221 protein-coding genes, 3 tRNA genes, 2 other RNA genes, 3 pseudogenes and 1 riboswitch (1 of these 230 cut by a window edge) are annotated in these 224,070 nt (G+C 66.2%); of the genes and pseudogenes, 117 read left to right on the top strand and 112 right to left on the bottom strand.

Annotation, left to right across the window (positions count from 1 at the left end; translation table 11 throughout):
- The first annotated feature begins 354 nt into the window (after positions 1 to 354).
- Positions 355 to 813: a hotdog family protein gene (locus tag SH591_RS00605; protein ID WP_324750081.1), complete on the top strand. Its 459-nt coding sequence runs from the start codon at positions 355 to 357 to the stop codon at positions 811 to 813.
- Between the two features lie 1,106 nt (positions 814 to 1,919).
- Here SH591_RS00605 and SH591_RS00610 read toward each other — a convergent pair.
- Complete coding sequence (locus SH591_RS00610; RefSeq protein WP_324750082.1) at positions 1,920 to 2,381, bottom strand: MarR family winged helix-turn-helix transcriptional regulator; 462 nt, start codon at positions 2,379 to 2,381, stop codon at positions 1,920 to 1,922.
- 54 nt (positions 2,382 to 2,435) lie between these two features.
- On the opposite strand from SH591_RS00610, the gene SH591_RS00615 reads away from it, so the two are divergent.
- From SH591_RS00615 to SH591_RS16320, 7 genes are all read left to right on the top strand, one after another.
- On the top strand, positions 2,436 to 2,657 hold the full coding sequence (locus SH591_RS00615; RefSeq protein ID WP_324750083.1) for a hypothetical protein: 222 nt from the start codon (positions 2,436 to 2,438) through the stop codon (positions 2,655 to 2,657).
- The gene (locus SH591_RS00620) at positions 2,654 to 4,336 is read left to right on the top strand and encodes an FAD-dependent oxidoreductase (RefSeq protein ID WP_324750084.1); all 1,683 of its coding nucleotides are present in this window, start codon (positions 2,654 to 2,656) and stop codon (positions 4,334 to 4,336) included. Before SH591_RS00615 ends, SH591_RS00620 begins: the two co-directional genes overlap by 4 nt.
- A 225-nt stretch (positions 4,337 to 4,561) precedes the next feature.
- On the top strand, positions 4,562 to 5,134 hold the full coding sequence (locus SH591_RS00625) for a DUF1993 domain-containing protein (RefSeq protein ID WP_324750085.1): 573 nt from the start codon (positions 4,562 to 4,564) through the stop codon (positions 5,132 to 5,134).
- Positions 5,135 to 5,748: 614 nt separating this feature from the next.
- On the top strand, positions 5,749 to 5,892 hold the full coding sequence (locus SH591_RS00630) for a hypothetical protein (RefSeq protein WP_324750086.1): 144 nt from the start codon (positions 5,749 to 5,751) through the stop codon (positions 5,890 to 5,892).
- A 6-nt stretch (positions 5,893 to 5,898) separates the two neighbouring features.
- The gene (locus SH591_RS00635) at positions 5,899 to 6,462 is read left to right on the top strand and encodes an SOS response-associated peptidase (protein WP_324750087.1); all 564 of its coding nucleotides are present in this window, start codon (positions 5,899 to 5,901) and stop codon (positions 6,460 to 6,462) included.
- Between the two features lie 645 nt (positions 6,463 to 7,107).
- On the top strand, positions 7,108 to 7,674 hold the full coding sequence (locus SH591_RS00640) for an antitoxin Xre/MbcA/ParS toxin-binding domain-containing protein (protein WP_416385197.1): 567 nt from the start codon (positions 7,108 to 7,110) through the stop codon (positions 7,672 to 7,674).
- A gap of 187 nt (positions 7,675 to 7,861) precedes the next feature.
- Positions 7,862 to 8,122, top strand: a complete 261-nt coding sequence (locus SH591_RS16320; RefSeq protein ID WP_473964747.1) for a DUF7673 family protein — start codon at positions 7,862 to 7,864, stop codon at positions 8,120 to 8,122.
- A 250-nt stretch (positions 8,123 to 8,372) separates the two neighbouring features.
- On the opposite strand, the gene SH591_RS00645 is transcribed toward SH591_RS16320, so the two are convergent.
- Entirely contained in the window at positions 8,373 to 9,254 is an 882-nt protein-coding gene (locus SH591_RS00645) for an ImmA/IrrE family metallo-endopeptidase (RefSeq protein WP_324750088.1), read from the bottom strand.
- A complete protein-coding gene (locus SH591_RS00650; RefSeq protein ID WP_324750089.1) occupies positions 9,251 to 9,586 on the bottom strand; it encodes a helix-turn-helix domain-containing protein in 336 nt (111 codons plus the stop codon). The genes SH591_RS00645 and SH591_RS00650 overlap by 4 nt, the downstream gene beginning before the upstream one ends.
- Positions 9,587 to 9,738: 152 nt before the next feature.
- Between SH591_RS00650 and SH591_RS00655 the strand changes: the two genes are divergently transcribed.
- The 6 genes from SH591_RS00655 to SH591_RS00675 all read left to right on the top strand — a co-directional run bounded on the left by SH591_RS00655 (position 9,739) and on the right by SH591_RS00675 (position 12,993).
- Positions 9,739 to 9,876: a hypothetical protein gene (locus SH591_RS00655; RefSeq protein WP_324750090.1), complete on the top strand. Its 138-nt coding sequence runs from the start codon at positions 9,739 to 9,741 to the stop codon at positions 9,874 to 9,876.
- A 9-nt stretch (positions 9,877 to 9,885) separates the two neighbouring features.
- Positions 9,886 to 10,143, top strand: coding sequence for a multiubiquitin domain-containing protein (locus SH591_RS00660; RefSeq protein WP_324750091.1), 258 nt, complete (start codon positions 9,886 to 9,888; stop codon positions 10,141 to 10,143).
- Complete coding sequence (locus tag SH591_RS00665; RefSeq protein WP_324750092.1) at positions 10,118 to 11,311, top strand: ThiF family adenylyltransferase; 1,194 nt, start codon at positions 10,118 to 10,120, stop codon at positions 11,309 to 11,311. The genes SH591_RS00660 and SH591_RS00665 overlap by 26 nt, the downstream gene beginning before the upstream one ends.
- A 19-nt stretch (positions 11,312 to 11,330) precedes the next feature.
- Positions 11,331 to 11,705 (top strand): ubiquitination-like system serine protease family protein, encoded by a 375-nt coding sequence (locus SH591_RS16255; RefSeq protein WP_416385198.1) that lies wholly within the window; start codon positions 11,331 to 11,333, stop codon positions 11,703 to 11,705.
- Positions 11,706 to 11,751: 46 nt separating this feature from the next.
- Positions 11,752 to 12,117, top strand: coding sequence for a hypothetical protein (locus SH591_RS00670; RefSeq protein WP_324750093.1), 366 nt, complete (start codon positions 11,752 to 11,754; stop codon positions 12,115 to 12,117).
- A 231-nt stretch (positions 12,118 to 12,348) separates the two neighbouring features.
- Complete coding sequence (locus SH591_RS00675; RefSeq protein WP_324750094.1) at positions 12,349 to 12,993, top strand: hypothetical protein; 645 nt, start codon at positions 12,349 to 12,351, stop codon at positions 12,991 to 12,993.
- A 270-nt stretch (positions 12,994 to 13,263) separates the two neighbouring features.
- Here the strand turns inward: SH591_RS00675 and SH591_RS00680 are convergent, their stop codons facing one another.
- Entirely contained in the window at positions 13,264 to 16,737 is a 3,474-nt protein-coding gene (locus SH591_RS00680) for a class I SAM-dependent DNA methyltransferase (RefSeq protein WP_324750095.1), read from the bottom strand.
- Positions 16,738 to 17,347: 610 nt separating this feature from the next.
- Here SH591_RS00680 and SH591_RS00685 point away from each other — a divergent pair.
- Positions 17,348 to 17,605 carry a helix-turn-helix domain-containing protein gene (locus tag SH591_RS00685; protein WP_324750096.1) on the top strand — a complete coding sequence of 86 codons (258 nt, stop codon included), beginning with the start codon at positions 17,348 to 17,350 and terminating at the stop codon, positions 17,603 to 17,605.
- Positions 17,606 to 17,774: 169 nt separating this feature from the next.
- Positions 17,775 to 18,842: a PA0069 family radical SAM protein gene (locus SH591_RS00690; protein WP_324750097.1), complete on the top strand. Its 1,068-nt coding sequence runs from the start codon at positions 17,775 to 17,777 to the stop codon at positions 18,840 to 18,842.
- 41 nt (positions 18,843 to 18,883) lie between these two features.
- On the opposite strand, the gene SH591_RS00695 is transcribed toward SH591_RS00690, so the two are convergent.
- From SH591_RS00695 to SH591_RS00725, 7 genes and pseudogenes are all read right to left on the bottom strand, one after another.
- The gene (locus tag SH591_RS00695) at positions 18,884 to 19,360 is read right to left on the bottom strand and encodes a hypothetical protein (protein WP_324750098.1); all 477 of its coding nucleotides are present in this window, start codon (positions 19,358 to 19,360) and stop codon (positions 18,884 to 18,886) included.
- Positions 19,357 to 21,165, bottom strand: coding sequence for a hypothetical protein (locus SH591_RS00700; RefSeq protein ID WP_324750099.1), 1,809 nt, complete (start codon positions 21,163 to 21,165; stop codon positions 19,357 to 19,359). The genes SH591_RS00695 and SH591_RS00700 overlap by 4 nt, the downstream gene beginning before the upstream one ends.
- A gap of 382 nt (positions 21,166 to 21,547) precedes the next feature.
- Complete coding sequence (locus SH591_RS00705; protein WP_324750100.1) at positions 21,548 to 23,386, bottom strand: phage integrase SAM-like domain-containing protein; 1,839 nt, start codon at positions 23,384 to 23,386, stop codon at positions 21,548 to 21,550.
- A 25-nt stretch (positions 23,387 to 23,411) separates the two neighbouring features.
- Positions 23,412 to 24,689, bottom strand: a complete 1,278-nt coding sequence (locus tag SH591_RS00710; protein ID WP_324750101.1) for a tyrosine-type recombinase/integrase — start codon at positions 24,687 to 24,689, stop codon at positions 23,412 to 23,414.
- Between the two features lie 378 nt (positions 24,690 to 25,067).
- Positions 25,068 to 25,310, bottom strand: a pseudogene (locus SH591_RS00715) (PA0069 family radical SAM protein); the annotation flags it as partial.
- 40 nt (positions 25,311 to 25,350) lie between these two features.
- A complete protein-coding gene (locus tag SH591_RS00720; RefSeq protein ID WP_324750102.1) occupies positions 25,351 to 27,123 on the bottom strand; it encodes a lytic transglycosylase domain-containing protein in 1,773 nt (590 codons plus the stop codon).
- On the bottom strand, positions 27,120 to 27,827 hold the full coding sequence (locus tag SH591_RS00725; protein ID WP_324750103.1) for a uracil-DNA glycosylase: 708 nt from the start codon (positions 27,825 to 27,827) through the stop codon (positions 27,120 to 27,122). The genes SH591_RS00720 and SH591_RS00725 overlap by 4 nt, the downstream gene beginning before the upstream one ends.
- 163 nt (positions 27,828 to 27,990) lie before the next feature.
- Here SH591_RS00725 and SH591_RS00730 point away from each other — a divergent pair, with 163 nt between their 5' ends.
- The 8 genes from SH591_RS00730 to SH591_RS00765 all read left to right on the top strand — a co-directional run bounded on the left by SH591_RS00730 (position 27,991) and on the right by SH591_RS00765 (position 36,785).
- Positions 27,991 to 29,637: an electron transfer flavoprotein-ubiquinone oxidoreductase gene (locus SH591_RS00730; RefSeq protein WP_324750104.1), complete on the top strand. Its 1,647-nt coding sequence runs from the start codon at positions 27,991 to 27,993 to the stop codon at positions 29,635 to 29,637.
- A gap of 31 nt (positions 29,638 to 29,668) precedes the next feature.
- Complete coding sequence (locus tag SH591_RS00735) at positions 29,669 to 31,294, top strand: tetratricopeptide repeat protein (protein ID WP_324750105.1); 1,626 nt, start codon at positions 29,669 to 29,671, stop codon at positions 31,292 to 31,294.
- Positions 31,294 to 32,109, top strand: coding sequence for a 4-(cytidine 5'-diphospho)-2-C-methyl-D-erythritol kinase (locus SH591_RS00740; protein ID WP_324750106.1), 816 nt, complete (start codon positions 31,294 to 31,296; stop codon positions 32,107 to 32,109). Before SH591_RS00735 ends, SH591_RS00740 begins: the two co-directional genes overlap by 1 nt.
- A gap of 254 nt (positions 32,110 to 32,363) precedes the next feature.
- Positions 32,364 to 33,101: an enoyl-CoA hydratase/isomerase family protein gene (locus SH591_RS00745; RefSeq protein WP_324750107.1), complete on the top strand. Its 738-nt coding sequence runs from the start codon at positions 32,364 to 32,366 to the stop codon at positions 33,099 to 33,101.
- Positions 33,098 to 33,826, top strand: coding sequence for an N-formylglutamate amidohydrolase (locus SH591_RS00750; protein WP_324750108.1), 729 nt, complete (start codon positions 33,098 to 33,100; stop codon positions 33,824 to 33,826). Before SH591_RS00745 ends, SH591_RS00750 begins: the two co-directional genes overlap by 4 nt.
- A gap of 30 nt (positions 33,827 to 33,856) precedes the next feature.
- Positions 33,857 to 34,225, top strand: a complete 369-nt coding sequence (locus tag SH591_RS00755; protein WP_324750109.1) for a hypothetical protein — start codon at positions 33,857 to 33,859, stop codon at positions 34,223 to 34,225.
- Positions 34,222 to 35,592 carry an NAD(P)H-hydrate dehydratase gene (locus SH591_RS00760; RefSeq protein WP_324750110.1) on the top strand — a complete coding sequence of 457 codons (1,371 nt, stop codon included), beginning with the start codon at positions 34,222 to 34,224 and terminating at the stop codon, positions 35,590 to 35,592. Before SH591_RS00755 ends, SH591_RS00760 begins: the two co-directional genes overlap by 4 nt.
- A complete protein-coding gene (locus SH591_RS00765; RefSeq protein ID WP_324750111.1) occupies positions 35,589 to 36,785 on the top strand; it encodes a class I SAM-dependent RNA methyltransferase in 1,197 nt (398 codons plus the stop codon). The genes SH591_RS00760 and SH591_RS00765 overlap by 4 nt, the downstream gene beginning before the upstream one ends.
- On the opposite strand, the pseudogene SH591_RS16260 reads toward SH591_RS00765, so the two are convergent.
- From SH591_RS16260 to SH591_RS00785, 3 genes and pseudogenes are all read right to left on the bottom strand, one after another.
- Positions 36,766 to 37,207, bottom strand: a pseudogene (locus SH591_RS16260) (MAPEG family protein). The gene SH591_RS00765 and the pseudogene SH591_RS16260 overlap by 20 nt on opposite strands.
- Positions 37,208 to 37,312: 105 nt before the next feature.
- The gene (locus SH591_RS00780; RefSeq protein ID WP_322830344.1) at positions 37,313 to 38,368 is read right to left on the bottom strand and encodes a 1,9-bis(guanidino)-5-aza-nonane synthase; all 1,056 of its coding nucleotides are present in this window, start codon (positions 38,366 to 38,368) and stop codon (positions 37,313 to 37,315) included.
- Between the two features lie 117 nt (positions 38,369 to 38,485).
- Positions 38,486 to 39,688 carry a type III PLP-dependent enzyme gene (locus SH591_RS00785; RefSeq protein WP_324751414.1) on the bottom strand — a complete coding sequence of 401 codons (1,203 nt, stop codon included), beginning with the start codon at positions 39,686 to 39,688 and terminating at the stop codon, positions 38,486 to 38,488.
- A 210-nt stretch (positions 39,689 to 39,898) separates the two neighbouring features.
- Between SH591_RS00785 and SH591_RS00790 the strand changes: the two genes are divergently transcribed.
- Complete coding sequence (locus SH591_RS00790) at positions 39,899 to 40,882, top strand: threonine ammonia-lyase (protein WP_324750112.1); 984 nt, start codon at positions 39,899 to 39,901, stop codon at positions 40,880 to 40,882.
- Here the strand turns inward: SH591_RS00790 and SH591_RS00795 are convergent.
- Positions 40,858 to 41,112, bottom strand: coding sequence for a hypothetical protein (locus SH591_RS00795; RefSeq protein ID WP_324750113.1), 255 nt, complete (start codon positions 41,110 to 41,112; stop codon positions 40,858 to 40,860). The genes SH591_RS00790 and SH591_RS00795 overlap by 25 nt on opposite strands.
- A gap of 85 nt (positions 41,113 to 41,197) precedes the next feature.
- Between SH591_RS00795 and SH591_RS00800 the strand changes: the two genes are divergently transcribed.
- Positions 41,198 to 41,371, top strand: coding sequence for a hypothetical protein (locus SH591_RS00800; protein WP_322830347.1), 174 nt, complete (start codon positions 41,198 to 41,200; stop codon positions 41,369 to 41,371).
- A 43-nt stretch (positions 41,372 to 41,414) separates the two neighbouring features.
- On the opposite strand, the gene SH591_RS00805 is transcribed toward SH591_RS00800, so the two are convergent.
- A complete protein-coding gene (locus SH591_RS00805; protein WP_322830348.1) occupies positions 41,415 to 42,071 on the bottom strand; it encodes an alpha/beta hydrolase in 657 nt (218 codons plus the stop codon).
- Positions 42,072 to 42,176: 105 nt separating this feature from the next.
- Between SH591_RS00805 and SH591_RS00810 the strand changes: the two genes are divergently transcribed.
- From SH591_RS00810 to SH591_RS00840, 7 genes are all read left to right on the top strand, one after another.
- Positions 42,177 to 43,229 carry a cysteine desulfurase family protein gene (locus tag SH591_RS00810; RefSeq protein ID WP_324750114.1) on the top strand — a complete coding sequence of 351 codons (1,053 nt, stop codon included), beginning with the start codon at positions 42,177 to 42,179 and terminating at the stop codon, positions 43,227 to 43,229.
- Complete coding sequence (locus SH591_RS00815) at positions 43,226 to 44,347, top strand: cysteine desulfurase family protein (protein WP_324750115.1); 1,122 nt, start codon at positions 43,226 to 43,228, stop codon at positions 44,345 to 44,347. The genes SH591_RS00810 and SH591_RS00815 overlap by 4 nt, the downstream gene beginning before the upstream one ends.
- Positions 44,344 to 44,679: a 2Fe-2S iron-sulfur cluster-binding protein gene (locus SH591_RS00820; RefSeq protein ID WP_324750116.1), complete on the top strand. Its 336-nt coding sequence runs from the start codon at positions 44,344 to 44,346 to the stop codon at positions 44,677 to 44,679. Before SH591_RS00815 ends, SH591_RS00820 begins: the two co-directional genes overlap by 4 nt.
- A gap of 314 nt (positions 44,680 to 44,993) precedes the next feature.
- An RNA gene (gene ffs, locus SH591_RS00825) (signal recognition particle sRNA small type) lies at positions 44,994 to 45,091 on the top strand.
- Between the two features lie 72 nt (positions 45,092 to 45,163).
- Entirely contained in the window at positions 45,164 to 46,195 is a 1,032-nt protein-coding gene (locus SH591_RS00830) for a hypothetical protein (protein WP_324750117.1), read from the top strand.
- A 72-nt stretch (positions 46,196 to 46,267) separates the two neighbouring features.
- The gene (locus SH591_RS00835) at positions 46,268 to 47,983 is read left to right on the top strand and encodes a DNA polymerase III subunit gamma/tau (RefSeq protein ID WP_324750118.1); all 1,716 of its coding nucleotides are present in this window, start codon (positions 46,268 to 46,270) and stop codon (positions 47,981 to 47,983) included.
- On the top strand, positions 47,983 to 48,306 hold the full coding sequence (locus SH591_RS00840; RefSeq protein WP_324750119.1) for a YbaB/EbfC family nucleoid-associated protein: 324 nt from the start codon (positions 47,983 to 47,985) through the stop codon (positions 48,304 to 48,306). The genes SH591_RS00835 and SH591_RS00840 overlap by 1 nt, the downstream gene beginning before the upstream one ends.
- Positions 48,307 to 48,528: 222 nt before the next feature.
- Here SH591_RS00840 and mtgA read toward each other — a convergent pair.
- The 3 genes and pseudogenes from mtgA to SH591_RS00855 all read right to left on the bottom strand — a co-directional run.
- A pseudogene (mtgA, locus tag SH591_RS00845) lies at positions 48,529 to 49,248 on the bottom strand (monofunctional biosynthetic peptidoglycan transglycosylase); the annotation flags it as partial.
- Positions 49,249 to 49,275: 27 nt separating this feature from the next.
- A complete protein-coding gene (rpoH, locus tag SH591_RS00850; RefSeq protein WP_322830355.1) occupies positions 49,276 to 50,181 on the bottom strand; it encodes an RNA polymerase sigma factor RpoH in 906 nt (301 codons plus the stop codon).
- Between the two features lie 59 nt (positions 50,182 to 50,240).
- Positions 50,241 to 51,194 carry an RluA family pseudouridine synthase gene (locus SH591_RS00855; RefSeq protein ID WP_322830356.1) on the bottom strand — a complete coding sequence of 318 codons (954 nt, stop codon included), beginning with the start codon at positions 51,192 to 51,194 and terminating at the stop codon, positions 50,241 to 50,243.
- A gap of 132 nt (positions 51,195 to 51,326) precedes the next feature.
- On the opposite strand from SH591_RS00855, the gene SH591_RS00860 reads away from it, so the two are divergent.
- From SH591_RS00860 to SH591_RS00900, 9 genes are all read left to right on the top strand, one after another.
- Positions 51,327 to 51,962: a histidine phosphotransferase family protein gene (locus tag SH591_RS00860; RefSeq protein WP_324750120.1), complete on the top strand. Its 636-nt coding sequence runs from the start codon at positions 51,327 to 51,329 to the stop codon at positions 51,960 to 51,962.
- 102 nt (positions 51,963 to 52,064) lie between these two features.
- The gene (locus SH591_RS00865) at positions 52,065 to 54,407 is read left to right on the top strand and encodes a chemotaxis protein CheA (RefSeq protein WP_324750121.1); all 2,343 of its coding nucleotides are present in this window, start codon (positions 52,065 to 52,067) and stop codon (positions 54,405 to 54,407) included.
- A gap of 2 nt (positions 54,408 to 54,409) precedes the next feature.
- Positions 54,410 to 54,844 carry a chemotaxis protein CheW gene (locus tag SH591_RS00870; protein ID WP_324750122.1) on the top strand — a complete coding sequence of 145 codons (435 nt, stop codon included), beginning with the start codon at positions 54,410 to 54,412 and terminating at the stop codon, positions 54,842 to 54,844.
- 66 nt (positions 54,845 to 54,910) lie between these two features.
- Positions 54,911 to 55,276: a response regulator gene (locus SH591_RS00875; RefSeq protein ID WP_322830360.1), complete on the top strand. Its 366-nt coding sequence runs from the start codon at positions 54,911 to 54,913 to the stop codon at positions 55,274 to 55,276.
- Positions 55,273 to 56,376 carry a chemotaxis-specific protein-glutamate methyltransferase CheB gene (cheB, locus tag SH591_RS00880; protein ID WP_324750123.1) on the top strand — a complete coding sequence of 368 codons (1,104 nt, stop codon included), beginning with the start codon at positions 55,273 to 55,275 and terminating at the stop codon, positions 56,374 to 56,376. The genes SH591_RS00875 and cheB overlap by 4 nt, the downstream gene beginning before the upstream one ends.
- Positions 56,367 to 57,230, top strand: a complete 864-nt coding sequence (locus SH591_RS00885) for a CheR family methyltransferase (RefSeq protein WP_324750124.1) — start codon at positions 56,367 to 56,369, stop codon at positions 57,228 to 57,230. The genes cheB and SH591_RS00885 overlap by 10 nt, the downstream gene beginning before the upstream one ends.
- A gap of 47 nt (positions 57,231 to 57,277) precedes the next feature.
- The gene (locus SH591_RS00890; RefSeq protein ID WP_324750125.1) at positions 57,278 to 57,973 is read left to right on the top strand and encodes an N-acetylmuramoyl-L-alanine amidase; all 696 of its coding nucleotides are present in this window, start codon (positions 57,278 to 57,280) and stop codon (positions 57,971 to 57,973) included.
- A 6-nt stretch (positions 57,974 to 57,979) separates the two neighbouring features.
- Positions 57,980 to 58,345: RNase P RNA component class A (rnpB, locus tag SH591_RS00895), an RNA gene on the top strand.
- A 52-nt stretch (positions 58,346 to 58,397) separates the two neighbouring features.
- Positions 58,398 to 58,931, top strand: a complete 534-nt coding sequence (locus SH591_RS00900) for a J domain-containing protein (RefSeq protein ID WP_322830364.1) — start codon at positions 58,398 to 58,400, stop codon at positions 58,929 to 58,931.
- Positions 58,932 to 58,952: 21 nt separating this feature from the next.
- Here the strand turns inward: SH591_RS00900 and SH591_RS00905 are convergent, their stop codons facing one another.
- From SH591_RS00905 to SH591_RS00955, 11 genes are all read right to left on the bottom strand, one after another.
- Positions 58,953 to 59,393, bottom strand: a complete 441-nt coding sequence (locus SH591_RS00905; RefSeq protein ID WP_322830365.1) for a PaaI family thioesterase — start codon at positions 59,391 to 59,393, stop codon at positions 58,953 to 58,955.
- Positions 59,390 to 59,803 (bottom strand): SufE family protein, encoded by a 414-nt coding sequence (locus SH591_RS00910; protein WP_324750126.1) that lies wholly within the window; start codon positions 59,801 to 59,803, stop codon positions 59,390 to 59,392. Before SH591_RS00910 ends, SH591_RS00905 begins: the two co-directional genes overlap by 4 nt.
- Before the next feature lie 47 nt (positions 59,804 to 59,850).
- Positions 59,851 to 60,087 carry a hypothetical protein gene (locus SH591_RS00915; RefSeq protein ID WP_324750127.1) on the bottom strand — a complete coding sequence of 79 codons (237 nt, stop codon included), beginning with the start codon at positions 60,085 to 60,087 and terminating at the stop codon, positions 59,851 to 59,853.
- Between the two features lie 11 nt (positions 60,088 to 60,098).
- Positions 60,099 to 60,356: a hypothetical protein gene (locus tag SH591_RS00920; protein ID WP_324750128.1), complete on the bottom strand. Its 258-nt coding sequence runs from the start codon at positions 60,354 to 60,356 to the stop codon at positions 60,099 to 60,101.
- A gap of 46 nt (positions 60,357 to 60,402) precedes the next feature.
- Positions 60,403 to 60,678 (bottom strand): hypothetical protein, encoded by a 276-nt coding sequence (locus SH591_RS00925; protein WP_324750129.1) that lies wholly within the window; start codon positions 60,676 to 60,678, stop codon positions 60,403 to 60,405.
- Between the two features lie 10 nt (positions 60,679 to 60,688).
- Positions 60,689 to 60,961: a hypothetical protein gene (locus SH591_RS00930; RefSeq protein ID WP_322830880.1), complete on the bottom strand. Its 273-nt coding sequence runs from the start codon at positions 60,959 to 60,961 to the stop codon at positions 60,689 to 60,691.
- Between the two features lie 78 nt (positions 60,962 to 61,039).
- Positions 61,040 to 61,291 carry a hypothetical protein gene (locus SH591_RS00935; RefSeq protein WP_324750130.1) on the bottom strand — a complete coding sequence of 84 codons (252 nt, stop codon included), beginning with the start codon at positions 61,289 to 61,291 and terminating at the stop codon, positions 61,040 to 61,042.
- 14 nt (positions 61,292 to 61,305) lie between these two features.
- Positions 61,306 to 61,689 carry an envelope stress response membrane protein PspC gene (pspC, locus tag SH591_RS00940; protein ID WP_324750131.1) on the bottom strand — a complete coding sequence of 128 codons (384 nt, stop codon included), beginning with the start codon at positions 61,687 to 61,689 and terminating at the stop codon, positions 61,306 to 61,308.
- The gene (pspB, locus tag SH591_RS00945; RefSeq protein ID WP_324750132.1) at positions 61,686 to 61,970 is read right to left on the bottom strand and encodes an envelope stress response membrane protein PspB; all 285 of its coding nucleotides are present in this window, start codon (positions 61,968 to 61,970) and stop codon (positions 61,686 to 61,688) included. Before pspB ends, pspC begins: the two co-directional genes overlap by 4 nt.
- 3 nt (positions 61,971 to 61,973) lie before the next feature.
- Positions 61,974 to 62,654, bottom strand: coding sequence for a phage shock protein PspA (pspA, locus tag SH591_RS00950; protein ID WP_324750133.1), 681 nt, complete (start codon positions 62,652 to 62,654; stop codon positions 61,974 to 61,976).
- Between the two features lie 56 nt (positions 62,655 to 62,710).
- Complete coding sequence (locus tag SH591_RS00955; RefSeq protein ID WP_324750134.1) at positions 62,711 to 62,863, bottom strand: hypothetical protein; 153 nt, start codon at positions 62,861 to 62,863, stop codon at positions 62,711 to 62,713.
- A 181-nt stretch (positions 62,864 to 63,044) separates the two neighbouring features.
- Here SH591_RS00955 and pspF point away from each other — a divergent pair, with 181 nt between their 5' ends.
- The 3 genes from pspF (at position 63,045) to SH591_RS00970 (ending at position 65,446) form a co-directional block, all read left to right on the top strand.
- Positions 63,045 to 64,085 carry a phage shock protein operon transcriptional activator gene (pspF, locus tag SH591_RS00960; RefSeq protein WP_324750135.1) on the top strand — a complete coding sequence of 347 codons (1,041 nt, stop codon included), beginning with the start codon at positions 63,045 to 63,047 and terminating at the stop codon, positions 64,083 to 64,085.
- A 43-nt stretch (positions 64,086 to 64,128) separates the two neighbouring features.
- On the top strand, positions 64,129 to 64,683 hold the full coding sequence (locus SH591_RS00965; protein WP_324750136.1) for a tetratricopeptide repeat protein: 555 nt from the start codon (positions 64,129 to 64,131) through the stop codon (positions 64,681 to 64,683).
- Between the two features lie 151 nt (positions 64,684 to 64,834).
- On the top strand, positions 64,835 to 65,446 hold the full coding sequence (locus SH591_RS00970) for a superoxide dismutase (RefSeq protein ID WP_324750137.1): 612 nt from the start codon (positions 64,835 to 64,837) through the stop codon (positions 65,444 to 65,446).
- A 22-nt stretch (positions 65,447 to 65,468) separates the two neighbouring features.
- On the opposite strand, the gene SH591_RS00975 is transcribed toward SH591_RS00970, so the two are convergent.
- From SH591_RS00975 to dapF, 6 genes are read right to left on the bottom strand one after another with little or no spacing between them, the layout of a single operon-like run.
- Positions 65,469 to 66,245 (bottom strand): ABC transporter permease, encoded by a 777-nt coding sequence (locus SH591_RS00975; protein ID WP_322830378.1) that lies wholly within the window; start codon positions 66,243 to 66,245, stop codon positions 65,469 to 65,471.
- The gene (locus SH591_RS00980; RefSeq protein WP_324750138.1) at positions 66,242 to 67,174 is read right to left on the bottom strand and encodes an ABC transporter ATP-binding protein; all 933 of its coding nucleotides are present in this window, start codon (positions 67,172 to 67,174) and stop codon (positions 66,242 to 66,244) included. The genes SH591_RS00975 and SH591_RS00980 overlap by 4 nt, the downstream gene beginning before the upstream one ends.
- 17 nt (positions 67,175 to 67,191) lie before the next feature.
- Positions 67,192 to 67,764 (bottom strand): septation protein A, encoded by a 573-nt coding sequence (locus SH591_RS00985; protein WP_324750139.1) that lies wholly within the window; start codon positions 67,762 to 67,764, stop codon positions 67,192 to 67,194.
- A gap of 29 nt (positions 67,765 to 67,793) precedes the next feature.
- A complete protein-coding gene (ftsY, locus tag SH591_RS00990; protein WP_324750140.1) occupies positions 67,794 to 68,732 on the bottom strand; it encodes a signal recognition particle-docking protein FtsY in 939 nt (312 codons plus the stop codon).
- Positions 68,729 to 69,967: a tRNA (N(6)-L-threonylcarbamoyladenosine(37)-C(2))-methylthiotransferase MtaB gene (mtaB, locus tag SH591_RS00995; RefSeq protein WP_324750141.1), complete on the bottom strand. Its 1,239-nt coding sequence runs from the start codon at positions 69,965 to 69,967 to the stop codon at positions 68,729 to 68,731. The genes ftsY and mtaB overlap by 4 nt, the downstream gene beginning before the upstream one ends.
- Positions 69,964 to 70,764 (bottom strand): diaminopimelate epimerase, encoded by an 801-nt coding sequence (gene dapF, locus SH591_RS01000; protein WP_324750142.1) that lies wholly within the window; start codon positions 70,762 to 70,764, stop codon positions 69,964 to 69,966. The genes mtaB and dapF overlap by 4 nt, the downstream gene beginning before the upstream one ends.
- A gap of 240 nt (positions 70,765 to 71,004) precedes the next feature.
- Here dapF and ffh point away from each other — a divergent pair, with 240 nt between their 5' ends.
- The 3 genes from ffh to rimM are packed head-to-tail and all read left to right on the top strand — an operon-like array spanning position 71,005 to position 73,632.
- Positions 71,005 to 72,483, top strand: a complete 1,479-nt coding sequence (gene ffh, locus SH591_RS01005; RefSeq protein ID WP_324750143.1) for a signal recognition particle protein — start codon at positions 71,005 to 71,007, stop codon at positions 72,481 to 72,483.
- Between the two features lie 27 nt (positions 72,484 to 72,510).
- Positions 72,511 to 73,143, top strand: coding sequence for a 30S ribosomal protein S16 (gene rpsP / locus SH591_RS01010; protein WP_324750144.1), 633 nt, complete (start codon positions 72,511 to 72,513; stop codon positions 73,141 to 73,143).
- Between the two features lie 3 nt (positions 73,144 to 73,146).
- The gene (rimM, locus tag SH591_RS01015) at positions 73,147 to 73,632 is read left to right on the top strand and encodes a ribosome maturation factor RimM (protein ID WP_324750145.1); all 486 of its coding nucleotides are present in this window, start codon (positions 73,147 to 73,149) and stop codon (positions 73,630 to 73,632) included.
- Here rimM and SH591_RS01020 read toward each other — a convergent pair.
- Positions 73,629 to 74,543 carry an NAD(P)/FAD-dependent oxidoreductase gene (locus SH591_RS01020; protein WP_324750147.1) on the bottom strand — a complete coding sequence of 305 codons (915 nt, stop codon included), beginning with the start codon at positions 74,541 to 74,543 and terminating at the stop codon, positions 73,629 to 73,631. The two genes, rimM and SH591_RS01020, sit on opposite strands and share 4 nt — an antisense overlap.
- Before the next feature lie 197 nt (positions 74,544 to 74,740).
- On the opposite strand from SH591_RS01020, the gene SH591_RS01025 reads away from it, so the two are divergent.
- Genes SH591_RS01025 through rplS form a run of 3 tightly spaced genes read left to right on the top strand, consistent with a single transcriptional unit; the run spans position 74,741 to position 77,381 of the window.
- Positions 74,741 to 76,231 (top strand): serine hydrolase domain-containing protein, encoded by a 1,491-nt coding sequence (locus SH591_RS01025; protein ID WP_324750148.1) that lies wholly within the window; start codon positions 74,741 to 74,743, stop codon positions 76,229 to 76,231.
- Between the two features lie 15 nt (positions 76,232 to 76,246).
- Positions 76,247 to 76,984, top strand: coding sequence for a tRNA (guanosine(37)-N1)-methyltransferase TrmD (gene trmD, locus SH591_RS01030; protein WP_324750149.1), 738 nt, complete (start codon positions 76,247 to 76,249; stop codon positions 76,982 to 76,984).
- Positions 76,985 to 76,988: 4 nt separating this feature from the next.
- Entirely contained in the window at positions 76,989 to 77,381 is a 393-nt protein-coding gene (gene rplS, locus SH591_RS01035) for a 50S ribosomal protein L19 (protein ID WP_322830390.1), read from the top strand.
- A 71-nt stretch (positions 77,382 to 77,452) separates the two neighbouring features.
- Here the strand turns inward: rplS and SH591_RS01040 are convergent, their stop codons facing one another.
- Entirely contained in the window at positions 77,453 to 78,277 is an 825-nt protein-coding gene (locus SH591_RS01040) for a DUF2189 domain-containing protein (protein ID WP_324750150.1), read from the bottom strand.
- A 125-nt stretch (positions 78,278 to 78,402) separates the two neighbouring features.
- Positions 78,403 to 80,622, bottom strand: coding sequence for a M28 family peptidase (locus SH591_RS01045; protein ID WP_324750151.1), 2,220 nt, complete (start codon positions 80,620 to 80,622; stop codon positions 78,403 to 78,405).
- 86 nt (positions 80,623 to 80,708) lie between these two features.
- On the opposite strand from SH591_RS01045, the gene SH591_RS01050 reads away from it, so the two are divergent.
- The 7 genes from SH591_RS01050 to SH591_RS01075 all read left to right on the top strand — a co-directional run bounded on the left by SH591_RS01050 (position 80,709) and on the right by SH591_RS01075 (position 86,210).
- Complete coding sequence (locus tag SH591_RS01050) at positions 80,709 to 81,737, top strand: aspartate-semialdehyde dehydrogenase (protein ID WP_322830393.1); 1,029 nt, start codon at positions 80,709 to 80,711, stop codon at positions 81,735 to 81,737.
- Positions 81,738 to 81,768: 31 nt separating this feature from the next.
- Positions 81,769 to 82,050 carry a FitA-like ribbon-helix-helix domain-containing protein gene (locus SH591_RS16265; protein ID WP_416385199.1) on the top strand — a complete coding sequence of 94 codons (282 nt, stop codon included), beginning with the start codon at positions 81,769 to 81,771 and terminating at the stop codon, positions 82,048 to 82,050.
- On the top strand, positions 82,034 to 82,342 hold the full coding sequence (locus SH591_RS01055; RefSeq protein ID WP_324750152.1) for a type II toxin-antitoxin system VapC family toxin: 309 nt from the start codon (positions 82,034 to 82,036) through the stop codon (positions 82,340 to 82,342). Before SH591_RS16265 ends, SH591_RS01055 begins: the two co-directional genes overlap by 17 nt.
- Before the next feature lie 97 nt (positions 82,343 to 82,439).
- Complete coding sequence (locus SH591_RS01060) at positions 82,440 to 82,886, top strand: GFA family protein (RefSeq protein ID WP_324750153.1); 447 nt, start codon at positions 82,440 to 82,442, stop codon at positions 82,884 to 82,886.
- Positions 82,867 to 83,634 (top strand): alpha/beta fold hydrolase, encoded by a 768-nt coding sequence (locus SH591_RS01065; RefSeq protein WP_416385200.1) that lies wholly within the window; start codon positions 82,867 to 82,869, stop codon positions 83,632 to 83,634. The genes SH591_RS01060 and SH591_RS01065 overlap by 20 nt, the downstream gene beginning before the upstream one ends.
- Before the next feature lie 137 nt (positions 83,635 to 83,771).
- Positions 83,772 to 85,616, top strand: a complete 1,845-nt coding sequence (locus SH591_RS01070) for a M2 family metallopeptidase (protein WP_324751307.1) — start codon at positions 83,772 to 83,774, stop codon at positions 85,614 to 85,616.
- 60 nt (positions 85,617 to 85,676) lie between these two features.
- Complete coding sequence (locus SH591_RS01075; RefSeq protein ID WP_324750155.1) at positions 85,677 to 86,210, top strand: YbjN domain-containing protein; 534 nt, start codon at positions 85,677 to 85,679, stop codon at positions 86,208 to 86,210.
- Between the two features lie 2 nt (positions 86,211 to 86,212).
- Here SH591_RS01075 and SH591_RS01080 read toward each other — a convergent pair whose 3' ends face one another.
- Together SH591_RS01080 and SH591_RS01085 are read right to left on the bottom strand one after the other, a co-directional pair.
- Positions 86,213 to 86,560 (bottom strand): hypothetical protein, encoded by a 348-nt coding sequence (locus tag SH591_RS01080; protein WP_322830399.1) that lies wholly within the window; start codon positions 86,558 to 86,560, stop codon positions 86,213 to 86,215.
- Between the two features lie 127 nt (positions 86,561 to 86,687).
- Positions 86,688 to 87,164: a peroxiredoxin gene (locus SH591_RS01085; RefSeq protein ID WP_322830400.1), complete on the bottom strand. Its 477-nt coding sequence runs from the start codon at positions 87,162 to 87,164 to the stop codon at positions 86,688 to 86,690.
- A gap of 110 nt (positions 87,165 to 87,274) precedes the next feature.
- On the opposite strand from SH591_RS01085, the gene SH591_RS01090 reads away from it, so the two are divergent.
- The 12 genes from SH591_RS01090 to SH591_RS01145 all read left to right on the top strand — a co-directional run bounded on the left by SH591_RS01090 (position 87,275) and on the right by SH591_RS01145 (position 103,517).
- Positions 87,275 to 87,835 carry a YqgE/AlgH family protein gene (locus SH591_RS01090; protein WP_324750156.1) on the top strand — a complete coding sequence of 187 codons (561 nt, stop codon included), beginning with the start codon at positions 87,275 to 87,277 and terminating at the stop codon, positions 87,833 to 87,835.
- Positions 87,836 to 87,973: 138 nt separating this feature from the next.
- The gene (gene ahcY / locus SH591_RS01095) at positions 87,974 to 89,386 is read left to right on the top strand and encodes an adenosylhomocysteinase (protein WP_324750157.1); all 1,413 of its coding nucleotides are present in this window, start codon (positions 87,974 to 87,976) and stop codon (positions 89,384 to 89,386) included.
- A gap of 467 nt (positions 89,387 to 89,853) precedes the next feature.
- Positions 89,854 to 92,979 (top strand): TonB-dependent receptor domain-containing protein, encoded by a 3,126-nt coding sequence (locus SH591_RS01100; RefSeq protein ID WP_324750159.1) that lies wholly within the window; start codon positions 89,854 to 89,856, stop codon positions 92,977 to 92,979.
- Between the two features lie 157 nt (positions 92,980 to 93,136).
- Entirely contained in the window at positions 93,137 to 94,138 is a 1,002-nt protein-coding gene (locus SH591_RS01105; protein ID WP_324750160.1) for a TIGR03032 family protein, read from the top strand.
- 91 nt (positions 94,139 to 94,229) lie between these two features.
- Positions 94,230 to 96,587, top strand: a complete 2,358-nt coding sequence (locus SH591_RS01110) for a sensor histidine kinase (RefSeq protein WP_324750161.1) — start codon at positions 94,230 to 94,232, stop codon at positions 96,585 to 96,587.
- On the top strand, positions 96,587 to 97,030 hold the full coding sequence (gene tsaE / locus SH591_RS01115) for a tRNA (adenosine(37)-N6)-threonylcarbamoyltransferase complex ATPase subunit type 1 TsaE (protein WP_324750162.1): 444 nt from the start codon (positions 96,587 to 96,589) through the stop codon (positions 97,028 to 97,030). The genes SH591_RS01110 and tsaE overlap by 1 nt, the downstream gene beginning before the upstream one ends.
- Positions 97,015 to 98,019 (top strand): aminoglycoside phosphotransferase family protein, encoded by a 1,005-nt coding sequence (locus SH591_RS01120; protein WP_324750163.1) that lies wholly within the window; start codon positions 97,015 to 97,017, stop codon positions 98,017 to 98,019. The genes tsaE and SH591_RS01120 overlap by 16 nt, the downstream gene beginning before the upstream one ends.
- A gap of 62 nt (positions 98,020 to 98,081) precedes the next feature.
- A complete protein-coding gene (locus SH591_RS01125) occupies positions 98,082 to 98,780 on the top strand; it encodes a nucleotidyltransferase family protein (RefSeq protein WP_416385219.1) in 699 nt (232 codons plus the stop codon).
- Positions 98,781 to 98,832: 52 nt separating this feature from the next.
- Positions 98,833 to 100,275, top strand: a complete 1,443-nt coding sequence (locus tag SH591_RS01130) for a M20/M25/M40 family metallo-hydrolase (RefSeq protein ID WP_324750165.1) — start codon at positions 98,833 to 98,835, stop codon at positions 100,273 to 100,275.
- A 60-nt stretch (positions 100,276 to 100,335) separates the two neighbouring features.
- Positions 100,336 to 101,796 carry an IMP dehydrogenase gene (guaB, locus tag SH591_RS01135; protein ID WP_322830408.1) on the top strand — a complete coding sequence of 487 codons (1,461 nt, stop codon included), beginning with the start codon at positions 100,336 to 100,338 and terminating at the stop codon, positions 101,794 to 101,796.
- Positions 101,793 to 102,977, top strand: coding sequence for an RsmB/NOP family class I SAM-dependent RNA methyltransferase (locus tag SH591_RS01140; RefSeq protein WP_324750166.1), 1,185 nt, complete (start codon positions 101,793 to 101,795; stop codon positions 102,975 to 102,977). Before guaB ends, SH591_RS01140 begins: the two co-directional genes overlap by 4 nt.
- 30 nt (positions 102,978 to 103,007) lie before the next feature.
- Positions 103,008 to 103,517 (top strand): tetratricopeptide repeat protein, encoded by a 510-nt coding sequence (locus tag SH591_RS01145; protein WP_324750167.1) that lies wholly within the window; start codon positions 103,008 to 103,010, stop codon positions 103,515 to 103,517.
- On the opposite strand, the gene rsmA is transcribed toward SH591_RS01145, so the two are convergent.
- The 4 genes from rsmA to SH591_RS01165 are packed head-to-tail and all read right to left on the bottom strand — an operon-like array spanning position 103,514 to position 108,886.
- Positions 103,514 to 104,335, bottom strand: coding sequence for a 16S rRNA (adenine(1518)-N(6)/adenine(1519)-N(6))-dimethyltransferase RsmA (gene rsmA, locus SH591_RS01150; RefSeq protein WP_324750168.1), 822 nt, complete (start codon positions 104,333 to 104,335; stop codon positions 103,514 to 103,516). The two genes, SH591_RS01145 and rsmA, sit on opposite strands and share 4 nt — an antisense overlap.
- On the bottom strand, positions 104,332 to 105,318 hold the full coding sequence (gene pdxA, locus SH591_RS01155; protein ID WP_324750169.1) for a 4-hydroxythreonine-4-phosphate dehydrogenase PdxA: 987 nt from the start codon (positions 105,316 to 105,318) through the stop codon (positions 104,332 to 104,334). Before pdxA ends, rsmA begins: the two co-directional genes overlap by 4 nt.
- 18 nt (positions 105,319 to 105,336) lie before the next feature.
- Positions 105,337 to 106,686, bottom strand: coding sequence for a peptidylprolyl isomerase (locus SH591_RS01160; RefSeq protein ID WP_324750170.1), 1,350 nt, complete (start codon positions 106,684 to 106,686; stop codon positions 105,337 to 105,339).
- 52 nt (positions 106,687 to 106,738) lie between these two features.
- The gene (locus SH591_RS01165; RefSeq protein WP_324750171.1) at positions 106,739 to 108,886 is read right to left on the bottom strand and encodes an LPS-assembly protein LptD; all 2,148 of its coding nucleotides are present in this window, start codon (positions 108,884 to 108,886) and stop codon (positions 106,739 to 106,741) included.
- Positions 108,887 to 109,127: 241 nt separating this feature from the next.
- Here SH591_RS01165 and SH591_RS01170 point away from each other — a divergent pair, with 241 nt between their 5' ends.
- The 3 genes from SH591_RS01170 to ndk all read left to right on the top strand — a co-directional run bounded on the left by SH591_RS01170 (position 109,128) and on the right by ndk (position 111,568).
- Positions 109,128 to 110,609: a leucyl aminopeptidase gene (locus tag SH591_RS01170; protein ID WP_324750172.1), complete on the top strand. Its 1,482-nt coding sequence runs from the start codon at positions 109,128 to 109,130 to the stop codon at positions 110,607 to 110,609.
- A 12-nt stretch (positions 110,610 to 110,621) separates the two neighbouring features.
- The gene (locus SH591_RS01175) at positions 110,622 to 111,059 is read left to right on the top strand and encodes a DNA polymerase III subunit chi (protein WP_324750173.1); all 438 of its coding nucleotides are present in this window, start codon (positions 110,622 to 110,624) and stop codon (positions 111,057 to 111,059) included.
- 86 nt (positions 111,060 to 111,145) lie between these two features.
- The gene (ndk, locus tag SH591_RS01180) at positions 111,146 to 111,568 is read left to right on the top strand and encodes a nucleoside-diphosphate kinase (protein ID WP_324750174.1); all 423 of its coding nucleotides are present in this window, start codon (positions 111,146 to 111,148) and stop codon (positions 111,566 to 111,568) included.
- On the opposite strand, the gene SH591_RS01185 is transcribed toward ndk, so the two are convergent.
- Genes SH591_RS01185 through purM form a run of 3 tightly spaced genes read right to left on the bottom strand, consistent with a single transcriptional unit; the run spans position 111,569 to position 114,274 of the window.
- Entirely contained in the window at positions 111,569 to 112,210 is a 642-nt protein-coding gene (locus tag SH591_RS01185) for a hypothetical protein (RefSeq protein ID WP_324750175.1), read from the bottom strand.
- 29 nt (positions 112,211 to 112,239) lie between these two features.
- Positions 112,240 to 113,178, bottom strand: coding sequence for a phosphoribosylglycinamide formyltransferase (purN, locus tag SH591_RS01190; protein WP_322830419.1), 939 nt, complete (start codon positions 113,176 to 113,178; stop codon positions 112,240 to 112,242).
- Positions 113,171 to 114,274, bottom strand: coding sequence for a phosphoribosylformylglycinamidine cyclo-ligase (purM, locus tag SH591_RS01195; protein ID WP_324750176.1), 1,104 nt, complete (start codon positions 114,272 to 114,274; stop codon positions 113,171 to 113,173). The genes purN and purM overlap by 8 nt, the downstream gene beginning before the upstream one ends.
- 93 nt (positions 114,275 to 114,367) lie before the next feature.
- Here purM and SH591_RS01200 point away from each other — a divergent pair, with 93 nt between their 5' ends.
- From SH591_RS01200 to SH591_RS01215, 4 genes are read left to right on the top strand one after another with little or no spacing between them, the layout of a single operon-like run.
- The gene (locus SH591_RS01200; RefSeq protein ID WP_324750177.1) at positions 114,368 to 115,588 is read left to right on the top strand and encodes a heavy-metal-associated domain-containing protein; all 1,221 of its coding nucleotides are present in this window, start codon (positions 114,368 to 114,370) and stop codon (positions 115,586 to 115,588) included.
- 7 nt (positions 115,589 to 115,595) lie between these two features.
- A complete protein-coding gene (locus SH591_RS01205; RefSeq protein WP_324750178.1) occupies positions 115,596 to 116,216 on the top strand; it encodes an HdaA/DnaA family protein in 621 nt (206 codons plus the stop codon).
- Positions 116,217 to 116,218: 2 nt separating this feature from the next.
- The gene (locus SH591_RS01210; RefSeq protein ID WP_324750179.1) at positions 116,219 to 118,387 is read left to right on the top strand and encodes an RNA degradosome polyphosphate kinase; all 2,169 of its coding nucleotides are present in this window, start codon (positions 116,219 to 116,221) and stop codon (positions 118,385 to 118,387) included.
- Between the two features lie 6 nt (positions 118,388 to 118,393).
- On the top strand, positions 118,394 to 119,866 hold the full coding sequence (locus tag SH591_RS01215) for a Ppx/GppA family phosphatase (protein ID WP_324750180.1): 1,473 nt from the start codon (positions 118,394 to 118,396) through the stop codon (positions 119,864 to 119,866).
- Here the strand turns inward: SH591_RS01215 and SH591_RS01220 are convergent.
- Both SH591_RS01220 and rnd read right to left on the bottom strand, forming a co-directional pair.
- Positions 119,863 to 120,162, bottom strand: a complete 300-nt coding sequence (locus tag SH591_RS01220; RefSeq protein ID WP_324750181.1) for an I78 family peptidase inhibitor — start codon at positions 120,160 to 120,162, stop codon at positions 119,863 to 119,865. The genes SH591_RS01215 and SH591_RS01220 overlap by 4 nt on opposite strands.
- Positions 120,159 to 121,331, bottom strand: coding sequence for a ribonuclease D (gene rnd, locus SH591_RS01225; protein WP_322830426.1), 1,173 nt, complete (start codon positions 121,329 to 121,331; stop codon positions 120,159 to 120,161). Before rnd ends, SH591_RS01220 begins: the two co-directional genes overlap by 4 nt.
- 107 nt (positions 121,332 to 121,438) lie before the next feature.
- Here rnd and aspS point away from each other — a divergent pair, with 107 nt between their 5' ends.
- The 3 genes from aspS to SH591_RS01240 all read left to right on the top strand — a co-directional run bounded on the left by aspS (position 121,439) and on the right by SH591_RS01240 (position 124,730).
- Entirely contained in the window at positions 121,439 to 123,253 is a 1,815-nt protein-coding gene (gene aspS, locus SH591_RS01230) for an aspartate--tRNA ligase (protein WP_324750182.1), read from the top strand.
- Positions 123,254 to 123,377: 124 nt separating this feature from the next.
- Positions 123,378 to 124,154 (top strand): polyphosphate kinase 2 family protein, encoded by a 777-nt coding sequence (locus tag SH591_RS01235; protein WP_324750183.1) that lies wholly within the window; start codon positions 123,378 to 123,380, stop codon positions 124,152 to 124,154.
- 72 nt (positions 124,155 to 124,226) lie between these two features.
- Complete coding sequence (locus tag SH591_RS01240; RefSeq protein ID WP_324750184.1) at positions 124,227 to 124,730, top strand: hypothetical protein; 504 nt, start codon at positions 124,227 to 124,229, stop codon at positions 124,728 to 124,730.
- Here SH591_RS01240 and greB read toward each other — a convergent pair whose 3' ends face one another.
- On the bottom strand, positions 124,731 to 125,228 hold the full coding sequence (gene greB / locus SH591_RS01245) for a transcription elongation factor GreB (RefSeq protein ID WP_322830430.1): 498 nt from the start codon (positions 125,226 to 125,228) through the stop codon (positions 124,731 to 124,733).
- 13 nt (positions 125,229 to 125,241) lie between these two features.
- A complete protein-coding gene (locus SH591_RS01250) occupies positions 125,242 to 126,630 on the bottom strand; it encodes a M20/M25/M40 family metallo-hydrolase (protein WP_324750185.1) in 1,389 nt (462 codons plus the stop codon).
- 110 nt (positions 126,631 to 126,740) lie between these two features.
- Between SH591_RS01250 and ettA the strand changes: the two genes are divergently transcribed.
- Both ettA and SH591_RS01260 read left to right on the top strand, forming a co-directional pair.
- Entirely contained in the window at positions 126,741 to 128,420 is a 1,680-nt protein-coding gene (ettA, locus tag SH591_RS01255) for an energy-dependent translational throttle protein EttA (protein ID WP_322830432.1), read from the top strand.
- 62 nt (positions 128,421 to 128,482) lie between these two features.
- On the top strand, positions 128,483 to 129,004 hold the full coding sequence (locus SH591_RS01260) for a ferritin-like domain-containing protein (protein WP_324750186.1): 522 nt from the start codon (positions 128,483 to 128,485) through the stop codon (positions 129,002 to 129,004).
- Positions 129,005 to 129,105: 101 nt separating this feature from the next.
- Here the strand turns inward: SH591_RS01260 and SH591_RS01265 are convergent, their stop codons facing one another.
- Both SH591_RS01265 and SH591_RS01270 read right to left on the bottom strand, forming a co-directional pair.
- Positions 129,106 to 129,819, bottom strand: coding sequence for an NYN domain-containing protein (locus SH591_RS01265; protein WP_324750187.1), 714 nt, complete (start codon positions 129,817 to 129,819; stop codon positions 129,106 to 129,108).
- Positions 129,820 to 129,837: 18 nt separating this feature from the next.
- Entirely contained in the window at positions 129,838 to 130,470 is a 633-nt protein-coding gene (locus SH591_RS01270; protein ID WP_324750188.1) for a carbonic anhydrase, read from the bottom strand.
- An 89-nt stretch (positions 130,471 to 130,559) separates the two neighbouring features.
- On the opposite strand from SH591_RS01270, the gene lipA reads away from it, so the two are divergent.
- Complete coding sequence (lipA, locus tag SH591_RS01275; protein WP_322830436.1) at positions 130,560 to 131,549, top strand: lipoyl synthase; 990 nt, start codon at positions 130,560 to 130,562, stop codon at positions 131,547 to 131,549.
- A 7-nt stretch (positions 131,550 to 131,556) separates the two neighbouring features.
- Complete coding sequence (locus SH591_RS01280) at positions 131,557 to 132,057, top strand: type II toxin-antitoxin system RatA family toxin (RefSeq protein WP_324750189.1); 501 nt, start codon at positions 131,557 to 131,559, stop codon at positions 132,055 to 132,057.
- On the opposite strand, the gene SH591_RS01285 is transcribed toward SH591_RS01280, so the two are convergent.
- The gene (locus SH591_RS01285) at positions 131,979 to 132,530 is read right to left on the bottom strand and encodes a CinA family protein (protein ID WP_324750190.1); all 552 of its coding nucleotides are present in this window, start codon (positions 132,528 to 132,530) and stop codon (positions 131,979 to 131,981) included. The genes SH591_RS01280 and SH591_RS01285 overlap by 79 nt on opposite strands.
- On the bottom strand, positions 132,527 to 133,690 hold the full coding sequence (locus SH591_RS01290) for a bifunctional 2-C-methyl-D-erythritol 4-phosphate cytidylyltransferase/2-C-methyl-D-erythritol 2,4-cyclodiphosphate synthase (RefSeq protein WP_324750191.1): 1,164 nt from the start codon (positions 133,688 to 133,690) through the stop codon (positions 132,527 to 132,529). Before SH591_RS01290 ends, SH591_RS01285 begins: the two co-directional genes overlap by 4 nt.
- Before the next feature lie 68 nt (positions 133,691 to 133,758).
- On the opposite strand from SH591_RS01290, the gene dusB reads away from it, so the two are divergent.
- From dusB to hflX, 5 genes are all read left to right on the top strand, one after another.
- A complete protein-coding gene (gene dusB / locus SH591_RS01295; RefSeq protein WP_324750192.1) occupies positions 133,759 to 134,757 on the top strand; it encodes a tRNA dihydrouridine synthase DusB in 999 nt (332 codons plus the stop codon).
- 151 nt (positions 134,758 to 134,908) lie between these two features.
- Positions 134,909 to 137,098, top strand: a complete 2,190-nt coding sequence (locus SH591_RS01300; RefSeq protein ID WP_324750193.1) for a sensor histidine kinase — start codon at positions 134,909 to 134,911, stop codon at positions 137,096 to 137,098.
- Between the two features lie 4 nt (positions 137,099 to 137,102).
- Entirely contained in the window at positions 137,103 to 138,491 is a 1,389-nt protein-coding gene (ntrX, locus tag SH591_RS01305; protein WP_324750194.1) for a nitrogen assimilation response regulator NtrX, read from the top strand.
- A 108-nt stretch (positions 138,492 to 138,599) separates the two neighbouring features.
- Positions 138,600 to 139,097: an RNA chaperone Hfq gene (gene hfq / locus SH591_RS01310; protein ID WP_322830443.1), complete on the top strand. Its 498-nt coding sequence runs from the start codon at positions 138,600 to 138,602 to the stop codon at positions 139,095 to 139,097.
- A complete protein-coding gene (gene hflX, locus SH591_RS01315; protein WP_324751308.1) occupies positions 139,094 to 140,404 on the top strand; it encodes a GTPase HflX in 1,311 nt (436 codons plus the stop codon). Before hfq ends, hflX begins: the two co-directional genes overlap by 4 nt.
- A gap of 76 nt (positions 140,405 to 140,480) precedes the next feature.
- On the opposite strand, the gene mazG is transcribed toward hflX, so the two are convergent.
- The 9 genes from mazG to SH591_RS01360 all read right to left on the bottom strand — a co-directional run bounded on the left by mazG (position 140,481) and on the right by SH591_RS01360 (position 148,961).
- Complete coding sequence (gene mazG, locus SH591_RS01320) at positions 140,481 to 141,254, bottom strand: nucleoside triphosphate pyrophosphohydrolase (protein WP_324750195.1); 774 nt, start codon at positions 141,252 to 141,254, stop codon at positions 140,481 to 140,483.
- 52 nt (positions 141,255 to 141,306) lie between these two features.
- Entirely contained in the window at positions 141,307 to 141,906 is a 600-nt protein-coding gene (locus SH591_RS01325; protein ID WP_324750196.1) for a retropepsin-like aspartic protease family protein, read from the bottom strand.
- A complete protein-coding gene (locus tag SH591_RS01330; protein ID WP_324750197.1) occupies positions 141,903 to 142,667 on the bottom strand; it encodes an MBL fold metallo-hydrolase in 765 nt (254 codons plus the stop codon). The genes SH591_RS01325 and SH591_RS01330 overlap by 4 nt, the downstream gene beginning before the upstream one ends.
- Positions 142,668 to 143,441, bottom strand: a complete 774-nt coding sequence (locus SH591_RS01335; RefSeq protein WP_324750198.1) for a TatD family hydrolase — start codon at positions 143,439 to 143,441, stop codon at positions 142,668 to 142,670.
- Positions 143,441 to 144,997 carry a methionine--tRNA ligase gene (metG, locus tag SH591_RS01340; protein ID WP_324750199.1) on the bottom strand — a complete coding sequence of 519 codons (1,557 nt, stop codon included), beginning with the start codon at positions 144,995 to 144,997 and terminating at the stop codon, positions 143,441 to 143,443. Before metG ends, SH591_RS01335 begins: the two co-directional genes overlap by 1 nt.
- 53 nt (positions 144,998 to 145,050) lie before the next feature.
- Entirely contained in the window at positions 145,051 to 146,025 is a 975-nt protein-coding gene (locus SH591_RS01345) for a DNA polymerase III subunit delta' (protein WP_324750200.1), read from the bottom strand.
- Positions 146,022 to 146,639 carry a dTMP kinase gene (gene tmk / locus SH591_RS01350; RefSeq protein ID WP_324750201.1) on the bottom strand — a complete coding sequence of 206 codons (618 nt, stop codon included), beginning with the start codon at positions 146,637 to 146,639 and terminating at the stop codon, positions 146,022 to 146,024. Before tmk ends, SH591_RS01345 begins: the two co-directional genes overlap by 4 nt.
- Positions 146,640 to 146,642: 3 nt before the next feature.
- On the bottom strand, positions 146,643 to 147,815 hold the full coding sequence (locus SH591_RS01355) for a D-alanyl-D-alanine carboxypeptidase family protein (RefSeq protein WP_324750202.1): 1,173 nt from the start codon (positions 147,813 to 147,815) through the stop codon (positions 146,643 to 146,645).
- An 87-nt stretch (positions 147,816 to 147,902) separates the two neighbouring features.
- On the bottom strand, positions 147,903 to 148,961 hold the full coding sequence (locus SH591_RS01360) for a lytic murein transglycosylase (protein ID WP_324750203.1): 1,059 nt from the start codon (positions 148,959 to 148,961) through the stop codon (positions 147,903 to 147,905).
- Positions 148,962 to 149,068: 107 nt separating this feature from the next.
- Between SH591_RS01360 and SH591_RS01365 the strand changes: the two genes are divergently transcribed.
- A tRNA-Ser gene (locus SH591_RS01365) sits at positions 149,069 to 149,158 on the top strand.
- Positions 149,159 to 149,163: 5 nt separating this feature from the next.
- On the opposite strand, the gene SH591_RS01370 is transcribed toward SH591_RS01365, so the two are convergent.
- Positions 149,164 to 149,556 carry a c-type cytochrome gene (locus SH591_RS01370; protein ID WP_324750204.1) on the bottom strand — a complete coding sequence of 131 codons (393 nt, stop codon included), beginning with the start codon at positions 149,554 to 149,556 and terminating at the stop codon, positions 149,164 to 149,166.
- 104 nt (positions 149,557 to 149,660) lie between these two features.
- Between SH591_RS01370 and SH591_RS01375 the strand changes: the two genes are divergently transcribed.
- Positions 149,661 to 150,851, top strand: a complete 1,191-nt coding sequence (locus SH591_RS01375) for an acyl-CoA dehydrogenase (protein WP_324750205.1) — start codon at positions 149,661 to 149,663, stop codon at positions 150,849 to 150,851.
- Positions 150,852 to 150,867: 16 nt separating this feature from the next.
- Positions 150,868 to 151,974: a CaiB/BaiF CoA transferase family protein gene (locus SH591_RS01380; RefSeq protein ID WP_324750206.1), complete on the top strand. Its 1,107-nt coding sequence runs from the start codon at positions 150,868 to 150,870 to the stop codon at positions 151,972 to 151,974.
- Here the strand turns inward: SH591_RS01380 and SH591_RS01385 are convergent.
- On the bottom strand, positions 151,971 to 152,183 hold the full coding sequence (locus SH591_RS01385; RefSeq protein ID WP_322830456.1) for a hypothetical protein: 213 nt from the start codon (positions 152,181 to 152,183) through the stop codon (positions 151,971 to 151,973). The genes SH591_RS01380 and SH591_RS01385 overlap by 4 nt on opposite strands.
- Positions 152,184 to 152,352: 169 nt before the next feature.
- Here SH591_RS01385 and SH591_RS01390 point away from each other — a divergent pair, with 169 nt between their 5' ends.
- On the top strand, positions 152,353 to 153,102 hold the full coding sequence (locus tag SH591_RS01390) for a helix-turn-helix domain-containing protein (protein ID WP_324750207.1): 750 nt from the start codon (positions 152,353 to 152,355) through the stop codon (positions 153,100 to 153,102).
- A 10-nt stretch (positions 153,103 to 153,112) separates the two neighbouring features.
- On the opposite strand, the gene SH591_RS01395 is transcribed toward SH591_RS01390, so the two are convergent.
- Complete coding sequence (locus SH591_RS01395) at positions 153,113 to 153,646, bottom strand: GNAT family N-acetyltransferase (protein WP_324750208.1); 534 nt, start codon at positions 153,644 to 153,646, stop codon at positions 153,113 to 153,115.
- Positions 153,647 to 153,649: 3 nt separating this feature from the next.
- Positions 153,650 to 153,880 carry a 50S ribosomal protein L31 gene (gene rpmE, locus SH591_RS01400; RefSeq protein WP_322830459.1) on the bottom strand — a complete coding sequence of 77 codons (231 nt, stop codon included), beginning with the start codon at positions 153,878 to 153,880 and terminating at the stop codon, positions 153,650 to 153,652.
- Between the two features lie 101 nt (positions 153,881 to 153,981).
- A riboswitch (cobalamin riboswitch) is annotated at positions 153,982 to 154,149 on the top strand.
- Between the two features lie 92 nt (positions 154,150 to 154,241).
- On the opposite strand from rpmE, the gene SH591_RS01405 reads away from it, so the two are divergent.
- From SH591_RS01405 to SH591_RS01420, 4 genes are read left to right on the top strand one after another with little or no spacing between them, the layout of a single operon-like run.
- Positions 154,242 to 156,107, top strand: coding sequence for a TonB-dependent receptor plug domain-containing protein (locus tag SH591_RS01405; RefSeq protein ID WP_324750209.1), 1,866 nt, complete (start codon positions 154,242 to 154,244; stop codon positions 156,105 to 156,107).
- Positions 156,076 to 156,861 (top strand): ABC transporter substrate-binding protein, encoded by a 786-nt coding sequence (locus SH591_RS01410; protein ID WP_324750210.1) that lies wholly within the window; start codon positions 156,076 to 156,078, stop codon positions 156,859 to 156,861. Before SH591_RS01405 ends, SH591_RS01410 begins: the two co-directional genes overlap by 32 nt.
- Positions 156,858 to 157,823, top strand: coding sequence for a FecCD family ABC transporter permease (locus SH591_RS01415; RefSeq protein ID WP_324750211.1), 966 nt, complete (start codon positions 156,858 to 156,860; stop codon positions 157,821 to 157,823). The genes SH591_RS01410 and SH591_RS01415 overlap by 4 nt, the downstream gene beginning before the upstream one ends.
- Positions 157,820 to 158,521: an ABC transporter ATP-binding protein gene (locus tag SH591_RS01420; protein ID WP_324750212.1), complete on the top strand. Its 702-nt coding sequence runs from the start codon at positions 157,820 to 157,822 to the stop codon at positions 158,519 to 158,521. The genes SH591_RS01415 and SH591_RS01420 overlap by 4 nt, the downstream gene beginning before the upstream one ends.
- An 11-nt stretch (positions 158,522 to 158,532) precedes the next feature.
- Here SH591_RS01420 and fabZ read toward each other — a convergent pair whose 3' ends face one another.
- From fabZ to SH591_RS01490, 14 genes are all read right to left on the bottom strand, one after another.
- A complete protein-coding gene (gene fabZ, locus SH591_RS01425) occupies positions 158,533 to 158,955 on the bottom strand; it encodes a 3-hydroxyacyl-ACP dehydratase FabZ (protein WP_324751309.1) in 423 nt (140 codons plus the stop codon).
- 47 nt (positions 158,956 to 159,002) lie between these two features.
- Entirely contained in the window at positions 159,003 to 159,587 is a 585-nt protein-coding gene (locus tag SH591_RS01430; RefSeq protein WP_322830465.1) for an OmpH family outer membrane protein, read from the bottom strand.
- On the bottom strand, positions 159,587 to 162,241 hold the full coding sequence (gene bamA / locus SH591_RS01435; RefSeq protein WP_416385220.1) for an outer membrane protein assembly factor BamA: 2,655 nt from the start codon (positions 162,239 to 162,241) through the stop codon (positions 159,587 to 159,589). The genes SH591_RS01430 and bamA overlap by 1 nt, the downstream gene beginning before the upstream one ends.
- 89 nt (positions 162,242 to 162,330) lie before the next feature.
- Entirely contained in the window at positions 162,331 to 163,443 is a 1,113-nt protein-coding gene (gene rseP, locus SH591_RS01440; protein ID WP_324751311.1) for an RIP metalloprotease RseP, read from the bottom strand.
- Positions 163,444 to 163,466: 23 nt separating this feature from the next.
- Complete coding sequence (locus SH591_RS01445) at positions 163,467 to 164,624, bottom strand: 1-deoxy-D-xylulose-5-phosphate reductoisomerase (RefSeq protein WP_324751312.1); 1,158 nt, start codon at positions 164,622 to 164,624, stop codon at positions 163,467 to 163,469.
- Positions 164,625 to 164,632: 8 nt separating this feature from the next.
- Entirely contained in the window at positions 164,633 to 165,463 is an 831-nt protein-coding gene (locus SH591_RS01450) for a phosphatidate cytidylyltransferase (protein ID WP_324750213.1), read from the bottom strand.
- Entirely contained in the window at positions 165,460 to 166,206 is a 747-nt protein-coding gene (locus tag SH591_RS01455; protein WP_416385201.1) for an isoprenyl transferase, read from the bottom strand. The genes SH591_RS01450 and SH591_RS01455 overlap by 4 nt, the downstream gene beginning before the upstream one ends.
- A complete protein-coding gene (gene frr / locus SH591_RS01460; RefSeq protein ID WP_322830468.1) occupies positions 166,203 to 166,760 on the bottom strand; it encodes a ribosome recycling factor in 558 nt (185 codons plus the stop codon). The genes SH591_RS01455 and frr overlap by 4 nt, the downstream gene beginning before the upstream one ends.
- Positions 166,761 to 166,763: 3 nt before the next feature.
- Positions 166,764 to 167,483 carry a UMP kinase gene (gene pyrH, locus SH591_RS01465; RefSeq protein WP_322830469.1) on the bottom strand — a complete coding sequence of 240 codons (720 nt, stop codon included), beginning with the start codon at positions 167,481 to 167,483 and terminating at the stop codon, positions 166,764 to 166,766.
- Positions 167,484 to 167,679: 196 nt separating this feature from the next.
- A complete protein-coding gene (gene tsf / locus SH591_RS01470) occupies positions 167,680 to 168,615 on the bottom strand; it encodes a translation elongation factor Ts (RefSeq protein WP_324750214.1) in 936 nt (311 codons plus the stop codon).
- A gap of 127 nt (positions 168,616 to 168,742) precedes the next feature.
- Positions 168,743 to 169,501, bottom strand: a complete 759-nt coding sequence (rpsB, locus tag SH591_RS01475; RefSeq protein ID WP_322830471.1) for a 30S ribosomal protein S2 — start codon at positions 169,499 to 169,501, stop codon at positions 168,743 to 168,745.
- A 207-nt stretch (positions 169,502 to 169,708) separates the two neighbouring features.
- Positions 169,709 to 169,876 carry a hypothetical protein gene (locus SH591_RS01480; protein WP_324750215.1) on the bottom strand — a complete coding sequence of 56 codons (168 nt, stop codon included), beginning with the start codon at positions 169,874 to 169,876 and terminating at the stop codon, positions 169,709 to 169,711.
- A gap of 22 nt (positions 169,877 to 169,898) precedes the next feature.
- A complete protein-coding gene (locus tag SH591_RS01485) occupies positions 169,899 to 170,708 on the bottom strand; it encodes a CDP-alcohol phosphatidyltransferase family protein (protein ID WP_324750216.1) in 810 nt (269 codons plus the stop codon).
- Between the two features lie 8 nt (positions 170,709 to 170,716).
- A complete protein-coding gene (locus tag SH591_RS01490; protein ID WP_322830474.1) occupies positions 170,717 to 171,454 on the bottom strand; it encodes a phosphatidylserine decarboxylase in 738 nt (245 codons plus the stop codon).
- Between the two features lie 127 nt (positions 171,455 to 171,581).
- Between SH591_RS01490 and SH591_RS01495 the strand changes: the two genes are divergently transcribed.
- From SH591_RS01495 to SH591_RS01505, 3 genes are all read left to right on the top strand, one after another.
- Positions 171,582 to 172,799, top strand: coding sequence for an NADP-dependent isocitrate dehydrogenase (locus SH591_RS01495; RefSeq protein WP_322830475.1), 1,218 nt, complete (start codon positions 171,582 to 171,584; stop codon positions 172,797 to 172,799).
- A gap of 103 nt (positions 172,800 to 172,902) precedes the next feature.
- Entirely contained in the window at positions 172,903 to 174,687 is a 1,785-nt protein-coding gene (locus tag SH591_RS01500; protein ID WP_416385221.1) for a cation:proton antiporter domain-containing protein, read from the top strand.
- Between the two features lie 70 nt (positions 174,688 to 174,757).
- Positions 174,758 to 176,023, top strand: coding sequence for a DUF763 domain-containing protein (locus SH591_RS01505; protein WP_324750218.1), 1,266 nt, complete (start codon positions 174,758 to 174,760; stop codon positions 176,021 to 176,023).
- Here the strand turns inward: SH591_RS01505 and SH591_RS01510 are convergent.
- The 3 genes from SH591_RS01510 to SH591_RS01520 form a co-directional block, all read right to left on the bottom strand.
- Positions 176,010 to 176,513: a hypothetical protein gene (locus SH591_RS01510; protein ID WP_324750219.1), complete on the bottom strand. Its 504-nt coding sequence runs from the start codon at positions 176,511 to 176,513 to the stop codon at positions 176,010 to 176,012. The genes SH591_RS01505 and SH591_RS01510 overlap by 14 nt on opposite strands.
- Before the next feature lie 65 nt (positions 176,514 to 176,578).
- Positions 176,579 to 179,242, bottom strand: coding sequence for an alanine--tRNA ligase (gene alaS / locus SH591_RS01515; protein ID WP_324750220.1), 2,664 nt, complete (start codon positions 179,240 to 179,242; stop codon positions 176,579 to 176,581).
- Positions 179,243 to 179,288: 46 nt separating this feature from the next.
- Positions 179,289 to 179,777, bottom strand: coding sequence for a hypothetical protein (locus tag SH591_RS01520; protein WP_324750221.1), 489 nt, complete (start codon positions 179,775 to 179,777; stop codon positions 179,289 to 179,291).
- 211 nt (positions 179,778 to 179,988) lie between these two features.
- Between SH591_RS01520 and SH591_RS01525 the strand changes: the two genes are divergently transcribed.
- Complete coding sequence (locus SH591_RS01525) at positions 179,989 to 182,007, top strand: elongation factor G (protein WP_324750222.1); 2,019 nt, start codon at positions 179,989 to 179,991, stop codon at positions 182,005 to 182,007.
- An 11-nt stretch (positions 182,008 to 182,018) separates the two neighbouring features.
- On the opposite strand, the gene SH591_RS01530 is transcribed toward SH591_RS01525, so the two are convergent.
- Positions 182,019 to 183,347: a dicarboxylate/amino acid:cation symporter gene (locus tag SH591_RS01530; RefSeq protein WP_324750223.1), complete on the bottom strand. Its 1,329-nt coding sequence runs from the start codon at positions 183,345 to 183,347 to the stop codon at positions 182,019 to 182,021.
- Between the two features lie 181 nt (positions 183,348 to 183,528).
- Here SH591_RS01530 and SH591_RS01535 point away from each other — a divergent pair, with 181 nt between their 5' ends.
- Positions 183,529 to 184,845, top strand: a complete 1,317-nt coding sequence (locus SH591_RS01535; RefSeq protein ID WP_324750224.1) for a dicarboxylate/amino acid:cation symporter — start codon at positions 183,529 to 183,531, stop codon at positions 184,843 to 184,845.
- A gap of 18 nt (positions 184,846 to 184,863) precedes the next feature.
- Here the strand turns inward: SH591_RS01535 and SH591_RS01540 are convergent, their stop codons facing one another.
- On the bottom strand, positions 184,864 to 185,487 hold the full coding sequence (locus SH591_RS01540) for a glutathione S-transferase family protein (protein ID WP_324750225.1): 624 nt from the start codon (positions 185,485 to 185,487) through the stop codon (positions 184,864 to 184,866).
- Entirely contained in the window at positions 185,484 to 186,308 is an 825-nt protein-coding gene (locus SH591_RS01545) for an agmatinase family protein (RefSeq protein ID WP_324750226.1), read from the bottom strand. The genes SH591_RS01540 and SH591_RS01545 overlap by 4 nt, the downstream gene beginning before the upstream one ends.
- Before the next feature lie 76 nt (positions 186,309 to 186,384).
- Between SH591_RS01545 and SH591_RS01550 the strand changes: the two genes are divergently transcribed.
- On the top strand, positions 186,385 to 187,605 hold the full coding sequence (locus SH591_RS01550) for a multidrug effflux MFS transporter (RefSeq protein WP_324750227.1): 1,221 nt from the start codon (positions 186,385 to 186,387) through the stop codon (positions 187,603 to 187,605).
- Positions 187,606 to 187,660: 55 nt separating this feature from the next.
- On the opposite strand, the gene recA is transcribed toward SH591_RS01550, so the two are convergent.
- The 6 genes from recA to dapA form a co-directional block, all read right to left on the bottom strand.
- On the bottom strand, positions 187,661 to 188,734 hold the full coding sequence (recA, locus tag SH591_RS01555) for a recombinase RecA (RefSeq protein ID WP_322830487.1): 1,074 nt from the start codon (positions 188,732 to 188,734) through the stop codon (positions 187,661 to 187,663).
- Positions 188,735 to 188,857: 123 nt separating this feature from the next.
- Positions 188,858 to 189,223, bottom strand: a complete 366-nt coding sequence (locus tag SH591_RS01560) for a response regulator (RefSeq protein WP_322830488.1) — start codon at positions 189,221 to 189,223, stop codon at positions 188,858 to 188,860.
- 40 nt (positions 189,224 to 189,263) lie between these two features.
- Entirely contained in the window at positions 189,264 to 191,636 is a 2,373-nt protein-coding gene (locus SH591_RS01565; protein ID WP_324750228.1) for a hybrid sensor histidine kinase/response regulator, read from the bottom strand.
- Between the two features lie 54 nt (positions 191,637 to 191,690).
- Positions 191,691 to 192,242, bottom strand: coding sequence for a DUF2062 domain-containing protein (locus tag SH591_RS01570; RefSeq protein WP_322830887.1), 552 nt, complete (start codon positions 192,240 to 192,242; stop codon positions 191,691 to 191,693).
- A gap of 10 nt (positions 192,243 to 192,252) precedes the next feature.
- A complete protein-coding gene (gene smpB, locus SH591_RS01575; protein ID WP_324750229.1) occupies positions 192,253 to 192,735 on the bottom strand; it encodes an SsrA-binding protein SmpB in 483 nt (160 codons plus the stop codon).
- Positions 192,736 to 193,617: a 4-hydroxy-tetrahydrodipicolinate synthase gene (gene dapA / locus SH591_RS01580; protein ID WP_324750230.1), complete on the bottom strand. Its 882-nt coding sequence runs from the start codon at positions 193,615 to 193,617 to the stop codon at positions 192,736 to 192,738.
- An 85-nt stretch (positions 193,618 to 193,702) separates the two neighbouring features.
- Here dapA and SH591_RS01585 point away from each other — a divergent pair, with 85 nt between their 5' ends.
- Complete coding sequence (locus SH591_RS01585) at positions 193,703 to 195,757, top strand: lytic transglycosylase domain-containing protein (RefSeq protein WP_324750231.1); 2,055 nt, start codon at positions 193,703 to 193,705, stop codon at positions 195,755 to 195,757.
- 53 nt (positions 195,758 to 195,810) lie between these two features.
- Positions 195,811 to 196,236, top strand: a complete 426-nt coding sequence (locus SH591_RS01590; RefSeq protein ID WP_324750232.1) for a hypothetical protein — start codon at positions 195,811 to 195,813, stop codon at positions 196,234 to 196,236.
- Between the two features lie 77 nt (positions 196,237 to 196,313).
- Here the strand turns inward: SH591_RS01590 and SH591_RS01595 are convergent, their stop codons facing one another.
- The 6 genes from SH591_RS01595 to SH591_RS01620 all read right to left on the bottom strand — a co-directional run bounded on the left by SH591_RS01595 (position 196,314) and on the right by SH591_RS01620 (position 201,216).
- Positions 196,314 to 196,637, bottom strand: coding sequence for a hypothetical protein (locus tag SH591_RS01595; protein WP_324750233.1), 324 nt, complete (start codon positions 196,635 to 196,637; stop codon positions 196,314 to 196,316).
- A gap of 177 nt (positions 196,638 to 196,814) precedes the next feature.
- Positions 196,815 to 196,891 (bottom strand) — tRNA-Pro (locus tag SH591_RS01600).
- A gap of 95 nt (positions 196,892 to 196,986) precedes the next feature.
- A tRNA-Ile gene (locus SH591_RS01605) sits at positions 196,987 to 197,061 on the bottom strand.
- A complete protein-coding gene (locus SH591_RS01610; protein ID WP_324750234.1) occupies positions 197,041 to 198,063 on the bottom strand; it encodes a polysaccharide deacetylase family protein in 1,023 nt (340 codons plus the stop codon). The genes SH591_RS01605 and SH591_RS01610 overlap by 21 nt, the downstream gene beginning before the upstream one ends.
- Before the next feature lie 65 nt (positions 198,064 to 198,128).
- Positions 198,129 to 199,790, bottom strand: a complete 1,662-nt coding sequence (locus SH591_RS01615; RefSeq protein WP_324750235.1) for a sensor histidine kinase — start codon at positions 199,788 to 199,790, stop codon at positions 198,129 to 198,131.
- Positions 199,791 to 199,974: 184 nt separating this feature from the next.
- Positions 199,975 to 201,216: a hypothetical protein gene (locus SH591_RS01620; RefSeq protein ID WP_324750236.1), complete on the bottom strand. Its 1,242-nt coding sequence runs from the start codon at positions 201,214 to 201,216 to the stop codon at positions 199,975 to 199,977.
- 200 nt (positions 201,217 to 201,416) lie between these two features.
- Between SH591_RS01620 and yaaA the strand changes: the two genes are divergently transcribed.
- From yaaA to trmFO, 3 genes are all read left to right on the top strand, one after another.
- Positions 201,417 to 202,172 carry a peroxide stress protein YaaA gene (yaaA, locus tag SH591_RS01625; protein WP_324750237.1) on the top strand — a complete coding sequence of 252 codons (756 nt, stop codon included), beginning with the start codon at positions 201,417 to 201,419 and terminating at the stop codon, positions 202,170 to 202,172.
- A gap of 152 nt (positions 202,173 to 202,324) precedes the next feature.
- On the top strand, positions 202,325 to 205,048 hold the full coding sequence (gene gyrA / locus SH591_RS01630) for a DNA gyrase subunit A (RefSeq protein WP_324750238.1): 2,724 nt from the start codon (positions 202,325 to 202,327) through the stop codon (positions 205,046 to 205,048).
- A 172-nt stretch (positions 205,049 to 205,220) separates the two neighbouring features.
- Positions 205,221 to 206,564: a methylenetetrahydrofolate--tRNA-(uracil(54)-C(5))-methyltransferase (FADH(2)-oxidizing) TrmFO gene (trmFO, locus tag SH591_RS01635; protein WP_324750239.1), complete on the top strand. Its 1,344-nt coding sequence runs from the start codon at positions 205,221 to 205,223 to the stop codon at positions 206,562 to 206,564.
- A gap of 16 nt (positions 206,565 to 206,580) precedes the next feature.
- Here trmFO and SH591_RS01640 read toward each other — a convergent pair whose 3' ends face one another.
- The 7 genes from SH591_RS01640 to eno all read right to left on the bottom strand — a co-directional run bounded on the left by SH591_RS01640 (position 206,581) and on the right by eno (position 213,044).
- Positions 206,581 to 207,588, bottom strand: coding sequence for a proline iminopeptidase-family hydrolase (locus SH591_RS01640; protein WP_324750240.1), 1,008 nt, complete (start codon positions 207,586 to 207,588; stop codon positions 206,581 to 206,583).
- Between the two features lie 58 nt (positions 207,589 to 207,646).
- Positions 207,647 to 208,084, bottom strand: coding sequence for an EF-hand domain-containing protein (locus SH591_RS01645; protein ID WP_324750241.1), 438 nt, complete (start codon positions 208,082 to 208,084; stop codon positions 207,647 to 207,649).
- Positions 208,085 to 208,158: 74 nt separating this feature from the next.
- Positions 208,159 to 208,812: a squalene/phytoene synthase family protein gene (locus tag SH591_RS01650; protein ID WP_324750242.1), complete on the bottom strand. Its 654-nt coding sequence runs from the start codon at positions 208,810 to 208,812 to the stop codon at positions 208,159 to 208,161.
- 19 nt (positions 208,813 to 208,831) lie between these two features.
- A complete protein-coding gene (locus SH591_RS01655; protein ID WP_324750243.1) occupies positions 208,832 to 210,223 on the bottom strand; it encodes a pyruvate dehydrogenase complex E1 component subunit beta in 1,392 nt (463 codons plus the stop codon).
- Positions 210,223 to 211,284: a pyruvate dehydrogenase (acetyl-transferring) E1 component subunit alpha gene (gene pdhA, locus SH591_RS01660; protein WP_322830505.1), complete on the bottom strand. Its 1,062-nt coding sequence runs from the start codon at positions 211,282 to 211,284 to the stop codon at positions 210,223 to 210,225. The genes SH591_RS01655 and pdhA overlap by 1 nt, the downstream gene beginning before the upstream one ends.
- A gap of 123 nt (positions 211,285 to 211,407) precedes the next feature.
- Entirely contained in the window at positions 211,408 to 211,695 is a 288-nt protein-coding gene (locus tag SH591_RS01665; RefSeq protein WP_324750244.1) for an FtsB family cell division protein, read from the bottom strand.
- Between the two features lie 62 nt (positions 211,696 to 211,757).
- Complete coding sequence (gene eno / locus SH591_RS01670) at positions 211,758 to 213,044, bottom strand: phosphopyruvate hydratase (RefSeq protein ID WP_324750245.1); 1,287 nt, start codon at positions 213,042 to 213,044, stop codon at positions 211,758 to 211,760.
- 160 nt (positions 213,045 to 213,204) lie between these two features.
- Here eno and SH591_RS01675 point away from each other — a divergent pair, with 160 nt between their 5' ends.
- From SH591_RS01675 to SH591_RS01700, 6 genes are all read left to right on the top strand, one after another.
- A complete protein-coding gene (locus SH591_RS01675; protein WP_324750246.1) occupies positions 213,205 to 213,837 on the top strand; it encodes a hypothetical protein in 633 nt (210 codons plus the stop codon).
- A gap of 2 nt (positions 213,838 to 213,839) precedes the next feature.
- The gene (locus SH591_RS01680) at positions 213,840 to 214,226 is read left to right on the top strand and encodes a phage holin family protein (protein WP_322830509.1); all 387 of its coding nucleotides are present in this window, start codon (positions 213,840 to 213,842) and stop codon (positions 214,224 to 214,226) included.
- Positions 214,223 to 214,615 (top strand): DUF3618 domain-containing protein, encoded by a 393-nt coding sequence (locus SH591_RS01685; RefSeq protein ID WP_322830510.1) that lies wholly within the window; start codon positions 214,223 to 214,225, stop codon positions 214,613 to 214,615. The genes SH591_RS01680 and SH591_RS01685 overlap by 4 nt, the downstream gene beginning before the upstream one ends.
- Entirely contained in the window at positions 214,612 to 215,133 is a 522-nt protein-coding gene (locus SH591_RS01690; protein ID WP_324750247.1) for a hypothetical protein, read from the top strand. The genes SH591_RS01685 and SH591_RS01690 overlap by 4 nt, the downstream gene beginning before the upstream one ends.
- Before the next feature lie 98 nt (positions 215,134 to 215,231).
- Positions 215,232 to 215,813, top strand: a complete 582-nt coding sequence (locus tag SH591_RS01695; protein ID WP_322830512.1) for an MlaC/ttg2D family ABC transporter substrate-binding protein — start codon at positions 215,232 to 215,234, stop codon at positions 215,811 to 215,813.
- 71 nt (positions 215,814 to 215,884) lie between these two features.
- The gene (locus SH591_RS01700; RefSeq protein WP_322830513.1) at positions 215,885 to 216,115 is read left to right on the top strand and encodes a DUF4170 domain-containing protein; all 231 of its coding nucleotides are present in this window, start codon (positions 215,885 to 215,887) and stop codon (positions 216,113 to 216,115) included.
- A 6-nt stretch (positions 216,116 to 216,121) separates the two neighbouring features.
- On the opposite strand, the gene SH591_RS01705 is transcribed toward SH591_RS01700, so the two are convergent.
- The 4 genes from SH591_RS01705 to carA form a co-directional block, all read right to left on the bottom strand.
- Complete coding sequence (locus SH591_RS01705) at positions 216,122 to 216,763, bottom strand: rhomboid family intramembrane serine protease (RefSeq protein WP_324750248.1); 642 nt, start codon at positions 216,761 to 216,763, stop codon at positions 216,122 to 216,124.
- Position 216,764: 1 nt separating this feature from the next.
- The gene (gene greA / locus SH591_RS01710) at positions 216,765 to 217,244 is read right to left on the bottom strand and encodes a transcription elongation factor GreA (protein ID WP_324750249.1); all 480 of its coding nucleotides are present in this window, start codon (positions 217,242 to 217,244) and stop codon (positions 216,765 to 216,767) included.
- A 74-nt stretch (positions 217,245 to 217,318) separates the two neighbouring features.
- Positions 217,319 to 220,648, bottom strand: coding sequence for a carbamoyl-phosphate synthase large subunit (gene carB / locus SH591_RS01715; protein ID WP_324750250.1), 3,330 nt, complete (start codon positions 220,646 to 220,648; stop codon positions 217,319 to 217,321).
- Positions 220,648 to 221,814, bottom strand: a complete 1,167-nt coding sequence (gene carA, locus SH591_RS01720) for a glutamine-hydrolyzing carbamoyl-phosphate synthase small subunit (protein ID WP_324750251.1) — start codon at positions 221,812 to 221,814, stop codon at positions 220,648 to 220,650. Before carA ends, carB begins: the two co-directional genes overlap by 1 nt.
- Positions 221,815 to 221,942: 128 nt before the next feature.
- Here carA and SH591_RS01725 point away from each other — a divergent pair, with 128 nt between their 5' ends.
- The 3 genes in view from SH591_RS01725 to dnaG are tightly spaced (at most 48 nt apart) and all read left to right on the top strand, a layout consistent with a single transcriptional unit that may run on beyond the window.
- Positions 221,943 to 222,395 carry a GatB/YqeY domain-containing protein gene (locus SH591_RS01725; protein ID WP_324750252.1) on the top strand — a complete coding sequence of 151 codons (453 nt, stop codon included), beginning with the start codon at positions 221,943 to 221,945 and terminating at the stop codon, positions 222,393 to 222,395.
- Between the two features lie 48 nt (positions 222,396 to 222,443).
- On the top strand, positions 222,444 to 222,830 hold the full coding sequence (locus SH591_RS01730; protein ID WP_324750253.1) for an endonuclease domain-containing protein: 387 nt from the start codon (positions 222,444 to 222,446) through the stop codon (positions 222,828 to 222,830).
- Positions 222,830 to 224,070, top strand: the 5' portion of a protein-coding gene (gene dnaG, locus SH591_RS01735) for a DNA primase (protein ID WP_324750254.1). The gene runs 598 nt beyond the window's last position; 1,241 of the gene's 1,839 nt are visible here — the first part of the coding sequence; its start codon is at positions 222,830 to 222,832; its stop codon lies beyond the right edge, outside the window. The genes SH591_RS01730 and dnaG overlap by 1 nt, the downstream gene beginning before the upstream one ends.

A 224,070-nucleotide genomic window follows, 5' to 3' on the forward strand; every position in this document is an offset into this window, starting at 1 on the left:
CCCGCCTCCGCTGTGGGTCGATAGCGGACTTAGAGCACGCGGAAGCCACAAAGGTCCGCTTTTCCGCCGTCGCACCCAGAAGCGGACAGTCCGCTAACGGCCAGATGCGGACGTTCCGAGCGGGTTGCAGCCTATCCTCCGGCATCTGGCGCTTCGCCGTACGAATATGCGATGCTGTACCTGAGCCAGGAACTCGACGCCCAACCGGCGAGCGGCTTCATTATCTATTACGCTCGAAGCGTCTGCAGCATAATAGGATCTGATATGCTAACTGGTTCCAAGCGGCCGCGAAGTCGGCTTCTACCTCGGCTAGCCACTCTTGGAATCCTGCTTGCTACGGCCGGGTGTTATGACATGACCGACAAAGGCAAAAGCTTTGTCATCAATGGCGTCAAATACGATATTCCTGGGGACCATATTGAAATAGCCTCAGGACCTGCCAGCGGAGAGGTGTACGCGCGATTAAGACCGCCAAGTGCCGACTTTGAGATCGTTCTTGCCGATAGCATTAGCTATAGAAGAAATTGGCAGGGGGGCGGAGCTCCGCTCATTCGGCACATCAATGACACGCCGACGCATACGTTTCAGAAGTTTAGCTTCCCGTCGGGAGTCACTGCTTGTCATAAAGATACGCCGCACGCGAACTGCGGTTTGAGTATCAAAGACAACGCTATTGTGTGGTCTATCATATTCGATCGCAAGCACGTTCCAAACAGCGAAAAGATAAGAGAACAAGCGTCCAGCATTATTCGAAGCTACAGGAGGGCGGATCCCGACAGCAACGAGAAGCTGAGCACATCTGATTTTTCTTAGCGCTAACAGGTATGCGTAGGCGTATCGTCCGCGATGGGTCGCTGGCGAGCGTTGAGCACGTCTGTCGCGCAGAGCTCTAATGATTTCGCGCGAAGCCCATCCGATTCTTCCGACGAGGTAGCCGATACCAACGATGATCCACGACGCATGAGGCGGTTAGAGGGTGTTGAATGGTGTCACCATGCAACGATCATACATGGCTGTTCGCGAAGCAGGTATCCGTGATTTGCCCGGTGTATGGATAAACATTGTGGATTTTGGGATAACCGTAGGGAATGCCGGTATCGCTCTACCGTTCTTGTCGTGATCGAACGGGGCGGTCATGGACGTTGCGGGTCGTCGGGTTCTGGTCCTATTTCTCGGCGGCCCATCAATTCTTCGAGTGCCTGCGGTCAAAGCCAGATCGTACCGGGCAAGGGGCCACATTCGTTCCGATCCTGCGCGCTTTACTTCAGATTTCGGTAACCAAAACGACTTAGGTGTTTCCTATGAGGCTGCACCTACCGGCTCTGATCATTGCCCTCCTGCTAGCTGGGTGTGTCGAGCAGGGTGACCCTCACGTTCACCACTCCGGGAGAGACCGCCTTCTGCTCGTGTGGTTGGCGTTCATAAGTGGAGCCTTTGGCACCCTGTTCCCAGACACCGCCACAAACCTGAGCGGCGTCGGGGACCGAGCCGTTACCAGAACCGTCTCCGTCGCATTCCTCTTGATCGCATCGGTTTTCCTAACAGGACACTATTTGGATCTGCGCTTCATCGGCTACTCCGTCTAATCGAGGGTTTCTTGTTCCCAATGGAATTGCCGTATCTCGGGCGCAGCACAGGGGCGGAACTGGGCACAATCCCAGTCTGGGTCGCGGAAAGCATGCTCATCTGTTGAGTCCTGGAAAGTAGCACGTTGGACGGCGCGTCAATCGCAGAAGTCGCAAACGTCCGCTTTCCCGCCGTCCCACCCAGAAGCGGACAGTCCGCTAACGGCCAAAGCCGGCGTAGGGGCAGGGAGTTCCGCTAAGCGCCATTAGCAGACACTCAGGGCAGCGCCAGCGGCACTGAAGACCGGACCGTCGATCGTGGCTCGGTCACCAATCGCGGCATTTTGCCGGCGACTACTCAGAGCTTTCGCTTTGCAGCATCTGTTCGGCGGCACGTTCCAGATGTTGCAAGACACGCACTGCCGCCGAACCATCTTCGGCCGTGACCGAAGCGAGCGCATGCTTGCGAATATTGCTGGCCACCACATCGAGTTTTCTTGCCAGCGAGCGCCCTTGTTCGGTGAGGTGAAGCTTGCGTCCGCGCCGGTCGTCGGGGTCCATGCGGCGCTGCACCAATCCCATGGCCTCGAGTTGATCGACCGACCGAGCCATGGCTGCCCTGTCGACCCCTATCGCTTCAGCTATGACGTTCTGGCGCGACCCGTCGCCGAGCTCCACGATGGCGAGGATCGGCGCGGCGGTGGAGAAGGACATCCCGAAATCCTCGAACGCCTTGCTCACCGCGCGATACCAGGTCCGTCCCACCGGGAGGATCATCCAGGTGAGGGCCAATCCCCAATCCTTTTCGTCGCGCATCGGCGGATCCACCCTTGAAGATTGGTTGACGCGTCAACATCTAAATAATGACTTTTGATCGTCAATCAATCCGGAGGGAACATGCCACGCACTGACAAGCCGATCCGGGTCGGATTCATTGGCCTTAACCCCGGCATTCACTGGGCCGCCACGGCGCACATTCGAGCGCTGCAGGCTTTGCCGGACCAATACGAGGTGGTCGGCGTCGCGAATCCCGCGTTTGCCTCCGCCGACAGCGTCGAGGCATCAGGCCATCGCAGAGGAGAGCCGTCGTGACCGAAGCAAGAGCTGAACCAAAGAGCTTCGACGTCGTCGTGGTGGGCACCGGCGTCGCCGGCATGACTGCTGCGATCGTCGCCGCCACGAACGGGCTCGAGGTCCTTCTCCTGGAGAGCACTGATCGGGTGGGCGGCACCACGGCGCTGTCAGGAGGCGGGGTCTGGATTCCCAACAACCCTTACATGAACAAGGTCGGCCTTTCCGATTCGATCGAGCAGGCCCGGACCTATTTGGCCGCTGTTCTGGGCAACTATTTCGATACGGCGAAAGTCGATGCGTTTCTAACGGCGGGGCCAGAGATGCTGCGGTTTATGCAGGATCATTCGGAAGTCCGCTTCGATCCTGGCAACACCGTCGACTACGAACCGGATAAGCCAGGAGTGGCCTATGGGCGAACCATCGCCGCGCAGGTCTTTGATGGTCGGCGCCTCGGCGAGGACATCAAGCTGCTTCGCCCGGCGCTGAAGCAACTGGGCGCGTTCGATGGCATGCAGATCGGGGCGGGCGATATCGCTGCCTTTTCATCGGTACTGCGCAAGCCCAAGTCACTCGTGTACAGCGCAGGCAAATTCGCGCGATATCTCTCCGACAGGCTGTTTCATGGAAGGGCGACCCGGCTGGTCAACGGGAACGCCCTGTCCGGCAGCCTCCTCTGCTCCGTGAGGCGGGCCGGTGTGACGCTGTGGACCTCCTCCCCGATGCGGAGCCTGATCCAGGAGGATGGAGCCATTCGCGGCGTCAGGGTGTCGCATCAGGGGCTGATGGTGGAGGTGACGGCCACGCGCGGCGTGATCCTTGCCACCGGAGGCTATGGCGCGAATACGGAAATGCGGCGAACCTACGTCCCGCAGGCGGATGCCGGCTTCTCACTGCAGCCCGAAGGCAGCCAGGGCGACGGCATCAAGGCTGGCGTAGAGGCCGGCGGGACCTTCGTCACGGGCAACGTCGCCAACGCCATCTACGTGCCGATGTCCACGATGGTGGATCGAACGGGCGAACGCTTTTCTTACCCTCATATCATGTGGGACCGCCATATGCCCGGCTTCATCGTCGTGGATAAGACCGGAAAGCGCTTCGTCAACGAGTCGACGTCCTACCAAGCCTTTGGAACGGCGATGATCGAGAAGGGCGTAGAGTCTGCCTGGCTCATCGGAACCCACCATGCGATCCGCCGCTACTCGATGGGATTGGCCAAGGCGGCGCCGCTTCCGATCAAGCCCTATTTGGCCAACGGGTATCTGAAGAAGGGGAAGACCCTGTCCAACCTTGCCGACGTACTGGGTCTGCCCAAGGCGGCATTTCTGGAGACGGTGAGCGAGTTCAACCGCCACGCCAAGGAAGGCAAGGACCCCGAATTCGATCGTGGTGTCGATGCCTATTCGATCGGACAAGGTGACCCCGAGCACAAGATCAACCCGAATTTGGCGCCGCTCGACCGGGGTCCCTTTTATGCCGTTGAGCTCTTTCCGGGGCAGCTGAGCACGATGAACGGCCTCGACACGGATGAGCATGCGCGCGTTCTTGATGGCGATCGCCGGCCGATCCCGGGACTCTATGCCGCCGGCGTCGACGCCAACTCCCTGTTCCGGGGAACCTATCCCGGGGGTGGTGGCAGTCTCGGGCCTGGCATGACCTTCGGATACATCGCGGCGCAGCACCTTAGCGGACGCACATAGCGCTCCTCACGCCACGACTACGATCTTGACCGTGCCTCGCTCGGAACGTCCGGCTTCCTCATCTCCATCTACAAGAGCAGACCGTCCGCTTGCGGCCAATTGCGGACATGCGCCCCATTCATTGCCAGCGTTCGCATGGAGAGCGTACGCATTAGGCGGACGGCACCTGCGATGGATCTCCACGCCAGACTTGATCCTGCATACCTTCCGTCCGAAAGGGATCGCATGCGGCTCACCACTCTCCTTATCCCTACGCTCTCCAACCAGCTTCACGCCCTCTCCGGATGGCTCGATAAGGCGGAGGCGCTCGTCGCGCAGCGCGGGGAAGGTCCGGATGGGCTGCTCGTTTTGCGTCTCGCGCCTGACATGTTTCCGCTGACTACGCAGCTGCGCTTCCTGGCGTTTCAGGCACAGGAGCCTGTCTATCGGCTCCGGGGCGAGACTGTGCCGGAGACGGTGCTTCAGGTTCGCCAGGAGGGCCGCGACGGCGGGGAGCGACCCGGCACCTGGGCTGAAGCGCGCGCACGCGTGGCCGATGCTGCAGGCCTCCTTGCCACGGTCGGCCCGGACGAGCTTGACGCTGCAGCCGACAGGCCGATTGCGCACGAACTGCCCACCGGCATGATCTTCGACATGACCGGTGACCAATATGTGCGTGACTGGGCGCTGCCGCAGGTCGCGTTCCACCAGATGATTGTCTATGCCATTCTGCGCCAGGCTGGCGTGCCGCTCGGCAAGGTGGATTACGTGCCGCAGATGTTCGGCTACCTCAGGCCAGGTACCGCTCCGGGGGCTTAGGCCACGGACGTCTCTGGCCTCTGCGGCCAAGCGTCCTACCTTCGCCATCAAGCATTCGGGGAGGTTGCTGCTCGATTTCTTCGAAAGACTGAGCAGGGCGGCTCCGTGAAAAATCCGGCGCACTATCGGGCGCATCCAAGAAGAACGGACCTTCCCCGCGTCGGCTGACCCAGCGAGCTCGCCCGGCTCGGGATCGGCTCGGTTGCCCTTTATACCCCGCGATACAGCATCTCGGCGCTTGCATGAATGTTCTTGTTTCGTTCACACATGCGCCATGCGATTCCCGGCCCACCAACTTCGCGACAAAGCGCTGCTGGCTCTCGAGGACGCCGTGCAAGAGTGTCGGTATCGCACCCCCCGGCGCAGCCATGCGGTACGGTTCGCATTGGCCTACCTGTGGGCCTATTCCGGCTGCAACGAGCGTCAGCCCTACAACGAATTCTGGAGTGCGCTCTTGGAGCCAAAGTCGCCGTGGAGCTTCAGCGCGGCGGATCACGCTTTGCTCGGCATTTATGTTAGCCTCGGGCTTGAGCGCGACGATAAGGTAGGCTGGGCGATGTGGCGGAGCTGGCAGGAGTCGGAAGGGTCCGGCGGGTCACACTAGGGAGGCACAGATGGATGATGAATATTCATTCCATGTCGATGACAAGGGACGCGTGGTAGCGGCCAACGACCAGGAGCGCATTGTTCTGGGTGACGAGCGCCGAGTGTTCGCCAAGCTTGTCGAGCTGATGGGCGAACGGGATTTCGAAAGCTGAGCGGCCATGTGTAATCGATTTCGCCTGTCCGCCAAGGAAGCCGAGCTCGCCCGCCAGTTCGGAGCGGACATATCACCTGAGCGGGGTCGGCTGCCTCCGCCAGAGCTGTTCCCCAAATACGATGCCTACGTCGTTCGCAAGGAGACTGGCGCGCGGGCGCTCGATGTCATGCGCTGGGGTGTTCCCTTGAATGGCAAGCCGATCACCAATGTCCGCAATCTATCGAGACCCTTCTGGCGGAATATGCTGGCAAGCCCTGACCGACGCTGTCTCGTGCCCGTGTCCGAATTTTGCGAATGGGAAGGCGAGAAGGGCGCAAAGGTGGCTCGCTGGTTCGGCCTGGCCGACAGCTCGGTGTTCGCCTTCGCAGGGATCTGGCGGCCGACGCCGGAGGGTAGGGCGTTTGCATTCCTGACCTGTGAGCCAAACCCCATCGTCGCGCCGATCCATCCTAAAGCGATGCCAGTAGTGCTGCACCCGGAAGATTATGACCGGTGGCTAGACGGCGAGGTCGACGAGGTCTGCTCCCTTGCGACACCATTTCCCTCGCAACTGATGAAGGTGGCCTGAGACACGGCGTTCAGTTGGCGGAGGCCGGAGAGCACGCATGGACGAGCGGGTTGAGTTCACGATGATCCTAGGCCTCATTGTTCTCGCCCTGGTTGGGTATTTGGCGGGCTATCTCACGTGAATTGATGCCGAGATTGCCCGGGCCAGGCCTGCGGTCGCCCGCAAATTACCGAAGCAGCGATTCTGGCTTCGGCAATTTAGTCATGTCAGCAACGCGCCAAAGCTGGACGTTCAACGCCACTGGCGAGATAGCCGTGTGTGGACGGCCAAGCCAAGCGCTTGAACAGGGGACTCCGCTTAGCGCCAAAGCCGGACGGTCCAGAGCATCTCGACTGAGCTAGCAAGCTGACGTCAGTCCAACTTCCCCCAGTATCCGCTGTGCGTGATTGACTGGCTGGCGGCAACGGGTGTCTTCGACACGGCGCCAATGTCCGCGAGGGGCCGAAACCGGATGTGGCTGCGCTGGCTCTGCCAGCATCTCAAAATGAACGTTCCCTTCTTTGACGGCAGACTTAGACCACGGCTGATTTGCTTGTTCAGCACGTAGTTACCGGGCCGCTCTTGCGACGGCTCCTTGCAATCCTCCCGGTCTGCTTCTGGCCATAAGCAGCTTCAAATAATGGCTCTCAGACGGTACTCTGCGGCATGGATCGCTCGCGGAACATTCTACAGGCAATCAGGGATCGCGATGCCTGCCGGTTCCTTGATATCCTCGATGACGGCGTGCGTTCTGCCGTTCGCATGGCGTCCGAAGAGTCTCACGCTTTGGGGCTTGAGGTAGTTGACGGCCGTGCTCGCAGAGAGGGCAGGTTGATGGAGCAGAATGGCTCAAGTAGGGACCTTGACGACAGCCCAGCAGAGCTCGGTGCGCCGGCGCTGCGGGCGTTTTTCCAACTCGCCATCGCTTGGCGCCTGACCGAGAAGGAGCAGATGAATCTGCTCGGACTTACGTCTCAGTCAACGATGCAGAGCTGGAAGGCTGGTTACGTCTCGGAGGTGAGTCACGACACCGTCGAACGCATTTCGTACCTGCTGGGGATCTTCAAAGCCATAAATATCCTGATGCCAGAGCAGAAGCAGGCAGACGCTTGGGTGCGCGCTCCGAACGCGGCACCACTGTTCGGCGGTCGCAGCGCACTGGATCGCATGACATCGGGAGATGTGGGCGACCTCTTCCTCGTTCGACAGTATCTCGATAGCGAGCTCAGCTGAGGCTCAGACAAGGTGCGACTGCCGCTTTCGGCTGCCGGTCCGCGTGACGTCAGATATAAGCCGACAATTTGTTGGACGGGTGGGTGTCTTGGGCTCAGATTGGGCGACGCTGATATCCGTCGTATCGAGATCGGTTGTGATGCTGAAATAGCCAGGAAGCAGAGGCAAGGCTGCAGAGGGATAAATGATGCCACGGAATGAAGCCTACTGTCGTCTCCTCACCGTCGCCAAAGGAGGAACGGGCCAGTCGCGAGACGTCGCTGAATTCCTATTGGCTTGGTACAACGTTAAGGCCTGGGGTGGTTGGGGGCCCCACAGGTTTTCTGGCCTGGACGAAGGCATTCAAGCAGACATTCTCTCCATCCTGAGCGACATATCGCGCAGGATTTGGTATCCCGAGAGCGATGACATGGAGCCGCTGGTCCAGATGTATCGCCCAGCTCCCTGACCGTCGATCATGCAGAGCCTCGCTGAGCGCTACCGATCCCAAGCAGCGGGATGGCGCCCCAGCTATGCTCCTTGACCAGACGGGCAGGGCAGACGCGTTTTGAACGACGCTATGAACAGCGGGCCCTTAGACGCCGGCGCTTCGCGAGCGGCGGCAACGCGCCATCTTCGGCCCTCTCCGGCTCTCTCTTCGATTCCCAACGACGGACGCAGAGTTGCCATCGTGCCGGGCAAGCGTGAATGACGGGAGATTATCTGCCATATGCAAATTTCGGGCGATAGCTTTCGATAAGTTTTTCTTCCTCGTCCTCTTCGTCATCCGGGTCCGGCGGAAGGTCTTCGCCGGTCAGAACCGTCAGGGTGAAGCCATATTCTCTTAGTCCGACCGCCTGTTCGTCGAGCTCGATCTGGGGTGAGCCTCCGAACCAGTCGTTGAGCGTGGCGGACTCACAGGCGCGCCTGCCGCTGGCCACGTTCGCCGGGTTGGCGTTGAACTGCCGCGTCAATGTTGAAGGAAGGGAGGTACCCTTGCGCAGAAAGTTCAGCCGACCGAGCTTCTTGAAGCCGTCCGAAAGGAAAGCGTAGCGCACCTCGTCATCGCGACTGACTATGATGGCCATTGGGTACGGGCTGCATTCTGCCGCGCGGATCGCCGACGCGGTTAGGGAGCATTTCGATACTTCCGCGAGCCTTTCGATACCCTCGAACCCGATCTGCTCGCGATCCAGCTCGTTCTGGACCAGCCGAGTCGGCAATAGGAGGCCAGAGGCGAAGTGATCTGCCTCGAGCTCGATCATGGAATTACCTTCCGTGAATCCGGCCCGCGAGATATGCGCCGGGGCAACTTTGAGGATTTCCTCTGGGTGCCCGTCCAGAAAATAGTGGCCCAGCTCGTGGGCCACGGTGAACCGCTGAAATCCATCGCTCTTAATGTCGGTAGAGTAGAAGATCCCGACGTCATCGCCGAAGATGATCCCACCGCTGACTCCGAACTGATCCGGTCTCTTGGGCACGACCAAAATGCCTTCGGTCGAGGCGATCTCGAAAGGATCAATCGGAAAAGCGTCGAACCCGTGCTCTCTGGCTTTCCGTTCACCGCACTGGCGCGCCCAGGAGAGCCGGGCCTTGCTCATCCCGCGCCGGACTCCCGCTTCTTGGTCATTAGGTCGATCATCATCTGGATGTGTTCGCGGTCATGATGCGAAAGTTGCTCCTCGCCGCGAAACGCGGTGGTCGCGCCTTCCATTGTCGACGACCGGCCGAGCAGAAAATCGGAGGACACGTTCAACGCTTTGGCGAGCGCCCTGACATTCGCAAATGATGGCTTTCGCCGGTCTCGCTCGAAATGACCGATCGCGGCGGCTTGCAACCCCGCCAGCTTGGCGAGTTCGGCTTGACTGAGGCTCCTTTTCTCGCGGGCTTGCACTAGCCGGCTACCAAAATCGTCGTTGCCTTCGGTCGTCATTGACTCTACGTTGTCCATTCCTATATATCTACGACATCGTAGGTAGATCGGCACGCCCTTCTGGGCATTTTTTTAGCCGTATCTATCTACGAAGACGTAGGTTTTTATACGACGACTCGGTGGGGTCGTCAAGCAGAGAGAGGACGATGGAAATGGCGAAGAAGTCGGAAGTGACGAGCAAGCGGGCGGCTACTGCCGCCTCGAAGGTGCTGCGCGACCCTAGGTCGAGCACGGCCGCGAAAACTGCTGCCGCGTCGGCGCTCACGCAGCGCCCCAACCGCAAGAAGTAGGAGGTGGAAATGGCGAACGACAAACCCAAGAAAACGGTGACGATTATCGTCGAGGGCACCGAGCATGAGTGGCCGAAGGGCGAGATCAGCTACGCCGAAGTCGTGACCCTCGAGGTGCCGGATTATGCGCACCATCCCGAGATCACCTATTCGGTCACGTACAAGCGCGGCCACGGCAACAAGCCCGAGGGCACACTAGCGCCCGGTGCCTCGGTGAAGGTCAAGGACGGGATGAAATTCAATGTTTCGGAAACTGGTCAGTCGTAATTCGGACCTCAGGCGCCTGGTCGAGCGTGGCTATGCGGTCGCATTCGACAGCAATTGCCTGATCGTCCGTGACGTCCCGTATCTGGACGGCGAGGGCGAGCTGCAGTGGGGTGCGATCGTCGCCAAACTTGTCTTCGTCAACCAGGAGCAAGTCCAGCAGGACGACCATCAGATCTTTTTTGCTGGCAAGCATCCCCATCAGCTAGATGGCACACCGATCCGTAACCTGGCCGGTGGCCCGACGACGATCCAGTTGACCGAAGCTTGTGCGGACGTGGTTGTGCAGCGGTCTTTCTCGAACAAGCCGAAGTCGGAGGGCAAGTTTAAGGACTTCTTCGAAAAGGTCGACGGCTACGTTTCGATCATCTCCGGCCCGGCGATCGAGAAGTTCGGCGCCACTCCGTATACGTTCAGGAGCAACGAGGAGGTCGCGCTAGACGCAATTTTCAAGTTACAGGACACGCTCACTTCGCGCGCCCAGATCGGTGACCTCAACAACGGCTTCGCCGATGAGGTGGTCGCCGTCATCGGTCTTGGCGGGACCGGAGCCTATCTCCTCGACCTGTTGGTCAAAACGCCAGTGCCCGAGATTCGGGGCTTCGACGGTGACGGGTTTCATGTCCACAACGTATTTCGCTCACCCGGGCGGCTCGACGAAACCGAACTCGGCCTAAAGAAGGCAGACGTCTATCAGGAGCGTTACGAGAATTTCCGGCACGGCCTACGGCTGGAGGCGACCTACATCGACGAAACCTCCGCCGACGCGCTCGCCGGTGTGACGTTCGCGTTCGTGTGCGTCGACAAAGGTTCAGCGCGCGCTGCGATTTTCGAGCTGCTGATCGCAATCGGCATTCCGTTTATCGATGTCGGCATGGGTCTCAAGCGAAAGGACGGGCCACTCAACGGTATGCTGCGGGTGACTCACTACTCGGCGGAGGACGCCCCACAGATGCGCGACCGCCAGCTCGCCGAACTGTCGGATGCCCCCGACAATCTCTATCGCGCCAACATCCAGATCGGCGAGCTCAACGCGCTCAATGCCTGCCTCGCCCTCATCAGGTACAAACAGCTGCGAGGCTTCTATCGCGAGGAAGAGGCGATCAAGCATCTGTTGTTCGATATTGGCGACCTTCGCATCACCGGGGAGGTCAGCTTTGATGACGTATAGGCTCGCGCGCGTTCGCACTATGCCGGCCCAGCTCGAACCGGGCGTCCTCTATGTTTCAGAGGAGTATGAAACTGCCGCGCATCTGTGCGCATGCGGCTGCCGATCGAAGGTGCGAACGCCGTTGGGGCCGACCGAGTGGTCATTTTTCGAGGCAGCCGAAGGTCCGACGCTAAACCCTTCGATCGGCAATTGGCAGCGGCCGTGCAAGTCACATTATTGGATCATAAACGGTCGCGTCGAATGGTCGACGCAGTGGTCTTCTGAGCAGATCGCCGCCGGCAGGGCGTGCGAGCAAAGGCGTCGAGAGAGACACTACGCCAATCTAATTCCGAGCGGACACCTGGCTCGGCTCTGGCGCTGGCTAAAAGGTTTGTGTGGAGACGCGGAAACCTGATCACCTATGCCAGGCGGGTGCGGAGCAAGTGTCAGGAGGGCAGGCGATGGAAACGCACAATTTTGAGCGGTTGAGGGCGCACATCCTGCCGCTGTCCGAATCCACGACATTCGACATCGCCCGCCAGGAGTGGGACCTGATCGGCGTCGAGATCAGCGAGGAATTCGACAACTGCCCGTGCGGCCAGGAGATCGAGGAGCATTGCTACATCCGCAACAGGCTCAACGGCAATGCGACCTTTGTCGGTAGCGCCTGCATCAACCGGTTCATCCAGATCGACACCGGGATTTTATTCGAAGGCCTGAAGCGCATCGCCAAAGACGTTTCGGCGAACGCGAACAACGACCTGATCGAGCATGCTTCTCGAATGGGGTATCTCTTCGGGGAGGAGGAATACCGGTTCCTGAAGTAGACGGCGCTCAAGCGGAACCTCTCGCCCGCCTAGGTGGCTCGGAAGCAGAAGATCAACCGGCGCATCTTGAGCAAGATGATCGTCCAGCGCCGCGCCGCGACGTGATCAATTCTGGACGTCAGCTACCGGAACGGGCGATCCGTATGCTGCCTGTCCGCTTACGGCCAGGAAATAGTCGAGGCAATTGCACCGAGTCTGGCTCTTGGCTTGGTATGCAGTTAGCATTGCAGGATGCTGACAATTGCCGCCATAATTTTTGCCCTATCAAGCACACCACACGTGCTGAACAAAGCCTTTGGCGTATCGCTTGGTGAGCCAGCGGGAAACATGAGCGAACGAGGATTTCGTCGCAATAAATATGGAAACGGCGATAGCTGGGTCAGTACCGACGATTCCTTCTTCGATCGCGTGACGGTGGATGTCTCGAAGTACCAGTCGCTCGTAGAATCGATCGCAGCGTCCAAGGAATACAAAGAGGGGGGCCGTAGCGCTCGACAGCAAGCGTGTGAGGCAGATCTGGCTACACTTGGAGCCACCATTCGCTCCAAGTATCCGTCGTTGCGCAAGCCAGCTTGGCTCAAGAGCGAGGATGGCGTTGGTGGGATGCTCGGTTACTACCGCAAGTGGGTGCTCGAAGAGCCCGTTTCGCTTGAGGCAGATCCATCGCCTGCGCGGATTGTTAGCCTCACATGCTTTGGTCCGAGCGTCTTGGCGAGGGGTGAGGAGCGGGACCGACGCACCTTCTTATTCGTTATATATCGCATCAGCGAGCTTGAGCGCGCGCCTATCGAAGCTGACTTTCGCGCGAGGGAGCGACAGCGTGAGCGCGACCGCGCACGTGCACGTGCACTTGGCGTGGACCCAGAAAAACTCTGACGCGGAATTCCATGACTTAGAAGGCGCAAAACAGCGTCTGGTATGGATGTCTGCAACGCGGCAATGCGTGACGCCCAGCGGCGAACCTGTCCATCCCGGAAGCCGCCGTTTATCATGGCGCCTACCTTATGGGGCGGCGGTTAGCCGCTCTTGCCCTCGAAGGCCCACTCCGGAAGAAAACCTACAGCGGGCGAGAATCTCGCGAGCTCAGCCATTTCCTCCTTGGGTCGTTCGTCACTTGTCACCGCTGGGCCTTCTCATGGAACCTTCTCACGCGGCGTAACGCCCGTCGCTGAGCCGCCGTGCCATTCCTAGGCCGGCGAGCGCGTCAAGCACGGGGCGGACGCTGACGGCCCGCTTGCCTTTGAAGCTGCGGGCGATGTCCTGGACCGCGAGTGGGGCTGGCGCAGCGGCGAGGATAGATTGCACAGCGCCGACCTGCTCCGGCAAATTTTTCGGCCACGGTATAACGTTGCTGACCGGCACGACTGGCCCCTCGCCGAGGTCGAGCGTCGCCGCAACCGGCGCCGTATGACCCGAGACTTGGAATTCGGGACGCAGGTAGCGGATCAGCCCGCGCGCCTCCTCAGCCTCTCTTTCTTTGTTGAGCGCGACCAGACGGGCGAGGATCGTCTCCTCGTCAAGTGTGCCGGCGCGATGCTCCTCGCCCCAGCCGTAGGCTTCGGCGACACCCTCATCGATCGCATTGTGATGCTGGCGTATCAGGGTGACGAGGCCCCGATCGTGGATGTCGCGTTCTATGGGCGAGAGCACCCGGCCCGCACGAAGGGCTTCGAGCACGTTGTAAAGCTTCGTAAGGGTCAGGTCGGGCTGCTTAGAGAGAACGTTCTTCCGCAGATCTTCCAGTGCCTCGGCTGTCGATGCAATCTGATCTCTCCTGCCTTCATCGACGTCGCCTGGAAACGGGAAGGCATCAAAGCATCGCGACTTATTATATCTCGGGTGATTGCCGATGCCTCGCCTCGTGCCTGCGCGGATAGACCATATGGAGTGGTACTTTGAGGACAGTACGCCGAGGATGTAAGGGTCAGATGAGGCGATCATCACGACGCTACTATCGCCACCGGTGCCTGAGGGCAGGAACTTAAATATTCTATGCTTAGATGTGATCGGTGTTGCGATGAGTCGCGGTAGACCCTGCAGGGCGGCCCTGAATGGCCCTAAGGCTTCACCGAAAATCCACCAGTTCCTTCGCCGGATCGGACGAGGATTGACGTCGCGTTCAGGCTTAACGTTTATTAGAAGGTGCTGGTAAGCGGCTTTGAAACGGCTGGCCAGTTCAGTTTCAGTAAGGCCGTAGAAGTCGAGCATCCACAGACGCCTAGGTGCCTGAGTCATGTCGATCCCATTCACGTACGGCCTGACAAAACGGTTGAGCTCAGGATCGGCGGCGATCAGCGCGGCGGCCTCCACGGAAGAGATAGAAAAGCCACGACCATTGAACTGAAAGCCGACCTGCCCGAGCCCTCGATTGGAGCGTAGCAGTGCTGCCCCTCTTACGTTCGGTCCGATAGTAAGACTTGGAAGTATGTATCCCTTCCTTCTGATGAATTCAGCGGAGTCGCTAGCGTGCTGCTCTCCGCGAACGAACGATAAGACGTCAAGCTGCCCGTCGTGAACTCCAGCTCGAGCACACGTCATAGAGATTCGAACAGATGCGCCGTCCATGTTGTCCACCCAAGGATGGTCAGGAACAGCGTATATGACTGAGAGGGCATCGTCGCTGTAAAGATGGTCCGATAAGACAGCCGAATTGAACGGTGAGGTTATCTGCGAAGTCGTGATAAGTCCAAACTGCGTCAGATTACCGGTTGTAAGTAGGTTGGCGCTTACGTGCCACCAGTACATGACGAGATCACAGTTTTCGCTTATTGCGTATGACGCTCTCAAAGCATCTACGTATCGCTCGCCTAAGCGAACGCGCATTTCTCTCTTGCCGATGAAGGGTGGGTTGCCAATAATGAAGTCCGCCTTAGGCCAAGCCGCCGCACGCGGGTTGACGTATCGGTAAACCTCCACCCGCGCCGTCTCATCTGGCACCTGTTTTCCGGTTACGGGGTGTGGCTTCATCGTCTCGCCGTCCCATCGAGTGACCGGCGCACCTTGCTCGTCGCGCTCAAGCACGCGCTCGTCCCATTCGATCAGCGCATCCCGATTTTCGATTGTTCGAATGTCACGCAGGATTGGCTCAGGTGGGGCGCGGCCCTTGCCGTTCACGCGGAAATGCCACTGCAGGTAGCCGATCCACAGCACCAGTTGCGCGATCGCAGCGGCGCGCGGATTGATCTCAATGCCGAGAAAGTTCTCCGGCGTGATCGTGTGACCGGTCAGCTCGGCGAGATACTGGTGGTCGCCGAGGTCGACTAGCAAGTCGAGCACCTCGCCTTCAAGCTCCTTCATCCGCGCCATCGCGACATAGAGGAAGTTCCCGGTGCCGCAGGCGGGATCGAGCACGCGCGTTTGCGCGAGCTTGGTGTGGAATGTCTCCACTGTCCGCCGTGCCTCGTCGACCTTGCCTTGGTCGATCAGTTCGGACGCTGCGACGCGCACGCCGGCCCAATCGGTGCGCAGCGGCTCGAGGATCGTCGGCCCAACCAGGCGCTCGACGTAGGCGCGCGGCGTATAGTGGGCGCCCAGCTTCGCGCGCTCCTTCGGGTTAAGCGCCCGCTCCAGCAACGTGCCGAAGATGGCGGGCTCGACCTCGGTCCATCGATGCTCGGCTGCCTGGACTAGGACATCCAATTCCTCGGCGTGCAGCGGTATGGCGGTACGGTCCTTGAACAGATAGCCGTTGAAGCGCTTGAGCGGCACGCCAAGCGCAGGCGAAAAGTCGCCGGCATCCATCGCCGCCCACAAAGCGCTGAGCTGGTGCTCGAGATGCTCCGGCGCCGCGCATTGTTTCTTGAGCAAGTTGGTGAAGCTCTTCGCCGGTATCAGATTGCTATCCTCGGCGAACATCGTGAACAGCAGGCGCATCAAAAAGTTGCCGGTCCGTTCAGCTGAATGGCCACGCCGCTCCAGCCGCCGAGCGACGGTGGCGAGCAGGTCCGCAATATCGCGCGTCACCCGCGTTGAGCGGACGCTCGGATCGAGGCTCCCCGGCGCCTCCCAGATCGCCGTCAGCCTTTCGCGGACCTCGGGGTCGCGCAAGTCGTCGAGCATGATTCGGTAGCGTGAGCGGTCGGGAAACTGCGCGTAGGCCTTTCCCGTTCCTGAAAAGTCGGCATAGACCTCGATGCAGTAGCCGATGTCCACGACGAGCACGAACGGCGGCCATCCGTGGTCCGCCGGTAGCGCCTTTGCATAACGCTCGGCTTGACCCTTCGCCTGCACCATCGCCTTAGCCCAGGCCGGCGTCCCACGGCGGGCGGTACCGCGCTTCAGGCGCGCCGATGCGGATTGGCCGAATAGGTCGAAGTCGTCCTCGCCCCGCGCAGCGGCCGCGCGGTCGGCTTCGCTTCCCTGCTTCGCCTCGACGATGAAGGCGCCCTTCTTGTAGCAGTCGATCCTGCCGAAGCTGACGGTGCCGTCGCCATTGTCTTGGAATACCCGACGTTCGAACACATAATCGTTCTGCGCATCGTCAGTGCGGCTGCCGTGCGGCGCCTCGACACCGATCAGCCCGCACAGGCCGTTGATGAAGCTCTGCGTATTCGCGAGCTCCGATCCACCCGTATCGCGCCATTGCGCAATGAAGCGTTCCACGTCGGAAGTGTCCCCCATGCTCTTACATTAAGGCGCCGGGAGCGGGTCGCAAGGCCCGTAAATTGGCCTTCGCCGGAGCAGGTCTCCTGCACGATGCCGGGAGGCGCCGGGAGCGGGTCAGCCTGGCTAGTTCGATCGGTCTGGTATCGTGCGGCCCTATTCAGGTCGTAGTGGGTTCCCTTCTCGAACAGATGCGGTGGATATTACTGTCAGTCACGCGGCGCGGCTCGTGCCGCTAATTGTCCATTCGCCTCGCTTGGGTCAGTCGATGAATACTCTCCCTGCTTGCGAAGAAAGGTAACCGATGGTCGTTGAGGATTGACCGATATGATCTCCACGGGTGACCCGTCCGGCGTACAGATCTCGAGTTCACCGGACTTCCCCAGCGGCGTGAAATAAAGGTTTATACCCCGCACCCGCTCCACGCCGCATGTGCTCAGCTGACCGCAGACGTGCCGTAGCTCCGCCTCGAGCTGCTCGAAGGTGACTTCTCCCCGCATGGTTACTCGCATGGCGTCTCGTTCGAAGATGCAGACCCGGTCCGCTCCGGGGCCGTCCCCAAAATGGGGACACTCGTAGGACTCCTATACTGACTTAACCTCGGGATCAATCTGGGGTGGCGTGACGTATGGGACGGGGTTGGATCGATTCCGCCGCTTACCGAGCTGCTGTCGGAGTCATCACAATCGAACGAACATCGCTGGAGGTGTCGCAGCGGGAGCTCGCACGACGCCTCGGCAAACCACCCTCGTTTGTGAACAAGATCGAGCTGCTGGAACGCCGCCTTGATATCGTCGAGCTCATAGCAGTCGCGCGAGCGCTTGGCGTGAAGCCCGAGGCGCTCTTCGGAAAAATTCTCGAGGCTATCCCGAGCGACGATCACTGATCGGGAGCTGCTAGGGAGAACCGGCTGCCAGTGCGGGTACCATGCGCGAGTGCGCCAGCCTTATGAAGTGGGTCTTCATTCTCTTAGGGAGAGGCAATCAAATTCTTCTAAAACCACACCCGTTCTTGCTATGTTCCGCGAATCAAGCTAGTGCGTCCGGATGGCTTGTATGAAGGGAGCACGCGGTCGGGGCGCCACAGAAAATCATCTAAGTTCGCGTTTTGATGATACGATTAGGATATCCGACGGTGATTGGCTTGATGGGCAAGAGGCCGTGGATGGCGCTCAATCACAAACTAGGACCGAAGTCACGCCGGAGGTAGCAAAGTCGGCGATTACCTTCAATCGATCCCCAGACATACCATTTGACCGATCAATAAATGCATTCCGAGGGTGCGAGCACGGGTGTATATACTGCTTTGCGCGTCCAACACATGCCTACCACAACTTGTCGCCCGGGCTAGACTTCGAGACTAAACTCTTCGTGAAGGAAAACGTAGCGGAGGTTCTTCGTGATGAGCTGGCGAGGCCAAGTTATCATGTCTCACCAATCGCGTTGGGCACAAATACTGATCCATACCAACCGATCGAGCGGAGGTACGAGTTAACTCGCCGGATATTAGAGGTTCTTTCTGATCATGATCATCCGGTAACGATCACTACTAAGTCGGCGGCGGTTACGCGAGATCTTGACATATTAGGGCCCATGGCAGCGAAGAATCTCGTGACGGTCGTCCTCTCAATTACAACCTTGGACGCGGCGCTCGCGCGAAAGTTAGAGCCGAGAGCATCTGCACCAGCAAAGCGCATCGAAGCGATCGGCAAGCTGGCCGATAGCGGGGTTCAAACTCATGTCGGGGTCTCCCCGGTGATCCCCGGCATTACCGATCATGAGATTGAGCGGATTATAGAAGCGGCGGCAGCCGCTGGGGCTACTGGAGCGTTCTCTCTGATGGTCCGACTCCCTCATGAGGTCAGCCCTCTGTTCCGAGCCTGGCTTGCAAAGCATTATCCGGAGCGGCTGCAGAAGGTGATGCATCTCATAAATGATAGTCGGGGTGGTCGCGACAACGATCCAAACTTCTTTTCCAGAATGTCGCCAACTGGCCCTTATGCCGAACTCCTTCGGAGCCGCTTTCTGCTGGCTTGTAAGCGATCCGGGCTGGTACACGACCGAATGAGGCTCAGAACAGACCTGTTTCAGAGGCCATCTGCCGCCCAACTTCGGTTGTTGTGAGGTGAGCGAGGCCGAGAGGAATGGTTTTGGTAGTGAACAATCTAGGAGGGATCGCGGAAGGGGACTACGTTCTCGCGCCTCTCCGCCGCCGACTTCGCTAGAAGTCGGTCATGCGCTTTCTTCCACCTCCGAGCCTCCTGCTCGGCACTGCTTCGGTGGTGATAATGCGCAAGTGCTTCCGCTTGGGCATTGTGCTTCAACACCCTCTCGCTTGCCAGGTCGGACCTTAGTTTTTCAATGAGTTCCGAGGAGGTGCGGGGACTGGAAGGACGCTCTTCCATGGCTTGCAGAATGAGCTGGCGCGTAGCCGGGTACCTGCACTCTTTGAGAGCAATCAACGTCCGGGACCTTTTCGCTTCCTGGGCGACCGTTGTGAAGTTGACCTTCAGATTCCCCGTCTTCTGGAGCGCTTTCAATTCTTTATGCGTGGGATCCCCGCTCATGAGCCGCGCAAGGGCTGCTCGGAAGTCTTTTTCGATCGCGTCCAGCGGTGGAGCGTCGGTCTTTTTCCTCCTCATGATGCGCCACCGCCGAGGCGGTCTTCTACTATCTGGTCGAGATGAGCAACATCAACGCCAAGGTGGCTCAGGAGCACCTTCGCCTGATTTGCGCGCCCAAGGATCACCCGGAACCTAGTCTCCTCGCCATCAAGCTGCGCTTGCCGATACGAGAAGAGGTTGCGAATATATCGATCTTCCCAGAAGTGCTGGTGCCGACCATCGAGCAGGAAGCACTTGCAGCCTGCACATACAGAAGGCTCACGCGTCGCGTAATTGGGCTGCTTGTTTAGCCAGGACGTGGTGCCGGCTACGTCATGACAGCGCATCGCCAAAGGATTTAGGGGCAGGCACTTTCCGTGCGGAGCGAACCACAATCGTAAGTCATATTTGGAAACGAACTTTGCGGTCTCGCGCCACGCCCGAGAAGTGCTTTGACCATCGATCCGCTCCCGGAGCTCGAGGATGTGCTTTTCCAGTCGCTCGCCCATCTGCCCGCTGAGAAGCGAGCGACCTGTTGCCAGTTCGAACATTGTGAGCACAGTCTGCTGCGTCCGCACCGCCTGAAGCGGTGCAACCTGATGGCGGTTTTTGCCGATGTACCCGCCAGAGGTGATCTCTTGGCTTAAATGATGGAATTGCATCTGGAGAGCGGGCAAGAGGCGAGGATCCACTCCATAGGCAAAACTAGCCCACATCTTGCGGAACTGATGGGATCGGATCTTGCGGCCAGTCGTTTCGCGCCATTCGACGAGATCGTTGTCCTTGATGCGGTGCGCTGACTCGTCCGGTAACTGGCTAAGATCGACCCAGTTTTCGATAAAATCTCGCATGTCGTTCAATAATCTCGATCCCAGAATCCTTCCCACGCCCTGAGCGGACTTGGGCAGGCCCAACGGGCTTGTGATCGAGACGAAGAGCCGGTCGGACTGCGCGAGCACCCGGTATGGCTCGAGTAGGCGATTCAGTAGCAGAAGAGCGTGGACGGCGGGCGGAAGGTCGTTCGCACCTTTGATCCGCATTCCAATCACCCAATCCTCGTAAATGGGTGTATCCTCCCCCTTCGCAAGGAGGGTACGGCACAGAAATACCTCGTCCAATCCGGAAGACCCCGTCTCGATTCTCACGCACACCGGGAGTCCTGAGATGGGATCCACACCCGCCGGAAGCCCGCAAAGCTCCGACATGCGTAAGCCACCTGCCGCCATAACGGTTATGGAGCACGCTGCTTGGAGCGCCACGACTAAGCGCCTGATAGCTAGGCCCGTGTGCGCTGGATCAACTTCGGTCGGCGCTATTGGTGGGTGCCATGCTGCTTCGTGACCATCCAAAACCGAAAACTGGAAGGCTCGAGCGGCTTTCCGTTGGCGGGTCTCTTGCGACGATTTTGCCATACCTGGACCGGCATGATGACTACCCGGGGGGCGATTGTACAACGCCTCAGCGACATCCCTGAGCCGTAAAATGTCTTCGGCCGGGGTGCCCAGAAACCAGGCCGCCTTGTTTAGGATCGGTATCGCAACCTCATCGGGCAACGGCTGCACCCATCCCTTCGCTTTAGTGGCGATGGTCCTGGCGATGCCGAGGGCTTTTCTGCCGTCCCATGGCTTCTGAGGAAGTGGTAAAATGCCCGAAGCTTGCAGTGCGTGGCGTTGCTGGAAGATGAGAAGCGGTATGCGAACACGGTTCCACGCCATGCTCTCGCCGATTTCATCATCGTCTTCGTCCTCTTGGTCCTCGTCTCCATCATCAGCGGCCTCAGCTAGAAGCCCCGGCAGGTCGTCTAGATACTGCTGTAGAGCCTCTGGCCCGAGATCGGAGGGCATTTCAGCCGCGTTTGCTACCATCCATCGAATGAGCGTCCGCAAACCGACGGATACCGAGCCGATAGTACCGGGAGCTAGCGGCGATGCCTTATCGCCCGGTGCCACCATCAAAGACCATACGAAGCGTTTGGCCCAATCCAAAATTTTGGCGAATGGGGCGCTCGTCAGAAGGGCGAGCGAAACTCCATCGCTGCTCCCAACTTCGAACGCCCAGTTTATGGTGCTTGAACTCGTGCCCGCTCCCGCAGTCGGGTTGTCTAGAACCCAAAAAGAATCCCCCCATTTGCTGACGGATGAGATTCGCTCCTCGCCGAGACCGCGATCGCGGCGGAGGTGTAGCGGACTCGTCGAAGTAGCGCTGAAGATGTGCGACGTCTTCATCTCAGCCGACCGGAGGGAGCACGATTTTGAATGTTACGGCCTGCTCAAGAACCCCTTCCGAAACATTCTTCAAAAGCGACTCCAGATCGTCGGCAATAGGCTTCCATTTGGTCGACCAAGCCTCCGGGGAGACTCTGCCTCTCGATTCAAAGATTGCTGTTCGGAGACCGAGATATTGTGCCACGTTTGAAACTTGGCTCACCTCCGCAGCCGCCAATGGACAGGCTGGGCACTCACCGTAGGCGGTGCAGAGGCGGTCCGCTTTTTGATTTGCGCGGGGACTGTCAAAGGGATCAAGGCACAGAAATCCTGGCGTAGCGGCGCCAACGTCGTAAGTGAGGGGCTTATGCCTCGGGTCGATTACTCCTCGCGTGGTAAGCCACCGGTCCCGGACGAGTAATATAAGCCCAATCCTCTCCCGATAACGTTGCTTCGTTCCGTCGCTGGTATAGTGCCTCCATAGAGTCTCGGGATTTTTTTGTTTCCCGAGTTCTTGAGCTGCCAATAAGTCTCCCGTTTGAACTTGGACCTCGTCCAGCAAAGTAAATCTGATTTGAGAAAGATTGAACTTGTCGATAGCGTGCGTTTTGATGAAGCTTCGCAGAGCGCATTTCCAGACTGCATCGCACGAGGGTCCGCCGCTTTTGTGCTCAAACGTTTTCGCAACCGGCGAGGTTGCTCTGGCCTTCGTGACAAACAGCAACAACTTGTCTTTGCTGGTAATGCGATTTACCGCTGGTCGAATTCTTGCTGTGATAGATCGAAGTTCGTCCAGTAAGATGGCGATGTTGAAAGCAGCTGAAGGACTAGCATCCAGTAGAACGACAGGGTCTTCGGCAGCCCGAGCCTTTGGGCCGGATATCCTGATCGTGGGAAGGCCAAATCGCTCGCCCTCATAGATGTCGCCCCACTCGAGAGACATTGCGGTGTCGGCGTTGAAAGCGGTTGCCGTCGCAATCAACAATACAAACGGAACTAGATCCCTCGATGTTGGGTATAGGAACCCTACGAGATCGCGGACGTCATAGTCAGAGGTGAGAGCTCGGAATAATGGCGGGTCGATGTGCTGCAAGCAGCTTATATCATCAACAAACCTTGGGAAGTGTGTTGCTAGTGCAGCTAAGCACACGGACCGGTCTTGATAATCAGCGCGCCCCTCCTGGATAGCTTTGTTGCCCTTGCGGAGCAGACGGCGGCCTTTTTGCCATCTGTCAATGGTGCCTAAGATTTCCGCCTCTGCAGCAAGTATTATCTTTTGCATATGAGCGCTCGACAACCGAGGCACTGGAGTGCCCGTTTGGCTACGGCCCGGCCATGGATTCAGTGGCAGCGCTTCTTCCGCGCGTCCCGCCGCCGACCCCCACGTGCCATCGCTCTTCAGGTGCTGAAGGACCGCACGGACCACTCCCAGACGGTTAGCTCTCGTATTTTTGCTAAGTGGTTTGCCGGTTTTCCCCGGCCGGTTCAGAAAGGCCACGAAACCGGTAAAAAATGTCTCGTCCAATTCTTCAAGCGAGACGAGCGCGTTCCCCGACTCCATCAGGAATGTGTGCAGTCCGGTGCGCAATTCCATTATGCGCTGGTACCGGCTGAGCGCCGCCACGGTAGCGCAGTATCGAACCAGCCCCTCCGACATCGGCACTGCTAAGTTCGGCAGTGACAGTAGGAATGAAACAACCAGAGTCTGCTCCTCTCTGTCCGGCGTGGGGAACACCAGCTGAAGGAGAGGTCGGCTAGTCTCCGGATCGATCTTACGTTCAAGCCGTGTGAGGCTTGCACCCGCGTCGAGCACCACGACGTTATCGGTGGCGCGAGCGACCTTCTTGGCTTGCGCGATCACGGACTGCGCGACGGAGCTACGCTTGCTACTCACCAAATATCAGCCTGCGGGTATCGACGATTTTCTCCTGGCCGTCGAAAATCTCGACAAAGCTCAAATATGTGTTGATAGTGGTCGACAGCCGTGCGTGGCCGAGCTGTGCTTGGACCTTCTTCCAAGGCTCAGGATTTCCCGCCATTTTTTCTGACCAGTAAGTTAGCACGGCGTAAGTATGTCTTAGGTCGTGGACGCAATGACTCGATTTGAACTCATGGCGAACGTCGCCCGTTTCCGGGTCGACCCTTTCGACGCTTTTCAGCAAACCTGCTTTCCGGCAGATTTCTTCGACAATCTGTTCAACTCGGCGCTCTGAAATTGCGCTTCCCGGTGCATTACTATCCTGGCTGGCAAGAAAGAGCCTCGGGGTGGGGCGTTGTCCTGGGTTTCCGGCAGCTACGCATTCTTTACGTTCGCCTTCGATGTAGGCGGTGGCGTCTTGGATCAGCCAGCTCGGCACTCCAACGACGCGCTCGACGCCGCCTTTGCCAAGGATCGTGAGCGGGTATTCCAGCAAAGGTGCTTGGGGATCCGGGCAGATCGACAAGATTTGAAAGATCGTGAGCCCGAGAGCTTCACTAAGGCGGAGGCCGACGGCCCACATAAAGTCAGCGAGTAGTCTGTTCCTTGAGGGCCGCTCGTCTCCATCTCGATTGGCCGCTTGCGGACCGGCTGCTTTGAGGAACGCTTGGAGTTCTCGGGTGAGAAAAGGTCTGACCCCCCGTCGGTTGAGGCGAACCTTGGGCCCAATGCCCTTGACGGTAGTTCGCACCGAGCCCGTGGTGCTAACGGTAACCGATGATCCGTCTCGGAATTCGTCCAGAGTAATGCTGCCTTCCAGCAAATCTCCAGAGTATTTTTTGGAATTATGCTGATAGAAGTGGAGGATGACCGCCACTCGGTTTCGGATCGTGATCGGTGCGTAGGCTGCCCCGGTTTTTGGAGAAATCGCCACCTGGTAAGCGTCCCGATACTGGATCAAGTCACTGCGCGACGCAGTCGTCCAATCCCGAATTCCGATCTGCGGCAAAAACTCGAACCAGCTCTGCAGAGCGTACGCAGCTGCCTCCCAGGTTTCCGGAGAGGGGCTTTCGCCGTTTTCTACGTACCTTTCGCGAATGAAACTGGTGGGCGCCTGTAGCAGGGTCATCGAGGGAGTGAAGAACAGCCCCGGCTCCAATGCCCTGCAGCCATCCGTGGACAGCTTCGTCTTGAACACCTGTATCCGCTCCGAGGGGCGGTAGAGGTCTATCGGCTGTTCACGCATGCCTCGCATGCGCACCAATCCTATGAACAGAAATGCAGAAATCTATTCGTCATAATGCGTACCGGAGCACTATTTTCGCCTGCGTAACTCCCGGGGCCATAAAGCAGCTAAAGCTAGGGCTTCTCGCGGAGACCCTCCCCCCGGACCCCCCTCCCGAGCGGTTGTCGCCCGTGGGCCCACAGGCACCTCCCACGGCCGTCGCCGCCTGCGCCCTTGAATGCGCGCGTCGCCGGCCGTGGGGCCCTCCTGTGGACTACGGGGACAACCGCTCATTCAGGCGTCGTGAACACTGCAAACGCTACGAAGTGTACGGTGGCTCGAAAAAGGTTACAGCCGGATTTCCGCCAACCTCTTTCCCCCGCCGACGCTACGGAGAACATGCTCGCAGCCGCGATAGGGATTGATCGAGCGGTCGAAGCCGATGTCGGGCGAATGGTTGCGGGTGATGATCGTCTTGGGCTTCTCGACCGTCACGCTCGTCCGCAGCGGCGGCATGACGCCATCGAGCGCCTCGCGCGCATCGAGCCAGTCCCCGTCCGCCTCGCGCACGGCGAGCCCGAAGCGGGTCGGGACCTTGTTCTCGGGCGCGCCACGGCCGGCGCGGACATCGGGACGGGGCATGCCAATGTTCTACGCCCAAGGCGAGAACAAAGCAAGAACGTCAATTGCTGCCGGCGGCTCCGGCGCGCGATCCTTCGTCGAGGCGGACCGCGGTGGCACCGGGCAGGCCGGGGAAGCGCGGCCACAGTCCTTGGGCGAGCGCCTTGCGGCTGATCGATTCGCGGCCGGCCTGCTGCTGGTAGATCCAGTAATTGCGCAGGATGATCGGTACGTAGCCGCGGGTTTCCCAATAAGGCAGCGACTCGATGTAGAGCAGGGGATCGCCGCGGTCGAAGGCGCGGTTGTTCCATTCGGCGATCGGCGCGGGACCGGCATTGTAGGCCGCGATCACCTTGGGCAGCAGGCCGCCGGTGCCGTAATGGCTGCGCAGATATTCGAGATAGGACTGGCCATATTCGAGGTTGGCGCTGGGCTGGTCGAGCTGGGCGCGGTCGAACGCCTCGCCGCGGGCGCGGGCGATGTCGCCGGCCGTGCCGGGCCGCACCTGCATCAGGCCGACCGCGCCGGCCGGGCTCACCACGGCGCTGCGGAAATTCGATTCCTGCAGGGCGTGGGCGTAAGCGAGCGCCGGATCGACCCGCCAGCCGCGCGTCGGCTGCCAGTCCGGCGCGGGATAGCGCGCGGCGAGGTTCATGCGCGTGCCCTTGGGGACATTGTGCGCCAGCCAGAACTGGGCAGAGGCGAGGTCGAGGTCGGCGGCGAGATGGACGAGGGCGGCGTGGTCACCCGGCGCGATCCGCGCCTGGTGCCGGATATGCTCTTCGGCGAGCGCGGTTTCGCCGATCTCGACCAAAGCCATCGCCGCCTTGACGTTGGGCTTGGCCGCGATGCCGCGCCACTCGGCGTCGCCGAAGTCGTGCAGCCCCGCATAATTGCGCGTCTTGATGCCGAGTGCTTCGGCCGCGAGCAGCCCGTAGAAGGTTTCCTTGAGCGCTGCGGCGCTGCGCAGCCGCGCCTGCACCCGCTCGGGCTTGGCGCAGCGCGTGTCGGCCCGGGCCGCCCAATAATGGCCGGCCGCGGTCAGTTCGGGATCGCCCGAACGCGCGCCGACGGTGGCGAAGGCGTCCGCGGCCGCATCGCAATCGTGGAGGCGCCAGGCGGCGAGCCCCGACACCCAAGCCGCCTGCAGCGCCCACTCGCCGCTGCCGCTGCCGCTGCGCGCCGCGTCGGCGAGGCGGCGGGCGTCGCTGTCGGCGCCGATCAGATAATAGGACCAGGCGATGCGCTGCTGGAATTCGGTGAGCGCGACCGGCGACAAAGCATATTGCTGCGGCGTCAGGATCGCCTCGGCCTCGCGCGGCCGGTCGGCGACGATCAGCGGCTGGATCTGCGCCTCGAGCGGCGCCGCCACGGGATCGGACTTAGTGACGCTCCGCGCCCGCGACCGGCGCGGCTGCTCGCCGCCCCAGATCAGGGTCTGCGTCGGCGTGACGACGGGCAGCGCGATCGCGCCGCGGGTCTGGGCGAGCCGGCCAAGCTGCGCCGCCTGCGGCTGGTCCGGGGCGAGGGCGACCAAAGTGGTGAGCTGGTCGAGCGTCGTCACCGGCGAGCCCTTGGCGAGATAGAGCTGGGCGCGGGCAGTCGCGTGAAGCGGGCCGTTGCCCATGCCGTCGAGCCGGGCCGTGGCGCCGGCCCAGTCATTGGCGCGGATCGCGGCGAAGACCTCGCGATAGGAGCTGCGCTCGGCGGCGGTCAGCGCAGTCGGCTTGGCGGCGCGCGCCTTGGCGATGGTCGGCGCGGCATCGGCCAGCGCCGGCGCGGCGGGAAAGGCAAGCGCCACGGCGGCCAGCAGCAGGGTGCGGATCTGGGTCATGGGGTCGGTCCTTCGACGAGCATCTGCAGGTCCGCCCAGGCGAGCCGTTTGGCGCTGGGTTGTTCGAGCAGGTGGGAGGGAGCGAAAGTGACGAGAGCCGGGATGTCGCCGGCATGCGTCGAAATCCGATGCCAGCGGCCGCGCGCCTTGGCGACCGGCAGGCCGAGCAGCGCCTTGGAACAGGCGTCGCCGAACAAGAGTACGCAATCCGGCGACGCGAGCCCTACATGATGGCGTGCGAGATTCGCGCAATGCGTAGAAGCCGCAGTCGTGAGTCTACCGTCCGGGGCGCGCAGACAGGACAAGGAGGCGAGGTAGATCGCATTGCGGTCGCGGCCGATCGCGGCGAGCATCCGGTCGAACAGGCGCCCGGCTTCGCCGGAGAGCAAGGTCCCGGTGCTGCAATCCTCCGCCGCCGGCATGTCGGTCACGATCATCAGGCCCGAGGCGGGATCGCCCGACGGGCAGACGCGCGGCGCCGACGGCGAGGCGTAGGGCAGGCTGTCATTGTCGCGCAGATAAGCGTGGAAAAGCGTAAGCTGGTCGGGGAGCGGCTCGGCGGGCGCAGGCACTGGCGTCGGTTGAGCGCCGGTTCCCGGTACAGGCGGCGCGACGGCTGTCGCGGCCTTGGCTTTCGGGCGCAGCCAGTCGCGCGGCTCCTCGTCGACCATCACATCGACGCCCGCGTCAGCCCACCACTGCAACGCGCTTGCCGCGGCTGCAGGGTCCAGGGGATTGTTGCCCCGCTCCACGCCCTCCTTAGGGGCAGTACTTGACGGGCTGGTCAACCGTAAAATCGCAGCTTATCTGCCAGACGTTGGCCGTTTGCGACGAAGAAGACCGCACGGCGCCGAAACGGAGAGCGGAATGTCTGAGCGCGAGTCCATGGCTTATGATGTGGTGATCGTGGGCGCAGGCCCCGCTGGCCTCGCCGCATCGATCCGCCTGAAGCAGCTCGCCGAGGCGCAAGGCCGCGAGCTCAGCGTCTGCATCCTCGAGAAGGGTTCGGAGGTTGGCGCGCACATATTGTCGGGCGCGGTGATTGATCCCAAGGCGTTGGACGAGCTTCTTCCCAACTGGAAGGAACTGGATAGCCCGCTCACGGTGCCGGTGACCGAGAACCACCATTGGGTGCTCACGGCGAAGAAGAAATACGGCATGCCGCATCTGATGATGCCGCCGTTCATGAACAACAAGGGCACCTACACCGCCTCGCTCGGCAATGTCTGCCGCTGGCTCGCCGGCCAGGCCGAGGCGCTCGGTGTCGAAATCTTCCCCGGCTTCGCCGCCGCCGAAGTGCTGTTCCACGCGGACGGCTCGGTGAAGGGCGTCGCCACCGGCGACATGGGCGTCGCCCGCGACGGCACGCGCAAGCCCGACTACCAGCCCGGCATGGAGCTGCACGGCCGCTACACCTTCTTTGCCGAGGGCGCGCGCGGCCACCTCACCAAGGAGCTGCGGCGTATCTTCAGTCTCGATGAGGAGAATGAGCCGCAAGTCTATGGACTTGGGCTGAAAGAGCTTTGGGATATCGATCCGGACAAGCATGTTCCGGGCCGCGTGATCCATACCCAGGGCTGGCCGCTCGACGACGCCTGGGGCGGCGGTTTCCTCTACCACCAGGAGAATAACCAGGTCGCCTTGGGGTTCGTCGTCGCGCTCAATTACCGCAACCCCTATCTCTCGCCGTTCGAGGAGTTCCAGCGCTGGAAGCAGCATCCGGAGATCCGTGCGATCCTCGAGGGCGGCCGCCGCATCAGCTACGGCGCGCGCGCGATCAACGAGGGCGGCTGGCAGGCGGTGCCCAAGCTCGCTTTCCCGGGCGGCGCGCTGATCGGCTGCTCGGCGGGTTTCGTCAACGTGCCGCGCATCAAGGGCAGCCACACGGCGATGAAGTCGGGCATGCTCGCCGCCGAGGCGGCGTTCGAGGCGATCGCTGCCGATCGCCGATCGGATGAACTTTCCGCTTACGAAAATACGCTTCGGAACAGCTGGATAGCCGATGAGCTTAAGATGGTCCGCAATGTCGAGCCGATGGTCGCGAAGTTCGGCGGCACGCTCGGCACGATGCTCGCCGGCACAGACATGTGGATGCGCTATCTCGGCATCGGCCTGCCGTTTACGATGAAGCACCATCCCGACAATGAGGGCCTGTGGCGCAAGGACGTGGCGCGGCCGATCGCCTATCCCAAGCCCGACGGCGTGATCAGCTTCGATCGCCTCTCCTCGGTGTTCCTGTCGAACACCAATCACGAGGAGGACCAGCCCGTTCACCTCACGCTCAAGGACGCTTCGATACCGGTCGACGTCAATCTCGCGGACTATGCGGGGCCGGAGCAGCGTTATTGTCCCGCGGGCGTTTACGAATTCGTGGAGGAAGGCGGCCAGCCCCGCCTCCAGATCAACGCGCAGAATTGCGTGCACTGCAAGACGTGCGACATCAAGGATCCGACCCAGAACATCAACTGGGTCGTGCCGGAAGGCGGAGGAGGCCCCAATTACCCCAATATGTAAGTCCGGGCTCTACGGTCTCCTCGCCGCGGCCTTGATCGTCCCGGCCGGCGCCGCGCATGCGAGCCGCGAGGATCTGGCGGTGATGAGCGCCTACGCCCAGGCGCGTGCCGCCGACAATGCCGGCGAGGCGGGCCGCGCGGCGCAGGGTTATGCTGCCGCGCTGGCGCTGATGCCCGACAACGACGTGCTCGCCGCACGCGTCCTGACGCAGGCGCTCCAGGCAGGCAACCGCCCGCTCGCGGTCCGCGCCGCCCGCCGGCTCGAGAAGAGCGGAGCCCTCGCGCCCGACGCGAGGCTGCTCCTGTTCGGCGAGGCGCTCGCGGCCCGGAACTGGAAGGCGGCCCGGCTCCAGGCCGACGGGATCGCCGCCGACGAAATCTTTGCCTTCATGACGCCGGTTCTGAACGCCTGGCTCGCGGTCGAATCCCGCAAGGGCGATCCGCTCGCCATTCTCGACGCAGCCAAGGAAAATCCGCTCGCCGCCGCTTATGCCGCCGAGCATCGCCCGTTCATCCTGATCGCCCGGGGCGACGAGCCGCAGGGGGTCGCCGAACTGCTGGCCACCGCGCCGGGCAGCGGCGGGCGCGCCAGCCGTCTGCGCATCGCCGGCGCCGCCGAATTGGCCAGGAAGGGCAAGCGCGACGCGGCCTTGCTGCTGCTGCAGGGCGACGACGAGCCCGTGGTCGCCGCGCGCCGCCTGCTCGACGCGCGCAAGCCGATCCCCGGGGCGATCGGCGGGGCCGAGACCGGCGTCGCCGAATTCCTGGTCCGCATCGCCATCGATCTCAATCGCCAGGACGTCGCTCCGCTGGCGCTGGCCTTCGCGCGGCTCGCCACCTTCCTCGCGCCCGACAATAGCGAAACCTGGATCGTCACCAGTCAGCTGCTCGGCGCCCGGGATCAACAGGCCGAGGGTTTGGCCGTGCTCGCCAATGTCCCGGCGGGCGATCCCTTTGCCGGTTCGGTCGAAGACCATCGCATCGCGCTCCTCGTCGACGCCGGCAACAAGGAACAGGCCTTGGCCGAGGCGCAGCGCGCCGTCGCCGGCCCCAGTCCGACCGCGGCTGACTGGACCCGGCTTGGCGATCTCAACAATCAGCTGAAGCGCCTCGACGAGGCCGCAGCGGCCTATGGCAAGGCGCTGGCGCTGGTCGAGTCCGGTGAGGCGGGGCAGCAGGCCTGGACGCTGCATCTGCTGCGCGGCGGCGCGCTCGAGCAGGCCGGCAAGTGGCCCGAGGCCAAGGCGGCCCTGGAAGCGGCGTACAAACTGGCGCCGCAGCAGCCGATCGTGCTCAACTATCTCGGCTACGCCCAGCTCGAGCGGCGAGAGAATATCGACGAGGCGATGAAGCTGATCGCATTGGCATCACGCATGCAGCCCGACAGCGCCGAGATCACCGACAGCCTCGGCTGGGCGCATTATCTGCGCGGCAATTTGCCCGAAGCGATCACCCTGCTCGAGCGCGCGGTCGAAGGGCAGCCGGCCGATCCGGCGATCAACGAGCATCTCGGCGACGCTTATTACAGCGCCGGCCGCCGCTACGAGGCGCGCTATGCCTGGGAGGCCGCCTTGCTCCATGCCGAGGAAGAGGGTGATGCCGGCCGCCTGCGCGCCAAGATCCAGGCCGGGCTGACGCCGAAGCTCGCTTCGCCCTGATGCGGGAACAGGCCTACGCCAAGGTCAATCTGGCGCTCCACGTCCGCGGCCGCGAGCCAGACGGCTATCATCGCCTCGAAACCCTGTTCGCCTTCTGCGAGGACGGCGACACCCTGTCCGTCGGGCCAGGGGAGGGCCTTTCCCTCGCCGTCGCAGGCCCGTTCGCAGCCGCGCTGGGCGACGATCCCGACAATCTCGTCCTCCGCGCGGCGCGCGCCCTGGCGACGCGCTTCGGCGTGAGCGCCGGCGCGGCGCTCCATCTCGACAAAAGACTGCCGGTCGCGTCCGGGATTGGCGGCGGGTCGGCCGACGCCGCCGCGGCCTTGCGGCTGCTGTCGCGCTGGTGGGGTCTCGACGCGTCCGAAGCGGTCCTGCTCGGGATCGCGGCGGGCCTTGGCGCCGACGTTCCCGCCTGTGTCCGCAGCGAGACGGTGCGCGGCGAGGGCAGGGGCGACCGCCTCGTGCCGCAGCCGGATCCGGCTCTCGCAGGCGCGCCTCTGTTCCTGGTCAATCCGCGCGTGCCCGTGCCGACCGGCCCGGTCTTCGCCGGCTGGGACGGTGTCGACCGCGGCCCGCTGGCCGACATCCACTCCGGCCGCAACGACCTCGAAGCGCCGGCGGTCGCGGTCGCGCCCGTCATTCGCGACGTTCTGTCCGCCTTGCGCGCGCAGGCTGGAACGCGCCTGGTCCGCATGTCCGGCTCCGGCGCGACCTGCTTCGCCTTGTTCGCCGACGAGGCTGCGCGCGACGCCGCGACAGCGGCGCTGGCCGGCGCCCATCCCGATTGGTGGCTGCTGCCGACTCGTCTCAGGTGACCCGCCGCTCCCGTAGCGGGACGCTTTTCGAAGGCCCTTAACCATCGTGTGCGGCTCGCATCCGTTTTGGCACGCCTCTTGCTCCTCGTTTCGCGGACGAGTCGAAGCGCGCTCTGGAGCGTGTGGACATTCGGGGACAGTCCCCGGCCCCCTGCGGCCGGGCGCTGTCGCTCCCTGTAGGGCCGGGCCGCCGTCAGCTGCGGTCCGGCCTTTTTTTTCGGGACAAAATCGCCCCGCGGGGGCATGAACCGGTCATGTTCGACCTTCACATCGCAGGCGGGCTGGCGCGCCTGGTCCTGAACCGGCCGGAGGCGCGCAACGCCATTCCTTTCTCGGGCTGGGCCGAGCTTGCCGCCGCCGTCCTGCAGGCCGAAGCCGCCGGCGCCCATATGCTGGTCGTGTCCGGTAGCCCGGGCGGCAGCTTCTGCGCGGGCGCCGATATGGCGAGCTTTCACGCTTTCGCCAACGATCCCGACGCCCGCACCGCCTTCCGCCTCGCCATCCGCCAGGGCCTGGACGCACTGCGCGATACGCCGCTTCCCACGCTCGCGGTGGTGGAGGGGCATTGCTACGGCGCTGGCGTCGCCCTCGCCATGGCCTGCGACACGCGCTTCGGGGGCTTCGAGGCGGAGTTCGCGATCACCCCGGCCAAGTTCGGCATCTCCTATCCCCAGGAGGACGTGTACCGCCTCGTCGCATTGGTCGGGCCGGGCGAGGCCGCACGGCTCCTGTTCGGCGCGCAGGCGATCGGCAGCCGCGAGGCGGTCCGGATCGGCCTGCTCGACCGGGCCTTCGACGCCAACGTCGCCACCGGTGTCGATGAATTCGTCAAGGCGGTGATGGCCAATGAGCCGGCGAGCCTGCGCACGCTGAAGCGCGGCATCCGCCTCGCCATGGCGGGCGTGGCGAGCGACCCCGAGCAGGATCGCGCGTTCGACGATCTGCTCGGCTCGGAGACGCTGGCCGCGCGCCTCGCTGATCGCCGCAAATGAACGGCGCCGCCGAGTATATTCCGGGCGCGCCCGGCTCCGATCTGCTGCTGATCGCCGACCACGCCTCCAATTTCGTGCCCGAGGACATCGATCTCGGCATTTCCGAGGATCTGCTCGGCCAGCATATGGCGGTCGACATCGGCGTCGATCCGCTCGCCCGGGAGATCGCCGGTCGGCTCGGCTGCCCGGCCATCCTCGGCGGCGTCTCCCGCCTGGTCGTCGACCTCCATCGCGAGCGCGGTGATCCGGCGGCGATCCCGGTCGTCAGCGACGGCCACGCCATAACCGGCAACGAAAGTCTCGGCGCGCAGGCGCAGGAGGATCGCCTCCGCCGCTTCTGGGACCCCTACCATTCGCTGATCGCCTCCAAGGTCGACGCGCTGCAGCCGACCAAGTTGGTCGCGATCCACAGCTTCACGCCGCGCCTTGCCACCCGGCCCGAGGAGGAGCGGCCATGGGAAGTGGGCATCCTCTACGCGCAGGACCGCCGCGCCGCCCATATCGCGATCCGCCTCCTGCGCGAGGCCGGCGTGGTGACCGGCGACAACCAGCCTTATTCGGGGCTCGACCTCAACCTCACCATGGACCTCCATGCGGAGAGCCGGGGCATCCCGTACATCGTCGTCGAGGTGCGCCAGGACCTGATCGGCGACGATGACGGCGTGCAGCGTTGGGCCGACCGTCTCGCGCCCGTGATCCGCGCCACGCGCGCTGCGCTTGCCTGAGCGATGGGAAAGGGGGCAGGGGTCAGAGCCATGAAGTTTGCGCTTCCCGCCTTCCTGCTCCTCGCCGGCTGCGGCGGTCCGGATACGGCGCAGGAAACCCAGGTCGACGGCGCCGCCGTCGCTCCCGGAAATGACCGCATCGCCTGCGCGGTCGGGGGCGCCGAGACGTTCGATCGCGTCTGTACGCTCGACCGCACATCCAGCCCGGACGGTACGACGCTGACGCTCCGTCACCCGGACGGCGGCTTCCGCCGCCTGCTCGTCACGCGCGACGGACGCGGGGTGGTCGCCGCCGACGGCGCCGATCCGGCGCAGGTCACGGTCGTCGGCGCGCAGGAAATCGAGGTGAGCCTCGCCGGGGACCGTTACCGCCTGCCGGCCACGCTCCGCGGCGAATGAGCGCCATCCTGACCGCGGCAGAGACGCGCGCCGCCGAGCAGCGGGCGATCGATGCCGGCATCGCGGTAGAGACTTTGATGGAGCGCGCGGGGCTGGGAGCGACCGAGGCCGTCTGGCGCTACGCGGGGCCGCTCCCGGCGCTCATTCTCTGCGGCCTGGGCAACAATGGCGGCGACGGCTATGTCGTCGCGCATGGCCTGCAGGAGCGCGGCGTGCCGGTGCGCGTGGCGGCGCTCCGCGCGCCAACCAGCCCTGCCGCGCAATGGGCGCGCGGCCTCTGGGATGGCCCGGTCGAGGATCTGGCCGCGGCGAAGCCCGCGCCCTTGCTGATCGACGCCTTGTTCGGCACCGGCCTCACGCGCCCGCTCGCGGCGGATGTGTCGAGGGCTCTGCTCCGGCTTGCAGAGGCAGCGAAGGTGCGCGTGGCGATCGACCTGCCGAGCGGGGTCGCCACCGACGACGGCGCCCTCCTGTCGCGGGTCCCGGACTATGATCTGACGATCAGCTTCGCGACGCTGAAGCCCGCGCACCTGCTCCAGCCTGCTGCCCGTCACATGGGGCGGATCGCCGTCGTCGACATCGGCATCGTAGCCGAATCTGCCTTGTCGGCCATCGAGCGCCCGCGGCTTCCCGCGCCCGGGCCTGACGATCACAAATACAGCCGCGGCTATGTCACGATCCTGGCCGGCGAGATGCCCGGCGCGGCCGCGCTGGCCGCTGCCGCCGCCGCTCGCGCGGGGGCCGGCTATGTCCGCCTCGTCGCGTCGGCCGCCGTGGCCGGCGTGCCGAGCGCCGTCGTCCAGGCGCCAGGCATGGGTTTCGCGCATGACGATGCCCGGCTTGGCGCGATCGTCCTCGGCCCGGGCCTTGGCCGCGGCGGGGAAAGCAAAGCCCTGCTGGAGCAGGCGCTGGGCTGGCAACGCCCGCTCGTCCTCGACGGCGACGCGCTGGGCCTGATCGGCGAGCACGGCCTGCGTCCGCCAGCGGGCACGATCCTCACCCCCCACGGCGGCGAGTTCGCACGCTTGTTCCCGGACGGCCTCGCCGGCAGCAAGGTCGATCAGACCCGAGAGGCGGCGCGGAAACTGGGCTGCGTGATCGTCTATAAGGGCCCGGACACCATCGTCGCCGCGCCGGACGGACATGCGGCCATTGCTCCGCCCGCGCCGCACTGGCTGGCGAGCGCCGGTACCGGCGATGTCCTGGCCGGCATGATCGGCGCGCTGCGGGCCCGCGGCCTCGATCCGTTCGAAGCGGCCTGCGCCGGCACATGGCTGCACGGCCGGGCTGGCGCCGCCGCCGGCCCGGGGCTAATCGCCGACGACCTCATCGCCTTGCTTCCCCTTATTCTTGCCGAGTGCCTGTGACCGAAAAGATTGTCCGCATTTCCGCGCGCGGCGAGGGCGTCACCGAAAGCGGGCGGCATCTGCCCTTCACCGCGCCGGGCGATAAAGTCGCGGCCGATGGCGCCATCACGCCCGGACCGCACCGGATCGTGCCGCCCTGCCGTCATTTTCCTGAATGCGGCGGTTGCCAGCTCCAGCATCTCGACGACGATTCTTTCGGCGGATTTCTGGTCGACCGCGTTGCGTCGGCGCTGGCCGGGCAGGGGATTGCGGCGACAGAGATCCTGGTCCCGCACATTTCGCCGCCGGTCAGCCGCCGCCGCGCCTCGCTGCGCGCCGAGACGCGCGGCCGACAGGTCGTGCTCGGCTTCAACGCCGAGAAAAGCCATCGCGTCGTCGATATGCGCGAATGCTTCATCCTGCGGACCGAATTGTTCGCGCTGGTGGAGCCGCTGCGCCGCTTGATGGGGCAATTGCTCGGTCCGCGCGGCAAGGGCGGAGTCCGCATGACCTGGGCCGATCAGGGCGCAGACATCCTGCTCGAGGGCATCGGCGTCGACACGCTCGAAGCGACCGAGGCGCTCGCGGTCTTTGCAGAAACGCACCGTCTCGCTCGCCTCACCCTCGACGACGGCAGTGGGCCGCAGACCCGCTGGGAGCCGGAACCCGTCAGCGTGACGCTGGGCGGCATCGCCGTGCCGCTTCCGCATGGCGCCTTCCTTCAGGCCACCCTGGAAGGCGAGGAAGCGCTGGTCGCTTCGGTCCGCCAGGCCGTAGGTCCGGCGCGAATCGTCGCCGACCTGTTCGCCGGGCTCGGCACGTTCGCGCTCGCGCTGGAGGGCCGCGTGCTCGCCGCCGAGGCCGATCGCGAGGCGGCCATGATCCTGAAGGGCGTCGCCAACCGCACCCAGCGCCCGATCTTCGTCGATCATCGGGACCTGTTCCGCCGCCCGCTCCAGCTCGCTGAGCTCAACCGCTTCGAGGCGATCGTGCTCGATCCGCCGCGCGCCGGCGCCCGCGAGCAGGTCGAGCATCTCGCCGTCTCCAGCGTGCCGCGGATCGCCTATGTGTCGTGCAACCCGGTCACCTTCGCGCGCGACGCCAAGCTGCTGGTCGACGGCGGCTACCGGCTCGATTGGGTGCGCCCGGTCGGCCAGTTCCGCTGGTCGACCCATGCGGAACTGGCGAGCCAGTTCACCCGCGCAGGTGAATGAGCGCCATTCCGGCGTGGATCGTGAGCATCAGCAAAGTGATTGAGGCTGCCGCGAAAAGCAGGAAACGCCAGCGCACGACGTTGACCGTCGCCTGCACCAGGCTGTGGGCGATGCGCAACCCGACATAGGCCCCAGGCGATAACGAGGTTGAGGCCGTCGCCCTGGCCGATCAGCGCCAGCGTCAGCGCGACCGCATAGAACAACGTCGGCTGCTCCATCAGATGGTTGTAATTGTGCGCCTTCCACTGGACCTGGTCCTCGATGACCCCGTCCAGCTGGGTGCCGCGCCCGCCGACCCGCCCCTTGAGGTCGATGCCCTTTCGCTTCATCGCCGGGAAGCGGGTCGCGTACAGCCACATCATCATCACCAGCGACCAGGCGACCAGAGCGACGACCGGACCCAGAATCGGACTGTAACCCATAAAGAAACACCTCCCCCCGAAAACCGGGGGAAGGTGCGTCAGAAACCGGATATGTTCAACTCCCGTAACGATCGGCCCGGGGCCGCGCTACGGGCGCGAAAGTCCTCAGTCGAACAGCTTGGAAAAAGCGCGCTTGGCGCGGGTTTTCCAATGGCCGCGATGGTAGGCGTCGGAGGCGAGCAGCGGCAACACGGTGGTCGCCTCGGCGAACACCATCTGCTCCATCGCCGTCGAGACCTTACCCCACGAAGCGGCTTCCTGCAGCGTCGAGGAGGAGCAGGCGCCGTCGCGGACGTCGGCGACCGTGATCTGCACCGCATATTTGTGCACTTCGACATCCTCGTGGCCGAGGATTTCGGCGCAGACCACGGTGTCCTGCACGAAATTCTTCGGCACGCCGCCGCCGATCATGAGCAGGCCGGTGGTGCCCGCCTTGATCTTGATGTCGGTCAGCTCGCGGAAGTCGGCGATGCTGTCGATCGTCAGATACTGGCGGCCCGCCTTCATCGCATCGACCTGGTGCTTGACGAGGCCGAAGCCGGCCGAGCTATCGGTGAACGCCGGGCAGAAGATCGGCACGTCATGCTCGTAGGCGAGCTTGACGAGGCTGTTCTCCTTCTTGCCGTTCTCGATCAGCCACTTGCCCATCTCGCGGATGAACGCGCGGGAGGAGTAGGCCTTCGGCTCGAGGCTGTTGGCGATCTCGCCGATCGTGTGATCGGTCTCCTGCAGCTTCTCTTCGTCGATATAGGTATCGTAGATACGGTCGATGTAGAGCGAGCGCAGCGTGTCGTCGTCGGGGATCTCGAGCGCCTGGTAATGCTTGTGGCCGAGCGCCTCGAAGAAATCCATGTCCACGATGGTGGCGCCGGTGGCGACGATCGCGTCGACCATGTTGTTCTTCACGAGGTCCGCATAGAGATCCATGCAGCCGCCGGCCGAGGTCGACCCGGCAACGACCAGGATCACCGAGCAATCGGGATCGGCGAGCATCTGGTTGTAGATGTCGGTGGCGCGGCCGAGGTCGCGGCTGGAGAAGCTCATCTTCCTCATCGCGTCCACGATCGGGCGCGCGTCGAAGCTCTTGATGTCGATATGCTCGACGACGTTCGACAGCAGCTCCGCCTTGCGGGTGTCGTTGATGGGGGTCTGCTCGTTCATCTTACTTCCTCAAAAAGCTCGTGCCGGCCCAACCCGGCATCTCAGGGAAACGGAAAAGCGGGACGGAACCCGGGCTCGCGCCCGGGCCGCGCCATGTCCTCGCTAGCTAGTGCGCTTTTACAGCTTAACCACGTTCGAACGGACGGTCCGTTCCTCGTCCACGCCATACAGCGTCGCCATCGGCTCGTCCGCGGCAATCACCTTCATGTCGGATCCGAAACCATTGAACGCGGTGCGCATGGCGCAGCCATAGGCGCCCAGCATCCCGATCTCGATATAGTCGCCGGCGCCGATGTCGGCCGGTAGGTCGAACGGACCGGCCATGTGGTCGAGATCATCGCAGGTCGGCCCGTAGAAGCTGAAGCCGAAATCCTTCGCGTCGGATTCCTCCTCGCGCAGCAGCTTCACCGGGAAGCGCCATCCGATATGCGCCGCATCGAACAACGCGCCATAGGCGCCATCGTTGATGTAGAGCTCGGACCCGCGGCGCTTCTCGACGCGGACGAGCAGGCTCGCATATTCCGCGCACAAGGCGCGGCCCGGCTCGCACCACAGCTCGGCCGAATAGGAAATCGGCAGGCTCTCGAAGGCATTGTGGATGACTTCGAAATAAGCCTCGAGCGGCGGCGGCTCCATGCCCGGATAGGAGGAGGGAAAGCCGCCCCCGACATCGACGATGTCGACGGTGACCGCGGCCTCGACGATCGCCTGGCGGACGCGCGACATCGCCTCGGCGTAAGCGGCCGGCGACATCGCCTGGCTGCCGACGTGAAAGCAGATACCGAGCGCGTCGGCCGCCTGACGGGTGGCGAACAGCAGCTCCTTGGCTTCCGTCGGATCGACGCCGAACTTGGAGGCCAGGCTCAGCTTCGAATGGTCAGAGGAAACGCGCAGCCGCACGCACAGGTTGAGATCCGTCGCGACGCTGCCGTCGGGGCTCGTCGTGGCGCGCACGATCTTCTCCAGCTCCTCCATCGTGTCGAGGGAGAAGGTGCGGACGCCGTAGGTGAAATAGGCTTCCTCGATCGCTTCCTCGGCCTTCACCGGGTGCATGAAGCACAAGGTAGCCTCGGGCGCGATCTTGGCGACAAGACGCACTTCGGCGATCGACGCCACGTCATAATGGGTGATGCCGCTCTCCCACAGGATCTCGATGAGGTCCGGGGACGGGTTCGCCTTCACCGCATACATCGAGCGGCCCGGAAACTTCTCGGCAAAGAAGCGGGCAGCACGGCTGGCGGCGTGCGGACGAAGGAGCGTGACCGGCTGAACCGGACGAAGGGCGGTCGCTAGCCCCAGCGCGCTATGGTGCTTGTACAATTCAAGGGACCTCCAGGGGTAGTTGACGAAGAAGCTGCCTTGCGGTTTGGAAGTCCCCATGGGGCAGCGGAGGCGCATATATGGGTCGCGGTCCCCCATGTAAAGAGCTGCATTTTCTCGTGGTTTGACAAGATGTTGCGTAGCGGCGCTGAAGCGAATTTTCTGTCGCCCAGGCGTGAGGCTCCGGCGACGGAACGATTGGAGATTCGAATGCTGGAGAGAAGACCCACCCATCAGGGGGTCGAAGCCGCGGCCCGCCGCATCCATGGCGACGTCACTCGGACGCCTTTGCTCCCGGTCGAGATCGGCGGCACCTGGCTGTGGGTCAAGGCCGAATGCCTGCAGCAGGGCGGGGCCTTCAAGCTGCGCGGCGCGACCAACCGCCTGATGCTGCTGAGCCCCGAGGAAAGGCAGCGCGGCGTCGTCGCCTTCTCGTCCGGGAATCACGCCCAGGGCGTCGCTTTGGCGGCTCGCCGCATGGGCATCGCCGCCACCATCGTCATGCCCGCCGACGCTCCGGCCGTGAAGCGCGAGGCGACACTCGCCGCAGGCGCCCGGATCGTCGACTATGACCGCGCCACCGAAAGCCGCGAGGAGATCGGCGCCCGCCTCGCCCGTGAGAGCGGCGCGACCCTCGTCCCCTCGTTCGACGATGTCGACATCATCGAAGGCCAGGGGTCTGCGGGGGTCGAAATCGGCGAGCAGGTGAGAGAAGTTGCCGGCGAAGGGCCCGACAAAGTCATCGTCCCGTGCGGCGGCGGCGGACTTTCCGCCGGCATCGCGCTGGCGCTGCCCGATGCGGCAATCGTCACGGTCGAGCCCGAAGGCTGGGACGACATGGCCCGTTCGATCGTCGCCGGCCATCCGGTCCCCGTCGGCCCGGATGCGCCCCCGACACGCTGCGACGCGCTCCAGACGACCCTGGTCTCGCCGCTGACGCTTGCCGCCTTGCGCCAGGAAGGCGCCCGCGGAATCGCCGTCAGCGAACGGGAGATCGAGGCGGCGATGGCGTTCGCCGCGCGCAGCCTGCGCCTCGTGGTCGAGCCGGGCGGCTCGGTCGCGCTCGCGGCGGCGCTGGCGGGCAAGGCGGGGCCGCTCACGGAGCGCAGCGTGATCGTGCTGTCAGGCGGGAATGTCGATCCGCTGGTCTATGCGGAGATCATTGCCGGTCAGGCGCGGGCGGCGGCCCGGTAGTCGCGGTCCTCGCCGGGGAGGGGCGCCATGCGCTCGACCTCGCGGGTCAGCGTCTCGAGCTGGAGCGCGATCGTGCGCAGCTCGGCGGCATAGACTTCGGCGTCCACGCCGGGTTGGGCCAGCGTGGAGGCTTCGAGCAACGTGTCGAGCATCATCGAGATGCTCGGCAGGATGGTCTCCTCGATCTGCTCGAAGGCCTCGTCCAGGCCGTGCCGGTCTGCATATGCCATGAGGTCATTATAGAGGATCAGGCTTAAGCGCGCGTAAAGATCGTTCGCGTCTTTTCGATTCACCATCGGCGTGGCAGGGAGGCGCATGGCTTCCACCCTGCTCTCCATCGCCACGATCGCCGCCTTCCTGCTGGGCGCTAGCGGCATGTGGCTGATCGTTAAGCGCCGCGACGCGAAGAGGGGCATCCTCATGCTCGTCGCGGCGCTCGTGATCCTCGGCAACGTCCTGATCTGGTCGCTCCCCCCGCCGGCCGGCTGAGCGTCGTCCCGGCGTAGGCCGGGGCTCCAGGACGGGCAGGCGGCTACTTGATCGTGCAGCTCGGATCGAGGCGGAAGTCGAGATAGTCGTCCACCGACTTCATCAGCTGCGGCATCTCGTTGGCGAAGAAGTGGTTCGCGCCCGGGATCGTGTCGTGGTGGATGGTGATGTGGCGCTGGGTGCGCAGCTTGTCGACCAGCTTCTGGACCGCGCCCGGCGTGACGACCTCGTCGGCCTCGCCCTGGATGATGATGCCCGAGGAGGGGCAGGGCGCGAGGAAGGTGAAGTCGTACATATTGGCCGGCGGGGCGATCGAGATGAAGCCACGGACTTCAGGGCGGCGCATCAGCAATTGCATGCCGATCCAGGCGCCGAAGCTGAAGCCGGCGATCCAGGTCTGCTCGGCTTCGGGGTGGATCTGCTGGACCCAGTCTAGCGCCGAGGCAGCGTCGGAAAGCTCGCCGATGCCGTTGTCGAACACGCCCTGACTGCGGCCGACGCCGCGGAAGTTGAAGCGCAGGGTCGCGAAACCGCGCCGCACGAACGTCTTGTAGAGCTGCTGCACGATCGGATTGTTCATCGTGCCGCCGGCATGCGGGTGCGGATGAAGGATCATGGCGACGGGCGCGCGCGGACGCGGACCCGGCTGGAAGCGGCCTTCGAGACGGCCTTCGGGACCGGGGAAAATGACTTCGGGCATTGCACCTGCGCTTGAGCTAAATTGGGAAGATCGCACATGGGCGGTGCCATGTGCCGCGGGCACCTATATAGGGCGAAGCGCCTGCTTAGCAATCAAGAGGAAAAAGTGCCGCAAGGCCGTATCTATCTGGACCATGCTGCGACGACGCGGGTGCTGCCCGTTGCGCAGGCGGCGATGGCGGACGCGCTCGCAGCCTGGGCCAATCCGAGCTCGCCCCACGCCGATGGCCGCGCCGCCAAAGCGAAGCTCGAGGAGGCACGCACGCGGATCGCACGCGCGCTCGGCTGGACTGGAAAGATCCTCTTCACGTCGGGCGCGAGTGAGGCGCTCGCCATCGTCCTGCACCGCGCCATGGCGGGAACACGTTACGTGTCCGCGGTCGAGCACGACGCCGTTGCCCGCGCAGCGCCGAACGCGGTCACGCTCCCGGTGGGTAGCGACGGTATTGTCGACCTGACGCTGCTCAAGGGCGAACGCCCGCTCGTGGCGGTCCAGCATGCCAATAACGAGACCGGCGTGCTCCAGCCGCTCGGTTCGATTGCGGACGAGGTGCACGCCAGAGCCGGCCTGCTGCTCGCCGATTGCGCCCAGACGGCCGGCAAGCTGCCGTTGCCCGACGCCGACTTCATCGCCTTGTCGGCCCACAAGTTCGGCGGCCCGCCGGGCGTCGGCGCGCTGCTGGTGCGTGATTTCGCCGAGCTCGAAGCCGTGGGCGGCCAGGAGCAGGGCTATCGCCCGGGCACCGAGAATCTCCCCGCCATCCTCGCTATGGCCGCCGCGCTCGAAGCGGGCCATGACTGGCTCGACGAGGCGGCTGTTTTGCGCGAGCGGCTGGAAACGGCGCTGGCGGCGGCAGGGGCCGAGATCGTGGGTGGCGAAGGCGAGCGCATCGCCACGATCGGTGCCTACCGCATGGCGGGCGTGCCGGCGAACGCGCAGCTTATCCAGTTCGACATGGCCGGCATCGCGGTTTCGGCCGGAAGCGCCTGCTCGTCGGGCAGCCTCAAGGCCAGCCATGTGCTCGCCGCGATGGGCTGGGACGAGGGACCGGCGCGCGAGGTCGTACGGGTGAGCTTCGGACCGTCCACGACTGCGGCCGAGATCGACCGCTTCGCCGCTCTATGGACCGAGATGAAGGCAAAGCGCCGCGCCGCATGATCTACCTTGATTATCAGGCCACAACCCCGCTCGCGCCCGAAGTGGCAGCCGCCATGCGGCCGTGGCTCGAGACGCGCTTCGGCAATCCGCACAGCCCCCATCGCCTGGGCCGCGAGGCCGCCGCCGCCATCGAGGTCGCGCGCGGCCTGATCGAGGCGGCGCTGGGGGTGGGGGAAGGACGGCTTTATTTTACGTCCGGGGCCACCGAAGCGGCGAACTGGGCACTGAAGGGCGCCGCCGCCCGGCTGCCGGAAGGCCGGCGCCGGATCGTCACCCTCGCGACCGAACATGCCTGCGTGCTCGACACGGTCGAATGGCTGGGGACCCAAGGTTTCGAAGTGGACATTCTCCCGGTCGGCGCCGGCGGGCTCGTCGACCTCGAACTGGCCGCGGAGCGGATCGACGAGAGCACCGGCCTCGTCGCCGCGATGCTGGTCAATAACGAGATCGGCGTCGTCCAGCCGATCGCCGAGCTCGCCGTGCTCGCCCGCGCCAGCGGCGCCGTCCTTTTCTGCGACGCGGTCCAGGGCTTCGGCCGGGTCGACGTGCCGAGCGATGCCTGCGACATGGTCGCGATCTCCGCCCACAAGGTGCACGGCCCCAAGGGTATCGGCGCGCTGTGGATCCGCGGGGGGGTCGCGATCGAGCCCTTGCTGCACGGCGGCGGCCAGGAAGGCGGCATCCGATCCGGGACCCTCTCGCCCGCTTTGTGCGTCGGCTTCGGCGAGGCGGCACGCTTGCTGTCCGCACGCCGCTCGGAGGACCATGCGCATGTTGAGGCGTTGTGGGCGCGGACGCTGGCCGTGCTGGGCGACAGCTGGAGCCTCAACGGTTCGGCCGATCACCGCTACCACGGTAACCTCAATCTTCGTTCCACGGGCATCGACGCAGCCCGCCTGATTTCGGAGTTGCGCGGTATCGCTTTCTCGGCAGGATCGGCCTGCGCCAGCGGCTCGGGTCGGCCCAGCCACGTCCTCTCGGCGCTCGGCCTGAGCGAGCGCGAGGCGCGATCCAGCGTCCGCATCGGTTTCGGGCGCTATACGAGCGAAGACGAACTGGCCGAGGCGCTGACGATGATCGAGGATGCGGCCGCGCGGCAGCGGAGCTTCGTCGCATGACCCGCATCCGCTTCGTCTCGGCCGACGGTTCCGAAATCCGCGAAGTCGTCGCCCCGCCGGGCGAGCGGCTGCTCGATATAGCCCAGGCCGCCGGCCAGCCGCTCGAGGGCACGTGCGAGGGCCAGATGGCCTGCTCGACCTGCCACGTTATCGTCGCGGACGAGGATTTCGCCCGGCTCCCGCCGGCCAGCGAGGAAGAGGAGGACATGCTCGACCTCGCCTCCCACGTCACCCGCCACTCGCGCCTCTCCTGCCAGATCTGGACCGACGAAGCGCTCGACACCCTGACGGTGAAGATGCCGGGCGGCAGCCACAACATGCAGGGCCGGTGATCGGAAGGCGGGATTATGGTGGAGAGCGGCCATGGCTGAGCTCAAGATCGACCTTCCCCACGCGCTGTGGTGTACATAGAGTCGCAGGTCGCGACGGGGTATTTCGCCGATGCCGGCGTCTGGTCTCGCATCTGCTTGAAATCAACCAGCGCGATCATAGCCGGCTTCGCGCATTGATCGCAGCGGGCGAGCGCAGCGGTATGAGCGACCTGTCATTCGATGAGATCGTCGAGCGGACCAGAGAGCGCGCAAAATCGCGCCCCGCCTGAGATTCACGTGATCTTGCCTCGGCGTCCAACTTCCCCCATATGCGCCGCGGGAGTCGGGCGGACGGAGTTGTCGCCAACCCGGTCAGATCCGGAAGGAAGCAGCCGTAACGATTTCGCTCCGGGTCGTTCCGGCTCCCACCACTCCCATTTCGACTAAATTTACGTCAGCACGCTAGGGCTGCCCGATGACTCGGGGGCAGCGATGGGCGGCGCGCATGTGGTGGTTGATCACCATCCTCGCGCTCATCGCTATGGTGATTCCGGGCTTTTTGATCTTCCTCATGTTCGGAATCATCACGATTCCGCTGGCGATCCTGGGCTGGATGGCCCCGACGATATGGCTTTATTCGACGCCGGCCTTGGGCGCGTATGCGCTTTCCAGACGTCGCCTGCGCCGGCGCTTGTATGCGTTGTTGCTCGCACTCGGCACACTCATGATATCCTTAGGCGCCGGCTCTGCCGTTTCGGTCCTGGCCAACCGCGAGATCGCCAGACAGGTTTCGCAGCTGAGGGCGGATGACCTCGCTACGGTGCCGACAATCCGCCCGGTGAAAACGGCTGCGCTTCTGAGCCGAATGGATCGGCAGTCGGACCGGGATCGCAAGTGCGACCAGTTCTGCCAGCGTCTCTTGTTCACCGGTCTGGCGCAACAGGTAATCGTTGGCTCTGTGGGGTTCCGGCGTGGCGAGAGAAATCGCTCGCGCACCCTCCACGAAATCGTTCCGATTGCATCGGGCTGCGACAACAAGCTCCTGGCTGCGGTCAGGGCGGAGCGACGGGATGCGCCCGATCTCGATCCGCGCCAAGGGGTCTATCTATGGGCGAAACTGGACGACCTGTGGGAGAAGGGACGCTGTTTTCGATCGCGCCCCGTTCCGTCGGCCGATGCCGACATATGGTTCATTGAAACCTTCCCTCGCGTCAGCCCCACCAGACCAACTTACGACATGCGGCTCATTCCGGTTGATTTCGTCTGGCGGCGCGAGATTATCGTCCGGCGCGGCGAGGACCGTGTCCGCATCATGCGGGAAAGCCACGTCGCCTATCATCGTCTGGCGGTCCCGCTCCAAATCGCGAGCTGGACCGATTTCACGACGGGGCGGCCGGGACACTGGGGATACGCCGGCACTTCCTTTGACGTCTCTGCAGGCTATCGGCTTGATGAGTGGCTCGGGAACGACCTCGCCGTGAAGGGACTTGAACTCGAAACCATCACTGTGACAGCGGCCAGTACGCTACCACGCTAGCGCCCGTTCCTGTAACGCAACATCCGAGCGTTCAGCTTCGACAGGCCCAGCCCGAACGGCTAGAGTTTCTGCATGCCCTCCGATTCTCCCGACTCCTTCGGCCTCGGCCTCGACGAACCGCCGCAGCCGGCCAAGCCTGTCCTGAGCGCCGCAAGCGGCGCCGAAGGGGCCCAACCCTATCGGGTGCTCGCCCGCAAATATCGGCCGCAAAGCTTCGAGGAGCTGATCGGCCAGGACGCGATGGTGCGCACGCTCGGCAACGCCATCAAGCGCGACCGGCTCGCCCATGCCTTCATCCTCACCGGCGTCCGCGGCGTCGGCAAGACCTCGACCGCCCGCCTGGTCGCCAAGGCGCTCAACTGCATCGGCCCGGACGGGCAGGGGGGACCCACCATCTCGCCCTGCGGCGTCTGCGAGCCCTGCGTCGCGATCGCCGAGGGGCGGCATATCGACGTAGTCGAGATGGACGCCGCGTCCAATACCGGCGTCGACGACGTGCGCGAGATCATCGAGGCCGTCCGTTACGCAGCGGTCTCGGCGCGCTACAAGGTCTACATCATCGACGAAGTCCACATGCTGTCGAAGAACGCGTTCAACGCGCTTCTGAAGACGCTTGAGGAGCCGCCGGCCCACGTCAAATTCCTGTTCGCCACCACCGAGGTGAACAAGGTGCCGGTCACCGTCCTTTCGCGCTGCCAGCGCTTCGACCTGCGCCGCATCTCGGCCGAGCAGCTCGCCGCCCATTTCGCCGACGTCTCGGCGAGGGAGGGCGCAGAGGTCGAGCCCGAGGCGCTGGCGTTGATCGCCCGCGCCGCCGAGGGCTCGGCCCGCGACGGCCTCTCGATCCTCGACCAGGCGATCGCCCATGGCCATGGCGCGGTCACCGCCGACCAGGTCCGCGCCATGCTCGGCCTGTCGGACCGCGGCGCGATCCGCAAATTGCTCGGGCTGCTGCTCGCCGGCGACGCCCGCGCTGCGCTCGCGGCGATCAAGGACCAGCACGATCTCGGCGTCGACCCCGCCGCTCTGCTGCGCGGCCTGCTCGAGAGCGTTCACGGCATCACCCGCGCAAAGGTTGGCGGCGCCACCGATCCGGCGCAGAGCCACGAGGAGCGCGCCGCCTACGAGGAGTGGGCGGGCAAGCTGAGCTACGCCGCAGTCCACCGTCTTTGGCAATTGCTGCTGAAGGGGCTGGGCGAGGTCCAGACCGCGGCGATGCCGCTGGAAGCCGCCGAAATGGCGTTGCTCCGCGTCATCCATGCCAGCGAGATGCCCGATCCCGGCGCGCTGATGGAGCAGCTGGCCAGCGGCGGGGCGGTATCGGTGCCGCAACGCACGGCGCCGGCCGCATCGGCCGCGCAGGCGGAGATGGCTCACCAACCTGCCGTGCCCGAAGCGCCCGCGCCGGCCTTCCAGGCGCCGCCGACCTTCGCCGGGCTTGTCGACTACCTCGCCAATAACGGCAAGCCGCACCTCGCCCAGATGCTGCACGATTTCGTGGGGGTCGTCCGTTACGCGCCGCCTGAACTTGTGATCCGCCCGACCAAGCCGATGGCCGGCGATTTCATGCGCGATCTCGCGGCTTCGCTGAAGGTTCTGAGCGGAACGATCTGGACGGTCGAGGTTTCGGAGGAGGAGGCCGAGCCGAGCCTGCTCGAGCAGGAGAAGAAAGCGGCGGGTGAGGTGCGCCAGGCGGTGCTCGATTCACCGATGGTGAAAGCCGCGTTCGACGCCTTTCCCGACGCCGAGCTCACCCATTTCACGATCAACGAACAACGGAGTGCGTAATGCCCAACCTCGATGACATCATGAAGATGGCCCAGAATGCCCAGGCCGAGCTGCAGAAGGCGCAGGCCAATCTCGACACGATCGAGGTCGAGGGCGTCTCGGGCGGCGGCCTGGTCAAGGTTCGCGCCTCGGCCAAGGGCCGCATCATCGGCGTCGACCTCGACGAGAGCCTGCTCGCGCCCAGCGAGAAGCAGATGACCGAGGATCTGATCGTCGCCGCACTGAACGATGCGCGGAGCAAGGCAGACGTCGCGGCCAATGCCGAGATGCAGAAAATCACGGCCGGCCTGCCGTTGCCGCCGGGCATGAAGATGCCGTTCTAAGCCCTACATACCATTCAGGTCTTGAAGCGCCGTCGGTTCCGGATCCGGAGCCGGCGGCGCTGTCTTTTCGGCAGCCGGCTCGGTCACGACCGGCGCCACATCGGCCGGATCGATATAATCCTCGGCCTTCTCCGGCGCGGGCGCGGCCTTGGGTTCGGCCTTCTTCTTTTTGGCGGGCGCGGCGCGCTCTTCGGGCTCCGCCGCCGGCGTGGCATCCTCGCCCCTCAGGCAGGCGTCGAGGCCGTCGCGCTGGACCACCCGGATCCGCGACGCGATCGAATTGCCGTAGCGCCGCGTGAAGCCGCTCGGCGCGATCGCATCGCGCTCCTTGGGCAGCGGCAGCACGGCCGCGATCCGCGCCGCTTCCTGCCGCGTGAGGTTGGATGCATCCTTGCCGAAATAACGCTGCGCCCCCGCATTGACGCCGTAGGTGCCGATGCCGGTCTCGGCGATGTTGAGATAGACTTCCATGATCCGTTGCTTGGTCCACATCTGCTCGATCAGCAGGGTGAACCAGGCCTCAAGGCCTTTGCGGAAATAGCCGCCGCCCTGCCACAGGAAGGCGTTCTTGGCGGTCTGCTGGCTGATCGTCGATCCGCCGCGCATCCTCTTCTTGCCCTCGGCATTGCTGCGCATCGCGGCGGCGATGGCGTCGGTGTCGAAGCCATTATGGGCGCAGAACTTGCCGTCCTCGGCTGCGATCGCCGCGCGCTCCATGTCGTTGTCGATTTCCGACAGCGGCATCCAGCTCTTTTCGACGCCGCGCCCGCCGAGCAGGTCGCCCATCTGCGTGAAGGTGATCGGCGGCGGCACGAAGCGATAGAGCAGCACCCACAGGACGCTGAAGAGGATGAAGAGGAAAAAGGCGCGGATGATCCAGCCGATGATCCGGCCGCCCAATCCGCGCCTTTTGGTCTTACGCTTCGATACTGCTCGTGCCATGCGGCCCGTTAGCGCGCCGCTTGGCGCTTAGCCAGCGGGAAGCAATCGGCGTTCGCCCGCCAAGTTCATCAGCGCCTTCTGCAGCTTCTCGAACGCCCGCACCTCGATCTGGCGGATGCGCTCGCGGCTGACGTCATAGACCTGGCTCAGTTCCTCTAGCGTCTTCGGATCTTCCGACAGGCGACGCTCGGTGAGGATGTGCTTCTCGCGGTCGTTCAGCGCGTCCATCGCCTGGACGAGCAGATCGTGACGGACCTTGGTCTCCTCGGCCTCGGCGACGCGCTCGTCCTGCAGCGGGTCGGTGTCGACCAGCCAGTCCTGCCACTGGCCTTCGCCTTCCTCGCGCAGCGGCACGTTCAGAGACGTGTCGCCGCCCATCGCCATGCGACGGTTCATCGAGATCACGTCGTCCTCGGAGACGCCGAGATGGGTCGCGATCTTGGTCACGTCCTCAGGCTTCAGATCGCCGTCCTCGAACGCCTCGATCTGGTTCTTCATCCGGCGAAGGTTGAAGAACAGCTTCTTCTGCGCCGCGGTCGTGCCCATTTTCACGAGCGACCACGAGCGCAGGATGAATTCCTGGATCGACGCGCGGATCCACCACATGGCGTAGGTCGCCAGGCGGAAGCCCCTTTCGGGCTCGAACTTCTTCACGCCCTGCATGAGGCCGATATTGCCCTCGGAGATCAGCTCGGACACCGGCAGGCCGTAGCCGCGGTAGCCCATCGCGATCTTGGCGACGAGGCGCAGGTGCGAATTGACCAGCTTGGCCGCCGCATCGGTATCCTGATGCTCGGTCCAGCGCTTGGCCAGCATATATTCCTCCTCGGGGGCGAGGATGGGGAATTTCTTGATTTCGGTCAGATAGCGATTGAGACCCGCTTCGCCGCCGGTCGCGGGGATCGTCGCCAGGCCTTTGTTACCGCTTGCCATAATATAACTAAGCTCCCTTTGGGCGCTGCACGTTTATTCTCCGTGCCTGCACTTGATTGCTATACGGTGAGCGCCCTGAACAGTTCCTGCATATCGGACGGGACGGCGCTTTTGAAGGATAAGTTTTCCTTCGAGACGGGATGAACGAACCCGAGGACTGCAGCATGCAGAGCCTGACGTTTGAAGTCCAATTGATTGAGTACATCACGGTGAACGGTTCTGGTGCGCCCATAAACCGGGTCGCCGAGCAACGGATGCCCAATCGACGTCATGTGGACCCGCACCTGGTGCGTCCGCCCGGTCTCGAGGCGGCATTCGATCAGTGCGGCTTCGCGGAGCGGCGTCACCAGCCGGAAATGGGTCACCGCGCGCTTGCCGCGCCCCTCGGCCACGATTGCCATCTTCTGGCGATTGGCGGACGAGCGGGCGAGCGGGGCGTCGACCGTTCCGCTCGCCGGATTGGGCACGCCCGCGACGATCGCCTGGTAGCGGCGGTCGATGCTGTGCCTGGCGAACTGCGCGGAAAGGCCTTCGTGCGTCACGTCCGTCTTGGCCACGACGAGCAATCCCGACGTGTCCTTGTCGATGCGGTGCACGATGCCCGGCCGCGCCACCCCGCCGATGCTCGAAAGCCGTCCGGCGCAATGGTGGAGCAGGGCGTTGACCAACGTCCCGTCGAAGTTTCCGGCGGCGGGGTGGACCACCATTCCGGCAGGCTTGTCGACGATCACGAGGTGGTCGTCCTCAAACACGATCTCCAGCGCGATATCCTGCGGCTCGTTATGCGCCGGCGCGGGCTCGGGGATGCGGATCTCGTACGCCCCCGGCTTGGCCTTCGCCGCCGGATCCCGAACCTGAACGCCTTCCGGATTGCGGACTTCGCCGGCGCTGATCAGCGCCTTCAGCCGCTCGCGCGAGACGGTCGGCAGCGCCGCGGCGAGCGCGCGGTCAAGCCGCCAGCCCGCGGCATCGGCGGCGATCGTCGCCTGAATAACAGAAACCCCCCGGTTCATTGGACGATCCATGTGGGGTGGAATGCCCGAATTTCAAGGGCCGGAGGCATAACCACCGCCTTGCAACATGCGCCGCCACGCGCCAATAGGGGGCGGGCAGTCGCTTTGGATACGAACAGGGGCATTAAAGGCATGAAATCCTACGAATTTGCGAGCCTGCTCTGCTCGCGCCTCTGCCATGACCTGCTGAGCCCTGTCGGCGCGCTGAACAACGGTATTGAACTGCTGGCCGACGAGCACGACCCCGAAATGCGCGCCCGCTGCCTCGATCTTCTCGGCGAGAGCGCCCGCGCGTCCGCCAACAAGCTGAAATTCTTCCGCCTCGCCTTCGGCGCTGCCGGCGGTTTCGCCGACGAGGTCGATACGCGCGAGGCGCGCGTCGCGATCGAGGGCCTGTTCGGCGGCGACGGCCGTATCCAGCTGGGCTGGATGGTCGACGAGCCGACGATGAGCAAGTCGGCGCTCAAGGTGCTGCTCAATCTCGTCCTGATCGCCGGCGACGCTCTCGTCCGCGGCGGCCGCATGGATGTGGGCGCCGAACGCCACGACGGCGGCATCGACATCGTCATCCGCGCCGAGGGCAGCCGCATCGTCCTCGACCCGGAGCTGAAGAAGGCGCTGCTCGGCGAAAGCCCGGAGGAGCAGATCGCGCCCCGCGCCGCCGCCGCCTGGCTGGTCCACAGCCTCGTCACCGAGGGCCGGGGCGAAGTGCAGGTTATGGACGCCGACGAAGGTATGATCCTGTTCGGAGCCTCGCTTCCAGCCTGAAAGCGGTTTTCGGCGCCTCCGTTGGAAGCGCCCGCCCAGTAAACACCTCCTTTACCACCTCGTCTCCATAAGGCTGTCCGACACCGTTCCGGATGGGGCCTGATGGAAGACCTGATCAACGATTTTATCGCGGAAACCCGCGAGATGCTGGAAGCGCTCGGCGGCGAGATCGTCGCCTGGGAAAGCGCTCCGAACGATCGCGCCCGGCTCGACGAGATTTTCCGCTTCGTCCACACGGTGAAAGGCAATTGCGGCTTCTTCGATCTGCCGCGGCTCGAGGCGCTGAGCCACGCCGCCGAGGACGCCCTGGTCGAGGTTCGCTCGGGCAGGCGTTCGGCCGATCACGGCCTGGTCAGCGCGGTGCTGGCCATCATCGACCGGATCGGCGAATTGGTGCAGGCCCTCGAGACCGGCGAATCCATCGCAAGCGCGGATGACCGCCAGCTGATCGACGCGCTCAGCGACAAGCCGTCGCCCGTCGCCGAGGCAGCCGATGCCGTCGCCGGCCCGGCCGTCGAAGTGCGCAAGTCCTTCCGCAGCATCCGGCTCTCCGTCGACCTGCTCGATCGCATGATGAGCGGCGTCTCGGATATGGTGCTGGCCCGCAACGAACTGGCCCGCCGCCTGCGCGAGGCGCCGACCGATGTGGCGGTCGAGGCCGCGTTCGACCGCGTTTCGGCCTGCATCGCCGAAATGCGCGACGCCATCACCCGCACGCGCATGCAGCGGATCGACAATCTGTTCGTCACCCTGCCGCGCATGGTCCGCGACCTCTCCGCCGAGCTCGGCAAGCAGGTGACGCTGGAAGTCGACGGCGGCGATGTCGAGCTTGATCGCGAGATGATCGAGATGATCCGCGACCCTTTGAGCCACATCGTCCGCAACTCGGTCGACCATGGCATCGAGAGCGCCGAGGAGCGGACCAAGGCCGGCAAGGCCGCGACCGGGACGCTTCGCGTCGCCGCGCGCCAGGCCGGCAACCAGATATTGATCGAGATCGCCGACAATGGCCGCGGCATCGACAGCACCAAGCTGGTGCGCAAGGCCGTCGCCAACGGCGTCATCACGCCGGAACAGGGCGAGCGCCTTTCGCCGGCGCAGCGCAACAGCCTGATCTTCGAGGCCGGGCTCAGCACGGCCCAGCAGGTGACGTCGATCTCCGGCCGCGGCGTCGGCATGGACGTCGTGCGCGCCAATATTGAGCGGATCGGCGGCGTGGTCGATGTCGAGAGCAAGCTGGGGCAGGGCGTGCGCCTCACCCTGCGCGTGCCGCTCACCCTCACCATCATCCCGGCGCTGACGGTCAGCATCGGCGGCCAGAATTACGCCATCCCGCGCTCGGCGATCGAGGAGATCGTCCGCAGCAAGAACAGCAGCGTTCGCATCGAAACCGTGGGCGGGGCCCAGGTCGCGAGCATCCGCGACAAGCGCATTCCCCTGGTTTCGCTCGGCGCCGTGCTCGAGGTCGAGCAGCAGATCGAGGCGGCCGAGCAGACGATGATCGTACTGAAGCCGGCGGGCGGCGACGTCTATGCGCTCGCGGTCGATCATGTGCACGACCATGAAGAACTGGTGGTGAAGCCGGCCGCGCCGGTCGTGATGGCGACCGGCCTCTATGCCGGCACGACGCTCGCCGACGACGGCATTCCCATCCTCCTGCTCGATCCGTCGGGCATCGCCGCTGCGGCGGGGGTCGTCCTCGACCAGACCGAGATCGAGAAGCGCACCGCCGCGCCGGCACCCGAGGAAGAGCAGCGCGTGGAGACGCCGGCCTTGCTGTTCGTCACCTTGGGCGGCGCGCGCCGTGCGATCCACTTGCCGGTGGTTGAACGGATCGAGGACGCGAAGCCGGAGGCGGTCAGCTGCAGCGCGGGCCGCCTGCGGGTCGTGATCGGCGACCGCATCCTGCCGCTCGCCGGCATTTCCGAGGCTCCCGACCAACCATTTCGTATCCTGCGTCTCTCCGACGGCGTCAGCGAGCTGGCTTATGCTTTTGCCGAAGTGGTCGACATCGTCGGCCTCACCGACGCGATGCTGCCGGCCCCGGCCGCGGGCGAAGTCAGCGGTGTTACTTTGATCGACGGCGTCCAGGTAGAGATCGTCGACAGCTATTGGCTGTTCGGCGCGCACGGCCATGACGTCTCGGACGCGAAGGCGCGGCCCGTTTGCGCGCTGCCGACCGGCGATCCGTGGATGGAGAATATCCTCCGCCCGATCATCGAGGGCGCCGGCTACCGGGTCGTCGCAGCCGACGGTGCGGAAGCGCAGGAAGTGGACGTGCTTATTACATCCGCGGAGGCCGAGCCGGTTCCGCTCGTGGCCGGGCAGATCGTCAAGATCCGCGCCCATCCGGAGCCGAATGCGGACCATGACGACAGCATCTATCGCTACGATCGGGCCGGGTTGCTGAGTGCGCTCAGCCGCGTCGCTGGAAGGAAAGGCTGAGCATGCAGGAGCTCCTCCTCATCATCACTCTGGGCGGCCAGCGAATCGCGGTCCCGGCCGCGGACGTCGAATCGGTCGTCGAAATCGAAGGCTTAACGCCAGTGCCGCGTGCGGCGGCCCATGTCGCCGGCCTTTCGGCGCTGCGCAGCCGCGTTCTCACCGTGATCGACGGCCTCGCCTCGCTGGAACTGGGCGCCTCGAATGCCGACGGTCCCCGCGACGCGATCGTCGTCGAGACGGACGGTCATCCCTATGCCTTGCTCGTCGACAGCGTCGAGGACGTGCTGGAATTTTCGGGCGACGTTCGCCCGGTCCGCACGTCGCTCGACAGCGGCTGGCGGCGGGTCGCCAAGGGCATGGTCGAGGCCGGCGACGACCTGCTCCTGCTCGTCGACAGCCAGGCTTTGCTGGCCGGTCCGACGGCGCAGGCCGCGTAGCCGCCTTAAGACTGTCATTACCAATTGCGGCTAGGCTCCGAATGCCGCCAACGAAGCGAGAGTGGAATGAAGAGCTGTCTTGTCGTCGATGATTCCAAGGTGATCCGGAAAGTGGCGCGCCACATCCTGGAAACGCTGAACTTCTCCGTCGACGAGGCCGAGGACGGTCGCGAGGCGCTGTCGCGGATCGAGACCCAGATGCCGGACGTCGTCCTGCTCGACTGGAACATGCCCGTGATGAGCGGCATGGAGTTCCTGCGCACGCTGCGGCAGCTCAATTACGAGACCCAGCCCAAGGTCGTCTTCTGCACGACCGAGAACGACGTCGCCCATATCCGCGCCGCCATCGAGGCCGGCGCAGACGAATATGTGATGAAGCCGTTCGATCGCGAGACCCTGGAAAGCAAGCTGCAGATCGTCGGGGTCGCGTGACCCCCAACGCGTCTGCGCCTGACCGCCGCGGCGGCCCGGCGGGGGCGCGTCCGATCGCATTGATGATCGTCGATGATTCGCCGATCGCCCGCGCCGTGCTGTCGCGGATGCTGTCCGCCTACAAAGAATTCGAGGTCGTAGCGCTCGCCGGCAATGCCGAGGAGGCGCTGGAGACGCTGAAGGCCACACCGGTCGACATCGTTCTGCTCGACGTCGAGATGCCGGGCACCACCGGTCTCCAGGCGCTCCCCGAAATATTGAAGCACGGCAAGGGCGCGCGCGTCATCATCGTCTCTTCGCTCGCCGAGGACGGCGCCGCCTCGACGATCCAGGCGCTCGCGCTCGGCGCCGCCGACACGCTTCCCAAGCCCGGGACGGGGCATTTCGCAGGGCGCTTCGCCGAGGTTCTCGCCGAACGGCTGCGCCGCATCGGGCCGGCCGAGCGCGGCTTCGGGCTGGCCGCGGTCGGCACCGCTCCGGCGCTCGACATCGCGCTGCGCGCAGCTACCCATCACGGCCTCGGCTGCCTCGCGCTCGGCGCGTCGACCGGCGGCCTCCATGCGGTCGGCGAATTCCTGCGCGCTCTACCCAAGAAGATCGGCGCGCCAATCCTCATCACACAGCATCTCCCGCCCGTGTTCATGCCCTTCTTCGCCCGCCAGATCGAAGCCGCTTCGGGGCGCGAGGCGGTGGTCGCCGAAGACGGCATGCCCTTGCGCGCGGAGCGGATCCACATCGCGCCAGGCGACGCCCATCTCGGCCTCGCCCGCCTCGGCAGCGGCGTCGCCGTCAAGCTCAGCCGCACGCCGGCCAGCTCCGGCTGCATGCCCTCGGTCGATCCGATGTTCTGGTCGGTGAGCGAGACCTACGGAAAGACCGGCGTCGGCATCGTGCTGAGCGGCATGGGCCGCGACGGCCTGGTCGGCAGCGCCCGCGTCGTCGATCGCGGCGGCGCCGTCCTGGTCCAGGATCAGGCCACGTCCGCAGTCTGGGGGATGCCCCGCGCCGTCGCCGAGGCCGGTCTCGCCTCCGCCATTTTGTCCCCGGCCGAACTCGCCCAGCGTATCGCCGCCCGTGTCGCGGGGGCCCCGTGGAAGTAAGCGACTCCTCCGGGCGCATCCTCGCCGGCCTGCTCGAAATGCGCACCGGCCAGCAACTGGCGACGAGCCGGCGCTGGCGCCTCGAAACCTCCTTGAAGTCGCTGATGCGCGAGCGCGCCATCGACAGCATCGACCAGCTCATCGCCACGCTCGTCTCGGGCCGGGAGCCGAGCCTTGCCGACCAGGTGGTGGAAGCGCTCTTGAACAACGAGACCTTCTTCTTCCGCGACCGTGCCTCCTTCGACCTGCTGCTGAACGGCGGACTGCGCCGTCTCGAGCGCGCCCGCGCCCGCGAGAAGCGCCTGCGCATCTGGTGCGCCGGCTGCTCGACGGGCCAGGAAATCTATTCGCTCGCCATGCATTTCGCCGACGAGGCGGCGCGCTGGCGCGACTGGCGCATCGAGCTCGTTGGCACCGACATTTCGGGCTCTGCGCTCGATCAGGCGCGCGAGGGCGTCTATTCGCAGTTCGAGGTGCAGCGCGGGCTTCCCGTCCTGCAGATGATTCGCTGGTTCACCGAGCAGCCCGGCCAGCAATGGCGGATTGCGCCCCAGATCCGCGATTCGGTGCGGTTCCAGCAGCACAGCCTGCTCGAGCAGCCGCCCCGTCCAGGCGCGTTCGACATCATCCTCTGCCGCAACGTCCTGCTCTATTTCTCGGCGGAGAAAAGGCGCGAGGTGTTCGACAGGCTCGCTTTGGCGAGCGCGCCCGACGCCTGCCTGATGCTCGGCGCCGGCGAGACGATCATCGGCCAGACCGAGGATTTCATCTCCGATCCGGAACATCGCGGCCTCTATCTGCGCCGCCCGGCCGCGCAGGCCGCCGAGCCGCAGCGCCTGTCCGGCCTCCGCTGATTTCCACACGCTTGACGCGCCGCCCATTTTAGAGCGCAAGTGGCGCCATGATCGACGTCATCGACAGCCCTTCGCCCAATTTCGACGATCGTGAGCTGCCGATCACGATGCTCGTCCTTCATTATACCGGGATGGAGGATGCGGCCTCGGCCATCGCCCGGCTGCGCGATCCGGAGGCCAAGGTCTCCTGCCATTATCTCGTCTCCGAGGACGGTCAGATCCTGCGCATGGTCGATGAGGGCAAGCGCGCCTGGCATGCCGGCCGGTCCTACTGGCGGACGATCACCGACGTGAACTCGGCCAGCGTCGGCATCGAGATCGTCAATCCCGGCCACGAGTTCGGCTATCGCCCTTTTTCCGAGGAGCAGATGGACGCGCTCGTCCCGCTCGTCGCCGACATCGTCAAGCGCCACAATATCCCCCGCGCCAACGTAGTCGGCCATTCCGACATCGCGCCGGCGCGCAAGCAGGATCCGGGCGAATTGTTCGACTGGGCCCGTTTGGCCAAATGCGGACTGGCGCTGCCGCGGCCGACCACCGGCCTCATGGACCCGCACTGGACCGACGGCGGCTTCCTGCTGGCCCTCGAGCGGTTCGGCTATGACGTGCACGACGCCAAAGCGGCGATCACGGCATTCCAGCGCCGTTTCCGCCCCGACAATCTGGACGGGATCATCGATGGCGAGACCCGCGCCATTCTTCTCAGCCTGCTCTTGGATCGCGAGCGCGGGCACGCTAGATAGGCCCCGCCAGAGGGTTGGGCGACCGCGGCTCGCATCATGCGGGGCGAGGAAAGTCCGGGCTCCACGAAACGACGGTGCCGGTTAATTGCCGGCGGGGGTGACCCCAGGGAAAGTGCCACAGAAAGCATACCGCCGGTCTTCGGGCCGGTAAGGTCGAAAGGGTGCGGCAAGAGCGCACCGCGGGCCCGGCAACGGGAACGGCATGGCAAACCCCACCGGGAGCAAGACCGAATAGGGGCGGCACATGGGCCTGTTTCGGCTCGTCGCCCGGGTTGGTTGCTGGAGGGACGGAGCAATCCGTCTCCTAGAGGAATGGTCGCACAGGCGGATTTATCCGCCGGACAAAACCCGGCTTATAGACCCTCTGGCTTATTTTCCCCCGGGGCGGGTGGCGCCGGGGCAGGGGCGACGCTATCTGGGCTCCATGGCCAGGCCGACACGTTCAAACGATTGGGGATTTCCGCGCTGGCGCAGCTATGGCAGCGAGCGCGCCGCGCAACAGGTGCGCCTGTGCGACCGGCACGGCTGCACCGAGCCCGGCGACCGTCCCGCGCCCAAGGCGCCGAACAAGCCCGACCGCTGGTATTTCTGCGAGCGCCACGCCGCCGAATACAACAAGAACTGGAATTATTTCGAAGGCCTGACCGCCGAAGAAGCCGCTGAGCGCGAAGCTGCCGAGCGGCGCGATTCGAAGGGCTTCCAGGAGGCCAAGCATTATGGCTGGGGCGGGCCGGGGGACGGCAGCCGCAGTCGCGACGAGATGCGCGCGATGGAAGTGCTCGAGCTCGAAGGCGACCCCGATTTCGAGGCGATCAAGGCCGCCTATCGCCGGCTCGCCAAGGCCAACCATCCCGATCTCGCCAAGGGCGAGGAAGCCGCGGTCCGCTTCCAGGCCGTGCAGGCCGCCTACGAGGTCCTGCGCCAGGCCGAGGAACGGCGCTCCGCTTTGTCCGACTGACCGCCACAGCAGACGCGGTGGTCAGCCCGGTTTGCTCGTGAACATGAAGGTCGCGGCGACGTGCGCGACGGGATCGGCGGGGTCGCCGTCATGGGCGAGGCCGCGGGTGAAGCCGACCGAGCGCCGCACCGCATAGCATTCGCCGCGGCCGATGATCCTCTTGCCCGGCGTCGCCGGCCGCAGATAGTCGATGCGCAGGTCGAGCGTCGCCTGGTGCTTGAAGCGGTCGAGCTTGACCCAGATCGCCATGCTCGTCGCCATGTCCATCAGGCTGATGATCGGGCCTGAGGCGATGATACCGCTGGCGGGCACCCCGATCAGTTTCTCGTCATAATCGAGCGCGAGCTCGACCCAGTCCGGCCCGTGGTCGTGATAGGCGATGCCGAGCGCGCCGCCATGGCCGACCTGGCTCACATAGGACATGAACAGACGGGGATCGAACCCCTTGTCGGAGAGGCTCATCCGGCGAGGCGATCGGCGGTCTGGCGAATGAGGGCGATCATGTTCGGTATGCCCTGGGTGCGGTTCGAGCTGAGCTGGTTCTTGAGGTCGAACGGCGCCAGTTCGGTCTCGATGTCGGTCCCCAGTATCTCCTGCGGCGTGCGGTCCTGCACCGCCATCAGCACGAGGGCGATGATCCCCTTGGTGATCGCCGCGTTACTGTCGGCAAGGAAATGAAGCCGCCCGTCGTCGCGCGGCATCGGATAGACCCACACCGCCGCGGAGCAGCCGCGCACCAGGGTGGCGTCGGTCTTGAGAGCGTCGGGCATCGGCTCCAGCGCGCGGCCGAGGTCGATCAGCAGGCGGTAGCGGTCATCCGCCTCAAGCAGCTCATAGTCGCCGTAAATGTCGTCGAGATTCTGGTGCGTCATGCCGTTGCAATTAGTCCTGCGGGGGCGGTTCGTCACCCCCGTCGGGACTAGGGATCGATGCCGTTGGCAATGCGCTCCAGCTTGCGCACCCGCTCCCGTAAATCTGCCAGCTCGATCCGTGCTGCCGGGGAGGGGTGGGAGGAGTGTCCTCCCGATCCGGCCTCGATCTCCATGCGCCTCACGTCCAGCCAGCCATGCCAGCCCCTGAGCGCTGCGCCGGCGAAGATGCAGAGGCCGAACAGGGCGGCGGAGGCGAGGGTGGCGAAGAGCGCAAGGTCATTCATCGCCGGCACCCTCAGCTGTCCCGAAGCCGTTCGATCTCGCGTTCGAGCGAATTCTCCTTCTCGATCGTGATCCGCTCGAGCACGGCGAGCCGCTCCTTGAGCTGCCTCACCTCGTCGCGCAGCCGCTGGTTCTCGACCGTGTCGGTCGCGGAGCCAGCCTCGATACCGCCGTGGCGATGCCGGCGCTGGTGCCCGTATTTCGCCTTGATGATGCTGGCGATCATTACCATCGCCACGATCAGCACCACCATCATCTGGCCGCCGCTCATCGTCTCTTCTCCTTTTAAGTCGTTCGTTTCGTAGCGCCGGGCGGCGTTAGTTCAGCGGCTGCTCGCGCAGCGCGTCGATCTCGTCGGCAACGACGATCCCCTTGTCGGTGACGATCCGTTCGAGCACCCGCACCCTTTGCTCCAGCCTCTCATTATGGGCGGCATATTGCGCCGCGCGCTCGGCCGTCTGGCCGGCCTGCAACTCGAGCTGACGTTCCTTGAAACGCATCCAGGTGCGGAAATAGAATCCGCCGAAGATCGTGATGAGCGGCAGTCCGATGACGATGAAGGCGACTGCAATCTTGGCGAAATCACTTTCCATGATCCGTTCCTCAGTTGCGCGGGATGCGCAGCGCGTCGATTTCCTGGGTCAGCCGGTGGCTGTCGTCAGTGACGATCCGCTCGACCGTGGCGAGGCGGTCCTTGATTGAGCCGAGCTCGGCGCGGAGCTGGGCATTCTCGCCGCTCAGCAGCTTGATCCGCTCCATCGCCTCGTCGCTGGTCTTGGGATAGACCGACTGGCCCCAGGCGCCGTCGAGCGGATAGCCGTGGCGGATGCGCAACCAGGTGGTGATCACCCAGCCGCCGATGCCGAGCGAGGCCATGACCGCGATGAACGGGAACAGGTCCCTGATGAATTGTGCCTTTTCCGGATCCACTGATATTCTCCCCTGGTCCTGATGCTACCGCAGATCCTCGATCTCGGCGGCGAGGTGGTTTCCCTTGTCGGTGGCGAGGCGCTCCAGCACCCGCATCCTTTGTTCGAGCCGTTCGATATGGGCGGCCTGCGTGGCGGCCTTGTCCGCCGCCAGCACCGCAGCATGCTCGAGCTGCTTCTCCTTGAGCTTCGTCCAGCGCTTGAACATGTCGCTGGCAATTCCGAGCACCGTCGGAATGCCCACGACGATGATGAAAAACAGTATCCAGTCGGACATCCGGCCCCCCGAATTCAGCGCAGCTTCTCGATTTCCTGCGACAGGCTGTGGTTGGAGCTGGTGACGTAGATCTCCACGTCGGCCAAGCGACGATCGATGTCGCGAAAGCGGGAGCGGACATCGCGGGTGGTGCGCGCCGGGTTGGAGCGCACGCCCTGCCAGAATTTCGCCTGCTCGGGGCTCTGGTTGCTGAACTCGCGGGGCTTGTCGGAGGCGATCCAGCCGGTGGCGAGATAGACCAGGATCAGCGCGCCCGAGCCGAGCACGATGCCCAGGACCATCCCGATCCGGATCAGCGTGACGTCGATCCCGGTATAATCGGCGATCCCCGCGCACACGCCCATGAACTTGCCGTTGCGCTTGTCGAGATAGAATTTGGTTTGGCGCGGTTCGGTCATTGTCCGATCCTCCGGACGGTGTTGCGGTCCTCGATGCCGGTGGCGGCCGGATCGGCGGCAATGCTGCGCCAGCCCGGATTTTCGGCGGTCATGATGCGTTCGATCGTCTGCAGGCGATCGTCGAGGCGGCGCGCCATTTCGTGCATCTCGTCGAGCAGCTTCTCGTCCTCGCCGGTCAGCGTCGCGGCGCTCTTCCACTTGGTCACATAGTGGAAGATCAGCCACGGCAGCCCGAGGAACAGGATCGAGATGGCAAAAAAGGGTACGAGGACTTCTTCCATGGCTTAGCCTTCCTGGCTCTTGTTGCCGCTGCGCGCGGCCTTCATGGCGGCGAGCTCGGCGTCGATCTTTTCCGAGCTGCGCAGTTCGGCAATTTCTTCCTCGAGCGTCTTGGCCGGTGCGCCGAGGCTGAGCGCGTCGGCATGGCCTTCGACCATGTCCACGCGGCGCTCGAGCACGTCGAAGCGCGAGAAGGCTTCGTCGACCTTGGCGCCGGCATACATTTCGCGCATGCGGGCGCGGTTGTGGGCGCTCTCGAGGCGGTTGGTGATTGCGTTCTGCCGGGTGCGGGCCTCGCGCAGCTTGTTCTGCAGCTTGAGGATGTCCTCTTCCGAGGCGCGCAGCGCGTCGTCCAGGACCTGGATCTCGGTGCGGAGCTGGTCGGCCATGTCGCCGGCCTTCTGCTTCTCGACCAGGGCGGCTTTGGCGAGATCCTCGCGGTCCTTGCTCAGCGCCAGTTCGGCTTTCTCGGTCCAGCTCTCCTGGAGCTTGTCGAGCTTGGTGATCTGGCGGCGCATTTCCTTCTGGTCCGCGATCGTCCGCGCTGCCGACGCGCGCACTTCGACGAGCGTCTCCTCCATCTCCATGATGATCATGCGGATCATCTTGGCGGGGTCTTCGGCCTTGTCGAGCAGGTCGGCAAAGTTGGCGGCGACGATATCGCGGGTCCGCGAAAAGATACCCATTTTATGAAAGCTCCTGGTTGTTCCGAGCGGTTTCGCCGATCCCTTTTAGCACCGGATCAGGCGTTCGCCCCACCGATATTCTGCTGGGCGACGACCGGGGTGGCGGCGGCCTGGGCCGGGCCGACGGCGGCGCCGACGCAGACGGTGGTGAGGACGAGCGCGCCGACTGCGGCAGTGGCGATGCGCTGGAATTTGTCGATGTTGAACATGGTGTGGCTCCCTGATCCTTGGCCTGGTCCTGATCCGCCTTTGCGGCGGTATGCCCATTCTTCTTCAAGAGCCGTGCCAACTCGCAAAAGCGGCTGATTTCCGCGGGAAATGACGATTTGCGAGGGAAGGGCGGTCATTCTGTTCTTGCCAAGGGGTGGGAAATAGTCCCAAAACTTGGGAATGGAACGCACGACCCAGATGGTAGGCCAGTCCTCCTCCTTCCTCGACGCGGTCGAGCGCGCGAGCCGCGCGGCGCCGCTCGATCGGCCGGTGCTCGTGATCGGCGAGCGCGGCACTGGCAAGGAGCTGGTCGCCGAGCGCCTTCACCACTTGTCCTCGCGCTGGGACGGCCCGTTGGTGGTCATGAACTGCGCGGCTCTGCCCGAGACCCTGATCGAGGCCGAATTGTTCGGCCACGAGGCCGGCTCCTTCACCGGCGCCAACAAGACCCGCATGGGCCGGTTCGAGGAGGCCGACGGCGGCACCCTGTTCCTCGACGAGCTCGCCACCCTGTCGAGCCCGGCGCAGGACCGGCTGCTGCGCGCGGTGGAATATGGCGAGGTGACCCGCATCGGCGCGTCGAAGCCGATCCGGGTCGACGTGCGCATCGTCGCCGCCACCAACGAGCATCTTCCCAAACTGGTCGACGAGGGCCGTTTCCGCGCCGATTTGCTCGACCGGCTGAGCTTCGAGGTCGTCACGCTGCCGCCTTTGCGCCACCGCGTCAGCGACATTCCCGTGCTCGCCGACCATTTCGCGCGGCGCATGGCGATGGAGCTGGAATGGGAGCGCTGGCCGGGCTTCAGCAACGCCGCGACCAACCGGCTGCTGACCTATGACTGGCCGGGCAATGTCCGCGAGCTGCGCAACGTGGTCGAGCGCGCCGTCTATCGCTGGGAGGATCCGGCCAATCCGGTCGACGTCGTGCAATTCGACCCGTTCGAGTCGCCGTGGCGACCGCTGCCGACGTCCCCCAGGATGGAGGTGCTTCCACCGCTCCCCGACGCCGGCCCCGAAACGATGCCGAGCGTTGCCCACCTCTCGGCATTCGATCCCGGCAATTGCGCGGATTTCCGCCTCGCCATCGCCGAATATGAGAAGGCCATCCTCTCGGCCGCGCTCGAAAAATGCCGCTGGAACCAGCGCGCCGCCGCGTCCGCGCTTCAGCTGAGCTACGACCAGCTCCGCCACGCGCTGAAACGCCACCAGCTGATGGCCTGAATCGCCGAAATATGCTATGGGTTCTCGAGAGGAGGACTCGGCTATGTTCGGCAAATTCCTCATTCCGGCGATTGCGGTTCTGGCCGCCGCGCCGTCCGTCGCAGCGGTCACGGTGCTCGGCGCGAGCTCGGCGCGTCTCTGCTTCGAAGCCGCGGAGTCCGCGGCCCTGCCGTCGAACGACAGTCTCGATCGTTGCGACGCCGCGCTCCGCGAGGAAGCGATCAGCGGCCACGACACCGTCGCGACCTACGTGAATCGCGGCATATTGAAGTTGCGACGGGGCGACGTGGCGGCGGCGGTCGCCGATTTCGACGAGGCGATCGCACGTGATCCCAAGGAGCCCGAAGCCTATCTCAACAAGGGCTCGGCGCTGATGCGCAATCCAGCCACGGTGCGCGCCGCTCTGCCTTTGTTCACGACGGCCCTGGAATATCGCACCAGCCGACCGGCCATCGCTTATTACGGACGCGCCTTGGCGCACGAGGAGCTCGGCAACATCCGCGCCGCTTATTTCGATTTCCAGCGCGCCGCGGCCGCCGACCCGAAATGGCGCGAGCCTAAGGCCGAACTGGCGCGTTTCACGGTGCGGAAGAACTGAACGGGGTGCGCGGCACCTCGCTTTGAGCGCGGCACCCCGCTTTTTCCGCTCCGCTCGGCCTGAAGCGGTTCCTTGTACGCGCCCGCTGCGTTATCGGATCGGCGCACCCGGCCGTTCGGCCGACGACCAAGCCCCTAGCAGGAGGATATCCATGGCTTTCACGCTCCCGCAGCTCCCGTACGCCTATGACGCGCTCGAACCGACGATCGACGCCCAGACGATGCAGCTCCACCACAGCAAGCATCACCAGGCCTATGTCGACAAATTGAACGAAGGCGTCTCCGAGGATTCGAGCCTGGAAGGCAAGTCGCTGGAGGAGATCCTCGCCGTCATCTCGACCCAGCCCAAGAAGGTCCGCAACAATGGCGGCGGCCACTGGAACCACAGCTTCTTCTGGGAAACGATGGTCGGCGGCGGCAGCCAGCCGAGCGGCCGTCTCGCCGAGGCGATCGACGCCAAGTTCGGTTCGCTCGACGCGCTCAAGACCAAGTTCAACGAGGCCGGCGTCGGCCAGTTCGGTTCGGGCTGGGCCTGGCTGATCGTCGGCGAGGACGGCGAGCTCGCCAACGTCTCCACGCCGAACCAGGACAATCCGCTGATGGACGACGCGCCGGTGAAGGGCACGCCGATCCTCGGCAACGACGTCTGGGAACATGCTTATTATCTGAAGTACCAGAACCGCCGCCCGGAATATCTCGCGGCGTGGTGGAACGTCGTGAACTGGGAGAAGGTCGCCGAGCGCTTCGAAGCCGCGACCCGCTGACCCGAGGCCTGCCGGCTGGAGACTAGCTCTTCAGCCGGTAGCCGGTCCGGAAGATCCAGGCGACGACGCCCAGGCACACGAGCAGGAATCCGAAGGTCGCCAGCAGGCTGATCTCCACCCGCACGTCGGCGACGCCGAAGAAGGTCCAGCGAAAGCCGTTGATCAGGTAGACGATCGGATTGAACAGAGTGATCGTGCGCCACGGCTCCGCCAGCATGTCGATCGAGTAGAAGGCGCCGCCGAGGAAGGTGAGCGGGGTCACCACCAGCAGCGGAATGACCTGGAGCTGTTCGAAGCCCTTCGCCCAGATGCCGATGATGAAGCCGAACAGGCAGAAGGTCGCGGCGATCAGCAGCAGGAAGGCCAGCATCGCCAGCGGATGCGCGACGTGGACGTCAACGAACAGGTTGGCGGTGGCGAGGATGACCAAAGCCACCACGACGGACTTAGTCGCCGCTGCGCCGACATAGCCGAGCACCGTCTCGAACGCCGAGAGCGGCGCCGACAGCAATTCGTAGATCGTCCCGGTAAAGCGCGGCATGTGGATGCCGAACGAGGCATTGAAGATGCTCTCGGTGAAGAGCGAGAGCATCATCAGCCCGGGCACGATGAAGCTGCCATAAGGGATGCCGTCGATCTCGGTCATGCGCGATCCGATCGCGGCCCCGAACACGACGAAATAGAGCGAGGTCGTGATGACCGGCACGGCCAGGCCGGTCCACAAGGTCCGCATGAAGCGGTGCATCTCGAACCGGTAGATCGACCAGACGCCGCGGGCGTTGAAGGCGGGGGCGCTCATCCGCGCTTCCTTTCCGTAACCAGGCTCACGAAAATCTCCTCGAGCGAGCTTTCGCTCGTGTGGAGGTCCTTGAAGCCGATGCCGAGGTCGCTCATCCGCCGCAGCAGCGAAGGGATTCCGGTGCGGTCGGCCTGGCCGTCGAAGCTGTAGAGCAATTCGTTGCCGCCGTCCTTCAACTCCAGTTGCCATTCGGCCAGCTCGGGCGGAAGCGCTTCCATCGGATCGGTCAGGTTGAGCGTCAGCGCCTTCTTGCCGAGCTTCTTCATCAGCTCGGACTTCTCCTCGACGAGGATCAGCTCGCCCTTGCTGATCACGCCTACCCGATCGGCCATCTCTTCGGCTTCCTCGATATAATGGGTGGTGAGGATGATCGTAACGCCGCTCTCCCGGAGACCGCGGACCAGCTCCCACATGTCGCGCCGCAGCTCGACGTCGACGCCCGCGGTCGGCTCGTCGAGGAACAGGATGTCGGGCGCGTGGCTCAGCGCCTTGGCGATCATCACGCGACGCTTCATGCCGCCGGACAGCTCCTTGATCCGCGCCTTGCGCTTGTCCCAGAGCGACAGGTCCTTGAGCAGTTTTTCGATATAGGCGGGATCGGGCGCCTTGCCGAACAGGCCCCGGCTGAAATTGACCGTCGCCCAAACCGTCTCGAACGCGTCGGTATGGAGTTCCTGCGGCACCAGGCCGATCCGGCTGCGCGTCTCGCGATAGTCGCGCTGGATGTCGTAGCCGTCGACCGTGACGCTGCCGCCGCTGGGCGTGACGATGCCGCAGACGACGCTGATCAGGGTCGTCTTCCCGGCGCCGTTCGGGCCCAGCAAAGCGAATATCTCGCCGCGGCCGATCTCCAGGCTGACGTCCTTCAGCGCCTCATGCCCGGTCGCGTAGCGCTTGCCGAGATGGGAGATGGCAATGACGGGCTTCATTCTCTCTCCCCCCAGGGTCAGGCCGTCGGCGGCACCGGCGGCTCTTCCTTCGCTTTTTCGAGCTGCATGCCGTGTCGCATGAGCATCGGCACATTGGCCAGCGCGAAGATGAAGGTCGCGGGGAGGAAGCCCCAGAGCTTGAAGCCGATCCAGAATTCGGTGCTGGTCGTCCGCCACACCGCCTCGTTGACGAGCGCCATGACGATGAAGAAGACCGCCCAGTTGCGGGTGAGCAGCTGCCAGCCACGCTCCGACAGGCCGGGATAGGCGGTGCCGAGGACGGCCTTGAGGAGGTTGCGCCCGGTATAGAGCCCGAACAGGAGCAACGCGGCGACCGTCGTGTAGTAAATGGTCGGCTTGATCTTGATGAAGGTCTCGTCGTGCAGCCAGATCGTGATGCCGCCGAGTACGAGCACCATCACGCCCGAGAACCACAGCATCGGCGAAATGTGGCGATATTTGATCTTGGAGACGATCATGGCGACCGCGATCGCGACCATGAAGGCGCCGGTCGCGGCGAAGATGCCGCGCCACGCGTTGACGGCGAAGAAGATGATCAGTGGGCCGAGGTCGATGGCCAGCTTCGCCATGGGCGAAGCCCGTTCCTGTTCGTTCACGGTCACGCTTCGATCACTCCTGTAGCGCCCGCGATCGCGCGGGCGGCTTCCTCCGCGTCGAACGGACGCAGGTCGTTCATGCCCTCGCCGACGCCGATGGCGTGGATCGGAAGGCCATATTGCTCGGCGGCGGCCACCAGCACGCCGCCGCGCGCGGTGCCGTCCAGCTTGGTCATGACCAGGCCGGTGACTCCGGCCACTTCCTTGAACACCTCGATCTGGCTCAATGCATTCTGCCCGGTGGTGGCGTCGAGCACGAGCACCACGTCGTGCGGCGCGGCCGGATTGAGGCGACCGAGCACGCGCCGGATCTTGGCGAGCTCGTCCATCAGCCCGGTCTTGTTCTGGAGGCGCCCGGCGGTGTCGACGATCAGCACGTCGATGCCCTCGGCGGTCGCCTTCTTGACGCCGTCGAACACGATCGCGGACGGGTCGCCGCCCTCCGGCCCGGTGATGATCGGCACGCCGATCCGCTCGGCCCAGACCTTGAGCTGCCCGATCGCCGCGGCGCGGAACGTGTCGCCGGCGGCGAGCAGCACGCTGTAATCCTGCTCGAGGAACAGGTTGGCGAGTTTGGCGATGGTGGTGGTCTTGCCGGAACCGTTCACGCCGACGACCAGGATGACCTGCGGGCGCGGGAAGGCGTCGATCTCAAGCGGGTCGGCGACCGGCGTCAGGATCTTGGCCAGCTCCTCGGCGACGATCTCGCGGACGCCGGCTTCGGTGAGGCCGCGCTCGAAGCGCTCGCCCTCCAGCCGTCCGCGCACCTTGGCGGCGGTGGCGGGGCCGAGATCGGAAGCGATCAGGGCCTCCTCGATATCGTCGAGCGTTTCCTCGTCCAGCGCCGACCGCGAGATGAGGCCGGTAAGGTTGTCGCTCAATTTCTCCGATGTCTTCTTGAACCCGCCGCGTAGCCGCTCGAGCCAGGGAGTATCGCTCAAGCCGCCTCTCCGATCAGTATGTCATTGTTCAACGCAATCATCTTCATCGGCACGATCTGGCCAATGTCCTGGCCGGCGGCAACCCGCACCGGAGCGAAATTTTCGGCGTGGCCGATGCCGTTGCGCTCCACCAGCACCCGCTGCGTCGTTCCGACCAGGCTTTGCAACCATGCCGTCTTGCGCCGTGCCGTCGCCGCGCGGAGCCCGCGCGCGCGTTCCTTGACCGCATCGTGCGGGACCTGCGGCATGCGCGCCGCCGGCGTGCCGGCCTTGGCCGAATAAGGGAAGATATGGCCCATCACGATGTCGCACTCGTCGATCAGCTTGAGGCTGTTCTCGGCCATCGCGTCGGTCTCGGTGGGGAAGCCGGCGATGAGGTCGGCGCCGATCGCGATCTCGGGCCGCTTGGCCTTGAGGCGCGCGACGGTCTCGACCGCCTCGGCGCGGCAGTGGCGCCGCTTCATCCGCTTCAGGATCATGTCGTCGCCGGCCTGAAAGCTCATATGCAGATGCGGCATGAAGCGCGGCTCGTGGCAGATGATGTCCTCCAGCCGCTCGTCGATCTCGACGCTGTCGAGCGAGGAGAGGCGCAGGCGCGGCAAGGCGGGCACGTGGCGCAGGATGCGCTCGACGAGCAAACCGAGGCTCGGGCTCCCGGGTAGGTCGGGACCGTAGCTGGTGACGTCGACGCCGGTCAGCACGACCTCGGCATAGCCCTGTTCGACCACCGCCTTGATCCGGTTGACGACCAGGCCGGCCGGGACCGAGCGGCTGTTACCGCGTCCGAACGGGATGATGCAGAAGGTGCAGCGATGGTCGCAGCCATTCTGCACCTCGATGAAGGCGCGGCTATGCTCGGCGAAGGCGGTGACAAGGTGCGGCGCCGTCTCGCGCACCGCCATGATGTCGGAGACGCGGACGTCGGCTTCCTTCGTCAGCTGGAACGAAGCGGCGTCGAATTTCTCGCGATTGCCGATAACCCCGCTCACTTCCGGCATGCGCGCGAACATCTCCGGATCGACCTGCGCCGCGCAGCCGGTGACGACGACGCGGGCTTGCGGCCGTGCACGCTTGGCCTTGCGGATCGCCTGTCGCGCCTGGCGCACCGCCTCGTTGGTAACGGCGCAGCTGTTAACGACGATGAGGTCGTCCTGGTCACCCGCGAGCACGCGCATCGCCTCGCTCTCCGCGGCGTTGAGGCGGCAGCCCATCGTGATGATCTCGGGCCCGCTCATCCCAACGCCGCCAGGTCGATCTCGCCGGTGAAGACGTGGGTGGCCGGCCCGCTCATCCGGATCTGTTCGCCCGGCGCCCAGGCGATCGTGAGGGTCCCGCCGGGCAACCGTACTTCGACCGGGCTCTCAACGAGGCCGCGCCGGATCGCCGCCACTGCAGTGGCGCAGGCGCCGGTGCCGCAGGCTTGCGTCAGCCCGACCCCGCGCTCCCAGACGCGCAGCCGGACCGCGCCGCCCTCGATCGAGGCGACGTTGACGTTGATCTTTTGCGGAAACAGCGGATCGGTCTCGATCAGCGGACCGAGCCGCTCCAGCTCCACCCCTTGCGCATCGTCGACGAAGAAGATGACGTGCGGATTGCCGACATTGACCGCGGCGGGGCCCTGCAATTCCTCCCACCCGACCGGCATCGCGGCCGTGTCCATCGGATAGGCGAGGGGGATCGCATCCCAGTCGAAGCGCGGCTCGCCCATGTCGACGGTCGCGCCCGCGCCGTCGCTGGAGCCGCTGATGATGCCGCCCGCGGTCTCGATCCGGGCTGCGCCGCCGGCGAGCAAGGCGACGCAACGCGAGGCGTTGCCGCAGGATTCGACCTCGCCGCCGTCGGCGTTGAAGATGCGCATCCGCAGATCGGCCACCTGCGACGGCTCGATCACGATCAACTGGTCGCAGCCGACCCCGGTCTTGCGGTCCGCGATGGCGCGTGCGCGCGCGCTGTCCATCTCGACCGGCTCCTCGCGGGCGTCGAAGATCACGAAGTCGTTGCCGAGCCCGTGCATTTTGTGAAAGCGGCGCATCGAGCGCGATCTAAGGCGCAGGCGGCGTCAAGTCCACATGCGTGCGCGCGAGCGATCGTCCGTCGCGGGCCCGGCCCGTTTCGGCCGCTCCGCGCTTGCGTTCGCCGCCCGGCGCCGCTATGCGCCCCTCCACCCTGTTCAAGGAATAGGTACATATCAGCGTCCCTGGACGCACGCTGGCCGGCGAGATTTCGCCCGCCGGCGCTTTTGCGTTTGGGACCTGTGGGAAGGAATGCAAGGATGTTCGACAGTCTGAGCGATCGCCTGAGCGGGGTGTTCGATCGCCTTCGCGGCCGCGGCGCGCTGACCGAGGCGGACGTCCGCGGCGCGATGCGCGAGGTTCGCATCGCCCTGCTCGAGGCCGACGTCGCGCTCCCGGTCGTGCGCGAGTTCGTCGACAAGGTCACCGAGCAGTCCGTCGGCCAGCAGGTGCTGAAGTCGGTCACGCCGGGCCAGCAGGTCGTCAAGATCGTCAACGACGCGATCGTCGAGATGCTCGGCGCCGACGCGTCCGAGCTCGACATCGAGGTGACGCCGCCCGCGGTCGTGATGATGGTCGGCCTGCAGGGCTCGGGCAAGACGACCACCACGGCGAAGATCGCCAAGCGCCTGACCGAAAAGGGCCGCAAGAAGGTGATGATGGCGTCGCTCGACGTCGCCCGCCCGGCCGCGCAGGAGCAGCTCGCAGTGCTCGGCACGCAGGCGAACGTCGCGACTTTGCCGATCGTGCCCGGCCAGCAGCCGGTCGAGATTGCCCGCCGCGCCCTCCAGGCCGCCAAGCTCCAGGGCTTCGACGTCGTCCTGCTCGACACCGCCGGCCGTCTCCACGTCGATCAGGCGCTGATGGACGAGATGAAGGCCGTCGCCGCCGTGGCGAACCCGCAGGAAGTGCTGCTGGTGGTCGACGCGCTGACCGGCCAGGACGCGGTCAACGTCGCCAAGAACTTCACCGACCAGGTCGAGCTGACCGGCGTCGTCCTCACCCGCATGGACGGCGACGCCCGCGGCGGCGCGGCCCTGTCTATGCGCGCCGTCACCGGCAAGCCGATCAAGTTCGCCGGCGTCGGCGAAGGCCTCGATGCGCTCGAGGGCTTCCACCCGAGCCGCGTCGCCGGCCGCATCCTCGGCATGGGCGACGTCGTCAGCCTGGTCCAGCGCGCTGCCGAGACCATCCAGATGGACGAGGCCGAGGCGCTCGCCCAGAAGATGGCGAAGGGCCAGTTCGACCTTAACGACCTCCGCAACCAGCTCCTCCAGATGCAGCGCATGGGCGGCCTCGGCGCGCTCGCCTCGATGCTTCCGGGCATGAAGAAGATGGCGGGCGCGGCCAAGGCGGCGACCGACGACAAGACCCTGCAGCGCCTCGACGCGATCATCACCTCGATGACGCCCAAGGAGCGCGCGAAGCCCGAGCTGATGAACGCGAAGCGCAAGATCCGCGTTGCCAAGGGATCCGGCACGACGGTGCAGGACGTGAACCGGCTGCTCAAGATGCACCAGGAAATGGCCACGGCCATGAAGAAGATCCGGAAGATGGGCGGCCTCGGCAAGCTGGGCGCCCTGTTCGGCGGCGGGGGCGGCGGCGGCCTGGGCGGAATGCTCGGCGGCCTCGGCGGCGGCGCAGGCGCGCCTCCGGCCGGTCTCCCCGGCCTTCCCGGCGGAGCAGGGGGGCAGCCGTTCAATCTGCCGCCCGGCTTCGACAAGTTTATCAAGAAATAAGTATAAGTATCAGAAAGGACTATCAAAATGGCAGTTGCAATTCGTCTCGCCCGTGGCGGCGCCAAGAAGCGCCCTTATTACAAGATCGTCGTGACCGACTCGCGCAACTCGCGCGACGGCAAGTTCATCGAGCGCATCGGCAGCTACAATCCGCTGCTTCCCAAGGACAGCGAAGAGCGCGTGAAGATCGACGCCGATCGCGCCAAGCATTGGCTGTCGGTCGGCGCCCAGCCGTCTGACCGCGTCCTGCGCTTCCTCGACGCCGCCGGCATCGTCGAGCGCACGGCGCGCAACAACCCGAAGAAGGCCGAGCCGGGCGAGAAGGCCAAGGAGCGCGCCGAGGAGCGTGCCACCAAGGAAGCCGAAGCCGCCGAGGCCGCTGCTGCTGCCGCCGCCGCTCCGGCTGAAGAGCCCGCCGCTGAGGAAGCACCGGCTGCCGAGGCTCCGGCCGCTGAAGAGGCGCCCGCTGCTGAGGCTCCCGCTGCTGAAGAAGCACCCGCCGCTGAGGCTCCGGCCGCTGAAGAGACCCCGGCCGCTGAAGCTCCGGCTGCCGAGGAAGCTCCGGCTGCCGAAGCCACCAACGAAGGCGAGTCCGCCTCCGCTCCGGCCGAAGGCGCTGAAGAAGCCGCTCCGGCCGAAGGCGCCGAAAAGGCCGAATAAGCCTTGGACGACGCTCAGGTCACGCTCGCCGCCATCGCAGGTGCCCACGGCATCGGCGGCGAGGTGCGCCTGAAACTGTTCGCCCAAACTGCCGAAAGCCTGGGCCGTCACAAGACGGTCCAGGTCGGCGGCCGCGCCCTGACGCTGAAATCGGTGAAGGGCGCGGGCGGCATGCCGATCGCCCGCTTTGCCGAGATATCGGACCGCAGCGCCGCCGAGGCGTTGCGCGGCCAGCTCCTGACCGTGCCCCGGTCCGCCCTCCCGCCGCTGGAGGAGGGCGAATATTATCACGCCGACATCATCGGCCTGCCATGCGTCGATTCCGAAGGCGCCCCGCTCGGCACGGTCGCTACGATCGAGAATTTCGGCGCAGGCGACATCATCGAGATCGAGAAGCCCGACGGCAAGCGCACCATGGTGCCCTTCCGCGCTGGCGTCGCCGATCTCGCCGACGGCCGGATCGTCGTCGACCCCGTCTTCCTCGCCTAGCGTACCAGCGGCGCGCCCTGCGCGAGATCGTTGCGGATGGTCGTCGCCGCGACGCCGCCTTCGCCCATCGCATGGCTGATCTGGTCGAGCCCGATCACCACGTCGCCCGCCGCATAGAGGCCGGGGACCGAGCTGCGCTGGTGCGAATCCACCAGGATACAGCCGCTCTCGGCGAGGTCCGCACCCACCATTTTCGCCAGATGGGAATGCACATCCGATCCGAGCGCGGGATAGATGCTGTCGAACGTATAATGGCCCTCGGCCGTGTCGACGGTGATGCACTTCCCCTCCGCCGCCACCGCCTGGCACGGGCCGTTCACAGTCTCGATGCCGTAGCGCTCCAGCTTCTCCCAATCCTGCCGCTTGAGGTCGCGCAGCTCGCTGTCCGGCGCGATCAAGGTGACGTCGCTGGTATAGCCGCGCAGGAACACGGCTTCGGCCACGCCATGGCTGTCGTCGCCGATCACGCCGACCCTCTTGTCGGTTACCTCGAAGCCGTCGCAGATCGGGCAATAGCGGATCAGGCCCTGCGCCAGCGCGGCGTCATGCAAATCCTCGTCCATCGGCGGGCGGCGGTTGGCGACGCCCGTCGCGAGCAGAACCGTCTTCGCCCGCACCCAACCGCTGCCCCATTCGGCCTCGAAGCCGCCCTCGATCCGATCGAGCCGGGTAACCCGTCCGGTTTCGATCGAGGCGCCGTATTTCCGCGCCTGTCCGGTCATCCGCGCGATCAGTTCCTGGCCTGAGATCCCATCGGGGAAGCCGGCATGGTTGTGGGTGCAGGGGATCAGGCTCGCCCGGCTCTTCCCGGCGTCGACCACCTTCAGCGAGAGGTGGAAGCGGGTGAGGTAGATCGCCGCGGTCAGCCCTGCGGGCCCGCCGCCGATGACGAGGCAGTCGAAATCATCCATCGGCGGCATAGCGCAGGCGGACGCTGCCGGTTCCCTCGCGTCTCTCGGATCGGCTTATTGCTGCATAGGCCTTGTCGCTGGGGCGGACCTGGCAACGAACAACGAACGGGATTTTCCGCGACGTGCCGGATCGCAAAGTAGAGAATTGGACACAGGCCTGATCCGGCGTACGCTGTTGCCGAACGGAGGGGGACAAGATGCTGAAACTATTCTGCGCCGCTTTGCTGGCATTGGTGGCGCTTCCGGCCGTGGCGCAACCGGTGCCCGATCGCATTGCGGCCGCCGTTCCCGAGATCGACCGCCTCTTCGCCGACTTCCACCAGACGTCGCATGCGCCGGGCCTGGTCTACGGCATCGTCGCCGACGGTCGACTCGTGCATGTGCGGGCCTTCGGCGTTCAGGACTTGAAGGCGAAGCGTCCGGTGACCCAGGACAGCCTGTTCCGCATCGCCTCCATGTCCAAGGCCTTCACGGCGCTGGCCGTGCTGAAGCTGCGCGACGATGGTAAATTGGCGCTCGACGATCTCGCCGAGAAGCATGTCCCGGAGCTGCGAGCATGGCGATACCCGACGGCGGATTCGCCGCGCATCCGTGTCCGCGACCTGCTCAATCACACCGCCGGCTTCGTCACCGACGATCCGTGGGGCGATCGCCAGCAGGTCATGACCGAGGCCGCGTTCACGGCGATGCTGAAGCAGGGCGTGCCGTTCACCCGCGCGCCCGGCACCGCCTTCGAATATTCGAATTTCGGCTACGCCTTGCTGGGGCGCATCGTCACCAACGTCTCGGGCATGCCTTACGACCGCTATATCGCAACGGCGATCCAGCGGCCGCTCGGCACGGCATCGACCGGCTATGAGGTGCGTGACTGGCCGATCGAACGGCGGTCGATCGGCTATCGCTGGGAGAACGAGGCCTGGTCGGAGGAGCCGACCATGCGCCACGGCGTGTTCGGCGCGATGGGCGGCGTCCAGACCAGCGCGAGCGACTATGCCAAGTGGATGGGCTTCCTGCTGTCGGCTTGGCCGGCGCGCGACGGCGCCGAGACCGGGCCGGTGCGCCGCGCCACCGTGCGCGAGATGGCGCAAGGGTCCAACTTCGCCCGTCTGCGCCAGCGCTTCGGCACCACCCCTGTCACGCAGGCGTCGGCTTACGGCATGGGCCTGATCGCGGCACAGGATCCGGACCTCGGCGCAACCCTCAGCCACGGCGGAGGCTATCCGGGCTACGGCTCGCACATGGTGCTGCTGACCGACCACGGGGTCGGCATCTTCGTCTTTTCCAACCGCACCTATAATGGCGGATCGGGGGCGGCCTGGGATGCGGCGATGGTTCTGCACAAAGCCGGAGCGCTCGTCGCGCGGCCGCAGCCGGTCAGCGCCTCGCTGGCGACCGCTTATCGGGCGGCGGGCAAAGCATTCGCCGCCGGCGACATCGCTCCCGCGCGCAAGCTGCTGGCGATGAATTTCCTGATGGACCGCTCGGCCGACAATTGGCGGCGCGAGCTGGCGCGGCTCAAGAAGGAGGTTGGCGAATGCGACACCGCGGCTCCGATCGTCCCCACCGGCGCCTTGTCCGGCACGTTCCAGTGGCGCTGTGCGACCGGGCGGCTCGATGGGACGCTGCTGCTGGCGCCCACAGATCCGGCGGGAATCCAGGCGCTGAGGCTTTCCATCGCTGCGCCTTAGTGTAGGGGGCGGCGCATGACTTTCGCCGCCACCATTCTCACCCTCTATCCGGAGATGTTCCCGGGACCGCTCGGCCAGAGCCTGGCCGGGCGCGCTCTGGCGGAGGGCACCTGGTCGCTGGACACCGTGCAGATCCGCGACTTCGCGACCGACAAGCATCGCTCGGTCGACGACACGCCCGCCGGGGGCGGAGCGGGCATGGTGATGCGGGCGGATGTTCTGGCGCGGGCGGTAGACGATGTGCTCGAGCGGCAGCCGGCGGCGGCGATGCTGGCGATGACGCCGCGCGGCCGGCCGCTGACGCAGGCTCTGGTGCGGTCGCTCGCGGAGGGCCCGGGCGTCTCGATCCTGTGCGGCCGTTTCGAGGGCATAGACGAGCGCCTGTTCGAGGCGCGGCCGATCGTGCCGGTCTCGATCGGGGACTATATATTGTCGGGCGGGGAGACGGCGGCTATCGTCCTTCTCGATGCTTGCGTTCGCCTGCTCCCCGGGGTAATGGGCGCGCCGACGAGCGGTGAGGAGGAGAGCTTCGAAGGAGGCCTGCTCGAATACCCTCATTATACCCGACCTCCAATGTGGGAAGGGCGTGCGATCCCTGAAGTGCTGCGATCGGGGGATCACGCGAAGATCGCTGCTTGGCGTCATGCCAGGGCAGTCGACGATACACGGTCACGGCGGCCGGACCTGATGGAGCGTCATGGGGACGCACCCAGGCAGTCGCCCTCTGGCGCGCGGCGCGAAGACGAAGGCTAGAAGAATGAACATCATCCAGACCCTCGAGGCCGAGGCCATCGAGCAGTTCAAGTCGACCAAGTCGATCCCCGAATTCCGCCCGGGCGACACGCTCCGCGTCGGCGTCCGCGTCGTCGAAGGCGAGCGCACCCGCGTCCAGAATTACGAAGGCGTCTGCATCGCCCGCGCCAACCGCGGCCTCGGCAGCTCCTTCACCGTCCGCAAGATCTCGTTCGGCGAAGGCGTCGAGCGCGTCTTCCCGCTTTACTCGCCGAACATCGATTCGATCGAGGTCGTGCGCCGCGGCGCCGTTCGTCGCGCCAAGCTCTACTATCTGCGTGGCCGCACCGGTAAGGCCGCTCGCATCGCCGAGCGCCGCGATACCCGTGGCGACGTCAAGGCGACCGCCGAAGGCTAAGGCTTTTCGCGCACGCGCTGAAAAGGAAAGGGCGGTCCCGCGGGGCCGCCCTTTTTCTTAGTGTATGTTTCTTAGCGGGGGCCGCAGGTGGGCAACGCCGACCGATCGACCATCCGCGTGTAGAGGTGCCAGGTGGCATAGCCAAGCCAGGGCAGCACGACGGCAAGGCCGATGAACAAGGGGATTGACCCCAGCACCAGCAGCACCGCAATCGTGAAGCCCCAGCGCATCATCAGGCCCTTGTTGGCCTTGAACGCGCGGACCGAGGTCGCGATCGCGGTGTTCGCTTCGACGCCGTCGCAATCGACCAGCATCGGCAGCGACACGACGCTGGTCGCCAGCACCAGCACTGCGAAGCCGAGGCCCACCAAATTGCCGAGGACGATCAGCGCCCAGCCCTCGGGCGTGGTGAACAGGCGGGTGAGGAAGGCGCCGATCGAGGGCGGGGCGTGCATGCCCCAAAGCGCCACGTAGATCACCGCCGCGCTCGCGACCCAGGCGAGGAAGATCGTGACGAGCAGCGCCGCGACCACGCCGATCCCGTCGGCCGACGGCCGCTTGCGCACGTCGAGGAAGTGGGACCAGTCGGACGCATATCCCGCCTCGCGCCGGCGAGCGAGTTCGTAGAACCCGATCGCCACGATCGGCCCTAGCAGCGAGAGGCCGGCCGCGATCGGGAAGAAGAGCGGCAGCATCGTACCGCCGAGCGTCACCGTCGCCGCGACGATGCCGATCAGCGGATAGAGCAGGCCGATGAAGATGAGGTCGCCGCGCATCGACATGAAATCGGCCCAGCCGTCCCGCAACGCGATCCGGAGATCGTCGCGCGTGATCGTGCGGACCGGGATCTGGTCGGCGGTGGAAGCGCTACCGGTAAAGCTTTGAGACACAGCCATCGACATCGTCCTCTCTGCCTGGAGGGGGCGGCGTCCGGCCTCATGGCGCGCCGGGCGCTGCCAGGGCCCAGCTATAGCATGACAGCGTGGGGAGCGACGAGAGGGCTTTTTTTTCCCGGCCGCGGCTAAAGCCGGACCCGCGCCATGCCGATCGTCGAATCCGGCGCATATTGGGGCGCGGAACGGGCCGGTCGTGCGGCCACCAAAGGCGCCGCGGCGTCGGGAAGCCCGCTGCGCAGGCCGATGACCATGGCCTCGACCGGGCCCGGCTGGCCGAGCAGCAAATCGATCCGCAGGCCGTCGCAGCTTCGTCCGTGGCAGCGGACGAAATAGGGGTCCTTGGCGCGGCCGCGCCCCATGGAGCGCTGCGAAGCGCCGGCCCGCACCGCCCGGACCTGCGCCTCGGGCGGGAGGCGCAGCAGCACGGTGTCGGCGCCCTTGGGCCGCAGCCGCAACGAGACCATTCGCCCGCGCTCCGTCCGCGTCTCAGAGAGGCACTCGACTTGCGGCACGCTCGTCTTGCCCTCTGCCGGGCGCCACCAGCGCTCGCGCGCCGACCAGGGCAGCTTGCCGCGTTGCCATCCACCGATGGCCTGGAAGCGCTCGGGCAGTGCCGCGCCGTCATTGACGACCGCCCAGCGCGCGCCGTTCTTGGCGTCCCAGGCATATTCGAGGCCGAAACGCTGGCGGCGCTCGTCCGAATAAGCCGGCAGCAACGCCGCCAACGCCCAGCAGGCCAGCGCCGCCGCCGCAAGTCCCCCGCCAACGATCCGGCGCGGTGCGGCAGCCAGCAACGGCAGCATCTCGATCAGGAAGGGCAGCAGCAGGAGGGCAGTGAGCGGCGCGAAGATCCAGGCTGCGTGATAATCGAGCAGCACTTCCATCAGCGCGAGCAAGGGCGCCAGCGACACGAACAGGAGGATTGCCGCAACAATGCCGCCGATCCGCTCCGCGCCGGGCCAGCGCCGTTCGCCCGCCATGCCCGCCAGCGCCGCCAGCGGAGGGACGAGGAAGAAGATGACGGCGCCCGAAGCGACGAGGCTGGCGCCCGCGCCGAGCAGAAGGAAGATCAGCCAATAAGCCGCTCGCAACCGGTCTGCCGACAGGGCCCGGGCCGCCCACAGCAGCACGCCGCCGGCAGCGAGCAGAGCCGAGGCGGCGACCGCGCTGCTGATGCCGATCGGATAAGCGCGCCAGAACTCGCCCGGGCGCATCAGGCCGACCAGCCACTGCGCGACGAACGTGACGGCGGCGGCGCCGGCAAGCGCGAGCAGAACGGCCGCGGCCGCCGTGCCGAGACCATTCCGCCGCCGCCACCCGGTCCACAAGGTCGCCCCGAGCAGCGCTGCCAGTCCGGCCAGCGCGGCGGGCAGCGGCAACACCAGCAATTGCCGGCCCAGCAGGTCCGCATAGACCGTCTCGCCCTGCGCGCGCTCGACTGGTCCGGCGGCAAGGCTGGCGATCGCCGCCAGCCCCTGATCACCCATATGCTGGACGCTGCGCCGATCGAGCGCCGCGAGCGTGTCGCCGTCGCTGTGATAGCGGCTCTCATTGCCGATGATCGCGAAGTTGAGGATCGTCCAGTCGCGTTCCTTCAGGACCTCGACGTCGGTGGAATTGGGGATCAGCCGCGCGAAATCGGTGGCGAGCGAATTGGCGAACGGCCGCTCCGAGCTGCGCGCGAAATGCGCGATCGCAGCGCCGTTCGGGTGGCTGGTCTCGAACATCATCGCCGGGCCGCTGACGCCGCGCGCCTCGAAATTGACCAGGGCGGCAACGCGATCGGCGAGCGGATTGCGCTCGAGGAAGGCGCGGGCGCCGAGCAGGCCCGCTTCCTCACCCTCGTCGAACAGAAAGGTGACCGGCCGATCGAGCGTCTTCCCGTGCAGCAGGGCCGCGCTTTCGAGCATCACCGCCATGCCGATGCCGTCGTCGGCGGCGCCCGGTCCGGCGGGGCTGGAATCGTAGTGCGATGCCGCCAGGACATGGTCGCCGCGCGCCGGGCCGATCGTCGCCAGCACATTGCGCACGCGCGCGCAGCCGACCGTGCGACTGCGCCCGGAGCCGTTGCAGACCATGTCGTCGGTGACGACCGGATCGAGGCCGATCGCGCGCAGCTCGGCGATCAGCCGGGCATGGACGGCATCGTTGGCCGCGCTGTCGACCGGGTGCGGCCGCTGGTCGCCGAGGATGCGCTGGAGCCGCCCCATCGCACGGCCGGTGTCGAACTGCCCTGCGGCCGGGGACGGGCGCAGCTCCGGCGGGGCGATCAGCACGGGCTTGGCCGTCAGCGCCGCCAGCAACAGGAGCAAAGCGCCGGTTATGAGACTAACGCTCTTTTTCATCTTTCCCCCCGCCACGCGCATAACCATATCGCTTTCGCAGTGCGGGTGCGATAGCGGGCGCTCGAAGCGGAATTTGGAGAGCGAAGATGGGTTATCGTGTCGTCGTCGTCGGTGCGACGGGCAATGTGGGCCGCGAGATACTGAACATCCTCGCCGAGCGGGAATTCCCGCTGGAGGAACTGGCCGTGGTCGCGTCGGGCCGCTCCACGGGCGACGAGGTCGACTTCGGCGACACCGGCAAGACGCTCAAGGTCCGCAATATCGAGCATTTCGACTTCGCCGGCTGGGACATGGCTTTGTTCGCGGCGGGATCGGAAGTCTCGAAGCTCTACGCGCCCAGGGCGGCCGCGGCGGGCTGCACGGTGATCGACAACAGCTCGCTCTACCGGATGGACCCGGACGTGCCGCTGATCGTGCCCGAGGTGAACGCCCACGCCATCGACGGCTACCGCAAGAAGAACATCATCGCGAACCCGAACTGCTCGACCGCGCAGATGGTGGTGGCGCTGAAGCCGCTCCACGACGCGGCCAAAATCAAGCGCGTCGTCGTCGCGACCTACCAGTCGGTCTCCGGCGCCGGCAAGCAGGGCATGGACGAGCTGTTCGAGCAGAGCCGCAACATCTTTGTCGGCGACAGCGCCGAGCCGCACAAGTTCACCAAGCAGATCGCCTTTAATGTCATCCCGCACATCGATAGCTTCCTCGACGACGGCTCGACCAAGGAGGAGTGGAAGATGGTGGTCGAGACCAAGAAGATCCTCGATCCCAAGATCAGGGTGACCGCGACCTGCGTCCGCGTGCCCGTCTTCGTCGGCCACAGCGAGGCGATCAACATCGAGTTCGAGAACGAGATCAGCGCCAAGGAAGCCCAGCGTATCCTGCGCGAGGCGCCCGGCGTCATGCTCGTCGACAAGCGCGAGGACGGCGGATACGTCACCCCGGTCGAATGCGTCGGCGAATATGCCACTTATATCAGCCGCGTCCGCGAGGATTCGACGGTGGAGAACGGCCTCTCGCTCTGGTGCGTCTCGGACAATCTGCGCAAGGGCGCAGCGCTCAACGCCGTCCAGATCGCCGAGCTTCTCGGCCGGAGGCACCTCCAGAAGGCCGCTTGAGGCAGTGATAGCGGAATGATATCATCGGCTCATGCCTGACGCTCTGGTTCGCAACGTCGACGAAGATCTCCTGGCGGACTACCGCGCCGAGGCGCGCGCCAACGGCCGATCCTTGCAGGCGGAGCTCAACGAGGGGCTGAAGCGAGGCCGGCCGCGGCGCCGGTTGTCTAAAAGCGAACTCCTTGACCTTTCGCGAAGCCTCACTGGGAGGGGCCCCGTCACCAGTGACAGCACGGCCGATATCCGTTGGGCTCGGGACACGGACGGCGGAAGGCATCTTGGTGGCGGGCGACCGGATGCCGATCGTCGTTGACGCCAGCGTTGCGTTGAAGCTTGTGACGCCCGAAGCCGGCACCGCCGAAGAGCAGGCATTGCTCGAACGGAGCGAAGAGCGGATCGCGCCGGACTGGATGCTCGTCGAGGCCGCCGGAGGTCTCGCCAACAAGATGCGCCGCAGGAACTGGATCCGGCCCGTGCGCGGGCGGCGCTTGCGGCCTTGCCCTCATTCATCGATCGGTTCGTGCCCGCGGAGACACTGCTCGGTCGCGCCATGTCGCTCGCGGCCGATCTCGATCACCCTCTATACGATTGCCTGTACCTCCTGATCGCGATGGCGGAAGATGGCGTCGTGATTACGGCCGACGACGGTCTGGCCGCAGCAGCGCGTCGTGGCGGCTTCCAGGAACGCGTGGAGAGACTGACATGGCAGATATGACCGGCGGCTGCGCGTGTGGCCGCGTCCGCTACAGCGCGACGATCGAGAATGACGAGGCCTATCTGTGTCATTGCCGGATGTGCCAGCGCGCCACCGGCGGCGTCTCGGTCGCCTTCAAGAATGCGAAGAAGGCCGGCGTGCGTTGGGAGCGGGAGCCGGACTATTACGACTCCTCGCCGATCGCGCGGCGCGGCTATTGCGCGGCCTGCGGGACTTCGCTGACCTTCGAGTACGCCGACGGCGAGAGCGAAAATCTCGATCTCACCGTCGCTTCGTTCGACGATCCGTCGCCGTTCCGGCCGGTCCACCATTTCGGCGTCGAGAGCATGCACCGCGCCTGGCTCGACACGAGCGGCCTGCCCGAATATCGGACCGACCAGCACAAGCCCCTCGTTGACCGCTGGATGAAAACTCTTGGCAAGCTCCCCGACTGATCTTCCCGTCCATCATTTCACTGCGCGCGACGGCACCCGGCTCGCCTGGAAGGAAATGGGGGAGGGGCGTCCGCTGGTCCTGCTCCACGGATATTTCTCCAACGCCGAGGTGAACTGGATCCGCTATGGCCATGCCGGGCGCATCGCCGAGGAAGGCTTCCGCGTGATCATGCCGGACCTGCGCGCCCATGGCGAAAGCGACAAGCCGCACGATCCGGCGCTCTACAAGCCCGACGTGCTGGCCGACGACGGCTTCGACCTGATCGCGCATCTCGGCCTCGCCGATTACGATCTTGCCGGCTATTCGCTGGGCGGCCGCACGTCCGTCCGCATGCTCGCCCGGGGCGCCAGCCCGCGCCGGGCGGTGCTCTGTGGAATGGGCCTGGACGGAATCCTCGATACGCAGGATCGCGGCGGCTATTTCCGCAACGTGCTGACCAATCTCGGCAGCTTCCCGCGCGGCTCGTCCGAATGGATGACCGAGGCCTTCCTTAAGACCACCGGCGGCGATCCCGAGGCTTTGCTCAACATCCTCGCCACGTTCAAGGATACGACGCGCGAGGAGCTGGCTTCGATCGCGCTGCGGGTGCTGGTCGTGACCGGCGAGGATGACGACGACAACGGCTCGGGCGAGGCGCTGGCCGAGGCAATCCCCGGCGCCCGTTTCCAGTCGGTGCCCGGCAACCACATGAGCGCGGTCGTGAAGCCGGAACTGGGCGAGGCGATCGCGCGCTTCCTCGCGCAATGATGCCCCGCATCATCGGCTTCTGGCCCGGCCTCGATGATGCCCCGCATCATCGGCTTCTGGCCCGGCCTCGCGGCTTGACGGCTGCGGCGGCGGGGGTTCAGAAGACGCGCAATCTCATAAAGATGGGGATGTCCTTGATGAAAGCCACCGTTTCTGCGCTCGCCGTCGCGGCTCTCCTTGCCGCCGGCTCCACTGCCATTGCCCAAAGCCAGGCCAAGCCGGCCGCAGCGCCCGCCCAGAAGCCTGCCACTGCCGCCGAGGCCGATGCCTTCGTCGCCCGGGCTGAAAAGGAACTGGCCGATTTCTCGGTGACCAACGCGCGCGCGCAGTGGGTGAACAGCACCTACATTACCGACGATACCGACGCGCTCGCCGCGCATTTCGGCACGATCGGCACCGAGATGTCCGTGCGCTATGCCAACGAGGCGGCGCGGTTCAACAACGTCAAGGGCTTGAGCTACGACACCAAGCGCAAGCTCGAGATCCTTCGCGGCGGTCTCGTCCTGCCGGCGCCGACCACGCCTGGCGCGGCGGCCGAATTGAACGAGATCGCGACCCGCCTGCAGTCGAGCTACGGCAAGGGCAAGGGCACCCTGAAAGGGCAGCCGATCAGCGGCAGCGACATCGAAGCGGCCATGGGGACCAACCGCAACCCCGAAGAGCTGAAGGAAATGTGGGCGAGCTGGCACAACAATGTCGGCGGCCCGATGCGCAACGACTATCAGCGCCTCGTCACGATCGCGAATGAGGGCGCGCGCGAACTGGGCTACAAGGACGTCGGCGCACTCTGGCGCTCAGGCTACGACATGCCCGCCGACGAATTCGCGGCGCTGACCGACAAGCTGTGGGGGCAGGTGAAGCCGCTCTACGACCAGCTCCATTGCTACACGCGCACCAAGCTCAACGAGAAATATGGCGACGCCGTCCAGCCGGCGAAGGGGCCGATCCGCGCCGACCTGCTCGGCAATATGTGGGCCCAGGAATGGGGCAATATCTACGACGTCGTCGCGCCCAAGGGCGCCGGGGACATCGGCTACGACGTCACCGACCTGCTCGTCGCCAAGCAATATGATCCCGTGAAGATCGTGAAGACCGGCGAGGGCTTCTTCAGCTCGCTGGGCTTCGACCCGCTTCCCGAGACCTTCTGGCAGCGCTCGATGATCACCAAGCCGGCCGACCGCGAAGTCGTCTGTCATGCCTCGGCCTGGAACCTCGACAACAAGGACGACCTGCGCATCAAGATGTGCACCAAGGTCAATTCCGACGACTTCGTGACCGTCCATCACGAGCTCGGGCACAATTATTACCAGCGTGCCTACAACCAGCAGCCGTTCCTCTATTTGAACGGCGCCAACGACGGCTTCCACGAGGCGATCGGCGACACCGTGGCGCTCTCGATCACGCCGGAATATCTGACCCAGATCGGTCTGCTCGACAAAGCCCAGGTGCCGTCGGCCGACAAGGATATCGGGCTGCTCCTCCGCCAGGCGATGGACAAGGTCGCGTTCCTGCCCTTCGGCCTGCTCGTCGACAAGTGGCGCTGGGGCGTGTTCAACGGCTCGATCCCGGCCGGTCAGTATAATAAGGGCTGGGACGACCTGCGCCTGCAATATCAGGGCATCGTGCCGCCGGTGGCGCGGACCGAGGCCAATTTCGATCCGGGCGCGAAATTCCACATCCCGGGCAACACGCCCTACACGCGCTATTTCCTCGCGCGCGTCCTCCAGTTTCAGTTCTACAAAGCCGCCTGCGACCAGGCCGGCTGGAAGGGGCCGCTGCACCGCTGCTCCTTCTACGGCAACAAGGAAGTCGGCGCGAAGCTGAACGCGATGCTCGAAATGGGCGCGTCCAAGCCCTGGCCCGACGCGCTGCAGGCGTTCACCGGCAGCCGCGAAATGTCCGGCGCGGCGATGGTCGAATATTTCCGTCCGCTCTCCGCCTGGCTACAGCAGCAGAACAAGGGCAAGCAGTGCGGCTGGTAAAGCCGTGATTAAGGGGGGATAGGGCAGGTCGCTTTATCCCCCTTTTTTGAGGACGTTTCGATGAAAGCGGCTTTGGTCGCCCTTCTGGCTTTCGGTTCCGCCGCGACGGCGGCCGAGGCCACCCTGCCGCGCTTCAATCCGAAGGCGCCCGAAAACAGCCAGGTCCTGCCCAGCTTCAACTATGCCGCAGTCGAGACGGTGCTCAACGGGATCGGCGCCCGCCATCAGCGCGCCGGAACGCCGGGCAAGCCGGCCTTGCTCGTGAGCTTTCCCAACAACCGCAAGGCCGTGCTGATGTTCGGCTCGTGCAATGCCGGCGGCACCAATTGCAAGGCGCTCAGCATCCAGTCCTTCTGGACCCGGATCGCCAATGCGCCGCCCGAGCGCACGGCAGCGGCGATCGAGGCGTTCAACCAGCGTTACTCGTTCGCCAAGGCCTATGTCGCCGCTGACGGCCGGCCGGCGCTGCAGCGCTACCTGACCGCCGATTACGGCTTCATCCGCGGCAATCTCGCCGTGAACCTGCTGGTTTTCTCCAGCCAGGCCGACCAGTTCGCAAGCGAGGTTCTGCACCCGCTCGAGACGCGCAAATAGAGCTAGGCGCGAACCTTCGGCTCGGGCGGCACCGACGGCTCGGACGGCACGTTCGGCTCCCCGCCTTGCTTGTCGACGATGATCTCGGCTGCCGACGGTTCCGGGATCGTGGGGTGCGAGACGTCGCTGGCGGTCATTGCGGTCGCCAGCACCGAATTGACCGGCTTGCCGCTCTTGGCGGCATTGCGCCGCGCCAGCGCCTTGGTGCCGAGATAGGCGCCCGCGCCGGCGACGAGGGCGCCGCCGATCACGGCCGCCGCGGCGAGCGGATGCCACATCGAGCCGACAGCGACCGCTTCGGGCGGCGTCTCGTCGTCGTCCGGTTCGCTGATGTTGCGGCTGTCGGCCATCCCTGTCTCCTGCACACGCTCGACACCTGCATCAATGCAGGGGGCACCGCTTGGTTGCCTCGTCCCCGGTGCGCCGTGGCGGGCGGAGGACGGGGCGCCGCGGCCCCGCCTCCTCATATCACGCGGGTCAGAGCCGTTCGAGCATGTAATCGGCGCTGCTGACGTTGAATGCGCCGGGCTCCTCGACATGGAGCTGCTCGACCACGCCGTCATTGACGATCATGGCGTAACGCTGGCTGCGCTTGCCCATGCCGAACTTGGAACCGTCCATGGTGAGGCCGATCGCGTCGGCGAATTCGCCGTTGCCGTCGGCGAGCATGACGATGCCTTCCGCTTCGGCCTGCTTGGCCCAGGCGCCCATCACGAACGCGTCGTTGACGGCTGTGCAGGCGATCGCGTCCACGCCCTTGGCCTTCAGCTCGTCGGCCTTGTCGACGAAGCCGGGGAGGTGGCGCGCCGAGCAGGTCGGGGTGAACGCGCCCGGTACCGCGAACAAGGCGACGCGGCGGCCCTTGAAGAAGCTGTCGCTGTCGACCGGCTCGGGCGATTCGCCGGCCTTGACGAAGGTCGTGCTGGGCAGGCGGTCGCCGACTTTGATGGTCATGGTTCGGGTCCTCATTCTCTCTGGTTCCCCGGCGCTCTACCAAGCCGGCTTGACCTGCGATAGTGGCTTGGCGGTTGGCGCGGCGGGGGCTGCGCGCCTATATCAGGCCGATGGAAGAACCCAGGTTTCTCACCGGTCAGCTCCTGCTCGCGATGCCGGGCATCGGCGATCCCCGCTTCGAGAAGGCGGTCATCGCGATGTGCGTCCACGACGAGGACGGCGCGCTCGGCATCGGCCTCGGCCGGATCGTGCCGCGTATCGGCTTCCACGAATTGCTGCGCCAGCTCGATATCGAGCCCGGCGCCGCGCCCGACGCGCCGATCCACGTCGGCGGGCCGGTCGAGCCGCAGCGCGGCTTCATTCTCCATTCGCTCGACTGGGGCGGCGAGGGCAGCGTCCAGGTCGCGGACCGCTGGTCGCTCAGCGCCTCGCTCGATATCCTCCGTGCGATTGCGGAGGGCAGGGGGCCGACGCGCTGGGTCGCCGCTCTGGGCTATGCCGGCTGGGGTCCGGACCAGCTCGAACAGGAGATGCGCGGCAACGGCTGGTTCACGACGGCAGGCAGCGACGCCTTGCTCTACGAGTGCGATGTCGACAGCCGTTGGACCGCCGCTTTCGGCAGCGCCGGCGTCGACGCCCGCCTGCTGATCGCGGATTTCGGCACCGCCTGAACGTCCGGTCGCCGCGACGAAAACGACATATAAAGATATCTTTATATTTGCGTTTGGGGTCGGCCGAGTCTAGGGGCGGTCGACACGACCGCCTCCGCATTTGTCCGGCGGTCCTTTCTTTTTCTACAGGAGACCTTCGTGGCGACCCAGGCCCAGACCAAATTCGACGATTATGTCGTTGCCGACATCAACCTTGCCGCTTTCGGCCGCAAGGAAATCGAAATCGCCGAGACCGAGATGCCCGGCCTGATGGCGCTGCGCGAGGAGTTCGGCGCTTCTAAGCCGCTGAAGGACGCGCGCATCACCGGCTCGCTCCACATGACCATCCAGACCGCCGTGCTGATCGAGACGCTGACCGCTCTCGGCGCCGAGGTCCGCTGGGCGTCGTGCAATATCTTCTCGACCCAGGACCACGCCGCCGCCGCGATCGCCGCGACCGGCGTCCCGGTCTTCGCCATCAAGGGCGAGACGCTCGAGGAATATTGGGACTATGTCGTCCGCATCTTCGATTGGGGCCAGGACCAGACCTGCAACATGATCCTCGACGATGGCGGCGACGCCACGATGTTCGCCCTGTGGGGCGCGCGCGTCGAGGCGGGTGAGGAATTGTTCACCCCGACCAACGAGGAAGAAGAGATCTTCGCGGCGACGCTGAAGCGCTTCCTGGCCGAGCGTCCGGGCTACCTCACCAAGACCGTCCAGACGATCAAGGGCGTTTCGGAAGAGACCACCACCGGCGTCCACCGCCTCTATGAGCTGTCCAAGCAGGGCAAGCTTCCGTTCCCGGCGATCAACGTCAACGACTCGGTCACCAAGTCGAAGTTCGACAATCTCTACGGCTGCAAGGAAAGCCTCGTCGACGCGATCCGCCGCGCCACCGACGTGATGCTCGCCGGCAAGGTCGCCGTGGTCGCCGGCTTCGGCGATGTCGGCAAGGGCTCGGCCGCTTCGCTCCGCAACGGCGGCGCCCGCGTTCTCGTCACCGAAGTCGATCCGATCTGCGCGCTGCAGGCCGCGATGGAGGGCTATGAGGTCGTGACGATGGAAGAGGCGACCCAGCGCGCCGACATCTTCGTCACTGCCACCGGCAATGCCGACGTGATCACCGTCGATCACATGCGCGCGATGAAGAACATGGCGATCGTTTGCAATATCGGCCACTTCGACAGCGAGATTCAGATCAACGCGCTGGCCAGTTACAAGTGGACCGAGATCAAGCCGCAGGTCGACGAGGTCGAGTTCCCGGACGGCAAGAAGATCATCGTCCTCTCCAAGGGCCGCCTGGTGAACCTTGGCAACGCCACCGGCCACCCGAGCTTCGTGATGTCCTCGTCCTTCACCAACCAGGTGCTCGCCCAGATCGAGATCTGGACCGGCGGCGACAAGTATAAGAACGACGTCTACGTCCTGCCCAAGCATCTCGACGAGAAGGTCGCCGCGCTCCACCTCGACAAGCTCGGCGTCAAGCTCACCAAGCTGACCGAGAAGCAGGCCGCCTATATCGGCGTCTCGACCGAAGGCCCGTTCAAGCCGGACCATTACCGCTACTGATCGATCCCGATCGGACGATCGAGGCAGCCGGGGCATCCGCTCCGGCTGCCTTTTTATGTTGTGGTGCCCGTGCAGGGCGCGGCTTTCCTTTGCCGAAGCGGAATCTGTCGGCTTTCGCCAGTCTGGACGGTGAAGCCGCCCCTGAACGAAGGCGCTACGACGGGGCCGGAGTGCTCACTCATTTCTTATCCGTAATAAATCCAAGGATAAAATTGCTAATCTATTTTGTTATCATAGATCAGCGACAGGTTGCGGACTGTATAGATTTACAGGCACGCTGATCGAGCATGGCCCACTCGGTATAACGCGAAGTCGAGGTGGTCTGACCGGGGCGACAATACTGGGCAGGCGCGCTGTGGCGAGAAGGTAACACTCGCGATTATTTCGTAAATGCAGTGGGATACGAGCTTGCGAGTCGTGGTTGACTGGCTGTTGTATGGCGTCCTCCCTCATGCAGGAGGCATTTGATGCGCTCTCGGCTCCTCTGCTCGAAGTTCACTTCCGTTTCCGTTCTTGCCTGTGCCCTTGCAGCTTTTCCTGCTGCGGCCGCCGCCCAGACCGAACAGCAACAAGTCGATGCGGCTCAGCAGGCCGAGGCCTGCACCGATCTCACCGGTTCCGAACGCGACGCGTGCCTTGCGCGCATCGGCCCGCCGCCTCCCGGCGACGCGCAGGAGGAGAGCATCGTGGTCACCGGCTCGCGCATTCCGCGCGCCAATTTCGACACGGCGCAACCCGCGGTCGTCCTCGGTGCCGAGCAGATCGAGCAGCGCGGCTATACCAATCTCGGTGAGGCGCTGGACGAGCTGCCGGCTTTCGGTGTCCCGGGCAACAATGCCGTGGGCGGCCAGGCCGGCGCGTTCGGTGCCGGCCAGACCTTCGTCAACTTCTTCGGCTTGGGCGACCAGCGGACCTTGACCGTCGTCAACGGTCGTCGCTTCGTCAGTTCGAATACGGCCTCGATCTTCGGCCCGACCGGCGCCGGGTCGCAGGTCGATTTCAACGTCATCCCGTCGATCATCGCCGATCGCATCGAAACGATCGCGGTGGGCGGCGCCCCGATCTATGGGTCCGATGCGATCGCAGGAACCGTCAACATCATCACCCGCCGCGAATATGACGGGTTCATGATCGACGGCCAGTACGGCATTTCCGAGCGCGGCGACGCAGCGGACTATCGCATCCGCGGCATCGCCGGCACCAAGTTCGGCGGCGATCGCGGCAGCATCGTGGTGGCCGGCGAGTATAACAAGCGGGACGGACTCGCCTACACCGATCGTCGGAACAACCGGCTCAACAGCTTCTTCGTGACGCCGCTCGATCCCGATGCGCCATTCGACAATGCGTTCATCGAGGATCGCCGGCTTCCGATCCTGGCCGAGACCGGCATCCCGCTGGTCTACGACTTCGTTCCTCTTTCACCGGGACAGGCGGCCGATTTTGGCGGCTTCCAGCCGAGCGTTCTGGACGCAAACGGGAATCCGCTGAGGTTTGACGAATTGGGGAACCTCGTTCCGATCGATTTCGGAACGCCGACCGGCGATCTGATCACCGCCAATGGCGGCAATGGCTTCGTCCTGCCGGCGAACCTGCTCACGCCCACCGAGCGCTATCTCGGTACGGCGCTGCTCCAGTATCAGGTGACTGACAATGTGCGCCTGTTCGGCGAGGCTTGGTACGCCCACAGCAAAGGCACCCAGCTTCGGGACCAGCCAGTCTACAATACCTATCTGTTCGGGGCGGCCGGGAGCAGCGACGGCCAGTTCATCATCGATATCGACAACCCGTTCCTGACCGAGGAATCGCGGGCGATCATCCGCACCAATCTCGAGACGAGCCCCTTCGCCGCGAGCCCTGACAGCTTCTTCCTGACCCGCGCCAACACCGATCTGATCACCGGTGCCGGCGCGACCACCGTCGAATTGTTCCGGTTCGTTGCCGGCTTTGACGGCACTTTCGACATGTTCGGCCGGGAACTGACGTTCGAAGCGGTGGGCAATTACGGAAAGTCGACCACGCAGGGTCGCGAACGCGTCCTCGTGCAGCAGAATTTCGAGAATGCCTTGAATGCCGTTCGCGACGCGAGCGGAAACATCGTCTGCGCGCCCGGCTTCACCAATGCGGCAATCGCGACGATCAGCTCGCAATGCGCGCCGATCAACCCCTTTGGCCAGCAGATCAGTCAGGCCGCCCGCGATTATGTGACCACCGAAGCGGACCCCCGCGCCGTCAACGACCAGTGGGTCGGAACCGTGTCCCTCTCCGGAAGCCTGTTCGATGTGTGGGGCGGTCCGGTCGGCTTCGCGATCGGCTATGAACATCGGGAGGAAAGCGCGGACTTCGATCCGGGCCTGTTCTACTTCGGGCAGGTCGATCCGGCCGATCCGACCGGCGACCGGACGCCGTTCGGCCGCTCCGTTCCGATCGACCCCGTCTCGGGCAAGTTCAATACGGACGAAGTATTTGGCGAGCTCACCATTCCGCTGATCGGGCCGGACAACAATATTCCGCTCATTCACAGGCTCGAGCTGAATGGCGCGATCCGCTACATTGATCACTCGCTGGCCGGCGGGGACCCGACCTGGACGGCAGGCGCGAGCTGGCAACCGATCCGCGATCTGACCTTCAGAGGTAATTACACCCGCTCGGTCCGTGCCCCGGCCATCACCGAACTGTTCAATCCGACGAGCCAGATCTTCACCACGGCCGACGACCCCTGCGACGCGCGCTTCCGGGCTTCCGGTCCGAATCCGACCACGCGCCAGGCGAATTGCTCTGCCGACGGGCTTCCCGCCGATTTCAATTCCAACATCGTTCAGTTTACGGCGCGCGGCACGTTGCAAGGCAACACCAATCTCGAAAACGAGAAGGCGAATGCCTGGACCGTTGGCGCGATCGTCCGCCCCAGCTTCCTGCCCGGCTTCACCCTGGCGGTCGATTGGGTCGACATCGAGCTCAAGGGCGCGATCGAGACCCTTGACGCCGAGCAGACCCTGGAAGCCTGCTACGACGATCCGAGCTTCCCCACGGCCATCTGCGACAATTTCGTGCGCGATGCGAACGGCCAGGTCACCTTCATCCAGACGGGATTCGCCAACGCGGCTTCCCGCAAGTTTGAGGGCCTCGTCGCCGAACTGCAGTGGCGCGTTCCTACGCCCTTCCTGGGCGCCGAGAGCAGCTTCAACCTCGGCGTCAATTATCTCTATAATCATGAGCTGGAGACGCGCGTGGGGCAGGGCGATCTGACCACGCTGCGGAGGAGTATCGGCTATTCGAAGCACCAGGCCACCACGAACCTGACCTACAAGAATAAGGGTTTGGCCTGGCAGTGGCAGTTCCAGTATATCGGCAAGGCCAAAAACGATCCGGACGCGCCCCCCACTGCTTATGAATTCCCGGTGGTGGACGACGTTCTGTTCGTGAACACGTCGGTCAATTACGACGTCAACCAGCGTCTCCGGGTGAGCTTCATCGTCGACAACGTGTTCGATACCAAGAACCCGTTCCCGACGACGGCGAACGGCGGCGTCGTCACTTATTTCGACGGTGTCCGCGGACGCTATTTCAAAGTCGGCGCCGGCGTGAAATTCTAGTGCCGGCCTGGTCAGTGGATGGGCGGGAGCATATTCCCGCCCATTCGCATGATCGAGAGCGCGGAGCCGCGTGGTAGACAAAGAGCAACCTTCGCCGCGGCTCTGGGAGCCCGCGCCTTATGATCCTGACGCCGTTCGGCTGACCCATTCGCCCGGCATGGCCGAATGGATGCTCGATCAGCGTGTGTCGCTGGCCTACACCTCTTACCAGACGGGACGCCTCATCGTGGCGGGGGTGGCCCCCGACGGGCGCCTGTTCTTCAACGAACAGAATTACACGCGCGCCATGGGCCTTCATTATGCCGGCGGGCAATTGCACGTCGCTTCCCTGTTTCAGATCTGGCGACTCGGCAACATGCTGGCTCCGGGCGAGTTCGCGAACCGGGCGTTCGATTGCGTCTTGGTTCCGCGCGCCGCCCACGTGACCGGATATGTCGACGCGCACGAACTCGGCGTCGATCGCTCGGGGCGGGTCATCTTCGCCAACAGCCGATTTTCCTGCCTCGCGGCGACGGACCCCGATTACAGTTTCAGGCCGATCTGGAAGCCGCGCTTCATCTCCGCGCTGGCAGCGGAGGATCGGTGCCACCTCAACGGACTGGCGATGAGCGACGGGGTTCCCGCGTTCGTGACCGCCGTGAGCAGCACCGACACGCCCTCGGGCTGGCGGCAGCGTCCCCAGCAAGGCGGCGTCCTGATCGACGTCGCAAGCGGCGAGATCGTGACCGTCAGCCTCTCGATGCCGCATAGTCCGCGCCTCTATCGCGGCGGCGTTCTCGTGCTCGACTCGGGTCGGGGCATGCTGGTCAGCATCGATCCTGCGAGCGGCGCGCGGACCGAGATCCTGTTCCTGCCCGGCTTTCTGCGCGGCATGGCGCTGCATGGCGATTTCGCCCTGATCGCCGCCTCGAAGCCCCGGGGCAGTTCGGTCGGGCTGCCGTTCGAGGAGCGGCTTGCCCGGGAGCGGCGCGCGCCGTGGTGCGGCATCTTTGTGGTCGATTTGGGCAAGGCGGCCGTAGTCGAATTCATTCGCTACGAAGCGGAATTGGTCGAATTGTTCGATATTGCCGTTTTGCCCCACCGCAACCCCATGACCGTGGGACCGGCCACGGAGGAGCTGCTGACCGCTATCCGTTTCGACCCGACAATCTCCCTATAGGCGAGACTTCCGCTCGCCCGCGGCTGCCGCTAGACACGGCCTATGCACATTGCCCGCCATCCCCGTCTGCGTTCGCGTTGAGCCCGGCGGTATGATCGCGCTTTCCCGCACATCGCTGGCGTTGATCGCCCTGTTCTGCGGGTTGTGGCTGGCCGTGGCGCTCTGGGCGACATTGCGCGGCCTCGTGCGCAGCGGCGCGGCTTCTGCGCGGACCGGCTCGGCCGACCGCGGCGAGGCGCTGCTGGCGGCGAGCCCGGCCGTGCCGCTGATCGTCTTCCCCGACGGCCGCCTCGACGCATCCGCGCGCGTGGCTGGGCTGATCGGCCTGACATCCGTGCCTGGGCGGCTTGGCGACCTCGCCGACACCGACGCAGGCCTGTCGGCCGAAGATGCGGCGGTGCTGGCCGACCGCGTGGAGCAATCGTCGGCCTCGGGCGCGGCCTTCAGCCTGCCGATGCGCCCGCAGGGCTCGTCGCGGGTCCTGCTCGTCCGCGGCGCGCCCGCGCCGGCGCCCTATCCGGTCGGCAGCGTGCTTTTGTGGTTCTTCGACGCCACCGAGAGCGAGGAGCAGATGACCGCGCTGCGCAGCGAAGTGGTGCGCCTCACCACCGCGCTCGACGCCATCTCGGCTCTGCTCGAAGCCGCGCCGTTCCCGATGTGGCACCGCGGCCCGAACCTCCACCTCGCGATGGTCAACCGCGCTTATGTCGAGGCCGTCGAGGCGGACGATTCGATGGCCGTGATCAAGTCGGGCATCGAGCTGGTCGACGAGAGCGATGGCAAGAGCCAGATCGCGCATGCGGCGGCGGTGCGCGAGAGCGGCGAGCCGAGTGCCCGCACCGTGCCGGCCACGATCGCCGGCGAGCGGCGGATGATGCGCGTGGTCGAGGTCCCTCTCGGCGCGACCGGGGTCGCGGGCTATGCGATCGACGTCGAGGATCGCGAGCAGGCGCGCGCTGACCTCGCCCGCTTCGTCCGCGCCCAGCGCGACATGCTCGATCGGCTGTCGGCCGGCGTCGCCCAGTTCGGCCGCGATCGCAGCCTGACCTTCTCCAACCAGCCCTTCTGCCGCTTGTTCTCGCTGGCAGCCGATTTCGTCGCCGATCGCCCCGAATTCGACCGCGTGCTCGATGCGATGCGCGAGAGCGGCAACCTGCCCGAGGTCCGCGATTTTCCCGACTGGAAGGAGACGCATCGCGGCTGGTTCACCGCCGGCCTGGCCGCGGACGAGGAAGATTGGCTGCTGCCGGGCGGCAAGCACCTTCGCGTCGTCGCGCAGCCGCTGCCGGACGGCGGCCTGCTCGTCATCTTCGAGGACCGCACCGAGCAGATCCAGCTCGCCAGCGCGCGCGATACCTTGCTGCGCGTCCGCACCGCCACCTTCGACAATCTGTTCGAGGCGGTCGGCGTCTTCGCCTCGGACGGCCGCCTCCATTTGTGGAACAACCGCTTCCGCGAGATCTGGGAATATGACGAGGAGCAGCTCGCCGCCCATCCGCGCGTCGACGCGATGACGCCCCATCTCGCGCGCAAGCTCAAGAACCCCAACCATGCCGGGCTGGTGCGCGAACTGGTGCGCAGCGCGACCGTCGAGCGCAAGCAGAGGAGCGGCCGCGTGTCGCTGACCGACGGCCGCGATTTCGAGTTCGCCGCGGTGCCGCTGCCCGACGGCAACGCCCTCTTTACCATGCTGGACATCACCGACAGCCGCATGATCGAGGCGGCGCTGCGCGAGCGCAATGAAGCGCTGGAGGAGGCGGATCGGCTGAAGACCGCGTTCGTCTCCAACATGAGCTACGAGCTTAGGACACCGCTCACCTCGATCTCGGGCTTCGCCGAAATGCTCGCCAACGGCTATGCCGGCGATCTCGCGCCGACCGCGACCGAATATGTGTTCGCGATCATCGAGTCGGTCGGGCGCCTCGGCGCGTTGATCGACAATGTCCTCGACCTCACCCAGAGCGACACCGGCAGCCTCCTCCTCGCCGAGGACGAGGTCGATCTCTACGCCTTGTGCGCCGAGGCGGCGGAGCAGGCTCGGGCGGCGGCGGACAAGAAGGGCATCGCCTTCACCGTCGAACTCGAGCCGTCGGTCGGCACCCTGACCGGCGATCCGCGCCGGCTGCGCCAGGCGCTCGACAATATCCTGACCAACGCCGTCGCCTATACCGCGCCGGGCGGGCGCGTCCTGGTCCACGCGGCGGGCGATGCGGTCGAGGCCGAGGTGACCGTGTCCGACAACGGCCGCGGAATCGCCCATGCCGCCCAGGCCCGCGTATTCGATCGCTTCCACCGCACCACCGCGCCCCGCACTGGCGAGGAGGCTGCGCTCGGCCTCGGGCTGCCCCTCACCAAGCAGTTCGTCGAGGCGCATGGCGGAACGGTCAGCCTCCAGTCGGAGGAGGGGAAGGGCACGACCGTTACTTTGCGTCTCCCGCGCGCCGGCTGATGCGGCTCGAAGGCCCCGAGGCGACCGAGGCGTTGGGCGAGCGCCTGGCCGGCGTGATCCGCGTCGGCGACGTCATCGCTCTGTTCGGCGATCTCGGCGCCGGCAAGACCACGCTCAGCCGCGGGGTGCTGCATGGCCTCGGCCTCAAGGGCGACGTCGCAAGCCCGACCTTCCCGATCGTGCAGACCTATGACCCGCCCGATCTGCGAATCCCGCTGTGGCATGTCGATCTCTACCGGATTGAGCATGAAGCGGAATTGGAGGAATTGGCGCTCGACGAGGCGCGTCAATTCGCCGCTTTGCTGGTCGAATGGCCGGAGCGGCTCGGCGCATCGCTGTGGCAGGATAGCCTGCAACTGCATCTTACCTTCGGGGAGAGGGGCGACCGCGCCTTGACAGCCAAGGTCCCTCCCGCTTGGGAGACTCGATGGCCTCCCAGATGATTCCACCCGCCGCTGCGCCCGCTTTCCTTGCCGCCCACGGCTGGGAGGGAGCCGAGATACGTCCGCTGGCCGGCGATGCGAGCTTCCGCCGCTATTTCCGCGTGATCGACGGCGAGCGCCGCGCCGTGCTGATGGACGCGCCGCCGCCGCACGAAGACCCACGGCCGTTCATCGAGGCGGCGGAGTGGCTCGTCCAGGCTGGCCTCTCCGCGCCCCGCGTCCTTGCCCGGGATTTGGAGCAAGGCCTGCTGCTGATCGACGACTTTGGTGACCGGCGACTGCGCGAGACGCTCGACGTCACGCCGGAGCGGGAGACCGAGCTCTACACCCTCGCCGTGGACCTCCTCGTCCATCTCCACCGCCAGCCCTGTATGGCGGGGCTGCGGCCGCACGGCATTGATCGATGGATGGAGGAGCTCCAGCTCTTCCCCGAATGGTATTGCCCTGCGCTGGGCCTCGATGTCGATGTCGCGGGCTATGAGCGCGCCTGGCAGGAGGTGCTCGCGAAAGTGTCCGACGACGGCCTTGGGCCGGTCACGGTGCTCCGGGACTTCCACGCCGAAAACATCATGCTGGTCGACGGTCACCAGGACATCAGGCAGTTCGGGCTGCTCGATTTCCAGGACGCGGTCGCCGGCCACCCCGCCTACGATCTCGCGTCGGTGCTGGAAGACGCCCGCCGCGACGTCACCCCGGCGGTCGAACGGGCGATGCTCGACCGCTATCGGACCGCGACGGACTGCGGCGATGCGTTCGAAGACGCTTATTGGGCGCTCGCTGCACAGCGCAATACCCGGATCCTCGGCGTGTTCACTCGCCTCTGGAAGCGCGACAACAAGCCCCATTACACCAGCTTCCAGCCGCGCATGTGGGGTTTGCTGGAACGCGACCTTGCCCATCCGGCGCTGGCTCCGGTTAAAGACTGGTTCGACCGCAACGTGCCCGAGGCGAAGCGCGCCGCGGCCTGGACGGAAGGCCAGGCGGCGTGACGGCATTCCGGCGCCCGCTCGCGCTTCGTCCCGATCCCGCCACCGAAGTACCGGCCACCGCCATGGTCATGGCCGCGGGCATCGGCAAGCGGATGCGTCCGCTCACCGCGACGCGGCCCAAGCCGCTGGTCGAGGTGGCCGGCAAGACGTTGCTCGACCATACGCTCGACCATCTGCGCGCCGCCGGCGTCAAAAAGGCGGTGGTCAACGTCCACTATCTGCCGGACGCGCTCGAGGCGCATCTGCGCAACCGCGTGACCGGCATCGAGATCGCCATTTCCGACGAGCGCGCCCAGTTGCTCGAAACCGGCGGCGGCCTCGTAAAGGCGCTGCCGCTGATCGACGCCGATCCGTTCCTGGCGGTCAATGCCGACAATTATTGGGTCGACGGCCCGGTCGATTCGCTCCGCCTGCTGGCCTCGGCCTGGGACGACGCGCGGATGGACGCCTTGCTCCTGCTCGTCCCCTTCGCCCGCGCCAATTGCCATCCGGGCCAGGGCGACTTCCACATGAGCGCGACGGGCGAGCTCCGGCGGAAGAAGCGGGGCACAGTCGCTCCGTTCGTGTACACCGGCATCCAGATCGTATCGAAGCGGCTGTTCGCAGGCGAGATGCCGGAAGGCCCTTTCTCGACAAACCTGCTCTGGAACCGGGCGATGGAGACCGGAAGATGCTTCGGCACCGTCCATCAGGGGCTTTGGTTCGACGTCGGTGCTCCGGGCAACATCACCAAGACGGAAGCGGCGCTTGGCTTCGGCTGAGCGCGCGCACCGGGCTCTCGACACACAAAGCGCACCGCGCCTAAGCAGGTATATGCACAGGCTGTTGCTTGCGGCGCTGCCGCTCCTCGTCGCTCTACCTGCGGAAGCCCGCGCCGATCCGGTCACCCCGGACCAGTTGCGCCGCCATATCGAAGTGCTCGCCAGCGATACGTTCGAAGGGCGCCAGCCGGGCACGGCGGGCGAATCCAAGACGCTGGTCTATATCGCGACCCAGTTGCGGGCGCTCGGACTGGAGCCGGCGACCGGCAACGGCGACTGGTACCAGCCGGTGCCTCTGGTCGAGCGGGCGCCCTTCGCCCACCGGGCGCTCTGGAACGCCGCCGGCGTCCCTGTCGCGCTGGACCAGGAGGATCTGGTTCTTGTCGGGAGTGGTCCGCAGGAAGCCTTGCTCGATGCGCCGGTTCATTTCGTCGGGCATGGCCTCGCCAGCCAGACCGCCGGGATCGACCTGCGCGGCGGAATCGCCCTGCTGCTCCAGGCCCAGCCGCTCAGCGCCCAGGCGCCGAACTACGGGGAGCGCGCCAGAGCGCTGGTCGAGGCTGGGGCGGCGGCGGTGATCGCCGTCTATGCGGACGATGTGCCCTGGTCCGCCGTCACCGATCAATTTGCGCACGGCGGCACCAGGCTGCAGAGCGAGACGGTACCGCGCATTGCCGGCGCGATGCCGGCGGCGGCAGCGCAGCGGCTCGTCGAGACCGCGGGGCGCGCGTTCGATCCCGTCCGGGCGGAGCCCGCGGTGGCGCGCGCGTCGATCGAGGTCTCGTCGCGGGTGCGGGCCTATGAGTCCCACAATCTCGTGGCGCGGCTGGCCGGGTCCGGAAAGTCCCGCGAGAGCGTGTTGATCCTCGCCCATTGGGACCATCTCGGCCTCTGCGGCCCCGCGGGCGCGGTCGACCGGATTTGCAATGGGGCGGTCGACAATGCCAGCGGGATCGCGATGCTGATCGAAGCTGCACGCGGCCTTGCGCGTGGCGACCGGCCCAAGCGCGACATTCTGTTCCTGGCGACGACGGCCGAGGAACTGGGTCTGCTCGGCGCTGCCCATTTCGCCGCCGAGCCGACCGTCCCGCTTGGATCGATCGTCGCGGCGATCAACCTCGACACCGTCGCCATCGCCCCCAAGGGCGAGCCGGTGGCGGTCATCGGCCGGGGCAATGCGCCGCTCGACGCCGCGATCGCCAAGAGCGTGGAAAATGCGGGCCGCCGCCACGACACGGACGGTGAGGCCGACATCATGGTTCGGCGCCAGGACGGATGGGCGCTCGCGAAGCAGGGGGTCCCTACGGTGATGGTCGGCGGCTCCTTTTCGGACATGGAGCGGCTTACGGCATTCCTGCGCGGACCCTATCATGCTCCTGACGACGATCTTGCCCGCGAGATTGTGCTGGATGGCGCCGCCGAAGACACCGATCTGTTGATCGGCCTGGCGCGCAGGCTGGCCGATCCCAAACGGTACAAACCCTCACAACGCTAGCGCTTTGGCCGCTCGGCTCTTATGTAGCGGCACCGAATCCCGACCAAAGAGTAGAGAAATATGGAAATCAGCCTGGGGCTCACCTTCGACGACGTGCTCCTTCGGCCTGCCGAGTCGAGCGTGTTGCCGAGCCAGGCCGATACGCGGACGCAGGTCACCAGGGAGATCGGCCTCAACATTCCGATTCTGTCCTCGGCGATGGACACGGTGACCGAGGCCGACATGGCGATCGTCATGGCACAGCTCGGCGGTCTGGGCGTTCTCCACCGCAATCTCGAGATCGACGAACAGGCCGCGGCCGTCCGCGCCGTGAAGCGCTACGAGAGCGGCATGGTCGTCAATCCAATCACCATGGCCCGCAACCAGACGCTCGCCGATGCGCTCCAGCTAATGGCGCGCCACCGCATTTCGGGCATTCCCATCACCGACGAGGGCGGCAAGCTGGTCGGCATCCTCACCAACCGCGACGTCCGCTTCGCCGAGAACCCCAAGCAGCCCGTCTCGGAGCTGATGACCAGCGAGAATCTCGTCACCGTCGGCCCCGGCGTTACCCAGGAGGAGGCGCGCCGCCAGCTCCACCAGCGCCGCATCGAGAAATTGCTCGTCGTCGACGAGGCACAGCGCGTGATTGGCCTGATCACGGTCAAGGACATCGAGAAGGCGGTCAATTATCCCTCGGCCACCAAGGATGGTTCGGGGCGCCTGCGCGTCGCTGCCGCGACCACGGTCGGCGACAAGGGCTTCGACCGCAGCCAGGCGCTGATCGACGCCGAATGCGACCTGATCGTCATCGACACCGCGCACGGCCACAACAAGGACGTCGCGATTGCGGTCGAGCGGATCAAGAAGATCAGCAATTCCGTCCAGGTGGTCGCCGGCAACGTCGCCACCGCCGAGGCCACCAAGGCGCTGATCGGCGCCGGCGCGGACGGCGTGAAGGTCGGCATCGGTCCGGGCTCGATCTGCACGACCCGCGTGGTCGCCGGCGTCGGCGTGCCCCAGCTCACCGCGATCATGGAGGCGGCCAGCGAGGCGGCGAAATCGGGTATCCCAATCATTGCCGACGGCGGCCTGCGCACCAGCGGCGACATGGCCAAGGCGCTTGCCGCCGGCGCCGCGACCGTGATGGTCGGATCGCTGCTAGCCGGCACGGAAGAGGCGCCCGGCGAGACCTTCCTCTACCAGGGCCGTTCCTACAAATCCTATCGGGGCATGGGCTCGGTCGGCGCGATGGCGCGGGGTTCGGCCGACCGCTATTTCCAGCAGGACATCAAGGACCAGATGAAGCTCGTGCCCGAGGGCATCGAGGGCCAGGTCCCCTATAAGGGCCATGCCAAGGACGTGATCCACCAGCTGGTCGGCGGCGTGAAGGCGGCGATGGGCTATACCGGCTCGGCCACCATCCCGGACCTGCAGAAGCGCGCCCACTTCGTCCGCATCACGAACGCGGGCCTGCGCGAAAGCCATGTCCACGACGTGGCGATCACCCGCGAGGCGCCCAATTACCCCTCGCGCGGGTGACCCCCGCCGCACGCGTCCAGGCGGCGATCGAGCTGCTCGACGAGATCGTCGTCGCTGCGCGTGAAGGCGGGGCTGCGGCCGATACGGTCGTCGCCCGCTACTTCAAGACGCGACGCTACGCGGGATCGAAGGACCGGCGGGCGGTGCGCGACCTCGTCTATCGCGCGATCCGGAGGGCAGGGGAGCGCCCCGAGTCCGGGCGCGCGGCCGTGCTCGGCCTCGCTGAAGACGATCCAGATCTGCTCCCTTTGTTCGACGGCTCGGCGCACGGACCCGCCGCAATCCAGGGGGGCGAGCCGATCGCGCCAGCCGGGGCTGCGCCGCTGTGGCTGCGCGACCGCTTCGATCCGCTGATCGACGAACGGGAGCTCGACGCCCTCCTCGAACGCGCGCCGCTGGACGTCCGCGCCAACCGCCTCAAGGGCGGTCTCGAAGAGGCGCGGAGCGCCTTGTCCGACGCGACCCCGACGCCGCTGTCGCCGATCGGCCTGCGTCTTCCCGAGGGGACCGCAGTCGAGGAGACGGCCGCCTGGAAGGCGGGCCTCGTCGAAATACAGGACGAAGGCAGCCAGTTGCTGGCGCTTGCCTGCGCGGCGACGCCCGGCATGACCGTCGTCGACCTGTGCGCCGGCGCAGGCGGCAAGACGCTCGCGCTCGCCGCCGAAATGGCGAATCGGGGCCGGATCGTCGCCGCCGACACCGATCGCACCCGCCTGTCGCGGATGACGCCGCGCCTCGAGCGCGCCGGCGTCTCGATCGTCGAGCCGTTCCTGCTCAACCCGGGTCGCGAATCCGAAGCACTGGCGGCGTTGCGGGGCCAGGCGGAAATCGTCCTCGTCGATGCGCCCTGCTCGGGCACCGGCACGTGGCGGCGCAATCCCGAAACGCGCTGGCGCCTCACCCCGGACCGGCTCGATCGGCTTGTGAAGCTGCAGGCGCATCTGATTGACGTGGCTGCGGAACTGGTGCGGCCGGGCGGGCATTTGGTCTATGCCGTCTGCTCGTTGCTGGCGGAGGAGGGACGCGGCCAGGCGGAAGCCTTCCTGACCCGCCGTTCAGGCTTCGTTTCGCAAGAGATCGGCATCAAGGGCGGTCGCAGCGCGGGCGCAGGCCATCTGCTCACGCCCGCAAGCGACGGTACGGACGGCTTTTTCGTCGCGCGGTGGCAGGCCCCATGCTAGATTGCCGCTCGACAGATCATGGAGACTTTGATGCGCCTCACGCCCATTGCCCTTTCGGTGGCCATCGCGCTGGCGACCATGGCGAGCGCGGGCCACAGCCAGCGCCCTGACGACCAGATCGACGCGCGCTCCGTGGCTTTGCTCCAGCAGGGCCAAGCGCAGACCGCTTCCGGCCAATATGACGCCGCGATCGACTCGCTGGAGAGCTCGCTCGCGGTCGACCCGCGCAACCGCGGCGCTTATGTCGCTCTCGCGCGGGTGGCGCAGGCGCAGAAGCTGCCGGGCAAGGCGATCAAGCTCTACGGCGAAGCGCTCGTGGTCGAGCCCAACGATGTCACCGCTCTCGCCGGTCAGGGCGAGGCCTTGATGCAGCGCGGCGCGGTCGAGCGCGCCAAGCGCAACCTCGAAAAGATAAAGACGGTCTGCAAGAACCCGTGCCCGCAAGCCACCACCCTCGCCGCCGTGATCGCGAAGGGTCCGCCGGCCGAGGCGATTGCCGCGCGCACGCAGGAAACGCCGCCGACGCCTGCGAAGAACTAAGCGTCCATCGTCCGCGCGATCGCGACGAACTCGTCGACGGCGAGGGTCTCGGCGCGGCGCTGCGGATCGATGCCGAGCGCCTCCAGCGCCTCGAGCGCCCCGGGCAACCCCTTGAGGCTCTGGCGCAGCATCTTGCGGCGCTGGCCGAACGCGGCTCCAGTCACCTTCTCGATCGTCGCGGCGCGCACGCCTGCGGGCGCCTCGTGCGGGACGATGTGGACCACGGCCGACATGACCTTGGGCGGCGGCACGAAGGCCGAGCGGTGGACTTTCATCGCCAGCTTGGCCGTGCTGCGCCACTGCGCGAGCACCGCAAGGCGGCCGTAAGCCGATCCGCCGGGCTTCGCCGCGATCCGTTCGGCGACTTCCTGCTGGAACATGAGGGTGAGCGATCGCCAGAAAGGCGGCCATTCCTCGCCGCCGAGCCAGCGCACCAGCAAGGCCGTGCCGACATTGTAGGGGAGATTGGCGACGATATGGGCGCCGACGCCGACCGTGGCGGCTTCGGCGATGGCGAGCGCATCCCCCTCGATCACGTGCAACCGGCCGTCCGACGCCTCGTTCAGTTCCGCCAGGGCAGGCAGGCAGCGGCGGTCGCGCTCGACGGCGGTGACCTCGGCCCCCGCGCCCAGCAGTGCGCGGGTCAGGCCGCCCGGGCCCGGCCCGACCTCGTAAACGCGCTCCCCCGCCAGATCGCCCGGGATGCGGGCAATGCGGTCGAGCAACTGCCCATCGAGCAGGAAATTCTGGCCGAGCGCCTTGGACGCGCTGAGGCCGTGGCGCGCAATTACCTCGCGCAGCGGGGGGAGGGGCTTCACGCCTGGCCGATGCGCTGGGCGGAAACGAAGGCGGTCTTGAGCGCAGCGATCATCGCCCCGGGCCGGGCTTGGTCGCGTCCTGCAATGCCGAAGGCGGTGCCGTGGTCGGGTGACGTCCGCACGATCGGCAGGCCAAGCGTCATGTTGACGCCCTCGTCGAAATGGAGGGTCTTCAAAGGCACCAGGGCCTGATCGTGATACATGCAGAGCGCCACGTCGTAATCGGCGCGAGCCCGGGCGTGAAACATCGTGTCGGCCGCAAGCGGGCCGATGACGTCGAAGCCTTCCTCGCGCAGCCGTTCGATCGCAGGGATGATCACGTCGATCTCCTCGCGGCCGAGCGCGCCGTCCTCGCCGGCATGGGGGTTGAGCCCCGCCACCGCGAGGCGCGGCTGCTCGATCCCGAACTGGCGCTGGAGCCCGCGCACCGTCGCGCGTCCCTTGGCGACGATGCGATCGATCGTGAGCGCCTCGGGCACGTCCCTATAGGGGATGTGCACGGTGACCGGGACGGTCTTGAGCGACGGCCCGACCAGCATCATCGCGACGAGCTCGCTGGAGACGCCGCAGCGCTCGGCGACGAATTCGGTCTGCCCGGCATGGACGAAGCCAACCGCATAGAGCTGGGCTTTCGACACGGGACCCGTCACGAGCCCCGAGGCCGCGCCAGAGCGGGTCAAGCCGACGGCGAGCTCGAGCGCGTCGAGGGCGCTACGCGCACCTTCGAGTTCTGGTGAGCCCGGGCGGATGTCGCCCATGCCACCGCCGACTCGAATGACCGGCAGCGCCTCGCCAAAGCAGGCGTGCGCTTCTTCGGGACTGGCAATGGCTTCGACCCGACCGCTCCAGACGGCGCGGATCGCCTCGCAATCGCCGACCGCAAAGAAGGGCGGCACGCCGGCGGCGTGCCGCTGTTCCCACGACTTGGCGATAATCTCAGGCCCGATCCCGGCCGGATCACCCAGCGCTACGGCGAGGGGCATCGGCAAGGCGCTGTCTCCTCAGCGATAATCGACCACCGCATCGCGGCGCAGGTCGCGGAGATAGCGCTGGGCGCGGCGGTTGACGCGCTGCTCGGAGAGCTGGGCGAAGACCTGATCGCGCGACGGGCCTGAGGACGTGTCGGGATCGTCACGGCCGCACAGGACGAGCACGCGCACGCCGTCTTCGACCGAACCGAACGGCGTGGTCGCCTGGCCGATGCTCAGCGCGAGCAGCATGTCCTGCAAAGGCTTGGGGAGATCGCGGACGCGAACCTGGTCGCTGGACACGACTTCGGCCCCGATCTTGGCGGCCGCTGCGTCGGCGCCGCCGCAACCGCCCATCGTCCGGGCGGTCTGCGCGAGCCGCTCGACGAGCGGCGACGCGCTCTGCTGCGTCGAGCCCGCCGGGAAGCTGATCGACACCTGCTTGAGGCTGAGCGTCGCGTCGCGCGGATCGGCGGTCAGGATCTGGCGCGTATCCTGGACGGCGATGATCGAGAAGCCGCCGGGAACCGCGATCGGATTGCTGACCTGCCCGACCGGAAGCACACGTGCGGCTTCGGCAAGCGATTCGGGCAATTGCTCGGCACGGACCCAGCCGAGGTCGCCGCCGACCGCAGCGGTCGAGGCTTCCGAGAACTGGCGTGCATAAGCGAGGAACGATGCGCCGCCGCGGATCTGCTCGACGATCCGCATGGCGTTGGCCTGCGTCTCGGCCGCCGTTTCCGGGGTAGAGGACAGGAAGATTTCGCCGATGCGGAATTCCTGGGCGCCCTTGGACGCCTGCAGTCGCTCGATGATCTGCGTCACTTCCTCTTCGGCGACGTTGACGAACGGCTCGATCTGGCGGCGCTGGAGGCGCGTCCAGGCGATTTCGCCGTGGATCTGGCGCTTGATCGACCGGTCGGACGATCCATTGGCGCGCAGGAAGGTCTCGAACTCCTTCGGCGAGCGCCGCAAATTCTGGGCATATTGCGTGTAATAAGCCTCGATCTCGCGCGGCTCGACCTTGATGTCGGCAGCCTCGGCGGCCTGGATCTGGAGCGTCTCGTCGACGAGGTTGCGCAGGACCTGCGCGCGCAGGCGCTGCATTTCCTCCGGCGGAATCTTGGTCCCGCCATTGGCGATGATGATCAGCGCGAGGCGGTGGTCGACGTCGGTGCCGGTGATGACCGAGCCGTTGACGATTGCGGTCGCCTTGCGGATCGACGGATCGTCATTGCCGAAGAATTGCGGATTGGTCGGAATATTGAGGGCCGTCGAGGGCGGGGGCGCATCGTCGCCAACCGTCTGCGCCACGGCCGCCGCGGCCGCAACAGACCCGGCAAGCATCAACGCCGCCCTACCGAAAGTGCCGAGCTTCATCATTCCTCCAATAAAAGCAGGCATCTCATATGCCGCAATTTGCATGAACCGCAGCTTAGCGGCCCAAATTCTTGAGCGCCACCCGGAACAGGAAGGTGTTCCCCCTCCGGAAGTCGCCGGTCGTGTCATAGTCGCGGCGCCACGTAACGCCGATCTCGATGCAGTCGTCGTCATAGGCGACGCCGAGCCTGTGGCGCACCGGCTCATAGCCGTCGGCGACCAGGAACGGATCCTCTTCCTTGTCGCTCAAGTCGACCACGGTCGATCCGAACACCGACCAGTAATCGGCGAACTTCACGCGCGCGCCGAACCTCAGTTCCTCGCGGTCGCGCAGATCCTCGATCGTCGGATCGATGTTGCGGTTGAGGCGCAGGTAGCTGATCGTCGCATAGGTCTCGCGGCCGCCGAACACCGTGTCGATCTCGTTGCGGCGGACGGCGAGGCTGTCCTTGTCGAGCCGGAACCGGTGGGTGAGGCTGAGCTTGCGGCCGACCTTGACCGTCGTGCGGCCGACGAAATCGGAGAAGCGGTCGGAGAGGCCGGTGCCGGCCGGGAGGATGATCGGCTTGTGGTCGAGCCGGTAGCTCTGGCCGATCGTGGTGCGCACCGCGATCCCGGGCAGGTCGAACGCCCAGTCGGCGCCGTAGGTGATGCGGGCGCCATCCTCCCACCGGTCGTAACCGGGGAAGCGGTTCAATGCGAAGAGATTGGAATCCTCGAGATCGACCGAGCGCGCATCCTCGTTGGGGATGCTGAGGTTCTTGGTCTCCGGCGAGAGCACCAGCTGGACCCGCGGCGTGAGGCGCTGGGTCCCACCCATGAAGGTGCCGACGAACGGCCAGCGGACGTCCGCCGCCAGCGCCGCAATGCCGCGCGCGTTCCAGCCTTCGTCGCCGCGATACATGATCGTCGAGGTGAGCTCGGTATCGCCGGTATGGTAGACGTCGCCGCGCACATAGGCAGTCAGCGTGAGTTCCTGCCCCATGCCGGTGATGCTGCGGCGGTCCCAGCGCGCGCTGGCGAAGGCGCGTTGCGTGTCCTGTCCCTCGGTGCGGAGGATGGCGAGGCTGTTTGCCTGCAGCTCGATCTTGCCGGCCCAGACCGGATCGTCGAAGCGGAACCGCGCATCGATCGCCGGCAGCGCGATCGGCTGCTGCCCGGCAATGTCGGTGGTGCGCAGGCCCTGGAACCCCCAGCCCGCGATCGAGATGTAGGAATCGTCGCTGATCCGCTCGGCATTGATGAAGCTGCGCAGGCGGTCGTCGCGCGAGATATCGTAGCGGCGCAGGAACGTGCGGTCGGTCACGTAGCGGCCCGACGCGGTGATGCTCCATAAAGGATCGAGCTGGAACTTGCCATTGCCCTCGAGATAGGCGCGGATGCCGCGGCTGCTCTCGTCGCTGATCGAGTTGATGGGCACTCGCCGGCCTTCGGTGATGAAGCCCCCGACCTGGAACGCGCCGAGTTCGGTCAGTTGCCGGTAACGGCCCTCCAGCATCGGCAGCACGTCGGTAAAGACGTGCGGCGTCAGCGTGAGGTCCCTGTTGGGCGCGAGCTTGAAATAATAAGGAAGGCTGAGCTCGAGGCCGTTGCTGCGGCTGATCCGGATATCCGGCACCAACAGGCCGCTGCCGCCGCCCTCGCTGCCGTCGGGATGGGACAGGCCGGGCAAAGCGACGATCGGCACCCCGAACAGGTTGAGGCTCGCGCCTTCGTAGCGGATGCGATTCTTGACCGGGTCGTGCACGACCTTGACCGCATTGATCTGCCAGGTCGGGTTCTTGGGACAGCCGTCCTCGGTGACCACGGCGCAAGGGGAGTAAGCGGCGCGGTAGAGGGTGGTGATGCCCTCGCGGCGCTCGCCGCGGTCAGCAGCGAGGCGCCCGCCATCCTCGAGCACGACCAGCAGATTCGCGACGACGCCGTCGCGCAAAGTATCCGTCAGCATCACGCTGTCGCCATAAGCGGCGTCGCCCTGCGGGTTGACGATGCGGACGTTGCCCTCGGCGCGGACTTCGCCGCTCTGCCGGTTCCAGCTCACCTTGTCGGCGCGAAGCGCATTGCCTTCGGTCGTCATGCGGACGTTGCCCGACGCAGTCACGATATCGCTATTGTTGTCGTAGGTCAGCGTGTCGGAGCTGAATGCGACCTCGCGTTCGTCGGCCGCCGCAGGGGCTGGCTGCGCGTCCTGCGCAAGCGCCACCGTGGGCGCGCACAGCAAAAGAGGGAGAGCCGTACGGCAGAGGAGAGTTAGTTTCTTCACGATTTCCGCAACATTGGCCCCGTACGCGAAGCTGGGAGCCTATCGCACCACAAGTCGTTCCCTGCAATGGCGGAAGCGCGCCGGGGCCATGGCTTCGTGACTGCTACCCCTTTGCCAGCGGCGGTCCGTGCGCCTATCAGGGCGGCCATATGCTCGTTCGAGCCAGGAGGTTTCCAAGTCCATGAAAGTCAGTTTCGCCGCCCAGCGCCCCGCAGGCTCCTTCGCGCTGGCCATTCCCGTCTGGGGCGAGGACATGCTCGCCGGCCGGCTCGGCAGCCTCGATGAGGCCGGACGCCAGCTCGCCGCCCGCGCCGCCGAGGCGCAGCGCTTCGAGCGCGAGGCCGCCAGCATCGCCGAGACCTTCGTCAGCGAAGGCGACGCGGCCCGCCGCCTGCTGCTCATCGGCCTCGGCGGCAAGCGCGACGACGATGCCCTGTACGAGCGCGTCGGCGGCGCCCTGACGGCCAAATTGCTGACATCGGGCGAGACCCGGCTCGTCGTCGATCTCGGCGGGCTGAACCTCGACGCCGACGCCGCCGCCAAGATCGGCTTCGGCGCCGCGGCGCGGGCATGGCGCTACGACAAATATCGTACCAAGCTCAATCACAAGGCCAAGCCGACCCTGACCGAGATCGTCATCGTCGGCGCGGGCGAGGGTGCCGACCAGGCCTGGGCCGACAAGGCGGCGCTGCTCGAAGGCATCGCGCTCACCCGCGAGCTGGTCACCGAGCCCGCCAACATCATCTACCCCGAAAGCTTCGTCGAGCGCGTCCGCGCCGATCTGGAAGGCACCGGCGTGGAAATCGAAGTGCTCGACGAGGCCAAGATGGCCGAGCTCGGCATGGGCTCCTTGCTCGGCGTCTCGCTCGGCTCGGCGCGCCCGCCGCGCTTGCTCGCGATGCGCTGGAACGGCGCCGGGGATGCGTCCAAGAAGCCGGTCGTGTTCATCGGCAAGGGCGTGACGTTCGATACGGGCGGCATCTCGATCAAGCCGGCCGCCGGCATGGAATCGATGAAGTGGGACATGGGCGGCGCTGGCGCCGTCGCGGGCGCGATCAAGGCGATCGCCACGCGCAAGGCCAGGGCGAACGTGGTCGGCATCTGCGGCCTCGTCGAGAATATGCCCGACGGCAAGGCGCAGCGCCCGGGCGACGTCGTCACCTCCATGTCCGGCCAGACGATCGAGGTGATCAACACCGACGCCGAGGGCCGCCTGGTGCTGTGCGATGCGATGACCTGGGCCCAGCGCACCTACAAGCCGGAATATATGGTCGATCTCGCCACGCTCACCGGCGCGATGATCATCTCGCTCGGCTATGAATATGGCGGGATGTTCTCGAACGACGACGGCCTGGCCGGGAAGCTCGCCGATGCCGGCTACAAGACCGGCGACAAATTGTGGCGCTTTCCGCTTGGCGAGGCCTACGACAAGATGATGGACTCGCCGATCGCCGACATGAAGAACAGCGGCGCGCGCGAGGCCGGATCGATCACCGCGGCGACCTTCCTGCAGCGCTTCGTCGAGAACGGCACCAAATGGGCCCATCTCGACATTGCTGGCATGGTCTGGGCCAACAAGCCGGGTCCGCTCTGGGACAAGGGTGCGACCGGCTACGGCGTCGCCTTGCTGGACCGCTTCGTCGCCGACAATTTCGAGGACTGAGCGAACGGGCCCATGCTCGTCGATTTCTATCATTTGGCCGCCTCGCCGCTGGAGAGGGTGCTGCCGCGCATCTGCGAACGGCTCCTCGACGGCGGGGAGCGGCTGCTGATCGTCGCCGACGCGGAGCGGCTCGACGCGCTCGACGCCTTGCTGTGGAGCTACGCCCGCGAATCCTTCCTGCCCCACGGACGCAGCGGCCAGACCGGCGCGGACGAGCAGCCGATTTTGATTTCCGCCACTCCAGGGGCAGCCAACGGCGCCGAGAATATCGCGCTTGCCGACGGGCAATGGCGCGACGAGGCGCTCGCCTTCAAGCGCGCCTTCTACTTTTTCGACCATGGCCATCTGGACGCCGCCCGTGCCAGTTGGCGGGAGCTGAAGGACAGGCCCGAGGTCGAGCGCCGCTACTGGAAGCAGGACGAGGCCGGAAAGTGGGTGCAGGGACCGTAACGCCGCTGCCTGCCGCGCTTGCGGTTTGGCGCAGCCCCGCCTAGAGAGCGCGCCAATTCAACCCCATCATTGGAGCTTTTCCGGCCATGGCGACCGAACGCACTTTCTCGATCATCAAACCCGATGCCACCCGCCGCAACCTCACCGGTGCGGTCACCAAGATGCTCGAGGATGCCGGCCTGCGCGTCGTCGCCTCGAAGCGCATCCACATGACCAAGGAGCAGGCCGAGGGCTTCTACGCGGTTCACAAGGAGCGCCCCTTCTTCAACGATCTCGTCTCGTTCATGATCTCCGGCCCGGTCGTCGTCCAGGTTCTCGAAGGCGAGAACGCCGTCGCCAAGAACCGCGAAGTGATGGGCGCCACCAACCCGGAGAATGCCGACGAGGGCACGATCCGCAAGGTCCACGCCGAGTCGATCGAAGCCAATTCGGTTCACGGTTCGGACAGCGCCGAGAACGCCAAGATCGAGATCGATTACTTCTTCAAGCCGGAAGAGATCGTCGGCTGATCAATCCTTCCCCGGTTTGGCCGGGGGAGACGGATTGCGCGATTTCCAGATCGCGTCGAGACGGGCCTGGGCGCTGGACGCCCGGGCCCGTTCTATTTGGGAAAGTCCGCGCAGAACGACGTCGCTGTCGAGCAGGCCGCGGTCGATCCGGTAGCCGACGTCGTAAAGCGCGACGTCCTCGTAGGTCGTGCCGTCGACCACGAACCGCGTGGCGATCGCGATCGGCAGGCGGAGGTCGCCGGACGTGGATGCGGGCGAACCGACCTTCCTCACCGCATCCTCGATCCATCCGGCCTCGATGCGCGGCTCGATCACGGCGTCGATCGGGCGCGCCTCGATCGCGGTCGGGAAGCGGATTGTCAGGCCCTGGATCACCTGGTCGCCGTCGGCGGGCGCCAATAGCAATTGCTTCCCGTCGCGGCTCGCCGTCGCCTTAAGGAGCACGGTCTGGGCGCGCGCGGCCTTGTCCTGCTTCTCCGCCTGGCGCTCGGCCTCGGCCGCGGTTCGCTCGCGATAGCTGTTCCAGAAGGTAAGGCCGGAAATCACCACCGCCACGACGGCCAGCACTTCGCCCAGGGTGATCCAGCGGCGCCGGATCGCGGCGGCTTCGGCAGCCTGTTGCGGGGTCTCCTTTTCGGACATGCCTTGCTCCGCCTCCTGCGCCGGGTGGTTTAGATCAACTCCGCCAGCTTGCGCGGCGCGGCAAGCCGCCAGCTCTTCAGCAGCCACTGGTCGACATGGTCCCAGTCGGTCTCGCCCGTGTCCAGCCGCAAGCCGATCCAGCCGGAAGGCCCGAGATACGCCGGCCGGTAATAAAGGTCGGGTTCCGCCTCGATCAGCATCGCCTGCTCTTCCTCGCCGCTGGTCTTGACGAGGATCGCGGTGATGCCGTCGCCATGATGGTCGCGGGTGAAATAGCAGAACATCTTGCCGCCCGTGACGGTGAAGCTCGGCATGCCATGCGAGGTCTTTTCCTCGGCCGCGGGCAGAGCGAGGGCGAGGCTGCGCACCTTGTCGAGCAGCCCTTCGGGGCTGGTTTCGCGGGTGACGAGATCGGCGAGAATGCGCGGATACAGCTGGTGCTCGGCGATCAGGACGCGCGCTGCGAGGCTGGCCGGCGTGTCGCCGTCGAGCACGGCCACTTCGGTGCGGCCCAGCACCGGGCCGTCATCCAGTTCGGCGGTGACGAGATGGACCGAGCATCCCGCCACACGGTCTCCGGCGGCAATGGCGCGGGCATGGGTGTCGAGCCCCTTATAAGCGGGCAGGAGAGAAGGGTGGATGTTGATCATCCGGCCTTCCCAGCGCGCAACGAATTCTTCCGACAGGATCCGCATATGCCCGGCGAGCGCGACATAGGTCACGCCCGCCTTGCGTAATTGTTCGTCGAGGATCGTGTCGTAATCGGCGCGCTTCATGCCCTTGTGGCTGAGCCCGAATGTCGCGACCCCTTCCGCCGCCGCGACCTTCAGGCCGGGCGCGTCGGGATCGTTGGCCGCGACCAATACGATCTCGTAAGGGCAGTCGGGCTGGCGGGCGGCGTAGAGAAGGGCGGCCATGTTCGAGCCGCGCCCTGAAATGAGGACCCCGACCCGGGCCTTCTCAGCCATGATGCGTTGCGGTCCAGGGCGCCTTGGCACTCCAGCTCTCGCCCGAACCGACCACGGTGCAGCCCTTCTCGCCCTCGGCGATGCGGCCGATTGTGAACACGGTTTCGCCTACGGCCTCGAGATCGGCGGTGACCGCGTCGGCCTGCGCAGCGGGGACGACCACCGCCATGCCGATACCGCAGTTGAAGGTGCGCGCCATCTCGCCGGGCTCGATATGACCCTGCGCCTGGAGGAAGGCCATCAGTCGCGGCTGCGGCCAGGCGTCGGCATCGACGAAGGCGTGCAGGCCGTCGGGCAGGACGCGCGGGATATTCTCGAGCAGCCCGCCGCCGGTGATGTGGGCGAGGGCGCTGACGCGACCGCTGCGCACGATTGGAAGCAAGGATTTCACGTAGATGCGAGTCGGCTCGAGGAGGGCCTCGATCAGCAGCTTGTCCTGATCGAACAGAGCCGGGCGGTCGAGCTTCCACTCCTTGTCGGCGGCGAGGCGGCGGACCAGCGAGAAACCGTTGGAATGAATGCCCGAGGAGGCCAGGCCGAGGATGACGTCTCCCGCGGCGACCCTGGTGCCAGTCAGCGCGGCGTCGCGCTCGACGGCGCCGACACAGAAGCCCGCGAGGTCGTAATCGCCTTCGGCATACATGCCCGGCATCTCGGCGGTCTCGCCGCCGATCAGCGCGCAGCCTGCAATCTTGCAGCCTTCGGCGATGCCGGCGATGACCCGCTCGGCGACGCCATTCTCGAGCCGGCCGGTCGCGAAATAATCTAGAAAGAAGAGCGGCTCGGCGCCCTGGACGATCAGATCGTTGACGCACATCGCGACGAGATCGATGCCGACGCCGTCGTGACGGCCCGAGTCGATCGCGAGCTTCAATTTGGTGCCGACGCCGTCGTTGGCCGCGACCAGCAGCGGATCCCGATAGCCGGCCGCCTTCAAATCGAAGAATCCGCCGAATCCCCCGAGCGACGCATCGGCGCCGGGGCGGGCCGTGGATTTGGCCAGCGGCCCGATGGCTTTTACCAGCGCATTGCCGGCCGCGATCGACACACCCGCCTTGGCGTAGGTGTAGGATTCTTGCTGTTCGTTCTCGCTCATGCGGGCCGACTACCCACATCGCGCTTGGATTTCCACGTTTCTGTCGCCAAAAGGCGTCTCGTGAAGCTTTTCAGTCGTCCTTTCCCCACCGCATTGCTGGCTGTCGCCCTCGTTTCGGCGGGAGGCGTGCTCTACGCGCAGCTCGAAGGCGCCGATCGCGGCGTCCCGCCGATCGACAGTGCCAGCACTCTCGAAGTGACCGGCGTGCAGGTCGATGTGTCCGCCAAGACCGGCGAGGAAGCGCGCTACGAGGGCTGGCGCCAGGCGCAGGGCCTCGGCTGGAAGGCCTTGTGGGCCAAGACCACGGGCCGTCCGCGCAGCGAGGCGCCGAACCTGCCCGATTCGGTGCTGAACTCGATCGTCTCGGGAATCATCATCGAGGAAGAGCAGATCGGGCCGAAGCGCTACATCGCGCGGCTCGGCCTGCTGTTCGACCGTGCCCGCACCGGCCAGATGCTTGGCGGCGGGCAGGGGATCGCGCGCCGCTCGGCGCCGATGCTGGTCATCCCGGTCCTGCAGAGCGGCTCTAGCCTCTACAGCTTCGAATTCCGCAACGAATGGCAGAAAGCCTGGGCGCGCTTCCGCACCGGGGGCAGCGCCATCGACTATGTCCGCCCGGTCGGGTCGGGGATCGATCCCCTGCTGCTCAACGTCGCGCAGGCCAGGCGGCCCGGCCGCGGCTGGTGGCGGCTGCTGCTCGACCAGTATGGCGCGGCCGACGTGGTCGTTCCCGAGGTCCATCTGAAGCGCCTCTATCCCGGCGGCCCGGTGATCGGCACCTTCTCCGCGCGCTTTGGCCCGGACGACCGCCTGCTCGACCGCTTCACTCTGCGCGTCGAGAATAGCGCCTCGCTGCCGCGCCTGCTCGACGAGGGCGTGCGCCGGCTCGATCTGGCCTATACGGAGGCGCTCAACGCCGGCCTGCTCCGGCCCGATCCCTCGCTCGTGATCGAGGAGCCGGCATTGGTCGAGGAGATCGCCGACCAGATCGAGGCGGCGACCACGGCCACCAACGCACCGGCGCCTTCGGGACCCGTGCCGGTCGGCGCGGCGGCCATGTTCAGCATCCAGGTCGACACGCCGAACGCCGGCGCCGTCAGCCAGGCAGAACTGTCGGTGAGCCGCATTCCGGGCGTCACCTCGGCCCTTACCACCAGCCTCGCGCTCGGCGGGACGTCGGTGATGCGCGTAACCTTCGTCGGCGACAGCGCCGCGCTCGCGACGGCGCTGCAAGGGCAGGGCTGGACGGTCACGGGCTCGGGCAACACGCTGCGCATATCGAGGCCAGGCGCCTCCCCCCCGAGTGGCGAATAGGCAGGCCGTGAACCAGATCGCGCTGCCGCTGGACTGGCCGGTGGCAGACACGGACGACGATTTCCTCGTCTCCGGCGCCAATCAGGCCGCTTTCGAGCATTTCAAGCACTGGTCACTGTGGCCGGTGATGGCGACCATTTTGACCGGGCCGCGCAAGTCGGGCCGCAGCCTGCTCGGCCGGATATTTGTCCGCAAGACCGGTGGCCGCCTGTTCGACAATGCCGAGAGCCATGACGAGGAAGCCCTGTTCCACGCCTGGAACCAGGCCCAGGAGACGCGCAGGCCGTTGCTGATCATCGCCGACGCACCGCCGCCGCAATGGCAGATCGCGCTGCCGGACCTGCGCTCGCGCATGACCGCGACTCCGCATGTGGCGATCGACCAGCCCGACGACGCGCTGCTGGGCGATCTGATCGTGAAGCTGCTCGGCGACCGCGGCGTCGCGGCTCCCCCGGAGCTGGCCGAATATCTGGTCCCCAGGATCGAACGATCTTATCTGACCGTTCAGAGGATCGTCGATATACTGGACCGGGAGATGCTGCTGCAGCATCGCCGGATGACCGTACCCATGGCGCGCCGCGCGCTGACGGAGGCGGGCCTTATCAAGCGAGCGAGGTATCGGGATTGACGATGGATAGTGCCGCGGCCTCCTCTCCGGCCAACGACCAAGGCCCGCAGCGGGGCGCGAAGGAAACGCACGACCGCTATTTCAACCGCGAGCTTTCCTGGCTCGCGTTCAACCGGCGCGTGCTGGAGGAAGCGTGCAATCCGGTCCATCCGCTGATCGAGCGGCTGCGCTTCCTGTCGATCTCGGGCAACAATCTCGACGAATTCTTCATGGTCCGCGTCGCCGGCCTTAAGGGCCAGCAATTGCTCAACGTCGAGGAGCGTTCGGCCGACGGGCTGACGCCGGCCCAGCAGCTCGTCCGGATCGGCGACGAGGCCGACCGGCTGACCTCCTCGCAGCAGCAGGTGTGGCGAGAACTGCGGCTCGCTTTGTACGAGGCCGGTGTCGAGGTGATCAGCAGCCGCGCCGAGCTCGACGACGATGCGGCGGTGTGGCTCGACCGCTATTTCCAGGAGCAGATCTTCCCGGTCCTTACGCCGCAGGCGATCGACCCGGCCCATCCGTTCCCGTTCATCCCGAACAAGGGCTTCTCGCTGATCTTCGACCTGAAGCGCCTTTCGGACGGCGAGCCGATCCGCGAGCTGCTGATGGTCCCGACCACCTTGCCGCGCTTCGTCCGCGTGCCCGGCGAATCGGCGCGCTACATTGCGATCGAGTCGTTGATCCGCCGCCACATCTCGACGCTTTTCCCGGGCTACGAGAAGCTCGGCGGCGGCGCCTTCCGCATCATCCGCGACAGCGACATCGAGGTCGAGGAGGAAGCCGAGGACCTCGTCCACTTCTTCCGCAGCGCGATCAAGCGCCGCCGCCGCGGCCGCGTGATCCGGCTCGAGCTGGAAGAGGGCATTCCGGATCTACTCGAGGCGATGGTGCGCACCGGCCTCAACGCGACCGACGCGCTCGTGTTCGAGTCGACCGGCTTCCTCGGCATCGCCGACTTGGCCGCCATGGTCGAGGAAGACCGGCCAGACCTCAAATTCCCGCCTTTCACGCCGCGCTTCCCAGAGCGGATCCGCGAGCATGGCGGCGATTGCTTCGCGGCGATCCGCGACAAGGACATCGTCGTCCACCATCCTTATGAGAGCTTCGACGTCGTCATCGCCTTCCTGCGCCAGGCGGCCGAGGACCCGGAAGTGGTGGCGATCAAGCAGACGCTCTACCGCGCCGGCAAGCAGTCGGCGATCATCCGCGCCCTGATCGACGCCGCGGAGGCGGGCAAGTCCGTAACCGCTGTCGTCGAGCTCAAGGCGCGGTTCGACGAGGAGCAGAATCTGCTCTGGGCCAATGCGCTCGAGCGGGCCGGCGTCCAGGTCGTCTACGGCTTCATCGACTGGAAGACCCACGCCAAGGTCTCGATGGTCGTCCGCCGCGAGGAAAAGGGCTACCGGACCTACTGCCACTTCGGCACCGGCAACTACCATCCGGTCACGGCGCGCATCTACACCGACGTGAGCTTCTTCACCGCCGACCCGCGGATCGGCCGCGATGCGGCGCAATTGTTCAACTACATCACCGGCTATGTCGAGCCGCGCGAGCTCGAGCTGCTGACCATGTCGCCGCACGGCCTGCGTGACGAACTGGTCGGGCTAATCGAGCAGGAGATCGTCAACGTCCGCGAGGGCCGCCCGGGGGAGGTTTGGGCCAAGATGAACTCGCTGGTCGATCCGGCGATCATCGACAAGCTCTACGAGGCGAGCCAGGCGGGCGTGGAGGTCGACCTGATCGTACGCGGCATCTGCTGCCTGCGGCCTGGCGTGCCGGGACTGTCGGACAATATCCGGGTCAAGTCGATCGTCGGCCGCTTCTTGGAACACAGCCGCATCTGGGCGTTCGGCAACGGCGAGGAGCTGCCCAATCGGGGCGCGCTCGTCTATGTCAGCTCGGCCGACTGGATGCCGCGCAACTTCGATCGCCGCGTCGAATATATGCTGAAGATCGAGAACCCGACCGTCCATGCCCAGATCCTCGACCAGGTGATGGTCGCCAATCTGATCGACAATGAGCAAAGCTGGCGCCTGGGCCCGGATGGAAGCTACGAACGGCTCTCACCGGATGGCGACAAGCCATTCAACCTTCACCGCTATTTCATGACCAATCCATCGCTTTCCGGCCGCGGCGCGGCGTTGCGCAGCAGCGGCGCGGTGCCCAAGCTCCGTCTCCGCCGTCACTGATCCTCGATGTCCCCGACCAACCAGGATAGCGTTGCGATCGTCGACATCGGGTCGAACTCGGTGCGCCTCGTCGTCTATTCGGGGCCGACCCGCATTCCCGCCATCGTCTTCAACGAAAAGGTCATGGCCGGCCTCGGCAAGGGGGTCGGGCCGGGCGAGCCCTTGATAGCCGAGGCGCAGGACCGCGCGCTGGCGGCACTCGAGCGCTTCTACTTGCTGACCCGCCAGATGGGCGTCTCCCGCACCCGCGTCGTCGCGACGGCGGCGGTGCGCGACGCCTCCAATGGCGCCGAGTTCCTGGCCCGCGTCCGCGCCATCGGCTTCAAGCCTGAGCTGCTGACCGGCAAGCAGGAGGGGCTACTGGCCGGGCAGGGCGTGCTGTCCGCCATTCCGGAGGCGGACGGCATCGTCGGCGACCTTGGCGGCGGCAGCCTCGAACTGGTCGACGTCAAGGAGGGCAAGGTGCGGCGTAGCGCGTCGCTGCCTCTCGGGGTCCTGCGCATCGCACCGCTCCTGAAGAAGGGGGACGGCGCGCTTGCCCGCAAGGTCGCGCGGGCGGTCGAAGATGCGGGCTTTGCCGAGCTCGGCCGCAAGCGCCCCTTCTACATGGTCGGCGGCTCGTGGCGCGCGCTCGCCCGCCTCGACATGCTGCTCACCCATTATCCGCTGCCGATCACACATCATTACAGCCTCGCGCCGCGCCGGCTCCCGGAGCTCGAGCGGACGATCGAGGAGGTCGGCAAGGCCGATCTGAAGACTTTGCCCTCGATGTCGGTGTCGCGCGTGCCCGCGCTGCCGGCCGCGACCGCATTGCTGGGCGACCTCTTCGAGACGATCCGGCCGAGCGCCCTGCTCGCGTCGAGCTTCGGCATCCGCGAGGGCCTTCTCTACGATGCGCTGTCGCCGGCGGTGCGGAAGGTTGACCCGCTGATTGCGGCGGCGCGCCAGATCGGTGCCGAACTCGGCCGCTTTCCCGAACATGGCGACGTGCTCGATCGCTGGATCGGTCCCGTCTTTGACGACGATCCGCCGGCGATGGCGCGGTTGCGGCTCGCTGCGTCCTTGCTGTCCGACATCGCCTGGCAGACCAACCCCGATTTCCGCGCCGAGCGCGGCGTCGAGATCGCCCTCCACGGCAATTGGGTGGGGATAGACGGGCCGGGCCGGGTCATCATGGCCCAGGCGCTGTTCTCCAATTTCGGCGGCGGGCGGAGCTTCGGCACGACACCGGTGGCGAAATTGTGCACGCCGGACCAGCTCACCCGTGCCTCGCAATGGGGCCTCGCAATGCGGCTCGCCCAGCGTCTGAGCGGCGGCCTTGTCACCAGCCTCGAGCGCAGCCGCCTCGTCCGCAAGGGCGACATGCTGCGGCTCGAGCTGCGCCGCGAGGACGAAGCGCTTTACGGCGAGACGGTGGAACGACGGCACAAGACGCTTGCGGCCGCCCTCGGCCTGTCGCCGGTCGCCGTGATGGTCTAGCCGCAGCGGATCGCGATGACCCGGTTCCGCTCGTCGAGCTGGATGTTGAGGCGGTCCTCGCGATATTCCATCGTCACCATCTGGCCGGGCCGCAGCCAGCGCACCATTCCCGCACCGGAGAGGCGCTGAGCCTCGGCAGCGAGGGCGGCGGTCGCAGCTTGGCCGACCAGCTTTTGCGCCGCCACCGCATCGCAGCTCCCGGCGCCATGGACCGGCAGCACCGACTCGCTCTCGGCAGGAACCGTCGCACAGCCCGTGGCCGCAAGCGCCACGGCACCCATCAGCATCCGCATCATTCGCTCTCCGTCCGAGTCATCGCCAGCTTGCCGTTCTTGATCGCGAAGGCGAGCCGCCCCTCGACCAGGTCCAAAGCATCGCGCCCGAATTCCTCGAAGCGCCAGCCCTCGAGAATCGACAGGCCTTCGCGGCGCCCGGCCGCCAGCAGCTCCAGTTCCTCCGAACGGGCGACGAGCTTGGCGGCGACGTTGCTCTCGCGTGCCCGGATCTTGAGCAGCAATTTGAGCAAATCGGCGACGAGCGCGCCTTCCTTGCCGAGGCCCGGCTGGCGGTCCTCCCGCACCGGCATTTCCGAGGCGGGGAGGGGGTGGGCGGAGGCGAGCGCGTCCATCATGCGCGCGCCGATATCGTTGTTGCGCCAGCCAGCGGAGAGCCCGCGCACACGCGCCAGCGCTTCCTGGTCGGCCGGCGGATGGGCGGCCACGTCGGCGAGCGTCTCGTCCTTCATGATCCGGCCGCGCGGCAGATTCTTGGAGCGCGCTTCGAGCTCGCGCCAGGCGGCGAGCGCCTTCAGCCGGCCCAGCACTTCGGGCTTGCGGCTCGCAACGCGCACGCGCTTCCAGGCCTGGGCCGGGTCGTTCGCATAATTGGCGGCGTCGCCGAGCCGCTCCATTTCCTGGTCGAGCCAGGCGCCGCGCCCCGTCTTGCGGAGCTTCTGCAGCATCTTCGGGAAAAGCGTGGCGAGATAGGTCACGTCGCCGATCGCATAGTCGATCTGGCGCTTGTCGAGCGGCCGCCGGCCCCAGTCGGTGAAGCGCGCACCCTTGTCGAGGCTTTTGCCGAGCAGGCTTTCGACCAGGTTCGAATAGCCGATCTGCTCGCCGAGCCCGAGCGCCATCGCCGCCACCTGGGTGTCGAACATCGGGTGCGGCGTGCCGCCGGTGAGATTGTAGATGATCTCCAGATCCTGCCCGCCGGCATGGAAGACCTTGAGCACGTCCTCATTGTTGACCAGCAGGTTGAGCAGAGGCGTCAGGTCGATGCCTTCCGCCTTGGGGTCGATGGCGGCCGCTTCCTCCGTATTGCCGATCTGCACGAGGCAGAGATCGGGCCAGAAGGTGTTTTCGCGCATGAACTCGGTGTCGACCGCGACGAAGTCCGATTTGGCGAGGCGCTCGCAGAGCTGGAGCAGCGATTCGCTGTCGGTGATAAGGGGATGTATGTGCATTGCCGGCCCTCATAGCGGCGGGCTCGGCGCTTGACAAAGAGGCGCTCGCCAAGCGAAGCGCTCCCATCCTTTTTTAGCAAATCGCTTAATTCCGAAAGCCAGCCCCCATGCACGCCTATCGCACTCACAATTGCGCCGCGCTCCGCGCTTCTAACGTCGGTGAGCGCGTCAAGCTGTCGGGCTGGATCCACCGCAAGCGCGACCATGGCGGCGTGCTGTTCGTCGATCTGCGCGATCATTTCGGGATCACCCAGATCGTCGGCAAGGCCGGTACCGAGGCGCTGAAGACGCTCGATCACCTCCGCGCCGAATCGGTCGTGACGATCGAGGGCGAAGTCGTCGCTCGCGGCGCCGAGGCGACCAACGCCAACCTTCCCACCGGCGAGATCGAGATCGCCGCCGATATCGTCATCGTCCAGTCGGCGGCCGAGGAACTGCCGCTGCCGGTTGCCGGCGAGGCCGAATATCCCGAGGATATCCGCCTGCGCTACCGCTATCTCGATCTCCGCCGCGAGCGCATCCACAACAATATCGTGCTGCGCAGCCAGGTGATCAGCTCCCTCCGCCGCCGCATGATCGACCAGGGCTTCACCGAGTTCCAGACGCCGATCCTGACCGCGTCGAGCCCCGAGGGTGCGCGCGACTACCTCGTTCCCAGCCGCGTCCACCCGGGCAAATTCTATGCGCTCCCGCAGGCGCCGCAGATGTTCAAGCAATTGATCATGGTCGCCGGCTTCGACCGCTATTTCCAGATCGCGCCCTGCTTCCGCGACGAAGATGCCCGCGCCGACCGGTCCCCGGGCGAATTCTACCAGCTCGACCTCGAGATGAGCTTCGTCACCCAGGACGACGTGTTCAACGCGCTCGAGCCGGTGCTCGGCGGCGTGTTCGAGGAGTTCGCCAACGGCAAGAAGGTGACCCCGGCGCCGTTCCCGCGCATCCCGTTTCGGGAATCGATGCTTAAATACGGCTCGGACAAGCCGGACCTGCGCAACCCGATCGTCATTTCGGACGTGTCCGACCATTTCCGGGGCTCGGGCTTCGGCCTGTTCGCCCGGATCGTCGAGGGCGGCGGCGTGGTCCGGGCGATCCCGGCCCCGAACACCGCCGAGAAGAGCCGCAAATTCTTCGACGAGATGAACGATTGGGCGCGCTCGGAAGGCCATGCGGGCCTCGGCTACATCACCCAGAAGGGCGGCGAGCTCGGTGGACCGATCGCCAAGAACCATGGCGAGGAAGCGACCCGCAAGCTGATCGCCGATCTCGGCCTGGGCCCGGACGACGGCATCTTCTTCGCCGCCGGCAAGGAGAGCCAGGCCGCCAAGCTGGCCGGCGCAGCGCGCACGCGCACCGGCGAGCAGCTCGGCCTGATCGACGACAACGAGTTCAAATTCTGCTGGATCGTCGACTTCCCGATGTTCGAATATGACGAGGACGCCAAGAAGGTCGACTTCAGTCACAACCCGTTCTCGATGCCGCAGGGCGAGCTGGAGGCGCTGGAGACCAAGGATCCGCTCGATATCCTGGCTTACCAGTACGACATCGTCTGCAACGGCGTGGAGCTGTCGTCGGGCGCGATCCGGAACCACAAGCCCGAGATCATGTACAAGGCGTTCGAGATCGCCGGCTATTCCAAGGAAGATGTCGACACCAATTTCTCGGGCATGATCAACGCCTTCAAATTCGGCGCGCCGCCGCACGGCGGCTCGGCCCCGGGCATCGACCGGATGGTCATGCTGCTCGCCGGCGAGCCCAATATTCGCGAGGTCGTGCTCTTCCCGATGAACCAAAAGGCCGAGGATTTGATGATGGGCGCGCCTTCGCAAGTGTCGATGAAGCAGCTGCGCGAGCTCAACATCCGGATCGTCGAGCCGGCCGGTACGGCGAAGAAGGATCCCGCCAAGGTCGTGGCGCCGGAATAAGGCATGTGGAACGGAGGGCGTCGCGCCCTCCGTTCGGGCTGAGCTTGTCGAAGCCCATCCCTTTCCTCTACCGCGGTGACGAGAAGGAACGGCCTTCGACAAGCTCAGGCCGAACGGGGGTGCTGTGATCGATCTCTCCGCTTTCGAAGCCGGCGAAAAATATCCGGGCGATTACGAGCAGGATCTGGCGGAGGTGCAGGAACGCCTGTCGCGCATCCTGGTCGCCCATATCGTCCACAGGAAAGCCGCGATCATCGTCGTCGAGGGCTGGGACGCGGCGGGGAAGGGCGGAGCGATCCAGCGGCTGACCGCGAAATGGGATCCGCGCGCCTTCCAGGTGTGGCCGATCGCGGCGCCTAGCGACGAGGAAAGGGCGCGCCACTTCCTCTGGCGCTTCTGGACCAAGCTCCCGGCCAAGGGTGAGATCGCCGTGTTCGACCGCAGCTGGTACGGCCGCGTGCTGGTCGAGCGCGTCGAGGCCTTCGCCACCGAGCAGGAATGGCGCCGTGGCTTTGACGAGATCAACGAGTTCGAATGCCAGCAGGCGCAGGACGGCGTCACGATCGTCAAGCTCTTCTTCCACGTCACCCAGAAGGTGCAGGACAAGAGGCTGAAGGCGCGCCTCGACCATCCCTGGAAGCGCTGGAAGGTGAGCGCCGAGGATTTCCGCAACCGCGCCCGGCGGTCGGACTATTTCGACGCGGTCAAGGACATGTTCGCCCATACCGACACGCGCTGGGCGCCGTGGCAGGTGATCGACGGCAACAACAAGAAGGCCGCGCGGATCGCCGCCCTGACCAATATCGCCAACATGCTGGAGAAGGGCGTGTCGATGAAGCCGCCGCCGGCCGTGCCCGAAACGAAGGAGCTGGCACGCAAGGCATTCGGAGAAGATGGTTAACGCGCCGTAACGGAGCAACCTTTCCCGCCAATCATGGTTAAACCCGCGTCAACCAAATGCGGGAGATTGGCGATGCGGAGGACCACGCGCGCGCTCACGACCCTGCTGACGGCCGCCGCGGCCCTCGGCCTGTCCGCTTGCACCAGCTACGGCGATTATGGGTACGGGCCGGATTATGGGCCCGGGTCGGGATATGGCGCCGATTATGGTTACGGCCCTGATCAGGGCGACAGTATGGAACGCCGCTACGGCGGCTATGCTTATTATGGCGACGATTATGACCGCGAGGACTGGCGGGACGATTACGGCCGCTGGGACGAGGAGGACCGCGATTATTTCCGCTTCCCCGTCGCCGATCGCCTCGACCCGTGGCTCATCCATACCGAAGAGGGGAGGCGGATCGTCCGGCTTGGCTTCGACAGCGATGACGACGGGCGCCTGCGCGAGGACACGACCTTCCGCGCCAATGCTTGGTTCCGGCGCTATGCCGACACCAATCGGGACATGCGCCTGACCGACGAGGAAATCCGCCTCGGTCTCGTCCAGGCGTCGCGCGACCATGTTCGGCGCGGCTGATCAGCGGTAGTCGCCGGCCTCCGGATAGGCGATGGCGACGATCTCGAGCTCCTTGTCGCCGACGGGAAGCTGGACGCGGCGGAGGTCTCCGATGCGTGCGCCACGGACGGCGCGCGCGATCGGCGAGTTCCAGCTGATCCTGCCCGCGCTTGCATCGGCCTCGTCGTCGCCGACGAGGGTCACGACGCGCTCATTGTCGTCCTCATCGGCGAGGGTGACGGTGGCGCCGAAGAAGACGCGTTCGCGGTCGGGCTGGCTGGCCGGGTTGACCACGGTCGCCTTCGCCATCCGCTTGGAGAGCCAGCCGATGCGGCGATCGATCTCGCGCAATTTCTTGCGGCCGTAAATGTAGTCGCCATTCTCGGAGCGGTCGCCGTTGCCGGCCGCCCAGCTGATCGTCTCGACCAGCTTGGGCCGTTCGACCCCGAACAATTGCTCATATTCCTCGCGCAGCTTCCGGAAGCCGCTCGGCGTGATGTAATTGGGCTTGTCGCTCACGCGCCGTCCGCCCTCATTGCGCCGCGACCGGCGCCTTGCCGATCTCCTCCGGCGCGTTCGCCACGATCGACAGCATCGCCGTCCAAGCCGCGACATTCTGCCGAAGCTGCTCGGGATCGACCTTGTCGAGCGTGTCGTCCGGCGTGTGGTGATAGTCGAAATAGCGGGTGCCGTCCTGGTTGAGGTCGATCACCGCGATCCCGGCCGCCGCGAACTTGCTGACGTCGGCGCCGCCGCTGGCCTTGCCGGTGCCGCGGGCGATGCCGAGCGGGGCGAGCGCCGCCGCGACCCGATCGACCAGCGCGGCGTTGGCCGGAGCGACATTGCTCTGCATCCTCCAGATGCGGTCGGCGCCGAAATCGGATTCGGACACGAAGACGATATTCTCGTCCTTATGCGCGTCGAAATAAGCGGTGCCGCCGAACACGCCGACTTCCTCGGCGCCGGTCCAGATCACGCGGATCGTCCGGCGCGGCTTCCCCGCATCCATGATGCGCTTGGCCGCCGCGGCGGTGATCGCGACGCCCGCGGCATTGTCGATCGCGCCAGTGCCCAGATCCCAGCTGTCGAGGTGGCCGCCGATCACGATCACGCCTGCCTTGGGGTCGCTGCCCGGGACTTCGGCGACGACGTTGCCGGATTGGCGATTGCCGACCCAGCGCGGGGTCAGCACCAGTTTCATCGTCACCTCCTTGCCGCGCTTGAGCACGCGTTCGAGCTGCTCGCCGTCATTGACCGAGAGCGCGCCGGCGGGGATCGCCTGTACGCCCTCGGGCCAGCTCGTCATGCCGGTATGGGGATGCCGGTGATGATCGGTGCCGACCGATTTGATCACGACCGCTGCCGCGCCCTTGCTGGCCGCGATGCCGGGCCCGGAGAAGCGGGCCGGCCCGAAATAGCCATAGCCCGAGCCGTCCTGGGTCGGGCGCATGTCGTGGGTGATGTAGACGATCTTGCCCTTCACCTTGGCCGGGTCGGCGGCGCGGAGGTCGGCGAGGCTGGCGAAGGCGACGATCTCGGCGGTGACGCCGGCGGCCGGCGTCGCGCCGCTGCGGCCGAGCGCTGCGACCTTCAGCGGCTGCGGGAAGGGGGCAAGGATCTCGGCGCTTTCGTCGCCGCGCGTCCAGACTGGCATCTCATAGTGCTCGATGCGGACGTTGCTGAAGCCGAGCGCCTTCAGTCTCGCGACCGCCCATTGCCGCGCCCGAGCCTCGGCTTCGGTGCCGGCGAGGCGCGGGCCGATCTCGGTCGTCAGCCCCTCGACGATGTCCCAGGCGAGGTCGTCCTTAAGCGCGGCGTCGCGCAGGCGCTCGACCGAGGCGGCGCCCTTCTGCGCAGGAGCGGCCGCGGGGACTGCTAGAAGGAGAGGGAGGGCGGCGGCGGCGAGGAGGCGCTTGTTCATGGCGGAGGGCTTAAGGATCGATCCGTCGTTTGCCAATCCCGCCGCCGCACACTAGGTAGGCGCCCAAGCACCCCTTTTCAAAACAGCATTAATCCGGAGACCCGCGCCACATGGCTGCCCAGTACGCCTTTGTCATGAAGGACATGACCAAAACCTTCCCCGGTGCCCCGAAACCGGTGCTGAGCAACATCAACCTGCAATTCTATTTCGGCGCCAAGATCGGCATCGTCGGCCCGAACGGCGCCGGCAAGTCGACCTTGATGAAGATCATGGCTGGCATCGACACGGAGTTCACCGGCGAGGCCTGGCCGGGCGAGAACATCACCGTCGGCTATCTGCCGCAGGAGCCCCAGCTCGATCCCGCCAAGACGGTGCTGGAGAACGTCCGCGAGGGCGCGAAGGAAGTCGCCGACATGGTCGACCGCTTCAACGCCATCTCGGCAGAGATGGGCGAGCCAACGGACGAAACCGATTTCGACGCTTTGATGGAGGAAATGGGCGATCTCCAGGCCAAGATCGACGCGGTCGACGGCTGGTCGCTCGACAGCCAGCTCGAAGTGGCGATGGAGGCTTTGCGCTGCCCCCCGTCCGATGCCTCGGTCGACAACCTCTCGGGCGGTGAAAAGCGCCGCGTCGCGCTCACCCGCCTGCTCATCCAGAAGCCGTCGATCCTGCTGCTCGACGAGCCGACCAACCATCTCGATGCGGAGAGCGTCGAATGGCTGGAGAACCATCTCAAGGAATATGCCGGCGCGGTGCTGATGATCACCCACGATCGCTATTTCCTCGATAACGTGGTCGGCTGGATCCTCGAGCTCGATCGCGGGAAATACTTCCCGTACGAGGGCAATTACTCGACCTACCTGGAGAAGAAGTCCAAGCGCCTCGAGCAGGAGGAGCGCGAGGAATCCGGCCGTCAGAAGGCGATCAAGGACGAGCTCGAGTGGATCCGGCAGGGTGCCAAGGCCCGCCAGACCAAATCGAAGGCGCGCATCGCCAAGTTCGACCAACTCGTCGAGGCGCAGCAGAACCGCACGCCGGGCAAGGCGCAGATCGTCATCCAGGTGCCCGAGCGCCTCGGTGGCAAGGTCATCGAGGTCAACAACGTCTCCAAGGCCTATGGCGACAAATTGCTGTTCGAGGACCTGAGTTTCTCCCTCCCGCCCGGCGGAATCGTCGGCGTGATCGGTCCCAACGGCGCCGGCAAGTCGACGCTGTTCAAGATCATCACCGGAGCCGAGCAGCCGGACAGCGGCAGCATCGACATCGGCCCGACCGTCCACCTCGGCTATGTCGACCAGAGCCGTGACCATCTCGACGGCAAGAACAACGTCTGGCAGGAAATTTCCGACGGGGCCGATTATGTGAAGGTCAACGGCCACGACATGTCGACCCGCGCCTATGTCGGCGCCTTCAACTTCAAGGGCGCGGACCAGCAGAAGAACGTCGGCAAGCTGTCCGGCGGCGAACGCAACCGCGTTCACATGGCCAAGATGCTGAAGCGCGGCGGCAATGTCCTCCTGCTCGACGAGCCGACCAACGATCTCGACGTCGAGACGCTGGGCGCCCTCGAGGAGGCGATCGAGAATTTCGCCGGCTGCGCCGTGGTCATCAGCCACGACCGCTTCTTCCTCGATCGTCTCGCGACCCACATCCTGGCCTTCGAAGGCGACAGCCACGTCGAATGGTTCGAGGGCAATTTCGAGGCCTATGAGGAAGACAAGCGTCGCCGCCTGGGCGATGCCGCCGATCGCCCCCACCGGATGAGCTACAAGAAGCTTACCCGCTAGGGGATCGGGATCGCTCCTGCTTCACGTCGGTTTAACAGCCGAAGTTGGAGCAGGAGCAGCCGATGATCGCCGCCAATTCGCAGATCTTGCGCACTCTCTTCGTCACCGGTCTGCAGAACGCCCACGCCGTCGAGCACCAGGCGCTGGCGCTGATCGACCGTCAGCTCGATCGGCTGGTCCACTATCCCGAGGTGGCCGAGCGGCTGCGGTTGCACCGCGGCGAAACCCAGCACCAGATCGAGCGGCTCGACTCGATCCTCCATTCGCTCGGCGCCGGCCATTCCAGCTTCAAGGACGCTGCCATGAACCTGATCGGGAACATGGCGGCGATGGGCAATGTCTTCGCGGCCGACGAAGTGCTGAAGGACGCCCTTGCCAACTTCGCGTTCGAAAATTTCGAGATCGCCAGCTATCGCGCGCTGATCGCGCTGGCGGAGGCGGGCGCCTTCCCGACGGCGGTCGCAGCGCTCCAGACCAGCCTCGACGAGGAGCGAGCGATGGCCGCTTGGCTCGAGGAGTCGCTGCCCGCTTTGACGCTCAAATATGCCGGGCTGCGCGCCGACGGGAAACCCGCCAGCCACTGACCCGTGGACGGTCACGCCGCGGCGCGCCTCGACGATGCGAGCGCTCCATTGGCGAGCCACCCGGCGCAGGCCTCGCCGAGTTCGCGCGGGCCTTACGGGCCTTATCGGACCCGCTTGACCCAGACCGAGCCGCCTTCGCGCTTCTCGGCCGCGAATTCGGGGAGGGACTGGATGAGATCCGAGAGCCGGTTGAAGCCGTAATTGCGTACGTCGAACGAGGAGCGGTTGCCGGCGAGTTGGCCGACTTCGGCGAGCCGGGCGAAGCCGCGCTCGTCGCGCCGCGCCGCCTTATAGGCCGCGCCGAGCAGCTCGATCAGCTGCGGCTCGACCTCCGGCTTGTCCGCGGCCGGGGCGTCGGCCTCGGTGTCGGCCAGCGCGCCGGTATCGATGAAGCGGGTGCAGGCCTGGCGGAACGATTCGGGAGTCCTGGCAGTGCCGAAGCCGTAGACGGGCAGCCCTTCCTGGCGGATGCGCATCGCCAGCGGCATGAAGTCGCTGTCGCTCGACATGATGCCGAAGCCGCCGACATGGCCGCGATAGAGCAGGTCCATCGCGTCGATCGTCATCTTCATGTCGGTGGCGCTCTTGCCCTTGGTCACGTCGAACTGCTGCTGCGGCCCGATCGCGTGGAGGTGGGTCATCGCCGCCCAGCCTTTGAGTGCGGGCTTCTGCCAATTGCCGTAGGCGCGGCGGATATTCACCGTGCCGAGTTCGGCGAGCACCGTCAGCACCGCGTCGAGCGAAGCGGGCGAGGCGTTGTCCGCGTCGATCAGCAGTGCGATATTGGCGACGGCGGGCGTGTGGCGAACGGCCATCGGGGCTCCTTTTAGGGGTCAGGCTGGGGCGAATTCCCCGGTTTCACTATCGAGCACGTGGAGAATCCCGTCGGCGATCGCGAAATAGGCGCCGTGGATCTTGAGCTTGCCCGCCGCCTCGCGCTCGGGGATGAATGGGAAGGTGCGCAGATTGGCGATGCTGACCTTGACCGTCTCGAGTTCGAGCGCGCGCACCGCCTCCGGGCCCTCGCCGTGGCGGGCGATGATGCGGTCGCGCGCCTCGTTGAGCAGGTCGATCCAGTGGGCGATGAAGCCGCCGGCGCCGGGCTCGGCCTTCTCGAACCGGCGCGACAGAGCGGCATGGACGCCGCCGCACGAACCATGACCCATGACGACGATCTCGGGCACTTCGAGCTGGGTCACCGCGAATTCGAGCGCCGCCGAGACGCCGTGGCGGCCGCCGCCCTGCTCGAAGGGCGGGACGAGGTTGGCGACGTTGCGGACCGTGAAGATCTCGCCGGGCGCGGTGTCGAACACGGTCGCCGGATCGGTACGGCTGTCGGAGCAGGCAATCACCATCACGCGAGGCGACTGTCCCTCGGCGAGCTGGGTCCAGCGCTGGCGTTCCTGGCACCACCCGTTCTCGCGAAAGCGGTGGTAGCCGGTGAGGAGGGCGTTGAAATCGGACAAGGCTTGTCTCCGCGCAGTGCAATCGGCTGCGGCCTAAACGCAAGCGGGCAGGGGTGGCAAGAGCGGCCCGACATCGCTATCTGGCCGACATGACCGACGCACGCCCGATCACCACCTCGCTCGTCCGCGCCCGGGCGGAAGCCGCCGCCGCAGCTACCGCCGGGTCCGCCGCTCCGATCGTCCAGCCCAAACAGCGCAAGCCCGAGTGGATCCGCGTCAAGGCGCCGACCAGCACCGGCTTCGCCGAAACCAGGAAATTGATGCGGCGCCTGAACCTTGCCACCGTGTGCGAGGAAGCGGCCTGCCCGAACATCGGCGAGTGCTGGACCAAGAAGCACGCAACCGTGATGATCCTCGGCGACACGTGCACGCGGGCCTGCGCCTTCTGCAACGTCAAGACCGGCATGCCGCGCGCGGTCGACCCGCTCGAGCCGCAGCACACCGCCGACGCGGCGGCCGAGCTGGGCCTCGAGCATATCGTCATCACATCGGTCGATCGCGACGATCTTCCCGACGGCGGCGCGAGCCAGTTCGTCAAGGTGATCGAGGCCCTGCGCCGCACCACGCCGTCCACCACGATCGAGATCCTGACCCCCGATTTCCGCAACAAGGCGCAGGCCGCGGTCGAGGCGATCATCGAGGCGGGCCCCGATGTCTACAACCACAATCTGGAGACGGTGCCGCGGCTCTATCCGACGATCCGGCCCGGCGCACGTTATTACGCGTCGCTGAGGCTGCTCGAATCGGTGAAGCGCCACGATCCGAAAATCTTCACCAAGTCCGGCGTGATGGTCGGGCTGGGCGAGGAGCGGCTCGAGGTTCACCAAGTCATGGACGATATGCGCTCGGCCGACATCGATTTCCTGACCATGGGCCAGTATCTGCAGCCGACGCCGCGCCACGCCAAGGTGATGGAGTTCGTCACGCCGCAGACGTTCAACGCTTATGCCGCGATCGCCCGCGCCAAGGGCTTCCTGCTGGTCGCGGCCTCGCCGCTCACCCGTTCCAGCTATCATGCCGGCGACGATTTCCTGAAGATGCGCGCCGCGCGCGAAGCCCAATTGGCCGTAACGCGTTAAGCTTACTATGCCGAGACACACCGAACAGCGGAACCTGCCCTACACGCCCGACCAGATGTTCGATCTGGTCGCCGACGTGAAACGCTACCAGGAATTCCTGCCGTGGGTGGCGGCGACGCGGGTCCGGTCCGACAGCGAGACCGAGACGATCGCCGACCTTGTCGTCGGCTTCAAGGCGCTCAAGGAGACCTTCACGTCACGGGTGGTGAAGCACCGGCCGAGCGAGGTGATCGTCGATTATATCGAGGGCCCGCTCAAATATCTCCACAACAGCTGGACGTTCGCGCCCGACGGCAAGGGCGGCACCGACATCGATTTCTGCGTCGATTTCGCGTTCAAGTCGCGCATCTTCGAAGCGCTCGCCGGTCAGATGTTCGATCGTGCCCTACGCCGGATGATCGCCGCGTTCGAGGGGCGTGCGCACGATCTTTACGGCGATTCCTCGACCGGCTCGGCTGCGCCGGCCTCGGCCGGCATCAACAATTCGAGCGCGCAAAGCGCCGCCTGAAGGCGGATCCCGCCACGGCCGAGATTGCCGAACTCCTTCATGTCGGCGACGATTTCGTTGGGATCGGCGCCGCGCCGCGCCCTGGCGAACACCACGGTGCCGACCGGCTTCTTGTCGCTGCCGCCCTCCGGCCCGGCGATGCCGGTGATCGACACCGCCACATCGGCTTCGGACTTGTTGAGCACGCCCTGCGCCATGCCCCAGGCGACGGCGATCGAGACCGCGCCGAACGTCTCCAGCACGTCTAGGCTGACGCCGAGCATGCCGAGCTTCGCTTCGTTCGAATAAGTGACGAAGCCGGAATCGAACACGTCGGAAGAGCCGGGAATCTCGGTCAGCGCCGCCGAAATGAGCCCCCCCGTGCAGCTCTCCGCCACGGCGATCCTCTTCCCCAGAGCGCGATTCGCCTCGATGACCTTTCGGGCCGCCTCGATCAGCTCGGACGGCAACGTATATTCTCTGATGTCGTTCATAAGTCCTCGGGAATCCGGACGGTCGCGATCGCCTGCGCCGCTATGCCTTCGCCGCGGCCGGCAAAGCCCAGCCGCTCGGTCGTGGTCGCCTTGATGCTAACCCTGCCGGGAGGCAGCCGCAACAAGGCCGCGACCTTGGCGCGCATCGCCTCGCGGTGCGGGCCAACCTTGGGCGCTTCGCAAATGATGGTGACATCGACATGATCGATGCGGCCGCCGCGGGCAGCGATCAGCCCCACGGCATGCTCGACGAATCGCGAGGAAGCCGCGCCGCGCCATTGCGGGTCGCTCGGCGGGAAATGCTGGCCGATGTCGCCATCGCCGATCGCGCCCAGGAGGGCGTCGGTGAGAGCGTGGAGGACGACGTCGGCATCGCTATGGCCGGACAGGCCCTTGCTGTGCGGGATGAGTATGCCGCCCATCCACAATTGCTTGCCCTCGGCGAAGGCATGGACATCGAAGCCCAGGCCGGTGCGCGACGTCATCGCGGCGGACAGGCGCTGTTCGGCACGCGCGAGATCCTCGGCGTAGGTTATCTTGTCGAGCATTGCGTCGCCGGGGACGGTCGCGACCGCAAGTCCGGCGGCGCGGGCGACCTGGGCGTCGTCGGTGGCCTCGGCCGCGCCGTCCCATTGCCTGTGCGCCGCCAGGATCGAATCGAAGTGGAAGGCCTGCGGGGTCTGCACCCGCAACAGCCCGTATCGAGAAACGGGAGCGCCGAGCCGGTCGTCGCCGCGCGCGAGGCTGTCGACGATGGGAAGCACCGGCACCGCGCCTTGTGCTGTTTCGAGTGCGCCAACGAGTGCGGACAGGACGTGGTGCGGCAGGAAGGGGCGGGCGGCGTCGTGGATGAGCACCAGGTCGGCGCCCCCGTCTGCGGCGATCGCCTCCAGCCCGTTGCGCACCGATTGCCGGCGCGTCTCGCCGCCGATCACCGCGGCGGGGAGGGGGCGGTCGCCCAGCGCCTCGGCCAGCATGTCCTCCTGGCCGGGGCCGATCACCACGCGCACTTCGTCCACCGGCGCTCGGCCGAGGCGCTCGAGCGCATGCGCGATCAGCGCCTTGCCGCCGACATTCGCATATTGTTTCGGCGCGCCGCCGGCACGGCTGCCGCTGCCCGCGGCCACGATCAAGCTGACGATCTTGCCCTTGTTCCCCATGGCACCGCCCCCTAGCCGAGCCGAGCCTTGCCGGCCAGCGCCTTTAAGTTTAAGGGCTTCAGCCGCTTATGGCCCGCCTTTCCCCCATCTCCGTCGGACCCGTCCGCATCGCCAACCCGGTCATCCTGGCGCCGATGACGGGCGTCACCGATCGTCCGTTCCGCAAGATCGTCAAGCGCTACGGCGCCGGCCTCACCGTGACCGAGATGATCGCCAGCCAGGCGATGATCCGCGAGACCCGCCAGTCGCTGCAGAAAGCGGCGTGGGATCCGATCGAGGATCCTGTGTCGATGCAGCTTGCCGGCTGCGCCCCGACCGAAATGGCCGAGGCCGCCAAATTGAACGAGGACCGCGGCGCCGCGATCATCGACATCAATATGGGCTGCCCGGTGAAGAAGGTCGTCAACGGCGATGCCGGCTCGGCGTTGATGCGCGACCTGCCGCTCGCCGCCGCGATCGTCGAGGCGACCGTCAAGGCGGTGAAAGTCCCGGTGACGCTGAAGATGCGCATGGGCTGGGATCATTCCAGCCTCAACGCGCCTGAGCTCGCCCGCATCGCCGAGGACCTGGGCGTGCAGATGATCACGGTCCACGGCCGCACCCGCAACCAGATGTACAAGGGCGAGGCCGACTGGCGCTTCATCCGCAAGGTCAAGGACGCGGTCTCGCTGCCGGTGATCGCCAATGGCGACATCAACTCGATCGACGACGCCGCCACCGCGCTCGAACATAGCGGCGCCGACGGGCTGATGATCGGCCGCGGCGCCTATGGCAAGCCGTGGCTGCTGGGGCAGGTCATGCATTGGCTCGAGACGGGTGAGCGCCGGCCGGACCCGAGCATGGACGAGCAATATTGCCTCATCATGGCGCAATATGACGAGATGCTCGACCATTATGGCGCGCAGGTCGCCGTCGGCGTCGCCCGCAAGCATATCGGCTGGTACACGCGCGGGCTCCACGGCTCCGCCGAATTCCGCAATGCCTTCAACAAGGAAGGCGACCCGGCAACGGCCAAGGCCATGCTCCGCGAATTCTACGCGCCCTGGCTGTCCAAAGCGGCGGCTTGAGCCGGACGCACCGGGGCGTGCGATCAGCGGAGAGGGCACGCGAAATAGCTGTGTTCTTTTTGCCACTATCTTGTGGTAGGCCTGCAACGTGAGTTCAGGACCAACGAGCGTGAGACAAGCCAAACCGCGCTGGCTACGGCGGCTTTCCGTCATGGCCCGCCGCAGCCGGCTGATCCCGCTGCTCGAATTGCTGTCGGTCGTCGCGCTGATCGCGATGGTGTCGATCAGCTACTTCATCATAACCGAGCAGGGCACGCCGCAATCGCTGCTGACGCCGCCGATGGTGGCGATGCTGCTGGTCGCCAATCTCGTGCCGGCGATGGCGCTGATGGTGCTGGCCGCGCGCCGCGTCGCGGTGGGACGTGCCGCGCGCTCCCAGATCGGCGGCAAGGGCCGCCTCCACGTCCGCCTGGTCGCCTTGTTCTCGGTCATCGCCAGCGTGCCGACCTTGCTGGTCGTCATCTTCGCCTCCTTGCTGTTCCAGAGCGGCACCCAATTCTGGTTTTCGGACCGGGCCCGGACCGTGCTCGAAAATGCGGATCGCGTCGCCCAGGTCTACGCGCAGGAGAATAAGGAGCGAATCCAGCGCGACATCGAGGCGATGGGCGGAGACGTCATCGGTTATGTGAACGAATATGGCGTGGACAGCCCGCTCTTTGCCGAGGGGCTGTTCTTCCAGGTCCTCAACCGCGACCTCACCGAAGCGGCCGTGATCAATGTCGGGACGCGGGGCGAGCTCAATCGCATCGCGGTGGTCAATCTCGATGATCGTCCGCTCGAGGAGCGCTTCCCGTCAGAAGTGCTGAGCGACCTGCGCAGCGGCGACACGCGCGTCGTCACCGACGCCGGCGACCGCGTCGAGGCCGTCGTCCGGCTCGACCCGAAGGCGGAAGTCTATCTCTACGCGTCGCGCAAGGTGAACCCCGCCGCGCTGCAGCAGATCGAGGAGGCCCGAAGCGCCGCCAGCGACTATCAGAAGACGCTGCAGACCAGCCGCACCTTGCAGTTCCGCTTCAACGCGGTGCTGCTGGCGGTGTCGTTGCTGATCGTCGCCATCTCGATCTGGATCGCGTTGACGCTTGCCGACCGGGTGGTGCGCCCAATGGGCAACCTCATCGACGCCGCCCGGCGGGTCACCGCCGGCGATCTTTCCGCACGCGTGCCGCGCTCCAAGGTCCAAGACGAGGTCGGCATCCTCGCCAACGCCTTCAACCGCATGACCCGCAATCTCGAGGAGCAGACTGGCGCGCTGGTTTCGGCGAACAGCCAGCTCGACAGCCGCCGTGCCTTCATCGAGGCCGTCCTTTCGGGCGTGACCGCGGGCATCATCTCGGTCGACCGCGACCGGCGCGTGCGCCTGATCAACAGCTCGGCCGAGGCCTTGCTCAACACCGGCAAGGAACCGGCGGTCGGCCAGGCGCTGGCGGTGCTCGCTCCCGAGTTCGACAAGCAGCTCGACGCGGAGGAACGCGAGGACATCATCCAATTCTCCTCGGGCGGCGAGCCGCGCACGCTCGCCTTCAAGCGGGTGAAGGTGGAAGGCGGCTGGGTCTTGACCTTCGACGACATCACCGAGCAGCTGCTCGACCAGCGCCGCGCCGCCTGGTCCGACGTCGCGCGCCGCATTGCCCACGAGATCAAGAACCCGCTGACGCCGATCCAGCTCGCCGCCGAACGCCTCCAGCGCCGCTACGGGCGCGAGATCGCGTCCGATCCGGCGACCTTCGAGCGGTTGACCGGGACGATCGTCCGCCAGGTCGGCGATCTTCGCCGCATGGTCGACGAATTCTCGTCCTTCGCTCGGATGCCCAAGCCGATCTTCCGCGAGGAGGACATCGTCGAGCTGGCCCGCCACGCCGTCTTCCTGCACGAGGTCGCGCATCCCGAGATCAATTTCGTGCTGGACGCGGCCGAGCCGTCGCTGCCGCTGGTCTGCGATCGACGCCAGCTCGGCCAGGCGCTGACCAACATCGTCAAGAACGGCGTCGAGGCGATCCAGCAAAGGCGCGAGGAGCAGGGCGAGGGGGGCGAGGACCGGATCGTGGTCTCGATCGCCGCCTGCCCGGAGAGCCAGCTCTGCATCGAGATCAGCGACAGCGGCGTCGGCCTGCCCAGCGAGCGGGCGCGGCTGACCGAGCCCTATATGACGACGCGCGTGAAGGGCACCGGCCTCGGCCTCGCGATCGTCAAGAAGATCGTCGAGGAACATTTCGGCAGCATCGAGTTTGACGATGCACCGGGCGGGGGCACCCTGGTGCGCCTGGTCTTCGATGCCGAAACGCTCGCTCGGCTTGCCGCCGACGATCGCTCCTATTCCCAAGACTCTGTCGTGAACGGTTAGAAAAATGGCACTGGATATTCTCGTAGTCGACGACGAACAGGACATCAGGGAGCTGGTTGCAGGGGTGCTCGAGGACGAGGGCTATTCCGCCCGCAGCGCCGCCAGCAGCACCGAAGCGCTTGCCGCGCTCGCCGAACGCCGCCCCTCGCTGATCCTGCTCGACGTCTGGCTGCAGGGCTCCAAGCTCGACGGGTTGCAACTGCTCGAGGAGATCAAGCGCCGCGACCCGACGCTGCCGGTGCTGATGATCTCCGGACATGGCAATCTCGACACCGCCGTCGCCGCGATCCGCCAGGGCGCAGTCGATTTCATCGAAAAGCCATTCGAGGCCAGCCATCTCCTCCACCTCGTCGCCCGCGCCACCGAGACCGACCGGTTGCGGCGCGAGAATGAGACGCTGAAGGCGCAGATCGGCCAGGAAACCGAACTGACCGGCTCCAGCGTGGCGATCAACAACGTCCGCGCGACGCTGAAGCGCGTCGCCGCGACCGGCAGCCGTGTCCTGATCAGCGGCCCCGCCGGGGTCGGCAAGGAAGTGGCGGCGCGCCTGCTGCACGACTGGAGCCCGCGGGCCAAGGCGCCCTTCATCGTCGTCAGCGCGGCGCGGATGACGCCGGAGCGCGTCGAGGAGGAATTGTTCGGCGTGGAGGAGGGGGGCGAACTCGCCCGTCCCGGCCTGCTCGAACAGGCCCATGGCGGTACCTTGTTCCTCGACGAGATCGCCGACATGCCGATGCCGGCCCAGGCCAAGATCCTGCGCGTTCTGACCGACCAGAGCTTCACCCGCGTCGGCGGGCAGCGCGTGGTCAAGGTCGACATGCGGGTTGTTTCCTCCACCGCGCGCCAGCTTGCCGAGGAGATCGCCGAGGGGCGTTTCCGCGAGGACCTGTTCTACCGCCTCAACGTCGTGCCGGTGCACCTGCCGGCGCTGGCCGAGCGGCGCGAGGACGTGCCCGAGCTCGTCACCCATTTCACGGCGCGCTACGCCGCCGAGCAGCGCCTCCCGACCCCGGAAGTCTCGCCCGACGCGGTCGCCGCGCTCCAGGCCTATGACTGGCCGGGCAACGTCCGCCAGCTGCGCAACGTCATCGAACGCACGATCATCCTCGCGCCGAGTTCGCGCGTGAAGTGCATCGAGATCGACATGCTTCCGCCCGAAATCCTGTCCGAGCAGGCGCAATTGAGCCCGGGCGAGGCGGTGAAGGCGATCATGGGAACGCCGCTCCGCGAAGCGCGCGAAACGTTCGAGCGGGAATATCTGCGCGTCCAGATCCGTCGCTTCTCGGGCAATATCTCGCGCACGGCGACTTTCATCGGCATGGAGCGCTCGGCGCTGCACCGCAAGCTGAAGGCGCTCGGCATCGGCGACTCCAAAACCGACGAAGCCGAATAGGGGCTGCATGGCGCGCCTGCGCCACTCATGTTATTGAATGTGGCGGCGGCGACCCTAACTAGGCGCCACACGCCACGCATGCGCGCATGCCAATAAGGAGAGCGGGAGATGGCCGAGAAGGTCAACAACCTCCAGGACATGTTTCTGAACAGCCTGCGCCGGTCGAAGACGCCGGTCACCATGTTCCTCGTGAAGGGCGTGAAGCTCCAGGGCATCATCACCTGGTTCGACAATTTCTCGGTGCTGCTCCGCCGCGACGGCCACGCCCAGCTCATCTACAAGCACGCCATCTCGACGATCATGCCTTCGCAGCGCCTCGACCTCGGCGACATCGAGAAGGCGTTTGCCGAGAGCATGGAGAAGAAGAAGCCGACCCTGCTGCAGGAGGTGTTTCTCGGCGCCGTCCGCCGCTCGGGCGAGCCCGTCACCATGTTCCTCGTCAACGGCGTCATGCTCCAGGGCGAGATCGCCGCCTTCGACCTGTTCTGCATGCTGCTCCACCGCGAGGGCATGTCGCAGCTCGTCTACAAGCATGCGATCTCTACGGTGCAACCCGAGAACCCCGTGAGCTTTATCGAAGCTGACGATGAGGAGTCCGGCAGCTGAGTGTTTTCAATCGTAGCGACGACGACGTAGCGCGCGGCGCCCGCGCCATCGTCGCCCTCCCGGAAATGGGCGGCGACCGGCTGCGCGATACCGAAGCGCGCCTCGACGAAGCCGCCGGCCTCGCCGAGGCGATCGGCGTCGTCGTGGCCGAAAAGCTCTCGTTCAAGGTGCGTTCGCCCAAGTCGGCGACCTTGTTCGGATCGGGCCAGGTCGAGCAGATCGCCACCGCCGCGGTCCAGGCCGAGGCCGAGCTGATCATCGTCGACGCGGCGATCACGCCGATCCAGCAGAAGAATCTGGAGAGCGCGACCAAGGCGAAAGTGATCGACCGCACCGGCCTGATCCTCGAGATTTTCGGCGAACGCGCGGCGACCGCCGAGGGCCGGCTTCAGGTCGAGCTCGCGCATCTCGATTACCAGGCAGGCAGGCTGGTCCGCTCCTGGACCCACCTCGAGCGCCAGCGCGGCGGCTTCGGCTTCCTCGGCGGCCCAGGCGAAACCCAGATCGAGGCCGACCGGCGCATGATCCGCGACCGCATGGCCAAGCTGCGCCGCGAGCTCGAGCAGGTCACCCGCACCCGCACGCTTCACCGCGCCCGCCGCCAGCGCGCGCCCTGGCCGGTGATCGCGCTGGTCGGCTACACCAATGCCGGCAAATCGACGCTCTTCAACCGCCTGACCAAATCTGACGTCATGGCGGAGAATCTGCTGTTCGCCACGCTCGACCCGACCATGCGCGAGATCGCGATGCCGGGCATCGAAAAGGCCATCCTCTCGGACACGGTCGGCTTCATCTCCGACCTCCCGACCCAGCTCGTCGCCGCGTTTCGCGCGACGCTCGAAGAGGTCATTTCCGCCGATCTCATCGTTCACGTGCGCGACATCTCGCACCCGGACAGCGATGCCCAGCGCCTCGACGTCGAGCAGGTGCTCGAGGAGATCGGGGCGAGGGGGGAGGGAGGTGCTCCCCTGATCGAGGCCTGGAACAAGATCGACGCGCTAGCACCGGACGAGGCGGAGCGAATTCGCGCCGAGGCCGCGCGCAAGGAAGACGTCGTCACGCTGTCGGCGCTGACCGGGCAGGGCGTGGACGATCTCATCCGCGCCGCCGCCGATTGCCTCAGCAAGGGCAACCGGCTGCGCACGGTGACGCTGCCTGCCTCGGCCGGCGAGGCGCTCGCCTGGCTGCACGCCAACGGCGAAGTGGTCGAGCAGCGCCACGACGGTCTTGAGACCGAATTGGAAGTGCGCATTTCGGACGCCGACTGGGCGCGGTTCGAGCGGTACCACGGCGCCATCGTCCACTGAGCTGGATGCTCCCCGGCGAACGCCGGGGTCCATTCCACCTAGCCTTGGGCCCCGGCTTGCGCCGGGGAACAGGAGCTTAACGATTGGCCGAAAGTGCCTTCTTAGCCCGTTGCCACAGCGTTTCGAGTGCGTCTATATCCATGTCGTTCAATGGCTTGTCGGCGATCTCTTCGACCGTGCGGAAGCGCTGCTCGAAGCGCGCGGCGGACCCGCGCAGGGCGGCTTCCGGGTCAACGCCGAGGTGCCGCGCGTAATTGACGACCGAGAAGAGCAGGTCGCCCAGCTCGGCGGCGCGCTCTGCGTCGCTGGTCGCGGCGTCGATCTCGGCGAGTTCCTCCTCGATCTTGGCGAGCGGTCCGCTTGCGTCCGGCCAGTCGAAGCCGACGCGGGCGGCGCGCTTCTGCAATTTTTCGGCGCGCTTCAGCGCCGGCAGCGCCTTGGCGACATGGGCGAGGGCGCTCTGGTCCTCGCTGTGGCCGCGCTCGGCCGCCTTGAGCGCTTCCCAGCCGGGGCTTTCGGCCTGGTCGCCGAAGATATGCGGGTGGCGGCGGACCATCTTCGCGCAGACCGACGCCATGACGTCATCGATCGTGAAGGCGCCGGCTTCCTCGGCGATGCGCGCATGATAGACGACCTGGAGCTGGAGATCGCCGAGCTCGTCCTTGAGGTCGTGCATGGCGCCGCGCTCGATCGCGTCGGCCACTTCATAGGCTTCCTCGATCGTGTACGGCGCGATCGTCTCGAACGTCTGGACCCGGTCCCACGAGCAGCCGCTCACCGGATCGCGCAGCCGGCGCATGATCGCGACGAGATCCGCGAGGGTGGCCTGAGGGGGGTTTCTAGAGTCCATCTGCAAGTCCGATAATATACATTATGTAAAGTCCAGATACACACTAAGCCCCTCAGGACTTGAGGATCAGCCGATTGCGCTCGACGCCCCATCCGCTCAGCGACGACAGGAAGTTCATGCCGAGCACGTTCACTTCGCCGAAGCCTTCGGAAATGTGGACGGCCACATTCTCGCGTTCGATATGGCCGATCCGAAGCCGCTCGGCGCGGCCGCGCTCGACCGTGATGGTGCCGTTCGCGGTGCGCACGATCGCCGGCAGACCGCCGCGCGGTTCGATGCCCGCGCGCCGTGCCGTATCGGCCGAGATGCTGGTCGTGGTGGCGCCGCTGTCGACCAGGAAGCGTACTTTCTGGCCGTTGATCGTCCCATCGACCCAGAAATGGCCGTCGAGCGCCTGCTTGATCTCCAGCGCCTCGCCGACCTGGACGCCGCTACTCTCGGCGCGCCGCTCGTCGATCACCTGCTGCGCGAACTCGACGATGTCGTCCTTCAGCGAGAATGCCACGAACGCGGCGAGAAAGATCAGGACCCAGCCTGCGAACATCTTGAGGCCCTGGCCGATCGGGATCTTGCGCACCATCAGCGCGCTGACCACGAGCACGAGGATGGCGATCAGATAAATGAATTCAGCGGTCTGGTCGGCACCGTTCACAGCACGACCTCAAGCCCGTCATAGGCCGGCTCGACGTCTTCGGGCAGGCTGGCACGCAGCACAGCATAATCCATCGAATTGTCCATATGCGTCAGCAACGCACGGCCCGGCTTCACAGTCTCGATCCACTCCAGCGCTTGAGAGAGATGCGGATGCGTCGGGTGCGGCCGATGCCGCAAGGCGTCGATCACCCACACATCCACGCCTTCGAACAGATCTATCATGTCGCCTGTTAAGATATTGACATCGGTCGAATATCCAATGGATGTTCCGTCGACGTCGAAGCGAATGCCGGCCGAGACGATATCGCCATGGGGCTGGTCGGTGATGCGGACGTCGATCGGACCGACGGTGAACGCATCGGGCAGTAGGCGTCCGTCCACGACCGGCGGATAGCCGCCCTTCCCTTCAAATGCGTAGGCGAAGCGAGCGCGCAGGCTGTCGAGCGTCTCCCCGCGGGCATAGCCGACGATCGGCGCGCCCCGGGCGTGGAAGAGCTGACGGAGGTCGTCGATGCCGTGGCAATGGTCAGCATGATCGTGCGTCCAGATCACCACGTCGACGTCGGCGACGTCGGCGTCCAGCAACTGCTCGCGCAGATCGGGGCTGGTGTCGACCAGGATGCGTGTATCCTGATGCTCGACCAGGATGGAGACCCGCCGCCGCCGATTGCGCGGCTCGGTCGGATCGCAGGCGCCCCAATCGTTGCCGATCCGCGGCACGCCGGACGATGTCCCGCAGCCAAGGATCGTCAGCTTCACTCAGGCCGCCTTGGTGAAGAGCGCCCGGAAATTGGCGCTGGTCGTCTCGGCGAGTTGTTCGAGCGGCTCGCCGCGCAGCTCAGCCAGGAAACGGGCGGTGTCGGCGACGAAGGCCGGCTCGCAGGGTCTTCCCCGATGCGGCACCGGCGCCAGGAACGGCGAATCCGTCTCGATCAGCAAGCGCTCGGCCGGGATCTCCCTGGCTGCTTCCTGCAGGTCGCGCGCGTTCTTGAACGTCACGATCCCGGAGATCGAGATATAGAGGCCGAGGTCGAGCGCCTTGCGCCCGAAGTCCGCGCTGGCGGTGAAGCAGTGGATCACGCCGGTAAAGGCGCCCTTCTCCATCTCCTCGGCCAGGATCTGGTGGGTGTCGTCCTCCGCGTCGCGGGTGTGGACGATGATCGGCAGCCCGGTCTCGCGCGCGGCGGCGATATGCGCGCGGAAGCTGGCGCGCTGCCGGTCACGGTCCGATTTGTCGTAATAGAAATCGAGCCCGCTCTCGCCGATGCCGACGACGCGCGGATGCCCTGCCCGGTCGACCAGCGTCGCGGTCTCGACGTCGGGATGCACGTCGGCTTCGTGCGGATGGATGCCGACCGAGGCCCAGACGTCGCTCTCGCGCTCGGCGAGGCCGATCACCTCGTCCCACTCATCGGCCCGGGTCGAGATGTTGAGCATCGCCGAGACGCCGGCTGCGCGGGCGCGGGTGAGCACAGCCCCCTGCTCCTCGACCAGGCCTTTGTAGTTCAGGTGGCAGTGGCTATCGATGTACATCAGGCCTCCGCAGGCATGTCCAGCCTCGGGAAAATCGGCTTGGGCATCTCGAGCGTGAAGGTGCCGGCGAGCCGCTCGTAGCTGCCCTCGTCGGCCAGCGCCGCGAAGCTGCGCTCGCCGGCCGGAACCCCCATCTGGTCGAGCAAATCGGCCGCAGCCGTCGGAATGACGGGCTGGATCGCGATGGCGAGGTCGCGGATAGCCCGATAGAGCGTGCCAAGCACCGCCGTCATCCGCTCGGGATCGGTCTTGCGCAACGTCCAGGGCGCCTGCGCGTCGATATATTGGTTGCAGGCGAACACCGCCTTCAGCCACGCCTCGATGCCGTAGGACAGAGCGAGGTCCTCGAACTGGCGCGGCATCTCCTTGCGCACCGCCTCGGCGACGGTCGCGAGCAGATCGTCATCGACCGACTCGCTCTTGCCACCGATCGGGAGAATGCCGGCGCAATTCTTTGCGATGAAAGACAAAGTCCGCTGCGCGAGATTGCCGAAACTGTTCGCCAGATCGGCGTTGACGCGGTTGACGATCGCCTCGACGCTGTAGCTGCCGTCCTGGCCGAAATGGACCTCGCGCAGCAGGAAGTAGCGCAATTGATCCACACCGAACGCTTCGGCGAGGGCCAGCGGATCGACGACGTTACCGACCGACTTCGACATCTTCTCGCCGCGGTTCAAAAGGAAGCCGTGGCCGAATACCTGGCGGGGCAGCGGCAGCTTGGCCGACATCAGGAAGGCCGGCCAGTAGACGGCGTGGAAGCGGACGATGTCCTTGCCGATGATGTGGAGGTCCGCCGGCCAGTATTTGCGGTAGCTCTCCGTATCCTCGGGATAGCCGACCCCGGTCAGATAGTTGGTCAGCGCGTCGACCCAGACATACATGACGTGGCGGTCGTCGCCCGGCACCTTCACCCCCCAGTCGAAGCTGGAGCGCGAGATCGACAAGTCGGAAAGTCCGCCCTCGACGAAGCGCATCACCTCGTTGCGGCGCGCCTCCGGGCGGATGAAGTCCGGATTGTCGCGATAATGGTCGAGCAAGGGCTGCTGATATCGGGAAAGGCGGAAGAACCAGCTCTCCTCGACCGTCCACTCGACGAGCGTGCCCTGGGGCGACAATTTCTCGCCGCTGTCGGCCGTCACCAGCTCCTTCTCGTCGTAATAAGCCTCGTCGCGGACCGAGTACCAGCCCTCGTAGCGGCCGAGATAGATGTCTCCGGAATCGACCATCGCTTGCCAGATCGCCTGGCTGGCGCTGTGGTGATCGGGCTCGGTGGTGCGGATGAAACGATCGAACGAAATGTTAAGCCGCTCGTCCATGTCACGGAAATGACCTGACATTTCCTGCGCGAGCTCGGCCGGCGTAACGCCGCGGTCGCGCGCCGTCTGCGCCATCTTCAATCCATGCTCGTCGGTGCCGGTCATGAAGAAGACGTCGCGGCCCATCTGCCGCTGAAAGCGGGCGATGGCGTCGGTCGCGATCGCCTCATAGGCATGGCCGATATGGGGCCGGCCGTTGGGATAGGAAATGGCGGTGGTAATGTAGAATGGCTTGGTCATCGCCGGGCGATGTAGAGCGCTTTTGGCGTTAGGAGAAGGCCGGGCGCCGAATTCTAGCGGCGCGGCGCCAGCGCGGCCAGCATTCCGCCCAGCTCGAACACCACGCTCTGCGGCTCGAGCGACAGGCGGGTGGCGCTGCCGGCGAGGTCCGACGCCCGCTCCCACAGCTTCAGCGCCTCGGCCAATGCAGCCCCGCTTCGCTGCTTGGCGATCTGCGCGATCAGCGACGGCGCGCGGCCGAGGAACGCCTCGTAGCGCGGCTGCGCCGCCTTCAGCGACAGGCTCTGGGCGAGCTGGGCGCGGCGTGTGTTGGTCGGGTCGCCTTCGGTCGCCAATTCGCGCATGGCCCGGTCGAGCGCATCGATCTCGAGGCCGCGAAAGGCGATCGCGCGGCCGGGCGAACCCTCCCCCACCTCCGCCAGCGTGGCGATCTCGGCCGCATCGGCGTCGGGCAAAGCGGCGCGCAGAGCTGACGTCATGGCGTCACGATCGAGCGGCGCGAGGCGGATCTGGTGGCAGCGCGACCGGATCGTCGGCAGCAGCCGCTCGGGCGCGTGGCTGACGAGCAGGAACAGACAATGGGCCGGCGGCTCCTCCAGATTCTTGAGCAGGGCGTTGGCGCCGGAGCGCTCGAGATCGTCGATCGAGTCGATGACCACGACCCGCCACGGCGACAGCGAAGCGGTGGTCGCGAACAGCCGCTGCAGCCCGCGCACCTGATCGACCGTAATGCTGCGCGCCAGATCGCCGCCGCTGTCTTTCGGCAGTCGCTCCAGTCGCATCAGATCGGGATGGCTGCCCGCCTCGACCAGCCGGGCGATGCGATGGTCGTCGGGAACGTCGAGGCCCAGGCCGGACAATTTGGGGCCGGCGGCGTCGGCGAGCAGGCGCAGGGCCGCCTTGTCGGCGAACAGGGCCTTGCCCACGCCCTGCGAGCCGCTGATCAGCCAGGCGTGGTGGAGGCGCCCGCTTTCCATGCCCGCCCGAAAGGCGGCGACGGCGGCGTCATGGCCGAACAAAGGCGTCACAACAGGTCGTCCAGGATGGCGAGGATCCGGGCGGTGACGGCGTCGGCGCTGCCGCTGGCGTCGATCCGGCGGAAACGGGCGGGCTCGGCGGCGGCCATCGCGTCGAAGGCGGAGGCGACCTGTGCATGATAAGCGGCGTCGCGGCCGCCGATGCGATCGCCTTCATGGCCGTCGCGGTCGCGGGCACGGCCCGCGGCGGCATCGCCGGGCAGCTGGAGCAGCAAGGTCCGGTCGGGCAGCAGTCCGTCGCTGCCGATCGCGTGCAGCGTTTGGATCGCCTCGGCCCCGACTGCCGGACCCTGGTAGGCGAGCGAGCTGTCGAGGAAGCGGTCGCTCAGCACCCAGGCGCCGCGATCGAGCGCCGGGCGGATCGTGCGCGCGACATGGTCGGCGCGCGCGGCGGCGAACAACAAGGCCTCGGCCGCGGGTGTCCAGCGTTCGGCTTCGCCCTCGAGCAGCAGAGCGCGGATCGCCTCGGCGCCCGCGCTGCCGCCCGGCTCGCGCGTCTCGACGACGTCACGGCCGCGCGCGCGCAGCGCCTCGGCGAGGCGCCTGAGCTGGGTCGACTTGCCGACCCCCTCCCCGCCCTCAAGGCTGATGAAGCGGCCGCGCACCTTTTAGCCGAAGAGCGACATCAGGCTCGCCCACAGGCGGCCGAAGAAGCCGGCCTCGCCGACATCCTTCTCGGCGATCAGCGGCATCGTCTGCGGCGGGGTGTCGCCGGTCTGGACGACGAGGTCGGCGATATGCTGGCCAGCCTTGATCGGCGCCTTGACCGGGCCGTTATAGACCACCTTCACCTTCACATTGTCCTTGGAAACGCCGGCCGGAAGCGTGACGGCAAGATTGCGCGGCGCGACCGCGCCGACTGTATCATCCGAACCGAGCTGGACCTGGACGTCGGTGACCTTCTTGCCCTTGGCGTAGAGCGGTTGGGCCTTCCACGCGCCGAAGCCCCAGTTCATGAACTTCACGCTCTCGTCGGCACGCTGGTTGTAGCCGGTGAGGCCGGCGACGACCATGACGAGGCGGCGGCCGTTCTGCTCGGCCGAACCGGTGAAGCCGAAACCCGCTTCCTGCGTATGGCCGGTCTTGAGGCCGTCGGCGCCCTTGACTCGGCCGAGCAAGGGATTGCGGTTGCCCTGGGTGATGGGCTGGCCGCCGCCCATCGTCTTGCCCCAGGTGAAGCTCTCCTGCTGGTAGAATTCCTTGTAGAGGTCGGGCGTCTCCTCAAGCGTGGCCTGGGCGAGCGCGGCGAGGTCGCGCGCGGTCGTGTAGGTCACGCCCTCGTCCGGCCAGCCGTTCGAATTGCCGAAATTGCTGTTCGTCATGCCGAGGCGCTTGGCTTCCTGGTTCATCAGGGCGGCGAAGGCGGGCTCGGTGCCGGCGATACACTCGGCGAGCACGACGCTGGCGTCGTTGCCGGAGAGCGTGACGATGCCGTGCAGCAGGTTGCGGATGCTGACCTGCTCGCCCGGCGACAGGAACATCGTCGATCCGGCCTGCGGGCCATGCCATTGCTGCCAGGTCTCGGGTCGGACGGTGCACATCTCGTCGAGCTTCTTCTCGCCCTTGCGGACGAGCGTGAAGGCGACGTGCGTGGTCATCATCTTGGCCATCGACGCCGGCGGCATTCGGCGGTCGGCATCCTTCGCATAGAGGATCGCGCCCGACGACAGGTCCTTCATGAAGGCGACCGGGGCGACGGTGTCGAAAGGCGGAGCGGCGGCGCTGGCCGGAAGTGTGAGGGCTGTAGTAAAAAGACCGATAACCAGCGCGTTACGCTTCATAGTTCAAAACCATTCCTGCAGTTGAGCCGCCCCGTCGCGGGATGTCCCGCAATCTTTAACCAGAATGCCCGACCATCGCCAGCGCCTTCAACGCGAAACCGCGTCGGCCAGTAATCCTACCGACAAGGCGTAGAAGTTCGAGCAATTGTAATCGAGGATCGTGCGGTAATTGGTGGTGAGCAGATAGGCGGTCTTGCCCGGGCCGTCCGGCTCGAGCAGGCTGGCGAGCTCGTTGCCGTTGGGCCAGCGGCCGGTCTGCGAGACCACACCCATCCGCCGCCACTCGTCGATCGTCTTCCACTGGGTGTGGCGCTCGTGGACGCGCGGGCAGCGCGGCGAGACGAGCCGCGTGACGAGCCCGCCGCGGTTGAAGCTGGCCGGCACGTTGACGGCGACGCCCCACGGCACGTTGGGCTTCCACCCGGCATTGCTGAGATAATTGGCGATCGAGGCGAGCGCATCGGCCTGGTTGCCCCAGATGTCGGCGCGGCCGTCGCCGTCGCCGTCGGCGGCAACGCGCAGATAGACCGAGGGCAGGAATTGCGGATAACCAGTCGCGCCGGCCCAGCTGCCCTTCAAGCGGCTGCGCGGATAGCCCTTCTCGTACATCTTGAGCGTGGCGATGAATTCGTCGGTGAAGAGCTGCCGCCGGCGGCCTTCATAGGCGAGGCTGGCGAGCGAGTTCATCAGGTCGAAGTCGCCGGTGACGGCGCCGTAGCTCGTCTCGTGGCCCCAGATCGCGATCAGCACCGACGGCGTGACGCCATAGCGTCGCCCGATCGCGTTCAGCTGGCCGATATTGGCCGAATAACGGTCGCGGCCGCGATTGATCAAAGCCTGGTTGACGTGGCGCTCGCGATAGGGCGCGAAAGCGGGGATGGCATTGCTGTTGGCGACGCCGCCGGGCTGGGCCTGGTCGAGTTCGATCGTGCGCCGGCTGAACTGGAGCGTCGGAAAAACCTCGTTGATGGTCGATTGGCGCACGCCGCGGCGCAATGCCTCGGCGCGCAGCTGCGGCAGATAGGCCTCGAAGCCGGCCTGGCTCAGTCCCGCGGTCTGGGCAATTGCAGCCCCGCTGCCGGCAAGATAGCTTGGCGGCATGATGGTCGCCACGACGGCAACGGCCACCTGTGTCAGCAAACGCATACTTACTCCCTTCACTGGGCTCTTCTGCCATAAGCGCGCCGGCTTCAATACCAGTTCCGTCGCGCGGCTTGCACGGAAGGACGAATGCGCTTTAAGGCGGCGCTCACGGAAGAGTGGCCGAGTGGTTTAAGGCAGCGGTCTTGAAAACCGCCGTGGGTGCAAGCTCACCGTGGGTTCGAATCCCACCTCTTCCGCCAGCTTTTCATTTCAGCGTGGCGAGATAGTCCACGATCTCCGCGCGCTTGGCGGCGTCCCTCATGCCGGGATAGGCCATACGCGTGCCGCGCACGACGTCATGGGGCGCGGCGATGAAGCGGTCGAGCGTGGCGGAGTCCCAGACGACGGCGCTGTTCTTCATCGCCGGCGAATAAGTGTAATTCGCGACCGCGCCCGCAGGTCGGCCGATGATGCCGTGCAGCGTCGGGCCGACGCCGTTGCGCCCGGCCTGGGTCGAATGGCAGACCGAGCAGGCGCCGAAGCTGGCGGGGCGGTTTTCCGCCGCGGCCGTTTCCTTCGCGCTTTGCCCGGACTGGGGCTGCGGCCCGCATGCGGCGAGCGGCAATAGCGCGAGACTGAGGATCATGGCTTTGGTCATGGCGCGTGCATCGCGTGGCCCGAAGCGGGCGTCAACTCGCGCCTCCCTTTTCATGCGGCGAAGGAACGGCTAGGCCCTCCCCCCATCCACTAGAAGAGGGTTTCATGAGCGAAGCGACCATCGTTCCTTTTGACTGGGCTGACCCGTTCGACCTGTCCGACCAGCTTTCGGAAGAGGAAAGGATGGTCCGCGACACCGCGGAGGCCTACGCGCAGGAGAAATTGCTGCCGCGCGTGATGGACGCCTATCTCGCCGAGAGCTTCGACCGCGACATCATGTCGGAAATGGGCGCACTCGGCCTGCTCGGCGCGACGATCGATCCGCGCTACGGGGGCGCCGGCCTCAATTACGTCAGCTACGGCCTGATCGGCCGCGCCGTCGAGCGCGTCGACAGCGGCTACCGCTCGGCCATGTCGGTCCAGTCGTCGCTCGTCATGCACCCGATCAACGCCTACGGCACCGAAGAGCAGCGGATGAAATATCTGCCCAAGCTCGCCAGCGGCGAATGGGTCGGCTGCTTCGGCCTTACCGAGCCCGACGCCGGCTCGGATCCGGGCTCGATGCGCACTCGCGCCGAAAAGATCGACGGCGGATACCGCCTGACCGGCACCAAGATGTGGATCACCAATTCGCCGATCGCCGACGTCTTCGTCGTCTGGGCGAAATCGGACGCGCATGGCGGCAAGATCAAGGGCTTCGTGCTCGAAAAGGGCATGAAGGGCCTGTCCGCGCCCAAGATCCACGGCAAGCTCAGCCTGCGCGCCTCGATCACCGGCGAGATCGTGATGGACGGCGTCGAAATTCCCGAGGCGAATCACCTGCCCAATGTCGAGGGGCTCAAAGGTCCGTTCGGCTGCCTCAACCGCGCCCGCTACGGCATCGCCTGGGGCTCGATGGGCGCTGCCGAGGCCTGCTACCATGCGGCGCGCAGCTACACGCTCGACCGCAAGCAGTTCGGCCGCCCGCTCGCCGCGACCCAGCTCGTCCAGCTCAAGCTTGCCAACATGGTGAGCGACATCGCGCTCGGCCTGCAGGCGGCTTTGCGCGTCGGCCGCCGGCTCGACGAGGGCGTGTTGGTTCCCGAGACGATCTCGATGATCAAGCGCAACAATTGCGGCAAGGCGCTCGATATCGCCCGCATCGCGCGCGACATGCACGGCGGCAACGGCATCAGCGCCGAATTCCACGTCATCCGCCACGCCGCCAACCTCGAGACGGTCAACACCTATGAAGGCACGCACGACGTCCACGGCCTGATCCTCGGCCGTGCGATCACCGGCATCGCGGCGTTTTGACGGCGGCGCACCGGGCATGGACAAGCCGCTCTCGGGACTGAAGGTTGTCGAACTCGCCCGCATCCTGGCGGGGCCGTGGGCGGGGCAATTGCTTGCCGATCTCGGCGCCGACGTGGTGAAGGTCGAGCGCCCGGGCGCGGGCGACGACACACGCGCCTGGGGCCCGCCGTTTGTGGAGCAGGACGGCAGCGCGGCCTATTTCCACGCCACCAACCGCGGCAAAAGCTCGGTCGCAATCGACTTCACCACGGCCGAGGGCCAGGACCAGGTGCGCGCCCTGATCCGCGACGCGGATGTCGTGATCGAGAATTTCAAGGTCGGCGGGCTCGCCAAGTTCGGGCTCGATTATGCCAGCCTGTCCGCGCTCAACCCGCGGCTGATCTACTGCTCGATCACCGGTTTCGGCCAGGACGGCCCCTATGCGCCGCGTGCGGGCTACGATTTCATGATCCAGGGCATGGGCGGGATCATGGACCTCACCGGCGACCCCGAGGGCGAGCCGCAGAAGATCGGCGTCGCCTTCGCCGACATCTTCACCGGCGTCTATGCCTCGACCGCGATCCTGGCCGCGCTGCGCGGCCGCGACGCGACCGGGCGCGGCGCCCATATCGACATGGCCTTGCTCGACGTCCAGGTTTCGGTGCTCGCCAACCAGGCGATGAACTACCTGGTCTCGGGCCAGCCGCCGCGCCGGCTCGGCAATGCGCATCCCAATATCGCGCCCTACCAGACCTTCGCAGTCGCCGACGGCCACGTCATCGTCGCGGTCGGCAATGACGGGCAGTTCCGCAAATTGTGCGGCCTCATCGGGGTGCCGGCGCTGGCCGACGATCCGCGCTTCGGCAGCAATGCCGACCGGGTGGGCCACCGCGACGCGCTTACCGCCGCCCTCGCCCCTGCCCTCGCCCAGCGCCATCGCGACGAATTGCTGCAGGCGCTCGCCGCCGCGCACGTCCCGGCCGGGCCGATCAACAACGTCGCCGACGTGTTCGCCGACCCGCAGGTGATGGCTCGCGGCATGCGGCTGGATCTGGATGGCATTCCGGGGGTCGCTTCGCCGATCGTGATCGACGGCAAGAGACAGGTGGCGGACGGCGCGAGCCCGAAGCTCGGCTCGGCCTAGCTCGCCCGGCGCTCGCGGACGCGCAGGACCACGCCGGCCGTCGCGAGCAGGATTGCGACCACGGTCAGGACCTTCATCATCGGATCGGCCATGGCTTCGACGTGGGTGGCGAGTTCCGCCGCGCGCGCCATGCCGCCGCTTCCCAGCAGCACCATCGCGAGCAGCAGGCCGGTTGCGCTTTTCACCAGTGATTGCACGGCGGTCGTCATGGTCGTTCCCCACTTCGAGGGTGCTTTTGATCCGATCCGGCGCGTTTCTCCACGAGAAAGACCCGCAACATCCGTCCACCGGGGCAGACGTCAGGATATTTTGTGCGGGCCGGTGACGGAATGTGCGGAAATGTGCGGACTTTCGCCCGCCTTATGGTAATAATACGGTATGCAGGGCGACCTCGACACCCAGTCCAGCGAGTCGGTAGCCGCGGTGGTGCGCGAGGCCTTGGCGCGGCGCCGGCAATCCCGCCAGTGGCTTGCCGACGAAGCCAAGATCAGTCTCTCGACACTTGAAAAAGCGCTCGCCGGGCGGCGCCCGTTCACGCTGGCGACCGTCGTCCGTCTGGAGGAGGCGCTGGGCCTTCACCTGCGCGCCACTATGGCCCCCGCTCCTTCAGCGCATGACGCGCCGCATCTGGCTCCGGTCGAATTGGGCGCCTACTCGCGCGCCGGCGTCAGCTGGCTCGAGGGCGATTATCTGACGCTGCGGCCCTCGTTCAACAATCCGGGCGCGGTCTATGCGTATCGCGTGCTGATCGCCTGGAACGAGGCGTGTCACTGCCTCACCTTCCAGGAATCCGCCCGCCTCGACGCCGCCTTCACCCAGGCCGGGCACGTGTCGTTCCCGCATCTGTCGGGCCACATCTATCTGGTGACTCAGGAATCGGGCCAGTATCGCATCGCGATCCTCGGCCGTCCCTCGATCAGCGGCGAGCTCAACGGGATCTTGACCACCCTCATCGTCGGCGAGGGCTCGCAATTGCTCCCCGCGGCAACGCCGCTCGCCCTGATCCCGTGTCGGGCGGGCACCGAGCCGGTGTTCGGGCTGATCAGCGCCGGCGATCCCTGTTACGAGGAATATCGCGCCCGGCTCGACCGGATCGGCAGCGGCGGCTTCGCGCGGCTGATCCCCTAGCGGCCGCGCCTCAGGCGGGGCGGCGGAAGACCAGGATCGGCGCGTCCTTGTAAATCGTTTCCGCGACCTGCGCGAAGCCGGCCTTGGCCGCGACATTCCGCGAGGGCGCATTGGCGGGATCGATGATGCAGCTGAATTCGGCAACGTCGAGGCTCGCCGAGCCCCAGCGCAAAGCGGCGCTCACCGCCTCGCTGGCATAGCCGCGGCCGTGGCACCAGGGATCGAGCACCCAGCCCATCTCGGGAACGCCCTCGATCGAAGGCTCGAATGCGCGATGGAAATCGGCGAAGCCGACGTCGCCGACGAAGCGGCCCGCGGCCTTGTCGTAGACCGCCCAATAGCCGTAGCCGAGCATCGACCACAGGCCGAGCCCGCGCAGGATGCGTCCCCACACGTCCTCGCGCGTGAAAGGCTTGCCGCCGATATGACGAACGACCTCGGGGTTGCTCCACATTTCCGTGGAGGCCGCGAGGTCGTCAGCCGATGGCGCGCGCAGGAGAAGGCGATCGGTCTCGAGGACCGGGATGCCGCCCCCCGCGTGCAATGCTTATTTCTTGCCGAGCGTAAGGCCGCCAAAGCGCTTGTTGAAGCGCGCGACCTGGCCGCCCGTGTCGAGCATCTTGCCGGTGCCGCCGGTCCAGGCCGGGTGCGCGGTCGGATCGATGTCGAGCTGCAGCGTGTCGCCTTCCTTGCCCCAGGTCGAGCGCGTCTCGAACACTGTGCCGTCGGTCATCTGGACCTTGATCATGTGATAATCGGGATGGATATCGGTCTTCATCTGAATTTCCTGGGTTTCGGCTGGTTCCGACCAGCCTCGTGAAAGCGAGCCGCGCCCTTACAAGCTGCCAGCGAGATTGACAAGCCGGGGCCCGCGGGCCTAGCCCGCTCCGCAGCGAAGGTGCCGCCCGTAAAACGGCGGTGAAAAGGGAAGCCGGTTCAATTCCGGCGCTGTGCCCGCAACTGTAGGCGGCGAGCCCCCTCTCCACAACGGAGAGACCGGGCGATGACCCGCATAGCCAGGAGACCTGCCTTCGCTGTCGTCCACGCCCGGCCGGGTCCAGCCGTCAGCGTGTGGCATCGCCTGGGCCTGTCCAGACGGTTCCTCCGAGACGACATCAACGTCGTCTTTGGGGGTTTTCATGAATACTTTTGTCCTTTTCCTCGCCGCCACCGGTCCCGCTAACGCCGATCCGTCGGGCGCGATCATCGTCACCGGAGCGCGCGAGCCGGTCGCGATCGGCGAGGCCGCAATCTCGGCCAGCCTCTTCGACCGGGCCACGCTCGACTCGCTCGCTCTGCCTGCGACCAGCGACGTGCTGCGGCTTGCGCCCGGCGTCTCGGTCGCGACGACCGGGCCGCGCGGCACGCAGACGCAGGTCCGCATTCGCGGCGCCGAAGCAAGCCACACCCTGCTGTTCGTCGACGGCATCCGCTTCAACGATCCGGCGGCGGGCAACGAGGCGCGGTTTGAACTCCTCTCCAACGACGCGTTGTCGCGGATCGAACTGGTACGCGGCCCGCAATCGGCCCTGTGGGGGTCGGAGGCGCTCGGCGGCGTCATAGCGCTGGAGGCGGCCGATCCGCTCCACGCCCAAGGCGTCACCTCGCTCGCCGAATATGGCAGCCTCGACAGCGCCCGCGTTTCGGGCGGCGTCGCGGCGCGGGTCGGCGACGTCGGGCTGAGCGGCGCGGCGGGCTGGCTCCGTAGCGACGGCATCGATAGTTTCGGCGCCGGCGGAGAACGCGACGGCTTCGAGACCAAGACGGCGAGCCTCAAGGCCGTGTTCAGCCCGGTCGCGGATAGCGAGATCGGGGTGGTGGGCCATTATATCGAGGGCGTCAGCGACTATGACGGCAGCGATCCGGTCACCTTCCGCCGCGCCGACACGCTCGATTCGACCGCCAACCGGGTCCGCGCCGTGCGTGGCTGGGCGCGGACGACGCAGGGCGGCTGGACGCTGGCATTCGACGGCTCCTGGCTCGACAGCGCCAACCGCAACCGGCTCGCGGGCGAACCGCTCAACAGCACGTTCGGCGAACGCTTCACCGCCGGCGGCCAAGTGACCCGCGCCTTCGCCGGGCACCGCCTGACCGTCGCGGCCGAGCATGAGAGCGAGACGTTCCGCGCCCGCGACCAGGTCTATTTCGGCGCCACCGACCAGCGGCGCTCGCGTGCGCTCACCGCAATGGTCGGCCAGTGGCGGACCGAATGGAACGACCGCCTCGTCACCGACATCGCCGTCCGCCACGACGCTTTCAGCGCCTTTGCCGACGAAACCACGCTGCGCGGCTCCGTCCTGTTCAGGCCCGCCGCCGGATGGACGGTCCACGCCGGCTATGGCGAAGGCATCGCCCAGCCGAGCTTCTACGATCTTCACGGCTTCTTCCCGGGCTCGTTCGTCGGCAATCCGGCGCTGCGGCCGGAGCGCTCCAAGGGCTATGAAGCGGGCGCTCGCTGGCAGGGCGGCCGCGCCGCCCTTGGCGTCACCGCATTTTCCAACCGGCTCGAGAATGAGATCGTCGACACGTTCGATCCGGTCACCTTCCTGTCCGGCACCGCCAATGTCGACGGCAAGAGCCGCCGCCGCGGCGTCGAGCTGGAAGGCGAGTATCGGGTCGCCAGCCTGCGCCTCCACGCCAATTACACCTATCTCGACGCCGGCGAGCAGCGGCTGGCCGGCACGTCGCAGGTGCGGGAAGTCCGTCGGCCACGCCATGCCGCCAATCTCATGCTCGACGGCAGCCTCGGCGCCTTCGATCTCGGCGCCGGCGTCTCCTATGTCGGCAAGCGCGTCGACAGTGATTTCGACCTGTTCCCGGCGCAGCGCGTGACGCTCGGCGATTACGCCCTCGCCTCGCTCAAGCTCGGCTACCGGATCACCTCGGCGATCGAGGCCTACGCCCGGCTCGAAAATGCGCTCGATGCCGATTATCAGGACGTGGTCGGCTATGCCACGCCCGGAAGGACGGTCTATGCGGGCCTTCGCCTGCATCTTGGCCGCTAGCCTGGCGCTCTCCGGCGCGGCGGAGGCGGCCCCCACGCGGGTCGCCTCGCTGAACCTGTGCACCGACGAACTGCTGCTCGCGCTCGCCGCGCCCGGCCAGATCGCCTCGGTGACGCACCTCTCAAGCCAAGAGGCGGAGACGCCTCTGTGGCGGCAGGCGCGGCGCTACCAACGCAATGACGGCAGCCTGCTCTCGGTCGCCGGCTTCCGCCCCGATCTCGTCCTGACCATGGGCGGCGGCGCGCGCGACCGCACGCGCATCGCCCGGCGGCTCGGCATCCGCGTGCTCGATCTGCCCTTCCCCGCCAGCATCGCCGACACCGAGCAGGCGATCATGACCGTCGCCGCGGCGCTGGGCCGCGAGGCGGAGGGACGCCGCATGCTCACGCGGATCTCGGCGCTGAAACGGAGCCAGCCCGCGTCCGCCGCCGACACGATCTGGCTCGGCGGCGGCGGCCGCAGCGTCGGCGCCAACAGCCTCGCCGCGCAGTGGATGCGCCTCGCCGGCTTCCGCCAGCGCCCGCTGCGCGGCGACCGCGTGTCGCTCGAGCAATTGCTTGTCCGCCCGCCCGCCATCTTGCTGCGCAGCGACTATCGCAGCGGCCAATATTCGGGCGAGCAAAGGTGGCTCGCCCATCCGCTCGCGCGGGGAACGCGCCGTTCGCGCGCCATCCCCACCGACGGCCGTCGCTGGACCTGCATGGGCCCGCTGATGATCGACGAAGTTCAACGCCTCCGGAAAATGGCGCCATGACTCCGCGCTGGCTCCTGCTCGGCGGCGCGCTGGCCCTCGCCTTCCTGCTGTCGCTGCTGACGCCATGGCCCCCGCTTGCAGAATTGCTCGGCCGGGACCGGGACCTTGCTCTCGCCGTCCTCGCCGAACTCCGCCTGCCGCGGGCGTTGCTCGCCTTGCTCTATGGGGCGGTGCTGGGAGCCTCCGGCGCGGCGATCCAGGCGCTGTTCGCCAATCCGCTCGCCTCGCCCGATCTGACCGGTACGACCAGCGGCGCAGCGCTCGGCGCGGTCGTCACGGCTTACTGGTTCGGCTTTGCCGCGCCGCTGGCGCTGTCGGTCGGCTCTGTCGCGGGCGCGCTCGGGGCCCTGCTGCTGCTGATCGCGCTGGCCGGTCCGCGCGCGGAGACGGCGACCCTGCTCCTGTCCGGCCTCGCGATCAGCGCGCTCGCCGGCGCGCTCACCACGCTCGCCCTGGCGCTCGCCCCCTCCCCCTTCGCCTTCTACGACGCCTATGACTGGCTGATGGGCTCGCTGGTCGATCGCAGCCTCGACCAGGCCGCCTTCGCCGCCGTTCCGGGGCTGATCGCGATCGGCTTGCTGTGGCGGATGCGGGGGGGACTGGATGCGCTGAGCCTTGGGGAAGAGGTCGCCCAATCTTTGGGCCATGACGTCAGCGGCATGCGGCTCCGCATCGTTTGCCTGACCGCGATCGGCGTCGGCGCCTGCGTCGCCATCTGCGGAGCGATCGGTTTCGTCGGGCTGGTCGCTCCGATCTTCGCGCGCCGGCTTACCGCCGGCCATCCCGGCCGGGCGATCCTGCCCGCCGCGCTGATCGGCGGCCTGCTCCTGCTCGCCGCCGACCTCGTCGTCCGCGCCGCGCCGCTCGGACGGACCTTACCCATTGGCGTCGTGACCGCCCTGCTCGGCGCGCCCTTCTTCCTGTGGCTGGTCGCCCACATGCGCTGGAGGCTGGAGCGATGAGCCTGCTCGTCGCCGAGGGCCTCAGCCGGCCTGGCCGCCTTGCCGAGACCCGGCTGGCGCTCGAGCCGGGCACCCTCACCTGCCTGATTGGCCCCAATGGCAGCGGCAAGACCAGCCTGCTTCACGCTCTGGCCGGGATCGGCCCGAGGACGGGACGCGTCGAGATCGACGGCGTCGATCCGCGCAGCCTCGGCCCCGGCGAACGCCAGCGCCTGCTCGGCTTCCTGCCCGCCTCGCGCGACGTCAAATGGCCGCTCGCCGCGCGCGACGTGATCGCGCTGGGCGGCGGCGATCCGGCCTCGATCGATCTGGCTGTGAAGGCGCTGGACCTGGGGGCGCTGGCCGATCGCCGCGTCGACCGACTGTCGACTGGGGAGCGCAGCCGCGTGCTGATCGCCCGCGTGCTGGCCGCGCGTCCGCGGGTCGCCCTGCTCGACGAACCGGTCGCGAACCTCGATCCCTTATGGCAGCTGAAACTGCTCGATCTGCTGCATGACGGCATGCGCGGGGCCGATCGCGCTTTGCTGCTGGCGATCCACGACCTCGATCTCGCCGGCACCTATGCCGACCGCCTGATCATTCTCGACAAAGGGCGAATAGTGGCGGACGGCGAGCCGGGTGAGTTGCTACGCGGGCCGCGCATTCCGGAGGTATTCGGGGTGACGAAAGAAGGCGGGACATGGCGCCCCGCCTTCTGATCGGTCGGTAATCAGGCCGCGGGCGGATCCGCGATCATCGCCGTGAAATTGGCTTCGGCCGCGACCTTGCCGTCGACCAAGGCCTTGCCGGCGAACTTGCACACCGAGGCGCGCTTCTGGACGAATTCGACCTCGAGCCGGAGCAAACAGCCCGGCTCGACCGGGGTGCGAAACTTCGCGCCCTCGATCGCCATGAAATAGACCAGCTTGCCCGAATTCGCGAGGCCGAGGGATTCCACCGCCAGCACGCCGGCAGCCTGCGCCAGCGCCTCGACGATCAGCACGCCCGGCATGATCGGACGGCCCGGGAAATGGCCGTTGAAGAAGTCCTCGTTGATCGTCACAGCCTTGATGGCGGTAATCGACTTGTCGGGGACGATCTCCTCGACGCGATCGACGAGGAGCATCGGGTAACGGTGCGGCAGGGCCGCCATCACCCGCTTGACGTCAAGCGGTCCGATGGCGGCCTGAGTTTCGGCGCTCACCGGCCCTGGGGCTGCTGCTGTTGCTGCGGCGCGGCCGGAGCGGTCGTGACCACGCTCGGCAGCTGCTGGTTGAGGGCGGCGAGGACGTCGTTGGTGACGTCGAGCGCCGGCGAGCGCGCCAAAGTCGCCTGGGTGTCGAGCGCGACGTTGGCGCCGCGGGTCGTCATCACCTGCTGGATGATCGGGTTGAGGCGGGTCTGGATCTGCTGGGCGACATAGGCGCGGTTACGATTGAACGTCGCCTCGCTGCGCTGGATTTCCTGCGCGGCCGTGCTCTGGCGGGTCTGCAGGTCCTGGATGCGCTTCTGAAGCGCGGCGTCGGGCGCCTTGCCGCCGGCCGCGGTGCGGATCGAAGCGGCCTCGGTCTCGAGCGGCTGGCCGAGCTGCTGGGCGCGCTGCTGGAGCTGCTGAAGCTGGGTCTGAAGCTGGGTCTGCGCGGCCTTGCAGGCGTTGCAATCGCGGAACACGCGTTCGGAGTCGACGACGACGATCACGGCCGAGCCGACCTTCTGCGCCGGCGCGGCGGCGGGAATGGCGAGCGCAACGGCGGCGAGCGCCGTGCTGATAGCAAATTTGTTCATTAGAATGCGGTCCCTACGTTGAATGTGAAGAGCTTGGTATCGTCACCTTCGGCCTTTGTAAGGGCCTTGGCTATATCGATCCTGAACGGTCCGAAAGGCGAGTTCCAGTTGACGCCGAAGCCCACCGAGACGCGCGGCTTGGGCGAGTCGCCCAGGAATTGCTCGTCGAAGGGCGTGACGCCTGCGCGGAAATTGGTGCCGGGCAGGCAGGATCCGGTGGTCGGCACCGGGGTACTTCCGCCCTGGGCGTCGATGCAGCGGTTCTGGGCACGCGGGTCGTTTGGCGTGATCGACTGGGTGATCGGGTCCTTGAGCCCGAACAGGGCGCCGACGTCGACGAACACCGACGGGCGCAGGCCAAGCTCGCGGCCCTTCGATCCGAGCGGAATCTCGAGCTCGGCGCGGCCCAGATAATAAGCCCGGCCGCCGAGGGCGTCCTCGGCGAAGATGCCGTCCTTGCCCGGGATCACGTTGCCGTCCTCGTCGAAGCGGCGGCGGACGATGCGCGGACCGACGCCGCGAATGTCGAAGCCGCGCATCTGCGGTTCGCCGAGGAAGAAGCGGTCGGTCAGGCGGACCTTGTCGATCTCGTTGCCGTCCACGTCGAAACGCTGGTTTTCGAAGCTGTGGATGTAGCCGCCTTCGATGCTCGTCGAGAAAATGAAGCCGCTATTGCCGATGCCCCAATATTTGGAGCCGTTGAGACGCGAGCGCAGATATTTCGTCGTGCCGCCAACGCCGGCGAAATCCTGGCTGAACACGATCCGCTCGCCCTTGGACGGGCGGAGATTGTTGTTGAGCGTGTTGTAGGAGAGCGAATAGCCGACCGAGGAGGTCGTCCGGTCGCCGATGGCGTCGCACAGATAGCGGCCCGCGAGAAGCGGATCGCACTGCGGCGCGAGCGGCCCATTGCCGTCGGGATCGGTGAAGAATAGCCCTTCGTCGAGGCCGACCTCGTCGAACGTAAGCCCGTAGCGAAGAGCCAGGATCATATGCTCGGTGAGCGGAACGCCGAGGCGCACCTGCCCGCCGGTCGAGACCTGCTCGTAGGTCGTGTTGCGGTTGCTGTTGACGAAGTTGAAGCTGCGGAAGTCGCGCCGGAAGATATCGCCGCCGAGCGCGATGTTGCGGTCGAACAGATAGGGCTCGGTGAAGCCGAGCTCGACCGACTTGGAATAGCTCGAATAATTGACCGCGGCGCGGAGCGTCTGGCCCTTGCCCATGAAGTTGCGCTGCGTGATCGACAGGTTGACCAGGAAGCGCTCGAGGCTCGAGAAGCCGGCCGAGACCTGGAGCTCGCCGGTCGACCGTTCCTCGACGTCGACCGAGAGCACGACACGGTCGGGCGAGGACCCCTGCTCCTGCTTGATCTCGAGATTGTCCTGGAAGAAGCCAAGCGACTGGATGCGGTCGCGCGAGCGCTTGACGCGCACACTGTTGAACGGATCGCCCTCGGCCAGGCGGAACTCGCGGCGGACGACCTTATCGCGGGTCACCGTATTGCCGTTGATGTCGATCCGCTCGACATAGACGCGCGGCGCCTCGTCCAGCTTGAAGGTGACCGACATGGTCTTGTCTTCGGCGCTGCGCTTGATCTGCGGGTCGACCTCGACGAACGCGTAGCCGAACAGGCCGGCGGATTCGGACAGGCCGGTGACCGTGTCCTCGATCTGCTTGGCGTTGTACCAGTCGCCCTTCTTCATCGGCAGCAAGGCGGTCATGTCCTCGCCCCGGAAATCGCGGATGTCGCTTTCGACGCTGACATCGCCGAACTTATAGCGCTCGCCTTCCTCGACGACGTAGGTGATGATGAAGTCGCGCTTGTCCGGGGTGAGTTCGGCCACCGCCGAGATCACGCGGAAATCGGCATAGCCCTCGGTCAGATAGAATTGGCGCAGCTTCTGCTGGTCGTAGGCGAGGCGATCCGGATCGTAGGTGTTGCCCGAGCTCAGGAAGCTCAGCAGGCTCGACTGCTTGGTCGCCATCTCCGAGCGCAGCCGGCCATCGCTGTAAATCTCGTTGCCGAGGATGTTGATGCCCCGCACCTTCGAGCGCGGGCCCTCCTGGATCTCGAAGACGAGATCGACGCGGTTCTGGTCGAGCTGCACGATCTTGGGCTCGACTTCGGCGGCGAAGCGGCCCTGGCGGCGATAGAGCTCGATGATGCGCGCGACATCGGCGCGGACCTTGGAGCGGGTGAAGATCTGGCGCGGCGCGAGACGGATCTCGGGCACGATCTTGTCGTCCTTGAGGCGCTTGTTGCCCTCCAGGATGATGCGGTTGATCACCGGGTTCTCGCGAACCTGGACGACGATGTTGCCGGTGTCGGCGCCGAGGATCTGGACGTCGGCGAAGAGTTCGGTCGCGTAGAGGTCGCGGATCGCCTCGTCGAGCCGTTCGCGGTCATAGGCTTCGCCCGGGCGCAGCTTGAGATAGGAGAGAACCGTCTCCGGCTCGAGGCGCTGGGCGCCGGTTACCGCCAGCGAGCGGACCGTGCCGCTGCCGGGCAATCCGACGGTGATCGGCGATTGCGCCGCCGGAGCGGGCGTCGTCGGCTGCGCCGTCTGCGCGTAGCCAGCCGCGGAGAATCCGCCGAGCATGGTGCCGACCAGCAAAGCCGAGCACAGCCGCCGATTGTTGGAAAATGCATTGATCGCTGTCACGCGTCCCCGCCTTTACGCTGCACGGCCGGAGAAATCCGGCGCGCGTGGTCCCTGTTGGTCCCTGCCCTGCCCCAAGCTGATCAGCCGATCAACCCGCCAAGCTTCTTCCAGACGCCGAAAGACGCCAGATCGTTCAGGGTCACGAACATCATCAGCGCCAATAGCGCCGCGAGCCCGGTCCTGAACGCCCATTCCTGCGCCTCCGGCTTCAGTGGTTTCCGTCGCACCGCCTCGATCGTGTAGAAGGCCAGATGCCCGCCATCGAGCAAGGGGATTGGCAACAGGTTGATGAATCCCAGATTAATTGAAATCACGGTCATGAACATCAGGAAGCTGAACCAGCCTACACTCGCCTGCTGACCGGAATATTGGGCGATCTTCAGCGGCCCGCCCATTTCCTTCATCGAGCGGTCGCCGGTGATGACCTGGCCCAATGTCACGACCATCATCTTCACTGTGTCGGCAGTATGCCGAACCGCCGCGATCGGCAGTTCCCAGACCGGCACGTCGTGGAAGACGCGATTGCCGACCGGGCTCACGCCGAGGCGCCCAATGCGGGCCTCGTTGCCGAAGCTGTCGCGCTGGACCTCGGCACGGGCCACCGTGCGAACGGTCAGGCGATCGTCGCCCCGCGCCAGCTCGACCGCGAGCGGCTTCTCCGGGCGGATCTGCACATAGGCGCCGATATCCTCGAAGCGGGAGATGCGCAGGCCGTTGATCGTGAGGATCTGGTCGCCGGGGCGGATGCCCGCGCTCTCGGCCGCAGAACCGGGCGCGACATAGGCGATCACCGCCGGCGTGCGCGGCTCGCCATAAGCGGCGAACACGCCCATGTAGACGATGATCGCGAACAGAAAGTTGGTGATCGGGCCCGCGGCGACGATGATGAAGCGCTGCCACACCGGCTTGGCCTGGAAGCATTGCGCCCGCTCCTCGGCGGGAAGCGACAGCCATTCGTCGGAGGGCTGGCTGGCCGGGTTCATGTCGCCCTTGAACTTGACGTAGCCGCCGAGCGGCAGCCAGCCCACCTTCCAGCGCGTGCCGCGCTTGTCGGTCCAGCCGAACACTTCCCTGCCGAATCCGATCGAGAAAGTCTCCGCCTGCACGCCGAACCAGCGGCCGGCGAAATAATGGCCGAGCTCGTGGATGAAGATGAGCGGCCCGATCACGAGCAGGAAGCTCAGGATCGTCATCAAAAGGCCGGGCGCGGCAGTGGTCAAATTCTGAACTTCCCAATCAGTTCGCTGGCATGGCGCCGGGCTTCCCGGTCCACTGCGAGCACGTCGTCGAGCGAAGCCGGTGCCGGCGGCGTGTAAAGGCTCAACGCTTCACGGACGATATTGGCGATATCGAGGAAAGGAAGCGCGCTGTCCAGAAAGGATGCGACGGCTACTTCATTGGCGGCATTGAGGATTGCCGGCTTGGCCCCGCCTTCGCCGAGCACCTGGCGGGCGAGCGCGAGGGCCGGGAAGCGGACCATGTCCGGCTCCTCGAAGTCGAGCCTGGCGACCTTCACCAGATCCAGCCGCTCGCACGGCGTCTCCATCCGCTCCGGCCACGCCAGGCTGTGCGCGATCGGGATCCGCATGTCGGGCGCGCCCAATTGCGCCAGGAACGAGCCGTCGACATATTCGACAAGGCTGTGGATCACCGATTGCGGGTGGACGACGACGTCGAACGCGTCGGCGCCGAGCGGGAACAGGTGAAAGGCCTCGATCAATTCGAGGCCCTTGTTCATGAGCGTCGCGGAATCGACCGAGATCTTGGCGCCCATCGACCAGTTCGGATGGGCAACGGCCTGCGCCGGAGTGACGCGGCGCATCTCCTCCAGGCTCTTCGACCGAAACGGACCGCCGCTGGCGGTGAGGATGACGCGGCGCACGCCGTGGGGCCGTTCATGGTCGAAGCACTGGAAGATCGCATTATGCTCTGAATCGACCGGCAGCAAAGTCGCGCCGCTCGCCCGCGCCGCCTGCGTCATCACCTCGCCGGCCGAGACCAGAGCCTCCTTGTTGGCGAGCGCGACCGTCTTCCCTTGGCGCAGCGCGGCCATCACCGGGCGCAGGCCGGCGGTGCCGACGATCGCCGCCATCGTCCAGTCGGCCCCGGACGCGGCCGCGTCGATCACCGCCTGCTCGCCCGCCGCCGCCTCGATGCCGGTGCCGGCGAGCGCATCCTCGAGCGCAGCCAGCAACGACGGATCGGCGATGATGGCATGGCGCGCGCCGACCCGCCGCGCAGCCGCCGCCAGCCCCGCCACGTCGCGATGCGCGGTCAGCGCAAGCACGTCGAACCGGTCGCGATCGCGAGCGATCAGGTCGATGGTGGACTGGCCGACGGAGCCGGTCGCTCCGAGGATGGTGACGCTGCGAATGGTCTGCTTCACCCTGTCCATTGCCCGGTGACCAGCAGCAGGAAGGTGGCGACGATCACCGGCAGCAACCCGTCGAGCCGGTCCAGCGCCCCGCCATGGCCGGGCAGGATCGTGCCGCTGTCCTTGACGCCGGCGCGGCGCTTCAGCCCGCTTTCGTAGAGATCGCCGGCCTGGGCGAGCACCGCCATGGCGCCGCCAATATAGAGGAAGGGCATGCCGAGATCGAAATACCAGGCCGCCAGCGCGCCGACCGCCGCTGCGCCGACAATCCCGCCGAACAGGCCGGCCCAGGTCTTGTTGGGGCTGATCCGCGGCGCGAGCTTGGGCCCGCCGATCGTCCGCCCAGCGAAATAAGCGAAGATGTCGGTCGCCCAGGTGACGACCATCATCCAGAAGACGATGCCGAACCACGCCCAGTCGATCACGACCAGGGCGAATGAGGGAATGCCGACATAGAGGAAGCCCCAGGCCATCCCGCCGCGGCGCGACGCCAGGCCGAGCAGCAATGCGCAGCCGAGGATGACGGCGAAACCTGTCCAGGCCGGGCTGAAGGTGGCGGCGCTGATCGCCTCGTCCATCTCTGCGGCCGGGAAGAGCCACTCGCTCACCCCCAGCAAGATGATCGCCAGCAGGACGGCGCCGAGGACGGACCAGAGCCGCGTCACCCGGTGCATGTCGCCCCATTCGAGCATCATCACCGCCGCCCCGGCAAGGACGAGCAGGCGGAACGGCCATCCGCCGAGATAGATGGAGATGCAGGCGATGGCGACCATCACCACGCCCATCACGAAGCGGGTCGGCAGGTCCGAGACCGGAATGGGAGTTTCAGCTTCGCTCACAGGCCACCAAAGCGTCGGTCGCGACCCGCAAATTCAGCCAGAGCCGCGCGCAGCGCGTCGCCGTCGAAATCCGGCCAGAGCGTGTCGACGAAAAGCATCTCGGCATAGGCCGCCTGCCAGAGCAGGAAATTGGACAGGCGATGCTCGCCCGACGTGCGGATGAGGAGGTCGAGCGGCGGCAGATCGGCGGTGTCGAGACCGGCCTCGATCGCGTCGTCGTCGATCGCGTCCGCCGCCATCTCGCCGGCCGCAACCTTGCGCGCCAGCGCGCGTGCCGCATTCACGATTTCCGCGCGCGCGCCGTAATTGAGCGCAATGGCGAGCGTCATGCGATCGTTGGCCGCCGTCCGCTCGACCGCCTGGTCGACCATCTTCGCGGTCTCAGGGCCGAAGGCGCTGTGGTCGCCGAGAATCTTGAGGCGGATGCCTTCCTTGTGGAGGGCGTTCAATTCCTTGCCGATATAGAGCCGAAGCAGCCCCATCAGATCGTTGATCTCTTCCTCGGGCCGACGCCAATTCTCGGACGAGAAAGCATAGAGCGTCAGGCATTCGACGCCCGCCTCGCCCGCCGCGCGGAGCACCTTGCGCGCGGATTCAGCGCCGGCGCGATGGCCGGAGGCGCGGGGCAGGCCCCTCGCCTTCGCCCAGCGGCCGTTGCCGTCCATGATAATTGCGACGTGACGCGGCACGCCTGCGCCACCGGCCTCGGCCCGCGGCGCAGCTTCGGCCCGGTTCGGGATCACGGCTGCAGAATTTCCTTTTCCTTCGCCCCCGCCGCCGCGTCGATCTCCTTGATCGTGTCGTCGGTCAGCTTCTGCACTTCGGCATCGAGGCGCTTATGCTCGTCCTCGCTGATTTCCTTCTTCTTCTCGTCGGTCTTGAGCGCGTCCATGCCGTCGCGGCGGACGTTGCGGACCGCGATCTTCGCCTTTTCGGCATATTGGCCGGCGAGCTTGGCCAGTTCCTTGCGGCGCTCCTCGGTGAGATCGGGGATCGGCAGACGGATATTCTGGCCTTCGGAAATCGGGTTGAGGCCCAGGCCCGAGGAGCGGATCGCCTTTTCGACCGGGGTAACGTTCGAGCGGTCCCACACCTGCACGCTCAGCATGCGCGGCTCGGGCGCCGAGACGGTCGCGATCTGGTTGAGCGGCATGTTGGCGCCATAGACCTCGACCGTGATCGGATCGAGCAGGGTGACCGACGCGCGCCCCGTGCGCAGGCCGCCCAGATCGTGCTTCAGCGCCTCGATCGCGCCGTTCATGCGGCGCTGGATATCGTTCTTGTCATAAGCTGGCATGGATCACTCCCCGTTTTGGACGATCGTCGCCGTGCCTTCGCCGCTGAGCACGCGGGCCAGATTGCCCTGCTCGCGGATGTTGAACACGACGATCGGAATATTGTTGTCGCGGCACAAGGCGACGGCGCTGGCGTCCATGACGCGCAGATCGTCGCTCAGGACCTTGTTGAAGCTGAGGCTGTCGTAACGCCGGGCGTCCGACACCTTTTTCGGATCGGCATCATAGACGCCGTCGACCGACGTGCCCTTGAACAGGGCGTCGCAGCCCATCTCGGCGGCGCGCAATGCGGCAGCGGTGTCGGTGGTGAAGAAGGGATTGCCGGTGCCGGCGGCGAAAATGACGATGCGGCCCTTCTCGAGGTGACGCTCGGCGCGGCGGCGAATGAAGGGCTCGGAAACCGTGTTCATCGGAATGGCGGACTGGACCCGGGTCTCGACGCCGATCTGCTCCAGCGCATTCTGGACGGCCAGCGCGTTCATCACGGTCGCGAGCATGCCCATATAATCGGCGCTGGTGCGGTCGAAGCCCTTGGCCGCGGCGGCGAGGCCGCGGAAAATGTTGCCGCCGCCGACAACGATGCAGAGCTCATGGTCCTTGGCGACGCCGGCAATTTCCTCGGCGACGCGGGAGACCGTGTTGGGATCGATGCCGAACTGGCCCTGCCCCATCAGGACTTCACCGGAAAGCTTCAGGAGGATGCGTTTGAAGCGCGGGCGCGTCATGGGGCTGTCTGGTCCGATCGTGAGGGTGAGGCGGCGCGCACCTTAGTGAAGGGTCGCGGGGGCGACAAGCCGTCTCCCCGCCCCTTCGCATCAGAAAAGCAGGGGAGAATCGGGCCTGAAACGAGAAACGCCCGGTCGTGAACCACGACCGGGCGTTTTCGATTGCCTCGCTTCCCGCAAGCGGGAGGCGGGACGCTTAGGCAGCCTTGTTGGTGCCGGCAGCGGCCGCGACTTCGGCAGCGAAGTCGCTTTCCTTCTTCTCGATGCCTTCGCCGAGCTGGAAGCGGACATAGGCAGCGAGCGTGACCGGCGCGCCGAGCTTCTTGGATTCGGCGGCGACGACGTCCTCGACCTTGGTCTTGTTGTCCATCACGAAGAGCTGCGACAGGAGCGCATTCTCCTTGCGGAACTTGGCGATCGCGCCGTCGACCATCTTGGCGACGATGTCGGCGGGCTTACCGGATTCGGAAGCCTTTTCGGCGGCGATCGCGCGCTCGCGCTCGACCATCTCGGCGTCGAGATCCTCGCCCTTCAGCGCCAGCGGGTTGGCCGCGGCGATGTGCATGGCGAGCTGCTTGCCGAGCGCCTCGAGCGCGGCCTTGTCGGCGGTCGATTCGAGCGCGACGAGCACGCCGATCTTGCCGAGGCCGGCACCGACCGAATTGTGGACGTAGGAGACGACGACGCCGTCATTGACGTTCAGCACGGCGGAGCGGCGGAGCGACTGGTTCTCGCCGATCGTGGCGATGTTCGAGGTCAGCTTCTCCTCGACGGTGCCTCCGGCCGGCCAATTGGCCTGGGCGAGCGCGTCGACGTCGTTGCCGGTCTCGAGCGCGAGCTCGGCGACGGTGCGGACGAATTCCTGGAACTGCTCGTTCTTGGCGACGAAGTCGGTCTCGGAATTGACCTCGACGACCGCGCCGGTCGTGCCCTTGACGGCGACGCCGACCAGGCCTTCGGCGGCCTGGCGGCCGGCCTTCTTGGCGGCGGCGGCGAGACCCTTGGTGCGCAGCCAGTCGATCGCGGCTTCCATGTCGCCGTTCGTCTCGCCCAGCGCCTTCTTGCAGTCCATCATGCCGGCGCCGGTGCGCTCGCGCAGTTCCTTGACGGTTGCGGCAGTGATTTCCGCCATGTCTCTAATCCTTTCAAGATTCTCCCCTCCCGCATGCGGGAGGGGCTGGGGGTGGGAATGCGTCAGAAAGCTCGCTGCGCTCGCCCCACCCCTCGATCCCCTCCCGCAAGCGGGAGGGGGGAGATAGTTAAGCTTCGGCCAGCGCTTCTTCGGCCGGCGGCGTGTCGAGCGCGCCGACGTCGACGCCACGGGCAGCCTGGCCGCCGGTGCGGCCGGACGTGGCGGCATCGGCCACCGCGTCGCAATAAAGACGGATCGCGCGGCTGGCGTCGTCATTGCCCGGGACCGGGAAAGCGATGCCGTTCGGGCTCGCGTTCGAATCGAGGATCGCGACGACCGGGATGCCGAGCACGTTGGCTTCCTTGACCGCCAGCTCTTCCTTGTTCGCGTCGACGATGAAGATCACGTCCGGCAGGCCGCCCATGTCGCGGATGCCGCCGAGCGAGAGCTCGAGCTTGTCGCGCTCGCGGGTGAGCTGGAGGACTTCCTTCTTGGTGAGGCCGGCGGTGTCGCCCGACAGCTGCTCCTCGAGGGTCTTGAAGCGCTTGATCGAGTTCGAGATCGTCTTCCAGTTGGTGAGCATGCCGCCCAGCCAGCGATGGTTGACATAATGCTGGCCCGAACGGCGCGCGGCTTCGGCGACCGGATCCTGCGCCTGGCGCTTGGTGCCGACGAAGAGAACCTTGCCGCCGGCGGCGACCGACTGACGGACGAACTCGAGCGCACGCTGGAACAGCGGCACGGTCTGCGACAGATCGATGATGTGGACCCCATTGCGGTCGCCGAAGATGTACGGCTTCATCTTGGGGTTCCAGCGGTGGGTCTGGTGGCCGAAATGCGCTCCGGCTTCAAGCAGTTGCTGCATGGAAACGTCGGTCGACGCCATGATATTTTCTCCTTCCGGTTATACCTCTGCGGCGCCGAGAGACTGGGGCCCGATCGGGCTTGCCAGCCACCGGTTATGATGGCTCCGCATGTGGAATGGACGCGCACTTAGTCGGCTCCCGCGACAAAATCAAGCCGTTGACAGCAGAACATAACGGGAACATAGAGGCGGAACAACGCAAAAGGAAACCAAACCACGGCCGCGACGTTAAGCTGTGGATAAAACAGGGGAAAAGATGTGAGTCACTTGGCAACCGCTCTGTTTTTCGCTTTCGTGCTGATCGGCGCCGCCGCCCTCGCTCACCAGATGGTGCGCGAATATTGGGACGATATCCTTGCCGCGCTGATGGGCGAAATGCCGGCGCGCCGCAGTCATCGTTCCTGGGCTGGAAGCCGCGTCAGGGTGTCGGCTCGTCCGCGCCCGGTGGTGACGCAGCCCGCACGGCTCCCCTTGCGCGCAGCCTCCTGATCTTGCCGTAGGCGTAGATGCTCGCCGGAATCAAAGCCGCATAGACCATCGCCGCGATGCTCAGCGTCGGCCACGGGGCCGAGAACAGCGCGCCGCCGATCAACGCAATCACCACGATCGCCCAGAGCCGGACGCGGCTGCGCAGCCGCAGCGAGCCCCAGGAGAAGGTGGCGAGGTTCGACACCATCAGGAAGGCGATCAGGGCGGCCCACGGCGCGACCACGTAGGTCTGCCGGAATATTTCCTCGCCGCTCCACAGCCAGAGATAGACCGGAAGCAGAGTGAGGCCGGCGCCGGCCGGGGCGGGCACGCCGGTCAGGAAGCCCGCAGATTTGTGTGGCTGTTCCTCGACGTCGATCGCGGCGTTGAACCGCGCCAGGCGGAGCGCGGCGCAGACGGCGTGGGCGAGCGCGAAGATCCAGCCGAAGCGCGGCAGATATTGCAGCGACCACAAATAGAGGATGATCGCCGGCGAAACGCCGAAGGCGATCACGTCCGACAGCGAATCGAGCTCGGCGCCGAAGCGGCTCTGGCCCTTGAGCGCGCGGGCGATGCGGCCGTCCATGCCGTCGAGCACCGCGGCGACGATGATCGCCGCGACCGCCTTCTCCCAGTCGCCGTCGACGCCGTTGGCGGCCGAGATGGCGTAGCGGACGCCGGTGAGGCCGCAGCACAGAGCGAGCGCGGTTACCGCATTGGGGACGAGCGCCCTCAGCGGGATGCCACGCGGACGCCTCACCCGCTCGCTCACTGGCTGACGCCCTCGACGGGCTCGTTCTCGCCGATCTTGCCGACGATCGTCTCGCCGGCGATCGTGCGCTGGCCGAGGATCACCTTGGGGGCGGTGCCGGCGGGCAGGAAGACGTCGACGCGGCTGCCGAAGCGGATCAGCCCGACGCGCTGGCCGGCAGCGACGAAATCGCCCGCCTTGACCCACGGCACGATGCGGCGCGCGACGAGGCCGGCAATCTGGGTGAAGCCGATGCGGGTACCGTCATGCGCCTCGACCAGGAAATGCTGGCGCTCATTGTCCTCGCTCGCCTTGTCGAGATCGGCGTTGAGGAACTTGCCGGCGATATAGACGACGCGCTTCACCTGGCCGGCGATCGGGGTCCGGTTGATGTGGACGTCGAACACGCTCATGAAGATCGAGACGCGGGTGAAGAGCGCGGCTTCGTCGAGGCCGCCCTCGCCGATCAGTTCGCGCGGCGCCGGCACGGTGGCGATCATTGTGATCATGCCGTCGGCGGGCGCGACGATCAGGCCCTCGCCCTTGGGCGTCGTCCGGATCGGATCGCGGAAGAAAGCGAGCACCCAGATGGTTATGCCGACCATCGGCCAGGCCAGGGTCTCCCAGCTCAGGAAGGCGAAGACGCCGGTGATGGCCGCGGCGATGACCGCAAACTTACGACCCTCGGGGTGAACCGAAGGCATGCGATATCGGACCGTGGTCGTGACGAGGTCGGGCTTTTCTAGCGAAGTCATGCGCCTTCCTTAAGCCGGGACACCGGGCAGGACAACCGGACGCGGGACCTGCCATTGATCGCCGCGCCGTCCCCGCCTACACCCCGCCCCAAATCCTTCCACCCAAGCTGAGGAAAGCACGCGTCCCATGGCCAAGATCAAAGTGAAAACGCCGGTTGTCGAGATCGACGGCGACGAGATGACCCGCATCATCTGGCAGTGGATTCGCGAACGTCTGATCCAGCCCTATCTCGACATCGACCTCAAATATTACGATCTCAGCATCGAGAATCGCGACGCCACCGAGGACCGGGTGACGGTCGAAGCCGCCGAGGCGATCAAGCAGTACGGCGTCGGCGTGAAGTGCGCCACGATCACGCCCGACGAGGCGCGCGTCGAGGAGTTCGGCCTCAAGAAGATGTGGCGCTCGCCCAACGGCACGATCCGCAACATTCTCGGCGGCGTCGTCTTCCGCGAGCCGATCGTGATCGACAACGTGCCCCGGCTGATCCCGGGCTGGACCGATCCGATCGTCGTCGGCCGCCACGCGTTCGGCGACCAGTATAAGGCGACCGACTTCCGCGTCCCGGGCCCCGGCAAGCTCAAGATTTCCTGGGAAGGCGAGAATGGCGAGCGGATCGACGAGGAAGTGTTCGACTTCCCGTCGGCCGGCGTTGCCATGGGCATGTACAATCTCGACGAATCGATCCGCGATTTCGCCCGCGCCAGCATGAATTACGGCCTCGCCCGCGGCTGGCCGGTGTACCTCTCGACCAAGAACACCATCCTCAAAGCCTATGACGGCCGCTTCAAGGACATCTTCCAGGAAGTGTTCGACGCCGAGTTCAAGGACAAGTTCGCAGAAGCCAAGATCGTCTACGAGCACCGCCTGATCGACGACATGGTGGCGAGCGCGCTCAAGTGGAGCGGCAAGTTCGTCTGGGCCTGCAAGAATTACGACGGCGACGTCCAGTCGGACCAGGTTGCGCAGGGGTTCGGGTCGCTCGGCCTGATGACCTCGGTGCTGATGTCGCCGGACGGCAATACGATCGAGGCCGAGGCCGCGCACGGCACGGTCACGCGCCACTACCGCATGCACCAGCAGGGCAAGGCGACCTCGACCAACCCGATCGCGTCGATCTTCGCCTGGACCGGCGGCCTCAAATATCGCGGCAAGTTCGACGACACGCCCGAAGTCACGCGCTTCGCCGAGACGCTCGAGCGGGTCTGCATCCAGACCGTCGAGCAGGGCCAGATGACCAAGGATCTCGCGATCCTGATCGGCCCGGACCAGAGCTGGATGACGACCGAGCAGTTCTTCGAGGCGATCCGCGCCAATCTCGAGAAGGCGATGGCCGCCGCCTAACGGCCCACCCGCCAGGACTTGTCGAAAGCCCCGGCCGCAGATGTGCGGCCGGGGCTTTTTCGTTGGTTGCTGACAATCGCTCTCGATGCTGCATAACAGCAAGATGACGAGCGACTTCCAGACTTCCACGTTCAGCGACGCCCTCGTGATCCTCGGCGCGGCGGGGATCGTCATTCCGGCCTTCGCCCGCTTCCGGATCAGCCCGGTGATCGGGTTCATCCTGATCGGCCTGCTGGTCGGGCCCGCCGGCCTGGGTTCGATGGCCAGGGACTTCCCTTGGCTCAGCTACGTCACCATCTCCAACCCGGAAGCGATCGAGCCGTTCGCCGAGTTCGGCATCATCCTCCTCTTGTTCTCGATCGGGCTGGAGCTCTCGTTTCGCCGGTTGTGGATGATGCGCAGCCTCGTCTTCGGGCTCGGCGCGGCCGAATTGCTGCTGTCCGCCGGCCTGATCGGCCTCGGCCTCTACCTGATCGGCCAGGGCTGGACCGGGTCGCTCGCCTTGGGCCTCGCCCTCGCTCTGTCCTCGACCGCGATCGTCCTTCCGCTGGTCGGCACGAACAGTGCCGTCGGACGCTCGGCGCTGGCGATGCTGCTGTTCGAGGATTTGGCGATCGTCCCGATCATCTTCGCGCTGGGCGCCCTCGCCCCCTTCGCCCAGGCCGAGGGGTTCGAGGGCCTGCTGACCACGATCGCCTGGGGCGTCGCGACTGTCGTTGCGATGCTGGTGCTGGGCCGCTTCTTCCTGCCGCGTCTGTTCGCGCAGGCGGCACGCGCCAAGAATCCCGAACTGTTCCTGGCGGCGAGCCTGCTGGTCGTGATCGTCTCGAGCCTGGCGACGGCCGCCGCCGGCCTGTCGCCGATCATGGGCGCGCTGATCGCGGGCATCCTGATCGCCGAGACCGACTATCACAGCGAGGTCGAGGTCGTCACCGCGCCGTTCCGCGGGCTCGCGCTCGGCATCTTCCTGATCACGGTCGGGATGAGCGTCAACGTGCGCGTCATCGCCGGCAATTGGGGCGCGATCGTCATGGCCGTCATTGCCGTGCTGGTCGTGAAGGCGGTCGTGACGGCGGGCCTGCTCCGCCTCTCCGGCGCGCGCAGGTCGGTTGCTGCCGAGACCGGCGTGCTGATGGCCTCCCCTTCCGAGACCACGCTGATCGTGCTGGCCGCGGCGGCCGCGGCCCAGCTCATCAGCCGAGACACCGCCGCTTTCTGGCAGATCGTCACCGCGATCGGACTCACCATCACGCCGCTGCTGGCCAAGCTCGGCCAGCTCGCCGCGCGCCGCGTCGACCTGCAGGCCGATGTCGACATCCCCGTGCTCGGCCCCGACGAAAAGGCGCCGGCGGCGGTAATCATCGGCTTCGGGCGCGTCGGCCGCCTCGTCGCCGACATGCTGAAGATCCACGGCCGCAATTACGTCGCGGTGGATTCCAACATCGACACGGTCGCCGAATGCCGCCGCAAGGGCTTCCCGATCCTGTTCGGCGACGTCTCGCGGCCCGAGCTGGTCGACAGGCTGAAGCTCGGCCACGCCAGCGCGCTGATCCTGACGATGGACGACCCCGTCCTCACGGTGCGCCTGACCAAGCGGGTGCGCGCCTGGTGCCCGGACCTCACCATCGTCGCTCGCGCCCGCGACGCCAAGCACGCCGCCGAACTCTACCGCGCCGGCGCGACCGACGCCGTGCCCGAGACGCTCGAATCGTCGCTGCAATTGTCGGAGGCGGTTCTGGTCGATCTCGGCATCGCGATGGGCCCCGTCATCGCCTCGATCCACGAGAAGCGCGCCGAGCTGCGCAAGGAGATCATGGAGCTTGGCCAGCTCGTCGAGGAGCCGCGTATCCGCCGACGCCGGCTCCGGGATGCCCTGAAGTCCCAGTGATTCCGCCCCGTTCCCGGTAGGGCACACAGCCATTCTTGTCGTCGTTCCGTCTTTGTTCTAGAAGACGGGCATGGGACACCGTTCAGGCAGCGCCGATCTTCCGCTCCATGGCGGCCGCGTGCCGGCCTGGCTTGGCGAGCGGATGACGCGGCTCGGAACCATCATGTCGGAGGCGATCGTCCACCATTATGGGCGGGACGAGCTGCTGCGCCGCCTCGCCCATCCCTTCTGGTTCCAGTCGTTCGGCGCGGTGATGGGCATGGACTGGCATTCGTCGGGCATCACCACCAGCGTGATCGGCGCGCTGAAGCGCGGGCTCAATCCGATCGCAGGCGAGCTCGGCATCCGCGTCTGCGGCGGTCGCGGCAGGCATTCGCGCCAAACGCCCGCCGAGCTCGTCGCCGCGGGCGAGGCCGTCGGTTATGACGGCGCCGCGCTCGCCCGCTCGAGCCGGCTCGTCGCCAAGGTCGACAGCGCCGCCGTCCAGGACGGGTTCGATCTCTATCTCCACGGTTTCATCGTCGCCGACGACGGCCAGTGGGTCGTGGTCCAGCAGGGCATGAACGGCACGAGCCGAACGGCCCGCCGCTACCACTGGCTGTCGGAAGGCCTCGAAAGCTTCGTCGACTCGCCGCACGCCGCGATCGAGGGCCGGCGCCAGGGCGCGATCGTCAACCTCGCCGACCGCCGCGCGGCTGCTTCGCGGAGCGCGCAGCTCGAGCTCCTCGCCGCACTCGGGCCGGACGGACTCGCCAGCGAGGTCGCGGCGCTCGAGCGCCCGGGGGAAACGGCCGAGCCCTTGCTCCCCCATCTCGTCCTGCCCGCGCACCATGACGTGCGCTCCGGCGACGTCATCCTGCGCCGCCTGCACGGAACGCTCGCCGCCGCCGCGGAGCAGGGACCCAAGGATTTCCAGGAGCTTCTGCTGGTCCCCGGAGTCGGCGCGCGAACCGTGCGCTCGCTCGCCATGGTCGCCGAGGTGATCCACGGCGCGCCCTGCCGCTTCGCCGATCCGGCCCGTTTCTCGCTCGCCCATGGCGGCAAGGACCGGCACCCCTTCCCGGTGCCGCTCAAGGTCTATGACAAGACGATCGGCGTGCTCAAGAGCGCGGTCGAGACGGCCAAGCTAGGCAACGACGACAAGCTCGCCGCGCTCCGCCGCCTCGACGAACAGGCCCGGAGGCTGGAACGCTACGCGACCGGCCCCTCGCTCGAGGCGCATCTGGCCGAGGAACGGGCGCGCAGCCACGCATATGGCGGCATGAGCGTGCTCGGCGCGGAGCCGGCTCCCGGGAACGAAACCAGCTACGAGCGGCCGAACCTCAACGTCGCTTGATCTCCACTTTCAGGCCCGCATCCCCTTCCAGCGTCACGCTCTGACCCGGCGCAAGCTCCACTGTCTGCGAAAGCCGAACCGTCCGGCTGCCCGCGGCTGTGCAGCCGTCCAGCGAAGCCGGGCGGGTCCAGTCGATGCTAACGCTAAAGTTCGAGGTCGAGCGAACATTCACGGTAATCGTGAAGTTGGCCCGAACCCCATAATCGTACTGGGTCTCAGCAGGACACCGGGCACTTGGCGCCTCAGCGCGGGATTGCGTCACCGACGCAGGGGCGCGGTGCGCTACCCGCAGCGTATCCCGCCAAGCAAAGCCATCTTCGCCCGACACTCGGATATCGAGGATAGCCGGGGGACCGGTCTCCCTGTCGCGATACGCCTGCGACCGCGCCGACGGTGTGATGATGGGCGGCGGCGGCGCTTCACGCACGACCATGAGCGGCGGGGGCGCAGATTGTGCGCCCAGCATCAGCAACAAAAAGGCATTCAGCATCGGTAAGCCCCCCTTTTCGAACAGAGTAAGCCTGTCGAAAGGTTGAGCCTTCGTTACGGCCCCGCTCAGGCGGCGACCGCTTCCTCTGCCAGCGCCGCCTTTACCGCGTCGAGCGCGGCCTGGGCCTTGACGCCGTCGGGGCCGCCGCCCTGGGCCATGTCGGGACGGCCGCCGCCCCCCTGCCCGCCGACTTCAGCGACCGCTTTGCGGACGAGATCGACCGCGTTGCGGCTGGCAATAAGATCGTCGGTGACGCCGACGGCCACCGTGGCGCGGCCTTCATTGACCGCGACCAGGGCGACCACGCCCGATCCGATGCGCTGCTTGGCTTCGTCGACGAGGCCGCGCAGGCCCTTCGGATCGAGGCCTTCGATCACCTGGCCGACAAAGAAGTGGCCGCCGATCTGCTCGGGCCCGACTTCGTCCGCGGCCTTGCCGCCGCCGCCCAGCGCCAGCGCCTTCTTCGCCTCGGCCAGTTCGCGTTCGAGCCGGCGGCGCTCCTCGATCAGGCTGGCGACGCGCGCGGGCACTTCCTCGGGAGTCGCCTTTAGCGCGGCGGCGGCCTCCTTGAGGCGATCCTCGCGCGAAACCAGCCACTTGCGGGCGGCTTCTCCGGTCAAGGCTTCGATGCGGCGGACGCCCGATGCAACCGCGCTCTCGGAGATGATCTTGAACAAGGCGATGTCACCGAGCGCGGAAACGTGGGTGCCGCCGCACAATTCGACCGAATAATTGGCCTCGGCGTTGCGGCCCATCGATAGGACGCGCACTTCCTCGCCATATTTCTCGCCGAACAAGGCCATGGCCCCGGCCTGGATCGCCTCGTCCGGGCTCATCAGGCGCGTCGTGACCGGCTCGTTCTCGCGGATATGGGCGTTCACCTCGGCCTCGACCGCCTCGATATCCTCGGGCGTCAGCGCCTTGGGATGCGAGAAATCGAAGCGGAAGCGGTCGGGCGCGACCAGGCTCCCCTTCTGCGTCACATGGGTGCCGAGCCGGTTGCGCAGGGCAGCGTGGACGAGGTGGGTCGCCGAGTGGTTGGCGCGGACGCGCGCGCGGCGCTCGACGTCGACGTCGAGGCGCACCGCGTCACCGACCTTCACGCTGCCGGCGCGGATCGTCGCCTGATGGGCGTGGAGCTTGCCGAGAGGTTTAGACGTGTCGGAAACATCGGCCTGTAAGCCACTGTCGTTATTGATCTTTCCTGCGTCGCCCATCTGGCCGCCGCTCTCGCCGTAAAAGGGCGTCTGGTTGGTCAGGATGACGACATTGTCGCCCGCCTGGGCGGCATCGACGCGCTGGCCGTCCTTGACGATCGCGAGCACCTGGCCCTCGCCTTCATGGCCGGAGTAGCCGGTGAACTCGGTCGAGCCATGCTCCTCGGCGATGTCGAACCAGATGTCGTCGGACGCCTTCTCGCCCGAGCCCTTCCAGGCGGCGCGAGCGGCCGCCTTCTGCTCGGCCATGGCGGCGTCGAAGCCGGCGCGGTCGACGTTGAGATTCTGGGCGCGCAATGCGTCCTCGGTGAGATCGTAGGGGAAGCCGAACGTGTCGTAGAGCTTGAACGCGACGTCGCCGGCGAGCGTGTCGCCGGGCTGCATCGCGGCCGTCGCCTCGTCGAGCAGGCGCAGGCCCTTGTCGAGCGTCTGGCGGAACCTGGTTTCCTCCAGCTTCAGCGTCTCCTCGATCAGCGGCTGGGCGCGGACGAGCTCGGGGTATGCGGCGCCCATCTCGGCGACGAGAGCCGGCACGAGCCTGTGCATCAGCGGCTCGGCGGCGCCGAGGATATGGGCGTGGCGCATGGCACGGCGCATGATGCGGCGCAGGACATAGCCCCTGCCCTCATTGGCCGGCAGCACGCCGTCGGCGACGAGGAAGCCGGCCGAGCGCAGGTGATCGGCGATGACGCGGTGGCTGGCCTGGCGCTCGCCCGTCGTCGGCGTCTTGGTGAACTCGCCGCTCGCCGCGATCAAAGCCTTGAACGTGTCGGTGTCGTAATTGTCGTGGACGCCCTGCAGCACCGCCGCGATCCGCTCCAGCCCCATGCCGGTGTCGATCGACGGGCGCGGCAGATCGCCGATGATCTGGTCGTTCTCCTGCAGGAACTGCATGAAGACGAGGTTCCAGATCTCGACGAAGCGGTCGCCGTCCTCGTCCGGACTGCCCGGAGGGCCGCCGGGGATATGGTCGCCATGATCGTAGAAGATTTCCGAGCACGGACCGCAGGGACCGTCCGAGCCCATCGCCCAGAAATTGTCCTTGGTCGGGATGCGGATGATCCGGCTTTCGGGCAGGCCGGCAACCTTCTTCCACAGGTCGAACGCTTCGTCGTCGGTATGGTAGACGGTGGCAGTCAGCCGGTCGGGATCGATGCCCCATTCCCTGGTCAGCAAGGTCCAGGCGTGGACGATCGCCTCTTCCTTGAAATAATCGCCAAACGAGAAGTTGCCGAGCATCTCGAAGAAAGTGTGGTGGCGCGCGGTATAGCCGACATTGTCGAGGTCGTTATGCTTGCCGCCGGCGCGCACGCTCTTCTGGCTGGACGTGGCGCGGCTGTAGGGCCGCTTCTCCAGCCCGGTGAAGACGTTCTTGAACGGCACCATGCCCGCATTGACGAACATGAGGGTCGGATCGTTGTGCGGCACCAGCGGCGCGGACGGCACGATCTGGTGTCCCTGACCCCCGAAATAGTCGAGGAATGAGCGGCGGATGTCGTTGGTCGAAGTCATGCGCGCGATGTAGGCGAGCGCGCTTCCGGCGGCAAGCGACTCGCCGCTACATGCCGACCGGTGCGCCCTCTGCGGCAACGACCTCGACCGGAGGCGCAACCGCCACGGCTTCCTCTTCCTCGCTCACCGGCGCCGCGGCGTAGCGCTCCACGGCGGCAAGCTCGGCGTCGGCGACCGAATCGGGCGCCTCGTACACCGTATATTGGACTGGCTCGTAGGCGGGCGATTGCCAGCTGCCGGCGACAGAGGCGTCGACCGCAGGGTCGTGCTGCGGAACATATTCCTCCGGATAGGCCGGGCATTTCACGCAGCCGGGGCCAAGGCCCTCGCTGAAGTCCAGCGCCGCCTGGCGCGGCTCGGACTGCGCCCATTCGGGGCTTCGATAGGGGCTGAGATCGGCGAAAAAGCGCGATTCCGGCTCCGAATAATAGGCCGGGTTGATCTCGGCGATGGCGGCGTGGCCGAAATGCACGCCCAAGGCGACGCCGGCGACGGTCAGCGCGGCCAGGGTCGGTACCGTCATGATCTTCAGCATCCGGGACTCCACAACCAGCCGCCGCGAAGCGGCTTCTCAGGCGGATAAACCCGCGACATGCCGCCGCCGTTCCAATCGGGGAACAGGCGCGGCGAACCGCAGGAAAGCCCCCTTGCGATTCCCGGCAAAGAGGCGGACGGTGGCGGACGGAGGGGCGTGGCGCGGTTCGCGTCTTCTCGCGGCCCGCGCATAGCGGACGAAGGAGAGACACATGCCGGAAAGATCGGTGGGCACCAGAACCGTGGCGCTCGTCGGCCCGGGCGGCGCGGGCAAGACGAGCTTGGCTGAATCCATTCTCTTCGCGACAGGAACGATCGACCGACAGGGATCGGTCGACAGCGGCACCAGCGTCGGCGATTCGAGCCCCGAGGCGCGAGCGCGACGCGGATCGACCGAAATCAATCTCTCCCGCTTTTCCTTCCTCGGCGACGCTTTCGCCCTGATCGACGGCCCCGGCTCGGTCGGCTTCGCGGCCGACGGCGCGATGGCGCTCGCCGCCGCCGACATCGCCGTGGTGGTGGTCGATCCCGACCCGGACCGGGCCCTGCTGGCCGAGCCGATCCTGCGCCAGCTTGAGGCGCTCGGCGTGCCGCACATGATCTTCGTCAACAAGATCGACCAGGCCCGCGGCAGCATCCGCGCGCTGCTGGAGGCGCTGCAGCCGATGAGCGCCTCGCCTCTGATCGCGCGCCAGATCCCGATCCGCGAGGGTGAGAAGGTAACCGGCTTCGTCGATCTCGCGCTGGAGCGCGCCTTTCACTACCGGCCGGGCAAGCCGTCCGAGCGCACCGAGATCCCGGCCGAGCTCGGCGACCGGGGGGCGAGCGACCGCTTCCACATGCTCGAGCAGCTTGCCGACCATGACGACGCCCTGCTCGAACAATTGCTGATGGACGAGATGCCGGACCTGCCGACCGTGCTCGCAGATCTCGCCCGCGAAACGCGCGACAATCTCGGCGTGCCGGTCTTGTTCGGCTCGGCGCTGAACGGCTTCGGCGTGCGCCGGCTGCTCAAGGCCTTGCGCCACGAGGCCCCTGCTCCTTCGGCCACGGCCGAGCGCCTCGGCGCTGCCGATGCCTGCGCCTTCGTCTTCAAGATGGTGCAGGGCGGCGCGGTCGGGCGGCTGGCGCTGGCGCGGGTGTTCGGCGGCATGCTCGCCGAGGGCGCGGAGCTGGCCGGACCCGACGGCAACCCCGTCCGCGTCGGTACCTTGTTCGCCATCCAGGGCGACAAGACCACCAAGCTCGGAGGTGCGGACATTGGCGACGTGGTCGCCATCGCCAAGCTGGAGACCGTCAAGGCCGGCGACTGGCTCGGCGCGCCCGGCGCGTCGCCCGCCATCGAGCTGCCGCCCAGCAATTATGCGCTGGCGATCACGACCCGCGACCGCAAGGACGACGTCCGCCTCTCGACCGCCTTGCATAAATTGGTCGAGGAGGATCCCTCGCTGAGCTGGGAGCAGGACGAGGCGCATCACGAGACGCGGCTGAAGGGCGTCAGCGACGAGCATCTCAAGGTCACGATCGACCGGCTGAAGCGGCGCTACGGCGTCGCCATCGATTCGCGGCAGCCGACGATCGGTTACAAGGAATCGATCCGCAAGACGGTCATCCAGCGCGGCCGCCACAAGAAGCAGTCGGGCGGCCACGGCCAGTTCGGCGACGTCGTGATCGAGGTGAAGCCGCTGCCCCGCGGCGAGGGCTTCCACTTCGGCGACCGCATCACCGGGGGCGCCATTCCCAAGCAATGGATCCCCGCGGTCGAACAGGGCGTGCGCGACGCCATGCTGAAGGGGCCGCTCGGCTTCCCGGTGGTCGATGTCGCCGTGACGCTGACCGACGGCAGCTTCCACAGCGTCGACAGCTCCGAACTCGCCTTCCGCACGGCCGGGCGGGTCGCGATGAGCGAGGCGCTGGCGGCGGCGTCGCCGCACCTCCTCGAGCCCGTCCAGCGCGTGACGGTGGTGACGCCCGGCCACGCATCGTCGCGCGTCACTTCGGCCATTTCGAGCCGGCGCGGGCAGATGCTCGGCATGGCTCCGCGCGAGGGGTGGTCGCGGTGGGACCGGATCGAGGCGCTGATGCCCGAATCGGAGCTGAGGGGGCTGGACGCGGAGTTGCGCTCGCTGAGCCAGGGCCTGGCGAGCTACACGACCGAGTTCGATCACCTGGCCGAGCTCAACGGCAAGCTCGCCGACGAGGTCGTGCAGCACGAGCTCGAGCCCGCTTAGGCAGCGCCGCCCTAGCTGGGATGCGCCGCGGTGACGGCGGCTTCCTCGGCCGCCGTTATCGTCGCCATGTCCGGCTCGCCGCGTGAGACGACCACCGCGGCGGTCAGGTCGCCGGTGACGTTGAGCGTCGTCCGGCACATGTCGAGGAAGCGATCGACGCCGAGCACGAGGCCGATCCCCTCGGGCGGCACGCCGACCATGCCGAGGATCATCGCGATGACCGGCAGCGACCCCGCCGGCACTCCGGCCGTGCCGATGCCGCCGAGGATGCAGACGATCAGCACCATGGTCTGCTGGGTCAGCGTCAGATCGACGCCGAAGAACTGGGCGAGGAACAGGACGGTCACGCCTTCGAAGATGGCGGTGCCGTTCTGATTGGCGGTGGCGCCGATCGTCAGGACGAAGCGCGAGATGCGCGGCGGCAGGCCGAGCCGGTGCTCGGCGACGCGGAGCGAGGTCGGCAGCGTCGCGTTGGATGAGGCGGTCGAGAAGGCCATCACCATCGCCTCCTGGCTCTGGCGGAAGAACCAGGCCGGAGAGACGCCGCCGAGGAAGCGCAGAGCAAGCGGGTAGACCACGAACATGTGCAGCCCGAGCGCGAGCAGAACCACCCCGGCATAGGCGCCGAGCCGCACCAGCAGGTCCCAGCCGAACACGGCGGCGAGGTTGAACATGAAGCAGGCGATCGCGATGGGCGCCATCCGGATGACGATGCCGATCAGCCGCATCGTCACGTGGAACAGGCCCTCGATCGCGTCCTGCAGCCGCTGCGCCTCGGGCGTGTTGACCAGCAGCAGCCCGATCCCGAACACCAACGCGAAGAACATCACGGCGAGGATGTCGTTGTCCGCGGCCGCCGCGATGACATTGTCGGGAATGATGTTGAGGAAGGCGGCGACGCCCGATGGCATCTCCGCACTTTTGGTGATGATTGCGCCCGCGCCTTCGCGGGCGTCGGCGAGCAGCGACTGGGCCAGGACCGGATCGACGCCGGCGCCGGGCCGGATGATGTTCACGACCGCCAGAGCAATCACCACTGCGACCGCGGACAGCCCGACGGTGAAAAGCAAGGTCTTCACGCCAACCCGCTTCAGCGCGCGAATGTCGCCCATCTCTGCGATGCCGACGACGAGCGCCGAGAAGAGCAGCGGGATGACGAGCATGAACAGCAGACGCAGGAAGATCTGGCCGATCGGGCCCGTCACATAGGTCGTGACCGCGTCGACCCAGGCCGCACCCGGCTGGGTGGCGTAGACGATGAGTCCGCTGATGAGGCCCACCAGGAAGCCGATCAGCATCTTCATCTGCAGCGAAAGGCCGCCGCCTTTCGGTTCGTCCATCGCCCCGGCTCCCGAAAAATACTTGTTCCGCCTTGCCAACGTTCGCTGCCGCGCTTGGGTCCCGCACAAGGCGTTATGGAGGCCCGCGCGAGCCTTCATACCGTGTTTACCGGGCAATCTCCTGCTTGACGCGAGGCGCTCAATCGACTTGGTGACCGCAAAAATTTACGGGGGAGTGTCTGTGGCCAAGCGCCTAACCTATTTCATCATTGCTGGACTTGTGCTCGGTATCATCGTCGGCTGGGCCATCAACGCCTCGATCAGCGACGGTTCGACGGCAGCGAACGCGCAGCTCACCGAGATCGCCGGCTATTTCTCGATCGTCACCACCCTGTTCCTGCGCCTGATCAAGATGATCATCGCGCCGCTCGTATTCTCCACGCTCGTCGTCGGCATCGCGCATATGGGCGACACTGCGGCGCTGGGCCGCGTCGGCGGACGCGCGCTCGCCTGGTTCATCGGCGCGAGCCTCGTGTCGCTGTCGCTCGGTCTGGTGCTGGTCAACCTGCTCCAGCCCGGCTCCGGCCTCGATTTCCCGCTACCGCCGGTCGATGCGGCGAGCGGGGTCGAGCGCGGCGGCTTCGATCTCAAGGTGTTCGTCACCCATCTCGTTCCGGCCTCGATGGTCGAGGCGATGGCGACCAACGAGATCCTCCAGATCGTCGTCTTCTCTTTGTTCGTCGGCGTCGCCATCACGGCCGTCGGCGAGCGCGCCGCTCCCCTGGTGAAGGGCATCGAGGCGCTGGTCGCGGTCATGCTGCAGATCACCGATTACGTGATGCGCTTCGCGCCGATCGCGGTGTTCGCCGCGGTTGCCGGCACGGTGGCCGAGCGCGGCCCGGCGATCCTCGGCACGTTCGGTTACTTCATGGGCAGCTTCTATATCGGCCTGATCATCCTCTGGATCGTGCTGATCGGCGCCGCCTTCCTGGTGGTCGGATCGCGCGTGAAATTGCTGATCCGCTACATCCGCGAGCCGATCCTGCTCGCTTTCTCGACCGCGTCGTCGGAAGCCGCCTATCCGCGCACGCTCGAGGCGCTGGACCGGTTCGGCGTGCCGCCGCGCATCGCCAGCTTCGTGCTGCCGCTCGGCTACTCGTTCAATCTCGACGGTTCGATGATGTACATGACCTTCGCGGTCATCTTCATCGCCCAGGCCTATGGCATCGAACTCTCGCTCGGGCAGGAGATCACGATGCTGCTGGTGCTGATGATCACCTCGAAGGGTGTCGCCGGCGTGCCGCGCGCCAGCCTCGTCGTGATCGCGGCCACCCTGGCCTTCTTCGACATTCCCGAGGCCGGCCTGCTGCTGATCATCGGCGTCGACCATTTCCTCGACATGGGCCGCTCGGCGACCAACGTCGTGGGCAACGCGGTAGCGAGCGTCGTGGTGGCCAAGTGGGAAGGCGAGCTCGACCCGATGGAGCCCGCCGAGATCGAGCCGCCGAAGGCGCCCTCGCACGTGCCGGCCCCGCCTCCGGGCTCTGAACATTTCTAAAGGAGCGGCGGCCCCTCGTCAGGCATAGGCGTAGGGGCCGCCCTTCGCGAGCGCGTCGCCATAAGCGGCGCGCGCGTGGATCCGTTCCAGCCAGTCGGTGAGGTTGGCGCGGCGCGAATCGAGGCCGGCGCGGCTCCGCGCGGCTTCGAGCGGGAAGCTCATCATGATGTCGGCGGCGGTGAACTCGTCGCCGGCGAACCAGTCGCGAATGGCGAGCTCGCTTTCCAGCCAGTCGAAATGGCGGTCGAGCATCGCCTGGATCGGCGCTCGCGCCGGCTTGCCGAGCAGGCCGAGCCGGTTCACCACGAGCAGCCCGAACAGAGGCGGCATCAGCGACCCTTCCGCATAATGAAGGAAATGGCGGTAGCGCAGCACCGCCTCGCGGTTGGCGGGCGGGCCGAGGCGGCCCCCGGCTTTCTCGACCAGATATTCGACGATCGCCCCGGTCTCGGCGATCACGCGGCCCTCATCCTCGATCACCGGCGCCTTGCCGAGCGGATGCACCGCCTGTAGCCGCGCCGGCGCGAGCATCGTCTTGGGATCGCGCTCGTAGCGCTTCACCTGATAGGGCAGCCCCAGTTCCTCGAGCAGCCAGAGGATGCGCTGCGAGCGACTGTTTTCGAGATGGTGGACGATGATCATGCGTTGTTCCGGACGCAGAGCGCCGCGACCTCCTTGACGAGCTTGGCGGCGAGAACGGCGGTGACGCCGTTTATGTCCCGCGCCGGATTATATTCGACGATGTCCGCGCCGGCGATCGGCGCCTCGATCCGGTCGAGCACGGCCAGAACGTCGCGCACCGAGAGGCCGCCGGGCTCGTGGTGCGAGACGCCGGGCGCATAAGCGGGATCGAAGCCGTCGAGATCGATGCTGATGTAGAGCGGGCCGTCGGGAATGGGCACGCGGTCCGGCGCGAATTGCCGCATCTCGACGACTTCCACCCCGAAGCGCTCGGCCTGCTCGCGGCAATGGCGGTTCATCGTGCGGATGCCGACCTGGACCAGCTTGCCGGCGAGGCCGCGTTCCATGATGCGGGCGAACGGCGACGCGTGCGAACGCGGGTCGCCCTCGAAATCGTCGTAAAGATCCGGATGGGCGTCAAAATGGAGGATATTGACCGGTCCGCGCGCCGCAGCCAGTCCCTCGACCGCCGGAAAGCTGATCGAGTGGTCGCCGCCGAGAATCAGCGGCACGGCGCCGTCGCGGACGGCCTGCGCGACCGCCGCGGAGATCAAGACGGCATCGCCCTCGGCTTCCGCCAAAGCGAGATCGCCATGATCCTCCAGCGCTATGTCGAGGCCGAGCTCTGCGCCCGATTCGGCGGCGGCGTTGCCATGGTCCGAATGGAGCGCCGCGCGGATCAGCGGCGGGGCGGCGGCCGAACCGCGCAGGAACGAGCTGTGGCAATCGGTCGGGGCGCCGATCAGGCGCAGCCGCTTCCGGGTCTCGGTGTCGGGCATCATCTCTCCCTTGGCCGCGCCGGTTTGGAGAGGCAGACAGCGCTTGTCCAGCGCCGCAGGAAGGGCCAAGGCGCCCGACATGAAGACTGACCAAACGGCTACCGGCTGGACGGGGCCGGGCATGCGCGAATTCGTCGCCCTGATGGCGGCACTGATGGCGTCCAACGCGCTCGCCATCGACGCGATGCTCCCCGCTCTGCCGGCGATCGGCACGGCCCTCGGCGTGGCCGAGGACAATCAGCGCCAGCTTGTGATCACCGCCTATCTGATCGGCTTCGGCATCGCCCAGCTTGCTTATGGGCCGCTGTCGGACCGGTTCGGCCGCAAGGCGCTGCTGATCGGCAGTCTCGCTTTCTATTGCGCCTTCGCGACCCTGGCCGGCCTCGCCTCGAGTTTCCCGCTGCTGCTCGCGGCACGCGTGCTCCAGGGCATGGCCGCCGCCGGCAGCCGCGTGCTGGTGATGGCCGTCGTCCGCGATCGCTATCACGGCTCGGCGATGGCGCGAGTCATGTCGCTGACGATGATCGTCTTCATGATCGTGCCCGTGCTCGCGCCCGCCTTCGGCCAGGCGGTGCTCGCCGTCGCGAGCTGGCGGCACATCTTCATCGGGCTCGCCGTCTATGCGTTGGTGCTGATCCTGTGGACCGCATGGCGGCTCCCCGAAACGCTGGCGGTCGAACGGCGGCGGCCGCTTTCGGCGGCGCATATCGGCGAAGCGGTCGCTGCGACGCTGGGCAACCGCCGGTCGATCGGCAACACGCTCGCGCTGACCTTGGCGTTCGGCGGCCTGATGGGCTTCATCAATTCGATCCAGCAGATCGTGTTCGACGTGTTCGGACGGCCCGAGTTGATCTCCCTGGTGTTCGCCTGCATCGCCGGGCCGATGGCCTTCGCGTCCTACGCCAATTCGAGGCTCGTGATGCGGCTCGGCTCGCGGCGGATCCTGCTAGCGGCGCTGGCGGCGTTCAGCGTCACGGCGCTGTTCCACTTCGCCGCAGGCGCGTTCTTCGGCGAGACGATCTGGAGCTTCGTCGTGCTGCAGGCGCTGACCATGGCCTGTTTCGGGCTGGTCGGCGCCAACGCCAGCGCGCTGGCGATGGAGCCGCTTGGCCATGTCGCAGGCACCGCCTCCGCCGTCCAGGGCCTGATCAGCACGATCGGCGGGGCGTTGATCGGGCTCGCGATCGGCCAGGCGTTTGACGGCACGACGGCCCCGCTCCTCGCCGGCTTCGCCCTGTGCGGCGCGCTGGCGCTGGCGACAGCCTATTGGGCCAACCGGCCGCCCGCGGTCACGACATAAAAAAGGGGCCAGGCACCGCCCGACCCCTTTTGGAAAGCTGAGAAGCCGAAATGGCTCAGACGTCGTCGTCGGCGTCCGGGCCGGTCATCAGCGCCTCGGCGACTTCATCGGTCTTGCCGCGGATCGCCGCCTCGAGCTTGGCACACAGCTCGGTATTCTCCTTGAGGAACGTCTTGGCGTTCTCGCGGCCCTGGCCGATGCGGACGCTGTCATAGCTGAACCAGGCGCCGGATTTCTCGACGATGCCGGCCTTGACGCCGAGATCCAGGATCTCGCCGATCTTGGAGATGCCCTCGCCATACATGATGTCGAACTCGACCTGCTTGAACGGCGGCGCGACCTTGTTCTTCACCACCTTCACGCGGGTCGTGTTGCCGACGATATCGTCGCGATCCTTGATCTGGCCGGTGCGGCGGATGTCGAGGCGGACCGAGGCGTAGAATTTGAGCGCGTTGCCGCCCGTCGTCGTCTCGGGATTGCCGTACATCACGCCGATCTTCATGCGCAGCTGGTTGATGAAGATGACGATGCATTTGGACTTGGAGATCGAGCCGGTGAGCTTGCGCAGCGACTGGCTCATCAGGCGCGCCTGCAGGCCGACATGGCTGTCGCCCATCTCGCCCTCGATCTCGGCGCGCGGCACCAAAGCTGCGACCGAATCGACGACGAGAACGTCGATCGCGTTCGAACGGACCAGGGTGTCGGTGATCTCGAGTGCCTGCTCGCCGGTGTCGGGCTGCGACACGATCAGTTCGTCGATGTCGACGCCCAGTTTCCGGGCATAGACCGGGTCGAGCGCATGCTCGGCGTCGACGAACGCGGCGGTGCCGCCATTGCGCTGCGCCTCGGCGATGACGTGGAGCGCGAGCGTGGTCTTGCCCGAGCTTTCCGGCCCGTAGACCTCGACCACGCGGCCGCGCGGCAGGCCGCCGATGCCGAGCGCGATGTCGAGGCCCAGCGAGCCCGTGGAAATGGCTTCGATCTGGATCGCTTCGCGCGACCCCAATTTCATTGCGGACCCCTTGCCGAAGGCGCGGTCGATCTGCGCCAGCGCGGCGTCGAGGGCTTTTTGCTTGTCCATATTCTCAGAATTCCTGTCGGATCCAACGACTTTCAGCGATGCTGCCATGGTCAAGCCCTTCCCTATGGTGTCCGCGTCGGCCATTCAACGCATGACTGCGCCGTACACGCTTTGTTCCGCAGGAACAAGAGGGAAACAGAACGGCCGATTACATCCGATGCGGATGCGGCCTCAGGCCTTTTGCTTGGTGGCAGCCAGCAGGGCCGGTTCGATCGCGTCGATCGTGTAGGGCTTGGCGAGGACCGGGGTGTCGGCGTGCCGCGCGGGCGGCGGCTCGATATGGCCACCGGTGGCGAGGATGAACGGGATGTTCCGCTCCTCGAGCCGGTCCGCGACCGGCCAGACATGCTCGCCATTCTTCAAATGGACGTCGATGATCGCGACATCGAAGCCGCCCTCGTCGACCGCGGCGAGCGCGTCCGCGACCGTCTCGCAGATGCCGGCCACCTTGTGCCCGAGAGAATCGAGGAAGTCCTCCAGCATCATTGCGATCAGGGGTTCGTCTTCGACGATGAGAATAACGCGACTATCAGGCATGACCCGAGAACTAAGGCCATCCCCGCGAAAATCAAAAGAATTATTTCGCCGCCAGTGCGTCGCGCGCGGCTTCGGCGAGTTTCTGGACCGAAAAGGGCTTGGCCAGGAAGGCCACGCGCTCGAGGTCGATCGACTTGCGCAGCTGTTCCTCGGCATAGCCGGAGATGAACAGAATCGGCAGGTCGGGATGGCTTTTGCGCGCCTCGCGCACGGTCGTCGGCCCATCCATCGTCGGCATGACGACGTCGGAGATCATCAGGTCGACCCCGCCTTCGCGGGCAAGGATCTCGAGCGCAGCCTCACCATTCTCGGCGGTCAGCACGGTATAGCCGTGGCGGGTGAGCGCGCGTTCGGCGACGGCGCGGACCATCGCCTCGTCCTCGACCAGGAGGATCGTGCCCGTGCCCCAAAGCTCGCCGGCGGTCTCCTTCCTGAGCGAGCGCGCCGGCGCCGCCTCGGCATGGTGGACCGGCAGGTAGATGGTGAAGGCCGTCCCCTGCCCTTCCTCGGATTCGGCGAAGATGAAGCCGCCCGATTGCTTGACGATGCCGTAGACCGTGGAAAGGCCGAGGCCGGTGCCCTTGCCGATCTCCTTGGTGGTGAAGAAGGGCTCGAAGATCTTGCCGAGCAGGCCGGAAGGAATGCCCGTGCCGGTGTCGCCGACGCGCAGCGCGGTATATTCGGCGACGGGCAGGATATCGCTGCCGATCTTGCGCGCCTCGTCGGCGGATACGGCAAAGGTCTGCAGCGTCAGCGTGCCGCCGCCGGGCATGGCGTCGCGCGCATTCACCGCGAGGTTGACGATCACCTGCTCGAGCTGGCCCGGGTCGGCGCGGACGGCGCCGAGGTTGCGGCCGTGCTTCACCTGAAGGGTCACGGTTTCCCCGAGCAGGCGCTTCAGAAGGTTGGACACTTCGGCGATGACGTCGGGCAGCTGCAGCACCTGCGGCCGCAAGGTCTGCTGGCGCGAGAAAGCGAGCAATTGCCGCGTCAGGCCGGCCGCGCGGTTCGAGTTGGAGCGGATCTGCTGGATGTCGTCATAGTCGCTGTCGCCGGGCGTGTGGCGCATCAGCATGAGGTCGCAATAGCCCAGGATCGCGGTCAGGATGTTGTTGAAGTCGTGGGCGACGCCGCCGGCGAGCTGGCCGACCGCCTGCATCTTGGTCGCCTGGGCGACCTGGCGCTTCAATCGGTCGGCCTCGCTATTGTCCTTGAGCGAGAGGATCACCGCCGCTTCGCCGAGACCGCGCGTGCCGGCGATGGTGAGCGCCACCGGCTCGTCGGGATTGTTGCGCAGGCGCACCGCCATGTCCGACGACGCCGTCGGCCCGCGCGCGAAGCGGCGGACCGATTCGGACACCGCGGCCTTGTCTTCGTCGACGACGAGATCGCCCGGATAGGCCGGCTTGCCCTCCATCGACAGTCCCGCCGCCTTGCGGAACGCCTTGTTGAGATAGATGAAGCGGCCGTCCATGTCGGCCAGCGCGAGACCGAGCGGAATAAAATCGAGCAAGGCGTTGAGATTGCCGCCCTCGTCCGATCCGAGCCGTGACAGTCCGGCGCCGCTGTCGTCGAGCATCAGGAAGAGCATCACCGGTTCGCGCCCTTCCGCGACCGGGACCTGGACGATGCGCAACGGCGTGCCGGTCGCACCCTCGGCGAGGAAATGGAACCCGCCGTCCTCGGTGGCGCCGATCAGATCGACCAGCGGCATCCCGATCGTCACCGCGTCCGCCTCGCCGACGGCGCGGGCAGCGAAGGCGCGGTTGGCGCCGATCAGGACGCCCTCGCCGTCCGCCAGCGCGGCCAGCATGCCCGCCTCGCCGAGCCTGCGGCCGACCTCGCCGCCAATCTGTTTCTGGACCTGCCGGACCAGGTCCAGATCCTCGGCACGGCTGAACGTCCACAGCAGATGGTCTTCGCCTAGCCCGATGCACGCCACTTCGACGCGCAGCACGAGACTGTCGATGCGCAACCGGGCCAGAGTAGCGCGTCCGTCGCGTCGCGCCGCCGCGGCGGTCCGGCGCAGCCCTTCGACCGCCTCGTCGTCGAGCGGAAAGCCGGTCGGGACGGCGTGGCCGAACCATTCCCAGTAGAAAGCGTTGGCCGCGACCATCGCATCGGACGAATCGGTGATGGCGCTGGCCAGCGGAGAGGCATCGAGCGCCGCCCGCAGCAGCGCCGTGTCCGGGCGCGGGGACATTTCCGCGGCCGCAGATGGAGCGGCGGAGCGCCGCGTCAGCAGCAGCAGGCCGCCGAGCCCCGCCAGTCCGACGAGAAACGCCCCCGCGAACAGCCGGTCGCCGACCAGCCACAGCAAGGCAGCGGCCGAGCCGAGCGCGATCGTGACCGCGGCGGCGATCAAGGCGGGATTGCCCCGGCGGTGGGGCAGCGAGGCGGCGGCGGTCGACATGGATCGCTCCCTCATTCCTCCGGCGGCCTCCCCCGCGTCAAGCGGCGTGGACGATCAGGCGTGAAGCAGGCGCGCTTTGCGGCGACGCCATTTGCGCCCGATCCACCAGCGCCACCCGAACGAGGCGATCAGATAGCCGATCGCCGCGCCCACCACGGAGATCACGACGAGGCCCAATGCGGTCGCCGGGGCCGCGTCCGAAAGCAGCCATTGCAGCCAGTCCACCGCCTGTGAATCGACGTGGCGGTTGAGCGGCTGCGCGTCGGTCATCGCGTCCAGCCGCAGCAAATAGCTGCCGATCCAATAAGCCGCGATCCAGATAGGCGGCGTCGTCAGCGGGTTGGTGATGAAGGTGGTGAGCGCGGCGACGGGCACGTTCGCCCGGCTCGGCAGCGCCAGCAAGGCGGCGAAGACGGTCTGCGCGACCGGGATCATGACCCCGACGATCACGCCGAGCGCCACTCCGCGCGGCACCGACCGGCGGTGGAAGCGCCACAGTTCGGGCAGCAGAATCCGGTGCGCGATCGGCCGCAGCCAGCGGATATTCTCGAACGTCTCGCGCGTCGGCATATTGCGCGTCGTCCAGGCGTGGATGCGCTCCAGCATCGGCAGCGACTCAGCCACGGTCGCGCATCAGGCGGCCCTGCTCCCTCTTCCAGTCCTTCTCTTTCTCGTGGGCACGCTTGTCGGGCGCCTTGCGGCCCTTGGCGAGCGCCAGCTCGACCTTGGCCCGGCCGCGGCTGTTGAAGTAGACCGAGAGCGGCACCAGGGTCATGCCGAGCCGCGCCACGGCGCCGTGCAGCTTGGCGATCTGGCGGTGGTTGAGCAGCAATTTGCGCGGCCGCTTGGGCTCGTGGTTGAAGCGGTTGCCGTGGCTGAATTCGGGGATGTTGGCGTTGATCAGCCACACCTCGTCGCCCTTCACCTCGGCATAGCTTTCGGCGATCGAGCCTTCGCCCGAGCGAAGCGACTTCACCTCGGTCCCGGTGAGCGCGATGCCCGCCTCATATTTGTCCTCGATCGCATAATCGTAGCGCGCGCGCCGGTTCTCGGCGACGATCTTCTGCTTGTCGAACTCTTCGGTGCGCGGCCTGGCCAACTAGATCAATCCTGCATGTTCGAGCGCCGCGTCGACCGCCTTGCGGCTGGCCGGCGACGGCGGAGTCATTGGCAAGCGCAGCTCGGCGGACATTTCCGGGCGGACGCGGTTCAAGGCATATTTGACCGGGCCCGGCGAGGCATCGGTGAAGAGCGCGGCATGGAGCGGATAGAGCCTGTCCTGGATCTCGAGCGCCGTATCGCGGTCCCCCGACAGATAGGCGTCATGGAAGGCCGCGAAAAGGCGTGGCGCGACATTCGCCGTCACCGAGATCGTCCCCGCCCCGCCCATCGCCAGAAAACCCAGTGCCATATCGTCATTGCCGGACAGCTGGATGAAATCCGGGCCGCAGAGGAGGCGGTGCGCGCTGACCCGTGCCAGATTCCCGCTCGCATCCTTGATCGCGACCATATTCGGGAGCGCGGCGAGCCGGCCCAATGTCTCGGGCAATATGTCGGTCACGGTCCGGCCCGGCACGTTGTAGACGACGATCGGCAGCGGAGACGCCTCGGCCAGAGCCGCGAAATGGGCGTAGATCCCCTCCTGATTGGGGCGGTTGTAATAAGGAAGCACGACCAGGGCCGCGTCGGCGCCCGCGCCCTCGGCCGCCTTCATATGCTCCTTCACCATCGCGGTGCTGTTCGATCCGCAGCCGGCGATGACGGGAACGCGACCATTCGCGATCTCCACGCAGACGGAAATCACGCGCTGCTGCTCGGCGGCCGACATCGTCGCCGATTCTCCGGTCGTGCCGCACGGCACAAGGCCATGACTTCCTTCGCTTATCTGCCACTCGACGAAGGAGCGGAAAGCGGCCTCGTCAAACGCTTCGTCGCGAAAGGGGGTCACCAGAGCCGGGATCGACCCGCTTATCCTCTCCATCTGCTTCACCTTGGAAAAACATCCCGACATAGGATCCGCAGGAAGGCGGTATCCGTGTTCATCGCCTGATAAGGAGGGGGTCGGCATGATGTCCAGCATGCATAAAAAAGCACTGTCCATCTCGCTGCTCCTCGGTTCCGCCGCCGCAGTGGGCGCGGCGATCGCGCCGCAAGCCGCCGTCCGCCTCAATGCCGCCACCACCCAGGCCACTCCGGCCGCGGTTCAGGCGGCGCCGACGCCCGCGCCGGCCTATGTTCCCGCCGCCCCTGCGGTCACGCCGCGCATCTCGGTGGCGCTCGACCGCTGGCGCAGCCTTCGCCAGACCGACAGCCTGCCTTTCTCCTCCTACGCCTCCTTCCTCATCAGCTATCGCGGCTGGCCGGGCGAGACCGCCATGCGCCGCACCGCCGAGCGCGCGATCAATCCCGACGGCACCTCGCCGACCGAGGTCGCCTCCTATTTCCGTATCCATCCGGCGCTGACTCCCACCGGCCATGCCCGCCACGCCTTCGCTTTGCTCGCTCTGGGCCAGGTCGACCAGGCCCGCACCGCTGCCCGCGAGGCCTGGCTCGGCGGCGTGCTGCCGGTGACCGACGAGCAGCGGTTGCTCGGCCTGTTCGGCGCGGCCCTCACCCCTGCCGACCACGACCGGCGGATGGACGCCTTGCTCGACAATGGCGACACGCAGAGCGCGCAGCGCACGCTCGGCTACGCTTCCCCTGCGCGCCGCGCGGTCTACGAAGCCCGCATCGCGTTGCAGACCAGGTCGCCCGACGCCGCCAGCCGGCTCGGCATGCTGGGCAGCCTCGCCAACAGCGACGCCGGCATCCTGATGGATCGCGCCAACTGGCTCCGCAACGGCGGCCAGGGCGCTGCGGCGCGCTCGCTGCTCGCCCAGCCGCGCACGCTCGCCACCCGCCCGGCCAATGCCGAGAAATGGTACGAGACCCTGCTCACCATGGCGCGCGGCGCCGCCGCCGACCGCAATTGGGCGACCGCCTACCAGATCGCCAGCCAGGTCGACGACGCCTTCCCGGCCGGAACGCCGATCATCGACCAGTCGGCCGGCGTCCGCGACGATTATACCAGCCTCGTCTGGCTTGCCGGGACGACCGCGCTGCAGCAGCTCGGCCGCCCCGCCGACGCCGCCAATATGTTCGCCAAATATGCGCGCGGCGGCCGCTCGGCCCAGGTCACCAGCAAGGGCATGTACTGGGCCGGCCGCGCCGCCCAGGCCGCCGGCCAGGCGGCCCAGGCCAACACCTATTTCGCCGAGGCGGCGCGCTATCCCGAATTGTTCTACGGCCAGCTCGCACTCGAGCGGCTCGGTCGGCCGGTGCCGGCCCCGCCGGTCGCGCTCGCCATCGTCCCGACCGATGCCGACCGGGCCGCGTTCCAGCGCCGCGACCTCGTCGAGGCGACGCGCGCGCTGGGCCTGCTCGGCCGCTGGGACGACCAGTCCCTGTTCGTCCGCACCCTCTCCGAGCAGGTCGACAACGACCGCGACCGCGCGCTCGCGTCCGAGCTCGGCCGGCTGATCGGCCGCCCCGACCTCGGCGTGTGGGTGGCGCGCAGCGCCCGCAACGACGGCGCGCCTTTCTATACGCGCGGCGGCTATCCCGAAGTGCGGATCCCGCCGGCGCAGACCCATCTCTGGTCGCTGGCCCACGGCATCATCCGCCAGGAAAGCTCGTTCGACCGCGCCGCCGTCAGCCATGCCGGCGCCCGCGGCATGATGCAGCTGATGCCGCCGACCGCGCGCGAGACCAGCCCGCGGGTCGGTCTCCCCTACGATTTCGGGCGCCTGACCCGCGATCCGGACTATAACATCGCGCTCGGCAGCCATTATTTCCAGCGGCTGGTCGACCAGTGGGGCGGCAGCGCCGCGCTGGCCGCGGCGAGCTACAATGCCGGCGCCGGCAACGTCCGCAAATGGGTCGCCGCCAATGGCGACCCGCGCACGCCCGGCGTCGACATCCTGCGCTGGATCGAGGAGATCCCGTTCAGCGAGACCCGCGGCTACGTCCAGCGCGTGCTCGAAAATGCGGTTGTCTACGACGCGATGCACCCGGCCCGCGCCGGCACCGCGCCGACGACGCGCCTGTCTTACTATCTCGGCAAGAACGGCCGCCCGGGCTGAGGGCGGCCTGGGCCGGGGTAGAAGACGGGTCCTACCGTAGCTATGGGAGTGGCATGTCGTTCGCAAAAATAGATGGGTGGATCGGCCGGACGCTCTTCATCCCGCCGGTCATCAAGCTCTGCCAAGTCACCCGGCAGACCCAATTTGCCGTGTCCCGGCTTTTCTGGTTCGTCGCGGCGCTGGACGGTTTCTATCGCGCGGAGACGCTGTTTTCGTCCGTCCTCTGGGGCGGGGTGAGCATATTCATGATGTTCACCGCCTCCCGGCGGGCCGATCACCCGACAGCGAGCTTCATGGCCTTCCGCATGCTCGCCCTGCTTTTTCTGGCGCTGGACGTGTTGAAGGGGGCGCTGACCGGACACTGGGCCGGAGCCGAATTCTGGGTCTTCGTGTTGCTCGCGGAATATGCCGCCACGATCCGAACCGTCCCGCCCGCCGACTCCGCCAAGCGAGCCGTCGAGGCCTCGGCCGGCAGGTGAGCAATCCGTGTGGCACTCCACCGGGGCGCGCCACCTAGGTTGAGAGCCACGCAAGCGGACCTAGGTGATATCGCCGGTCAGCTGTTGCGCTTCCTCTTAGCGGCTGACGTCCCGCTCTCTGTATCGTGATACTCTGAGGCCAGTTGAAATTTACCAACGCGGTCAAATTCCTCATCAGCTTTGCGAGAAGCCTCTCGTATATATACCCAGTATCGCAAGGCGACGAAGACGTTCCAGGCACCAAACCACGCCCACCCCACAGCGTTTGAAATCAGCCCGTTGCCGATCGTCGAGACGGCGATGAGGGGAACGATGGCAGGTAAAAAAAGTATCCGAAACTGCGATCCGGAAGCGCGCCATTGGCGATCAACCCAGTCACGTACGGTGTAATATGCTTTCATGAAGCGCGCTCACTGAATTCCCAAGTCGGCATCGCCGAAAGTGTCAGCTTAGTCGGATGTCGGCAATGGTTCGTTTCCAGACGTTCGCGAGCGGAAGCAACGAATGGCAGTTTCCGAGGAGCCGGGAGCATGAACCGAGCCCGCGGGTCGCCGGAGATTCTAAGCAATTGAAAAAGATGGTCGGGGAGACAGGATTCGAACCTGCGACCCTCTGCTCCCAAAGCAGATGCGCTACCAGGCTGCGCTACTCCCCGACGCCGGTGGCCCTAGCCGCTAAGGCCGGGCCGGAGCAAGCCTTTGCCGCCATTTCGTTGGCGGCAGGCGCGCAGGTGGAAAGCCGAAGGAACGCTGGTGGGCCCGGCAGGATTCGAACCCGCAACCTAGCCGTTATGAGCGGCCGGCTCTACCGTTGAGCTACAGGCCCTGATCCAGCGCTCCTCCGCGCGGATAGCGGAGCCGCGGGCGGATTGGCAAGCGGCTGCGCCCGGGCCGCCGCCGCCTCGATCTCCGCCATCGACGCCGGAGTGACGCCGCGCCGGCGGAAGTAAGCGAAGATCCCGTCCCACCAGGCGTGGAAATGGTCGAGCCCGGCGGCGTCGCGCACGTACGGCGTGTGGCCCGGCGCTGCCGAGGGCGAATGGAACGAGATCGAGAAAAGCTGCAGCCCGTCCTCAATCAGGCGGTCGAGTGCATCGATCACGTCGGCCAGCGGCATGTCTTCGGGGGTCAGCGCGACGCGGCCGAGCAGCCCGCTCCGCGACAGCAGGCCGTGCATCCGCGGCACGCGGCCTGCCGCCGGATAGAGCGCGGAGCCGAGCCGGCGCAGCGCACCGACATAGGCCGCGGTCAGCGGCACTTCGAGCAGGCCGTCGCCGAGCCAGTAGGGCCGCGGCTCCATGGCGTGGAAATCGGGCCCGCCCTCGCGGCGGTAATCAAACAAGGCGCGCACCGACACGTCGACGCGATAGCCGAGATCGCGCAGGATGGCGGCCGTGTTCGGCCCCACGCCGTAGCGCCCGGCGCGATAGACGGTGGGCCGCTGCCCGAACGCTTCCTCGATCGCATCGGTCAATTGCAGGAGCTTGGCGCGCTCCAGCTCGGCGGGAAGATTGCCGGCGAAGCTGTTGGGGCCGGTCACGTCCTCGTCGAACGGCGGGTTGACCCAGGGGTGGAGATGCGTGCCGATCGTGCATTCGCCGGCGTCGAGGAAGCCGCGCAGGATCGCCGCGCTGTCCGGGTTGGTCGCGATCGGATGATCGACCAGATAGACCGGCTTCACGCCCTCGGCAGCGAGGCGCCGGTGCATGTCCGGCAGGCCGCGCGTCGCGCTCGTGCCCCTTTGCTCGCGGCTCAGCGGGCACGACCAGTCGAACTCCTCCTCGGTGTCGACGAAGATCGCGAAGCGGCGCCCGAAATCCTCGGGCATTCGCAGATAGGTGCCCGGTGGGCGGTCGAACCGCCCGCAGGCGGGCTCGGCCGGCGGGCGTCGTCTCACCGGCCCTGGCCGCTGCTGCGCTCGGCCGCCTCGACCGGGGGCAGATAGAGCGCGAAGCTCGCCTCCTCGACGACCAAAGCGCCGCCGACCGCCTCGGCGAGATTGCGGACGAGGCGGAGCGCGAAGCCGAGGCCGAGCGCCGGCGCCCCCGGCCAGTCGCCGTCCGGGCTGTAGCCGGGATCGAGCAAGGCGCTTTCGGCGAGCCCGGCGATCGCCGCCGGTCGGTCGATGGCGAGGCGCAGCATCGTGCGGTGGGCGAAGCGGCCGAGCTCGAGCGACGCGGCGATCGTCTCGCCGGTCTCGGCGAGGCCGATCGTGGCGGCGAGCATGCGCGCGAACATCCGCTCGAGCGCGCTCGCCTCCACCCGCGCCGGCGGCAGATCCTCGGCGACATCGATGGCGATATGGCTGCCCCGCGCCCCGGCGACGCGCTCATAGGCGTCGTGGAGGCGGTAGAGCAGAGCGACGGCATCGACCGGGCCGGCATCGAGATTGAGCCGGCTGGTCTGGATGCGGGCCGCGGTATCGAGGTCGTCCACCGCGGACAGCAACCGGTTGGCGTGGGTCATGATGTCGCTCGCCCGGGCGCGGTAGCCCGATGCCGCCGGCCCCATATATTGGCCGTCGATCATCTCGGCGAAGCCGACGATGGCGTTGAGCGGGGTGCGCAGCTCGTGGATCAGCTGGCGCAGCGAATCGGCCGGCAGATTGGTGCCGAACAGGCCCGCCTCCGCCGCCTGGCCCTTGGCGACCTCGTCGATCCGCGGCCGGCGCGCGCTGCCGCGATAGCCGAGGAAGCTGCCGGACTGGGGATCGAAATAGGGCACGCCCGAAATGCGCCAGTCGCCCGCGGCCGGCCCCGCGCCCGCGACGGCGAAACGCGCGTCGCGGAACGGCGCCCGTTTCTCGAAGGCTCCGGCGGCCTGGCCGTCGACGCCCGGCTGGCCCGGCTCGGCGATGGCGGCGATCGTCTGGCCGACCAAGGCGCCGCGCGGCGCGTCCTCGACCCACAAGATCACGCCGTCCGCGCCGGTTTCCCAGCGGAACATGGCCACCAAGGATCCGTCCGCCGCAGGCTTGGGACGCGGACCGACGGCGCCGCGCTGCTTGCGGAAGGCCTCGATGCGGGCGACGAGGTCTCGGATCTGGGCCTCGCCCGCCTCACCGGTCGGGCTGAACGTGCTCGGCTCGGCGTCGGCCGCTTCGGCCACCGTGCCGGGCAGTACGAAATCGCTGGCGCCGAAACTGTCGAGCGCGCGGACCACGTCGGGATGCAGATCGCGGCGGTGGCGCAGCAGCGAGCGCGCCGTCGGCGCCAGGCACGGAAGCAGGGCCAGCCACTCGTCGCGCGTGAGCCGGGCGCCGCCGACCAGCGGCGCCATCACCGAAGGATGATCCTCGGCGAAGAAGCCGAGCAGGTCGGGCGCGATCAGCCGCCCGGCGAGCGAATCGCCGATGTCGCGGCGCAAGGCGAGCGGAACCTCCGGGCGCACCTCGCGCAGGAAGGCGAAGGCGGCGTCGATGTCGGGGCCGGGCTCGCTGCGGCGGCGCTGGGCGAGCAGATCGACGAGCTGGCGCCATTTCGCGACGCGCGCGCCCGGCGTCGCCGCGGGCAGCGCCATCACCGTCGCGAGTCTGTCGTCGAAGCGCACGCTCATTCCCCAGCATCGCGGCGGGCCGGCCTCCGGGTCGCCTGACGACGGTGGTAACGCGCCGCGCGGCGGGGCGGAAGCGGCTTGTTGAGCCGCGTTGCAATATGGGACGGACTTGCGCCCGCCCCTCACCGCGGCACGAAAAAGGGGCGCCGGATCGCTCCGACGCCCCTTTCGAACCCGGTCGGGCTTAGCCGCGCTGGGCGAGCCAGAGCAGCCAGAACTGGGCGAGCTCGGCGCGCGGGCCGGTGACGGCCTTGAACGCGGTCTCCGCTTCGGGGCGGTTGCCGGCCAGTGCCAGCGCCATGCCGAGGCGGGTGTTGGCAATGTTGGCGTCGACCGAACCCTTGCTCAGAGCCGCCTTGTAGAGGCTGGCGGCCTTCGCATAGTCGCCATAGCCGTAATAGACGTCGCCGGCGGTCAGCGCCTTGGCGCCGGTCGGCGCGGCGAGCGCGGCCTTCTCGACGCCGCCGAGCGACGCGCGGTCCTCGGCAACGCGGCGGTTCACGACCGAGAGCAGGTCCTTGAACGCAGCCTTATTCGGATCGACCATGCGCGACGCGACGCCCTCGTCGAGCACGGCCTTGGCCTCGCCCGGCAGGCCGCGATCGTTGGCGGCATCGGCCAGCTCGAAGAAGTCGCGCTCGCCGTTGAGCGCCTTGGCGGCACGCATCAGGCGCAGCGTGTCGGTCGAGGTGACCGGATCGAGCTTCGAGACGTCGCGATAGATGAGCAGGGCGTCGCGCCAGTTGGTCGCGTTCGGGTAAGCGGCGAGCAGGTCGCGCGTGAACTTGACCGCCTGCGCCGGCTGCTTGCCGTCATAAGCGAGCTTCAGCGCGCGCTTGTACCAGCTCTCCGGCACCGCGCCGCTGGCCTTCTTCAGCTGGATAGCGCGCTCGAAGAGCGGCACAGCCTCGTTGACCTTGTTGGCGCTGTTCTTCGCTTCGGCGAGAAGCACGATGGCGTCGGCGTCGTTGGGCGCATATTCCACCCACTTGGTGTAGGCGGCCTCGGCCTTCTTGAGATCGCGCGCGCTGGACGCGAGCGCGCCCTGATTCTTGTAGAGCTGGGCGAGCGATTCCTGGGGCGCGCCGCCGCTGGCGATCATGCCGTCGATCGCCTGCGCCTGGAGCGCCGTATTGTTGGTGCCGAGACCGATGCGGAGCTGCATCGCCGCGGTGAGGTAGCGGGCGTCGGTGCCCTGTGCGGCGGCCTGCGCGGCCGGCAGAGCGGCCTGGGCGGCGGCCCAATCCTGGGCGGTGACGGCGGTCTGGAGCGGTATGAGGGCGGCGCGCTCTTCCTTGCTCAGCTTCGGGCCGGCCTTCTGCTCTTCCTGCTTCTTCTTCTGGGCGAGAGCCGGGGAGGTCGCGACCACCGAGGCGCCGCCAAGTGCCAGCGCTACGCCGAACGCGATCTTCGAAACGGAATTCATAAAAGCTGCCTCCTGTTGACCGCCTCTCCTGACGGCCGGGGGATGAAAGGACGTCGGGGTTTCTACGCCCAATTCCCCGCGCTTTCTAGATTCTCTGCGGTGAACGGCGCTTGAACCGGCAAGACGCTCTTTTCGTACGCTAATTTCGTCGCAGGAGCGCGCATTTGACGCGCAGCGCACCGCTGGCTACCCGCTTTGCCATGCTTGCAGTGATATCGCCCGCCAAGACGCTCGATTACGCGCGTCCCCTCCCCGCGCTGACCCCGACCGAGCCGGTTTTTGCCGAGGATGCGGCCGCCCTCGCCGCGGCCGCCGCGAAATTGTCGGGCAAGAAGCTCGCCGCTTTGATGCGCATTTCCGACACGCTGGCCAAACTCAACGTCGAGCGCTTCCGCACCTTCCCCGACCAGCCCGCCCGCCCGGCCATCTATGCCTTTGCCGGCGACGTCTATACCGGCTTCGAGGTCCGCAGCCTCGACGAGGAGGCCGTGCTCTACGCCCAGGATCATCTCCGCATCCTCTCCGGCCTCTACGGGCTGCTGCGCCCACTCGACGCGATCCGCCCCTACCGGCTCGAAATGGGCACGCGCTGGGCGCCGCGCAAAGTCAATCTCTACGCTTATTGGGACACGCGCATTGCCGCCCGCCTGGCCGATGACCTCGCGGAATCGGGCGAAGCCACCATCATCAACGTCGCCAGCAAGGAATATTGGGGCGCCGTCGCCGATCACCTGCCCGCCGAGGCCCGCGTGATCGAGATCGACTTCCGCGAGGAAGGGCCGTCCGGGCTGCGCTTCAACACGTTTGCCGCCAAGCGCGCCCGCGGCATGATGGCGCGCTACATTTGCGAGCATCGCATCGACCAGGCCGAGGGCGTCAAAGGCTTCGACAGCGACGGCTATGCCTTCGACCCTGCCAACAGCGACGAGACGCGCTGGCGCTTCACCCGCGCCTGAACCACGCAGCGCCTGGGCCACCCAAGGACCCCTCGCGCGCGTACATACGCGTACGTGCGCGAGGGGTGGCGCTCTCCGGCACCATCGGCTAGAGACCGACCTTCCAGATCCGCGTGCCCCGCGCACCAGTACCCACAGCTCAGGAATTCCCTTTGGCCAGCGTACCGCCGACCACCGAAAACAGCGACATCACCCCGATCAGCATCGTCGAGGAGATGAAGACCTCCTACCTCGATTACGCGATGTCGGTGATCGTCAGCCGCGCCCTGCCCGACGTGCGCGACGGCCTGAAACCGGTCCACCGGCGCATCCTCTACGCGGCCCAGGAAGCCGGCTTCGTCGCCGGGCGTCCCTATCGCAAGTCGGCCCGCCTGGTCGGCGAGGTGATGGGTAAATATCACCCGCACGGCGACAGTTCGATCTACGACGCGCTGGCGCGCATGACCCAGGACTGGTCGATGCGGGTTCCGCTGATCGACGGCCAGGGCAATTTCGGGTCGATGGATCCCGATCCGCCGGCGGCGATGCGCTATACCGAGGCGCGCCTCGCCCGCGTCGCCAATGCCCTGCTCGACGACATCGACAAGGACACGGTCGACTTCCAGCCCAATTACGACGCGTCGGAGAGCGAGCCGCAGGTCCTGCCCGCGCGCTTCCCGAACATCCTCGTCAACGGCGCCGGCGGCATCGCGGTCGGCATGGCGACCAACATCCCGCCGCACAATCTCGGCGAAGTGCTCAAGGCCTGTAAGGCCTATATCGCCAATCCCGGCATCACGATCGACGAGCTGATCGAGATCGTCCCCGGTCCGGACTTCCCGACCGGTCCCCTGATCCTCGGCCAGGCCGGCGCCCGCAGCGCCTATCACAACGGCCGCGGCTCGATCATGATGCGCTCGCGCCACATCATCGAGACCAAGCGCGGCGACCGCCAGCAGATCGTGCTCACCGCCATCCCCTACCAGGTCGGCAAGAACGGCTTGGTCGAGAAGATCGCCGAGGCCGCCAAGGACAAGCGCATCGAGGGCGTCTCCGACATTCGGGATGAATCGAGCCGCGAGGGCGTCCGCGTCGTCATCGAGCTGAAGCGCGACGCCACGGCCGACGTCGTCCTCAACCAGCTCTGGCGCCACACCCCGGCCCAGACCAGCTTCCCGGCCAACATGCTCGCGATCCGCGGCGGCCGCCCCGAGACGCTCAACCTGCGCGACATCATCGAGGCGTTCGTCAAGTTCCGCGAGGAAGTGATCACGCGCCGCGCCAAGTTCGAACTGAACAAGGCGCGCGACCGGGCCCATATCCTGCTCGGCCTCGTCATCGCCGTCACCAACCTCGACGAGGTGGTGCGCATCATCCGCGGCGCCGCCTCCCCCGCCGAAGCGCGCGCCGCCTTGCTCACCCGCGACTGGCCGATCGAGGAGATCGCGCCGTACATCGCTCTCGTCGAGGCGATCGAGAGCGTCGGCGACGCCTCCACCTATCGCCTCAGCGATGTCCAGGTCCGTGCGATCCTCGATCTCCGCCTGCACCGCCTCACCGCGCTCGGCCGCGACGAGATCGGCGGCGAATTGAAGGAACTGGCCACCTCGATCGGCGAACTGCTCGAGATCCTCGGCAACCGCGCCCGCCTCTACGAGGTGATGGTCGCGGAATTTGACGAGATCGAAGCGGCCTATGCGACGCCGCGGGTCACCGAGATCGCCCCTGCCGCCGACGGCATCGACGACGAGGATCTGATCGAGCGCGAGGACATGGTCGTCACCGTGACCATGGAAGGCTATATCAAGCGCACGCCGCTCGACACCTTCCGCGCCCAGAACAAGGGCGGCAAGGGCCGCGCCGGCATGGCGACCAAGGACGCGGATGCGGTCACGCACCTGTTCGTCACCTCGACCCACACGCCGGTCCTGTTCTTCTCCACCGAGGGCAAGGTCTACCGCATGAAGGTGTGGCGCCTGCCCGAGGGCGGGCCCGCCACGCGCGGCCGGCCGATGATCAACCTGCTGCCGTTGGCGCCGGGCGAGACCATCTCCACCGTGCTGCCGCTGCCCGAGGACGAGGATGAATGGAGCGCGCTCCACGTCATGTTCGCCACGGCGAGGGGATCGGTCCGGCGCAACTCGATGGACGCCTTCGCGAACATCCGCACCAGCGGCAAGATCGCGATGCGCTTCGAGGAAGGGTCCGAGGACCGCCTGATCGGCGTGTCGCTGCTCACCGAGGATGACGACGTTCTCCTCGCCACTAAGCAGGGCAAGGCGATCCGCTTCGCCGCCACCGACGTGCGCGAATTCCAGAGCCGCGATTCGACCGGCGTGCGCGGCGCCCGCCTCGCCGAGGGCGACGAGGTCATCTCGATGTCGGTGCTGCGCGGCTTCGACGCCACACCGCAGGAGCGCGAGGATTATCTGAAGGCCGCGCCATGGAAGGAAGGCGACCGCGAAGTCACCCTCTCGCCCGAGCGCATGGCCGAATTCGAGGCGGCCGAGCAGTTCGTCCTCACCGTCACCGCCAACGGCTACGGCAAGCGCACCTCGGCCTACGAATATCGCCGCACCAACCGCGGCGGCCAGGGCATCACCAACATCGTCAGCTCGGACCGCAACGGCCCGGTCGTCGCGAGCTTCCCGGCCAGCAGCGGCGAGCAATTGATGCTGGTCACCGATCAGGCCAAGCTCATCCGCACCACGGTCGGCTCGGTCCGCGTGACCGGGCGCAACACCCAGGGCGTGATCCTCTTCCGCGTCGCCGACAACGAGCATGTCGTCTCGGCCGCGCGGATCGAGGAGAGCGAGGACGAAGCCGAGGCCATCGTCGACGTCGCCGACCAGACCCTGCAGGCCAGCGACGCGGTGATCGAGGGCGGCGAGGAGTAATCGGCAGAGCCGACACTCCCTACGTCTGAACCGTTCAGGCTGAGCCTGTCGAAGCCCTGCCATTCTCCGAGCTCAGACGAGCGGAATGGCAGGAAAGCCCTTCGACAGGCTCAGGGCGAACCGGGTCCGCGCAGGCTTTCCTCGCGCGGCGCAAGCGCCTATCGGACGGGCCATGAAGGAACAGGTGCATATCATCGGCGGCGGGCTCGCCGGGTCCGAAGCCGCGTGGCAGCTCGCCCAGGCGGGCGTAAAGGTGAAGATCAGCGAGATGCGCGGATCGGGCGAGATGACCCCCGCCCACCAGACCGACGGCCTCGCCGAGCTCGTCTGCTCGAACAGCTTCCGGAGCGACGATGCCGAGAACAATGCGGTCGGCCTGCTCCACGCCGAGATGCGCGCCCTGGGCTCGCTGATCATGGCCGCGGCCGACCGCCACAAGGTCCCGGCGGGCTCAGCGCTCGCCGTCGACCGCGACGGCTTCTCGGCCGAGGTCACCGAGACGTTGGCCGCCCACCCCAATGTCGAGATCGTGCGCGAGCGGATCGACATCCTGCCTGAGGATCCGTCGGTGCCGGTGATCGTCGCGACCGGCCCGCTGACCGCGGCACGGCTCGCGGAATCGATCGGCGCCGCGACCGGTAGCGACCACCTCGCCTTCTTCGACGCGATCGCCCCGATCGTGCACCGCGATTCGATCGACATGGACATTTGCTGGATGGCGTCGCGCTGGGACAAGGTCGGCCCCGAAGGCGACGGCAAGGACTATATCAACTGCCCGATGACGAAGGAGCAGTATCTCGCCTTCCATCAGGGCCTGCTCGACGGCGAGAAGACCGAGTTCCGCGACTGGGAGAAGGACACGCCCTATTTCGAGGGCTGCATGCCGATCGAGGTCATGGCCGAGCGCGGCCTCGACACGTTGCGCTTCGGACCGATGAAGCCGGTCGGGCTCGACGATCCCAAGACCGGGCGCTGGCCCCATGCGGTCGTCCAGCTCCGCCAGGACAATGCGCTCGGCACGCTCTGGAACATGGTCGGCTTCCAGACCAAGTTGAAATATGCCGACCAGGTCCGCCTGTTCCGCACCATCCCGGGGCTCGAGAATGCCGAGTTCGCGCGGCTGGGCGGCCTTCACCGCAACACGTTCATCAATTCGCCCGAATTGCTCGACGGCAAATTGCGCCTCAAGAAGGCGCCGCACATCCGCTTCGCCGGCCAGATCACCGGCTGCGAGGGCTATGTCGAATCCTCGGCCATGGGCCTGATCGCGGGGCGCTTCGCCGCGGCCGAAGTCAGCGGCGTGGAGATTCCGGCGCCGCCGACGACGACCGCTTTGGGCGCGCTTCTCGGCCACATCACCGGCGGCGCCGAGGCGCAGACCTATCAGCCGATGAACGTCAATTTCGGACTGTTCCCGCCGATCGAGGGCAAGACCAAGAAGAAGGAGCGCAAGGGCCTCTACACCGCCCGCGCCCGCGAGGCGCTGAGCGCATGGCAGGCCGGCCTGAGCGCCTGATCCGGCTGATCCTCGCTCAGCCAGCGTCCCGGCTGGCGAGCCAGGGACGCAATATGGCGAGATAGGCTTCCGGATTGTCGCCCATCGCGAGGTGGGCGGCCGCCGGAACTTCGCGGAACGTCGCGCCCGGGACCTGGCGGGCGAACCCGGCCACCGTCGCCGGCAGCGCCTCGTCATGCTCGCCGGCCACGAAAAGGGTGCGGCGTCCATCAAGGCGCTCGAGCAGGTGCCGCCCGTCATAATCCTTGAGCGTGCCGCTCGCGGTGAATTCGGCGCGGCCCCACATGTGGCGGTAGACGTCCTCGCTGAAGCTGCGCGGCAGCGCCTCCTTGTAAGCCGCGATCGCGGGCGGCGGCTCGGTCAGGTGGACGTGGCGCGCATAGAAAGCGTCAGTCGCCGCCGCGCACGCCTCTGCCGAAGCCTTTCCTTCGCTGTCGCAGGCATAGAGCAAATCGCGCGTCGCCGGCGGCATCCGGTCCTTCAGCACGCGCGCATCGCGCAGCCAGATATCGGTCGAGACGAGAAGCGACTGGAGCACCGCACTGGCCAGTTCCTTGGGCTGCCGCGCCGCATATTCCAGCGCCACCGTGCCGCCCCAGCTCGCGCCCAGCACATGCCAGCGCGGCACGTCGAGCGCCGCGCGGATCGCGTCGAGCTCCGCCACGAAGCGCGGCACCGTCCAATTGGCCGGATCGGCCGGATGATCCGAACGGCCGCTGTCGAGCTGGTCGTAGAGGATGACGGCGCGCTCGTCGGCAAGGGCGGTCGCGTTGAGGAAATACCAGTGCGAGCTGCCCGGGCCGCCGTGCAGCAGCACGATCGGCGGCCGCGGACCGGCGAGGTCGCCGTTTATCCGCACATAGACGCGTCCGCCCGACACCTCGACCATCTCCTCCCGGTCCGGTCGAAGCCGGATTCCGGGATGCATCGGCCCGACCTTGCCGCGGGCCGGTGCCGCCAGCGCGGCGGCGCCGGCAGCGAGGAGTGTGCGACGGGTGAAGCGCAGTCCGGCGTTGCTGGTCATGTGCGGAACCTGCCAAGGTCGCGTCGCGCTGGCAATCGGGGACGGACGCGACCGACGCTCAGCAGGCGCATTTCTTCCGCGCCGGCTTGGGCCTGGTCGCCGCATACTCGGCTGCGCTCAGCGCGCCGTTGCGGTCGCCGTCGGCCTTGGCGAATTTCTCCGCCGTCTTCACCGACCATTCCTCGAAGCTCAGGCTGCCGCTGCCGTCGGCGTCGAGCCTGGCGAAGGCCTTGCGGCGCGGCTCGAGCAATTCCGCGCGGGTGATGCGGCCGTCCTCGTCCTTGTCGGCGCGGGCGAAGCGTTTCTCCTCGCGGCTCTTCTCGGTCGCGGCCGGCGGCTCCGGGCGCGACGGCTGGAGCGGCGTCACCAGCGGCGCGGCCGCGGGCGCAGGCGCCGGCGGGATCACGCTCTCCGCGTCGGCCTGGCTTTTCCAGAGGAAGAAGCCTGCCGCAACCAGCAGCAAAGTGGCCGCCCCTCCGGCCAGCAAACGGGGCATCGCCTCCTCCCTTGTCGCGAGAGGCGAAACCTACAAGAAAAGTTTGGGAGGGTTCGAAAAGCCTCCTGATCGGATCATTTGCCGGTGAGGCGATGGCCCAGCATGCGCAGCATCCGTCGCGGCGCGCCCTGCGGCTCGAGGTCGCCCACCGAGCCGGCGGCATCGCGCCAGGCGAGCGCGGCGAGCATGCCGAGCGGGCGCAGGGCCGACGGCCAGCGCGCCGCCGCTCCACGCTCGCGCGCTGCCGCGAGCGCCGCGCTTGCATCGGGTTCGCCGCTGTGGCGGGCGAGGTCGACGAGCGCCCACGCCTCCCCGCTCCGCTCCAGCGCGGCGTCGCTGCGGCCGCCGAGCAAGGTGGCGCTGTGCCGAAACAGCAACCGTCCCCGCGCCGCATAAAGGTCGAAATCGTCGCTTTCGAGCGCATGCTCATTGAGCAAGGCCGCCCAGCCCTGCTCCATCTCGGAGAGCGCGGCACCCGTCACTCCGGCGGGCAGGACATGAGCGGCGAGCGCCTGCAGCACCGGCTCGGCTGGCGCGCGCTCGCGGTCGAGCTTGGCGAGCGCCTCGCGCCACCAGGCGAGCTTGATCTGGCTGATGAGCGGCTCGCGCCCGGTAGCGATCGCGGCGCCCAAAGCGGCATCGAGCCGCCACAAGGCCTCGACCGCGGCCCGCCGCCCGGCCGGCACATAGGCCAGAGCGAGCGTGCGGTCGGGATCGAGCGGCGTCATGGCGTCACGCCATTGTTTCTCAGCGATAGGTGACCTTCTTCGCCGCCGCGACGACGTCTTCGACCTTGATCAGCGCGAGCTTCTCGAGATTGGCGGCGCAGGGCAGCGGCACGTCCTCGTTGGTGACGCGCAGCACCGGGGCGTCGAGATCGTCGAAGCCCTGCTCCATCACCACGGCCATGATCTCGGACGAGATCGAGCAGACCGGCCAGCCTTCTTCGACGCAGACCAGGCGATTGGTCTTGGCGACGCTGTCGAGCACCGTGCGCGTGTCGAGCGGGCGCAGGGTGCGCAGGTCGATGACCTCGGCCTCGATGCCTTCGGCGGCGAGCTCCTCGGCCGCGTCGAGCGCAACGCCGACGCCGATCGAATAGCTTACCAGGGTGACGTCCTTGCCCTCGCGAGCGACCCGCGCCTTGCCGATCGGCAGGACATAATCGTCGAGCTTGGGAACCTCGAAGCTCTGGCCGTAAAGCAATTCGTTCTCGAGGAATACGACCGGATCTTCAGACCGGATGGCAGCTTTCAGCAGGCCCTTGGCGTCGGCCGCGCTATAGGGCGCGATGACGACCAGGCCGGGGACGTTGGCGTACCAGGGGGCGTAATTCTGGCTGTGCTGCGCGCCGACGCGCGAGGCGGCACCGTTCGGGCCGCGGAACACCATCGGACAGCGCATCTGGCCGCCGGACATATAGTTGGTCTTGGCGGCCGAATTGATGATGTGGTCGATCGCCTGCATGGCGAAGTTGAACGTCATGAACTCGATGATCGGGCGCAGGCCGCCCATCGCCGCGCCGGTGCCAACGCCGGCAAAGCCATATTCGGTGATCGGCGTGTCGATCACGCGGCCTGCGCCGAACTCGTCGAGCAGGCCCTGGGTGACCTTGTAGGCGCCCTGATATTCGGCGACTTCCTCGCCCATCACGAACACGCGCTCGTCGGCGCGCATTTCCTCGGCCATCGCGTCGCGCAGCGCTTCGCGGACCGTGGTGCGGACCATTTCGGTTCCCGCCGGCATCTCCGGATCGACGCGCAGGCTGGCCGGCGCCTTCTCGGGCTTTGCCGCGACGGCGACATGGGCCTGCTGCTCGGAGGCTTCCTCCGCCTGGGCCACCGGCGCAGCGGGCGCCTCGGCCGGGGCGGCAACGCCGACGTCGGCGGCATTCTCGCCCTCGGTGGCCATGATCGCGATCACGGTGCCGACCTTCACCTCGTCGGTGCCTTCCGGAACGACGATCCGGGCGATCGTGCCCTCGTCGACGGCCTCGAACTCCATCGTCGCCTTGTCGGTCTCGATCTCGGCCAGGATGGTGCCGGAGACGACCTCGTCGCCTTCCTTCACCAGCCACTTGGCAAGCGTGCCTTCCTCCATGGTCGGGGAAAGCGCGGGCATCTTCAGTTCGATCGGCATCAGTAGGTCTCGACCAGCACGTCGGTGTAAAGTTCGTCAGCCGCCGGCTCGGGCGACTGCTCGGCGAAATCGGCGGACTCGGCGACGATCTGGCGGATATTCTTGTCGATCGTCTTCAGTTCGTCCTCGCTGACGCCCAGCGCTTCTAGTTCGCGCTTCGCCGCCTCGATCGGGTCGGACTTGTCGCGCACCGACTGCACTTCCTCGCGCGAACGGTATTTGGCCGGGTCGGACATCGAGTGGCCGCGATAACGATAGGTCTTGAACTCGAGCAGGATCGGGCCCTTGCCACCGCGCACCCATTCGAGCGCCGTGGTGGCGGCGCCGCGCACCGCGAGCACGTCCATGCCGTCGACCTGCAGGCCCGGGATGCGGAAGCTCTCGCCGCGCTTGTAGAACTGGTCCTCGGACGAAGCACGGTTCACGCTCGTGCCCATCGCATATTGGTTGTTCTCGATCACGAAGATGATCGGGAGGTTCCAGAGCTGGGCCATGTTGAAGCTCTCGTACACCTGGCCCTGGTTGGCCGCGCCGTCGCCGAAATAAGCGAGGCAGACGCCACCGTCGTTGCTGTACTTGTGCTTGAAGGCGAGGCCGGTGCCGAGGCTGACCTGGGCGCCGACGATGCCGTGGCCGCCGTAGAACTTATGCTCCACGGAGAACATGTGCATCGAGCCGCCCTTGCCCTTCGAGATGCCGGCCTGGCGGCCGGTGAGCTCGGCCATGATGACGTTGGGATCGATGCCGTAGGCGAGCATGTGGCCATGGTCGCGATAGCCGGTGATGACCGAGTCCTTGCCGATCTCGAGCGCCGACTGGAGGCCGACCGCGACCGCTTCCTGGCCGATATAGAGGTGGCAGAAGCCGCCGATCAGGCCGAGGCCGTAAAGCTGGCCCGCGCGCTCCTCGAAGCGGCGGATGAGCAGCATCTGGCGATAGAATTCGAGCATCTCGGCCTTGTCGGCCTTGTGCCGCTGCGGCTCGGGCGGGCGCTCCCGGTTGGGGATCGCCGGCGCGGCGGCCGTAGCGTCTGCACGTTTCGAAGAGGATGGCTTGGCCACGATTCAGGCCCTTCCCTAGGTCCGTTTCTGGTTAGTCGCCGGACCCTATGGCTGCAAAGTGCGGGCGGTGCAACAGCGGCTAGCCGCAGCCGCGAGGCACGGACTTGGCAGGGATGACGGCGCTTACTCGGTGATCGGGATGACGACTTCGTCGGGGCGGACGAGGCCGAGCTGGCTGCGCACCATCTCGTCGGCCAGATCGGGATCGGCCTTGCGCGGATCAAGCAGGTCGGCGCGATGGGCGAGCTTGGCCTTATGCTCCTCGAGCTGGGCCAGTTCGACCGCGCGCTCCACCTTGAGGCGGCGATAATCGCCCCACGACAGGATGCCGTTCGACCCCACGATCGCATAGCCGAGGAAGTTGGCGATGATGAGCACGGCCAGCGCCGGAAGCGCCGCCCGCTTGATCATCGCCACAGTCCGGAGTGTGCCCGCCTTCATGGATTAACCAGAATCAGTTTATCGCTTGGGAATCAAGCCCTTTTCGAAGCGAAGATGGATCGCCCGGCATATTTCGCGGCCGAGCCGAGCTCTTCCTCGATGCGGATCAGCTGGTTGTATTTGGCGAGCCGGTCCGAGCGCGCCAGCGAGCCGGTCTTGATTTGCCCGCAATTGGTGGCGACGGCGAGGTCGGCGATGGTCGTGTCCTCGGTCTCGCCCGAGCGGTGCGACATCACCGCCGTGTAACCGGCGCGCTGCGCCATCGACACCGCTTCGAGCGTCTCCGACAAAGTGCCGATCTGGTTGACCTTGACCAAGAGCGAGTTGGCCAGCCCCTGCGCGATGCCCATTTCCAGGCGGCGCGGGTTGGTGACGAACAGGTCGTCGCCGACCAGCTGGACCTTGTCGCCGACCAGGTCGGTCAGGATCTTCCAGCCTTCGAAATCGTCCTCGGACATGCCGTCCTCGATCGACAGGATCGGGTAGCGGCGGGTGAGATCGGCCAGATATTCGGCCATCTCGCCCGACGAGAGCGTCTTGCCCTCCCCGACCATGCGGTAGGCGCCATCCTTGTAGAATTCGGTGGCGGCGCAATCGAGCGCGAGTACGACGTCGTCACCGGGCGTGTAGCCGGCCTGCTCGACCGACTTCATAATGAAGTCGAGCGCATCGGTGGTCGAGGCGAGCGCCGGGGCGAAGCCGCCCTCGTCGCCCACCGCGGTGGAAAGACCGGCGTCGGAAAGCCGCTTCTTCAGCGTATGGAAGATCTCGGCGCCGCAGCGCACCGCTTCCTCGAGGCTGTCTGCGCCGACCGGCATCACCATGAATTCCTGGAAATCGATCGGATTGTCGGCATGCTCGCCGCCATTGATGATGTTCATCATCGGCACCGGCAGCACCTGCGCCGAAACCCCGCCGACATAGCGGTAGAGCGGAAGCGCGCGGGCATCGGCCGCGGCGCGCGCGATGGCCAGGCTGACGCCGAGGATGGCGTTGGCGCCGAGCCGCGCCTTGTTGTCGGTGCCGTCGAGCTCGATCAGCAGGGCGTCGATCTCGGGCTGGTCCTCGGCATCGAGGCCGGTGATCGCGTCGGCGATCTCGCCGCGCACGGCCTCGACCGCCTGCATCACGCCCTTGCCGAGATAGCGGCTTTTGTCCCCGTCGCGTTTTTCCACCGCCTCATGGGCACCGGTCGATGCGCCGGAGGGCACCGCGGCGCGGCCCATGCTACCGTCCTCGAGAAGCACCTCCACTTCCACGGTCGGGTTGCCCCGGCTGTCGAGAATCTGGCGGGCGTGGACGTCGAGAATCGCGGTCATTTGTTACGGCCTCGTTATGAGCTAGGATCGGCGATACGCGCGGCTTAGTGGCGAGCTTCCGGCGAAGCAACTTTCCTTTCCGGCCACGGAACGGAAGTTCGACCGCAAGTGTTTCGAGTCGCAAGAGGATTAGTCATCAAAACCCTGGAGGAAACAGTCCATGCCCCCTCGCAATTCCGAGCTGCCTGAAGGCACCGACCACATCATCAACGGCGCCATGGCCACCACCAGCGACAGCGGCGCGGAGCCGGGATCGGGCGGCGGCTTCGTGGGCAGCGCCGGTGCCGACGATACCGGCGGCACCGCGGCTGGGTCCTCGACCGCCCCGGTCAAGCAGCAGCTGCGCGACAGCGCCAACTCCCTGCGCGACCAGGCCGGCTCCAAGGCCCGCGAATATGCCGAAGACGGCAAGCAGCGCGCCACCACCGCGCTCGCAGACTTCTCGCGCGTGGTGAACGAAGCCGCCGATTCGATCGACGAGCGTCTGGGCGAACAATATGGCCGCTATGCCCGCCAGGCCGCGGACGCGGTTTCGGGCTATGCCGACACGCTCCGCAACAAGCAGGTCGACGAGCTCTATGACGACGCCCGCAACCTCGTCCGCAAGAGCCCGGCCGTGGCGATCGGCGTGGCGGCCGCCGTCGGCTTCGCGCTGGTGCGCCTCGTCAAGGCCGGCATGCCGGAGCAGGAAGGCGATCGCGACGTGAGCTTCACGCCCGATCCGAGCCTCGGCGCGGACAGCGGCGGCACGTCCGGCGCCAGCTCGGCCGGCGGCCCGGCCACGGGAGCCTGACGTTGGACGCGAGGGTGGAAACCCCGCAGACGGAGAGTTCGATCGGCGACCTGTTCCATCAGCTCGTCGGCGACGGCAAGGCGTATGTCAGCGCGGAGGTCAATCTCTACAAGGAGATAGCACGCCACCGCGCTGCCCAGGCCAAGGCCGGCGTGGCGGCGTTGGTGGCGGGCGCGGTGCTCGCTCTGTCGGGGCTGATCGCCTTCATGGTCGGGCTGGTGATGGGGCTCGCGCCCCTCGTCGGCCCGGTTCTGGGCGGGCTGATCGTGCTCGCAGTGTCCGGGCTCATCGCCTTCCTGCTGGTCCGCTTCGGCGCCGCGCGCATGGCGGCACTGAGCGGAACGCCCGAGGAAAAGGCCGCGCTCGCGGCCGGGGAGAACCGGCCATGAAGCAGGACAGCGTGAGGCTCGAACGCGCTCAGCGCGAAGTCGTCCAGGCCCGGCAGCGGGTGCAGTCGACGCTCGGCGCGCTGCAGTACCGTCTGAAGCCCGGCACCCTCGCCCATAACGCCTGGGACGGCGTCCGCGAGAAAAGCGGCGCGATTGCCGATGACGCCATGACGGCGGTGAAGGAACGCCCCGGCACCGTGTCCGGCGTCGTTGCCGGCATCGTCCTGTTCCTGGCACGCGAGCCATTGTGGCGCTTCGCCTCGGGCCTGTTCGCCGGCCGCGGCGACGAGCCGCCCGGCACGATCCACGCCAATCTCGACCATGATCCAGACTATGACCTCACCGCTCCGCGGGTGAAGAGGTCCCAATATGAAGGAGTGAGCGCATGACGACGACGACCGAAAACACACGCGGCGACAACGCGGGCACCAACGAAGGAGGCCGCCTCTCGGCTGCCGCAAGCCGCGTCCGCGAGACGGCGACGACCGCCCGCTCGCGCGCCGGTGACGCCTATGGCGCTGCCCGCGAGCGCACCGCCACCGCCTACAGCACGGCCCGCGAGAACGCTTCGCGCGCCACCCGCAAGACTGCCGACGGCATCGATTCCAACCCGGTCGGCGCGCTGGTCGGCGGGCTCGCGATCGGCGCCCTGCTCGCCGCCGTGCTGCCGCGCAGCCGCCGCGAGCAGGAATTGCTCGGCGATTACGGCCGCCGCGTCACCGACACTGCGCGCGAAGCAGCGAAGGCCGCTCGCGAGGCGGGCACCGAAAAGCTCGACGAGCTCGGTCTCAGCAAGGACGCCGCCAAGCAGAAGCTCAACGAACTCGCCAGCAATGCCGGCGAGGCCGTACGCACCTCGGCCGGCGCCGCAGCGCAGACGCTGAAAGGCGGATCGCAGCCCCAATAAGCCTTCGCACCGCGCGCCCAGGGACTGGACTTCCCCAAGGGAATCCGGAACTTGGGCGCGCGCCCGTGCGTCTTTGGGGGTCCAAGGAGAATCTATTGATGCGATTGATCACCAAGTCCGGCGCCGCCTTCGTGCTCGCGGCCGTCGCCCTTACCGCCCCGGCCCAGGCCGCGGTCGACAACAGCGATCCGGGCCGTTTCGTGCAGAGCCTCGCCCAGACCGGCTTCGGCGTCCTGAAGGGCAACCGCGCCTCGGCGCGCGGCCAGTTCCGCTCGCTCCTGTCGCAGCATTTTGCCGTCGAGACGATCGGCGACCGGCTGATCCAGCGCTGGCGTCCGACTTTGAAGCCGGCCCAGTACCAGGCCTACAAGTCCGCTTTCCCGAGCTTCATCGTCGGCACCTATGCCGACCGTCTCTACGATTATGCCAATGCCAGCATCAAGGTCGTCCGGGTCCAGAATCAGGGCAATAGTTCGGCGGTGCTGACGCAGGTTACCAAGCCCGGCGCCCGCCCGGCCAACGCCGTCTGGACAGTCACCAAGAGCGGCGATGGTTACAAGGTAACGAATCTCACCGTAAATGGCGTGAACTTGGCCGTGGCCCAACGCGCCGACTTCGATTCCTACGTTCAGCGCAACGGCTTCGACGCGCTCGTCGCCTTCATGAAAAGGCGCGGCTAAGCCACTCTCCCGGCTTGCCTCGGTTGGCGATCGTGCTAGGCGGTCGCCAACCCCAAAGGATCGAGGCGAACATGAGCAAAATGCATCTGGTATTCGGCGGACGCGTCAAGGATCCGCAAGGCCTGGACTTCGTCGACCTGCCCTCCGTGCACCTGGTCGGCCTGTTCCCCGATTATGCGAGCGCGGTCGACGCCTGGCGCGCCAACGCCCAGCGCACCGTCGACGATGCCGAGATGAAATATGTGGTGGTGCACCTCCACCGCCTGCTCGAGCCGTCGCTGGCCGAAGTCAGCCAGGGCTAAGCCGCCTTACGCCTTGCGGTAGCGGAGCAGCAGCAAGGGCGTGGTGAGCGCGAAGCCGGCAAAGAAGCCGCCGATATGGGCGGCGACCGCAACCGGCTGCGCGGTCCCGCTCGCGACGAACCCGAACATCAGCTGCAGCACGATCCAGGCCGCGCCCATCCAGGCAACGTTGAGCCAACGCGCCAGCACCGGATGCGCCACATTCACGCGGTTGCGGCTGAACAGCAGGGCATAGGCGCCGAATACCCCCGACACCGCCCCGCTCGCCCCGATCATCAGCGCCGCGCTGCCCGGCGCCGACAGCAACATCGCCGCCGCCGCGACATAGGCCGAGACCACGTAGAGGATCACGATCCCGCGCGCGCCCAGGATCGCCTCCGCCGCGCGGCCGCAGAAGAGCAGCATCAGCAGGTTGAAGGCGAGATGGACGAAATTGCCGTGGACGAGGGTCGCGGTGAGCGGCGTCAGCCAGACCGGCGCCAGCCCCTCGGCGCTGATCGAGCCATCGAGCCGGGCCGGAATGAAGGCGCCCCACACGGCCGCGTCCATCTCCCGCCCGAGCAGCATCGGCACGATCCAGGCCAGCGCGGTCGCGACCGCGATGGCGAGCGTCGCGCGCGCCTTGGTCCAGCTTTGCGGCGGGCGCAATTTAGATGAACTCGACCTTCTCGATCGAATAATATTTGTCGCCCGACGGCGCCGAGACCTCGACGTCCTCGCCGACGCTGCGGCCGATCAGCGCGCGGCCGAGCGGAGACGAATAAGAGATACGGCCGATCTTGGCGTCGGCCTCGGTCTGGCCGACGATCTGATACTTGATCGGCTTGTCATGCTCGTCGAGCAGATGGACGGTGGCGCCGAACACGACCTTGTCGCCCGACAAAGTCTTCGGATCGATCACCATCGCCCGGCTCAGCCGATCGTCGATGTCGGCGATTTGCGCCTCGACCTGGCCCTGCCGCTCCTTGGCGGCATGATATTCGGCATTTTCCGAAAGGTCGCCGTGAGCACGCGCTTCTTCAATTGCGTCGATGATCGCCGGACGCTCGACAGTTTTCAGGTGCCGGACTTCGGTCTGCAGCTTCTCATAGCCTTCGGCCAGCATCGGCATCTTGTCTACCGTCGCCATTTCACTGCCTTTCGTCAAAACTTCTTCTCGGCGGACTTGGAAAAGGCCACCTCTTCGAGATCAAATTGTCTGGATCACGCTCTGGAGACGGAATAATAGTCCTGAAGGGAGCGAACTTCAAGCTCGTGCTCGCGCAGTGCCCCGATCGCCCGCACCACAGCGGCGCTGGACGCGGCCGTGGTGAAATAGGGCACCTTCGCCATCAGCGCCGACTTGCGGATCGACGCGGAGTCCTTGTGGCTCTGCCAGCCCTCGGTCGTGTTGAAGATCAGGTCGACCTCGCCGTCCTTGATCTTGTCGACGATGTGGGGGCGGCCCTGAGCGACCTTGTTGACCCGCTCGACGTCGAGCCCCTGCCCGATCAGGTAATCGGCGGTGCCGGCGGTGGCGAGCACCTTGAAGCCGAGGCCGAGCAGAGCGCGCACCGGCGAGACGATGCTGGTCTTGTCGCTGTCCTTGACCGACACGAACAAGGTGCCGTGGTCCGGCAGATGGACTCCCCCGCCCTGCTGCGATTTCAGGAAGGCCGTAGCAAAATCGTTAGAGATTCCCATGACTTCGCCGGTCGACTTCATTTCCGGCGAGAGCACCGGATCGACGCCCGGGAAGCGCGCGAACGGGAACACCGCTTCCTTGACCGCGATGTGCGGAATGTCGCGGTGGATCGGCAGGAAGTTCATCAGCGCCTCGCCCGCCATCACCCGTGCGGCGATCTTGGCGATCGGCGTGCCGATCGCCTTGGCGACGAACGGCACGGTGCGGCTGGCGCGCGGATTGACCTCGATCAGATAGACCTCGCCCTCCTTGACCGCGAACTGGACGTTCATCAGGCCGACGACGCCCAGCGCCAGAGCGAGCTCGCGTGCTTGGCGCTCGATCTCGGCGATGATCGCCGGCTCGAGGCTGTAGGGCGGCAGCGAGCAGGCGCTGTCGCCCGAATGGACGCCCGCCTCCTCGATATGCTGCATGACGCCGGCGATGACGACGTCCTTGCCGTCGGAAATGGCGTCGACGTCGACCTCGATCGCGTCGCGCAGATACTGGTCGATCAGCACCGGGCTGTCGCCCGACACTTGCACCGCGGTGTGGATATAGTCGTCGAGCTGCGCCGGGCCGTCGACGATCTCCATCGCGCGTCCACCAAGCACGTAGGACGGGCGGGTCAGCACCGGGTAGCCGATCCGCTCGGCGACCGCGATCGCCTCCTCGCGGCTGCGGGCGATGCCATTGGCCGGCTGCTTGAGACCGAGGCGGTTGACGAGGCCGGCGAAACGCTCGCGGTCCTCGGCGAGGTCGATCGCGTCGGGCGACGTGCCGAGGATCGGAATCCCTTCCTTCTCGAGCGCCGCGGCCAGCTTGAGCGGCGTCTGGCCGCCGAACTGGACGATGACGCCATGAAGCGTGCCGCGCGACTGCTCGACATGCAGGATCTCGAGCACGTCCTCGGCGGTCAGCGGCTCGAAATAGAGCCGGTCCGACGTATCATAGTCGGTCGAGACCGTCTCCGGATTGCAATTGACCATGATGGTCTCGTAGCCCGCCTCGTCGAGCGCGTAGCAAGCGTGGCAGCAGCAATAATCGAATTCGATGCCCTGGCCGATGCGGTTGGGCCCGCCGCCGAGGATAACGACCTTCTTGCGGTCGCTCGGCTGGCTTTCGTCCTCCGGCTCGCCGAAGCTCGGCGCCTCGTAGGTCGAGTACATGTAGGGCGTCTTCGCCTCGAACTCGGCGGCGCAGGTGTCGATGCGCTTGAAGACCGGGCGCACGCCGAGCTTGTGGCGCAGCTTGCGCACCTCGTCCTCGGTGGTCGCCCCGGCGAGCGCACGCACGGTGTCGTGGATGAGGCCATGACGTCCGATAAGCGCCTTGCCGGCCGGGATGTTGGCCGATTTCATCGCCAGCTCGGCCAGGCGCTTGTCGGAAAAGCCCATCGCCTTCAGGCGGCGCAGGCCCTCTGCGTCGTTGGGCAGGCCGTTGGCGCAGATCCCTTCCTCGGCGTCGACGATCTCCTTGATCCGCTCAAGGAACCAGGGGTCGTATTTGGCGATCGCGTGGATTTCGGCGACGGTGAAGCCTTCGCGAAGCGCCTGGGCTGCGACGAGCAGCCGGTCCGGCGTCGGCGTCGCCAGCGCAGCCTCGATCTCGGCGCGCGGGGCGCCGTAGAGCGCCTTGACGCCATCGAGGCCGATCAGGCCGGTCTCGAGGCCGCGCAGGGCCTTCTGCAGGCTCTCGTGGATCGAGCGGCCGATCGCCATCACTTCGCCGACCGATTTCATCGCGGTCGAGAGCAGGGCTTCGGAGCCCTTGAACTTCTCGAAGGCGAAGCGCGGAATCTTGGTGACGATATAATCGATCGTCGGCTCGAACGAGGCCGGCGTCGCGCCGGTAATGTCGTTGTCAATCTCGTCCAGCGTGTAGCCGACCGCAAGCTTGGCCGCGACCTTGGCGATCGGGAAGCCGGTCGCCTTGGACGCGAGCGCCGAGGAACGGCTCACGCGCGGGTTCATCTCGATCACGATCAGCCGCCCATCCTTCGGATTGACTGCGAACTGAACGTTGGAACCGCCTGTTTCTACGCCGATTTCCCGGAGCACCGCGATCGATGCATTGCGCATGATCTGATATTCCTTGTCGGTCAGCGTCAGCGCCGGCGCAACGGTGATCGAATCCCCGGTATGGATGCCCATCGGGTCGATATTCTCGATCGAGCAGATGATGATGCAATTGTCCGCGCGGTCGCGGACAACCTCCATCTCATATTCCTTCCAGCCGAGCAGCGACTCCTCGATCAGCACCTCGGTGGTCGGCGAGGCTTCGAGGCCGCCCTTCACGATCGCGACGAACTCGTCGCGATTGTAAGCGATGCCGCCGCCCGTGCCGCCGAGCGTGAAGCTCGGGCGGATGACGGCCGGAAGCCCGGTCGTCTCCAGCGCCTGGATCGCCTCGTCCAGGCTGTGCGCGATCGCCGAGCGCGGGCTCTCCAGCCCGATCCGGTCCATCGCGTCGCGGAATTTCTGGCGGTCTTCGGCCATCTCGATCGCGTCGGCGTCGGCGCCGATCATCTTGACGCCATATTTGTCGAGCGTGCCGTCCTTGAACAGAGCCAGGGCCGTGTTGAGCGCGGTCTGGCCGCCCATCGTCGGCAGCACCGCGTCCGGGCGCTCCTTCTCGATGATCTTGGCGACCATTTCGGGCGTGATCGGCTCGACATAAGTGGCGTCGGCCAGCTCGGGATCAGTCATGATCGTGGCCGGGTTGGAGTTCACCAGGATGATCCGGTAGCCCTCCTCCTTCAGCGCCTTGGCCGCCTGGGTGCCGGAATAATCAAACTCCGCCGCCTGGCCGATAACGATCGGGCCGGCGCCGATGATGAGGATCGAGGAGATGTCAGTACGCTTGGGCATCAGGAGTTCAACTGCTCCACGAATTTCTCGAACAGATAGACACTGTCCTGTGGGCCGGGACTGGCCTCGGGGTGGTATTGGACGCTGAAGGCCGGGCGGTCGGTCAATTCCAGACCGGCCAGGCTTCCATCGAACAGCGAAATGTGGGTCGCCTTGGCATTGGCCGGCAGCGTCTCGGTCTCCACCGCAAAGCCGTGGTTCATGCTGGTGATCTCGACGCGGCCGTCGGACAGGCGCTTGACCGGATGGTTGGCGCCGCGGTGGCCCTGGTGCATCTTGGTCGTCTTGGCGCCGACCGCGAGCCCGAGCATCTGATGGCCGAGGCAGATGCCGAACAAGGGCTTGCCCGTCTCCAGCATCTTCTGGATCACCGGCACGGCATAGACGCCGGTCGCGGCTGGGTCGCCGGGGCCGTTGGAGAGGAAGAAGCCGTCGGGCTCGTGCGCCATCACGTCCTCGAAGGTCGCGGTCGCGGGCAGCACGGTGACGCGGGCGCCGGCGTCGGCGAGGTTGCGGAAGATGTTGCGCTTGGAGCCGTAGTCGATCGCGACCACGTGCGGCAGGCTCTCGTCCTCGGCACGCTCTTCATAGCCGCCGGCACGCGTCCAGCCGCCGCCGCTCCAGCGGTACATCTGCGCGCAGGAGACCTCCTTGGCGAGGTCCATGCCCTCGAGGCCGGGCCATTCGCGCGCCTTCTGCAGCAGGGCGTCAAGGTCGAACTCGCCCCTGGTATTGTGGGCGATGACGCCGTTGGGCGCGCCTTCGACCCTGATCTTGCGGGTCAGCGCGCGCGTGTCGACGCCGGCCAAGCCGATGCGGCCGTTCGACTTCATCCAGCCGTCGAAATCCTGGGTCGAGCGGTAATTGCTCGGCTCGGTCACGTCCTGGCGGACGATGCAGCCCAGAGCGTGCGGGTTGTTGGCCTCGACGTCCTCGTAATTGGCGCCGACATTGCCGATGTGCGGGAAAGTGAAATTGATGATCTGCGCCGCGTAGGAGGGATCGGTCATCACCTCCTGATAGCCGGTCATGGCGGTGTTGAAGCACACCTCGCCGACCGCCTCGCCCTCGGCGCCGAAGCCCTTGCCCCAGATCACGGTGCCGTCCGCCAAAACCAATACGCCTGTCGCTCCTGAGGGCGTGGCGGCGGGTTTGGCGATGGCCATTCAAATGTCTCCGGGGCAGTAGGCTAAACGGCCGGGTAGGTAGGTGCGGCACCCCACCGGGTCAATCTATTAAAAAACGCAAGCCGCCGCTATGGTGGACGTTTCCGACAAACAGGATCCTTGCACCCATGATTCGTGACGACATCAAGGCTGCGCTGGTCGTGGCCATGAAGGCCGGCGAGAAGCAGCGCACCGCCACCATCCGCCTGATCCAGTCGGCGATCAAGAATCGCGATATCGAGCTCAGGACCGCCGACAAGGCCCCGGACGACGATGCGCTGGTGACCGAGGTCCTCCAGAAGATGATCAAGCAGCGCCGCGAATCGATCACGATGTTCGAGCAGGGCGGCCGCGCCGAACTAGCCGAGCAGGAGAAAGCCGAGGTCGCGGTAATCGAGGCTTTCCTCCCCGCCCAGATGAGCGAGGACGAAACCAAGGCGGCGATCGACGCGATCGCGGCCGAGATCGGCGCCGCGAGCGTCAAGGACATGGGCCGCGTCATGGCCGTCCTCAAGGAACGCCACGCCACCGCCCTCGACATGAGCAAGGCGAGCGGCCTTGTGAAGGCGCGGCTGGGGTAATCTCCCCTCCCGCTTGCGGGAGGGGTTGGGGGTGGGCAATGTCGAGCCATGCCCGATTTCCGGCCCCGCCCCACCGCCCTCGCCCAGTCGCTGCGCAACCACGCGACCGATGCGGAACGGCACTTGTGGCGGCATCTCAGCCGGCGCCAGCTGGGCGGCTACAAGTTCAGCCGGCAAATGCCGATCGGCCCGTTCGTCTGCGATTTCCTGTGCCGGGAGGCGCAATTGGTTGTCGAGGTCGACGGCGGGCAACATGATCGCAATGCGGGCCGAGACGCATCGCGCACCCATTATCTCGAAGCTGAAAGCTTTCGCGTGATCCGGTTCTGGAACAATGACGTACTGGAAAATGTGGAAGGCGTGCTGACGTCGATCCTGGGCGCCCTCCAGGCCGGCCCACCCCCGGCCCCTCCCGCAGGCGGGAGGGGAGCTTAATGTCGCTCTCCCCCCAATTCCTCGACGAGGTCCGGGCCCGCACGCAGCTTTCGGCGGTGATCGGGCGGTCGGTGAAGCTGCTGCGCGCCGGGCGCGAGTGGAAGGCCTGCTGCCCGTTCCACAATGAGAAGACGCCGAGCTTCACCGTCAATGACGAGAAGGGCTTCTACCATTGCTTCGGCTGCAGCGCGCATGGCGACGCGATCCGCTGGCTGACCGACAAGCAGGGCCTGCCGTTCATGGAGGCGGTGAAGGAGCTGGCCGACGCCGCCGGGCTCGAGGTCCCCGCCGCCGATCCCCGCGCCCAGCAGAAGGCCGAGCGCGCGTCGGGCCTCTACGGCGTGATGGAGGCCGCGGCCGCCTGGTTCACCGAGCAATTGGGCGGCATCGACGGCGCCGATGCCCGCGCCTATCTCGACAGGCGCGGCATCAAGGACGCCATCCGCACGCGCTTCGGCTTCGGCTATGCCCCGGATTCGCGCAGCAAGCTCAAGGCGGCTCTGGCCGAGTTCGGGGTCGAGCGGCTGGTCGAGGCCGGCCTGCTGATCGAGCCCGAGGGCGGCAAGGAGCCCTATGACCGCTTCCGCGGCCGGCTGATGATCCCGATCCGCGACCAGCGCGGCCGCGTGATCGCGTTCGGCGGGCGCATTCTCGGCGAGGGCGAGCCCAAATATCTCAATTCCCCCGAGACGCCTTTGTTCGACAAGGGTCGCACCCTCTACAATCACGACCGTGCCGGCCCGGCCAGCCGCAGTGCCCACCGCGTGATCGTAGTCGAGGGCTATATGGACGTGATCGCGCTGGACCAGGCCGGCATTTCGGAAGGCGTGGCGCCGCTCGGCACCGCGCTCACCGAGGGCCAGCTCGAGCGGCTGTGGCGGATGGCGGGCGCGCCACTGCTCTGCTTCGACGGCGACGCGGCCGGGCAGAAGGCGTCGGTCCGCGCCGCTTTGCGCGCCCTCCCCCATATCGCGCCCGGCAAGTCGCTCGGCTTCGTCACCCTGCCCCCGGGCCAGGACCCGGACGACCTGCTCCGCGCCAAGGGGCGAGCGGCGCTCGAGGAATTGCTGGAGAAGCCCGAAAGCCTGGTCGACCGGCTGTGGCGGCACGAGAGCCAGGCCGAGCCTTTGGTAACGCCCGAGGAACGCGCCGGTTTGAAGCGCCGCCTGCTCGATCATGTCCAGACGATCGGCGACCCCGACGTCCGCGACCAATATAAGAGCGAGCTGATGGAGCGTTT

The organism is Sphingomonas sp. LY54 (assembly GCF_035594035.1).
In the GTDB taxonomy this organism is placed as follows: Bacteria; Pseudomonadota; Alphaproteobacteria; order Sphingomonadales; family Sphingomonadaceae; genus Allosphingosinicella.

Bases quoted from the DNA above. Each gene is read 5' to 3' on its own strand.
- ettA (WP_322830432.1), top strand. From the start codon at position 126,741: ATGGCTGCCCAGTACGCCTTTGTCATGAAGGACATGACCAAAACCTTC.
- purM (WP_324750176.1), bottom strand. From the start codon at position 114,274: ATGAGCGAGAACGAACAGCAAGAATCCTACACCTACGCCAAGGCGGGT.
- rpsB (WP_322830471.1), bottom strand. From the start codon at position 169,501: ATGGCGTCGACCGACGTTTCCATGCAGCAACTGCTTGAAGCCGGAGCG.
- SH591_RS01495 (WP_322830475.1), top strand. From the start codon at position 171,582: ATGGCCAAGATCAAAGTGAAAACGCCGGTTGTCGAGATCGACGGCGAC.
- SH591_RS01215 (WP_324750180.1), top strand. From the start codon at position 118,394: ATGTCCCCGACCAACCAGGATAGCGTTGCGATCGTCGACATCGGGTCG.
- carB (WP_324750250.1), bottom strand. From the start codon at position 220,648: ATGCCCAAGCGTACTGACATCTCCTCGATCCTCATCATCGGCGCCGGC.
- SH591_RS01385 (WP_322830456.1), bottom strand. From the start codon at position 152,183: ATGACGACCGCCGTGCAATCACTGGTGAAAAGCGCAACCGGCCTGCTG.
- SH591_RS00935 (WP_324750130.1), bottom strand. From the start codon at position 61,291: ATGTCCGACTGGATACTGTTTTTCATCATCGTCGTGGGCATTCCGACG.
- SH591_RS16265 (WP_416385199.1), top strand. From the start codon at position 81,769: ATGCCTGACGCTCTGGTTCGCAACGTCGACGAAGATCTCCTGGCGGAC.
- rpsP (WP_324750144.1), top strand. From the start codon at position 72,511: ATGGCAGTTGCAATTCGTCTCGCCCGTGGCGGCGCCAAGAAGCGCCCT.
- SH591_RS01585 (WP_324750231.1), top strand. From the start codon at position 193,703: ATGATGTCCAGCATGCATAAAAAAGCACTGTCCATCTCGCTGCTCCTC.
- ffh (WP_324750143.1), top strand. From the start codon at position 71,005: ATGTTCGACAGTCTGAGCGATCGCCTGAGCGGGGTGTTCGATCGCCTT.
- SH591_RS01640 (WP_324750240.1), bottom strand. From the start codon at position 207,588: ATGACCAGCAACGCCGGACTGCGCTTCACCCGTCGCACACTCCTCGCT.
- SH591_RS00805 (WP_322830348.1), bottom strand. From the start codon at position 42,071: ATGCCCGAAGTCATTTTCCCCGGTCCCGAAGGCCGTCTCGAAGGCCGC.
- SH591_RS00890 (WP_324750125.1), top strand. From the start codon at position 57,278: ATGATCGACGTCATCGACAGCCCTTCGCCCAATTTCGACGATCGTGAG.
- ntrX (WP_324750194.1), top strand. From the start codon at position 137,103: ATGGCACTGGATATTCTCGTAGTCGACGACGAACAGGACATCAGGGAG.
- SH591_RS16255 (WP_416385198.1), top strand. From the start codon at position 11,331: ATGCCGGCCCAGCTCGAACCGGGCGTCCTCTATGTTTCAGAGGAGTAT.
- SH591_RS01645 (WP_324750241.1), bottom strand. From the start codon at position 208,084: ATGCCCCGTTTGCTGGCCGGAGGGGCGGCCACTTTGCTGCTGGTTGCG.
- SH591_RS01490 (WP_322830474.1), bottom strand. From the start codon at position 171,454: ATGACTTCGCTAGAAAAGCCCGACCTCGTCACGACCACGGTCCGATAT.
- SH591_RS01210 (WP_324750179.1), top strand. From the start codon at position 116,219: ATGGATAGTGCCGCGGCCTCCTCTCCGGCCAACGACCAAGGCCCGCAG.
- SH591_RS00980 (WP_324750138.1), bottom strand. From the start codon at position 67,174: ATGAAGCCCGTCATTGCCATCTCCCATCTCGGCAAGCGCTACGCGACC.
- rnd (WP_322830426.1), bottom strand. From the start codon at position 121,331: ATGCACATACATCCCCTTATCACCGACAGCGAATCGCTGCTCCAGCTC.
- mazG (WP_324750195.1), bottom strand. From the start codon at position 141,254: ATGGACTCTAGAAACCCCCCTCAGGCCACCCTCGCGGATCTCGTCGCG.
- SH591_RS00905 (WP_322830365.1), bottom strand. From the start codon at position 59,393: ATGAGCCTCTCCGACAAGGGGTTCGATCCCCGTCTGTTCATGTCCTAT.
- guaB (WP_322830408.1), top strand. From the start codon at position 100,336: ATGGAAATCAGCCTGGGGCTCACCTTCGACGACGTGCTCCTTCGGCCT.
- SH591_RS00900 (WP_322830364.1), top strand. From the start codon at position 58,398: ATGGCCAGGCCGACACGTTCAAACGATTGGGGATTTCCGCGCTGGCGC.
- SH591_RS00860 (WP_324750120.1), top strand. From the start codon at position 51,327: ATGAAATCCTACGAATTTGCGAGCCTGCTCTGCTCGCGCCTCTGCCAT.
- trmFO (WP_324750239.1), top strand. From the start codon at position 205,221: ATGAAGGAACAGGTGCATATCATCGGCGGCGGGCTCGCCGGGTCCGAA.
- SH591_RS01675 (WP_324750246.1), top strand. From the start codon at position 213,205: ATGCCCCCTCGCAATTCCGAGCTGCCTGAAGGCACCGACCACATCATC.
- SH591_RS00730 (WP_324750104.1), top strand. From the start codon at position 27,991: ATGTCTGAGCGCGAGTCCATGGCTTATGATGTGGTGATCGTGGGCGCA.
- SH591_RS00680 (WP_324750095.1), bottom strand. From the start codon at position 16,737: ATGGGGGACACTTCCGACGTGGAACGCTTCATTGCGCAATGGCGCGAT.
- SH591_RS01130 (WP_324750165.1), top strand. From the start codon at position 98,833: ATGCACAGGCTGTTGCTTGCGGCGCTGCCGCTCCTCGTCGCTCTACCT.
- SH591_RS00750 (WP_324750108.1), top strand. From the start codon at position 33,098: ATGAACGGCGCCGCCGAGTATATTCCGGGCGCGCCCGGCTCCGATCTG.
- SH591_RS00985 (WP_324750139.1), bottom strand. From the start codon at position 67,764: ATGGCGAAGCTGGCCATCGACCTCGGCCCACTGATCATCTTCTTCGCC.
- SH591_RS00755 (WP_324750109.1), top strand. From the start codon at position 33,857: ATGAAGTTTGCGCTTCCCGCCTTCCTGCTCCTCGCCGGCTGCGGCGGT.
- SH591_RS01550 (WP_324750227.1), top strand. From the start codon at position 186,385: ATGAAGACTGACCAAACGGCTACCGGCTGGACGGGGCCGGGCATGCGC.
- SH591_RS01570 (WP_322830887.1), bottom strand. From the start codon at position 192,242: ATGCTGGAGCGCATCCACGCCTGGACGACGCGCAATATGCCGACGCGC.
- SH591_RS01125 (WP_416385219.1), top strand. From the start codon at position 98,082: ATGGTCATGGCCGCGGGCATCGGCAAGCGGATGCGTCCGCTCACCGCG.
- pspA (WP_324750133.1), bottom strand. From the start codon at position 62,654: ATGGGTATCTTTTCGCGGACCCGCGATATCGTCGCCGCCAACTTTGCC.
- frr (WP_322830468.1), bottom strand. From the start codon at position 166,760: ATGCCAGCTTATGACAAGAACGATATCCAGCGCCGCATGAACGGCGCG.
- SH591_RS00685 (WP_324750096.1), top strand. From the start codon at position 17,348: ATGGGACGGGGTTGGATCGATTCCGCCGCTTACCGAGCTGCTGTCGGA.
- mtaB (WP_324750141.1), bottom strand. From the start codon at position 69,967: ATGAGCGGGCCCGAGATCATCACGATGGGCTGCCGCCTCAACGCCGCG.
- SH591_RS01410 (WP_324750210.1), top strand. From the start codon at position 156,076: ATGCGGGCCTTCGCCTGCATCTTGGCCGCTAGCCTGGCGCTCTCCGGC.
- SH591_RS01220 (WP_324750181.1), bottom strand. From the start codon at position 120,162: ATGATGCGGATGCTGATGGGTGCCGTGGCGCTTGCGGCCACGGGCTGT.
- SH591_RS00700 (WP_324750099.1), bottom strand. From the start codon at position 21,165: ATGCCCTCCGATCTCGGGCCAGAGGCTCTACAGCAGTATCTAGACGAC.
- SH591_RS01540 (WP_324750225.1), bottom strand. From the start codon at position 185,487: ATGATCATCGTCCACCATCTCGAAAACAGTCGCTCGCAGCGCATCCTC.
- SH591_RS00645 (WP_324750088.1), bottom strand. From the start codon at position 9,254: ATGAGCAAGGCCCGGCTCTCCTGGGCGCGCCAGTGCGGTGAACGGAAA.
- SH591_RS00665 (WP_324750092.1), top strand. From the start codon at position 10,118: ATGTTTCGGAAACTGGTCAGTCGTAATTCGGACCTCAGGCGCCTGGTC.
- SH591_RS01045 (WP_324750151.1), bottom strand. From the start codon at position 80,622: ATGAAAAAGAGCGTTAGTCTCATAACCGGCGCTTTGCTCCTGTTGCTG.
- SH591_RS01080 (WP_322830399.1), bottom strand. From the start codon at position 86,560: ATGGCCGACAGCCGCAACATCAGCGAACCGGACGACGACGAGACGCCG.
- SH591_RS01105 (WP_324750160.1), top strand. From the start codon at position 93,137: ATGGCCGAATGGATGCTCGATCAGCGTGTGTCGCTGGCCTACACCTCT.
- SH591_RS00790 (WP_324750112.1), top strand. From the start codon at position 39,899: ATGCTGGAGAGAAGACCCACCCATCAGGGGGTCGAAGCCGCGGCCCGC.
- SH591_RS01170 (WP_324750172.1), top strand. From the start codon at position 109,128: ATGAAAGTCAGTTTCGCCGCCCAGCGCCCCGCAGGCTCCTTCGCGCTG.
- SH591_RS00975 (WP_322830378.1), bottom strand. From the start codon at position 66,245: ATGAGCGCCCCCGCCTTCAACGCCCGCGGCGTCTGGTCGATCTACCGG.
- rplS (WP_322830390.1), top strand. From the start codon at position 76,989: ATGAACATCATCCAGACCCTCGAGGCCGAGGCCATCGAGCAGTTCAAG.
- rseP (WP_324751311.1), bottom strand. From the start codon at position 163,443: ATGACGATCCTGAGCTTCCTGCTCGTGATCGGGCCGCTCATCTTCATC.
- SH591_RS01070 (WP_324751307.1), top strand. From the start codon at position 83,772: ATGAAAGCCACCGTTTCTGCGCTCGCCGTCGCGGCTCTCCTTGCCGCC.
- dapF (WP_324750142.1), bottom strand. From the start codon at position 70,764: ATGCGCCGCTTTCACAAAATGCACGGGCTCGGCAACGACTTCGTGATC.
- SH591_RS01050 (WP_322830393.1), top strand. From the start codon at position 80,709: ATGGGTTATCGTGTCGTCGTCGTCGGTGCGACGGGCAATGTGGGCCGC.
- SH591_RS01415 (WP_324750211.1), top strand. From the start codon at position 156,858: ATGACTCCGCGCTGGCTCCTGCTCGGCGGCGCGCTGGCCCTCGCCTTC.
- SH591_RS00760 (WP_324750110.1), top strand. From the start codon at position 34,222: ATGAGCGCCATCCTGACCGCGGCAGAGACGCGCGCCGCCGAGCAGCGG.
- SH591_RS01390 (WP_324750207.1), top strand. From the start codon at position 152,353: ATGCAGGGCGACCTCGACACCCAGTCCAGCGAGTCGGTAGCCGCGGTG.
- SH591_RS01250 (WP_324750185.1), bottom strand. From the start codon at position 126,630: ATGAACAAGCGCCTCCTCGCCGCCGCCGCCCTCCCTCTCCTTCTAGCA.
- fabZ (WP_324751309.1), bottom strand. From the start codon at position 158,955: ATGGCGGCCCTGCCGCACCGTTACCCGATGCTCCTCGTCGATCGCGTC.
- SH591_RS00875 (WP_322830360.1), top strand. From the start codon at position 54,911: ATGAAGAGCTGTCTTGTCGTCGATGATTCCAAGGTGATCCGGAAAGTG.
- SH591_RS00925 (WP_324750129.1), bottom strand. From the start codon at position 60,678: ATGGAAAGTGATTTCGCCAAGATTGCAGTCGCCTTCATCGTCATCGGA.
- SH591_RS01300 (WP_324750193.1), top strand. From the start codon at position 134,909: ATGGCCCGCCGCAGCCGGCTGATCCCGCTGCTCGAATTGCTGTCGGTC.
- SH591_RS01075 (WP_324750155.1), top strand. From the start codon at position 85,677: ATGAAAGCGGCTTTGGTCGCCCTTCTGGCTTTCGGTTCCGCCGCGACG.
- tsaE (WP_324750162.1), top strand. From the start codon at position 96,587: ATGCGGCTCGAAGGCCCCGAGGCGACCGAGGCGTTGGGCGAGCGCCTG.
- SH591_RS01620 (WP_324750236.1), bottom strand. From the start codon at position 201,216: ATGAATTCCGTTTCGAAGATCGCGTTCGGCGTAGCGCTGGCACTTGGC.
- greA (WP_324750249.1), bottom strand. From the start codon at position 217,244: ATGGCGACGGTAGACAAGATGCCGATGCTGGCCGAAGGCTATGAGAAG.
- SH591_RS01685 (WP_322830510.1), top strand. From the start codon at position 214,223: ATGAAGCAGGACAGCGTGAGGCTCGAACGCGCTCAGCGCGAAGTCGTC.
- SH591_RS01590 (WP_324750232.1), top strand. From the start codon at position 195,811: ATGTCGTTCGCAAAAATAGATGGGTGGATCGGCCGGACGCTCTTCATC.
- SH591_RS00840 (WP_324750119.1), top strand. From the start codon at position 47,983: ATGCCCAACCTCGATGACATCATGAAGATGGCCCAGAATGCCCAGGCC.
- lipA (WP_322830436.1), top strand. From the start codon at position 130,560: ATGACCGACGCACGCCCGATCACCACCTCGCTCGTCCGCGCCCGGGCG.
- SH591_RS01185 (WP_324750175.1), bottom strand. From the start codon at position 112,210: ATGTCCGAAAAGGAGACCCCGCAACAGGCTGCCGAAGCCGCCGCGATC.
- pyrH (WP_322830469.1), bottom strand. From the start codon at position 167,483: ATGACGCGCCCGCGCTTCAAACGCATCCTCCTGAAGCTTTCCGGTGAA.
- SH591_RS01375 (WP_324750205.1), top strand. From the start codon at position 149,661: ATGAGCGAAGCGACCATCGTTCCTTTTGACTGGGCTGACCCGTTCGAC.
- SH591_RS01100 (WP_324750159.1), top strand. From the start codon at position 89,854: ATGCGCTCTCGGCTCCTCTGCTCGAAGTTCACTTCCGTTTCCGTTCTT.
- SH591_RS00780 (WP_322830344.1), bottom strand. From the start codon at position 38,368: ATGAACGAGCAGACCCCCATCAACGACACCCGCAAGGCGGAGCTGCTG.
- SH591_RS00630 (WP_324750086.1), top strand. From the start codon at position 5,749: ATGGATGATGAATATTCATTCCATGTCGATGACAAGGGACGCGTGGTA.
- pspC (WP_324750131.1), bottom strand. From the start codon at position 61,689: ATGACCGAACCGCGCCAAACCAAATTCTATCTCGACAAGCGCAACGGC.
- hfq (WP_322830443.1), top strand. From the start codon at position 138,600: ATGGCCGAGAAGGTCAACAACCTCCAGGACATGTTTCTGAACAGCCTG.
- SH591_RS01500 (WP_416385221.1), top strand. From the start codon at position 172,903: ATGACGAGCGACTTCCAGACTTCCACGTTCAGCGACGCCCTCGTGATC.
- SH591_RS01145 (WP_324750167.1), top strand. From the start codon at position 103,008: ATGCGCCTCACGCCCATTGCCCTTTCGGTGGCCATCGCGCTGGCGACC.
- SH591_RS01085 (WP_322830400.1), bottom strand. From the start codon at position 87,164: ATGACCATCAAAGTCGGCGACCGCCTGCCCAGCACGACCTTCGTCAAG.
- SH591_RS01610 (WP_324750234.1), bottom strand. From the start codon at position 198,063: ATGCCCGAGGATTTCGGGCGCCGCTTCGCGATCTTCGTCGACACCGAG.
- SH591_RS00675 (WP_324750094.1), top strand. From the start codon at position 12,349: ATGCTGACAATTGCCGCCATAATTTTTGCCCTATCAAGCACACCACAC.
- SH591_RS00820 (WP_324750116.1), top strand. From the start codon at position 44,344: ATGACCCGCATCCGCTTCGTCTCGGCCGACGGTTCCGAAATCCGCGAA.
- SH591_RS01480 (WP_324750215.1), bottom strand. From the start codon at position 169,876: ATGACTGCGGCGCGCCGGCATTTCGCCCATCAGCGCGGCAAGGATATC.
- SH591_RS00710 (WP_324750101.1), bottom strand. From the start codon at position 24,689: ATGCGTGAACAGCCGATAGACCTCTACCGCCCCTCGGAGCGGATACAG.
- alaS (WP_324750220.1), bottom strand. From the start codon at position 179,242: ATGACTTCGACCAACGACATCCGCCGCTCATTCCTCGACTATTTCGGG.
- SH591_RS00670 (WP_324750093.1), top strand. From the start codon at position 11,752: ATGGAAACGCACAATTTTGAGCGGTTGAGGGCGCACATCCTGCCGCTG.
- dapA (WP_324750230.1), bottom strand. From the start codon at position 193,617: ATGGAGAGGATAAGCGGGTCGATCCCGGCTCTGGTGACCCCCTTTCGC.
- SH591_RS01280 (WP_324750189.1), top strand. From the start codon at position 131,557: ATGCCGAGACACACCGAACAGCGGAACCTGCCCTACACGCCCGACCAG.
- SH591_RS01055 (WP_324750152.1), top strand. From the start codon at position 82,034: ATGCCGATCGTCGTTGACGCCAGCGTTGCGTTGAAGCTTGTGACGCCC.
- trmD (WP_324750149.1), top strand. From the start codon at position 76,247: ATGACTTTCGCCGCCACCATTCTCACCCTCTATCCGGAGATGTTCCCG.
- SH591_RS01530 (WP_324750223.1), bottom strand. From the start codon at position 183,347: ATGGACGAACCGAAAGGCGGCGGCCTTTCGCTGCAGATGAAGATGCTG.
- SH591_RS00910 (WP_324750126.1), bottom strand. From the start codon at position 59,803: ATGACGCACCAGAATCTCGACGACATTTACGGCGACTATGAGCTGCTT.
- SH591_RS00870 (WP_324750122.1), top strand. From the start codon at position 54,410: ATGCAGGAGCTCCTCCTCATCATCACTCTGGGCGGCCAGCGAATCGCG.
- SH591_RS01405 (WP_324750209.1), top strand. From the start codon at position 154,242: ATGAATACTTTTGTCCTTTTCCTCGCCGCCACCGGTCCCGCTAACGCC.
- eno (WP_324750245.1), bottom strand. From the start codon at position 213,044: ATGACCGCGATTCTCGACGTCCACGCCCGCCAGATTCTCGACAGCCGG.
- recA (WP_322830487.1), bottom strand. From the start codon at position 188,734: ATGGCAGCATCGCTGAAAGTCGTTGGATCCGACAGGAATTCTGAGAAT.
- SH591_RS01655 (WP_324750243.1), bottom strand. From the start codon at position 210,223: ATGCCGATCGAACTGAAGATGCCCGCGCTTTCCCCGACCATGGAGGAA.
- SH591_RS01700 (WP_322830513.1), top strand. From the start codon at position 215,885: ATGAGCAAAATGCATCTGGTATTCGGCGGACGCGTCAAGGATCCGCAA.
- SH591_RS01520 (WP_324750221.1), bottom strand. From the start codon at position 179,777: ATGCTGAAGATCATGACGGTACCGACCCTGGCCGCGCTGACCGTCGCC.
- pspF (WP_324750135.1), top strand. From the start codon at position 63,045: ATGGAACGCACGACCCAGATGGTAGGCCAGTCCTCCTCCTTCCTCGAC.
- SH591_RS01650 (WP_324750242.1), bottom strand. From the start codon at position 208,812: ATGACGCCGCTCGATCCCGACCGCACGCTCGCTCTGGCCTATGTGCCG.
- SH591_RS01355 (WP_324750202.1), bottom strand. From the start codon at position 147,815: ATGAAGCGTAACGCGCTGGTTATCGGTCTTTTTACTACAGCCCTCACA.
- SH591_RS00920 (WP_324750128.1), bottom strand. From the start codon at position 60,356: ATGAGCGGCGGCCAGATGATGGTGGTGCTGATCGTGGCGATGGTAATG.
- pspB (WP_324750132.1), bottom strand. From the start codon at position 61,970: ATGGAAGAAGTCCTCGTACCCTTTTTTGCCATCTCGATCCTGTTCCTC.
- SH591_RS01695 (WP_322830512.1), top strand. From the start codon at position 215,232: ATGCGATTGATCACCAAGTCCGGCGCCGCCTTCGTGCTCGCGGCCGTC.
- SH591_RS00605 (WP_324750081.1), top strand. From the start codon at position 355: ATGACCGACAAAGGCAAAAGCTTTGTCATCAATGGCGTCAAATACGAT.
- rpoH (WP_322830355.1), bottom strand. From the start codon at position 50,181: ATGGCAAGCGGTAACAAAGGCCTGGCGACGATCCCCGCGACCGGCGGC.
- SH591_RS00650 (WP_324750089.1), bottom strand. From the start codon at position 9,586: ATGACGACCGAAGGCAACGACGATTTTGGTAGCCGGCTAGTGCAAGCC.
- SH591_RS01025 (WP_324750148.1), top strand. From the start codon at position 74,741: ATGCTGAAACTATTCTGCGCCGCTTTGCTGGCATTGGTGGCGCTTCCG.
- SH591_RS00660 (WP_324750091.1), top strand. From the start codon at position 9,886: ATGGCGAACGACAAACCCAAGAAAACGGTGACGATTATCGTCGAGGGC.
- SH591_RS01285 (WP_324750190.1), bottom strand. From the start codon at position 132,530: ATGAACGACATCAGAGAATATACGTTGCCGTCCGAGCTGATCGAGGCG.
- SH591_RS00965 (WP_324750136.1), top strand. From the start codon at position 64,129: ATGTTCGGCAAATTCCTCATTCCGGCGATTGCGGTTCTGGCCGCCGCG.
- SH591_RS01040 (WP_324750150.1), bottom strand. From the start codon at position 78,277: ATGGCTGTGTCTCAAAGCTTTACCGGTAGCGCTTCCACCGCCGACCAG.
- SH591_RS01560 (WP_322830488.1), bottom strand. From the start codon at position 189,223: ATGCCTGATAGTCGCGTTATTCTCATCGTCGAAGACGAACCCCTGATC.
- carA (WP_324750251.1), bottom strand. From the start codon at position 221,814: ATGGCCATCGCCAAACCCGCCGCCACGCCCTCAGGAGCGACAGGCGTA.
- SH591_RS00970 (WP_324750137.1), top strand. From the start codon at position 64,835: ATGGCTTTCACGCTCCCGCAGCTCCCGTACGCCTATGACGCGCTCGAA.
- SH591_RS00695 (WP_324750098.1), bottom strand. From the start codon at position 19,360: ATGAGGAGGAAAAAGACCGACGCTCCACCGCTGGACGCGATCGAAAAA.
- SH591_RS01665 (WP_324750244.1), bottom strand. From the start codon at position 211,695: ATGATCAAGCGGGCGGCGCTTCCGGCGCTGGCCGTGCTCATCATCGCC.
- SH591_RS00865 (WP_324750121.1), top strand. From the start codon at position 52,065: ATGGAAGACCTGATCAACGATTTTATCGCGGAAACCCGCGAGATGCTG.
- rpmE (WP_322830459.1), bottom strand. From the start codon at position 153,880: ATGAAGACCGATATCCATCCCGATTATCACATGATCAAGGTCCAGATG.
- SH591_RS01290 (WP_324750191.1), bottom strand. From the start codon at position 133,690: ATGGGGAACAAGGGCAAGATCGTCAGCTTGATCGTGGCCGCGGGCAGC.
- pdxA (WP_324750169.1), bottom strand. From the start codon at position 105,318: ATGCCCCTCGCCGTAGCGCTGGGTGATCCGGCCGGGATCGGGCCTGAG.
- SH591_RS00740 (WP_324750106.1), top strand. From the start codon at position 31,294: ATGCGGGAACAGGCCTACGCCAAGGTCAATCTGGCGCTCCACGTCCGC.
- SH591_RS00720 (WP_324750102.1), bottom strand. From the start codon at position 27,123: ATGACCCAGATCCGCACCCTGCTGCTGGCCGCCGTGGCGCTTGCCTTT.
- SH591_RS01160 (WP_324750170.1), bottom strand. From the start codon at position 106,686: ATGATGAAGCTCGGCACTTTCGGTAGGGCGGCGTTGATGCTTGCCGGG.
- yaaA (WP_324750237.1), top strand. From the start codon at position 201,417: ATGCTTGCAGTGATATCGCCCGCCAAGACGCTCGATTACGCGCGTCCC.
- SH591_RS01545 (WP_324750226.1), bottom strand. From the start codon at position 186,308: ATGATGCCCGACACCGAGACCCGGAAGCGGCTGCGCCTGATCGGCGCC.
- SH591_RS00625 (WP_324750085.1), top strand. From the start codon at position 4,562: ATGCGGCTCACCACTCTCCTTATCCCTACGCTCTCCAACCAGCTTCAC.
- SH591_RS00955 (WP_324750134.1), bottom strand. From the start codon at position 62,863: ATGTTCAACATCGACAAATTCCAGCGCATCGCCACTGCCGCAGTCGGC.
- SH591_RS00745 (WP_324750107.1), top strand. From the start codon at position 32,364: ATGTTCGACCTTCACATCGCAGGCGGGCTGGCGCGCCTGGTCCTGAAC.
- SH591_RS01240 (WP_324750184.1), top strand. From the start codon at position 124,227: ATGCGGAGGACCACGCGCGCGCTCACGACCCTGCTGACGGCCGCCGCG.
- SH591_RS01725 (WP_324750252.1), top strand. From the start codon at position 221,943: ATGATTCGTGACGACATCAAGGCTGCGCTGGTCGTGGCCATGAAGGCC.
- SH591_RS00855 (WP_322830356.1), bottom strand. From the start codon at position 51,194: ATGAACCGGGGGGTTTCTGTTATTCAGGCGACGATCGCCGCCGATGCC.
- SH591_RS01380 (WP_324750206.1), top strand. From the start codon at position 150,868: ATGGACAAGCCGCTCTCGGGACTGAAGGTTGTCGAACTCGCCCGCATC.
- SH591_RS01510 (WP_324750219.1), bottom strand. From the start codon at position 176,513: ATGCTGAATGCCTTTTTGTTGCTGATGCTGGGCGCACAATCTGCGCCC.
- SH591_RS01595 (WP_324750233.1), bottom strand. From the start codon at position 196,637: ATGAAAGCATATTACACCGTACGTGACTGGGTTGATCGCCAATGGCGC.
- SH591_RS01260 (WP_324750186.1), top strand. From the start codon at position 128,483: ATGATCGCCGCCAATTCGCAGATCTTGCGCACTCTCTTCGTCACCGGT.
- metG (WP_324750199.1), bottom strand. From the start codon at position 144,997: ATGACCAAGCCATTCTACATTACCACCGCCATTTCCTATCCCAACGGC.
- SH591_RS01360 (WP_324750203.1), bottom strand. From the start codon at position 148,961: ATGCGTTTGCTGACACAGGTGGCCGTTGCCGTCGTGGCGACCATCATG.
- SH591_RS01690 (WP_324750247.1), top strand. From the start codon at position 214,612: ATGACGACGACGACCGAAAACACACGCGGCGACAACGCGGGCACCAAC.
- SH591_RS00635 (WP_324750087.1), top strand. From the start codon at position 5,899: ATGTGTAATCGATTTCGCCTGTCCGCCAAGGAAGCCGAGCTCGCCCGC.
- SH591_RS00640 (WP_416385197.1), top strand. From the start codon at position 7,108: ATGGATCGCTCGCGGAACATTCTACAGGCAATCAGGGATCGCGATGCC.
- SH591_RS01265 (WP_324750187.1), bottom strand. From the start codon at position 129,819: ATGGCCGTTCGCCACACGCCCGCCGTCGCCAATATCGCACTGCTGATC.
- SH591_RS01020 (WP_324750147.1), bottom strand. From the start codon at position 74,543: ATGGATGATTTCGACTGCCTCGTCATCGGCGGCGGGCCCGCAGGGCTG.
- SH591_RS00610 (WP_324750082.1), bottom strand. From the start codon at position 2,381: ATGCGCGACGAAAAGGATTGGGGATTGGCCCTCACCTGGATGATCCTC.
- dusB (WP_324750192.1), top strand. From the start codon at position 133,759: ATGGCCCGCCTTTCCCCCATCTCCGTCGGACCCGTCCGCATCGCCAAC.
- SH591_RS00930 (WP_322830880.1), bottom strand. From the start codon at position 60,961: ATGGCCTCGCTCGGCATCGGCGGCTGGGTGATCACCACCTGGTTGCGC.
- SH591_RS01730 (WP_324750253.1), top strand. From the start codon at position 222,444: ATGCCCGATTTCCGGCCCCGCCCCACCGCCCTCGCCCAGTCGCTGCGC.
- SH591_RS00795 (WP_324750113.1), bottom strand. From the start codon at position 41,112: ATGGCATATGCAGACCGGCACGGCCTGGACGAGGCCTTCGAGCAGATC.
- SH591_RS01335 (WP_324750198.1), bottom strand. From the start codon at position 143,441: ATGTACATCGATAGCCACTGCCACCTGAACTACAAAGGCCTGGTCGAG.
- SH591_RS01110 (WP_324750161.1), top strand. From the start codon at position 94,230: ATGATCGCGCTTTCCCGCACATCGCTGGCGTTGATCGCCCTGTTCTGC.
- ndk (WP_324750174.1), top strand. From the start codon at position 111,146: ATGGCGACCGAACGCACTTTCTCGATCATCAAACCCGATGCCACCCGC.
- SH591_RS00690 (WP_324750097.1), top strand. From the start codon at position 17,775: ATGAAGGGAGCACGCGGTCGGGGCGCCACAGAAAATCATCTAAGTTCG.
- SH591_RS00830 (WP_324750117.1), top strand. From the start codon at position 45,164: ATGTGGTGGTTGATCACCATCCTCGCGCTCATCGCTATGGTGATTCCG.
- SH591_RS01420 (WP_324750212.1), top strand. From the start codon at position 157,820: ATGAGCCTGCTCGTCGCCGAGGGCCTCAGCCGGCCTGGCCGCCTTGCC.
- SH591_RS01430 (WP_322830465.1), bottom strand. From the start codon at position 159,587: ATGAACAAATTTGCTATCAGCACGGCGCTCGCCGCCGTTGCGCTCGCC.
- SH591_RS01175 (WP_324750173.1), top strand. From the start codon at position 110,622: ATGCTCGTCGATTTCTATCATTTGGCCGCCTCGCCGCTGGAGAGGGTG.
- purN (WP_322830419.1), bottom strand. From the start codon at position 113,178: ATGGCTGAGAAGGCCCGGGTCGGGGTCCTCATTTCAGGGCGCGGCTCG.
- SH591_RS01565 (WP_324750228.1), bottom strand. From the start codon at position 191,636: ATGTCGACCGCCGCCGCCTCGCTGCCCCACCGCCGGGGCAATCCCGCC.
- SH591_RS16320 (WP_473964747.1), top strand. From the start codon at position 7,862: ATGCCACGGAATGAAGCCTACTGTCGTCTCCTCACCGTCGCCAAAGGA.
- SH591_RS00835 (WP_324750118.1), top strand. From the start codon at position 46,268: ATGCCCTCCGATTCTCCCGACTCCTTCGGCCTCGGCCTCGACGAACCG.
- tsf (WP_324750214.1), bottom strand. From the start codon at position 168,615: ATGGCGGAAATCACTGCCGCAACCGTCAAGGAACTGCGCGAGCGCACC.
- SH591_RS00800 (WP_322830347.1), top strand. From the start codon at position 41,198: ATGGCTTCCACCCTGCTCTCCATCGCCACGATCGCCGCCTTCCTGCTG.
- SH591_RS01615 (WP_324750235.1), bottom strand. From the start codon at position 199,790: ATGAGCGTGCGCTTCGACGACAGACTCGCGACGGTGATGGCGCTGCCC.
- SH591_RS01505 (WP_324750218.1), top strand. From the start codon at position 174,758: ATGGGACACCGTTCAGGCAGCGCCGATCTTCCGCTCCATGGCGGCCGC.
- SH591_RS01060 (WP_324750153.1), top strand. From the start codon at position 82,440: ATGGCAGATATGACCGGCGGCTGCGCGTGTGGCCGCGTCCGCTACAGC.
- aspS (WP_324750182.1), top strand. From the start codon at position 121,439: ATGCACGCCTATCGCACTCACAATTGCGCCGCGCTCCGCGCTTCTAAC.
- SH591_RS00915 (WP_324750127.1), bottom strand. From the start codon at position 60,087: ATGAATGACCTTGCGCTCTTCGCCACCCTCGCCTCCGCCGCCCTGTTC.
- SH591_RS01090 (WP_324750156.1), top strand. From the start codon at position 87,275: ATGGAAGAACCCAGGTTTCTCACCGGTCAGCTCCTGCTCGCGATGCCG.
- SH591_RS00655 (WP_324750090.1), top strand. From the start codon at position 9,739: ATGGCGAAGAAGTCGGAAGTGACGAGCAAGCGGGCGGCTACTGCCGCC.
- SH591_RS01370 (WP_324750204.1), bottom strand. From the start codon at position 149,556: ATGACCAAAGCCATGATCCTCAGTCTCGCGCTATTGCCGCTCGCCGCA.
- SH591_RS01120 (WP_324750163.1), top strand. From the start codon at position 97,015: ATGGCCTCCCAGATGATTCCACCCGCCGCTGCGCCCGCTTTCCTTGCC.
- SH591_RS00815 (WP_324750115.1), top strand. From the start codon at position 43,226: ATGATCTACCTTGATTATCAGGCCACAACCCCGCTCGCGCCCGAAGTG.
- SH591_RS01525 (WP_324750222.1), top strand. From the start codon at position 179,989: ATGCCGGAAAGATCGGTGGGCACCAGAACCGTGGCGCTCGTCGGCCCG.